This is a genomic window from Pseudomonas sp. Y3 TE3536, from assembly GCF_053629175.1.
The window spans coordinates 1,030,257-1,260,092 of record NZ_JBRJHU010000001.1 but is presented as its reverse complement, the minus strand read 5'-3'; the positions used below and the strand labels follow the sequence as shown (position 1 = coordinate 1,260,092).

Annotated in this window: 185 protein-coding genes, 6 tRNA genes, 2 rRNA genes, 7 pseudogenes and 1 riboswitch (2 of these 201 running past the window's edge); of the genes and pseudogenes, 114 read left to right on the top strand and 86 right to left on the bottom strand. The window is 62.5% G+C overall.

Going from position 1 to position 229,836, the window contains the following annotated elements; translation table 11 throughout:
- From AB7M33_RS05705 to AB7M33_RS05685, 5 genes are all read left to right on the top strand, one after another.
- A 23S ribosomal RNA gene (locus AB7M33_RS05705) occupies nucleotides 1-1,611 on the top strand (it extends 1,281 nt beyond the left edge of the window).
- Between the two features lie 128 nt (nucleotides 1,612-1,739).
- Nucleotides 1,740-1,855 (top strand): 5S ribosomal RNA (gene rrf, locus AB7M33_RS05700).
- A 163-nt stretch (nucleotides 1,856-2,018) separates the two neighbouring features.
- Entirely contained in the window at nucleotides 2,019-2,678 is a 660-nt protein-coding gene (locus AB7M33_RS05695; protein ID WP_027594582.1) for a paraquat-inducible protein A, read from the top strand.
- Nucleotides 2,665-3,288: a paraquat-inducible protein A gene (locus AB7M33_RS05690; protein ID WP_265970362.1), complete on the top strand. Its 624-nt coding sequence runs from the start codon at nucleotides 2,665-2,667 to the stop codon at nucleotides 3,286-3,288. The genes AB7M33_RS05695 and AB7M33_RS05690 overlap by 14 nt, the downstream gene beginning before the upstream one ends.
- Nucleotides 3,281-5,581: a PqiB family protein gene (locus tag AB7M33_RS05685; protein WP_027594580.1), complete on the top strand. Its 2,301-nt coding sequence runs from the start codon at nucleotides 3,281-3,283 to the stop codon at nucleotides 5,579-5,581. Before AB7M33_RS05690 ends, AB7M33_RS05685 begins: the two co-directional genes overlap by 8 nt.
- A gap of 206 nt (nucleotides 5,582-5,787) precedes the next feature.
- On the opposite strand, the gene rpsT is transcribed toward AB7M33_RS05685, so the two are convergent.
- Nucleotides 5,788-6,066, bottom strand: coding sequence for a 30S ribosomal protein S20 (gene rpsT / locus AB7M33_RS05680; RefSeq protein WP_003247625.1), 279 nt, complete (start codon nucleotides 6,064-6,066; stop codon nucleotides 5,788-5,790).
- Between the two features lie 249 nt (nucleotides 6,067-6,315).
- Between rpsT and murJ the strand changes: the two genes are divergently transcribed.
- The 6 genes from murJ to ispH all read left to right on the top strand — a co-directional run bounded on the left by murJ (nucleotide 6,316) and on the right by ispH (nucleotide 13,651).
- The gene (gene murJ / locus AB7M33_RS05675) at nucleotides 6,316-7,854 is read left to right on the top strand and encodes a murein biosynthesis integral membrane protein MurJ (RefSeq protein WP_099428269.1); all 1,539 of its coding nucleotides are present in this window, start codon (nucleotides 6,316-6,318) and stop codon (nucleotides 7,852-7,854) included.
- A 118-nt stretch (nucleotides 7,855-7,972) separates the two neighbouring features.
- Nucleotides 7,973-8,923, top strand: a complete 951-nt coding sequence (gene ribF, locus AB7M33_RS05670; RefSeq protein WP_027594578.1) for a bifunctional riboflavin kinase/FAD synthetase — start codon at nucleotides 7,973-7,975, stop codon at nucleotides 8,921-8,923.
- Complete coding sequence (gene ileS / locus AB7M33_RS05665; RefSeq protein WP_027594577.1) at nucleotides 8,920-11,751, top strand: isoleucine--tRNA ligase; 2,832 nt, start codon at nucleotides 8,920-8,922, stop codon at nucleotides 11,749-11,751. Before ribF ends, ileS begins: the two co-directional genes overlap by 4 nt.
- Complete coding sequence (gene lspA, locus AB7M33_RS05660) at nucleotides 11,744-12,259, top strand: signal peptidase II (RefSeq protein WP_027594576.1); 516 nt, start codon at nucleotides 11,744-11,746, stop codon at nucleotides 12,257-12,259. The genes ileS and lspA overlap by 8 nt, the downstream gene beginning before the upstream one ends.
- Nucleotides 12,252-12,689 (top strand): FKBP-type peptidyl-prolyl cis-trans isomerase, encoded by a 438-nt coding sequence (gene fkpB / locus AB7M33_RS05655; RefSeq protein ID WP_085274283.1) that lies wholly within the window; start codon nucleotides 12,252-12,254, stop codon nucleotides 12,687-12,689. Before lspA ends, fkpB begins: the two co-directional genes overlap by 8 nt.
- Before the next feature lie 14 nt (nucleotides 12,690-12,703).
- The gene (gene ispH, locus AB7M33_RS05650) at nucleotides 12,704-13,651 is read left to right on the top strand and encodes a 4-hydroxy-3-methylbut-2-enyl diphosphate reductase (protein ID WP_027594574.1); all 948 of its coding nucleotides are present in this window, start codon (nucleotides 12,704-12,706) and stop codon (nucleotides 13,649-13,651) included.
- Here ispH and AB7M33_RS05645 read toward each other — a convergent pair whose 3' ends face one another.
- On the bottom strand, nucleotides 13,652-14,134 hold the full coding sequence (locus AB7M33_RS05645) for a GspH/FimT family pseudopilin (RefSeq protein WP_085274285.1): 483 nt from the start codon (nucleotides 14,132-14,134) through the stop codon (nucleotides 13,652-13,654).
- A 109-nt stretch (nucleotides 14,135-14,243) separates the two neighbouring features.
- On the opposite strand from AB7M33_RS05645, the gene AB7M33_RS05640 reads away from it, so the two are divergent.
- From AB7M33_RS05640 to thiO, 5 genes are read left to right on the top strand one after another with little or no spacing between them, the layout of a single operon-like run.
- A complete protein-coding gene (locus AB7M33_RS05640; RefSeq protein WP_085274286.1) occupies nucleotides 14,244-14,450 on the top strand; it encodes a prepilin-type N-terminal cleavage/methylation domain-containing protein in 207 nt (68 codons plus the stop codon).
- Nucleotides 14,447-15,094, top strand: coding sequence for a PilW family protein (locus AB7M33_RS05635; RefSeq protein ID WP_454242558.1), 648 nt, complete (start codon nucleotides 14,447-14,449; stop codon nucleotides 15,092-15,094). The genes AB7M33_RS05640 and AB7M33_RS05635 overlap by 4 nt, the downstream gene beginning before the upstream one ends.
- Nucleotides 15,091-15,555: a hypothetical protein gene (locus AB7M33_RS05630; RefSeq protein ID WP_454242557.1), complete on the top strand. Its 465-nt coding sequence runs from the start codon at nucleotides 15,091-15,093 to the stop codon at nucleotides 15,553-15,555. The genes AB7M33_RS05635 and AB7M33_RS05630 overlap by 4 nt, the downstream gene beginning before the upstream one ends.
- 1 nt (nucleotide 15,556) lies before the next feature.
- Nucleotides 15,557-15,946: a type IV pilin protein gene (locus AB7M33_RS05625; RefSeq protein WP_454242556.1), complete on the top strand. Its 390-nt coding sequence runs from the start codon at nucleotides 15,557-15,559 to the stop codon at nucleotides 15,944-15,946.
- A gap of 55 nt (nucleotides 15,947-16,001) precedes the next feature.
- Nucleotides 16,002-17,099 carry a glycine oxidase ThiO gene (thiO, locus tag AB7M33_RS05620; protein WP_454242555.1) on the top strand — a complete coding sequence of 366 codons (1,098 nt, stop codon included), beginning with the start codon at nucleotides 16,002-16,004 and terminating at the stop codon, nucleotides 17,097-17,099.
- Nucleotides 17,100-17,227: 128 nt separating this feature from the next.
- Here the strand turns inward: thiO and AB7M33_RS05615 are convergent, their stop codons facing one another.
- Nucleotides 17,228-17,458 (bottom strand): PP0621 family protein, encoded by a 231-nt coding sequence (locus tag AB7M33_RS05615; RefSeq protein WP_099428274.1) that lies wholly within the window; start codon nucleotides 17,456-17,458, stop codon nucleotides 17,228-17,230.
- 94 nt (nucleotides 17,459-17,552) lie between these two features.
- Complete coding sequence (locus AB7M33_RS05610) at nucleotides 17,553-18,572, bottom strand: outer membrane protein assembly factor BamD (protein ID WP_099428275.1); 1,020 nt, start codon at nucleotides 18,570-18,572, stop codon at nucleotides 17,553-17,555.
- 147 nt (nucleotides 18,573-18,719) lie between these two features.
- On the opposite strand from AB7M33_RS05610, the gene rluD reads away from it, so the two are divergent.
- From rluD to AB7M33_RS05580, 6 genes are all read left to right on the top strand, one after another.
- Nucleotides 18,720-19,682, top strand: coding sequence for a 23S rRNA pseudouridine(1911/1915/1917) synthase RluD (rluD, locus tag AB7M33_RS05605; protein ID WP_454242554.1), 963 nt, complete (start codon nucleotides 18,720-18,722; stop codon nucleotides 19,680-19,682).
- The gene (pgeF, locus tag AB7M33_RS05600) at nucleotides 19,679-20,419 is read left to right on the top strand and encodes a peptidoglycan editing factor PgeF (protein WP_027594564.1); all 741 of its coding nucleotides are present in this window, start codon (nucleotides 19,679-19,681) and stop codon (nucleotides 20,417-20,419) included. The genes rluD and pgeF overlap by 4 nt, the downstream gene beginning before the upstream one ends.
- Nucleotides 20,420-20,604: 185 nt before the next feature.
- Nucleotides 20,605-23,169, top strand: a complete 2,565-nt coding sequence (gene clpB / locus AB7M33_RS05595) for an ATP-dependent chaperone ClpB (RefSeq protein ID WP_027594563.1) — start codon at nucleotides 20,605-20,607, stop codon at nucleotides 23,167-23,169.
- A 400-nt stretch (nucleotides 23,170-23,569) separates the two neighbouring features.
- Nucleotides 23,570-23,645 (top strand) — tRNA-Asn (locus tag AB7M33_RS05590).
- A 4-nt stretch (nucleotides 23,646-23,649) separates the two neighbouring features.
- Nucleotides 23,650-23,726: transfer RNA gene (locus tag AB7M33_RS05585), tRNA-Pro, on the top strand.
- A gap of 6 nt (nucleotides 23,727-23,732) precedes the next feature.
- Nucleotides 23,733-23,808, top strand: a tRNA-Lys gene (locus tag AB7M33_RS05580).
- Nucleotides 23,809-24,118: 310 nt separating this feature from the next.
- On the opposite strand, the gene AB7M33_RS05575 is transcribed toward AB7M33_RS05580, so the two are convergent.
- The 3 genes from AB7M33_RS05575 to AB7M33_RS05565 form a co-directional block, all read right to left on the bottom strand.
- Nucleotides 24,119-25,414: an NAD(P)/FAD-dependent oxidoreductase gene (locus tag AB7M33_RS05575; RefSeq protein ID WP_027594562.1), complete on the bottom strand. Its 1,296-nt coding sequence runs from the start codon at nucleotides 25,412-25,414 to the stop codon at nucleotides 24,119-24,121.
- An 84-nt stretch (nucleotides 25,415-25,498) separates the two neighbouring features.
- Nucleotides 25,499-25,672 carry a DUF3094 family protein gene (locus AB7M33_RS05570; RefSeq protein ID WP_013970765.1) on the bottom strand — a complete coding sequence of 58 codons (174 nt, stop codon included), beginning with the start codon at nucleotides 25,670-25,672 and terminating at the stop codon, nucleotides 25,499-25,501.
- Nucleotides 25,673-25,804: 132 nt separating this feature from the next.
- Nucleotides 25,805-26,434: a DUF1780 domain-containing protein gene (locus AB7M33_RS05565; protein WP_019473259.1), complete on the bottom strand. Its 630-nt coding sequence runs from the start codon at nucleotides 26,432-26,434 to the stop codon at nucleotides 25,805-25,807.
- Between the two features lie 202 nt (nucleotides 26,435-26,636).
- On the opposite strand from AB7M33_RS05565, the gene AB7M33_RS05560 reads away from it, so the two are divergent.
- A complete protein-coding gene (locus tag AB7M33_RS05560; RefSeq protein ID WP_454242553.1) occupies nucleotides 26,637-27,377 on the top strand; it encodes an energy-coupling factor ABC transporter permease in 741 nt (246 codons plus the stop codon).
- 142 nt (nucleotides 27,378-27,519) lie between these two features.
- Here AB7M33_RS05560 and yacG read toward each other — a convergent pair whose 3' ends face one another.
- From yacG to AB7M33_RS05540, 4 genes are read right to left on the bottom strand one after another with little or no spacing between them, the layout of a single operon-like run.
- On the bottom strand, nucleotides 27,520-27,720 hold the full coding sequence (gene yacG / locus AB7M33_RS05555) for a DNA gyrase inhibitor YacG (RefSeq protein ID WP_027594560.1): 201 nt from the start codon (nucleotides 27,718-27,720) through the stop codon (nucleotides 27,520-27,522).
- Nucleotides 27,717-28,340, bottom strand: a complete 624-nt coding sequence (coaE, locus tag AB7M33_RS05550; protein ID WP_027594559.1) for a dephospho-CoA kinase — start codon at nucleotides 28,338-28,340, stop codon at nucleotides 27,717-27,719. Before coaE ends, yacG begins: the two co-directional genes overlap by 4 nt.
- The gene (locus AB7M33_RS05545; RefSeq protein WP_454242552.1) at nucleotides 28,340-29,206 is read right to left on the bottom strand and encodes a prepilin peptidase; all 867 of its coding nucleotides are present in this window, start codon (nucleotides 29,204-29,206) and stop codon (nucleotides 28,340-28,342) included. The genes coaE and AB7M33_RS05545 overlap by 1 nt, the downstream gene beginning before the upstream one ends.
- 2 nt (nucleotides 29,207-29,208) lie before the next feature.
- On the bottom strand, nucleotides 29,209-30,417 hold the full coding sequence (locus tag AB7M33_RS05540; protein ID WP_454242551.1) for a type II secretion system F family protein: 1,209 nt from the start codon (nucleotides 30,415-30,417) through the stop codon (nucleotides 29,209-29,211).
- Nucleotides 30,418-30,634: 217 nt separating this feature from the next.
- Here AB7M33_RS05540 and AB7M33_RS05535 point away from each other — a divergent pair, with 217 nt between their 5' ends.
- The 6 genes and pseudogenes from AB7M33_RS05535 to AB7M33_RS05510 all read left to right on the top strand — a co-directional run.
- Complete coding sequence (locus AB7M33_RS05535) at nucleotides 30,635-31,045, top strand: pilin (RefSeq protein ID WP_027594556.1); 411 nt, start codon at nucleotides 30,635-30,637, stop codon at nucleotides 31,043-31,045.
- Nucleotides 31,046-31,115: 70 nt separating this feature from the next.
- Nucleotides 31,116-31,191 (top strand) — tRNA-Thr (locus tag AB7M33_RS05530).
- A 253-nt stretch (nucleotides 31,192-31,444) separates the two neighbouring features.
- Complete coding sequence (locus tag AB7M33_RS05525) at nucleotides 31,445-32,599, top strand: Fic family protein (RefSeq protein ID WP_027594554.1); 1,155 nt, start codon at nucleotides 31,445-31,447, stop codon at nucleotides 32,597-32,599.
- Between the two features lie 960 nt (nucleotides 32,600-33,559).
- Nucleotides 33,560-34,042 carry a hypothetical protein gene (locus AB7M33_RS05520; RefSeq protein ID WP_454242550.1) on the top strand — a complete coding sequence of 161 codons (483 nt, stop codon included), beginning with the start codon at nucleotides 33,560-33,562 and terminating at the stop codon, nucleotides 34,040-34,042.
- A 463-nt stretch (nucleotides 34,043-34,505) separates the two neighbouring features.
- A complete protein-coding gene (locus tag AB7M33_RS05515; protein ID WP_454242549.1) occupies nucleotides 34,506-37,319 on the top strand; it encodes a TrlF family AAA-like ATPase in 2,814 nt (937 codons plus the stop codon).
- Between the two features lie 243 nt (nucleotides 37,320-37,562).
- Nucleotides 37,563-37,703, top strand: a pseudogene (locus AB7M33_RS05510) (IS5/IS1182 family transposase); the annotation flags it as partial.
- Nucleotides 37,704-37,787: 84 nt separating this feature from the next.
- On the opposite strand, the gene drt2 reads toward AB7M33_RS05510, so the two are convergent.
- Nucleotides 37,788-39,065, bottom strand: a complete 1,278-nt coding sequence (gene drt2 / locus AB7M33_RS05505; RefSeq protein WP_454242548.1) for an antiviral reverse transcriptase Drt2 — start codon at nucleotides 39,063-39,065, stop codon at nucleotides 37,788-37,790.
- A gap of 1,593 nt (nucleotides 39,066-40,658) precedes the next feature.
- Between drt2 and AB7M33_RS05500 the strand changes: the two genes are divergently transcribed.
- The 4 genes from AB7M33_RS05500 to AB7M33_RS05485 all read left to right on the top strand — a co-directional run bounded on the left by AB7M33_RS05500 (nucleotide 40,659) and on the right by AB7M33_RS05485 (nucleotide 44,488).
- A complete protein-coding gene (locus AB7M33_RS05500) occupies nucleotides 40,659-41,858 on the top strand; it encodes a hypothetical protein (protein WP_454242547.1) in 1,200 nt (399 codons plus the stop codon).
- Between the two features lie 548 nt (nucleotides 41,859-42,406).
- On the top strand, nucleotides 42,407-42,652 hold the full coding sequence (locus AB7M33_RS05495) for a hypothetical protein (RefSeq protein WP_085274297.1): 246 nt from the start codon (nucleotides 42,407-42,409) through the stop codon (nucleotides 42,650-42,652).
- A gap of 536 nt (nucleotides 42,653-43,188) precedes the next feature.
- Nucleotides 43,189-43,416: a hypothetical protein gene (locus AB7M33_RS05490; RefSeq protein WP_027594543.1), complete on the top strand. Its 228-nt coding sequence runs from the start codon at nucleotides 43,189-43,191 to the stop codon at nucleotides 43,414-43,416.
- Nucleotides 43,417-43,558: 142 nt separating this feature from the next.
- Nucleotides 43,559-44,488, top strand: a complete 930-nt coding sequence (locus AB7M33_RS05485) for a malate dehydrogenase (protein ID WP_454242546.1) — start codon at nucleotides 43,559-43,561, stop codon at nucleotides 44,486-44,488.
- 57 nt (nucleotides 44,489-44,545) lie between these two features.
- On the opposite strand, the gene AB7M33_RS05480 is transcribed toward AB7M33_RS05485, so the two are convergent.
- From AB7M33_RS05480 to AB7M33_RS05440, 9 genes are all read right to left on the bottom strand, one after another.
- On the bottom strand, nucleotides 44,546-44,863 hold the full coding sequence (locus AB7M33_RS05480) for a helix-turn-helix domain-containing protein (protein ID WP_186683146.1): 318 nt from the start codon (nucleotides 44,861-44,863) through the stop codon (nucleotides 44,546-44,548).
- 1 nt (nucleotide 44,864) lies between these two features.
- Entirely contained in the window at nucleotides 44,865-45,161 is a 297-nt protein-coding gene (locus tag AB7M33_RS05475) for a type II toxin-antitoxin system RelE/ParE family toxin (protein ID WP_454242545.1), read from the bottom strand.
- Between the two features lie 274 nt (nucleotides 45,162-45,435).
- Complete coding sequence (locus AB7M33_RS05470; protein WP_454242544.1) at nucleotides 45,436-47,865, bottom strand: TonB-dependent siderophore receptor; 2,430 nt, start codon at nucleotides 47,863-47,865, stop codon at nucleotides 45,436-45,438.
- Nucleotides 47,866-47,943: 78 nt separating this feature from the next.
- Nucleotides 47,944-48,912 carry a FecR domain-containing protein gene (locus AB7M33_RS05465; protein WP_027594538.1) on the bottom strand — a complete coding sequence of 323 codons (969 nt, stop codon included), beginning with the start codon at nucleotides 48,910-48,912 and terminating at the stop codon, nucleotides 47,944-47,946.
- Complete coding sequence (locus AB7M33_RS05460) at nucleotides 48,905-49,438, bottom strand: sigma-70 family RNA polymerase sigma factor (RefSeq protein ID WP_027594537.1); 534 nt, start codon at nucleotides 49,436-49,438, stop codon at nucleotides 48,905-48,907. Before AB7M33_RS05460 ends, AB7M33_RS05465 begins: the two co-directional genes overlap by 8 nt.
- A 99-nt stretch (nucleotides 49,439-49,537) precedes the next feature.
- Nucleotides 49,538-50,497 (bottom strand): arsenic resistance protein, encoded by a 960-nt coding sequence (locus AB7M33_RS05455; RefSeq protein WP_454242543.1) that lies wholly within the window; start codon nucleotides 50,495-50,497, stop codon nucleotides 49,538-49,540.
- Nucleotides 50,498-50,567: 70 nt separating this feature from the next.
- The gene (locus tag AB7M33_RS05450) at nucleotides 50,568-51,158 is read right to left on the bottom strand and encodes a hypothetical protein (RefSeq protein WP_454242542.1); all 591 of its coding nucleotides are present in this window, start codon (nucleotides 51,156-51,158) and stop codon (nucleotides 50,568-50,570) included.
- A 143-nt stretch (nucleotides 51,159-51,301) separates the two neighbouring features.
- Nucleotides 51,302-52,555, bottom strand: coding sequence for a serine hydroxymethyltransferase (gene glyA / locus AB7M33_RS05445; RefSeq protein WP_027594534.1), 1,254 nt, complete (start codon nucleotides 52,553-52,555; stop codon nucleotides 51,302-51,304).
- A 301-nt stretch (nucleotides 52,556-52,856) separates the two neighbouring features.
- Nucleotides 52,857-56,687, bottom strand: coding sequence for a sensor domain-containing protein (locus tag AB7M33_RS05440; protein ID WP_454242541.1), 3,831 nt, complete (start codon nucleotides 56,685-56,687; stop codon nucleotides 52,857-52,859).
- Nucleotides 56,688-56,957: 270 nt separating this feature from the next.
- On the opposite strand from AB7M33_RS05440, the gene AB7M33_RS05435 reads away from it, so the two are divergent.
- From AB7M33_RS05435 to gdhA, 3 genes are all read left to right on the top strand, one after another.
- Complete coding sequence (locus AB7M33_RS05435; RefSeq protein WP_454242540.1) at nucleotides 56,958-57,371, top strand: hypothetical protein; 414 nt, start codon at nucleotides 56,958-56,960, stop codon at nucleotides 57,369-57,371.
- Between the two features lie 458 nt (nucleotides 57,372-57,829).
- On the top strand, nucleotides 57,830-59,497 hold the full coding sequence (ettA, locus tag AB7M33_RS05430) for an energy-dependent translational throttle protein EttA (protein ID WP_027594531.1): 1,668 nt from the start codon (nucleotides 57,830-57,832) through the stop codon (nucleotides 59,495-59,497).
- Nucleotides 59,498-59,820: 323 nt separating this feature from the next.
- Nucleotides 59,821-61,161 carry an NADP-specific glutamate dehydrogenase gene (gdhA, locus tag AB7M33_RS05425; protein WP_099428289.1) on the top strand — a complete coding sequence of 447 codons (1,341 nt, stop codon included), beginning with the start codon at nucleotides 59,821-59,823 and terminating at the stop codon, nucleotides 61,159-61,161.
- A 220-nt stretch (nucleotides 61,162-61,381) separates the two neighbouring features.
- Here the strand turns inward: gdhA and AB7M33_RS05420 are convergent, their stop codons facing one another.
- From AB7M33_RS05420 to AB7M33_RS05405, 4 genes are all read right to left on the bottom strand, one after another.
- On the bottom strand, nucleotides 61,382-61,879 hold the full coding sequence (locus tag AB7M33_RS05420) for a GreA/GreB family elongation factor (RefSeq protein ID WP_274888083.1): 498 nt from the start codon (nucleotides 61,877-61,879) through the stop codon (nucleotides 61,382-61,384).
- 66 nt (nucleotides 61,880-61,945) lie between these two features.
- A complete protein-coding gene (locus AB7M33_RS05415; RefSeq protein ID WP_099430863.1) occupies nucleotides 61,946-62,302 on the bottom strand; it encodes a hypothetical protein in 357 nt (118 codons plus the stop codon).
- A 78-nt stretch (nucleotides 62,303-62,380) separates the two neighbouring features.
- Complete coding sequence (locus tag AB7M33_RS05410) at nucleotides 62,381-64,234, bottom strand: Lnb N-terminal periplasmic domain-containing protein (protein ID WP_454242539.1); 1,854 nt, start codon at nucleotides 64,232-64,234, stop codon at nucleotides 62,381-62,383.
- A 75-nt stretch (nucleotides 64,235-64,309) separates the two neighbouring features.
- Nucleotides 64,310-64,798 (bottom strand): DUF3015 domain-containing protein, encoded by a 489-nt coding sequence (locus tag AB7M33_RS05405; RefSeq protein ID WP_027594526.1) that lies wholly within the window; start codon nucleotides 64,796-64,798, stop codon nucleotides 64,310-64,312.
- 256 nt (nucleotides 64,799-65,054) lie between these two features.
- Here AB7M33_RS05405 and AB7M33_RS05400 point away from each other — a divergent pair, with 256 nt between their 5' ends.
- The 5 genes from AB7M33_RS05400 (at nucleotide 65,055) to AB7M33_RS05380 (ending at nucleotide 69,769) form a co-directional block, all read left to right on the top strand.
- Entirely contained in the window at nucleotides 65,055-67,493 is a 2,439-nt protein-coding gene (locus AB7M33_RS05400; RefSeq protein ID WP_027594525.1) for a Lon protease family protein, read from the top strand.
- A 162-nt stretch (nucleotides 67,494-67,655) separates the two neighbouring features.
- Entirely contained in the window at nucleotides 67,656-67,994 is a 339-nt protein-coding gene (locus AB7M33_RS05395; RefSeq protein ID WP_027594524.1) for a PA4575 family protein, read from the top strand.
- A 165-nt stretch (nucleotides 67,995-68,159) separates the two neighbouring features.
- Entirely contained in the window at nucleotides 68,160-68,648 is a 489-nt protein-coding gene (locus AB7M33_RS05390; RefSeq protein WP_016501546.1) for a TIGR00645 family protein, read from the top strand.
- Nucleotides 68,649-68,760: 112 nt separating this feature from the next.
- Complete coding sequence (locus AB7M33_RS05385) at nucleotides 68,761-69,066, top strand: DUF6482 family protein (protein WP_085274308.1); 306 nt, start codon at nucleotides 68,761-68,763, stop codon at nucleotides 69,064-69,066.
- An 85-nt stretch (nucleotides 69,067-69,151) separates the two neighbouring features.
- Nucleotides 69,152-69,769 (top strand): FKBP-type peptidyl-prolyl cis-trans isomerase, encoded by a 618-nt coding sequence (locus AB7M33_RS05380; protein ID WP_027594522.1) that lies wholly within the window; start codon nucleotides 69,152-69,154, stop codon nucleotides 69,767-69,769.
- 124 nt (nucleotides 69,770-69,893) lie between these two features.
- Here the strand turns inward: AB7M33_RS05380 and AB7M33_RS05375 are convergent, their stop codons facing one another.
- From AB7M33_RS05375 to AB7M33_RS05365, 3 genes are all read right to left on the bottom strand, one after another.
- Entirely contained in the window at nucleotides 69,894-70,139 is a 246-nt protein-coding gene (locus AB7M33_RS05375) for a PA4570 family protein (protein WP_010951938.1), read from the bottom strand.
- 151 nt (nucleotides 70,140-70,290) lie between these two features.
- Nucleotides 70,291-70,632, bottom strand: a complete 342-nt coding sequence (locus AB7M33_RS05370) for a zinc ribbon domain-containing protein YjdM (protein WP_027594521.1) — start codon at nucleotides 70,630-70,632, stop codon at nucleotides 70,291-70,293.
- A 229-nt stretch (nucleotides 70,633-70,861) separates the two neighbouring features.
- Nucleotides 70,862-71,830, bottom strand: coding sequence for a polyprenyl synthetase family protein (locus AB7M33_RS05365; RefSeq protein ID WP_027594520.1), 969 nt, complete (start codon nucleotides 71,828-71,830; stop codon nucleotides 70,862-70,864).
- A gap of 244 nt (nucleotides 71,831-72,074) precedes the next feature.
- Between AB7M33_RS05365 and rplU the strand changes: the two genes are divergently transcribed.
- The 5 genes from rplU (at nucleotide 72,075) to AB7M33_RS05340 (ending at nucleotide 75,770) form a co-directional block, all read left to right on the top strand.
- The gene (gene rplU, locus AB7M33_RS05360) at nucleotides 72,075-72,389 is read left to right on the top strand and encodes a 50S ribosomal protein L21 (protein WP_003247466.1); all 315 of its coding nucleotides are present in this window, start codon (nucleotides 72,075-72,077) and stop codon (nucleotides 72,387-72,389) included.
- Nucleotides 72,390-72,427: 38 nt separating this feature from the next.
- Nucleotides 72,428-72,685, top strand: coding sequence for a 50S ribosomal protein L27 (gene rpmA / locus AB7M33_RS05355; RefSeq protein ID WP_008092023.1), 258 nt, complete (start codon nucleotides 72,428-72,430; stop codon nucleotides 72,683-72,685).
- Nucleotides 72,686-72,873: 188 nt separating this feature from the next.
- Nucleotides 72,874-74,100, top strand: a complete 1,227-nt coding sequence (gene cgtA / locus AB7M33_RS05350) for an Obg family GTPase CgtA (RefSeq protein WP_027594519.1) — start codon at nucleotides 72,874-72,876, stop codon at nucleotides 74,098-74,100.
- Nucleotides 74,101-74,185: 85 nt separating this feature from the next.
- Complete coding sequence (gene proB / locus AB7M33_RS05345) at nucleotides 74,186-75,304, top strand: glutamate 5-kinase (protein WP_027594518.1); 1,119 nt, start codon at nucleotides 74,186-74,188, stop codon at nucleotides 75,302-75,304.
- Between the two features lie 10 nt (nucleotides 75,305-75,314).
- On the top strand, nucleotides 75,315-75,770 hold the full coding sequence (locus AB7M33_RS05340; protein WP_172960338.1) for a CreA family protein: 456 nt from the start codon (nucleotides 75,315-75,317) through the stop codon (nucleotides 75,768-75,770).
- Nucleotides 75,771-75,907: 137 nt separating this feature from the next.
- Here AB7M33_RS05340 and mksF read toward each other — a convergent pair.
- From mksF to mksB, 3 genes and pseudogenes are all read right to left on the bottom strand, one after another.
- Nucleotides 75,908-78,740, bottom strand: a pseudogene (mksF, locus tag AB7M33_RS05335) (Mks condensin complex protein MksF).
- Nucleotides 78,737-79,444 carry an Mks condensin complex protein MksE gene (gene mksE, locus AB7M33_RS05330; RefSeq protein ID WP_099428293.1) on the bottom strand — a complete coding sequence of 236 codons (708 nt, stop codon included), beginning with the start codon at nucleotides 79,442-79,444 and terminating at the stop codon, nucleotides 78,737-78,739. Before mksE ends, mksF begins: the two are co-directional and overlap by 4 nt.
- Nucleotides 79,434-80,723 carry an Mks condensin complex protein MksB gene (gene mksB / locus AB7M33_RS05325; protein ID WP_454242538.1) on the bottom strand — a complete coding sequence of 430 codons (1,290 nt, stop codon included), beginning with the start codon at nucleotides 80,721-80,723 and terminating at the stop codon, nucleotides 79,434-79,436. The genes mksE and mksB overlap by 11 nt, the downstream gene beginning before the upstream one ends.
- A 459-nt stretch (nucleotides 80,724-81,182) precedes the next feature.
- On the opposite strand from mksB, the gene AB7M33_RS05320 reads away from it, so the two are divergent.
- From AB7M33_RS05320 to AB7M33_RS05295, 6 genes and pseudogenes are all read left to right on the top strand, one after another.
- Nucleotides 81,183-81,971 (top strand): energy transducer TonB, encoded by a 789-nt coding sequence (locus tag AB7M33_RS05320; RefSeq protein ID WP_085274312.1) that lies wholly within the window; start codon nucleotides 81,183-81,185, stop codon nucleotides 81,969-81,971.
- Nucleotides 81,968-82,423, top strand: a complete 456-nt coding sequence (rimI, locus tag AB7M33_RS05315; RefSeq protein ID WP_027594512.1) for a ribosomal protein S18-alanine N-acetyltransferase — start codon at nucleotides 81,968-81,970, stop codon at nucleotides 82,421-82,423. The genes AB7M33_RS05320 and rimI overlap by 4 nt, the downstream gene beginning before the upstream one ends.
- A 185-nt stretch (nucleotides 82,424-82,608) precedes the next feature.
- Nucleotides 82,609-83,601 carry an RHS repeat-associated core domain-containing protein gene (locus AB7M33_RS05310; RefSeq protein WP_454242537.1) on the top strand — a complete coding sequence of 331 codons (993 nt, stop codon included), beginning with the start codon at nucleotides 82,609-82,611 and terminating at the stop codon, nucleotides 83,599-83,601.
- 199 nt (nucleotides 83,602-83,800) lie between these two features.
- Nucleotides 83,801-83,957 (top strand): annotated as a pseudogene (locus tag AB7M33_RS05305) (ribosomal protein S18-alanine N-acetyltransferase); the annotation flags it as partial.
- A gap of 51 nt (nucleotides 83,958-84,008) precedes the next feature.
- On the top strand, nucleotides 84,009-84,647 hold the full coding sequence (can, locus tag AB7M33_RS05300; RefSeq protein WP_033701363.1) for a carbonate dehydratase: 639 nt from the start codon (nucleotides 84,009-84,011) through the stop codon (nucleotides 84,645-84,647).
- Nucleotides 84,648-85,161: 514 nt separating this feature from the next.
- Nucleotides 85,162-85,746: a D-Ala-D-Ala carboxypeptidase family metallohydrolase gene (locus AB7M33_RS05295; protein WP_454242536.1), complete on the top strand. Its 585-nt coding sequence runs from the start codon at nucleotides 85,162-85,164 to the stop codon at nucleotides 85,744-85,746.
- On the opposite strand, the gene AB7M33_RS05290 is transcribed toward AB7M33_RS05295, so the two are convergent.
- Complete coding sequence (locus AB7M33_RS05290; protein ID WP_454242535.1) at nucleotides 85,686-86,603, bottom strand: LysR substrate-binding domain-containing protein; 918 nt, start codon at nucleotides 86,601-86,603, stop codon at nucleotides 85,686-85,688. The genes AB7M33_RS05295 and AB7M33_RS05290 overlap by 61 nt on opposite strands.
- 241 nt (nucleotides 86,604-86,844) lie before the next feature.
- On the opposite strand from AB7M33_RS05290, the gene AB7M33_RS05285 reads away from it, so the two are divergent.
- From AB7M33_RS05285 to AB7M33_RS05275, 3 genes are all read left to right on the top strand, one after another.
- A complete protein-coding gene (locus AB7M33_RS05285; protein ID WP_252826652.1) occupies nucleotides 86,845-87,462 on the top strand; it encodes a LysE family translocator in 618 nt (205 codons plus the stop codon).
- 144 nt (nucleotides 87,463-87,606) lie between these two features.
- Nucleotides 87,607-88,461 carry an RHS repeat-associated core domain-containing protein gene (locus AB7M33_RS05280; RefSeq protein WP_454242534.1) on the top strand — a complete coding sequence of 285 codons (855 nt, stop codon included), beginning with the start codon at nucleotides 87,607-87,609 and terminating at the stop codon, nucleotides 88,459-88,461.
- A gap of 173 nt (nucleotides 88,462-88,634) precedes the next feature.
- Nucleotides 88,635-88,883, top strand: a complete 249-nt coding sequence (locus AB7M33_RS05275; RefSeq protein ID WP_265969006.1) for a FecR/PupR family sigma factor regulator — start codon at nucleotides 88,635-88,637, stop codon at nucleotides 88,881-88,883.
- 139 nt (nucleotides 88,884-89,022) lie between these two features.
- Here AB7M33_RS05275 and AB7M33_RS05270 read toward each other — a convergent pair.
- Nucleotides 89,023-89,099: transfer RNA gene (locus tag AB7M33_RS05270), tRNA-Met, on the bottom strand.
- Nucleotides 89,100-89,194: 95 nt separating this feature from the next.
- Nucleotides 89,195-90,118 (bottom strand): FecR family protein, encoded by a 924-nt coding sequence (locus tag AB7M33_RS05265; RefSeq protein ID WP_454244200.1) that lies wholly within the window; start codon nucleotides 90,116-90,118, stop codon nucleotides 89,195-89,197.
- A gap of 192 nt (nucleotides 90,119-90,310) precedes the next feature.
- On the opposite strand from AB7M33_RS05265, the gene AB7M33_RS05260 reads away from it, so the two are divergent.
- The 3 genes from AB7M33_RS05260 (at nucleotide 90,311) to AB7M33_RS05250 (ending at nucleotide 93,083) form a co-directional block, all read left to right on the top strand.
- A complete protein-coding gene (locus AB7M33_RS05260; RefSeq protein ID WP_085274122.1) occupies nucleotides 90,311-91,525 on the top strand; it encodes an MFS transporter in 1,215 nt (404 codons plus the stop codon).
- Nucleotides 91,526-91,703: 178 nt separating this feature from the next.
- Nucleotides 91,704-91,847 (top strand): hypothetical protein, encoded by a 144-nt coding sequence (locus AB7M33_RS05255; RefSeq protein WP_238217442.1) that lies wholly within the window; start codon nucleotides 91,704-91,706, stop codon nucleotides 91,845-91,847.
- Between the two features lie 78 nt (nucleotides 91,848-91,925).
- Entirely contained in the window at nucleotides 91,926-93,083 is a 1,158-nt protein-coding gene (locus AB7M33_RS05250; RefSeq protein WP_027594504.1) for an MFS transporter, read from the top strand.
- 11 nt (nucleotides 93,084-93,094) lie between these two features.
- Here the strand turns inward: AB7M33_RS05250 and AB7M33_RS05245 are convergent, their stop codons facing one another.
- Nucleotides 93,095-94,051, bottom strand: coding sequence for a FecR domain-containing protein (locus tag AB7M33_RS05245; RefSeq protein WP_265969010.1), 957 nt, complete (start codon nucleotides 94,049-94,051; stop codon nucleotides 93,095-93,097).
- Nucleotides 94,038-94,553 (bottom strand): sigma-70 family RNA polymerase sigma factor, encoded by a 516-nt coding sequence (locus AB7M33_RS05240; RefSeq protein WP_265969012.1) that lies wholly within the window; start codon nucleotides 94,551-94,553, stop codon nucleotides 94,038-94,040. Before AB7M33_RS05240 ends, AB7M33_RS05245 begins: the two co-directional genes overlap by 14 nt.
- 172 nt (nucleotides 94,554-94,725) lie before the next feature.
- Between AB7M33_RS05240 and AB7M33_RS05235 the strand changes: the two genes are divergently transcribed.
- The 3 genes from AB7M33_RS05235 to AB7M33_RS05225 all read left to right on the top strand — a co-directional run bounded on the left by AB7M33_RS05235 (nucleotide 94,726) and on the right by AB7M33_RS05225 (nucleotide 98,995).
- Entirely contained in the window at nucleotides 94,726-95,352 is a 627-nt protein-coding gene (locus tag AB7M33_RS05235; protein ID WP_454242533.1) for a DNA-3-methyladenine glycosylase family protein, read from the top strand.
- A 125-nt stretch (nucleotides 95,353-95,477) separates the two neighbouring features.
- On the top strand, nucleotides 95,478-96,536 hold the full coding sequence (gene ada / locus AB7M33_RS05230; protein ID WP_454242532.1) for a bifunctional DNA-binding transcriptional regulator/O6-methylguanine-DNA methyltransferase Ada: 1,059 nt from the start codon (nucleotides 95,478-95,480) through the stop codon (nucleotides 96,534-96,536).
- 56 nt (nucleotides 96,537-96,592) lie between these two features.
- Nucleotides 96,593-98,995, top strand: coding sequence for a DUF3772 domain-containing protein (locus AB7M33_RS05225; RefSeq protein WP_027594499.1), 2,403 nt, complete (start codon nucleotides 96,593-96,595; stop codon nucleotides 98,993-98,995).
- A 115-nt stretch (nucleotides 98,996-99,110) separates the two neighbouring features.
- Here AB7M33_RS05225 and AB7M33_RS05220 read toward each other — a convergent pair whose 3' ends face one another.
- The 4 genes from AB7M33_RS05220 to AB7M33_RS05205 form a co-directional block, all read right to left on the bottom strand.
- A complete protein-coding gene (locus AB7M33_RS05220) occupies nucleotides 99,111-100,328 on the bottom strand; it encodes a DUF3422 domain-containing protein (RefSeq protein WP_454242531.1) in 1,218 nt (405 codons plus the stop codon).
- A 167-nt stretch (nucleotides 100,329-100,495) separates the two neighbouring features.
- Nucleotides 100,496-101,926 (bottom strand): aldehyde dehydrogenase family protein, encoded by a 1,431-nt coding sequence (locus AB7M33_RS05215; RefSeq protein ID WP_454242530.1) that lies wholly within the window; start codon nucleotides 101,924-101,926, stop codon nucleotides 100,496-100,498.
- A gap of 13 nt (nucleotides 101,927-101,939) precedes the next feature.
- Nucleotides 101,940-103,439 carry a purine-cytosine permease family protein gene (locus AB7M33_RS05210; protein WP_085274116.1) on the bottom strand — a complete coding sequence of 500 codons (1,500 nt, stop codon included), beginning with the start codon at nucleotides 103,437-103,439 and terminating at the stop codon, nucleotides 101,940-101,942.
- 93 nt (nucleotides 103,440-103,532) lie between these two features.
- Entirely contained in the window at nucleotides 103,533-103,922 is a 390-nt protein-coding gene (locus tag AB7M33_RS05205) for a YybH family protein (RefSeq protein ID WP_027594495.1), read from the bottom strand.
- A gap of 231 nt (nucleotides 103,923-104,153) precedes the next feature.
- Between AB7M33_RS05205 and AB7M33_RS05200 the strand changes: the two genes are divergently transcribed.
- The 9 genes from AB7M33_RS05200 to AB7M33_RS05160 all read left to right on the top strand — a co-directional run bounded on the left by AB7M33_RS05200 (nucleotide 104,154) and on the right by AB7M33_RS05160 (nucleotide 114,076).
- A complete protein-coding gene (locus AB7M33_RS05200) occupies nucleotides 104,154-105,143 on the top strand; it encodes a Fic family protein (protein ID WP_454242529.1) in 990 nt (329 codons plus the stop codon).
- A gap of 138 nt (nucleotides 105,144-105,281) precedes the next feature.
- Complete coding sequence (locus AB7M33_RS05195) at nucleotides 105,282-106,301, top strand: transporter (protein WP_027594493.1); 1,020 nt, start codon at nucleotides 105,282-105,284, stop codon at nucleotides 106,299-106,301.
- A 90-nt stretch (nucleotides 106,302-106,391) separates the two neighbouring features.
- Nucleotides 106,392-107,012, top strand: a complete 621-nt coding sequence (ycaC, locus tag AB7M33_RS05190) for an isochorismate family cysteine hydrolase YcaC (protein WP_027594492.1) — start codon at nucleotides 106,392-106,394, stop codon at nucleotides 107,010-107,012.
- Between the two features lie 241 nt (nucleotides 107,013-107,253).
- Nucleotides 107,254-108,072: a polyphosphate kinase 2 gene (gene ppk2 / locus AB7M33_RS05185; protein WP_454242528.1), complete on the top strand. Its 819-nt coding sequence runs from the start codon at nucleotides 107,254-107,256 to the stop codon at nucleotides 108,070-108,072.
- Between the two features lie 36 nt (nucleotides 108,073-108,108).
- Entirely contained in the window at nucleotides 108,109-109,305 is a 1,197-nt protein-coding gene (locus tag AB7M33_RS05180; RefSeq protein ID WP_099428306.1) for a monovalent cation:proton antiporter-2 (CPA2) family protein, read from the top strand.
- A gap of 39 nt (nucleotides 109,306-109,344) precedes the next feature.
- Nucleotides 109,345-110,442, top strand: a complete 1,098-nt coding sequence (locus tag AB7M33_RS05175) for an AI-2E family transporter (RefSeq protein WP_252826670.1) — start codon at nucleotides 109,345-109,347, stop codon at nucleotides 110,440-110,442.
- Between the two features lie 13 nt (nucleotides 110,443-110,455).
- A complete protein-coding gene (locus AB7M33_RS05170) occupies nucleotides 110,456-111,976 on the top strand; it encodes an efflux transporter outer membrane subunit (RefSeq protein ID WP_454242527.1) in 1,521 nt (506 codons plus the stop codon).
- The gene (locus tag AB7M33_RS05165) at nucleotides 111,973-113,070 is read left to right on the top strand and encodes an HlyD family secretion protein (protein ID WP_454242526.1); all 1,098 of its coding nucleotides are present in this window, start codon (nucleotides 111,973-111,975) and stop codon (nucleotides 113,068-113,070) included. The genes AB7M33_RS05170 and AB7M33_RS05165 overlap by 4 nt, the downstream gene beginning before the upstream one ends.
- On the top strand, nucleotides 113,060-114,076 hold the full coding sequence (locus tag AB7M33_RS05160; RefSeq protein WP_274888040.1) for a DUF2955 domain-containing protein: 1,017 nt from the start codon (nucleotides 113,060-113,062) through the stop codon (nucleotides 114,074-114,076). Before AB7M33_RS05165 ends, AB7M33_RS05160 begins: the two co-directional genes overlap by 11 nt.
- Here AB7M33_RS05160 and AB7M33_RS05155 read toward each other — a convergent pair.
- Complete coding sequence (locus AB7M33_RS05155) at nucleotides 114,073-115,794, bottom strand: SulP family inorganic anion transporter (RefSeq protein WP_454242525.1); 1,722 nt, start codon at nucleotides 115,792-115,794, stop codon at nucleotides 114,073-114,075. The genes AB7M33_RS05160 and AB7M33_RS05155 overlap by 4 nt on opposite strands.
- A gap of 212 nt (nucleotides 115,795-116,006) precedes the next feature.
- On the opposite strand from AB7M33_RS05155, the gene AB7M33_RS05150 reads away from it, so the two are divergent.
- The gene (locus AB7M33_RS05150) at nucleotides 116,007-116,582 is read left to right on the top strand and encodes a hypothetical protein (RefSeq protein WP_186681716.1); all 576 of its coding nucleotides are present in this window, start codon (nucleotides 116,007-116,009) and stop codon (nucleotides 116,580-116,582) included.
- A 336-nt stretch (nucleotides 116,583-116,918) separates the two neighbouring features.
- Here AB7M33_RS05150 and ychF read toward each other — a convergent pair whose 3' ends face one another.
- From ychF to AB7M33_RS05110, 8 genes are all read right to left on the bottom strand, one after another.
- The gene (gene ychF / locus AB7M33_RS05145; protein ID WP_027594480.1) at nucleotides 116,919-118,019 is read right to left on the bottom strand and encodes a redox-regulated ATPase YchF; all 1,101 of its coding nucleotides are present in this window, start codon (nucleotides 118,017-118,019) and stop codon (nucleotides 116,919-116,921) included.
- 21 nt (nucleotides 118,020-118,040) lie between these two features.
- Complete coding sequence (gene pth / locus AB7M33_RS05140) at nucleotides 118,041-118,625, bottom strand: aminoacyl-tRNA hydrolase (protein WP_008099045.1); 585 nt, start codon at nucleotides 118,623-118,625, stop codon at nucleotides 118,041-118,043.
- 79 nt (nucleotides 118,626-118,704) lie between these two features.
- Nucleotides 118,705-119,298, bottom strand: coding sequence for a 50S ribosomal protein L25/general stress protein Ctc (locus AB7M33_RS05135; RefSeq protein WP_027594479.1), 594 nt, complete (start codon nucleotides 119,296-119,298; stop codon nucleotides 118,705-118,707).
- A gap of 122 nt (nucleotides 119,299-119,420) precedes the next feature.
- Entirely contained in the window at nucleotides 119,421-120,362 is a 942-nt protein-coding gene (locus AB7M33_RS05130; RefSeq protein ID WP_003247410.1) for a ribose-phosphate pyrophosphokinase, read from the bottom strand.
- Between the two features lie 48 nt (nucleotides 120,363-120,410).
- Nucleotides 120,411-120,485, bottom strand: a tRNA-Gln gene (locus tag AB7M33_RS05125).
- 19 nt (nucleotides 120,486-120,504) lie between these two features.
- On the bottom strand, nucleotides 120,505-121,365 hold the full coding sequence (gene ispE / locus AB7M33_RS05120) for a 4-(cytidine 5'-diphospho)-2-C-methyl-D-erythritol kinase (protein WP_085274109.1): 861 nt from the start codon (nucleotides 121,363-121,365) through the stop codon (nucleotides 120,505-120,507).
- Nucleotides 121,366-121,368: 3 nt separating this feature from the next.
- Entirely contained in the window at nucleotides 121,369-121,986 is a 618-nt protein-coding gene (gene lolB, locus AB7M33_RS05115) for a lipoprotein insertase outer membrane protein LolB (RefSeq protein WP_099452894.1), read from the bottom strand.
- Nucleotides 121,987-121,990: 4 nt separating this feature from the next.
- Nucleotides 121,991-123,712, bottom strand: a complete 1,722-nt coding sequence (locus AB7M33_RS05110) for a tetratricopeptide repeat protein (protein ID WP_027594476.1) — start codon at nucleotides 123,710-123,712, stop codon at nucleotides 121,991-121,993.
- 230 nt (nucleotides 123,713-123,942) lie between these two features.
- Here AB7M33_RS05110 and hemA point away from each other — a divergent pair, with 230 nt between their 5' ends.
- From hemA to AB7M33_RS05080, 6 genes are all read left to right on the top strand, one after another.
- Nucleotides 123,943-125,220 (top strand): glutamyl-tRNA reductase, encoded by a 1,278-nt coding sequence (gene hemA / locus AB7M33_RS05105; RefSeq protein ID WP_027594475.1) that lies wholly within the window; start codon nucleotides 123,943-123,945, stop codon nucleotides 125,218-125,220.
- A complete protein-coding gene (gene prfA, locus AB7M33_RS05100) occupies nucleotides 125,217-126,299 on the top strand; it encodes a peptide chain release factor 1 (protein ID WP_027594474.1) in 1,083 nt (360 codons plus the stop codon). The genes hemA and prfA overlap by 4 nt, the downstream gene beginning before the upstream one ends.
- Nucleotides 126,299-127,129: a peptide chain release factor N(5)-glutamine methyltransferase gene (gene prmC / locus AB7M33_RS05095; protein ID WP_085274107.1), complete on the top strand. Its 831-nt coding sequence runs from the start codon at nucleotides 126,299-126,301 to the stop codon at nucleotides 127,127-127,129. The genes prfA and prmC overlap by 1 nt, the downstream gene beginning before the upstream one ends.
- Nucleotides 127,123-127,878: a molybdopterin-synthase adenylyltransferase MoeB gene (locus tag AB7M33_RS05090; protein ID WP_027594472.1), complete on the top strand. Its 756-nt coding sequence runs from the start codon at nucleotides 127,123-127,125 to the stop codon at nucleotides 127,876-127,878. Before prmC ends, AB7M33_RS05090 begins: the two co-directional genes overlap by 7 nt.
- Nucleotides 127,871-128,668 carry a glutamate racemase gene (murI, locus tag AB7M33_RS05085; protein WP_265969868.1) on the top strand — a complete coding sequence of 266 codons (798 nt, stop codon included), beginning with the start codon at nucleotides 127,871-127,873 and terminating at the stop codon, nucleotides 128,666-128,668. Before AB7M33_RS05090 ends, murI begins: the two co-directional genes overlap by 8 nt.
- 106 nt (nucleotides 128,669-128,774) lie before the next feature.
- On the top strand, nucleotides 128,775-129,293 hold the full coding sequence (locus tag AB7M33_RS05080; RefSeq protein ID WP_454242524.1) for an acyloxyacyl hydrolase: 519 nt from the start codon (nucleotides 128,775-128,777) through the stop codon (nucleotides 129,291-129,293).
- 1,277 nt (nucleotides 129,294-130,570) lie between these two features.
- On the opposite strand, the gene AB7M33_RS05075 is transcribed toward AB7M33_RS05080, so the two are convergent.
- From AB7M33_RS05075 to AB7M33_RS05055, 5 genes are all read right to left on the bottom strand, one after another.
- Nucleotides 130,571-131,269: an SDR family NAD(P)-dependent oxidoreductase gene (locus AB7M33_RS05075; protein ID WP_454242523.1), complete on the bottom strand. Its 699-nt coding sequence runs from the start codon at nucleotides 131,267-131,269 to the stop codon at nucleotides 130,571-130,573.
- Nucleotides 131,266-132,708, bottom strand: coding sequence for a deoxyribodipyrimidine photo-lyase (gene phrB / locus AB7M33_RS05070; protein ID WP_454242522.1), 1,443 nt, complete (start codon nucleotides 132,706-132,708; stop codon nucleotides 131,266-131,268). Before phrB ends, AB7M33_RS05075 begins: the two co-directional genes overlap by 4 nt.
- Nucleotides 132,699-133,598: a MerR family transcriptional regulator gene (locus tag AB7M33_RS05065; RefSeq protein WP_252826680.1), complete on the bottom strand. Its 900-nt coding sequence runs from the start codon at nucleotides 133,596-133,598 to the stop codon at nucleotides 132,699-132,701. Before AB7M33_RS05065 ends, phrB begins: the two co-directional genes overlap by 10 nt.
- A complete protein-coding gene (locus tag AB7M33_RS05060) occupies nucleotides 133,588-134,556 on the bottom strand; it encodes a YbgA family protein (protein ID WP_186681741.1) in 969 nt (322 codons plus the stop codon). The genes AB7M33_RS05065 and AB7M33_RS05060 overlap by 11 nt, the downstream gene beginning before the upstream one ends.
- 106 nt (nucleotides 134,557-134,662) lie before the next feature.
- A complete protein-coding gene (locus tag AB7M33_RS05055) occupies nucleotides 134,663-135,649 on the bottom strand; it encodes an NAD(P)/FAD-dependent oxidoreductase (protein WP_099428317.1) in 987 nt (328 codons plus the stop codon).
- Nucleotides 135,650-135,836: 187 nt separating this feature from the next.
- Between AB7M33_RS05055 and AB7M33_RS05050 the strand changes: the two genes are divergently transcribed.
- Both AB7M33_RS05050 and hemH read left to right on the top strand, forming a co-directional pair.
- Nucleotides 135,837-136,742, top strand: a complete 906-nt coding sequence (locus AB7M33_RS05050) for a TIGR01777 family oxidoreductase (RefSeq protein WP_027594464.1) — start codon at nucleotides 135,837-135,839, stop codon at nucleotides 136,740-136,742.
- 13 nt (nucleotides 136,743-136,755) lie between these two features.
- Nucleotides 136,756-137,769, top strand: coding sequence for a ferrochelatase (gene hemH / locus AB7M33_RS05045; RefSeq protein WP_099428319.1), 1,014 nt, complete (start codon nucleotides 136,756-136,758; stop codon nucleotides 137,767-137,769).
- A gap of 141 nt (nucleotides 137,770-137,910) precedes the next feature.
- On the opposite strand, the gene AB7M33_RS05040 is transcribed toward hemH, so the two are convergent.
- Both AB7M33_RS05040 and upp read right to left on the bottom strand, forming a co-directional pair.
- Nucleotides 137,911-139,185 (bottom strand): uracil-xanthine permease family protein, encoded by a 1,275-nt coding sequence (locus AB7M33_RS05040; protein ID WP_027594462.1) that lies wholly within the window; start codon nucleotides 139,183-139,185, stop codon nucleotides 137,911-137,913.
- A 2-nt stretch (nucleotides 139,186-139,187) separates the two neighbouring features.
- A complete protein-coding gene (upp, locus tag AB7M33_RS05035) occupies nucleotides 139,188-139,826 on the bottom strand; it encodes a uracil phosphoribosyltransferase (protein WP_027594461.1) in 639 nt (212 codons plus the stop codon).
- 163 nt (nucleotides 139,827-139,989) lie between these two features.
- On the opposite strand from upp, the gene AB7M33_RS05030 reads away from it, so the two are divergent.
- The 4 genes from AB7M33_RS05030 (at nucleotide 139,990) to AB7M33_RS05015 (ending at nucleotide 142,053) form a co-directional block, all read left to right on the top strand.
- Nucleotides 139,990-140,547, top strand: coding sequence for a hypoxanthine-guanine phosphoribosyltransferase (locus tag AB7M33_RS05030; RefSeq protein WP_027594460.1), 558 nt, complete (start codon nucleotides 139,990-139,992; stop codon nucleotides 140,545-140,547).
- A gap of 2 nt (nucleotides 140,548-140,549) precedes the next feature.
- The gene (locus AB7M33_RS05025) at nucleotides 140,550-141,023 is read left to right on the top strand and encodes a WbuC family cupin fold metalloprotein (RefSeq protein WP_454242521.1); all 474 of its coding nucleotides are present in this window, start codon (nucleotides 140,550-140,552) and stop codon (nucleotides 141,021-141,023) included.
- 200 nt (nucleotides 141,024-141,223) lie between these two features.
- Nucleotides 141,224-141,694 (top strand): hypothetical protein, encoded by a 471-nt coding sequence (locus tag AB7M33_RS05020; protein WP_027594458.1) that lies wholly within the window; start codon nucleotides 141,224-141,226, stop codon nucleotides 141,692-141,694.
- A 68-nt stretch (nucleotides 141,695-141,762) separates the two neighbouring features.
- Nucleotides 141,763-142,053, top strand: a complete 291-nt coding sequence (locus AB7M33_RS05015; protein WP_454242520.1) for a PA4642 family protein — start codon at nucleotides 141,763-141,765, stop codon at nucleotides 142,051-142,053.
- A gap of 168 nt (nucleotides 142,054-142,221) precedes the next feature.
- Here AB7M33_RS05015 and mqo read toward each other — a convergent pair whose 3' ends face one another.
- Complete coding sequence (mqo, locus tag AB7M33_RS05010) at nucleotides 142,222-143,727, bottom strand: malate dehydrogenase (quinone) (protein ID WP_027594457.1); 1,506 nt, start codon at nucleotides 143,725-143,727, stop codon at nucleotides 142,222-142,224.
- A gap of 803 nt (nucleotides 143,728-144,530) precedes the next feature.
- Between mqo and AB7M33_RS05005 the strand changes: the two genes are divergently transcribed.
- On the top strand, nucleotides 144,531-145,115 hold the full coding sequence (locus AB7M33_RS05005) for a YajG family lipoprotein (protein ID WP_085274100.1): 585 nt from the start codon (nucleotides 144,531-144,533) through the stop codon (nucleotides 145,113-145,115).
- A gap of 71 nt (nucleotides 145,116-145,186) precedes the next feature.
- Here the strand turns inward: AB7M33_RS05005 and AB7M33_RS05000 are convergent, their stop codons facing one another.
- A complete protein-coding gene (locus AB7M33_RS05000; RefSeq protein ID WP_238214496.1) occupies nucleotides 145,187-145,393 on the bottom strand; it encodes a hypothetical protein in 207 nt (68 codons plus the stop codon).
- A gap of 160 nt (nucleotides 145,394-145,553) precedes the next feature.
- Between AB7M33_RS05000 and AB7M33_RS04995 the strand changes: the two genes are divergently transcribed.
- Complete coding sequence (locus AB7M33_RS04995) at nucleotides 145,554-145,814, top strand: hypothetical protein (RefSeq protein ID WP_027594454.1); 261 nt, start codon at nucleotides 145,554-145,556, stop codon at nucleotides 145,812-145,814.
- A 32-nt stretch (nucleotides 145,815-145,846) separates the two neighbouring features.
- Here AB7M33_RS04995 and AB7M33_RS04990 read toward each other — a convergent pair whose 3' ends face one another.
- Nucleotides 145,847-147,016 (bottom strand): 1-acyl-sn-glycerol-3-phosphate acyltransferase, encoded by a 1,170-nt coding sequence (locus AB7M33_RS04990; RefSeq protein ID WP_033694199.1) that lies wholly within the window; start codon nucleotides 147,014-147,016, stop codon nucleotides 145,847-145,849.
- Between the two features lie 121 nt (nucleotides 147,017-147,137).
- Between AB7M33_RS04990 and AB7M33_RS04985 the strand changes: the two genes are divergently transcribed.
- From AB7M33_RS04985 to AB7M33_RS04970, 4 genes are all read left to right on the top strand, one after another.
- Entirely contained in the window at nucleotides 147,138-147,323 is a 186-nt protein-coding gene (locus AB7M33_RS04985; RefSeq protein WP_027594452.1) for a CPXCG motif-containing cysteine-rich protein, read from the top strand.
- The gene (locus AB7M33_RS04980; RefSeq protein WP_027594451.1) at nucleotides 147,323-147,583 is read left to right on the top strand and encodes a putative signal transducing protein; all 261 of its coding nucleotides are present in this window, start codon (nucleotides 147,323-147,325) and stop codon (nucleotides 147,581-147,583) included. Before AB7M33_RS04985 ends, AB7M33_RS04980 begins: the two co-directional genes overlap by 1 nt.
- A gap of 15 nt (nucleotides 147,584-147,598) precedes the next feature.
- The gene (locus tag AB7M33_RS04975; RefSeq protein ID WP_274888119.1) at nucleotides 147,599-148,219 is read left to right on the top strand and encodes an SOS response-associated peptidase; all 621 of its coding nucleotides are present in this window, start codon (nucleotides 147,599-147,601) and stop codon (nucleotides 148,217-148,219) included.
- Nucleotides 148,220-148,327: 108 nt separating this feature from the next.
- Nucleotides 148,328-149,143 carry a M48 family metallopeptidase gene (locus AB7M33_RS04970; protein WP_027594449.1) on the top strand — a complete coding sequence of 272 codons (816 nt, stop codon included), beginning with the start codon at nucleotides 148,328-148,330 and terminating at the stop codon, nucleotides 149,141-149,143.
- 128 nt (nucleotides 149,144-149,271) lie between these two features.
- Here the strand turns inward: AB7M33_RS04970 and AB7M33_RS04965 are convergent, their stop codons facing one another.
- The 3 genes from AB7M33_RS04965 to AB7M33_RS04955 form a co-directional block, all read right to left on the bottom strand.
- The gene (locus AB7M33_RS04965; RefSeq protein ID WP_264313979.1) at nucleotides 149,272-149,853 is read right to left on the bottom strand and encodes a TMEM165/GDT1 family protein; all 582 of its coding nucleotides are present in this window, start codon (nucleotides 149,851-149,853) and stop codon (nucleotides 149,272-149,274) included.
- A gap of 112 nt (nucleotides 149,854-149,965) precedes the next feature.
- Nucleotides 149,966-150,085, bottom strand: a riboswitch (yybP-ykoY riboswitch).
- Nucleotides 150,086-150,124: 39 nt separating this feature from the next.
- Entirely contained in the window at nucleotides 150,125-151,123 is a 999-nt protein-coding gene (locus AB7M33_RS04960; protein WP_027594447.1) for a class I SAM-dependent methyltransferase, read from the bottom strand.
- Between the two features lie 55 nt (nucleotides 151,124-151,178).
- Nucleotides 151,179-152,144, bottom strand: a complete 966-nt coding sequence (locus tag AB7M33_RS04955) for a 2-hydroxyacid dehydrogenase (protein ID WP_454242519.1) — start codon at nucleotides 152,142-152,144, stop codon at nucleotides 151,179-151,181.
- Nucleotides 152,145-152,361: 217 nt separating this feature from the next.
- Between AB7M33_RS04955 and AB7M33_RS04950 the strand changes: the two genes are divergently transcribed.
- The 10 genes from AB7M33_RS04950 (at nucleotide 152,362) to AB7M33_RS04905 (ending at nucleotide 165,541) form a co-directional block, all read left to right on the top strand.
- Nucleotides 152,362-154,044 carry a fatty acid--CoA ligase gene (locus AB7M33_RS04950; protein ID WP_027594445.1) on the top strand — a complete coding sequence of 561 codons (1,683 nt, stop codon included), beginning with the start codon at nucleotides 152,362-152,364 and terminating at the stop codon, nucleotides 154,042-154,044.
- Between the two features lie 332 nt (nucleotides 154,045-154,376).
- Nucleotides 154,377-156,263, top strand: coding sequence for a DUF1302 domain-containing protein (locus AB7M33_RS04945; protein ID WP_027594444.1), 1,887 nt, complete (start codon nucleotides 154,377-154,379; stop codon nucleotides 156,261-156,263).
- Between the two features lie 25 nt (nucleotides 156,264-156,288).
- Nucleotides 156,289-157,653, top strand: a complete 1,365-nt coding sequence (locus tag AB7M33_RS04940) for a DUF1329 domain-containing protein (protein WP_099428326.1) — start codon at nucleotides 156,289-156,291, stop codon at nucleotides 157,651-157,653.
- A 408-nt stretch (nucleotides 157,654-158,061) separates the two neighbouring features.
- Entirely contained in the window at nucleotides 158,062-160,779 is a 2,718-nt protein-coding gene (locus AB7M33_RS04935; RefSeq protein WP_454242518.1) for a LuxR C-terminal-related transcriptional regulator, read from the top strand.
- Between the two features lie 175 nt (nucleotides 160,780-160,954).
- Entirely contained in the window at nucleotides 160,955-162,562 is a 1,608-nt protein-coding gene (locus AB7M33_RS04930) for a tetratricopeptide repeat protein (protein ID WP_454242517.1), read from the top strand.
- Nucleotides 162,559-163,251 carry a sensor histidine kinase gene (locus AB7M33_RS04925; protein WP_027594440.1) on the top strand — a complete coding sequence of 231 codons (693 nt, stop codon included), beginning with the start codon at nucleotides 162,559-162,561 and terminating at the stop codon, nucleotides 163,249-163,251. The genes AB7M33_RS04930 and AB7M33_RS04925 overlap by 4 nt, the downstream gene beginning before the upstream one ends.
- 183 nt (nucleotides 163,252-163,434) lie before the next feature.
- On the top strand, nucleotides 163,435-163,713 hold the full coding sequence (locus AB7M33_RS04920) for an AbrB/MazE/SpoVT family DNA-binding domain-containing protein (protein WP_454242516.1): 279 nt from the start codon (nucleotides 163,435-163,437) through the stop codon (nucleotides 163,711-163,713).
- The gene (locus tag AB7M33_RS04915; protein ID WP_099452919.1) at nucleotides 163,710-164,057 is read left to right on the top strand and encodes a type II toxin-antitoxin system ChpB family toxin; all 348 of its coding nucleotides are present in this window, start codon (nucleotides 163,710-163,712) and stop codon (nucleotides 164,055-164,057) included. Before AB7M33_RS04920 ends, AB7M33_RS04915 begins: the two co-directional genes overlap by 4 nt.
- 19 nt (nucleotides 164,058-164,076) lie before the next feature.
- Nucleotides 164,077-164,721: an MBL fold metallo-hydrolase gene (locus AB7M33_RS04910; RefSeq protein WP_099452920.1), complete on the top strand. Its 645-nt coding sequence runs from the start codon at nucleotides 164,077-164,079 to the stop codon at nucleotides 164,719-164,721.
- 109 nt (nucleotides 164,722-164,830) lie between these two features.
- Nucleotides 164,831-165,541, top strand: coding sequence for an OmpA family protein (locus tag AB7M33_RS04905; RefSeq protein ID WP_027594438.1), 711 nt, complete (start codon nucleotides 164,831-164,833; stop codon nucleotides 165,539-165,541).
- A gap of 221 nt (nucleotides 165,542-165,762) precedes the next feature.
- Here AB7M33_RS04905 and pta read toward each other — a convergent pair whose 3' ends face one another.
- Both pta and AB7M33_RS04895 read right to left on the bottom strand, forming a co-directional pair.
- Nucleotides 165,763-167,850 carry a phosphate acetyltransferase gene (gene pta, locus AB7M33_RS04900; protein ID WP_027594437.1) on the bottom strand — a complete coding sequence of 696 codons (2,088 nt, stop codon included), beginning with the start codon at nucleotides 167,848-167,850 and terminating at the stop codon, nucleotides 165,763-165,765.
- 32 nt (nucleotides 167,851-167,882) lie between these two features.
- Nucleotides 167,883-168,185: a DUF3565 domain-containing protein gene (locus tag AB7M33_RS04895; protein WP_027594436.1), complete on the bottom strand. Its 303-nt coding sequence runs from the start codon at nucleotides 168,183-168,185 to the stop codon at nucleotides 167,883-167,885.
- Between AB7M33_RS04895 and AB7M33_RS04890 the strand changes: the two genes are divergently transcribed.
- Both AB7M33_RS04890 and AB7M33_RS04885 read left to right on the top strand, forming a co-directional pair.
- A complete protein-coding gene (locus AB7M33_RS04890; protein WP_085274095.1) occupies nucleotides 168,184-168,669 on the top strand; it encodes an FKBP-type peptidyl-prolyl cis-trans isomerase in 486 nt (161 codons plus the stop codon). The two genes, AB7M33_RS04895 and AB7M33_RS04890, sit on opposite strands and share 2 nt — an antisense overlap.
- A gap of 145 nt (nucleotides 168,670-168,814) precedes the next feature.
- Nucleotides 168,815-169,297 (top strand): glutathione peroxidase, encoded by a 483-nt coding sequence (locus AB7M33_RS04885; RefSeq protein WP_027594434.1) that lies wholly within the window; start codon nucleotides 168,815-168,817, stop codon nucleotides 169,295-169,297.
- 27 nt (nucleotides 169,298-169,324) lie between these two features.
- Here the strand turns inward: AB7M33_RS04885 and AB7M33_RS04880 are convergent, their stop codons facing one another.
- Nucleotides 169,325-170,542 (bottom strand): glycosyltransferase family 4 protein, encoded by a 1,218-nt coding sequence (locus AB7M33_RS04880; RefSeq protein WP_454242515.1) that lies wholly within the window; start codon nucleotides 170,540-170,542, stop codon nucleotides 169,325-169,327.
- Between the two features lie 178 nt (nucleotides 170,543-170,720).
- Between AB7M33_RS04880 and AB7M33_RS04875 the strand changes: the two are divergent.
- Nucleotides 170,721-171,497 (top strand): annotated as a pseudogene (locus tag AB7M33_RS04875) (PAS domain-containing protein); the annotation flags it as partial.
- Nucleotides 171,498-171,605: 108 nt separating this feature from the next.
- The gene (locus tag AB7M33_RS04870) at nucleotides 171,606-172,037 is read left to right on the top strand and encodes a methyl-accepting chemotaxis protein (RefSeq protein WP_374707398.1); all 432 of its coding nucleotides are present in this window, start codon (nucleotides 171,606-171,608) and stop codon (nucleotides 172,035-172,037) included.
- A gap of 112 nt (nucleotides 172,038-172,149) precedes the next feature.
- Here AB7M33_RS04870 and cysZ read toward each other — a convergent pair whose 3' ends face one another.
- The gene (gene cysZ, locus AB7M33_RS04865; protein WP_027594431.1) at nucleotides 172,150-172,878 is read right to left on the bottom strand and encodes a sulfate transporter CysZ; all 729 of its coding nucleotides are present in this window, start codon (nucleotides 172,876-172,878) and stop codon (nucleotides 172,150-172,152) included.
- Nucleotides 172,879-173,207: 329 nt separating this feature from the next.
- Between cysZ and trxB the strand changes: the two genes are divergently transcribed.
- On the top strand, nucleotides 173,208-174,170 hold the full coding sequence (trxB, locus tag AB7M33_RS04860) for a thioredoxin-disulfide reductase (RefSeq protein ID WP_454242514.1): 963 nt from the start codon (nucleotides 173,208-173,210) through the stop codon (nucleotides 174,168-174,170).
- Between the two features lie 180 nt (nucleotides 174,171-174,350).
- Here the strand turns inward: trxB and AB7M33_RS04855 are convergent.
- From AB7M33_RS04855 to nadC, 3 genes and pseudogenes are all read right to left on the bottom strand, one after another.
- A pseudogene (locus AB7M33_RS04855) lies at nucleotides 174,351-174,449 on the bottom strand (carboxylating nicotinate-nucleotide diphosphorylase); the annotation flags it as partial.
- Nucleotides 174,450-174,522: 73 nt separating this feature from the next.
- Nucleotides 174,523-174,621: pseudogene (locus AB7M33_RS04850) on the bottom strand (carboxylating nicotinate-nucleotide diphosphorylase); the annotation flags it as partial.
- A 73-nt stretch (nucleotides 174,622-174,694) separates the two neighbouring features.
- Entirely contained in the window at nucleotides 174,695-175,543 is an 849-nt protein-coding gene (gene nadC / locus AB7M33_RS04845) for a carboxylating nicotinate-nucleotide diphosphorylase (RefSeq protein ID WP_027594429.1), read from the bottom strand.
- A 241-nt stretch (nucleotides 175,544-175,784) separates the two neighbouring features.
- On the opposite strand from nadC, the gene AB7M33_RS04840 reads away from it, so the two are divergent.
- The 6 genes and pseudogenes from AB7M33_RS04840 to AB7M33_RS04815 all read left to right on the top strand — a co-directional run bounded on the left by AB7M33_RS04840 (nucleotide 175,785) and on the right by AB7M33_RS04815 (nucleotide 181,670).
- Nucleotides 175,785-177,959, top strand: coding sequence for a DUF1631 domain-containing protein (locus AB7M33_RS04840; RefSeq protein ID WP_099428333.1), 2,175 nt, complete (start codon nucleotides 175,785-175,787; stop codon nucleotides 177,957-177,959).
- Nucleotides 177,960-178,047: 88 nt separating this feature from the next.
- Entirely contained in the window at nucleotides 178,048-178,614 is a 567-nt protein-coding gene (gene ampD, locus AB7M33_RS04835) for a 1,6-anhydro-N-acetylmuramyl-L-alanine amidase AmpD (protein ID WP_085274092.1), read from the top strand.
- A complete protein-coding gene (gene ampE, locus AB7M33_RS04830) occupies nucleotides 178,611-179,441 on the top strand; it encodes a regulatory signaling modulator protein AmpE (RefSeq protein ID WP_099428335.1) in 831 nt (276 codons plus the stop codon). Before ampD ends, ampE begins: the two co-directional genes overlap by 4 nt.
- 217 nt (nucleotides 179,442-179,658) lie before the next feature.
- Nucleotides 179,659-180,522: a hypothetical protein gene (locus AB7M33_RS04825; protein ID WP_454242513.1), complete on the top strand. Its 864-nt coding sequence runs from the start codon at nucleotides 179,659-179,661 to the stop codon at nucleotides 180,520-180,522.
- Nucleotides 180,522-180,764: pseudogene (locus AB7M33_RS04820) on the top strand (methyl-accepting chemotaxis protein); the annotation flags it as partial. The gene AB7M33_RS04825 and the pseudogene AB7M33_RS04820, both read left to right, overlap by 1 nt.
- Before the next feature lie 192 nt (nucleotides 180,765-180,956).
- Complete coding sequence (locus tag AB7M33_RS04815) at nucleotides 180,957-181,670, top strand: methyl-accepting chemotaxis protein (RefSeq protein ID WP_454244199.1); 714 nt, start codon at nucleotides 180,957-180,959, stop codon at nucleotides 181,668-181,670.
- A gap of 127 nt (nucleotides 181,671-181,797) precedes the next feature.
- Here the strand turns inward: AB7M33_RS04815 and AB7M33_RS04810 are convergent, their stop codons facing one another.
- Nucleotides 181,798-182,574 (bottom strand): TatD family hydrolase, encoded by a 777-nt coding sequence (locus AB7M33_RS04810; RefSeq protein WP_274888134.1) that lies wholly within the window; start codon nucleotides 182,572-182,574, stop codon nucleotides 181,798-181,800.
- A 2-nt stretch (nucleotides 182,575-182,576) separates the two neighbouring features.
- Entirely contained in the window at nucleotides 182,577-183,572 is a 996-nt protein-coding gene (cra, locus tag AB7M33_RS04805; RefSeq protein ID WP_027594423.1) for a catabolite repressor/activator, read from the bottom strand.
- Between the two features lie 277 nt (nucleotides 183,573-183,849).
- Here cra and ptsP point away from each other — a divergent pair, with 277 nt between their 5' ends.
- From ptsP to AB7M33_RS04790, 3 genes are read left to right on the top strand one after another with little or no spacing between them, the layout of a single operon-like run.
- Nucleotides 183,850-186,702 (top strand): phosphoenolpyruvate--protein phosphotransferase, encoded by a 2,853-nt coding sequence (gene ptsP, locus AB7M33_RS04800; protein WP_454242512.1) that lies wholly within the window; start codon nucleotides 183,850-183,852, stop codon nucleotides 186,700-186,702.
- Nucleotides 186,702-187,649, top strand: coding sequence for a 1-phosphofructokinase (pfkB, locus tag AB7M33_RS04795; RefSeq protein ID WP_454242511.1), 948 nt, complete (start codon nucleotides 186,702-186,704; stop codon nucleotides 187,647-187,649). The genes ptsP and pfkB overlap by 1 nt, the downstream gene beginning before the upstream one ends.
- A complete protein-coding gene (locus tag AB7M33_RS04790; protein ID WP_454242510.1) occupies nucleotides 187,646-189,406 on the top strand; it encodes a PTS fructose-like transporter subunit IIB in 1,761 nt (586 codons plus the stop codon). Before pfkB ends, AB7M33_RS04790 begins: the two co-directional genes overlap by 4 nt.
- Before the next feature lie 793 nt (nucleotides 189,407-190,199).
- Here AB7M33_RS04790 and AB7M33_RS04785 read toward each other — a convergent pair.
- Nucleotides 190,200-190,421, bottom strand: coding sequence for a DUF3820 family protein (locus AB7M33_RS04785; RefSeq protein ID WP_027595485.1), 222 nt, complete (start codon nucleotides 190,419-190,421; stop codon nucleotides 190,200-190,202).
- 200 nt (nucleotides 190,422-190,621) lie between these two features.
- Here AB7M33_RS04785 and AB7M33_RS04780 point away from each other — a divergent pair, with 200 nt between their 5' ends.
- On the top strand, nucleotides 190,622-191,098 hold the full coding sequence (locus AB7M33_RS04780) for a ferritin-like domain-containing protein (RefSeq protein WP_027595486.1): 477 nt from the start codon (nucleotides 190,622-190,624) through the stop codon (nucleotides 191,096-191,098).
- Here the strand turns inward: AB7M33_RS04780 and AB7M33_RS04775 are convergent.
- From AB7M33_RS04775 to AB7M33_RS04710, 14 genes are all read right to left on the bottom strand, one after another.
- Nucleotides 191,095-192,591: a sensor domain-containing diguanylate cyclase gene (locus AB7M33_RS04775; RefSeq protein WP_099428341.1), complete on the bottom strand. Its 1,497-nt coding sequence runs from the start codon at nucleotides 192,589-192,591 to the stop codon at nucleotides 191,095-191,097. The two genes, AB7M33_RS04780 and AB7M33_RS04775, sit on opposite strands and share 4 nt — an antisense overlap.
- A 252-nt stretch (nucleotides 192,592-192,843) precedes the next feature.
- Nucleotides 192,844-194,178, bottom strand: a complete 1,335-nt coding sequence (locus AB7M33_RS04770; protein WP_027595488.1) for an OprD family porin — start codon at nucleotides 194,176-194,178, stop codon at nucleotides 192,844-192,846.
- Between the two features lie 204 nt (nucleotides 194,179-194,382).
- A complete protein-coding gene (locus AB7M33_RS04765; protein ID WP_027595489.1) occupies nucleotides 194,383-194,607 on the bottom strand; it encodes a hypothetical protein in 225 nt (74 codons plus the stop codon).
- Between the two features lie 130 nt (nucleotides 194,608-194,737).
- Nucleotides 194,738-196,150 (bottom strand): heavy metal sensor histidine kinase, encoded by a 1,413-nt coding sequence (locus AB7M33_RS04760; RefSeq protein WP_454242509.1) that lies wholly within the window; start codon nucleotides 196,148-196,150, stop codon nucleotides 194,738-194,740.
- Nucleotides 196,125-196,799, bottom strand: coding sequence for a heavy metal response regulator transcription factor (locus tag AB7M33_RS04755; RefSeq protein WP_027595491.1), 675 nt, complete (start codon nucleotides 196,797-196,799; stop codon nucleotides 196,125-196,127). Before AB7M33_RS04755 ends, AB7M33_RS04760 begins: the two co-directional genes overlap by 26 nt.
- A 9-nt stretch (nucleotides 196,800-196,808) precedes the next feature.
- Nucleotides 196,809-199,901: a multidrug efflux RND transporter permease subunit gene (locus AB7M33_RS04750; RefSeq protein WP_454242508.1), complete on the bottom strand. Its 3,093-nt coding sequence runs from the start codon at nucleotides 199,899-199,901 to the stop codon at nucleotides 196,809-196,811.
- Nucleotides 199,898-201,061, bottom strand: a complete 1,164-nt coding sequence (locus tag AB7M33_RS04745) for an efflux RND transporter periplasmic adaptor subunit (protein ID WP_454242507.1) — start codon at nucleotides 201,059-201,061, stop codon at nucleotides 199,898-199,900. The genes AB7M33_RS04750 and AB7M33_RS04745 overlap by 4 nt, the downstream gene beginning before the upstream one ends.
- 231 nt (nucleotides 201,062-201,292) lie before the next feature.
- Nucleotides 201,293-202,027, bottom strand: a complete 735-nt coding sequence (locus AB7M33_RS04740) for a YkgJ family cysteine cluster protein (protein WP_454242506.1) — start codon at nucleotides 202,025-202,027, stop codon at nucleotides 201,293-201,295.
- Nucleotides 202,024-202,335, bottom strand: coding sequence for a hypothetical protein (locus tag AB7M33_RS04735; RefSeq protein WP_027595495.1), 312 nt, complete (start codon nucleotides 202,333-202,335; stop codon nucleotides 202,024-202,026). The genes AB7M33_RS04740 and AB7M33_RS04735 overlap by 4 nt, the downstream gene beginning before the upstream one ends.
- Before the next feature lie 88 nt (nucleotides 202,336-202,423).
- Nucleotides 202,424-203,323, bottom strand: a complete 900-nt coding sequence (locus AB7M33_RS04730) for a chemotaxis protein (RefSeq protein ID WP_099428348.1) — start codon at nucleotides 203,321-203,323, stop codon at nucleotides 202,424-202,426.
- 193 nt (nucleotides 203,324-203,516) lie between these two features.
- Complete coding sequence (locus AB7M33_RS04725; RefSeq protein ID WP_027595497.1) at nucleotides 203,517-204,701, bottom strand: HlyD family type I secretion periplasmic adaptor subunit; 1,185 nt, start codon at nucleotides 204,699-204,701, stop codon at nucleotides 203,517-203,519.
- Nucleotides 204,698-206,860, bottom strand: a complete 2,163-nt coding sequence (locus AB7M33_RS04720) for a type I secretion system permease/ATPase (protein WP_099452940.1) — start codon at nucleotides 206,858-206,860, stop codon at nucleotides 204,698-204,700. Before AB7M33_RS04720 ends, AB7M33_RS04725 begins: the two co-directional genes overlap by 4 nt.
- Nucleotides 206,857-208,293 (bottom strand): TolC family outer membrane protein, encoded by a 1,437-nt coding sequence (locus AB7M33_RS04715; protein ID WP_027595499.1) that lies wholly within the window; start codon nucleotides 208,291-208,293, stop codon nucleotides 206,857-206,859. The genes AB7M33_RS04720 and AB7M33_RS04715 overlap by 4 nt, the downstream gene beginning before the upstream one ends.
- 63 nt (nucleotides 208,294-208,356) lie before the next feature.
- Nucleotides 208,357-229,836, bottom strand: partial view of a BapA/Bap/LapF family large adhesin gene (locus AB7M33_RS04710; RefSeq protein WP_454242505.1) — the 3' portion only. It continues 4,143 nt past the right edge of the window; only the last 21,480 of its 25,623 coding nucleotides appear in the window; the start codon falls outside the window, past its right edge — the gene reads right to left on this strand; its stop codon occupies nucleotides 208,357-208,359.

The window sequence follows — 229,836 nt, the reverse complement described above, 5'->3', positions numbered from 1 at the left end:
CACGCCGAAAGACCAAGGTTTCCTGCGCAACGTTAATCGACGCAGGGTTAGTCGGTCCCTAAGGCGAGGCTGAAAAGCGTAGTCGATGGAAAACAGGTTAATATTCCTGTACTTCCAGTTATTGCGATGGAGGGACGGAGAAGGCTAGGCCAGCTTGGCGTTGGTTGTCCAAGTTTAAGGTGGTAGGCTGAGATCTTAGGCAAATCCGGGATCTTAAGGCCGAGAGCTGATGACGAGTTGCCTTTAGGCGACGAAGTGGTTGATGCCATGCTTCCAAGAAAAGCTCCTAAGCTTCAGATAACTGGGAACCGTACCCCAAACCGACACAGGTGGTTAGGTAGAGAATACCAAGGCGCTTGAGAGAACTCGGGTGAAGGAACTAGGCAAAATGGCACCGTAACTTCGGGAGAAGGTGCGCCGGCGAGGGTTAAGGACTTGCTCCGTAAGCCCATGCCGGTCGAAGATACCAGGCCGCTGCGACTGTTTATTAAAAACACAGCACTCTGCAAACACGAAAGTGGACGTATAGGGTGTGACGCCTGCCCGGTGCCGGAAGGTTAATTGATGGGGTTAGCGCAAGCGAAGCTCTTGATCGAAGCCCCGGTAAACGGCGGCCGTAACTATAACGGTCCTAAGGTAGCGAAATTCCTTGTCGGGTAAGTTCCGACCTGCACGAATGGCGTAACGATGGCGGCGCTGTCTCCACCCGAGACTCAGTGAAATTGAAATCGCTGTGAAGATGCAGTGTATCCGCGGCTAGACGGAAAGACCCCGTGAACCTTTACTATAGCTTTGCACTGGACTTTGAATTTGCTTGTGTAGGATAGGTGGGAGGCTTTGAAGTGGGGACGCCAGTTCTCATGGAGCCATCCTTGAAATACCACCCTGGCAACTTTGAGGTTCTAACTCAGGTCCGTTATCCGGATCGAGGACAGTGTATGGTGGGTAGTTTGACTGGGGCGGTCTCCTCCCAAAGAGTAACGGAGGAGTACGAAGGTGCGCTCAGACCGGTCGGAAATCGGTCGTAGAGTATAAAGGCAAAAGCGCGCTTGACTGCGAGACAAACACGTCGAGCAGGTACGAAAGTAGGTCTTAGTGATCCGGTGGTTCTGTATGGAAGGGCCATCGCTCAACGGATAAAAGGTACTCCGGGGATAACAGGCTGATACCGCCCAAGAGTTCATATCGACGGCGGTGTTTGGCACCTCGATGTCGGCTCATCACATCCTGGGGCTGAAGCCGGTCCCAAGGGTATGGCTGTTCGCCATTTAAAGTGGTACGCGAGCTGGGTTTAGAACGTCGTGAGACAGTTCGGTCCCTATCTGCCGTGGACGTTTGAGATTTGAGAGGGGCTGCTCCTAGTACGAGAGGACCGGAGTGGACGAACCTCTGGTGTTCCGGTTGTCACGCCAGTGGCATTGCCGGGTAGCTATGTTCGGAAGAGATAACCGCTGAAAGCATCTAAGCGGGAAACTTGCCTCAAGATGAGATCTCACTGGGATCTTGAATCCCCTAAAGGGCCGTCGAAGACTACGACGTTGATAGGTTGGGTGTGTAAGCGCTGTGAGGCGTTGAGCTAACCAATACTAATTGCCCGTGAGGCTTGACCATATAACACCCAAGCAATTTGCTAACGCGAATTGCGGTGGTGAAGACGAAAGACCCGAAAGTTCGTAACCACAAAATCGCATATCCGAATTCGCTGGGCTGTCCATCTGGACATTCTGGCTACAGAATTTCTTGACGACCATAGAGCATTGGAACCACCTGATCCCATCCCGAACTCAGTAGTGAAACGATGCATCGCCGATGGTAGTGTGGGGTTTCCCCATGTGAGAGTAGGTCATCGTCAAGATTCATTTCGCAAAACCCCTATCTGCGCGAGCAGGTAGGGGTTTTGTCTTTTCCGGGCTTCAGCACCGACTGGCACCTGCAGTTGCACACCGGTCAATAGTCGCCTCCCACATTTTGAGCCAGATCACTAGAATAGAGCCCACGCATCCATTCAGAAGCTCGATATGCCCAACCCTGTCGAACCCGAAGCACTGGCCCAATTGCCGCTGGACGAACTCGTTGCTTGCCACGAATGCGACCTGTTGATGCGCAAACCCGTGCTGCAGCATGACGAAAAGGCCCAATGCCCGCGCTGCGGCTATGAGCTTTACGCCCACCGGCACAACGTGGTCAACCGTAGCCTAGCCCTGGTGCTCACCGCCCTCTTGCTGTTCGTGCCGGCTAATTTCCTGCCGATCATGCAGCTGCACCTGCTTGGCCAGACGTCCGACGATACGGTGTGGAGTGGCGTCTTAGGCCTCTACAACTCCGAAATGCGTGGCGTGGCCGTCGTGGTTTTCCTGTGCAGCATGGCCATTCCCCTGGCAAAACTGCTGTGCCAGTTGGCGGTGCTGCTGAGCATTCGCCTGGATGTAGGGCGCAGCTATGGCTTGTTGTGCTATCGCATCTATCACCATCTGCGCGACTGGGGCATGCTCGAGGTCTACTTCATGGGCGTGCTGGTTGCGATCGTCAAACTGGTGGACCTGGCCGAGTTGACCATCGGGTTGGGCCTATTCTGCTTCATCAGTTTGTTATTGATTCAGGTGTGGCTTGAAGTGGTGATGTCACCGCATCAGATCTGGAGTGCGCTTTCCGGGGAGGATCTCCATGCGGGCGATTGATGCAGGCATCCTTGTCTGCAATGAGTGTCACGAACTGAACAGGCAGGAGGCCGACAGCGCCTCGCAGACATGCACGCGCTGTGGCGCCATCGTGCATGACCGTCGACCCAACAGCATCGTGCGTACCTGGGCGCTGTTGATTGCGGCTTCCATTCTGTACATCCCTGCCAATCTGTTGCCGATCATGACCGTCAGCACGCTCGGCCAGGGCAGCCCCGATACCATCATGTCGGGCGTCATCACCCTGCTCAAGCACGGCATGGTGCCCATTGCGGCGGTGGTCTTCATTGCCAGTATCCTGGTGCCCACCTTCAAGCTGGTGGGCATCGGCTTGCTGTTGTACTCCGTTCAACGCCGACAGCCGCTTTCTGCGCGCCAGCGGATCCTGATGTACCGCTTCATCGAATTCATTGGGCGCTGGTCCATGCTCGATATTTTCGTCATCGCCATTCTGGTGGCGGTAGTGAATTTCGGCCGAATAGCCAGTGTCGAAGCCAACCTGGGTGCTGTCGCCTTTGCCACTGTGGTGATCCTGACGATGCTCGCTGCTTTAACTTTCGATCCCCGACTGATTTGGGATAACACGGAGTCGGATGACGACCATGAGTGACCTGCCTACGGCAAAAACCCGCCCAGCCTCGAACTGGTCGGCCATCTGGATTCTGCCGCTGATTGCGTTGATGATCGGCGGCTGGTTGGCATGGCAGGCGTATCGGGATGCGGGTGTAGAAATCGAAGTTCGTTTCACCACCGGTGAAGGGATCGTCGCCAACAAGACCGAAGTTATCTACAAGGGCATGCCGGTCGGTAAGGTGACGTCCCTGGTGCTGGACGCCAAGGGTGACAACCAGGGGGTGATCGCCACCATTGAGATGAACAAGGCGGCAGAACCACACCTGACAACCGGTACGCGCTTCTGGCTGGTCAAGCCAAGCGTCAGCCTGGCGGGTATTTCCGGCCTGGAAACCTTGGTCTCGGGTAACTACATCGCCGTCAGCCCTGGCGAAGGGGAGAAGGCCAAGCGCTTTACCGCCTTGTCCACGGCGCCGCCCTTGTCCGACAGTGAGCCCGGCTTGCACCTGACGCTCAAGGCCGATCGATTGGGGTCGCTCAACCGCGACAGCCCGGTCTTCTACAAGCAGATTCAGGTCGGCCGGGTGAAGAGCTACCGGCTTTCCGATGATCAGGATACGGTCGAGGTCAAGGTATTCATCCAGCCTGCCTACGCCAGCCTGGTGCGCAAACACACGCGTTTCTGGAATGCCAGCGGCATCAGTATCGATGCCAGCCTGTCGGGCGTGAAGGTGCGCAGCGAGTCGCTCTCAAGCATCGTCGCCGGCGGTATTGCTTTCGCGACACCGGAATACCGCAAGGACAGCCCGCCAACCGACCCCAGCCTGCCGTTCCGCCTGTACGAAGACTTCGATGCTGCCCAGGCCGGCATCCGCATCAAGGTCAAGCTGAGTGACTACGAAGGCCTGCAGGCTGGCCGCACGCCGGTGATGTACAAAGGCATACAGGTCGGCTCGCTGAAAGCGCTGAAGATGGAGGATAATCTCGGCAGCGCCATGGCCGAGCTCACCCTCGACCCGCTGACCGAGGACTACCTGGTCGAAGGGACGCAGTTCTGGGTGGTCAAACCGTCCATCTCGCTGGCGGGCATCACAGGCCTGGAGGCTTTGGTAAAAGGTAACTACATTGCCATTCGCCCCGGCGAGAAGGGCGCCAAGCCGCTGCGTGAGTTCGAAGCTCGGCCCAAGGCGCCGCCGCTGGACCTCAAGGCACCGGGCCTGCACATGGTGCTGTTCGCCGATACCCTGGGTTCGTTGGAAGTCGGTAGCCCGGTGATGTATCGCCAGGTGAAAGTGGGTAGCGTGCAGAGCTACCAGTTCGCCCGCAACAGCAACCGCATCCTGATCGGTGTGCACATCGAGAAGGAGTACGAGAAGCTGGTCAACGGCTCGTCGCGCTTCTGGAATGTCAGTGGTATTACCCTGACCGGTGGGTTGTCGGGCATCAAGATCAAAAGTGAATCACTGCAAACCCTGATGGCTGGCGGTATCGCCTTCGACACGCCAAGGCCTGATGTGGCGCTCAAGCGTCATATTCCACGCTTCCGCCTGCATGACAGCGAGGAGGCGGTCAATCGTGCGGGTACCTTGATCACCATTCGTGTCGACCGTGCCGATGGCTTGAAGCCAGGCACGCCGATCCGCTTCCGTGGCCTGGACGTTGGCAGTATCGAAAGCGTCGACCTGACCGCAGACTTGCAGGCGGTGCTGTTGCGGGCACGCATTACCGAAGCGGCGGAGCGTATTGCCCGGGTCGGCACCCAGTTCTGGGTGGTCAAGCCTGCGCTGGGCCTGGTGCGTACTGAAAACCTGGACACCTTGATTGGTGGGCAATACCTGGAAGTGCAGCCGGCGGCCAAAGACAGAGGCACGCAGCGTGATTTCATTGCCCTGGCAGATGCCCCAGAGGTAGCTGGCCCTGAGGTCGGCTTGCCGTTGACGCTCAGTGCACCGCGGCGTGGCTCGATCAAGCCGGGTGTGCCGGTGACCTACCGTGAAGTTGCAGTCGGCAAGGTGACAGGCTTCGAGCTGGGCCAGAGCGCCGACCGCGTGCTGATCCATATCCTTATCGAGCCGCGCTATGCCGCATTGGTGCGCAGCGGCAGCCGCTTCTGGAACAGCAGTGGCTTTGGCTTCGATTGGGGGCTGTTGAAGGGCGCTACGGTGCGTACCGAGTCGCTGGAGACACTGATCGATGGCGGTATTGCCTTTGCCACCCCGGATGGTGAGCAGATGGGCAACCCGGCGCGGCCGCAACAAACCTTTGCCCTGTTCGACAAGGCAGAGGATCAATGGCTGCAGTGGGCGCCGAAGATCCAGATAGCCAAGTGATGCATGCCAGGGCCGCCTAATGCGGCCCTAGCTTTGTGTAGGAGCAGCCTTGTGCTGCGAAGAGGCCGGTGCAGGCACCCTTGATGTCAGGTGCTTACACCCGCCTCTTCGCAGCACAAGGCTGCTCCTACACAAAGCCCATGCAATTAAAAATCGCAGGCAACAAAAAACCGACCCTAGGGTCGGTTTTTTGACAAGCATGTCGCTTAGGCAGCTGCAGCTTCTTTCAGCGCCTTGATGTGGCCATTCAGACGGCCTTTGTGGCGAGCAGCTTTGTTCTTGTGGATGATGCCTTTATCGGCCATACGGTCGATTACAGGCACAGCCAGAACGTAAGCGGCTTGCGCTTTTTCAGCGTCTTTTGCGTCGATGGCTTTAACTACATTCTTGATGTAGGTGCGGACCATGGAACGCAGGCTGGCGTTGTGGCTGCGACGCTTCTCAGCCTGTTTTGCACGTTTCTTGGCGGAAGGTGTGTTGGCCACCGTCGAGCTCCTCGAAAGACTTTAGGTAAATAGCAAACAAAATAGGCCGCGAATCATGCCGATCAGTCGAACGGATGTCAAGGCCACCTGCAAGGTTCCGCCGAGCGGTGCGCCAACAAGAGGGAAAGATTCCTTTCTGCTGCGCGACCTGTAAACTCGGGAATTTTTGGCTCCCCTGCGAAGGCGCGGGAGTATCGCACATTCGAACGCTGTCTGCAGCGTCCTCTGTCTCTGACGTGAATCTTTTCGATGAATCTGCTCAAATCCCTGGCCGCTGTCAGCTCAATCACCATGATTTCCAGGGTGTTGGGCTTTGTGCGCGACACCATCCTGGCGCGTGTATTTGGTGCCGGCATCGCCACTGATGCCTTTTTCATCGCGTTCAAGCTGCCCAACCTGCTGCGGCGGATTTTTGCCGAGGGGGCGTTTTCGCAAGCGTTCGTGCCGATTCTGGCCGAATACAAGACCCAGCAGGGCGAGGAGGCGACCCGTACCTTTATTGCGTATGTCAGCGGCCTGCTGACCCTGGTCCTGGCCCTGGTCACGGCCGTTGGCATCCTCGCAGCACCCTGGGTGGTGTGGGCGACAGCGCCTGGGTTCGTCGACAGCGCCGAAAAGTACGCGCTTACCACCGACCTGTTGCGGGTGACCTTTCCTTATATATTGCTGATTTCGCTGTCGTCGCTGGCGGGGGCGATCCTCAATACCTGGAACCGATTCTCGGTCCCGGCGTTTACCCCGACCCTGCTGAACGTGGCGATGATCTTCTTCGCCGTGGTGCTCACGCCGTATTTCGACCCGCCAATCATGGCGTTGGCCTGGGGTGTACTGGCAGGCGGCCTGGCGCAACTGCTGTACCAGCTGCCGGCACTGAAGAAGATCGGCATGCTCGTACTGCCACGCCTGAACCTGCGCGACACCGGTGTATGGCGCGTGCTCAAGCAGATGCTGCCGGCAATCCTCGGCGTTTCGGTCAGCCAGATATCGCTGATCATCAACACCATCTTCGCCTCGTTCCTGGTAGCCGGCTCGGTGTCGTGGATGTATTACGCCGATCGCCTGATGGAGCTGCCGTCCGGCGTGCTCGGCGTGGCCCTGGGCACCATCCTGCTGCCGACGTTGGCCAAGACCTACGCCAACAAGGACCGCGAAGAATACTCGCGCATCCTCGACTGGGGCCTGCGCCTGTGCTTCCTGCTGGTGTTGCCTTGCACACTGGCCATGGCCATTCTCGCCGAGCCGCTGACTGTGGCGCTGTTCCAGTACGGCAAGTTCAGCGCGTTCGATGCGGCCATGACCCAGCGTGCGTTGATGGCCTATTCTGTGGGCCTGTTGGCGATCATTCTGGTCAAGGTACTGGCACCAGGCTTCTATGCGCAGCAGAATATCCGGACACCCGTGAAGATCGCGGTGTTCACGCTGGTCTGCACTCAGCTGTTGAACCTGGTCCTGGTTGGCCCGCTTGCGCATGCTGGCCTGGCCCTGGCGATCAGCCTGGGTGCCTGCCTCAATGCTGGCCTGCTGTTCTGGAAGCTGCGCAGCCAAGGGCTGTTCGAGCCGCAAGCGGGCTGGGCACGCTTTCTGTTCAAGCTGGTATTGGCAGTTACATTGATGTCGGCGGTTTTGCTGGCGGGCATGCACGTCATGCCGGCCTGGGAGCAGGGCGGCATGCTCGAGCGCTTCGTGCGTCTCGGGGCGCTGATCCTGGCGGGCATCGTGACGTATTTCGGCTGCCTGTACCTGTGCGGCTTCCGGCCTCGGCATTTTGCCCGCAAGGCCCTGCACTGAGGCCTAGCGCACGTCAGGCGTCGGTTTTTCGCATTCCACGCCACCCCTGGGCGCTGCTGCCTGTCACCGGCGCCCGGGTGTGGTTATAATCGGCCACTTTATGAGCAAGAAGCGCGTTATGCAGCTGGTTCGAGGTCTTCACAACCTGCGCCCCGAGCACCGGGGCTGTGTCGCCACCATTGGCAACTTCGACGGGGTTCACCGCGGCCACCAGGCAATCCTGGCGCGTCTGCGCGAGCGCGGCCAAGCACTTGGCCTGCCGACCTGCGTGGTGATCTTCGAGCCACAGCCGCGCGAATACTTTGCCCCCGATACTGCCCCGGCGCGTCTGGCTCGGCTGCGCGACAAGGTCGAGCTACTGGCCGCCGAAGGCATCGACCGCGTGCTGTGCCTGGCATTCAACCAGCGCCTGAGCAAGCTCAGCGCCGATGAGTTCGTCAAGGCCATCCTGGTCGACGGCCTGGGCGTGCGGCACCTCGAAGTGGGCGACGACTTCCGCTTTGGCTGCGACCGCGCAGGCGATTTTGCCTTCCTGGTCGAGGCCGGCGACAAGTACGGGTTCACCGTCGAAGCCGCCAACACGGTTATCCAGGATGGTTTGCGGGTCAGCAGCACCGAAGTGCGCAAGGCGTTGTCCGAAGGCGACTTCGAACTGGCCGAGCACCTGCTGGGCCGCCCGTACCGCATCACTGGCCGGGTCTTGCACGGCCAAAAACTCGCGCGCCAACTTGGCACGCCCACCGCCAACATCCAGCTCAAGCGCCGCCGCGTGCCGTTGTCCGGGGTTTACCTGGCCAGCATCGAAATCGACGGCAAGGCCTGGCCGGGTGTCGGCAATATCGGCGTGCGCCCCACCGTTGCTGGTGATGGGCGCCCGCACCTGGAGATTCATCTTCTGGATTATGCCGGCGACCTGTATGGCCGGCGTCTGACGGTGGAGTTCCACCACAAGCTGCGTGAAGAGCAGCGATTCGCCTCCCTTGAGGCGCTGAAGTCGGCGATCGACGCGGACATCGCCGCCGCACGTGCACATTGGCACGCTCAACCGCTAACGAAGAGCCTGAAATGACCGACTACAAAGCCACGCTAAACCTTCCGGACACCGCCTTCCCGATGAAGGCCGGCCTGCCTCAGCGCGAACCGCAGATTCTGCAGCGCTGGGACAGCATTGGCCTGTACCAGAAGCTGCGCGAAATTGGCAAGGATCGTCCGAAGTTCGTCCTGCACGACGGCCCGCCCTATGCCAACGGCAAGATCCACATCGGTCATGCGCTGAACAAGATCCTCAAGGACATGATCGTCCGTTCCAAGACCCTGGCGGGCTTTGACGCGCCCTACGTGCCGGGCTGGGACTGCCATGGCCTGCCGATCGAACACAAGGTCGAAGTCACCCACGGTAAGCACCTGTCCGCCGACCGCACCCGCGAGCTGTGCCGCGAGTACGCCGCCGAGCAGATCGAAGGGCAGAAGACCGAGTTCATCCGCCTGGGTGTGCTGGGCGACTGGGACAACCCTTACAAGACCATGAACTTCGCCAACGAGGCCGGTGAAATCCGTGCCCTGGCCGAGATGGTCAAGCAAGGTTTCGTGTTCAAGGGCCTCAAGCCTGTGAACTGGTGCTTCGATTGCGGTTCGGCACTGGCCGAAGCCGAAGTCGAATACGCCGACAAGAAGTCGCAGACCATCGACGTGGCCTTCCCGGTCGCCGACGCCGACAAGCTGGCCGCCGCCTTTGGCCTGGCCTCGCTGGCCAAGCCTGCCGCCATCGTGATCTGGACCACCACCCCGTGGACCATCCCTGCCAACCAGGCGCTGAACATCCACCCGGAGTTCAAGTACGCCCTGGTCGACACTGGCGAGCGCCTGCTGGTGCTGGCTGAAGAGCTGGTCGAGTCGTGCCTCAAGCGTTACAACCTGGAAGGCTCGGTGGTTGCGACCGCCCAAGGCTCGGCCCTGGAGCTGATCAACTTCCGCCACCCGTTCTACGACCGCCTGTCGCCACTCTACCTGGCTGACTACGTCGAGCTGGGCGCCGGTACTGGTGTGGTCCACTCCGCACCTGCCTACGGTGAAGACGACTTCGTCACCTGCAAGCGCTACGGCATGGTCAACGACGACATCCTCACGCCGGTGCAGAGCAACGGCGTGTATGTCGAGTCGCTGGAGTTCTTTGGCGGCCAGTTCATCTGGAAGGCCAACCCGGCCATCGTCGAGAAGCTGGGCGAAGTTGGCGCGCTGATGCACTCCGAAACCATCAGCCACAGCTACATGCACTGCTGGCGCCACAAAACCCCGCTGATCTACCGCGCCACCGCGCAGTGGTTCGTCGGCATGGACAAGCAGCCAACCACCGGCGAGCCGCTGCGTGAGCGCGCGCTCAAGGCCATCGAAGAAACCAAGTTCGTCCCGGCCTGGGGCCAGGCGCGCCTGCACTCGATGATCGCCAATCGCCCGGACTGGTGCATCTCGCGTCAGCGCAACTGGGGTGTGCCGATCCCGTTCTTCCTGCACAAGCAGACCGGCGAGCTGCACCCGCGTACCGTCGAGCTGATGGAAGCCGTGGCCAAGCGCGTCGAGCAAGAAGGCATCGAGGCCTGGTTCAAGCTGGACGCCGCCGAACTGCTCGGTGACGAAGCCGGCCAGTACGACAAGATCACCGACACCCTGGACGTGTGGTTCGACTCCGGCACCACCCACTGGCACGTGCTGCGTGGCTCGCACGACATCGGCCACGCTACCGGCCCGGTCGCCGACCTGTACCTGGAAGGCTCCGACCAGCACCGCGGCTGGTTCCACTCGTCCTTGCTGACCGGTTGCGCCATCGACAACCACGCGCCGTACCGCGAGTTGCTGACCCACGGCTTCACCGTGGACGAGAACGGCCGCAAGATGTCCAAGTCGCTGGGCAACACCATCGAGCCGGAAAAGGTCAACAACACCCTGGGTGCCGACATCCTGCGCCTGTGGGTTTCGGCCACCGACTACTCCGGTGAGATGGCGGTTTCCGAGCAGATCCTGCAGCGTAGCGCCGACGCCTACCGCCGTATCCGCAACACCGCGCGCTTCCTGCTGTCCAACCTGTCGGGCTTCGATCCGTCCCGCGACCTGCTGGCCCCAGAGGACATGCTGGCCCTGGACCGTTGGGCAGTGGACCGCACGCTGCTGCTGCAGCGCGAGCTGGAAGAGCACTACAGCGAGTACCGCTTCTGGAACGTCTACTCGAAGATCCACAACTTCTGCGTGCAGGAGCTGGGTGGCTTCTACCTCGACATCATCAAGGACCGCCAGTACACCACCGGCGCCAACAGTGTCGCGCGCCGTTCGTGCCAGTCTGCGCTGTACCACATCAGCGAAGCGCTGGTGCGCTGGATCGCGCCGATCCTGGCCTTCACCGCCGACGAAATCTGGCAGTACCTGCCGGGCGAGCGCAACGAGTCGGTGATGCTTAACGGCTGGTACCAGGGCCTGAGCGAGCTGCCGGAAGGCACCGAGCTGGACCGTGCCTACTGGGACCGCGTCATGGCGGTCAAGGCATCGGTCAACAAGGAGCTGGAAAACCAGCGTACCGCCAAGGTCATTGGTGGCAACCTGCAAGCCGAAGTTACCCTGTACGCCGAAGAAGGCCTGAGCGCCGACCTGAGCAAGCTGGGCGACGAGCTGCGCTTCGTGCTGATCACCTCGGCTGCCAGCGTGGTGCCGTTCGTGCAGGCACCGGCGGATGCCGTGGCGACCGAAGTCGAAGGCCTCAAGCTGAAAGTGGTCAAGTCTGGCCACGCCAAGTGCGGCCGCTGCTGGCACTTCCGCGCCGACGTTGGCAGCCACCCGGAGCACCCGGAAATCTGCAGCCGTTGCGTCGACAACCTGAGCGGTTCGGGCGAGGTGCGCCACTATGCCTAACCCTGTTGCGGGGCGCTTCGGGCGCCTTGCCTGGCTCTGGCTGAGCCTGGTGGTCCTGGTCCTTGACCAGGTCACCAAGGTCTATTTCGAAGGCAAGTTGAGCCTGTACCAGCAGATCGTGGTCATTCCTGACTACTTCAGCTGGACCTTGGCCTACAACACCGGGGCGGCGTTCAGCTTCCTCGCCGACAGCTCCGGCTGGCAGCGTTGGCTGTTCGCCCTGATCGCCCTGGTGGTCAGTGCGGTGCTGGTGGTCTGGCTCAAGCGCCTGGGGCGCAGCGAGACCTGGCTGGCCGTCGCCTTGGCATTGGTGCTGGGTGGTGCGCTGGGTAACCTGTATGACCGCATCGTGCTTGGCCACGTGGTCGACTTCATCCTGGTGCACTGGCAGAACCGCCATTATTTCCCGGCCTTCAACCTGGCCGACAGTGCCATCACCGTTGGTGCGGTGATGCTGGCGCTGGATATGTTCAAGAGCAAGAAGTCCGAGGAGCCTGTCCATGACTGACACCCGTATTGGCCAGAACACCGAAGTCACCTTGCACTTCGCGCTGCACCTTGAAAACGGCGACACGGTCGACAGCACGTTCGACAAGTCGCCCGCCATGTTCAAGGTCGGTGACGGCAACCTGCTACCCGGTTTCGAAGCCGCGCTGTTCGGCTTCAAGGCCGGCGACAAGCGCACCGTAACCGTGGCCCCGGAGAACGCCTTCGGCCAACCGAACCCGCAGAATGTGCAAGTGATGCCGCGCTCGCAGTTCACCGACATGGAGTTGTCCGAAGGCCTGCTGGTGATCTTCAACGACGCCGCCAACGCCGAGCTGCCGGGCGTGGTCAAAGCCTTCGATGACGCGCAGGTGACCATCGACTTCAATCACCCACTGGCTGGCAAGACCCTGAGCTTCGAGGTGGAGATCCTCGATGTGAAAGCCTTGTAAGCCTGGAGCCGAGCATGCAAATCAAACTCGCCAACCCTCGCGGCTTTTGCGCGGGGGTCGACCGGGCGATCGAGATCGTCAACCGTGCCCTGGAAGTCTTCGGCCCGCCGATTTACGTACGCCACGAAGTGGTGCACAACAAGTTCGTGGTCGAAGACCTGCGCAACCGCGGTGCCATCTTCGTCGAAGAGCTGGAGCAGGTGCCTGACGACGTCATCGTCATCTTCAGCGCCCATGGCGTTTCCCAGGCCGTGCGCCAGGAAGCGGCCGGGCGTGGCCTGAAGGTGTTCGATGCCACGTGCCCCCTGGTCACCAAGGTGCACATCGAGGTGGCCAAGTACAGCCGCGACGGCCGTGAGTGCATTCTCATCGGCCACGCCGGGCACCCGGAAGTGGAAGGCACCATGGGGCAGTACGACGCCAGCAACGGCGGCGCCATCTACCTCGTCGAAGACGAGGAGGATGTTGCCAAGCTGCAGGTGCGCGACCCGGACCACCTGGCCTTCGTGACCCAGACCACGCTGTCGATGGATGACACCAGCCGTGTCATCGATGCCCTGCGTGCGCGCTTCCCGAACATCGGTGGCCCGCGTAAGGATGACATTTGCTACGCCACCCAGAACCGCCAGGATGCAGTCAAGCAACTGGCCGACGAATGTGACGTGGTCCTGGTGGTCGGCAGCCCGAACAGCTCCAACTCCAACCGCCTGCGTGAGCTGGCCGAGCGCATGGGCACCCCGGCCTACCTGATCGATGGTGCCGAGGACCTGCAGCGCAGCTGGTTTGGCGACGCCGCCCGCATCGGCATCACGGCGGGTGCTTCTGCCCCAGAGGTGCTGGTGCGTGGTGTGATCGAGCAGCTCAAGGCGTGGGGCGCTTCTGGCGCCGAAGAGCTCGATGGGCGTGAAGAGAACATCACGTTCTCGATGCCCAAAGAGCTGCGGGTTCGTTCGCTGATCTGATCAAGAGCGTGCGCACAGAGAGCCCCGCTCGGGCTCACCTGTGCGCACGCTGATTCTGCCGCTGGTCGACAGCACGACGTGATGCTGGCCGGTGGGGGAGGCGCGTTCGCAGATCTCCAGTGTTGAATTGCTACGCCCCAGCGGAACACCTACTGCACTGAACCTCACCTGCCCCGGCGTGTTGTGGGCAATTCTCAGCGGCCGCGACAAGCGGTGTTCACGCAGCACCTGCTGATTGTGTTCAAGCACCACACGCCAACCCTTACCCCAATCGCTTTCCATCGGCTGCACCCGCACTGTCTGGCCTTGCAGCAAGGCGTGGCTGCGCGCGCTGCGCAGTGCCTGGGCCAGGTCCCGCGCTGCGGCTGCGCTATGTAAGTCATCAGAAAGCCCGGTGTAGGCCGGCATCCCCAGCTGTGTCAGAACGGCCGCCATGGCCAGCGCCAACATCATTTGTATCAGTGTTGCACCCTGTTGCCGCACCGTGCATTTCTCCCTGGACGTGCTTCGCTTCAGCTTCAACGTCGCAGGGCAATTGATCCAGTCGCCCAGTGATTAAACAGCTGCAGGAAAAGTCGCAGGGGGCGCAGGGATGCGAACGATGGAAGGGGGCATGACGCTTCTCGAGGTACTGCTGGCCATGGTGGTCGTGGCAGTGGGCCTGTTTGCCGCTGCTGCGCTGCAGGTGCGCGCACTGCAGGCAACCGACAGCGCTCGGCACGACGCGCAGGCCGCCTTGTTGAAACACACGCAGCTAGAGCGGAGCAGGGCAGCTGATGCGCGGAAGGTGCAGCGGTGAAGCGCGCACAAGGCGGCTTCAGCCTGCTTGAAGGGGTACTGGCGCTCGCCATCGGTTTGGGGCTGCTGGCAGCGGCTAGCCAGCTGTTCGTGTCTGCCCATCAAACCTGGCGGCTGCAAGGTGTGGCCGCACGCCTGCAGGATGATGCCCGGCTGGCCTTGCAGCGCATGGCCCAGGATATTCGCATGGCCGGCATGTTCGGTTGCCTGCGCTTGCAGCCCGGCGATTTCAACGACCCGGAAGCACTTCAGGCCTTCGCCCGACCGCTGCATGTGAGCCCCACTAGCTTGAGCTTGGTGGTCGCCGAGCTGCCAGGGCATAGCGGTGCTCCAGGTTGGACGCTGCTGACCAACTGCACCGACGAGGCCCACGTGCACAAGGGCCGAGCTGAAAGCAGCGGTCAGCTGTTAGCGTTCCCTATCAGCCGGCACGTGTATGCGCTGGAAGACGGTACGTTGAAGTTCCGGCGACGAGGCACTCCGCAACCGTTGGTCGACCATGTGCGCGAGATGCGCGTGGCGTTCGTCGAAACACCGCAGGGCGGGCGGGTAGATGTGCACCTGACCCTGTACGAGCCCACCCTGCGCATCGAACAGCAGCATGCGCTGAGTGTGGCGCTGCGTAACCCGGTGCCCGAACTGTGAAGCGCCAACGCGGTGTGGTGTTGCTGTTGGCGCTGGTGCTGAGCTTGCTGCTTGGCCTGATCGCGGCCTCGGCGCTGCGAGATGCGCTGGTTGAAACACGCATGGCCGGCTACTGGCGTGATGGGCTCAAGGCACTTGATGAAGCCGAACAGACACTGCTGCTGGCTGTTGACCAGCTAACGCTGGTTACGCCCCCGCTGTGCAAGCCCTGCCAGCCGCCACAACGCCCGCACGACTTGCAAGGCAGCTGGCAGCGCATCGAAAGCGGCTATTTTCAGGTGCACAACCTTGGCACAAGCGACCGCGTCGCCCACTTGCCCGAGGGCCAACAGGCCACCTTGTTCAGGGTGACTGCCGTCAGCCGACAGGTCGAGTCGCGCCATGTACTTGAAGCGGTGTATGCCCTGTCCGGTGATGAGGTGCGGCGCATCCTCTGGCGACAACGATTGAGGGAACCCTGACATGCAGCAAGGCCTGACCCTGATCGAATTGTTGATTGTCGTGGCCGTGACCGGCATTCTGGCAGCCATTGCCTACCCCAGTTACAGCGACCAGCTTCGGCGAGCCGCACGCAGTGAAGTGGTTGGCCTGCTGCATGACGCTGCCTTGCGCCTGGAGCGCCACCGCGTGCGCACGGGCCAATACGCCGAAGGCGAGCTGGCCTTGCCCACTGCCAACCGTCATTACAGCCTGCAGGCCCAGCGCAGCAGCGATACCTTTAAGCTGAGCGCAAGGCGGCTGCCGAATAGCCTGATGGCCGATGACCGCTGTGGTGATTTTCAGCTCGACCAAAGCGGTGTGCAGAGCAACCCGGGCAGCCTGGAAGGCCGCGAGCGATGCTGGGGAAGCTGAAGAATGAATGATGCCCGGCGCATCGCGGTTTTACTTCAGGTGTTTGGATCGACAGATGAGCAAGCAAGTAGTGGTGGTCGGCGGCGGGGTTATCGGCCTGCTGACGGCATTCAACCTGGCGGCGAGCGTCGGGCAGGTCGTGATCTGCGATCAGGGGGAGGTCGGCCGCGAGTCGTCCTGGGCCGGCGGCGGTATCGTCTCGCCGCTGTACCCATGGCGCTACAGCCCGGCGGTAACCGCTTTGGCGCATTGGTCCCAGGATTTTTATCCACAACTGGGCGAGCACCTGTTCGCTACCACGGGCATTGATCCTCAGGTGCATACCACCGGGTTGTATTGGTTGGACCTGGATGATGAAGCCGAGGCATTGGCCTGGGCCGAGCGCGAGCGACGCCCGCTCAGTGCTGTGGATATCTCGGCGGCCTATGACGCCGTACCGGTGCTGGGCCCTGGCTTCAAGCGCGCCATCTACATGGCGGGTGTGGCCAACGTGCGCAATCCACGTTTGGTGAAGTCGCTCAAGGCAGCATTGCTGGCGCTACCGAACGTGAGCTTGCGTGAGCACTGCCAGGTGACAGGCTTCCGGCATGAGGGTGAGCGCGTTACCGGTGTGCAGACGGCGGATGGCGTGATCAATGCCGATGAAGTGGTACTGAGCGCAGGCGCCTGGAGCGGCGACCTGCTGCGCACGCTGGGCCTGGAACTGCCGGTAGAGCCGGTGAAGGGCCAGATGATCCTGTTCAAGTGTGCCGAGGACTTTTTGCCGAGCATGGTGCTGGCCAAGGGGCGTTACGCCATTCCGCGCCGTGACGGGCATATTCTGGTGGGCAGTACGCTGGAGCATGCTGGATACGACAAGACCCCGACCGAGCAGGCGCTGGAAAGCCTCAAGGCTTCGGCGGTCGAGTTGCTGCCGGAACTGGCAGAGGCCACGGTGGTGGGGCATTGGGCTGGGCTGCGGCCGGGGTCGCCGGAAGGTATTCCGTATATCGGGCCGGTGCCTGGGCATGATGGGTTGTGGCTCAATTGCGGGCATTACCGCAATGGGCTGGTGCTGGCGCCCGCGTCTTGCCAGCTGTTCGTCGATTTGCTGACCGGGGCTGAGCCGATCATCGACCCGGCGCCGTATGCGCCGGCAGGGCGCTTGGGCTGAGAGTGCCGGGCCCGCTTTGCGGGCCTTTCGCGACACAAGGCCGCTCCTACAGGCGATGACGCTGTTCTGTAGGAGCGGCCTCGCGTCGCGATTGGGGCGCGCAGCGCCCCCATTCAGCGAATCCCGCCTCAGCGCGATTGCCCAGGCCCCTGCTCAAGGTGCGCCTGGCTGCAGTACCACTCCTTGCCCAGCTGCAGCGCCCGGTCATTAGGCAGGTGCACGCCACAATGGGCGCAGCGCACCATCTTCAGCGGGTCGTCGAGCTTCGGCTCAGGGTGGGATTGCTGGCTGATCTTGAACTTGCGCCACAGCCAGAACGCGGCGGCGATCAGGGCGATCCAGAAAAGTAGGCGAACCATGGTGTCCAGCTTGTCGAATGAAGAAGCCGACAGTCTAGGACGCAGCCAATAAAAAAGGGAGGCCCAAGGCCTCCCTTTCTTGTGTTGCGATCAATCAGTCGAACAGACCAAAGGTCATGTAGCTGAACCACGAACGGTCCTGCTCGGCTTCTTTCGGGCCAGGCGGCAGAATCACGTCGCCATTTTCGTCTTTCGGCAACAGCTCTTGCGGCATCTCGGAGCGAGCGTCCTGGAACTGCTTGACCACGTCCTGGTTGGCGCGGGTTTCGCCCGGCGGCAGCGGGGCGTCGGTTTCGATCAGGCCCAGGGTCGCCTTGGACAGCCAGCCACGGCCGTCAGACTCGGTCTGCTTGGGCTGGAACTCGCCGTCGACCAGGCTCGGGTGGTCAGGGTAGTTGAGCTTGAGGGTTTCCAGGCTGGTGGCAGCCAGCTCGTCCAAGTGCATCTTCTGGTACGCCTCGACCATGATTGCCAGGCCGTCACCGACCGATGGCGTTTCCTGGAAGTTCTCGACCACGTAGCGGCCACGGTTGGCGGCAGCGACATAAGCCTGGCGGCCCAGGTAGTAGTCGGCCACGTGGATCTCGTAGGAGGCCAGCAGGTTGCGCAGGTAGATCATGCGCTGCTTGGCGTCTGGCGCGTAGCGGCTGTTCGGGAAGCGGCTGGTCAGCTGGGCGAATTCGTTGTACGAGTCACGGGCGGCACCCGGGTCACGCTTGGTCATGTCCAGCGGCAGGAAGCGCGCCAGCAGGCCACGGTCCTGGTCGAACGACGTCAGGCCCTTGAGGTAGTAGGCGTAGTCGACGTTCGGGTGCTGCGGGTGCAGGCGGATGAAACGCTCGGCGGCGGACTTGGCGGCCTCCGGCTCGGTGTTCTTGTAGTTGGCGTAGATCAGTTCGAGCTGCGCCTGGTCGGCGTAACGGCCGAACGGGTAACGCGACTCCAGGGCCTTGAGCTTGTTCACGGCACTGGTGTAGCTGGAATTGTCCAGGTCAGCCTGGGCCTGCTGGTACAGCTCGGCTTCGCTGAGGTTCTCGTCAATGACTTCCTTGTTAGAGGAACAGGCCGCGGTAAGCCCGAGGATGGCGATCAGCAGCAGGTGTTTCACTTGCATGGCGGCTTGCGTCCCTTTGACGGCCGCTGTCTTGGGCGGTGCCGTCCTGTTATGATGAGCGCCCCGGCCAACCCCGGGACAAAAGAAGCCGTATTTAACCACAAGCTCGCAGCCGAAACCAAAGGCTGTGCGCCCGCCGAATCGAGCATGTCCGAGATCATTCAACTTAGCGCAGAGGTACCGTCCGATCTGGGCGGTCAACGCCTCGACCAGGTCGCCGCCCAATTGTTCGCCGAGTACTCGCGTTCGCGGCTTACTACGTGGATCAAAGAGGGCCGCCTGACGGTCGATGGTGCCGTCGTGCGCCCTCGAGACACCGTCTATGGTGGCTCTTTGCTTGCCCTACAGGCCGAACAAGAGGCCCAGGGCGAGTGGATCGCAGAAGACATTGAGCTGGATATCGTCTACGAAGACGACCATATCATGGTGATCAACAAGCCTGCCGGGCTGGTTGTGCACCCGGCCGCGGGCCATGCCAGCGGTACCCTGCTCAATGCCTTGCTGCACCACGTGCCAGACATCATCAACGTGCCGCGCGCCGGCATCGTCCACCGTCTGGACAAGGACACCACCGGTCTGATGGTGGTGGCCAAGACCCTGCAGGCGCAGACCCGGCTGGTCGAGCAAATGCAAAGCCGCAAGGTCAGCCGCATCTATGAGTGCATCGTGATTGGTGTGGTGACCTCCGGCGGCAAGATCGACGCCCCGATCGGTCGCCACGGCGGCATGCGCCAGCGCATGGCGGTAACCGACGGCGGCAAGCCGGCGGTCAGCCACTACCGTGTGCTCAAGCGCTTCCGCTCCCACACTCACGTGCGGGTCAAGCTGGAAACCGGCCGTACCCACCAGATCCGTGTGCACATGGCCCATGTGGGCTTCCCACTGGTCGGCGACCAGACGTACGGTGGGCGCTTCCGCATTCCGCCGGCTGCAAGCCCAACCATGGTCGAGGCGGTCAAGACCTTCCCGCGTCAGGCGCTGCATGCGCGTTTCCTCGCGCTGGCCCACCCGATTACCGGTGAAGTCATGAAGTGGGAATCGCCGTTGCCGGATGATTTCCTCTGGTTGCTGACACTGCTGAACGAAGACCGCGAGAGCTTTATCGGATGAACGGTCTGACGCAGGCGCTGCTGTTTCCTGACTGGCCGGCCCCGGCCTCGGTTCGCGCTTGTGTCACTACGCGTCAGGGCGGCGTCAGCCTGCCGCCCTATGAAGCGTTCAACCTGGGTGATCACGTGGGTGATGACCCTGTCGCAGTCGCCGAAAACCGCCGCCGTCTGAGCGATGAATTTGCTATCCAGCCTGCCTGGCTCAAGCAAGTGCATGGCTTGGTGGTGGCGGATGCCGACCCGGCCGTGGTGGCCGAGGCCGACGCCAGCTGGACTGATCAGCCCGGTATCGCCTGCACCGTAATGACTGCCGATTGCCTGCCCGCACTGTTCTGTGACCGTGCGGGTACCCGCGTGGCTGCAGCCCATGCTGGCTGGCGCGGGTTGGCGGGCGGGGTGCTGGAAGCGACCCTCGACCGTTTGGCCCTGCCGCCTGAAGACGTGCTGGTGTGGCTGGGCCCGGCCATTGGCCCGCAGGCGTTCGAAGTGGGGCTGGAAGTGCGTGATGCCTTTACCGCCGTGCACCCGGAGGCTGCCAAGGCCTTTGTCGACGGTGAGCGGCCGGGCAAGCTGATGGCCGACATTTATGCGCTGGCGCGTATTCGCCTGGCGGCGCGTGGCGTGACGGCGGTGTATGGCGGTGGTTTCTGCACGGTCAGCGACTCACGGTTCTTCTCGTATCGCCGCACGCCCCAAGGTGGGCGGTTTGCCTCGTTGGTCTGGCTAGCCCCTCGCTGACGTATCACGCCTCTACGCGGGCAAGCCCTCAACGCAGCCACCACTAATCCATGAGGTTGACCTCGGTCAACCCCGCTACGCTTGAATCTTCCAGAATCACCCATATCTATTGGTCATCTCTGGCAGGTTTCTTCATTAAAGGCGCTGTCCATCGCTCCGACCTGCCCTAACAGGAAGGTACTCCCATGCGAATAGACCGTTTGACCAGCAAGCTTCAATTAGCAATATCCGACGCTCAGTCCCTCGCCGTAGGCATGGACCACCCTGCCATCGAGCCCCTGCACCTGGTGCAGGCCCTGATCGAACAGCAGGGCGGGTCGATCAAGCCGCTGCTGATGCAAGTCGGCTTCGACATCAACAGCCTGCGTCAGGCACTGGTGAAAGAACTCGACCAACTGCCGAAAATCCAGAACCCCACGGGCGACGTGAACATGTCCCAGGACCTGGCGCGCCTGCTCAACCAGGCCGACCGCCTGGCCCAGCAAAAGGGCGACCAGTTCATCTCCAGCGAGCTGGTGCTGTTGGCCGCCATGGACGAGAACAGCAAGCTCGGCAAGCTGCTGTTGAGCCAGGGTGTGACCAAGAAGGCCCTGGAAAACGCCATCAATAACCTGCGTGGCGGCGCGGCAGTCAACGACGCCAACGCCGAAGAGTCGCGCCAGGCTCTGGACAAGTACACGGTCGACCTGACCAAGCGTGCCGAAGAGGGCAAGCTGGACCCGGTGATCGGCCGCGATGACGAAATCCGCCGTACCGTGCAGGTGCTGCAACGGCGTACCAAGAACAACCCGGTGCTGATCGGTGAGCCTGGCGTGGGTAAAACCGCCATCGCCGAAGGCCTGGCCCAGCGCATCATCAACGGCGAAGTGCCCGATGGCCTCAAAGGCAAGCGCCTGCTGGCGCTGGACATGGGGGCGCTGATCGCCGGTGCCAAGTACCGCGGCGAGTTCGAAGAGCGCCTGAAGTCGCTGCTTAACGAGCTGTCCAAACAGGAAGGCCAGATCATCCTGTTCATCGACGAACTGCACACCATGGTCGGCGCCGGTAAAGGCGAGGGCGCCATGGACGCGGGCAACATGCTCAAACCGGCCCTGGCCCGTGGCGAGCTGCATTGCGTTGGCGCCACCACGCTCAACGAGTACCGCCAGTTCATCGAAAAAGACGCCGCCCTGGAGCGTCGCTTCCAGAAGGTACTGGTAGAAGAGCCGAGCGAGGAAGACACCATTGCCATCCTGCGCGGCCTGAAAGAACGCTACGAAGTGCACCACAAGGTGGCCATCACCGACGGCGCGATCATTGCGGCGGCCAAGCTCAGCCATCGCTACATCACTGACCGCCAGCTGCCGGACAAAGCCATCGACCTGATCGACGAAGCGGCCAGCCGCATTCGCATGGAGATCGACTCCAAGCCTGAAGTGCTCGACCGTCTGGACCGTCGTCTGATTCAGCTGAAGGTGGAATCCCAGGCGCTGAAGAAAGAAGAAGACGAAGCCGCGAAAAAACGCCTGGAAAAACTGCACGAGGAAATCGAGCGGCTGGAGCGTGAGTATTCCGACCTCGAAGAGATCTGGGCCTCCGAGAAAGCTGAAGTGCAAGGCTCGGCGCAGATCCAGCAAAAGATCGAGCAGGCTCGCCAAGAGCTTGAAAGCGCCCGTCGTAAAGGCGACCTGAGCCGCATGGCCGAGCTGCAGTACGGGGTGATCCCGGACCTGGAGCGCAGCCTGCAGATGGTCGACCAGCACGGCAAGTCGGAAAACCAGCTGCTGCGTAACAAGGTCACCGAGGAAGAAATTGCCGAAGTGGTCTCCAAGTGGACCGGCATCCCGGTTGCCAAGATGCTCGAAGGCGAGCGCGAAAAGCTGCTGAAGATGGAAGAACTGCTGCACCAGCGCGTGATCGGTCAGCACGAAGCCGTTACCGCCGTGGCCAACGCCGTACGCCGCTCCCGCGCCGGGTTGTCCGACCCGAACCGGCCAAGTGGGTCGTTCATGTTCCTCGGCCCGACCGGTGTGGGTAAGACCGAGCTGTGCAAGGCCCTGGCCGAGTTCCTGTTCGACACGGAAGAGGCGATGGTGCGCATCGACATGTCCGAGTTCATGGAGAAACATTCCGTGGCTCGTCTGATCGGCGCTCCACCAGGCTATGTAGGGTACGAGGAGGGCGGTTACCTGACCGAAGCGGTACGGCGCAAGCCTTATTCGGTGGTGCTGCTCGACGAGGTGGAGAAGGCGCACCCGGATGTGTTCAACGTGTTGCTGCAGGTGCTTGAGGATGGCCGGCTGACGGACAGCCACGGCCGTACTGTGGACTTCCGCAACACCGTGATCGTGATGACCTCCAACCTGGGCTCTGCACAGATCCAGGAACTGGTCGGTGACCGTGAGGCGCAGCGTGCTGCGGTGATGGATGCGGTGGGCTCGCACTTCCGTCCGGAGTTCATCAACCGGATCGACGAAGTGGTGGTATTCGAGCCCCTGGGCCGCGACCAGATCGCCGGCATTACCGAAATCCAGCTGGGCCGCCTGCGCAGCCGTCTGCTGGAACGTGAACTGTCGCTCAGCCTGAGCCCTGAGGCGTTGGACAAGCTGATTGCAGTGGGTTACGACCCGGTGTATGGCGCACGGCCACTGAAGCGTGCGATCCAGCGCTGGATCGAAAACCCGCTGGCGCAGTTGATCCTCTCTGGCAAATTCCTGCCAGGGTCGGCGATTACCGCCAAGGTGGAAGGCGACGAAATCGTCTTTGCCTGATCCAGCTGAAAAAAATAGCCCCGCACCTGCGGGGCTTTTTTATGCCCCTGATGCCACTGCAGGAGCGGGCTTGCCCGCGAAGAGGCCCGGCAAACACCGTAAAATCGGGGCCTCGCCGGTTTTTTTGATAACTTGCTGAAAATTTTGAAATTTCTGCTTGCATCTAAAATCGAGTGCCCCTAATATACGCCGCGTTGTCAGGCACTAAGCGAATCACCAGGAACATCGGTGTTAGCAAAACAACTTAGAAATCAGTAAGTTGAATGAAAAAAAGTGGTTGACAAGCAAAACGAAGAATGTAGAATAGCCGGCCTCAGCAGCGACAAAGCGAAAGCAGAGAAGCTGAAGAGATCGAAGCTAACACAGACTTCGAAGTAGTAAAGATGTACCGAAGTTCAGTTCCGCGATAGCTCAGTCGGTAGAGCAAATGACTGTTAATCATTGGGTCCCTGGTTCGAGTCCAGGTCGCGGAGCCAATCTCGGGGTGTAGCGCAGTCCGGTAGCGCGCCTGCTTTGGGAGCAGGATGTCAGGAGTTCGAATCCCCTCACCCCGACCATTTTCAGGGTCGTTAGCTCAGTTGGTAGAGCAGTTGGCTTTTAACCAATTGGTCGTAGGTTCGAATCCTACACGACCCACCATGTAAAAAGGGCATCTCGACTGAGATGCCCTTTTTCTTTTGCCTCGAATTTAACCCACGAAAAAAGCACCCGTTAAGGTTCCTGTTTAAGCGGGGCCCTTTGGGAGCAACTGTCTTGCGCAATTTCTAAAAATTGACTCATTGTGGGAGCGGGCTTGCCCCGCGAACACCGGCGAAGCCGGTGCCATGCACCGCGGCGCCTGCATCGCCGGCAAGCCGGCTCCCACAGGTTTTGGAAACAGCTTGCCGCAGCCCAAAGGGCTGGGTGATCTGCCACAAAAAAGCCCAGCCTGAGGGGCTGGGCTTAGCTGTCAGTGCAGCTTCAACCGCGGCTCTGTCCCTCGCCCAATCTTGCTACCCAGCATCATCATCGCCGTGCGGAAAAACCCGTACAGCGCCATCTGGTGCATGCGATACAGCGACACATAGAACATCCGCGCCAGCCAGCCCTCCAGCTTCACGCTGCCCATCAGGTTGCCCATCAGGTTACCCACCGCCGAGAAGCGCGACAGCGATACCAACGAACCGTAGTCCTTGTATTCATAAGTCGGCAGCGCCTTGTTCTCCAACCGCGCCTTCAGGCTTTGCGCCAGCATCGAAGCCTGCTGGTGTGCGGCCTGGGCCCGTGGCGGCACATTGCGGTCGCTACCCGGTTGCGGGCATGCGGCGCAGTCACCGAAGGCGAAGATGTTGTCATCGCGCGTGGTCTGCAGGGTAGGGCGTACCACCAGCTGGTTGATGCGGTTGGTTTCCAGCCCATCGATGTCCTTGAGGAACCCCGGCGCACGGATGCCCGCCGCCCACACCTTGAGGCTGGCCTGGATCACTTCGCCGTCCTTGGTTTTCAGGCCATCCTCGGTCACTTCGCTGACCGCAGCATTGGTCATCACCTTCACCCCCAGTTTTTCCAGGGTCTTGTGCACTGGCACACTGATGCGCTCGGGCAACGCAGGCAAAACCCGTGGGCCAGCCTCAATCAAAGTGATGTGCATGTCCTTGGGCTGGATGCGGTCCAGGCCATAGGCTGCCAGCTCGTGCGCCGCGTGGTGCAGCTCGGCCGCCAGCTCTACGCCAGTGGCACCGGCACCGACGATGGCCACGCTGATTTGTTCGCTGGCCACATCACCAGCGTGCGCGCGCAGGTAGTGGTTGAGCAGTTGCTGGTGGAAACGCTCGGCCTGCTTGCGGGTGTCCAGGAACAGGCAATGCTGCGCCGCGCCCAAGGTGCCGAAGTCGTTGGTGTTGCTGCCCACGGCGATGACCAGGGTGTCGTAGCTCAGCGTGCGCGCAGGCACCAGCTCGCGGCCCTCTTCATCGAGGGTTGCGGCCAGTTGGATCTGCTTGCCTTCACGGTCCAGGCCGCTCATGCGCCCCAGCTGGAAGTTGAAGTGGTTCCACTTGGCCTGGGCCACGTAGTTCAGTTCATCTTCCGAGGAGTTCAGCGAGCCGGCTGCCACTTCGTGCAGCAGCGGCTTCCAGATGTGCGTCAGGTTGGCGTCGACCAGGGTGATGTCGGCTTGCTTGCGCTTGCCCAGGCTTTTACCCAGGCGGGTCGCCAGTTCCAGGCCGCCGGCGCCGCCGCCGACAATCACGATGCGATGAGTCATGGGGATATCTCATAAGGTTTACGGAATTCGTGGCCCTGGGGGCCGGCCGCAAACTGCACGAGGGGAGGGCGAGCGCAAGGCAGCTCATAGCACCAGTCCACTCAACAGGCGGCTTATGAGGCCCAGACCAATGGTCACGGCCACCACCAGTACAAGGAGCAACCACGGCCGGAAGGGCCTGCGCTCGACTTGGTGCTGGGGGGCGCGTAGATACTCATCGACACGACGCTGATCTTCTGGATTCAGGCGGCTGGTCATGGTGGGCCTCGTCAGATAGACGTTTGTGACTGCGCAAACGCTACAGCGTTCAGGCAAGCGCTTGAAACAAATGATAATGCTTTCTATCTCTGGCGCCGAGTGTACGCCATCGCAAAGACTCTCGGCACTGGATCAAAGACTGATCCCCACATCGAACACAATGCTGCGCCCCAGGTTGCCACGCAAAAAGTCTGGCGCATCCGGGTGGGCGAACAACACCCTGGCGAACGTCGGCCCGACCAGTGACAGCGAGCGCCAACCCTGGCGCAGGTATTCGGTGGGCGGCGGGAAGTGAGTGTTGAGGTCGAGCACTTCGCGCTTGAGGCTGGCGAAGGCGATGATGTCCAGCTCGTTCAGCTCCAGCCCACGTTCGCGGTAGTTGTGCGCCTTCTTGCGCAAGGTCGGGGCCAGCCGAGCCAGCAGTTCGGTGGCGCTGATCCGCCGCGGGCGTGCTTCACGGCGCACCAGTTGCGCCAGGGAAAACGCACTGCGCCGGCGTTGCAGCTCTTCGCGCCACTCATCGTTGAGGCGGCGGCCTTCGTCCAGCACGAAAAACACCTCGAATGCCGCATCGCGGAACAGCACGTCTGGCGGCTCCTGGCCGGCTGGCGTGAAGTCCTCGCTGCGGTAGGGAATGTTCAACCCTTGCAGCAGGCGTTGGCATACCCAACGCTCACGCTCCCATTTGCGTGCATTGGAGAGAAAAGCATTGGCTTGTTCGGCCTGGATGGTAAGCAGGCGCAGGTAGTCTGAGTCATCCATGCAGACAAGCTTAGTCGCTAATCGATGACGGTAAGATGCTGTTTGTGCGTAGAAATCAGCTCAGCACCGGCCACTGCTGCACGATACCCAGAAGATGCACCACGCCAAACCCCAGGCAGAAGCATCCGCATGCAGAAAGGGCGGCCGCCAGATCAGGCCAGGTTAAGCGCGTGGAGGCGCCAGCCTACAGCAGCCGGAGGAGATGGAGAATGGGTGTAGACTCACCTTTATCCACAGGGGAGAGAGGGGTATTCGTCCGGTGATCAGTGCACAGGTGTTGTCTGGCACCAGCCTCACGTTGGGCTGGCTGGGTTACGTGCCACTGTTGCTCTGGGCCGCCAGCCGCGCTCGCTGGGTGGAGCTGTTCACTGACCGGCGCCGCCAGCACCTGCTGTTTGGCACGGTGTTCTGCCTGTTTGCCCTGTGGCTGGTCAGGCGCGATTTCGATACGGGCGTGTCGTATCACTTCATTGGCATGACGGCTGTGACGCTGCTGCTGGACTGGCCACTGGCTGTGCTGGGGGGCTTTATGGCTCAGTTGGGGTTGCTGGCGCTGGGGCGTCAGGACCTGGCGGCACTCGGTGTGAACGGCCTGCTGTTGATTGGCTTGCCGGTGCTGATTACCGAGCTGTGCGCCATCGCGGTCGAACGCGCGCAACCGCGTAACCTGTTCGTGTATATCTTTTGTTCAGGGTTCTTTCCCGCGGCGCTGACGGTGCTGGTGTGCCTGTTGGCCGGGCTGGGTATCTTGTGGCTGGACGGGCGTTTTGCCATGCCGGAGTGGCTGAGTGACTTTGTGGGCTACCTGTGGCTGATGATGTTCCCCGAGGCGTTCATCAACGGCATGGTGATCAGTGCGCTGGTGGTGTTTTGCCCGGAGTGGCTGGAAACGTTCAACCGCACGCGGTACCTGCAGGCGCCGTGGAAGGACGATGAACACTGACCCCCGCCCTTTGTAGGAGCGGCCTTGCGTCGCGATGGGCCGCAAAGCGGCCCCAGTTTCAGCGTCATCACAGATAGTGATGGGGCCGCTTCGCGGCCCTTTCGCGACGCAAGGCCGCTCCTACACGGGGCCAGGGATCAGCTTAGTGCCGCGGCTCCAGGTCCCCGGAATACAGCTCATCTTCGGACTCTTCCGAACCCGCGATCTTGTGCTCCTCAGCCGCCCAAGCCCCCAGGTCGATCAGCTTGCAACGGTCAGAACAAAACGGCCGGAACGCGCTTTTCTCGTTCCATTCCACAGGTGCGCCACAGGTCGGGCAATCGACGGTCAATGGCTGGCTCATGGCTGGCCTCCTCGTAAAGTCAGGTAAAAGTGGTGCAGACGGTCGATCTGCTCGTGCAGCGCCGCGAGGTCGCGGTCATTGACCACCACATCGTCGGCATGGCGCAGGCGCTCTTCGCGGGCCAGCTGGGCCTGCAAAATGGCCTGTACCTGCTCGGGGCTGGTGTTGTCCCGCTGCAGGGTACGTTGCACCTGCAACGCCTGCGGGGCATCGATCACCAACACGCGTTGGGTCTTGCGATGCTGGCCAGACTCGATCAGCAAGGGTGACACATACACCGCATACGGCGACTGCGCCTTGGCCAGGTAGCTGAAAATCTCCTGCCCGATCAGCGGGTGCAGCAGGGCTTCCAGCCATTGGCGCTGGGCTGGGTCGGCGAAAATCAGCTGGCGCAAGGCGCCGCGGTCGAGCTGGCCGTCGTCCAGCAGCACGCCTGGGCCGAAGCGCTCGACGATACTGGCCAGCGCCGGGCGACCAGGCTCAACCACCCAGCGCGCGGCCTGGTCGGCATCGACCAGGTGCACGCCAAGCTCGATGAAACGCTCGGCGGCGGCACTCTTGCCGCTCCCGATGCCACCGGTCAGGCCGAGAATCCAGGGGGTGAAAGCTGCAGTGGTCATCAGAATCCAAGCAGTTGCAGGTAAGAGGCGTATATTTCATCACCCCAGAGCACAGCAATCCACCCCGCAATTGCCAGATAGGGGCCAAACGGCATGGCCATGCCGATGGAATGCTTGCGCATCCGCAGCAGGAACACGCCCACCAACGCCCCCACCACTGACGACAGCAGCAAGGTCAGCGGTAGCACCTGCCACCCACCCCAGGCACCGATCAGTGCCAGCAGCTTGAAGTCGCCATAGCCCATGCCTTCCTTGCCGGTCACCAGTTTGAACAGCCAGTACACCGTCCACAGGGTGAGGTACCCGGCCACGGCACCGCACACCGCATCGGGCAAGGGCACCAATACGGCAAAGTAATTGACGATCAACCCAAGCCACAGCCCCGGCAGCACGATGGCGTCAGGCAGCAATTGTTGGTCATGGTCGATCAAGCTCAGGGCCAGCAAACCCCACGTCAGCGGCAGAAGCACCAGTGCCTCGACACTGGCCCCGCAGCGCCAGGCCACCGCCATCGACAGCAGCGCACAACCCAGCTCGACCAACGGATAACGCACGCTGATGCGCTGCTTGCAGGCAGAGCAACGCCCACGCAACGCCAGGAAACTGAGGATGGGGACGTTTTCCCACGCCCGAATCCGATGCCCGCACTGGGTGCACTGCGAGGCCGGGAGGCACAGGTCGAAGCGCGCATGCTCGGCCACCGGCAACCCCAGCACCTCCTGTGCTTCACGCTGCCATTGGCGGTCCAGCATGATCGGCAGTCGGTACACCACCACATTGATAAAACTGCCCACCAACAGCCCCAGCACGGTCGCCAAGGTGATGAAGTAAGCCGGCTGCAAAGCCAGGAAGGTCCATAAAGTCATGTTCAGATCAAGCTACCCAGCTGGAAGATCGGCAAGTACATCGCCACCACCAGGCCGCCAACCAGCAGGCCCAGGACCAGCACGATGGCGGGCTCCAGCAGGCTGGTCAACTGCTCCAGCGCCTGGCTGACCTGTTCCTCGTAGTGGCTGGCGGCTTTTTCCAGCATCGTGTCCAGCGTGCCACTGGATTCACCAATGGCCACCAACTGCACCAGCAGGGGCGGGAACAGCGGCTCGGTGGCCATCGCCTGGTTCAGCCCCTGCCCATTGGCCATGCCCTGGCGTAACCGCAAAATCGCGTGTTCATGCAACTCACCACCACTCACCTTGGCCACCGTCCCCATGGCATCCAGCAGCGGCACCCCAGCGGCGTACGACGTTGCGAGGCTACGCGCAAAACGCGCCATCGCCGCCTGCCTCAGCAGCGCGCCGAACACCGGCAGGCCCAGCACCCGCTGAGATATCCACAGGCGCGCCGGCGCATGCTGCCGGTAAAGCTGGCGCCCAGCCAAACCCAACATCGCCATACCCATTAGCAACAGCGGCGCATAACGCCCCAGCCCTGTGGACAAGTCGATCACCCACTGCGTAAAAGCCGGCAGCGCAGTATCAAACCCCGCGAACAGGCTCTGAAACTGCGGGATCACCTCCAGCAACAAAACCGCCGACACCCCCAACCCCGTCAGCAGCAGCAACAGCGGGTAAATCATCGCCTTGCGCACCTTCTTGTGCAGGGCCAGGCGCTGTTCCAGCATGCCCGCCAGTTGCTCGAGCTGCCGGTCCAGCGTGCCCGACTGCTCACCCACCCGCACCAGGTTGCAGTACAACGTATCGAACCACCCCGGGTGGCGCTGCAGCGCATCCGCCAGCCCCAGCCCCGACGCCACATCCTGTTTCAATCGCACCAGCAACGCCGCCTGCGCCGCATCACACCCACTGCGCCCCATCACCTCGAACGCCTGCAGCAGCGGCACCCCAGCTTTCAGCAAGGTCGCCAACTGCCGGCTGAAGCCCGCCGGGTCAGCTTTTTCCGGCCGCTTTGGCCACCGCCACGCCAGCCCACCAGCCGGCCGCAAACTGGCCACCAGAATGCCCTGGCGCAGCAACCCCGCGCGCACATAAGCCGGGCTGCGCCCAGGTGTTTGCCCGCTGACGGCCAGGCCATTGGCGTCGGTGCCCTGCCAAGCGTAGAGGCGTATCGAATGGTTCATGCAAAGGTCCTTTTTTGCCCGAGCGACAAGCTTGGAAACAGCTTGCCGTGTCCATGAGAGGGCGTGCTTCCCTGATGCTCACTAGAGTAGTTCAGCGAAGGTGACGCCCAGGCGGGCAGGGGTGACAAAAGGTGTCTGTTCAGGCCTACTGCGCCGCTGCCGGCCTGGGGTCGAGAGTGACCCCAAATGTGTATGCGTATAAACAAGGAAAACGTTCATGAAAGGGCAACGCGGTATCACCCTGATCGAACTGATGATCGTCGTCGCGATCATCGGCATTCTGGCGACCATCGCCATCCCGATGTACACCAACCACCAGTCCCGCGCCAAGGCGGCGGCCGGGCTGTTGGAGATCACCTCACTCAAGCCCCCCATGGACCTGCGCTTGAACGAAGGCAAGGACGTGCTGGATGTAGGGTCGCTAGGCGGCCAGCCAGCGACGGCGCATTGCGCGATCAAAGCTGAAGGCAAGGCTGCTGACGGCACCGGGATCATCGAATGCACCCTGGTCGACGCCCCGGCCACCGTGGTTGGCAAGGCCATCACCCTGACCCGCTCCGCAACCGGATGGACCTGCACCACCAACATCGAGGCAGACCTGGCGCCGAAGGGTTGCAAAGGGGCGTGAGGGTAGGGCAATAAACGAAGGGAAACAGGGGTTTGCGTAACGGCTGCGGCAGTGGTACGTTGCGCTACACGCCGGTGTAGCTCAGTCGGTAGAGCAGCGCACTCGTAACGCGAAGGTCGCAGGTTCGATTCCTGTCTCCGGCACCACATTCAGATTGGCCAGTGGCGATTTTTCGCTTGTTGGCCGCACTAAGAAGCCCGCCTTGTGCGGGTTTTTTTGTGCCTGTTTATTACTCTGCTGATCTGTGTGTTTTTGACTTAAAGGAACGAGGTTTTCCACTTAAGGTTGCGCGGTTTTCTAGATAGTGGTTATCTGTTGATTCGGTTTTGGCTAACGTTTACGGGGGAAAAGCCTAAATTTTTCTAGATAATGATTTCTCCTTTTAGAGATAATTTTCAGATGCCCCAATTCTCACACTACGACCTGCAGCTGCTGAACCCATCCTTCGACTCGCCCCTGGTTGACGTCCTGGCCGAGCTCGAGTTTCTTCGCCGGCTGAGGTTGGAGGGTGACACGCCACCCCAGGTGTTCTTTCAGCTCAAGGCGCTGTTCCACACGCTAGAGAGCTTGGGGTCTGCTCGAATCGAAGGCAACCACACCACGCTGGCCGACTACATCGACAGCAAGGTCGAAGGCAAAGCCGAGAGCACCGACCAACTGCTCGAAATTGCCAACATCGAGAAGGCAATGGACTACATCGAAGCGGTGATGAAGCCCGGAGAAGACCTGACAGAGCATACGATTCGAGAGCTGCATGCACTGACCGTGCAGGGGTTGCGTCGCGAAGGCGACAAAACGCCTGGCGCCTACCGGGAAGGCGCGGTCAGGATCGCTCAGGCGGAGCATCTTCCACCGGAAGGTGTGCTGGTGCCGCAGTACATGCAGGAGCTGGTGAGCTTCATCAACCGTGACGACTCGCCTAAATACGCCCTGATGAAGGTCGCCCTGGCGCACCACCGCTTCGGTTGGATTCACCCATTCGGCAATGGCAATGGGCGGGTGGTGAGGCTGCTTACCTATGCGCTGTTGATGAAGTACGGCTTCAACGTGAATACAGGTGGCAGGGTGCTCAACCCCACGGCTGTGTTCTGCAATGACCGAGACAAGTACTACACCATGCTTGGCGTAGCTGATACCGGCACCACTGCAGGGTTGGAGGCATGGTGTACTTATGTGCTGCAAGGCATTCGCGACGAGCTGGAGAAAGTCGACAAGCTCACCGACTATAGCTACCTCACGAAGTGCATTCTGCAGCCAGCGGTGAGCTTTGCACGCAGCCGGGAGTGGATTACCGAGACCGAGGAACAGATCCTCATCTGCGTGATAAAGATGAAGGTAATGAAGTCGAGCGATATCGCTCAGGCGCTTCCTGCGCTTACCCCCAACCAACGGACGTATCAGATTAAAAATTTGGTAGAGCAAGGCATGCTTTTGCCGGTCAACCCAGGTTCGAGGCAGTACACGCTTGGCTTCTCCAATAATTACCTTGTGCGCGGGGTCATCAAGGCGCTGAGAGAGCAGGGCTTCATTCCAGAGCCGCTGGACAGGCCGTGATCAATCGCACTTGCGTGCCGCATTCAGCTTGATGTCGTCTTGCATGCTGAGCATCGATGATGGTCAGCATGTAAAACGTGATTGAACGTTCTAGGCCCTCTGTAGGAGCGGCCTTGTGTCGCGAAAGGGCCGCATCACCGCTGAGCGTTGCGGCACAGGCCCCGCTTCCAGGAAAAGCTCCTCCATATGCCTCGAAGCAGCTTTTCGGAGCATGTATTGCCGAGCAGAACAAACAAGCCTCGTCGAAATTTCGGAAATCCACACTGCTCGTGTGCGACACCTGCCTTACTCAATTCTCCAAATCTTGCACGCCCCCTGTGGGAGCGGGTTTACCCGCGAACACGGGCGAAGCCCGTGCCATTCAACCCTTGGTTTGGCCCAAGATTCCCCGCGCATTGCGCCCGTTTATACATCCAGGAAAAAGGCGGGCGCTTCTGTAACTGCAGCAGCCCTGATCGCACATGACCTTGCGGCATCCCCCCTCGTGACAATCGGCGTGACAAACGCCGATGTCACCAGCAACAGCCATGTAGATGATGGTGCCGCAGACCAAGGAATGGACTGCACCTGACAGACAGTCAGGCATGCCCCGGTCATCGCATTGCTGCTTGCACCTGGCTCAGGATCTCGCGGCACTGGTCTCGTCAGCCAATGCAGCCTCCACCCGCCCACCGGTAACGGTGCTCAGGAGGCCAGATCATGAGATGCCCTTGCTCCCGGACGTAAGGAGCCGCCAGTCCCGCGTAGTGGACATTCCCCACAGGTCGCAGGGGCCTTGATCCCTGATAACACTCAGCATTCTTGGCGGGATGACGTGGGGCGAGGATCGGAAATCGGCAGATGGGGTGACCGACATGGCATTGGTGGGCGAACCACAGCAAGGCTTGAAACCAACTTGAGCTTGGATGAACATGCTGTCGCGCGCATTGAGCCGCTTACCGGATACAACGAGGACGAATCATGTCGAGCATGGATAATTTGGCAGAGGCCTTGCGCCTCAAGCGAGAGCAGGATGCGGCCGCCAGTGCCCCTACTAACGAGCAGGCACAGCAGTGGGCTCAAGCGCTCATTGCACTCTTCGCTCAACTGGAAAGCTGGATTAGCCCGCTGGTTGAGGCAGGGGTTGTGAAGATCACCCGGCATTCCGCTACTCAGGAGGAGAGTCCTAACCCTGGAGTTTCTGTTAGCTATGAGGCGCCGATGCTGGTTTTGAAGATCAACCGCAAAACAGCAGTGGTGCAAAACATTGGCTTGCTTGTTTCAGGTACGGATGGCCGTGTTGGATTGATAGGTGACGATAAGCGCTTCTTGATCAGCCGATCTCTGCATCCGACGGAGAGCTGGAGCATTGCTACGTACCTCAATATCTCTGACAGCGTTCCATCCTCTGAGCTGCCGCTAAGCGAAGAATCGTTGGCAGAGGCGCTTGCCCACTACCTGTAAGTGGTCACCTTGCGATAGTCGGGAACCCGAAGCCCAGCTGCACCGACCTGTGTGTAAGCGATACCCTCCCACCGAGCGGGATTTTCATTGCCATCAGCCTCAAAAGTGATCATAGAGGCGGTGGGTGCATCGGTGGTCACCAAAGGCACGTGGGCCGAAGCTGGGGCGGGACTTCTTGGCTTCCTGGCCCAGACCAACTGGATTGGCATCATGGGGTGTGTCTTCGCGCTGCTGGGCTTCTTGTCAACACCTAGGTTCTAGGTCCGTGAGGATCGGCGCGAAGCCACTGAAAGCCATGCGTGCATCGAAACGCTCAAGGGCAGTGCCGCCCATGAGCAACCGCATTTTGGTCATGCTGCGGACTGAATCGCCCTGATTTCCTACACCCTCACGCAATTGCCTGATGCCAATATGATGGCATACTGATCAGTCCAACTGACAAGGAAATGGACTTGGGGCGACAATGGGCGATTATCAGGGTATGCGTTGGTTCAAAACGGACTTTCAGGTTCAAACCCCGGAGGATAATCGCCATTGGGCTGACGATGATATGCGCCTGCATGACCGACGGCCATTAGTTGAAGGTAAGGCCTGTGAGCTGGGCATTCAGGAAAAAGCCAAGCGTTTTCTGCGACGTTGCCATGAGCTCGAACTTCAGATGGTCGGGATCACTGACCATAACTTTTCGGAGAAAACCGAGCCGCGGGACTGGTTTCTCACCCACCTCGTCGAACAAAACAGATCGGTGGCAAAGGACCTAGAACGCGAACCGCTGGCTATTTTTCCGGGTTTTGAAGTTGACATCGGCTATCACGTTCTTTGCCTGTTCCAACCTGCAAAAAAACAGCGGGACGTTCAACGCCTCAACATGATCCTCAGCAAGCTTGGGTTGGCTGAGCATGAGCGCTTTCGGGCTGGGGCTCCTATGCAACTGCGCCGTGATGGGCGTACCCTCAGCTTGAAAGAGCTGATTGAAGTTGTTCAGCATCACGATGGAATTGTGATCGCCGCCCATGCAGATCAGGCCGATGGCATGTTGTCGTCGCCCAACAATATCGCAGACTACCAGATACCCCAGCTGCTCGCGGTGGAGGTCGCCACCTACCCGATGCCGACAAAGATTCGGTCAATCCTAGACGGAAGCAATCGGGAGTGGTCCAGGCGCGGACGTCAGCCGGCTTACGTCCAATCGTCCGATGCTAAATCGTTGAAGGTAGGCGAAGACGGACAACCGCTAGCTAATTCATTGGGTTATCGGTCGACCTGGGTGAAAGCTTCAAAACCTTCCATCGCGGCCCTTCGTCAAGCTTTCTTGGACGGTGCATCTCGGCTCAGAATTCAGGACGCCCGTCCCTCGGATGAAGAGACGCATCCACGCATAGTTTTCCTTAAGTGCCGCGGGCTGACATTCCTCGCCGACCAAGACGTGTATTTCTCGCCCAATCTGAACACGATCATTGGCGGCCGTGGAACTGGAAAGTCGACGTTGATGGAGTTACTCCGCTTTGCGTTTGCTAGGGATACTGGCAGTCAGTTTTCTGCATCCATCAAGGCGAAGTTTGATCGCCTTCGACAGACCTTTTCTGGTGATGCTGAAATCCAGATCGGCTGGGAAGCGGTCCCTGGTCAAGTGGATGTCATTTCGCTACAGCCGCAGGGCACACATCAAGTTGTGCAGGGCGAAGTTCTTGATACCGCAGCGTACCTCAAGCAGATACCTATCCAATTCTACAGCCAGCAGCAACTCAGCGATCTCACCAATGTAGGTGGAGAAAGCAGCTTGCTGAGCATGCTGGATGAGGCTTGCAGTGCGGAGCAGCAGGCACTCAAAGCCCGCGAAAATACTCTGCGAGCAGAAATCGTGCAGATCTTCGCGGCTTCCGATCAATTAGCCGAATTGCGTAATGCTGAGAAGGACGTGGCACAACAGCTGACCGAACTCAATCGCCAGTGGCAAGCGCGTAAAGAGATTCAGGCAGAAGCGCTGCAGTTCCAGCGAGCTGAGGCTGGGCGCCAGTACTTTGAAAAAGCCAAGGCTCAGTCTCTAAGCGATGCTGAAGAAATTACCACACTTGCTGAAACGCTTGCCCAGCCGGGGGTATTGAACGATGGCAAGATCGAAATCTGGCCCAGGGCGGATTGGTTCAATGACTATACCCAAGGTGCATCAGCGCTCCGTCTGAAGTACTCAGAACAACTGATTGCGCTGGCATCATCCATGCGTCGGGAAGCCGCTGAGCTAGAACATAGGATGCAGGGCTGGGAGGCGGTATCGGCTGAGCTGATCGCCATCAAAGACGGCTTTATGCAAGCTTGCCAGGAAAGGGGGTTGCAGCCTCAAGATGTCGCTCGGCTTCAGGAAATCGAAAAAACGCGGCAGATCAAACAAGGAAACCTTGATCAGTTGCGAAAGCAGATCGAGGGCTTAGAGCCTTCGGTAGAAAAGCTCTCCGCTCTACTAGAAAAGCTTCACGGATTGTGGGCTGAGCAACTGTCTGTTCGTACCCGAACCGCTCAGGAAATCTCCAAGAAAGCCAATCGCTCGATCAATATCCTTGTGCAGCCGATGGGTGATAAAGCTCATTTTGACCGTGTTTGGGAGGGGTTAGCACCGGATGGACGTGCCCGCATCGGTAGGGCGTGGACACAGATTGGAGAGGTGCTGTTTGCGGATTTTCACAGCTACGTGGCCGCTAATCAACCACCGGCTTACTCGCCTTGGCTGCATATTAGAACCGTCTTAATGGAACAGATCCCTCTGCCTCAACAGTTGGAGGGACTCACCGGCGATATTCGTAAGCATTTTGTCGAACAGAAGGATAAATGGCGTGCTGCACGGTTGGTTCGTATTGAGGACCAAGTTGACCTTGAACTGTATCGCGCAGATGGCACCTTAGTCGGGAGCATCCAAAGCCGGGCGCTGTCAGAGGGGCAACGGAATACGGCCGTTCTTAAACTACTCTTGGCGCAAGGTGATGGCCCTATTGTCATCGACCAACCAGAAGATGAACTTGACTCTAATTTTATCTACCATGAGTTAGTGCCATTGCTGCGTAAGGTCAAGAATCGTCGGCAACTGATTTTAGCTACCCACAATGCTAACCTACCCGTCAACGCAGACACCGATCTGGTCTTTGCACTGGATGTTAGAAAGGGCCGCGGAGAGCGGCTGGCGGTGGGCGGACTCGACCAATCTGAGGCAGCGAATGCAGTGCTAAATATCATGGAGGGCTCAGCTGAGGCATTCAAGCGTCGTTTCGACAAGTACCATTTTTAAAGTTGATTGTCTGGAGCTTGCTGAAGTGCAACGTTCCTTTGCTGGAGAGGTTTGATATTACTGTAAGATAAGAGTGTAGAGCCAAAGGGGACAAATTTATTTTTTGCGATGCTCTTTGATGAAATATAAATTTTGGGCCCGCCCCGCGTCTAGGGACGTCAAGAGGCGATACTCGAATCGTTCTCTTGATGGTTGTGATGTTCACTCGGTCCTACGGTAAAGATAAATCTGTCCCCTTTTTCGATCGAGCGCATTTTTGGCTGGCTGAAAGAAAACCGACACATCGCGGCACGCTTCGGTAATCTCTCGAAAAGCTATACAGCCATGGTCTCGATGGCTTGCTCCATGCGGTATTTGCGACATCTCTTTTCGTACAGAGCCTAAGGTTCGATTTACTCCATCCTGATCGCCTTCAGCGGCGAGTTCGGGTCACCTAAAGATATACTACTGGTCTCCCATTGACTCTCGTTAATCCTTGATTTCCGCCTGGATCTTGCGCCAATGCGAGCGAAGCTGCTGCCGGATGGTCTTTGAGTTCATGATTTTCGCGGCTCGGTAACCGTAAGTGATGAAATTCCGGCGGCCGAGGTGTGTGTACCCGTTATAAATCGCCTTGAGGAAGAGTTCCCGGTCAATAGCGCCACGTGCTCTTCTGAGGATATTAATTCGATCCCTGGACTTTTTAGCCAGCCGAACCTTCACCTTCATTTTGCTATAATAACGTGTTAGGGACGCGGGACGGATAAACGTCCGTACCCCGTCGAACATGAATCCAAGATATTGGATAGGCCTATCAGCAGAAAGCTCCCCCTTGAAATTTCGAGTAAACTGCCTGACATCTGTCTTTTTATGCTGAAGGTCAAGGTGCAACTTTTTGATTTCGAGTTCGACGAACTCTCGAGTTTCAATCTCTTTTTCCACAGGGCAAATGACCATGATGTCATCACAGTAACGATAATATACCGACTCTGTGGAGGATAAATAGGATAGCATCGCGCAATCAAACTCCAGCATATAGAAGTTTGAAATCAGGGCGCTGATAGGGGAGCCTTGAGGTATTCCTATATTAGCTGCGTTAGAGTGAATTAGCTTTTTGCCACGAATATTTTCACGAAACTGTGCAGGCTCACATAGCCGATTATTCTTAGCAGTCGGGTGATGAATCGAAACGCCGAGGGCGTCGAAAGCTGCCTCTTTGTCTACCCAAGAATATTTTGTAATTGCTTTATATACCGCATAGTGGTCAGCTGGAAGTGACTTTAAATCAAGAAGTCTTTCCCATGATGCCTTGACTAAACTGTGATCTAAGCGGTCGAAAAACTTTTCAATATCAAAACACAAAACACTGCATTCGTCGCGTGATTTTATTTCTTCAAAAGCAGAGTGAGCATGGTGGATATTACTTTTTCCGCTCAGCGACCGAAATGCCAGAATCGATGTATCCAAGCCATGCTTGGCGAGCTTTCGCTCATAGGCTTGACTCAGCACCGATGAGTAATAGGCATAGATATGAGAGTCCATATGAGCAGCGTAGGATATATCCCGACTCTTAGGCACAGACTGGAACATCTTATAACGCGGTATGTAACTCGTTTTGACTGTTACAGCCGTATTCCGAATGAAGGGGTAGAACGAATGCGCGGAAACCCTATAAGGATTAGTGACGTAAGCCGTCGCCGTTGGCTCCGCTACAGGTCTATCAAAGTGGAGGTAACGTCTTGTTTTGTACCAGTCTTTCTTTTCCATTGGAGTGATTAATCCGTGCAATAAGCCAACCGGTGAGGCTTAGATGGCGGCAATCCATAGCTACCTCACCGGCTAATCTTAAATGTTCCCCACACTATCCATCTACGCTTACCGAAATCCGGCTGCGTAAACTGGCCGCAACTGCTAGGGATGACGTATGATGTCAGGATCACGATAATTGTTTCGCTCGGAGGTGCTCAATGATGAACAAGTTCCGCTCGGTCGCTCTCAGCCTGTTGGTCGCCTGGGCGACTCACATGGTTGAGATTGACAATCTGTGATTCACCTCGTGGTCTACACCACGAGCTACCTGAATTTATCAGAGTGAGCCCCCCATATTCAAGCCCACCTTGACTCAAAAATTCTCATTTATTTTATCGGAAAACTTTGACGCCAAGATTTCGGCAGATGAAACGTTACAGTACCAAATTTCAATTTTTCCCCGGCTAAACTAGCACCTTAACCGAAGCCCAGCCGAGGCCGCCCGTCATCAGAATGTGGAAGGGGGCGGGAATTAGGCAATATTATTTAGGAACGAGCAGGCTGTTTTGCCGCCATAAATACCGCAGTCCATAATTGTTCGACAAGCCACTCTGCTTCGGCAGGGCTGAGCATCCACACTATTCAGCCGAGCTTGAATAGGTCGACTCTTATAAGGCCTTATTGTCAGATCGTGAATTGCATGCTTTTTCCTCAAGGTTGACGATTGGATCTGGATCACTCATAGCCCAACTTACAACATAATTATCTCTAAATCGTGATGATCGAGTCGATCGATGCCCGCTTGCGGCTTAGACAAATTCGGGATGATGAGCGGAGTACAGACACCAATTAGAAAAAAGCGGACAGAGTTTTTCGACGCATTCACCGAAAATACATCTGTCCCCTTTTCAATCTGTCCCCTTTTTCAGTCCCATTTTTAAAGTAATTTTGTACAAAGAAGCGGGCAGCGGAGTCATTGGATGGCTGCTTCTGGCCGTTAGCTGCCTATCAGGCCATTAGCAGCCCTTAATTTACGGCTGCTTTCTGAGTACAAGCTTATGTTAGTTTCTATGGGGCTTGTGAACTCATGGAGTTGTGGTGATTTCTTTGGCGTATATTCATGTATCCAACACGAAACATCAGAATTGGTTTTGTGGTTGCTGACATGCTTTTGCCGCTGAGTAATAAGGGTAGGCGGCAAAAGTTTAACCATTTCCCGCGCTAAACTTGGCTTGGGTGATTTGCTAGACATAGTGCATACTGCATGATGCAATGAGTTGAAGCTACAATCGAATTCACATGACGGCAAGGCGCTGGCAATGACCAGATATTGGTTAGGATTATTTGGGGATTTATTTCGTCAGAGGCCGGCACGCTACATAGCCCAATTACTCAGTGCCAAATTTTCATGAGCCATGCCCTGGTTTTAAAAGATCGATCATCTAGCAATTGCATTTACAGGGATTTGGCAGTGTGCCACTATTGGGGGCTGGATGGATTTACAGATACGAGGACGTCACTATAAAACTGAAGCGGCTCGAAAGAAAATGTAGATAATTCTTTGCAAAAAAACTTCTGTCTTATAATCGTGATTCTATATCAAGGAATGTTATGCTCAGTCTTCACAATCCCGGAATAAAAAATATTCTCGAGCACCACGATATTGGTCTTCTAGCACTGAGGACCGATGCCGATAAATTGATTTTAGTTGTAAAAATGAGCAAAGAAGCATTGCTCGCCATAAAGACATGCAATGGGTTTAAACTGTCCTTCGTCGAATATGAATTCAAGGGTGTCCGAGCGCATGCGCTTCTTACACTTATTTTCGATATTCCAGACGAGCCGCTCAGTCTGACCAGTACGCTCTATGATGTCGAACATTCAAGAGATCTGATAGAGCTATTGAGTCAAGGGGAGTTTCAAGTCTATGGTTTCGACGAACACAATCGCGAATTTTTTGGTCAGCTAGCGAAAATTGAAACCGCTGAAAGATTTCAAGAATTTAAGAAAAAATTAATTCTGCGTGTGCGCCAATCAGATAGTGAATTTGATTTTGAAAATATTGTGAACGCTTGCTATCATACTGCAAAAGACAATAATTCACAAAATACTTTTTCTGTTAATTTTACCTCATCCGTATACCCTGAGTTTAGTCATTTCATTGATACGACAAACTTAATATGCACCCCGTCCAGCGAGCTACAACCCCTATATTACAGTCTAGAACGCAAAGAGCCTGGGGATCAACAAGAGTTAGATATTTTTCTGCTGCTGAAAAAAATATTTCCATGTGATGATATATTTTTAAATCCTATCCGACTGGATAATGGCGAGGAGTTCTCAGATATTTTAGTCGTCACTGAAAAACACGCTCTTATCGTCCAAGCAAAAGACAGTCCAAATACAGCCTCCTTACTATCAACTTCAATAAGCCGAAAAAAGAGTAAAACTGTCAGCCATTTAGATAAGGCAGTCCGGCAATTGATCGGGGCTATAAATCATGCAGGTCAAAATAAAATATTAAAATTTAAGCTTGACGATGAAGTCATCGAGGTGGATCTTGTTGGTCGAAAGTTATTCGGTCTTGCGGTAGTTAAGGAGTTGTTCGATGAGGATCGATCGGCTTATATGGATAATCTATTAAGGCCATTTAAATCCACGGGAATCCCTTGCTCGGCGCTGAGCTATATGGACCTTCACTACTATTCTTGCCATGTGGATGGAAAGACTTTCTTTGATGTTTTAGATGAAACTCATTCTGAAGGAGTGAAAAGGGGTGTCCTGCTAAAAGCAAAATTTCAAAATATTTAACAGTGCGCAATAAATTAACATAAATTCGCACCAGCTTTTATTGGCTCAAGCTTTCTGAGAGCTTCTTCCGGAATCGGTATAAGCCAAGCAGAAAAAACGGAACCTGTAGGCTGCCGCATACCATCAGCAGCCTGCATCGCTCCCTAGAAGTTTCAAAGCTAGGCCACATCTAGAGTACGACTACATTTTACCGATAGCTGGCATATGCAAAAGGTCGCTTTGGATCGAAAGATGCCATCCCCGAGAAGAGTCTGAGCTTGGCTTTGGCGAATGGATAGCTGAACTCTTCAGCGCCTTCCATCACCCTGTCATGACTTTTTCGCAGTGGTCGGAAGCCTGGAAATAGGCTGAGGATAAATTTAGAGATAAAGAGTTGTATCATGAAGAAAAATACCCATTGAATTCAGCCCCTTTCATGTTGATACGATTCCTGTCTCTGCCCCAGTCAAGCGTTTGGTAGTAGTCTCGGTGCCCCGGCCGTATGAATCGGGGTTGAGTCAGTAGGAAGCGGATGATTCACTCATCCCATTCAAGAAAAGGAAAACACCATGGCCAAACCACACGACTGGAACGACTGGGCTGGCGGACTGACACTGGTCCTTCAGACAATCGTTTATGTTCCACTGCTTTACGTCATCCTCATGCCATGGCTCTGCCTTGTGCTTGTGAAGCTTGAGAAGACGCCACTCTTCCCTGGGTTTTTCCACGCGATGGCCTCAACGGGCTGGCTGGTCGCCTCTGGGATTGTGGGCTCGGTAATACTGTTTGTGGTGATTCGTAGCTTGCTCCGCTGAAAAGCGCCGGGACGTATCGGAAGCTGGATGCGCCACGCTGCCCAGAATTGATCGTTCAGCCTCGACAGTAGAGTCCTTGGCCAGCGCCGAGAAACCTACGCTTCTCGGCGAATATTCACACACCCCCGAACCTTGCAATACCAAGCCCACCCAGATAACTTGCTCAAGTCGCGGACCATTCCGCGACCGGGTTTGGCGACCCGTACGAAAAGGCGCAACGGCGCCCCGATCACGATTGCAGGCGCTTTTTTTGCGTCCGCAGTTTCGTGTAATGGCGGCTGTGCGTGGGAGACCTTAGGGTCTGCCGGGTTCCTTTTCCTCGGTTCGCCAACCCGCGTACAGCTGCCACCCTAATCGTTTGGCGACGGTCAGCGTGGTGCTTCAACCGAAAAGGACCTCATGCATGCTCACTTTAAGTCCGTTAAGGATCCTCGCATCCGCTCTCCGCCGCCGCCCTTCGCCGGCCGCCACCCCCCACCGTTTCTACCCCCTCAACACCCAATCCCACCCCACCTCCAAACCCCAGGAGGCCCCCCATGACTGACCACGAACGCCTCTCCACCATTCAAAGCTACGCCTGGACCCTAGAACTGCTCGGCGAAGCCTTGGTCCAGCACGACGAAATGCTGGAATGCGAACACAACCCGCGCCTGAGCTTCCGCAACACGGCTGGCATCCATCAAGCGATCCAGATCATCAGCCGCCTGGCCAGTGAGCAGTGCGGGAAGGTGATGTCACAGCGCGAACAGTGCCCGGTCGATTAACCGGCGTAGTGCCTGAAAGCCAACCGTCCCTCCTCTAGAACGACCACTGGCCACCTCAGGGTGGCCTTTGGGCATTAGCAGGCAATACTTCTCTCTATACGCAGGCGTGTTCCTGGTGGCACGCGCCGCAGGGAGGTGTCAGGTGAACAAGCTATCAATCGTGGGTGCCGGGATGGTGGGCGAGGCGGCGGCTCAGATCATCGCCCGGGATGAGTTCTGCCGTGAGCTGGCGTTGATCGATGTGCAGGGTGAGTTGGCGCAGGGCAAGGCGCTGGATGTGTGGCAGGCGGCGGTCGAGGCTGGGTCCGATACGCGGGTTTACGGCGGGGCCAAGGCCGACATGCTGGAGGGGTCTGAGCTGGTGGTGATCACGGCAGGCGTGCCGCGCAAGCCGGGGCAGTCGCGGCAGGATGTGCTGAGTATCAACCTGCCGATTCTCGATGGCGTCATGCGGGATATCAAACGCCATGCGCCAGCGGCGACGGTGCTGGTGGTGTCGAACCCCGTCGACGTGCTGACTTATCGCGCCTGGTCGCTCAGCGGGCAGGGCCGTAACAAGGTGTTCGGGCAGGCGGGGGTGCTGGATACCGCGCGCATGAAGTGCTTCATTGCCGAGGAGACGGGGTTTTCTGCTCGGGATATCACGGCGCTGGTGCTGGGCGGGCATGGCGATAGCATGGTGCCGTTGATGCGCTACTGCCAGGTGGGGTCGGTGCCGTTGTCGCACTTCCTGTCCAGCGAGCAGATAGAGCGGATTGTGGAGCGCACGCGCAAGGGGGGCGGTGAGATTTTGGGGTTGAAGAAAATGGGCAGTGCCTGTGATGCGCCGGGTGTAGCGATTGCGCAGATGGTGGATGCCATCGCCAATGGGCGAAATCGCATTTTGCCGGCGGTGGTGGTGCTGGAGGGCGAATACGGGCGAACCGATATCGCCATGGGGGTGCCGTGTGTGCTGGCGGAGGAGGGGATTGTGCGGGTGATCGAGTTGCCGCTGGATGCGCAGGAGCAGGTGATGTTTGACCACTCTGCGGATCAGGTGGCGCGGGATATTGCTGAAATGAATGCTCTGTGACCGGCGGTAGGGTGCTATCGCCGGCGGTCTGGCCGGCGATAGTGCGCAGAAGTAAAGTCAGTGCGTCGCAAGTTCCTGAGTCAGTTCAGGGTGCTTGAGAATTAAGCGCATCAGGCACAATACCCCGCCTGGAGGCACGAAGCGGCCCTGTTCCCAATCGCGCAAAGTCGCTACGGGTGTGGCAATTCGCTCGGCGAATGAGACCTGAGTTAGTCCGCAGCGCTCGCGAGCTTGGCGAACCAGGATTTGCTCCGGTGTCGTAACGCGTCCAACCCCCTGCTTGGCTTCGTTTAGCGCTTGGCGTAGGTCAGGCAACGGCTCGCCTGCGTCGGCCTCAATGGCTTTTGCAACACTTTCAATATCGATATCACGCATGTCATACCACCTTGCTGATTTCAGCGGGGCTGATGTTGGCACGCTCTGCCTTAGCGTAAATCGTGACCAATAACACAATTTCATCCTCGGTCAGGTTGAAATAAATCACGCGTGCGCCCCCGGATTTGCCCGATCCTGCGCAGCTCCATCGTACTTTTCTCGCGCCGTCTGCACCCGGAATGACATCCCCGGCTAGCGGATTGACCGCAATCCAGTCAATGAAAGCCACTCGTTCTTCATCAGTCCACAATTTGGCAGCGATTTTTTGGAACGTAGGGGTTTCAATTACTGTGCGCATATCGAATGTACGGGAATCCCTTATGGCATGCAACGTATACAAATGCTCAAAGGGCGTGTCTGTGAATTGCTAACCGATGCCGTGCGTCGACCAGCCTGCAAGGCTGCCCGACTTCACGTCGCGCTGGTGCAAGCCACTGAATTCGCCACCCTGAACTCATCGAGCGCTGTCTGCGCTTATGAGGATCATTGTGCAGACTTTGCAGCGTGGAGGCTCATCTGCAGATTTTCCAGATGTGTCCAATACGCCTACTGATGGCGAAGCGCACCGTCTCCTAGAAGCTATACCGCGCAGTCAGTTTCACGTTCCGTGGGTCGCCATAAATGTCATACGGGCTCCACCCACCATTGGCCACGCTGCTGTAGTAAGTCCGGTCGAACAGGTTGTTGACGTTGACCTGCAGGTCCAGCTGTTCGCTGGCTTGGTAGCCTGCCACCAACCCCACCACGGTGTACGAGCCTTGCTGGTTTTCCCATGCAGTCGCCCCCGCGCCCCCCGAAGTGCGGATGCGGCTCTGTTGGTAGATATCACCACCCACGCGCCAGCGCTGCAGTTCGCCGGGCAGGGTGTAGATCGTCGACAGCTTGAACAGCTGGCGCGGTTTGGCGCGGTCGAAGTCTTCGCCTTCGCGGGCTTTGTTGGCGTCGCTGACATATTTGGTCTGGGTGTAGGTGTAGCCGGCAGCCAGTTGCCAGTTGTCGGTCAGGGCACCCTGGATTTCGAGGTCGATACCTTTGCTGCGCACCAGGCCAGCGGCCTCGTAGCAGGCACTGGCGGCGCCTGAACCGCACCCTTTGACGTCGGGCAGCTCTTGGGCGCGGTTCTTTTGGTCGATCTGGAAAACCGCCAGGCTGGCGTTCAGTGCGCCACCAAAGTACTCGCCCTTGATGCCCACTTCGTAGTTTTCGCCCACCACAGGGTCGAGCACTTTGCTGTCCAGGCCTTTGCTGGTCTGCGGCTTGAAGATATCGGTGTAGCTGACGTAGACCGAGTGGTTGGTGTCCAGGTCGTAGACCAGGCCGGCATAGCGGGTCAGGTTGCGCGTGATTTTGTAGTTGTTCTCGCTGCTTTCGCTGTCATCGAATTCGTACCAGTCGAGACGGCCACCCAGAATCAGCGACAGCGGGTCGGTCAAACGCAGGCGGCTGCTGGCATAGACGCTGTCCTGGGTGGTGGTCTCGGGGAGGCCGTTGGGGCCCGTGACGTAATCCGGCTTGGCATGGCCGCGGGGGTTCCATTCGAAGAGGTTGCTGCCGGCGTCGATGAAATCGCTCCAGGCCTTGCCAGACCGATAATCCAGCTGGCGCTTGCTGACGCCAACGGTCAGGTCATGGGTTTGACCTAGCAACTGGAAGGGGCCGTTGACGGCCAGGTCGTAGCCTTTTTCCTTCTGCTCCATGGCTTCGGTCCACAGGTAGTGGCGGTCGTATTCCCATATCGAAGAGGCCAGCACGTCGGTGTCGGTCTTGGTCTGCATGGCCGCCAGGCGCAGTGTCCAGTCGTTGGCTAAGCCTTGCTCGAGGGTGGCGAAATAGCCGGTGGTGCGGTTGTCGGAATATTCCCAGTCATGGCCGAGGAAGGTGTCGCGCGGCAGCCCGAGGTGGCCGCCGCCACGGGCCATGGGCAAACCGCCCCAAATGTAGTTGGTGTGGTTTTTCTGCCGGTAGGCGCCGAGGGTGAGGGTGGTGCTTTCGCTCAGGTCGGCGTCGACCACGCCGTAGAACAGGTCATGGTCACTCTCCACCGAGTCGCGGAAGCTTTTGGCGTCTTGCTTGGAGACCACGGTACGGGCGCGCAGGGTGCCGGTTTCATTCAATGGGCCGCCGATGTCCAGCGTGCCGGTGTAATCGTCCCAACTGCCGGCACTGCCGGTGAGGGTGCCCTGGAATTCATGGGTCGGGCGCTTGCGTACCAGGTTGATGGCACCCCCGGGGTTGCCGGCGCCCTGGGCCAACCCGGTGGCCCCACGCACGATCTCGACGCGGTCGTACATGGCCAGGTTGGCTTCGCCGCTGGGCAGGTAAGTCAGGAAGCTGGTGGGGAAGCCGTCGTACATGATGTTGTCGACGTCAAAACCGCGGGCACTGAAAGAGGGGCGGCCGGCGCCGCCGGAGTTGCTGAGGAAGATCCCCGGCGCACTTTTGACCACATCGCTGATGGTGGTCATGGCCTTGTCGTCCATCCGCTTGCGCGTGACCACGCTGACGGCCTGCGGGGTTTCGCGCAGGCTCAAGGGCAGCTTGGTGGCCGTCTGCATCGTGCCGGTGGTGTACGACCCGCTGTTTTCGGTAGTCGCTGCCAAGCCTTGGCCGGTAATGCTGGTAGCGCCCAGTTCCAGGCCAGTGCCCGTGGCCTGTGGTGTCAGCAGGTAAAGGCCATTGCCTTGCGGTGACGCTTGCAGGCCGGTGCCTTGCAGCAGTTGCTGCAAGCCGCCTTCCACACTGGTGGCGGCGTTCAGGCCTGGGCTGCGCAAACCTTCGACCAGGCCTGGTTCGATTGGCAGGGTGATACCGGCTTGGCTGGCGAAATCGGAAAGGGCGCTGCTCAGGTTGCCGGCGGGCACCTGAAAGGTCCGGCCCTGCTGCGCGCTGTGCTCGGCGGCTTGCGACACGGCTGCAGTCAGGCCGCCACCTGTGATGATCAGGCCCAATGCAGCAGCGTGTACTGCCCGCGCCAATGGTTGCATGCCCTGCGTCGTCGCCATGTGTTCGTCCCGCCCTGTAAAAGTGATGTGCTTACGGTAGGGACACGCAACCTGAGCAAAACACGACAATGATTCTTGTTACGTATTCGCGCGCGCCGTGACGGTGACCCAGTAGGGCGTGCGGAAGTGGATGTCCACCGGCAGCGTCTGGCTCAAGGCGCGCAGAATCTGATCGGTGTCGCGCAGTTGGAAGGTGCCGGAGATCAGCAGCCGGGCCACGGCGGGGTCGCAACGCAGCAAGCCAGGCCGATAGCGCCCCAGCTCGCTGATGAAGTCATCCAGGCGCGTCTTTTCGACCCGCAGCACATGGTTGAGCCAGTCGAGGCGCTGCTCGGCCAGCGGCATGGGGGGCTGCACAGCCTGGAGGCTGACCTGGGTTTGCTGGCCGGCCGCCAGGCGCACCAGGCCGTCGTCACCCCGTGCCAGGCGCGGGCGCACTTCGACAGCGCCCTCCAGCGCGGCGAGGAATGTGCTGCCTGGGTACTGACGCACCAGCAAGCGGCTGCCGAGCGGGCTGATGTGCGCTTCGGCGGTATCGACGATAAACGGGCGCCTGGCAGGCTCACGGGGTACTTCGACCAGCATCTCACCGGCGATCAGGCGCACGCGGCGAACGCTGTCGTCGTAGGCGATATCGACCGCGCTACCGGTGTTCAGGCGTAGTTGCCCGCCATCCGGCAAGGGCACGCTGCGCTGCTCCCCGGTGGCCGTGCGCACGTCCGCCTGCCACTCGCGCCACGGCAGCCCGCGGTAGGCTGCGAGGCCAAGCGGGGCGGTGGCAATCAGCAATGCAAGGGTCTTGAGTGCCTGCCTGCGTTCCAGGCTGCGCGGGCGCTCCAGCGCCGCGCGGGTGGGGTCCCCGCTAAGTTGCTGGGCACGGCTGCTGAAGCGCTCGGCCAGTTGCCAGGCGCGCTCATGGTCAGCGTGCCGCGCCCGCCATTCGGCGCCGGCGGCATGTTCGGCGGCGCCGGCGCTGCTGCTCTGCAAGCGCACGAACCAGCTGGCGGCTTCGCGGGCAATGCGCCGGTCGATGGGTGCATTACTCATCGTGCGTACTGGCGAGCACGATGCATTCTTCAAACGCCCGCGCCAGGTGGCGTTGCACGGTACGGACGCTGAGCTTGAGCCGGCTGGCGATCTCTTCTTGGGTATAGCCTTCCAGCTGCGCCATCAGAAACGCCTGTCGGCTTTGAGCGGGCAGGAGGGCGAGTACCTGGTCGATTTCATCGAGGGCTTCGAGCACCAGCGCCTGGTGTTCCAGCGACGGTGCCAGCGCTTCTGGCGTTTCCGCCAGCGCGGCCAGGTAGGCGTGCTCCAGCGAGCGGCGGCGATAGAAGTTGAGGGCCAGGCGATTGGCGATTGTGGCCAGATAGGCGCGCGGGGCCGTGTAGTTCAGCGCCTCGCCGGTTGCGCTGCTGAGCAGCCGCACGAAGGTATCCTGGGCCAGGTCCGCAGCATCGGCGGCACTGCCCAAGCGCTTGCGCAGCCAGGTCTGCAGCCAGCCGTGGTGGTGGCTGTAGAGCTGATCGATGGCCTGATGCGGGTGATGATTTGCCGATGAGGTGGACTGCACGGGATACGATAGATGTTAATGAGAATTTATCGCATTCTATCAGCATACGTTCGGCCAGGTGCAAGCAAAAGGTTCAGCGTTTGCTGAACCCTCATAGCCTCATCTGTCTCGCACCCATGCGGGCACGACGCGCACATAAATTAACTCGCTCACCAACTCCACCAGCGTTTGGGTAATCACCGCTGCCGCCGCCAACCCGCGCAGGTCTTCCGGCAACGCCAACGCCAACGGCAACACCACCAGCGAGTTGCGCGTCGAAGCGCTGAACGTCACCGACCTCACCTCGGCCACTGGCAAACGCATCAGCCGCGCGGTGGCAAAGCCGATCACGGGCGCCAGCAGCATGAAGCCGAGGTACACCGGGATCACGGGCAGCAAGCGCTCGAAATCGCGCAGCACGGCGGCAATCTGCGAGCCGATCACCACCACCAGCACGCATGCCATCGCCGGCACCGGCATCCACGCCCAGGCGTCGTTCCACTTCGATGCCGCGCGGGAGCGGCGGGCGCTGGCGCTGGTCAGCACGGCGAGAATCATCGGCAATACAATCAACAGTGCAAACGCTTCCACGAAGGGCGCGATGGAAATTGCCACAGCGTTGTCGTCACCCAGCATCAACGCCAGGTACACCGGCAGCAGGACCAATTGCACCAACAGCAGCAGCGGCGTGGCGGCGAGGGTCTGGCGTGAGTCGCCTTTGCCGATGTGGGTGAACACCACCACGTAGTCGATGCAGGGGGTTAGCAACACCAGCAGGGCGCCGATCAGGATGGCCGGGTGCGCGACCAAGCCGCGGGTGATTGCCCAGACCAGCAGTGGGATGAGGACGAAGTTGGCCAGTAGCAGTGCACTGATGAAGCGGCGGTTGCCCAGGCCTTGGCGCAGGTCGAGGAAGGGGATCTGCAGGAACATCGCGTACATCAGCACGGCAATGGCGGGGGTGATCAGGGCTTGCAGGTGGTGTGCGGTGTCGGTGGCCAGCACGCCGAAGGCAAGGGCTGCGAGCACGGCTGCGAAGTAGACCGGGATTTGATGGGTTTCGAGTTGCTCTCTGGTCAAGGCAGGGTCCTGTGCGCGCTCGGGTTTTGAAGCGGCACAGGGTAATACGTGAAGGCCCATGCAGGCGACATCAGGTGTTCAGCCAATCCACCCCGCGTTGCGTGATCAACAGGCTTAGGGTGCATTGCTGGGCAGCGGCGTAGCATGCCAGAAAGCCGCCCACCGGGTAGAGGTTGTGGATCTCCATGGGGTGGCCGTTGCTGGCGATCATCTGGATTTCTCGCCGGTCATCTTCAAGTTGTGCCAGGTCGAACGGGGCGCCGGTTTGCGCATCGACCAAGGTCCACAGGCTAGGGTCTTGCGCCGTGATGGCCTGAGCGGCCACCAGGCCTTCGGCGGTGGTGAATATGCCTTTACCAAGATGAGGCCCGCTGCGCACATACAGTCGATAACCCGCATCGCTGTAGCGAAAATACAGCAGCATCGCGCACTGATCGTCGCCTTTGTCGAACGGGATCAACCCCAAGTCCTGACCGTGCTGCCAATCATCGTCCGTGCCGCTGAGCATGCCGAGTGCGTGGGCGCCTCCAATGGCGTACCCCGGCACTTCGGTGGGTGTGACCAGGCACACGGGCCCTGTGCACAGGCAGTCCAGGCTGTTCACCGGTGATTCGGCGATCTGCAGGGTGGTTGTAAAGGAACGTGTTTTGTTATCTGCCATGGGGTGCCTCCGGTTTGGCGTGGGGGAGGCTGCAGGCTAGGGTGTCTTGCGCAGGGGGCCCATTTGGAACAGGTTCCGCAAGGCGGGCAAACACAAAAAAGCCCGGCGCAAGGCCGGGCTTTTTCACATCAGGCTGGCGCTAATCAGTTGCCGTAAACCGGCAGCTTCTTGCAGATGGCCTTGACCTTCTCACGCACGGCATCGATCACCGCTTCGTTGTTCAGGTCAGCCAGGATGTCGCAGATCCAGCCGGCCAGTTCCTTGCACTCTGCTTCTTTGAAGCCACGGGTGGTCACGGCTGGGGTGCCGAAACGCAGGCCCGAGGTGACGAACGGGGAACGTGGGTCGTTCGGTACCGAGTTCTTGTTGACGGTGATGAAGGCTTTGCCCAGTGCGGCGTCAGCGTCCTTACCAGAGATTTCCTGCTTGATCAGCGACAGCAGGAACAGGTGGTTTTGGGTGCCGCCGGAAACGACGTCGAAGCCACGCTCGATGAACACGCTGGCCATGGCCTGGGCGTTCTTCACCACTTGCTGTTGGTAAGCCTTGAACTCAGGCTGCAGGGCTTCTTTGAAGCAGATCGCCTTGGCCGCGATGACGTGCTCCAGCGGGCCGCCTTGGGCGCCTGGGAAGACAGCGGAGTTCAGCTTCTTCTCGATGTCGGCGTTGGCACGGGCCAGGATCAGGCCGCCACGTGGACCGCGCAGGGTCTTGTGGGTGGTGGTGGTGACCACGTCGGCGAACGGTACAGGGTTCGGGTACACGCCAGCGGCAACCAGGCCAGCAACGTGGGCCATGTCGACGAACAGGTAGGCACCGACCTTGTCGGCAATGGCGCGGAAGCGTGGGAAGTCCAGCACCTGCGAGTAGGCCGAGAAGCCGGCAACGATCATCTTCGGCTTGTGCTCTACAGCCAGGCGCTCGACTTCGTCGTAGTCGATCAGGCCGTTGCCGTCGATGCCGTACTGGATGGCGTTGTACAGCTTGCCCGAAGAGCTGACGCTGGCGCCGTGGGTCAGGTGACCACCGTGGGCCAGGCTCATGCCCAGGATGGTGTCACCGGCCGACAGCAGGGCCAGGTAAACGGCGGCGTTGGCCTGGGAGCCAGCGTGCGGCTGGACGTTGGCGTAGTCGGCGCCGAACAGCTCTTTGGCGCGGTCGATGGCCAGTTGCTCGACCACGTCGACGTATTCGCAACCACCGTAGTAACGCTTGCCTGGGTAGCCTTCAGCGTACTTGTTGGTCAGAACCGAACCCTGGGCTTCCATGACAGCCGGGCTGGTGTAGTTTTCCGAAGCGATCAGCTCGATATGCTCTTCCTGGCGCAGAGCTTCTTGCTGCATGGCTTCGAAGAGCTCGGCGTCGTACTTGGCAATGGTCAAATCACGGCTGAACATGGCGGTCCTCAAGGATCGGGCTGAATTGGGGGGGCATTCTAACCGATTGCTTCGGGCATGGCATATGAAGTGACGTCAAGTCGCGGACCAAAGGCCTTCATGTTGCATCCCGCGCCCTGTCTGGGCTGGAGTTGACTTCAAGGTCCGTTTTTTTGCGGTGCAAAATACAACGTCGGCGCTGTGCCTGTAGGAGCAGCCTTGTGCTGCGAAGAGGCCGGTGACAGCAGCAAAGATTCAGGGCGCGGTCGCCGGCCTCTTCGCAGCACAAGGCTGCTCCTACAAAAAAGACGGCAGTGGAATTCTACTGGAACATGAACAGCGTCTCGTTGGCGAACTGCGCCTCGAACTGATGCGCCGGCATCGGCCGCCCGAACAGGTAACCCTGCACCTCGTCGCAACCATGTTCACGCAAGAACTCCAGCTGCTCATGGGTTTCCACGCCTTCGGCGATTACCGCCAGGTTCAGGCTGTGGGCCATGGCAATGATCGCCCGGGCAATCTGCGCGTCCTGCTCGCCCTCGGGCAAGCCGTCGACGAAGGTGCGGTCGATCTTCAGCACGTCGATGGGGAACTGCTTGAGGTAGTTGAGCGACGAGTACCCGGTGCCAAAGTCGTCCACCGCAATGCTCAGGCCAAGATTCTTCAGGCTGGCGAGAATCTGCAAGGCCTCATTTACCTCGCGCATCAGGATGCTTTCGGTCAGCTCCAGTTCCAGGCACGCCGGCGGCAGCCCGATGTCTTCCAGGATGGTGGCGATGCGCGTGCCCAGCTGGCCGTCGGAGAACTGCCGCGCCGAGATGTTTACCGACACCTTCGGCACCCGCACTTTGGCTTTGTGCCAGGCCTTGAGTTGGCGGCTGGCCTCACGCAGTACCCAGTCGCCGACATCCACCACCAGGCCCAGCTCTTCGATCACCGGGATGAAGTCGCCCGGCGGCACCAGGCCGCGGGTGGGGTGGCGCCAGCGCAGCAAGGCTTCGGCGCCGGTCAGGCGTTTGCCATCGCCACTGAACTGCGGCTGGTAGTAGAGGATGAACTCGTTCTGCTCCATGGCATGGCGCAGGTCGCTTTCCAGCTCCAGGCGCTCCAGGGCACTGGCGTTCATCTCGGCCTGGTAGAACTGGAAGTTGTTCTTGCCGCGCTCCTTGGCGTGGTACATCGCGGTGTCGGCGTTTTTCATCAGCTGGCTCAGTTCGCTGCCATCTTGCGGGCTGAGGGCGATGCCGATACTGGCCGTAACGAAAAACTCGCGGTTCTCCAGCACGAAGGGCCGTACCAGGCTGGCGAGGATGTTCTCGGCCACATGGATGGCGCGGTTCAGCGCCATCTCGCGGGTCGCACGCGGTTGCAGCAGCAAGGTGAACTCGTCGCCGCCCATGCGTGCCACGGTGTCGTCGTCATCCACGCAGGCCAGCAGGCGCAGGGCCATGTCTTTGAGCATGCGATCGCCTGCGGCATGGCCGAGGGAGTCGTTGATCGGCTTGAAACGGTCTAGGTCGAGGAACATCAGCACCACCCAGGCCTTTTGCCGTTCGGCCTGTTGCAGGGCCGTGTGCAGGCGGTCCTGGAACAGCGTGCGGTTGGGCAGGTGGGTGAGGGCGTCGTAGTAGGCCAGGCGGTGGATGCGCTGCTCGCTGGCCTTGCGCTCGCTGATGTCGGTGAAGAAGCACACGTAGCTGGCCAGGTCGCCTTCGTCGTCCAGCACTGCGGTGATGCCGACCCAGGCCGGGTAGTGGTCGCCGTCGCGGCGCTTGAGCCACACTTCGCCTTCCCAGCTGCCACGCTGGTGCAACTGCTTGACCACGTAGCGCAGGTGGCCTTCCTGCTGTTGCTCGACGGTGAGCATGCCAGGCAGCTGGTCGAGCACGTCGTTGACGGCATAGCCGCTGACCCGGCTGAACGCTTCGTTGGCCTGGACGATGTAGCCGGCCGGGTCGGTGATGAGGATGGCCGAGGTGGAGTGCTCGAATACCGTGGCGGCCATGCGCAGGTCTTTTTCGGCGCGGCGTTGCTGGCTGATGTCGCGGCCAACCCCAAGCACGCCTTCGAAGCGTTCCTGGTCGTCCCACACCAATACCAGGCGCAGCTCGATCGGGATCTTGCGGCCATCGGCGCGCAGGCAGTCGAACAGGAACAGTTGGGTGGGCAACTGGCCACGCAACTGGGCCAGTTGCTCGCCGTCGCCCATGGCATTGCTGACGCGCTCCATCAGGCTGTAGATGCCGGTCAGCTGGGCCGGGTTGGCGATGATCGATTGCCAGCCGTTGTCGAAGATCCACTCAGCCTGATAACCCAGTACCGCTTTGACCGAGGGGCTGACGTAGTTGAGCTGCAGTTGGCTGTCGGTGGAGAAAATCACGTCGCTGATGCTTTCGGCCAGCATGCGGTAGCGCTGTTCGCTGTCGCGCAGCGACTGGCTGGCCTCGATCTGTACGGTAACGTCCTTGCCCACGCCGATGATGCGCGTCACCTGGCCGTCGTGGTCGCGGGTCAGCACCTGTTCGCGAATGTCGTAGCAGCGCCAGCCACCGTCGTGGTGACGGAAGCGCAGTTGGCAGTGCAGTGGCTGGCTGTGGCCGGTGGCTCGTTGATGCTGGCGCAGGGCCTGGAAGTGCGTGGCGTCTTCGGGGTGCAGCAGCAACTCCCAGAAGCGGTCGCCCATCTGTGCCAGCTCGGTGCGGTCGTAGCCCAGGGTTTGGCCGAGGTGGCGGTTGCTGAAGATCATGCGCTGGCTCGGCACGTCCTGCACGTAGAGCTGGTCGGGCACGGTACGCACCACGTCCGACCAGAAACTCTCGCGTTCGAGCAGGGACAGCTCCACTTGTTTGCGGCTGGTGATGTCGCTGATGCTGAGGATCACCGCCTGGTAGTCGCGGCGTTGCAGCGGCAGGCGGGCCATCAGCCACAGGTGCAGTTCGCCGCCCAGCGGTGCGGGCAGGCGCACTTCCAGTTCCAGCAGCGAGCGCTGTTCGATCAGTGCATCGATCAGTTGCATGCCGATGCTGTCGCGGCCATCGCCGCTGCCGTCGATCAGCCGCTGCCAGGCACCTTCGTGGCATTCGACGTTGAGCAACTGGCGCGCCACCTGGTTGATCTCGGTGATCTTCAACTCCTGCAACAGCGAGCGGCGCAGGTTAGGGTCCAGGGCCAAGCTGTGCTTGAGCGCAGCATGGTTGCGCAGGTGGTAGCGGTCGAGCTGGCCGGGCAGGCTGGAAAGGTCGAGCACGCACAAGGCAACACCGGTGCCTTCGAAAATTTCCTGATAGCGCCGGCGGTCTTCCTGCAGCGCGCGCTGGCGGCGGCGCATATTGATCAACGCCAGCACTGGCAGCAGGGCGCAGAACAGCACCAGCAGGCACTTGCCGATCAGTGCCGGCAGCAGCTTCTGCTGGGCCCGCTGGGCGTCGAACAGGCCGCGCAGTTGCCAGGTACTGTTGTCGATGAACGCCAGCATCACGCTCTGCAGCGGTGCCGGGCTGGTCTGGGCGATGGCGTGGCGGTCCAGCACCGCGCCGTTGCGGCTGTTTTCCAGCAGCCACAAGGGGTGGCCTGGGCTGTCCAGGTGCACGGTGAGGGTGCGGTAATACGCGTCGGACAGGCGCAGCAACCAGTAGCCGCGATCCTGCTCGGTGGACTGGCGCAGCAACAGGTAAATGGTGCGGTTGTCCGCCGAGTTGGCAAAGAAATACGGGCGACCCTGGTTCAGCGTCAGCAGCTCGCCAATCAATTGGCGGTCAGGGCTGCCGGCCAGGCTGTCGGCGCGGACCTGCCCGCTGGTGTCTAGCCAGGCCAGGTCACGCAGGGCGGGCAGGCGGGTGCGCAGGGTATCGAGCAGGCTGGGCAGGGCTGCCGGCGTCGGCGCATTGACGTAGGGCTGCACCACATTCACGGCCTGCTGGGCCTTCAACGCCATGTTCAGGCTGAGGTGGTCGGCAAGCTCCGCGGTGGCCTCCAGGCTTTGCTTGCGCAGGTCGGCTTGGGTGTGGCGGAACTGGGCGAACAGCTGCCACAGCAACAGGCCCAGCAGAATCAGGGCCAACAGGGCCAGCGCACCCTTGATCGACCCGCGCAGGGAAGCGACGGGGGCCATTGGTGCGGGACGCAGCGACGACGGTTGAGAGAGATTGGTCAAGCGTTGGTCCTGCGATTGGGCTGGCGATGGCAGGGATTGATCATGCACGGTTGGTGCCGGTGTCTGGTTGCCAGACCGCGGTGGCGCACTATAAGGCCGGACACCCTAAACGGGCTAGCATGCCTAGGATTATGGCAAAGTGCCAGTCCCCTTGTCCGGTGATGGTCGCCCTGCCGACGGTCGTGGTGGCGCCCTGTGGTTCGGCAAGCCCCTGCAACCTGTGCGAGAATGCCGCCCGCTTCAATGACAACGCTTCGGAGATGTTCGGTTTTGGTTACTCACTTTTCCTCCAATGGCCTCGATTCCGCCTGTGGGCGCAGCAGTCAGACCCTTGTCAGCACTGCCGTGACCGCGGACGTATCTTGCAAGTCGTGCCAGCGTTCGCTGGTCAAACCGGAGGCGGCCGCCGCCTCGAAAAGCAAGGCCCCGTCGCTGGCCGAACTGCGCAAGACCGCCAAGGCGGCAGCAGCACCGGCAGCCGTGGCAGCACCGGCAGTGACCGCGGTCGCGGCCAAGCCTGCGGCCAAGGTCGTTAGCGTGTCTGCGGCGCAGCCGGCCAAGGCGGTTGAGCAGCCTGCCCGCAGTGGCGGGTTCAGCGTCAAGTCTGCCTGGGCCGCGCGCCTGGCCGAGCAGGGCGACCGTTGCCGGTTGCCGCGGGGCAAGGTAAAGCAGCGTCACGTCTGAGCTTTTCAAGGTCAGTTCTGGCCTCTTCGCGGGGCAAGCCCGCTCCCACAAGTACTGTGCAAGCTTTGGGGTTTGTGCTGTTCCTGGGGGAGTGGGTAATGCGCAAGCTTTGGGGTTTGTGCTGCTCCTGGGAGAGGGTACTGCGCAAGCTTTGGGGTTTGTGCTGTCCCTATGGGATCGGGTAATGCTCAAGCTTTGGGTTTGTGCTGTTCCTGGGGGGCGGGTAATGCGCAAGCTTTTGGGGTTTGTGCTGTCCCTGTGGGAGCGGGCTTGCCCGCGAAGAGGCCAGCACAGGCATAAGCATTTCTTCCCCGTAACCCCACCATCCGACCCTCCTATGCAACGCCGCGCGTTGGCGTAGAATGGTCGACTTTGTTCAATGACACCCCGTAAACACATCCCCCTGGCCCACTGCCGGGGCGTTGGTCGATGTCTTTACCTATTTAGAGGGCTTGGTTTTGGCTCAATACGTCTACACCATGCATCGGCTGAGCAAGGTCGTGCCGCCGAAGCGCGAAATTCTCAAGAACATCTCCCTGTCGTTCTTCCCAGGCGCCAAGATCGGCGTACTCGGCCTGAACGGCGCGGGTAAATCGACCCTGCTGCGCATCATGGCGGGCGTCGACAAGGAATTCGACGGCGAAGCCCGTCCGATGCCCGACATCAACGTCGGCTACCTGCCGCAGGAACCACAACTCGACCCCGCCAAGACCGTGCGTGAAGTGGTCGAGGAAGCGGTCAGCGTGATCAAGGACGCCCAGGCTCGCCTGGACGAGGTCTACGCCGCCTACGCCGAACCCGACGCCGACTTCGACAAGCTGGCCGCCGAACAGGCCAAGCTCGAGTCGATCCTGCAGGCTGCCGACGGCCACAACCTCGAGCGCCAGCTGGACGTCGCCGCCGACGCCCTGCGCCTGCCGGCCTGGGACGCGAAAATCGAACACCTGTCCGGTGGTGAAAAGCGCCGTGTGGCCCTGTGCCGCCTGCTGCTGTCGGCCCCCGACATGCTGCTGCTCGACGAACCAACCAACCACCTGGACGCCGACTCGGTGGCCTGGCTGGAGCGCTTCCTGCACGACTTCCCGGGCACCGTGGTAGCGATTACCCACGACCGTTACTTCCTCGACAACGTCGCCGGCTGGATCCTCGAACTGGACCGCGGTGCCGGCATCCCGTACGAAGGCAACTACTCGGGCTGGCTGGAAGCCAAGTCGGACCGTCTGGCGCAGGAATCCAAGCAGCAGAGCGCCCACGAAAAGGCCATGAAAGAGGAACTGGAGTGGGTGCGCAAAGGCGCCAAGGCCCGCCAGTCCAAATCCAAGGCACGTCTGCAGCGCTTTGAAGAAATGCAGTCGCAAGAGTTCCAGAAGCGCAGCGAGACCAACGAGATCTACATCCCGGCCGGCCCGCGCCTGGGTGACAAGGTCATCGAGTTCAAGAACGTTTCCAAAGGCTATGGCGATCGTGTGCTGATCGACAACCTGTCGTTCGCCATGCCGAAGGGCGCCATTGTCGGCGTGATCGGCGGTAACGGCGCCGGTAAGTCGACCCTGTTCCGCATGTTGATGGGCAAGGAGCAACCGGACTCGGGCAGCATCGAAATCGGCGAAACCGTGCAACTGGCCTGCGTCGACCAGAGCCGCGAAGACCTGGACGGTTCCAAGACCGTGTTCCAGCAGATCTCCGACGGTTCCGACCAGATCCGCATCGGCAACTACGAGATCCCGTCGCGCACCTACGTGGGCCGCTTCAACTTCAAGGGCGGCGACCAGCAGAAGTTCGTCAAGGACCTGTCCGGTGGTGAGCGTGGCCGTCTGCACCTGGCCCTGACCCTGAAGGAGGGCGGTAACGTCCTGCTGCTCGACGAACCGTCCAACGACCTCGACGTCGAAACCCTGCGTTCCCTGGAAGAAGCCCTGCTGGACTTCCCGGGCGCCGCCATTGTGATTTCCCACGACCGTTGGTTCCTGGACCGCGTGGCGACCCACATCCTGGCGTACGAAGACGACTCGAACGTGATGTTCTTCGAAGGCAACTACACCGAGTACGAAGCCGACCGCAAGAAGCGCCTGGGCGATGCTGCTGCCCAGCCGCACCGTGTACGGCACAAGAAGCTGGCCCAGTAAGCCGGTTATAGCTGCACTAGAATGGGGCCCTCAGGGGCCCCATTTTTGTGCCTGGCAGGCATCGGCGTTGGCCCTTTCGCGGGGCAAGCCCGCTCCCACACAATCACCCGCAATCTCAGTCTTTCACAGGCCCCTGTGGGAGCGGGCTTGCCCGCGAAGAGGCCGATTCTGCTAACAATATTTTCATCATTTTGTATACATTTATATAAAACGCACCAAATAATTTCAAAAAAACGACATTGCGCCCTGTTCTCGTGCGATTGCTTCTTGGTACATTCGAAAAAAAACCAATAAGTCCAATCCCTCTTGGTGAGATGTCTACCATGATCGAATCTGTCGACAATTTCCTCGCGCGCCTCAAGCAACGCGATCCTGCCCAGCCTGAATTCCACCAGGCGGTGGAAGAAGTCTTGCGTACCCTGTGGCCGTTCCTCGAAGCCAACCCTCATTACCTGCAGGCCGGTATCCTGGAGCGCATGGTCGAACCCGAGCGCGCTGTGCTGTTCCGTGTTTCGTGGGTCGATGACCAAGGCAAGGTCCAGGTCAACCGCGGCTACCGCATCCAAATGAGCAGCGCCATCGGCCCGTACAAGGGCGGCCTGCGCTTCCACCCGTCGGTGAACCTGAGCGTGCTCAAGTTCCTGGCCTTTGAGCAGGTTTTCAAGAACTCCCTGACCTCGCTGCCCATGGGTGGCGGTAAAGGCGGCTCGGACTTCGACCCCAAGGGCAAGAGCGATGCGGAAGTGATGCGCTTCTGCCAGGCGTTCATGAGCGAACTGTACCGCCACATCGGCGCCGACCTCGACGTACCGGCCGGTGACATCGGTGTGGGCGCGCGCGAGATTGGCTTCATGTTCGGCCAGTACAAGCGCCTGGCCAACCAGTTCACCTCGGTGCTGACCGGCAAGGGCATGACTTATGGCGGCAGCTTGATTCGCCCGGAAGCCACCGGCTACGGCTGCGTCTACTTCGCTGAAGAAATGCTCAAGCGCCGTGACCTGCGCATCGATGGCCGTCGCGTGGCCATTTCTGGGTCCGGCAACGTGGCCCAGTATGCTGCGCGCAAGGTCATGGACCTGGGCGGCAAGGTTATCTCGCTGTCCGATTCCGAAGGCACCCTGTACGCCGAAGCCGGCCTCAGCGACGCCCAGTGGGACGCCGTGATGGAGCTGAAAAACGTCAAGCGTGGCCGCCTCAGCACGCTGGCGGGCGAGTTCGGCCTTGAGTTCCGCAAGGGCCAGACCCCGTGGAGCCTGCCGTGCGACATCGCCCTGCCGTGCGCCACGCAAAACGAGTTGGACACCGAAGACGCCCGCACCCTGCTGCGCAATGGCTGCTTCTGCGTCGCCGAAGGCGCCAACATGCCGACCACCCTTGAGGCGGTGGATATCTTCCTCGAGGCAGGCATCCTGTACGCCCCGGGCAAGGCATCCAACGCCGGTGGCGTGGCCGTGTCGGGCCTGGAAATGTCGCAGAACGCCATGCGCCTGCTGTGGACGGCCGGTGAAGTGGACAGCAAGCTGCACAACATCATGCAGTCGATCCACCATGCCTGTGTTCACTATGGTGAAGAGGCGGATGGCACGATCAACTACGTCAAGGGCGCGAACATCGCCGGCTTTGTGAAAGTGGCTGATGCCATGCTGGCGCAGGGCGTGGTCTGATCCAAGATCGCTAGGGCCGCTTTGCGGCCCATTCGCGGCACAAGGCCGCTCCCACCCGAACTGTGTAGCCTCAAAGGCTAGCGCCGCACCTGTGGGAGCTGGCCAGCGATGAGGCGGGAGCAAGCACCACAGGACAGTTGCTCCCAAAATGTAAGGGGAATGCGCAACCTGTGGGAGCGGCCTTGCGCCGCGAATGGGCTGCAGCGCAGCCCCAAGGCCCTCAAGCCTCACCCTCGATAGCGACCACCTCGATCATCTGATCCCCCACCGGCCGCCGCCACACCACTTCATCCCCAGGCCCCGCGCCCAGCAAAGCCCGCCCCAGCGGCGAGCCCCAGTTGATCAACCCGTGGCCCGCATCGGCCTGATCTTCCCCCACCAGCTGCACCTCATGCGCTTGGCCCTGCTCATCCACAAAGCTTACCCGGCTACCGATCTGCACCTTGTCCCGCGAGGTAGCGGCTGGTACCACCTGGGCACTCTGCACCCGTGCGCTGAAGTAGCGCAGGTCGCGCTCGGCATCGGCCAGGCGCTGCTTGTCGGCACGCTCGCCCTGGGCCTGCAACTGGCTGCGCAATGTATTGAGTTCGGCTACCCGCTGCTGCAATTGCGCCAGGCCACTGGCCGTGACGTAGTTGGGCTGCTCGCTCACCCGTCGCTCAACCGGTTGGTCGGCCTGGGCGGCAGCTTGGTCTTCGTTGACGAACGCTCGGCTCATGGTGGCCTCCTTGTGCAGGAGACCATGATGGCAGGCCGCCGGTTTCAAGGGATGTCAGTTTGCGACCTAGTCGTGGCGATAGGCCCGTGCGGCATCGCGGTCCTTCTCGTGCTCCCAGTCACGGTCGCGTTGGTCCCAGTAGCGGTCACGGTATTGACGCTGCTCTTCGCTGTTCTGCAGGGCGTGGCATTGGCGAAAACCATCGTCCCAGCCGCTTTCGTACTGGCGATTGTGCAGGTAGCGCGGCACGTCCTTGCGGAAGTCGCCGGCCATCACCCCGGCCGCCTGCCGGCCGCTGCTGCAGCCATCCTGGAAGCCATCGGCGTAGGCGGGGGGGTAACCGTGGTCGAGCATCTGTTCGTGGGTGGTTTCGCACCCTGACAGCAAAAAGGCAACGCACAGGCCTAACCAGTACCGCGACATGAACACTAGACCCTCCAATTGATGCTGGAGAGTCTAGGGGGCGATTTGTCGGCGAGCTGTCAAAACAGTGTCAAAGAGTCAGTAGTGATACCACTTCAGCTCCAGCATCACTTCGTTCTGCGCCGTCGCCAGGTGGCTGAATTCGCGCGAGGCACTTAACCGCAGGCCCAGGTTGCGGCTGATCTCCCATTGCTGATTCAGGCTCACGCTGCGCCGCACTTCGCCGTTGGTGAAGAAGTCGCCCTTCGCCTCCAGTGTCATGTTGCCCAGCCCGTTGCGCCAGAGCAGGCCGCCGTTGAACCCGGCTGCCGGGGAGATGAACTCGGCAAAATCATTGTGGTGTTCGACCCGCACCGTGCCCAGGGCGAAGCCCAGCAGTTCGTCGGCCAGTTGCCAGGTGCCGCCAGCGCCGCCATTCACATGGCTGACCAGCACTTCGTCGTCATGCTTGCCCGGCACCCGTTCCAGGCCACCGGTCACCTGCCATGACCACGGTTTGAGCAGCGCATTGCGGGGTGTCAGCGAGCGGATGGTGGCAAGGTCCAGGCGCTGCACCTGCCAGTCGTTGCCTTCGTACTGGCGGACTTTCAGCTGCAGAATCTCGATTTGCGCGCCCAGCGGGAAGCCGTAGGCGTTGTCGTTGAGGTCGTGATACGCCATGCGCAGGCCGTACTCGGCGTAGGCGCGGTCTTCCCGCGTGCCGACACCCAGCTGCCAGGTGCGTGAATCGTGGCCATCCTCGGGCAACCCCGGGCGCTCGATTTCCAGCGCCGGCGGCGGGTTGCGGTTGATTGCGCGCAGCAGCTCGAAGCTGCGCGTGGCCTGGCCTGGGTCGCGTTGCTGGCCATTGGCGCGGTAACGCTCCAGGCGGTAGGCGGCGTCCTGTACCAGCGCCTGGCGCTCGCGGGGCAGGGCAGTGAACTCAGGGCTTTGCAGCTGTGCGGTATCGGCGCTGACAGCCAGCACCTGCTGCTTTTCGTGAGGGGCCAGCGGCTCGGCGCGGGCCAGCAGTTCGCGCTCGCGCGAAGGCCGGTAGTTGACGCTGGACACCAGGCCAGACTGGCGCACCGCCTTGACCGTGTCGGTTGGGATGGCGGTCAGCGGGAACTGCGACGTCAAATCCAGGCCTGGCCGCGCCACCTGCAGCAGTTCGAGCAGGCGGTACGAGCAGTTCTCGTCGAAGAAGAAATAGTCGAACTGGATCTGCTTCAGCTCCCACACATGCTCGACCATGCGCCCGGTCTCTTGCGGGGTGAGGTCCAGCTGGTACTCCCACAGGTCGCGGTTTTCCAGGCTGCGGTACTCGGACAGCTTCTCTTGGTAGGGCATCAGCGCGAACAGGCCTGGGTAGCCGCCCATCAGGCCTTTCCAGGCATACAGGATGCTGTTGTCGCTGCCTTCGATGTAGGCGCCGAAGTTGATCGCGTAGCTCAGCAGCGTGGTGTCGTCGCTGTGGGTGTTGGACTGGTCGATGCGCAGCAAGGTGTGGCCGAACATCGACGAAGGGCTGTTCAGGTAGGCCGCCGGAAAAATCAGCGCGGCGCTGTGCGGGTCGATCGAGGTGTACCAGGTCTTGAATTCCTGGCAGTCGGGCTGTGGCAGGTCGGTCAGCCCCAGTTGCTCCTTGAGCCAGCGGGTACGCGCTGGGAAAACGCACTGGGCATGCTTGTCGCCCAGGCTGGCGGGTGCATACAGGGCCTGCACCGTGGCCCGCAACTCTTGGTCCGGGTGGTGCGCGCCATCGTCGGCGAGAAAGAACTGGGTATCGTCCACATAGCTGCGCCAACCACCCAGCTTGGCGGTTTCGTAATGGCCCAAGGCGATCCAGTAGGGGTTATTGGCCAATTGCTGAAGACGGCCTTCATCCAGCGCAGGCGCAGCATGAACAGGGGCGCAGGCACACAGCGCCAGGTAAGCGAGGCGTTTGAGCATATCGGGCAACTACTTCTTCACGATGCCGAAAGAAAGGGCGAAACCCGCCCCGACAGGGGGGCGGGGATGGTGCGCTTAAGCCTCGGTGGCGTATTTGGCCAGGCGTGGGTCGTTCTTCAGAACAGCCAGGGTATTGCTGTGCACGGTTTCGGCCGTGACGTCGGCGCTGCTGAAGATCTGGCTGAAGTGCTGGTGGGTGACCGACTCGAAGTAAGTACGGTCTTCCGGCGCTACGCCCAGTACCACGGCATAGGTGGTCAGTGCCTCGCCTTTGCCCATGGCCATGTCTTCGGACAGCTCGTTCATCATGCCATTCATGGCAAACCACGACTTGCCGCCATAGGTCAGCGAAGCCTTGGTGGAGCAGCCATTGGTGCCGGAGGTCATGCCGAAGGTGGCGTTACCGGAGGTGCCGTTGGTGGTGGAAGCCAGGAAGTGAGCCGGCGTACCGCGTTGGCCTTCGAACAGCATGTTGCCCCAGCCGCAGTTCGGGCCGCCTGGCGCTTCAGCCATGGCATTGAGGGAGACCACGGTGAACAGAGTACCCAGAAGAATCCGTTTCATAGCATTTGTTCTCTATTTGTCTTAAACCAAGGGTCAGGGTTTCTGGCAACTCGGTTGCCAGGTCGGGAAAGCTTTTCACCCACCCGCGCAGCTTGGAGTTTAGGCACGATCTAAAGGTTGCGTTGTTGATTGCGAAAAATTTGCCTGGAGGCCTGCGTTATCGCGACTGCGACATAAAGTCCCGGTGAGCCTTGCAAGGCGCGCGCGGGCAGCGCCAGAATGCTCCGTATCCGCCCCGCCGAAGTAAGGAAACCCAATGCCCGATCCTGTCGCTGCGCGCCTGCGTCTTGCGCCTGAAGCCCTGACCCGGCGTTTTTCCCCCGAGCAGTTTGCTTTTACCCATACCGACGATCTGGAGCCGTTTCGAGGCGTTCTGGGCCAGGAGCGAGCAGTCGAGGCCCTGCAATTCGGCGTGGCCATGCCTCGCCCTGGTTACAACGTGTATGTGATGGGCGAGCCCGGCACGGGCCGTTTCTCGTTCGTCAAGCGCTACCTCAAGGCCGAGGGCAAGCGCCAGCACACCCCAGCCGACTGGGTTTACGTCAACCACTTCGAGGAAACCCGCGAGCCGCGTGCCCTGGAGCTGCCCTCGGGCAGTGCCGGTGAATTCATCGCCGACATGGGGGGGCTGATCGACAACCTGTTGTCGACCTTCCCGGCAGTGTTCGAACACCCGTCGTACCAGCAGAAGAAGGGCGCCATCGACCGCGCCTTCAACCAGCGCTACGACCGCGCCCTGGATGTGATCGAGCGGGCGTCGCTGGAAAAAGACGTGGCCCTGTACCGCGACGCCAGCAACGTTGCCTTCACCCCGATGGCCGAAGGCAAGGCGCTGGACGAAGCTGAGTTCGCACAGCTGCCTGAAGCGGTGCGCGAGCAGTTCCACGAGGACATCGCCCTGCTCGAGGAGCGCCTCAACGAAGAACTGGCCAGCCTGCCGCAGTGGAAGCGTGAGTCGAACAACCAGCTGCGTCAGCTCAACGAAGAAACCATCACCCTGTCCCTGCAGCCGCTGCTGGCGCCGCTGTCTGAAAAGTACGCCGAGAACGCTGCGGTGTGCGCCTACCTGCAGTCGGTGCAACTGAACCTGCTGCGCACCGTGGTCGAGCAGTTGGTCGATGACAGCAAGACCGACGCCGTGGCGCGCAAGATGCTCGAAGAGCAATACGCCCCAAGCCTGGTGGTCGGCCATCACCACGATGGCGGCGCGCCAGTGGTGTTCGAGCCGCACCCGACCTACGACAACCTGTTCGGCCGGATCGAATACAGCACCGACCAAGGCGCGCTGTACACCTCCTATCGCCAATTGCGCCCAGGCGCCTTGCACCGGGCCAACGGCGGCTTCCTGATTCTTGAAGCCGAGAAGATGCTTGGCGAGCCCTTCGTCTGGGATGCGCTCAAGCGTGCGCTGCAGTCACGCAAGTTGAAGATGGAGTCGCCGCTGGGTGAACTGGGCCGGGTGGCGAGCGTCAGCCTGACGCCACAGATGATCCCGCTCAACGTCAAGCTGGTGATCATCGGCTCGCGCCAGCTTTACTACGCGCTGCAGGACCATGATCCGGACTTCCAGGAAATGTTCCGGGTGCTGGTGGACTTCGACGAAGACATGCCCATGGTCGACGAGAACCTGGAGCAGTTCGCCCAGCTCTTGCGTACCCGCACCAACGAAGAAGGCATGGCGCCGCTGACCAGCGACGCCGTGGCGCGCCTGGCCACCTACAGTGCCCGGCTGGCAGAAAACCAGTCGCGGCTGTCGGCGCGCATCGGTGACCTGTTCCAGCTGGTCAGCGAGGCCGACTTCATCCGCCAACTGGCCAGCGACGAGATGACCGATGCCGGCCACATCGAACGCGCACTCAAGGCCAAGGCCACCCGTACCGGGCGTGTGTCGCAGCGGGTGCTGGACGACATGCTCGCCGGCATCATCCTGATCGACACTGAAGGCGCGGCCATCGGCAAGTGCAACGGCCTGACGGTGCTGGAAGTGGGCGATTCGGCGTTCGGCATGCCGGCGCGTATCTCTGCCAGCGTTTACCCCGGTGGCAGCGGCATTGTCGACATCGAGCGTGAGGTCAACCTGGGCCAGCCGATCCACTCCAAAGGGGTGATGATTCTGACCGGCTACCTGGGCAGTCGCTACGCCCAGGAGTTCCCGCTGGCCATCTCGGCGAGCATCGCCCTGGAGCAGTCCTACGGCTACGTCGACGGTGACAGCGCCTCGCTGGGTGAGGTCTGCACACTGATCTCGGCCTTGTCGCGCACGCCGCTCAAGCAATGCTTTGCCATCACTGGCTCAATCAACCAGTTCGGTGAAGTGCAGGCGGTGGGCGGGGTCAACGAGAAGATCGAGGGCTTCTTCCGGCTCTGCGATGCGCGCGGCCTGACCGGCGACCAAGGGGTGATCATTCCACGGGCCAACGTGGCCACCCTGATGCTCGACGAGCGCGTGCTGCAGGCGGTCGAAGCCGGGCAGTTCCACGTTTACGCGGTCAGCCAGGCTGACGAGGCGCTGAGCCTGCTGGTAGGCGAGGAGGCCGGTGTGGCGGATGACAAGGGCGAGTTCACCGAGGGCAGCGTCAATGCCCGCGTGGTGGAGCGCCTGCGGGAAATCGCCGAAATGATCAGCGAAGAAGACATCAAAGAGGCGGAAAAGGAACGCCTGGAAGAGATGATTGCGCAGGCTAAACCCGCCTGAGTCAATAAATCGGCGCTGGCGGCGATGTGCTACCGTTCAGCGCCGGTTTTCCAACTTTCTGTGTTGTTCTTCTATGCTGGAACTTAGGGAGCAATCAGGGTTCAGGATGGAAACAGCCTGAGGGTTTCAGGCTGAACAGGGCTCATTGGAGGGGACGCGGCCATGCGCAACCTCAGCCTTACTCGCCAGTGCCTGGGCCTGGTGACCCGCATTGAATGCAGCATTCGCCCACTCGCCGGTGACAACGGCATGTGGACGCTGCTGTTCGCCGCCGGCATGGCCGGTGAGCAACCCTCGGCCATCAAGGCTCAGGGGCCGTTCCACGGGCCATTGGTTGCCGAATCGGTGCTCAATGCCATCGTCGACAGCCTTACGCTGCATGGCTACCAAGTGACCGAAGACCCGCAGATCTGGTGCCTGCACCTGCAAGCGCAGTTGCGTCGCATCAATGGCGAGCGTTGCCGCAACCTGGGGGATTATCAGTTTCATCCTGAAAGCTGAGTGAACTGGGGCCGCTTTGCGGCCATTCGCAGCACAAGGCTGCTCCTACCGGTAGGGGCAGCCTTGTGCTGCGAATGGGCCAACTCGATTCAGCTTTTGCTGCAACAGGTGGCTGGCTATACTCGCCGTCGCTTTTTTAGTCACCTGACGAGTCCCTTACCCTCCATGGAACGTATTCTCGAAAACGCGATGTATGCCTCGCGCTGGCTGCTCGCCCCTATCTACTTCGGCCTGTCGCTCGGCCTGCTGGCCCTGGCGCTGAAATTCTTCCAGGAAGTCGTCCACGTCCTGCCCAACGTTTTTGCCTTGAGCGAAGCTGACCTGATCCTGGTGATCCTATCGTTGATCGACATGTCGCTGGTGGGCGGCCTGCTGGTGATGGTGATGATTTCCGGCTACGAGAACTTCGTCTCGCAACTGGACATCGACGACAGCAAAGAAAAGCTCAACTGGCTCGGCAAAATGGACTCTTCGTCGCTGAAGATGAAAGTTGCTGCGTCGATCGTGGCCATTTCCTCCATTCACCTGCTGCGGGTGTTCATGGATGCCCAGAACATCTCCACCGACTACCTGATGTGGTACGTGATCATCCACATGACCTTCGTGGTGTCGGCCTTCTGCATGGGCTACCTGGACAAGCTCACCAAGCACTGAGCCCACGCGGCTTGAGGGTAAAACTGACCAGTGGCGTCAGTTTTACCTTGTGTATTCGCAAACCTTGTACAAAAAATGAGCACTCACGCGGTTCCCGCTGCGAGGTGCTCTCATGAACCTGCATCAGCTCAATACCGAGGCCAGGGTTGGCCATGTCGACGAACTCAACCTGATTGCCATCGAAGGTGGCGATTATCTGCTTGAGGCCCGGGTCAAGGGCCGTGCGCATCCGCTTTCCGACAGCCGTGGGCAGCGCTTGCGCGTGCACTCCGTGGAAGAGGCACGGAGCCTGCTCAAGGACCTTCCATTGCTCTCGCTGAACCTGTTGCACTGGTCTGTGCAGGACGAAATGTGTGGCATGGGCACACACCCGGAAGAAGACCTGAAATTGCCGATTTCCCAGCGTTCGGCCTGGTAGCTGCTCGCGGCGCCCCAGTGTGCTAGGCTGCTCGCCCTTTTCATCAAGGGCGCGGCTGCACTGCGCCCTGCAGTGGAGCACGACAATGTCCGAACTCAACCTGTCTACCGACGAAACCCGCGTCAGCTACGGCATCGGCCGTCAGCTGGGTGGTCAACTGCGTGACAACCCGCCACCAGGCGTCAGCCTGGATGCCATCCTGGCTGGCCTGACCGACGCCTTCAACGGCGCCGACAGCCGCGTCAGCGAAGCCGACCTGTCGGCCAGCTTCAAAGTCATCCGCGACATCATGCAAGCCGAAGCTGCAGCCAAGGCTGAAGCCGCTGCTGGCGCTGGCAAGGCATTCCTCGCCGAAAACGCCAAGCGCGAAGGCATCACCACCCTGGCTTCGGGCCTGCAGTTCGAAGTGCTGACCGCAGGTGAAGGCGCCAAGCCGACCCGCGAAAGCAACGTGCGTACTCACTACCACGGCACCCTGATCGACGGCACCGTGTTCGACAGCTCGTACGACCGTGGCCAGCCGGCTGAATTCCCGGTTGGCGGCGTGATCGCTGGCTGGACCGAAGCCCTGCAGCTGATGAACGCTGGCAGCAAATGGCGCCTGTACGTGCCGAGCGAGCTGGCCTACGGCGCCCAAGGCGTTGGCAGCATCCCGCCGCACAGCGTCCTGGTGTTCGACGTCGAGCTGCTCGACGTTCTGTAAGACCGCTGGGGCCGCATTGCGGCCCATTCGCGGGGCAAGCCCGCTCCCACAGAGATACTCAAGATGAGCAGAGAGGTCTTTGTGGGAGCGGGCTTGCCCCGCGAAGAGGCCGGGCCTGCAAACATCAATTCCAGTCTGTCCCCCCAGGGCGCAACGCCCGCGCATAGCAAAACAGAAACAAATTCCGCACCAGCTCCTTGAGCACCCCAGGCTCACTCGAATTCAGCCCGCTCATGTCCAGGTCGCCCTGGTCTCGCAGTTCATCGAGCGCTTCTTCTTCAAGCACAGCACAGACTTCGCCAGTCTCGCGATGCAGGATGCGCAGGTAAGGGTGAGGGCGTTCGAGCCAGGCGTCGATCAGATAAGTCATGGCTATTCTCCTTGGACAGCAATTCCAATGAGAATAATTCTTATTATCAAAATAGCAAGGGGCTATTGGCGTATTTTTGCCGGATGGTGCAGTGACCCTGTTGCAGGATCTGTCAGGGCCGCCTGAAAGGCAGCCCCGTCGCACAGCGTTGTCAGACCTTGCGTACGAACTCGGACTTCAGCTTCATGGCGCCGATGCCGTCGATCTTGCAGTCGATGTCGTGGTCGCCGTCGCACAGGCGGATATTTTTGACCTTGGTGCCGACCTTCACCACCAGGGACGAGCCCTTGACCTTGAGGTCCTTGATCACGGTGACGGTATCGCCGTCCTGCAGGACGTTGCCGACCGAATCCTTCTTCACCACGTCATCGCTGGCGGCTTCGGCTTCTCCGTTGGCCGACCACTCGTGGGCGCATTCGGGGCAGATCAGCTGGCTGCCATCCTCATAGGTGTATTCGGAATTGCATTTGGGGCAGGGCGGCAGAGTGCTCACTTCGGTTCCTTAAACAGACAGGCGGTTAAAGGCCCATATTGTATAAGGTTTTAAGCGGGAAGTGTTTTTGTCCGTACAAAAGCATTCGCGGGACAAGCCCGCTCCCACAGGTTCTCCACCCAGCTCAAGGGCAGTGGTGTACCTGTGCTCCCACAGGTTCTCCACCCAGCTCAAGGGCAGTGGTGTACCTGTGGGAGCGGGCTTGTCCCGCGAAGAGGGCGACGCTGTCTTAGTGCGTACGCGCTACCGCAAACTCACTCAGCTCGATCAATGCATCGCGATACTCGCTGGCCGGCAGCACTTCCAGGCACTCGATGGCCTTGGCCACGTAGTCGCGTGCCATCTGCGCGGTGTAGTCCAGCGCGCCCGAGGCTTCGACCGCTACGCGGATCTGCTCGAGGTCTTCCAGGCCGCCCTTCTGGATGGCCTTGCGCACCAGTGCAGCCTGTTCAGGCGTGCCTTCGCGCATGGTGTAGATCAGCGGCAGGGTCGGCTTGCCTTCGGCCAGGTCGTCACCGACGTTTTTGCCGAGGGTCTGCGAATCGCCTTTGTAGTCCAGCAGGTCGTCGACCAGCTGGAAGGCCACGCCCAGGTGGTCACCAAAGGTGCGCAGGGCCTCGCGCTGTGCTTCGCTGGCGCCGGCCAGCGCGGCGGCGCTGTGGGTCGAGGCTTCGAACAGCATGGCGGTCTTGCCGCGGATAACCTCCATGTACACCTCTTCCGTGGTGCTGGCATCGCGAACACGCGACAGCTGCAGCACTTCACCCTCGGCGATGACGCGGGTGGCCTTGGAGAGGATCTGCATGACCGGCATCGAACCCAGTTCGACCATCATTTCGAACGAGCGCGAATAAAGGAAGTCACCTACCAGCACGCTTGGCGCGTTGCCCCACAGCGCATTGGCGGTGGAACGGCCACGGCGCATGCCCGACATGTCGACGACGTCGTCGTGCAGCAGGGTGGCGGTGTGCAGGAATTCGATGGTCGCTGCCAGCAGGCGCAGGTCGTCGCCTTCGCGGCCCAGGGCCTTGCCGCAGAGCAGGACCAGCAGGGGACGCAGGCGCTTGCCACCGGCCGACGTGATATAGTCGCCGATCTTCGATACCAGCGGCACGCGCGAGGTCAGCTGCTTCTTGATGATCTCGTCGACGGCGCTGAAATCATCAGCCACCGCGCGGTAGAAGGTTTGGGGTTGCATCGGCTGCTCCATTGACGTTGCGCGGCATGCTAGGTCGCGGGTCCCGGTGTGTCAAGGCGCGGTGCCAGCGCCACCGGGGCGGTACTTGCAAGCAAAACCGGGGTTGCGTACAATCGCGCACCCTAACTTCCTGGGCAGCACCTGCCTTACGCAATTGCACCGGGCCGTTCCAGCCCCATGCAGCCATGCCAGCCAATACTCAATATATAAAGCGCTGGGTGAGCAGGATTATCGGAGAAATACCATGTCTTACGCAGTAATCGTTACCGGCGGCAAGCAGTACAAAGTCGCTGAAGGTGAATTCCTCAAGATCGAAAAACTGGAAGTCGCCACTGGCGAATCCGTGACTTTCGATCGCGTTCTGCTGGTTGCCAACGGTGAAGAAGTCACCATCGGCGCACCAGTCGTCGCTGGCGCTAAAGTTGTTGCAGAAGTCGTTTCGCAAGGCCGTCACGATAAAGTCCGCATCATCAAGTTCCGTCGCCGTAAGCACCACATGAAGCGTATGGGCCACCGCCAGTGGTTCACCGAGATCAAAATCACCGGCATCCAGGCTTAATCCCCTAGATCCCCTGAATTTATTTGGAGAATTGAACCATGGCTCACAAGAAGGCTGGTGGTAGTACCCGTAACGGTCGCGACTCAGAATCGAAACGCCTTGGCGTGAAGATGTATGGCAGCCAGGTCGTCAAGGCCGGCAACATCATCGTCCGTCAGCGCGGCACCCAGTTCCACGCCGGTTACGGCGTTGGCATGGGCAAGGATCACACCCTGTTCGCCAAGATCGAAGGCGTGATCAAGTTCGAGAAGAAAGGCGAGTTCAACCGCCGTTACGTGAGCATCGTCGCCGCTTAATCGCGACGTCGCTCCAGAAGCCCCGTCATGCGACGGGGCTTTTTCGTTTGTGGTGAGCCTCTTGCAAAGCTGTTTGTATGGGCTGCCGGCGTGGGTTTCTACGGTCGTACGGGGCCGCCGCGCTCATTTTTGCAAGAGCCTCAGGTTTTTTAAGTATTCAGCTCGTCTGCCGACGAGAGGCGGTTTTAATGAAGTTTGTTGACGAAGTATCGATTCGAGTCAAAGCCGGTGACGGCGGTAACGGTTGCATGAGCTTCCGTCGCGAAAAATTCATCGAAAACGGTGGCCCTAACGGGGGTGATGGCGGTGACGGCGGTTCGGTCTACATGGTCGCCGACGAAAACCTCAACACCCTGGTCGACTACCGCTACACCCGTCACCACGAGGCCCAGCGTGGCGCCAACGGTGGCAGCACCGACTGCACCGGCAAGAAGGGTGAAGACCTGTTCCTGCGCGTGCCGGTCGGCACCACGGTGATCGACGCCACCACCCAGGAAGTGATCGGTGACCTGATCACCCCTGGCCAGAAACTGATGGTCGCCCAAGGCGGCTGGCACGGCCTGGGCAACACCCGTTTCAAGTCCAGCACCAACCGTGCGCCGCGCCAGACCACCCCAGGCAAGCCGGGTGATCAGCGCGACTTGAAAATGGAAATGAAGGTACTGGCCGACGTCGGCCTGCTCGGCCTGCCGAACGCTGGCAAGAGCACCTTCATCCGTTCGGTGTCGGCCGCCAAGCCGAAAGTCGCCGACTACCCGTTCACTACCCTGGTGCCGAACCTGGGTGTGGTCAGCGTCGACCGCTGGAAGAGCTTCGTCATCGCCGACATCCCTGGCCTGATCGAAGGCGCTTCCGACGGTGCCGGCCTGGGTATCCGCTTCCTCAAGCACTTGGCACGTACCCGTGTGCTGCTGCACCTGGTCGACATGGCGCCGCTGGACGAAAGCAGCCCGGCCGATGCCGCCGAAGTGATCGTCAACGAGCTGACCCGCTTCAGCCCGTCGCTGGCCGAGCGTGAGCGCTGGCTGGTGCTGAACAAGGCCGACATGGTCATGGAAGACGAGCGCGACGAGCGCGTCAAGGAAGTGGTCGAGCGTCTGCAGTGGGAAGGCCCGGTCTACGTGATCTCGGCGATCTCCAAGCAGGGCACCGACAAGCTCAGCCACGACCTGATGCGCTACCTCGAAGACCGCGCCGATCGCCTGGCCAACGACCCGGCCTACGCCGAAGAGCTGGCCGACCTCGATCAGCGCATCGAAGACGAAGCCCGTGCTCAGCTGCAGGCCCTGGACGACGCCCGCACCCTGCGTCGCACTGGCGTCAAGAGCGTCCACGACATCGGCGACGATGACGGTTGGGATGATGATTTCGAGGACGACGAAGACGGCCCAGAAATCATTTACGTGCGCGACTGACCGGTTGCAGTACACTAAACGCCGCTCTCTGGAGCGGCGTTTTTGTATCTACGGTCTCTACAGATTCGACATAGGTTGGAAGAAGATGCGAAGCAAGGTGACGGGCGCCAAGCGCTGGGTCGTGAAGATTGGCAGTGCTCTGTTGACCGCCGATGGCAAGGGCCTCGATCGCGGCGCAATGGCCGTTTGGGTCGAGCAGATGGTCGCGCTGCGTGAAGCGGGCGTGGAGTTGGTGCTGGTCTCTTCGGGGGCCGTGGCAGCTGGCATGAGCCAGTTGGGCTGGACCTCGCGACCGAGCGCGATGAACGAGCTGCAGGCGGCCGCGTCGATCGGCCAGATGCGCCTGGTGCAGGCCTGGGAGTCGAGCTTCGGCGAGCACGGCAAGCACACCGCGCAAATTCTGCTGACCCATGACGACCTGTCTGACCGCAAGCGTTACCTCAACGCCCGCAGCACCCTGCGCACGCTGGTCGACTTGGGCGTGGTGCCGGTGATCAACGAGAACGACACCGTGGTCACCGACGAGATCCGCTTCGGCGACAACGACACCTTGGCCGCGCTGGTGGCCAACCTGGTGGAAGCCGACCTGCTGGTGATTCTCACCGACCGTGACGGCATGTTCGACGCCGACCCGCGCAACAACCCCGAAGCCCAGCTGATCTACGAAGCTCGCGCCGACGACCCGTCGCTCGACGCCGTGGCCGGTGGCACCGGCGGTGCCCTGGGCCGTGGCGGCATGCAGACCAAGCTGCGCGCGGCGCGCCTGGCGGCACGTTCCGGTGCCCACACCATCATCATCGGTGGCCGTATCGAGCGCGTGCTCGACCGCCTCAAGACGGGCGAGCGCCTGGGGACTTTGCTATCGCCTGAGCGCGGCATGCTTGCAGCGCGCAAGCAGTGGCTGGCCGGGCACCTGCAAACCCGCGGCACGCTGGTGCTGGACGCCGGTGCCGTGCAGGCGCTGCGCCAGGCCAACAAGAGCCTGCTGCCGGTGGGCGTGAAGACCGTGCAGGGCAGTTTCCGTCGTGGCGAGATGGTGGTGTGCGTCGGCCCTGATGGCCTGGAAGTGGCCCGCGGTTTGGCCAACTACAGCGCCCTTGAGGCGCAAAAAATCATTGGCCAGCCGTCCGATGCCATCGAAAGCATCCTGGGCTACAGCGCGGAGCCTGAGCTGGTGCACCGTGACAACCTGGTTCTGGTTTGAGGGCGTGGGCATGTTGAAAAGGATGATCGCCGTGGCAGCGTTGGCGTTGCCGATGCTGGCCGGTGCCGAGGAGGTCGGCCAGGTGTCGACCGTGTTCAAGTTCGTCGGGCCGAACGACCGCATCGTGGTCGAGGCATTCGATGACCCCAAGGTCGAGGGCGTGACCTGTTACCTGTCGCGGGCCAAGACCGGCGGCGTGAAGGGTGGCTTGGGCCTGGCCGAGGACCGGGCGGAGGCGTCGATTGCCTGCCGTCAGGTGGGGCCGATCAACTTCAAGGGTGAGTTGAAAGATGGCGAGGAAGTGTTCAAGGAACGCACCTCGTTGGTGTTCAAAACCATGCAGGTGGTGCGTTTTCTCGACAAGAAGCGCAATACCCTGGTGTACCTGGTGTACAGCGACCGCATGATCGAAGGCAGCCCGCAGAATGCGGTGACGGCGATTCCGATCTTGCCTTGGGCTCACTGATAGCCTGGTAGATGCGGGGAGGCCTTTGGCCTCCATTCGCAGCACAAGGCTGCTCCTACAGAGATCTGAGCTGCGTCCCCTTGTAGGAGCAGCCTTGTGCTGCGAAAGGGCCGCAAAGCGGCCCCCGTTCACAACAATCAGGCCAACGCCTCAGCCTGATCCTCGCGCACATCCGCCTTCACCTCATCCAGCCGGCTGATGAACTTCCAGTCCGCCTCGTCGATGTAGATGCCATTCGGCCCGCTGCCACCTTCCAGGTCGATCGCCACCTTGGCCGACACCTGCGGCTTCACACTCGCCAGAATCGGCACGAAGCCCAGCTGCAAGCTGGTCTCCAGCAGTGCCGCCTGGTTGCGTTCGTCGATGTCTGCCGCCTCGTCGAGGTAGTACGGCAAGCGAATGCGCCCGGCCAGGTCGCGGTCCATCAGGTGCAGCAACAAGTACATGTTGGTCAGCGCCTTGATGGTCATGGTGGTGCCGTTGGACGCGGCGCCGTCGATGTCGGCGTGGATCACCGGCTGGCCATTGACCTTGGTGATCTCGAACGCCAGTTCGAACAGGTCCTTGAGGCCCAACTGGTTGTGGTTGGCCGCCACCAGCCGTGCCAGGTACTCCTTGGCTTCTTCGTTCTTGTGGTCCTGGTCCGAGCTTTGGGTCAGGTCGAACACCGACAGGGTCTCGCCTTCCTCGTACTGGCCGGCGCTGTGGATGATCTGGTCGATGTGCTTGAGCGCCTCTTTGTTCGGCGCCAGCACCACGCGGAAGCTCTCCAGGTTGGACACCTGGCGCTTGTTGATCTCGCGGTTGAACAGGGCCAGCTGGTGCTCGAGGCTGTCGTAGTCGCTGCGGATGTTGCGCAGGGTCCGGGCGATGTCGGTGACGGCCGCGCGGCGTGCCTTGGCCAGGGTCAGGGCCTCGTCGGTGCGGTGCGCATAGGCGTTGACCAGCAGTTGCAGGCGGCGCTCCATGTCGTCTTCGCTGTCGAACTTGGCCACGCCCTTGAGGCGCACCTGGGCGTACAGCGCTTCGATCTGGTTATCCACCCGCTGCAGGCCCTGCCAGCTGTCCTGGTAGTCATTGAGCATCGGCAGCAGGTTGTCCATCGAGTCGTCGATCGCCTCCATGAACGGCGTGCCGTAGGGCAGGTCGGCCGGCAACAGCTGGCGGCGGCGCAGGGCGTCTTCCAGGGTGCGTTGCTTGGACTCGAGGTCGCCGATCTGCCGGCCGACCAGTTGCAGCTTGGCCGACAGTTGCTGGACGCGTTCGGTGAAGGCGTCGCTGGAGCGCTTGAGCTCGTCCTGGGCGGCTTCCAGTTGCGACAGCTGCTCCAGTTTCTCGGGCTCTTCGGCGGCCAGGGTTTCGCTGCGGCGGAAGTCTTCCAGGGCTTTTTGCGCGTCCAGTACCGCTTGGTACAGGGTTTCGGTCTGCGCCTTGGAGGCGGAGCGGTCGGCGGCTACGGCATGCTGGGTCTTGAGCTGCTTGAGTTCTTTTTCCAGGCGCTCTTTCTGGTCGCGAAGGGCGGCGCGGTCGGCCAGGGCCTGCAGGGCCGGTGGGTCGATGTGCGACAGGTCGATGGACAGGCCGGGCGCTTCGAAACGCTCGCCCTTGAACCCGTCGAGCACGGCTTCCAGCGACTTTACCCACAGGTCGCTGTCGTCCAATTCGATACCGCGCTCGCCCAGCGGCAGGCTGAACAGGGCGCCGTTGAACAGGCGCATGAGGCGGTCGACATCCTGCTGCGAGAATTCTTCGCGCAGGCGGGCGTAGCTGTTGTTGTCGGCGTGGTCGAGCTGCTGGCGGACCTGCTTGAGGCGTTTTTCCAGGTCGCGTACGCGCTCGTCCAGGTCTTCGGCCGAGAACTGCCGCGATTGGGCCAGGGCGCCGGCCAGTTCGTCGTGGGCGTCTTTGGCGGCCAGCAACTGCTGCTCCAGCACCTTGACGTCATCGACCAGGGCGAAGCGGTGCTTGAGCACTGACAACTCGCCAAGCCAGCGCTGGATGCCGGTGATTTCACGTTCCAGGCGCATCAGCTCCTGGGTACCGCCACGTTGGTCGTTCTGCAACCGGTCCTGTTCGCCGCGGTAGTGCTCGGACTGGATGACCAGCTCTTCCTTGCGCGCCATGGCGTATTCCTGCCAGGTGCCCAGCAGGTTGTCGAGCAGCGGCGAAAGGCGGTGCAGCTTGCCGCGCAGGATGTCGCGTTGGGCCACGCCACCGGCCAGGGCTTCAACCAGTGGGCCGGCGGCGACCAGGGCGTTGTAGTCCTGCTCCATGCGGCGCACGTCGCGGAAGGCTTCTTCACAGGCTGCGATGTAGTCGACGCTGCCCGAGCGCAGGCTGTGCTCGAAGGCATCGAGGAACAGCTGCTTGAGCTTGGCGGCAGTGATTTCGCGCATGTGCAGCAGGTTGATGAACAGCGCGCGGAAGGTTTTCAGGCTTTGCTCGCTGGTCGAGCGCAGCGGGATCATGGTCAGGTCCAGCGGCACCGAGGTGTGGCCGCCGACCAGCAGCCGGCGCAGTTCATCGGGCTTGAGCTCGTAGGCCTTCAGGCCCAGGCGCTCCAGGTTGGTGAACAGCTCCTTCTGGCGCAGGCAGGTGTCGTTCTTCTGGTAGTGGGCCAGGTCCAGCTCGCCTTTGTAGGCGAAGAACTGGTGGCCGAAACCGCCACCCGGGCCGCGGCCGACCACACCGATCACGTGCGGGCCATGGGGCAGGTTGAGTTCGCAGAGAATGTACGAGGTATCGCTGGCGAAGTAGAAACGACGCGACTGCTCCAGGCTGTACTTGCCGAAGCTCATGTCAGACATGCGCGCCAAAATCGGGAACTTGCAGGGCGTTGATCGACGCCGATTTACCCAGGTTGTTGGCGCCGTACACCGACAGCGGGTGTTCCAGCGGGAACAGGCCGAGGCTGTAACCGGCGGTGTTGAGCAATGCAAAGCGGCGGATGCCGTAGCGTTCCTGGCTCATGCGTCAATCTCCTGTTGCTCTTCGCGGATGGCCCGGGCCAGGGCGTCCTCTTCGCTCTCGTCGCCTTCGAACGGCGACAGGTCGAGTGGGTCGTCGGTGCGGTTGAGTTGTTCCGGGCTTTCTTCCTCGACCAGTACCGGTGTCGGCAAGGGCAGGTCGCTGTGCAGGGTGGCAGCCAGGTCGCGGTCCTGCTGGACCGACAGGCACACATCGAGGAAGCGGTGCATCGGCGGCAGGAAGCGGTAGATGCCGCCTTCCTCATGGGCGAAGCCGAGCTGGGTCATGCGCCGGAGGATTTTCTCTTCGAGCTCTTCAACGGTTTGCACCTCGGCCTGCAGGAACAGGTCGCGGTACTTGTCCAGCAGCGAGGGCAGCTCGTCGCGGCCGATGCTGCCGCCGTCGAGCACGGCCATCGGGTCGCGGCCCTGGTCGGCCAGGTGCTCGACCAGGATGAAGGTGAACAACGACAGGCGCTGGGCGGTCTTGTTGACCTGCGCGGCGGCAAGCTCGGGCACGAAGTAATAGAAGCCACGGGTGTCGCACACCAGCTCGAAGCCCAAGGCCTTGAACAGGGTGCGGTACTGGTCCTGGAAGTTCGACAGCTGAGCGTACAGTTCCGGGTCACGGCGGCTGACGTGGAAACCTTTGAACAGCTCGCGGAAGATCGGCGCGAGCTGGGACAGTTCGGAAAGATCAAGATGCATTGGCTGGGCTCGCGTTGGATTCGGCAGTCGTTCGGGCGACGTCTTCACGGCTGGACGTCAGGGCGAACGAGCGCAGGCTGACCAGGTGTTCGTGGGTGGTGTAGTCGCGGCGCTCGAGGCGCTCGCGCTTGAAGCGCTTTTCTCGGGACAGGCGCGAGAACCAGTACAGCAGTTCGTCGGTGGCGCCTTCGGGCTCCTGGTCCAGCAGCCAGATCATCAGGTCGGGCAGCGGCAGGGCCTGTTCGCAGCGTTCAAGCATTTCCTTGACCGTACGTGGCGCGCGCGGCAGCGGGTCCTTGTCGGTCTTGTGCGCCTTGGGGAAGCGCGCAGGCTTGGGCTCGAAACGGGCCAGGGCGTAAACATAAGCCTCGACCTGGCTGGCACTGCCGAGGAAGGTGCTCTGCGGCCGAGTGAACATCGGCATGGCCGCTTGCGGCACGGCATCGATGCCCTTGCGGCGGATCACCGACAGGGCCAACGCAGCGCCACGGGTTACGGCGTTGTGCCGGCGCGCTTCTTCGCGCAGGGGCAGCAGCAATTCACGGGCGTGGCGCAGGGTCAGCTGGGCGCTGGTTTGCATTTCCAGAATGCGCGCGTGGGTGCGCAGCAGCATGTCGTCGTCGACCAGGTGGCCGAGGCGCGCCTGTTCGCCCAGCAGGCGCAGCAGCACGGTCTCGACCTTGCGCACGCCTTGTTCGAAGGCGCCGTCGGCGTTGACCAGCTGGATCATCGGCTCGACGTATTCGTCCCAGGTTGCGAGGACTTCGGCGTAGCGCTGGCGCAGCGGGATCTGCCGGTTGCTGGTCTTGGCCCGTTCTGCCACGGCCACCAGTGCCTGCTCGTCGTTGTCGAGCTTTTTGAGCACATCGCGCACGCGCATGTCGAGCAGGCGCAGCTGGCGCGCCAAGTCGTCGCTGTCGCGGTTGTCGAAGGCGTCCTGGATATGCCCGGCTAGGCGCTCCAGGTGGCGCAGGTAGGCTTCGATCTCCAGGCACAGGCCCAAGCGGTGTTCACGGCGCAGGTAGGCGAGGAAGTCGTGGATCTGGGCGTTGAGCTCGAAGCGGTTCGGGCTTTTGGCCACCGGGACCAGGATATCCAGGCGGATCCACACGTCGAGCAGCTGGGTGATGTCCTGCGGGGTGCTTTCGACCTGCTGGCGGGCCACATGCTGGCGCAGTTCGACCAGGCTCAGGGTGCCCTGGTCGAAACGTTCGCACAGTGGCTCGATCAGGGCCCAGTGTTCGGCTAGGGCGCGCAGGACGCGCTTGGGTTCGATCATTGGCTTCGACTCGTTGCCAAGAAAAAGGGGGCGATTGTACTGCATCCAGGGGGGAGGATTTCACCCCTTGGTCTGTAATGAGAGATGTCCCTTGGTTTTTCAGGGGTATGGCGGGAGCGCTTTGGCGCCTGTGAGATCGAGCGCCGCCCGCGCGGCGCTTCGCGGGGCAAGTCGGACCGCCGCACCGCCGCTCCCACATTTGTTTCGGGCCAATCAATCCTGATCTATTAGCGCGCGGCCCCTTGTTTGTCCCTTTCGATATCGTGTCGTGCACCAAGGGGTACGCGCGCCAATGGCACAGGCATGATTGGCCCGAAACAAATGTGGGAGCGGCGGTGCGGCGGTCCGACTTGTCCCGCGAAGCGCCGCGCGGGCGGCGCTCGGTCTCAACAACACTGCAAAACCCAAGGCTTACGCGTTAGAATGCCCGATTGTTTCAACCCTCCGGATACCCGCCCCGTGCTGACCGAACCCCGTCGCCGCGCCTACCTCTCCGCCATGCAAGTGGTGCACTGGCTGCCGCGCGCCGAACTGCCGTTCGCCGCACCGTCGCGGCCCGAACTGTTGTTGCCGGTGGCGCCGGTCGAAGACATCGACTTCGAGGTCAGGCCTGCACCGGCGGCCAACCAGCCGGCGCCAGCCGCCCCTCAGGCACGCTCTGGCGAACGCCCGAAAATCGAAATTCCGCGCCCTGGCAGCACCGCCAAGCCCGCCGCCAAGCCCGCCGAAGCGGAACCAGAAGCACCCGCACCGCGCCCGGCCCCGGTGCCGCCGCCACGTTTCTCGCTGCAGTTGCTGCGTGCCGGCAGTTGCCTGCTGTTGGTGGAACTGGCCACCGGCCAGCCCTTCCAGAGCCGCGACCCGTCCTACCTGCTGCTCAAGGACATGCTGCGCGCCGCCGGCCTGCCCGACGCCCCGCAGATCATCGGCGAGCCGGTCCGCTGGCCGTTGCTGGTGCGCGGCAACATGGACCAGGGCCCGGACGCAGCACGCGATTTTGTCCAGGGGTTCATCCAGGCGCGCCTGGAAGAAGCACCGTGCAACTGCTTGTGGCTGATCGGCCTGCCCGCGCTGCGCTTCGCCGGCAATGCCGATGCGCACACCTACTACCAAGTACTGAAGCTCGAGGGCCTGGGCGACGCCTGGGCCTTGCCGGGCCTTGAACTGTTGATGGACGAGCCGCAGCGCAAGGCGGACGTCTGGAAAGCCATGCGCCAGCTGATGGCGCGCTGGAAGAGCGTTGAATGAGTGAATCGATCAGTTTCCGCCCGATGACCGAGGCGGATCTGGATGCCGTGCTTAAGATCGAATATGCCGCGTTCAGTCACCCCTGGACCCGCGGAATCTTTCAGGATGCGCTCAAGTCCTACGAAGTGTGGCTGATGTTCGATGGCCAGCAGCAGGTCGGCCACGGCGTGATCAACGTGATCATCGACGAGGCGCACCTGCTCAACATCACCGTCAAACCCGAGAACCAGGGGTGTGGCCTGGGCCTGCGTCTGCTCGAGCACCTGATGGCGCGCGCGTATCAGCTCAATGGCCGGGAGTGCTTCCTCGAGGTGCGCGCCAGCAACCAGTCGGCCTATCGGTTGTATGAGCGCTATGGCTTCAACGAGATCGGCCGCCGGCGGGATTACTACCCCATGGCAGGCGGGCGCGAGGATGCGCTGGTGATGGCTTGTACGTTGTTCGAAGAGTGAAGGTGCGGTCCATTTGCTGATGCGCTGGCTGCCAGCCCTCTAGCGCCTACTATGGCGTGGTGCCGATTCACCCGTTGCTGCGCTCGGCTTCCGAGTTACCCCAGAAACGCTCCTGGCATTTTTACCAGTATACAAAGGGCTTCGCGTTCTGAATCATTGGGATGGGAATTCTGAGTATTACGACCATGAAGACTTTCACGGGTGCTTGGTTTTTTTATGAAGGGGATGCAGTACGCACTGTTTGGCAGGAGGGCCGTTGCAGTTCGTTGATCCAGGCTGCGGGTATGCGGCTTGTCGAGCGAAAGGTTGCCAATGATCTTCAGCAAACGATGATGCTTGCTTCGGATGGCATGGGCTCTGTGATAGGTGAGTCCGGTACAGGGTCTAAATCGGTAGCCTATTCACCTTATGGCTTCCAGAGGGGTATGGAGTCGCTGATAGGCTTCACAGGCCAGATGCAGTCATTGTTGCCAATCGGTTACTTTCTTGGGAACGGTTATCGTTTTTTTGACGTTGTTACCCATCGCTTCAACTCGCCTGATGAATTCAGTCCGTTTGGTAGAGGAGGTGTGAATGCGTATGTTTACTGCGGGGGTGACCCAGTGAATCGTACGGACCCTAGTGGCCACATGATCTACTATGTGAACTCATCAAGTCGCTTTGATTTGGCGTCGCTTACAGCACCCACTGCACCCACTGCACCCACAACGCTCAAAGGGGCGGGTAAATATTATTCAGAGGGTTTATTTAGAAGGGGTCAGGTACAGTATTTTCCAAGGATTACTACCAAGATTAGCCCTCGCTCTGAGGGGAATCATCCTTCGCTTAAGCGTGCTGCGTCACCCGTAGAGGCTGGGGGGTCAAAGCGCTTGAAGCAAGAAGGAGGTCTCATTCAAAAACCGCAGGCTGATGTCAACAGGGGGCTGGTTAAAGCCAGAATGAAAGATCGAATTGAGCATTCTCAACTCGAGTTGTTTTCTAATGATAGTAATGTTCCAGACAATAGAACTATCGCGCTAGATTATTTAGATATGCTCCATTCTCAGGCAGCGGAGGAAGCGAGAGAAGCGTTATACAATAAATATGGAAGGACAGTGAGAGTTGTCGAGGTGAGGGATTACGTTTATCACGGTGTGAGTGGAATTGTTAGTTGGATTCGCAGATCAGCTAAGCGATAATCTTTACAGATTCTAGATGCTGCAAGGCAGGTCTAACCATGTAGGTTCATTCTCGCCCTGCGATCCGGTCATGAAGCTGTCAGATAGAAAGCAAATAGGTGGCGTCGATTGAGATCTGTCGATCTATCGTTTATGGACCAAGGCCAGGACGCTGCACGCGATTTTGTCCAGGGGTTCATTCAGGCACGCCTGGACGAAGCGTGAGTGCTTCCTCGAGGTGCGTGCCAGCAACCAGTCGGCCTATCGGTTGTACGAGCTACGGGTTCAACGAAATCGGCCGCCGCCGCGACTACTACCCGGTCGCAGGTGGCCGTGAAGATGCCCTGGTGATGGCCTGCACCCTGTTCGAGGCGTGACCCCTCAGGCGCAGGTCCAGTCACACAGGTACAACCTGATGAGGCAAGACCATGCACGACCTGCAGGAACTGATCGACAACAATGCGCGCTGGGCCGATGCCATCACCCAGCGTGACCCCGATTTCTTCGCCAAACTGGCCCGTCAGCAAACCCCGGAATTCCTCTGGATCGGCTGCTCCGATGCGCGGGTACCGGCCAACGAGATCGTCGGCATGCTGCCCGGCGACCTGTTCGTCCACCGCAATGTCGCCAACGTCGTGCTGCACACCGACCTTAACTGCCTGTCGGTGATCCAGTACGCCGTCGAAGTGCTCAAGGTCAAACACATCCTGGTCACCGGCCACTACGGCTGCGGCGGCGTGCGCGCCGCCATGCAGGACCGCCAGCTAGGCTTGATCGACGGCTGGCTGCGTTCGATTCGCGACTTGTACTACGAAAAGCGCGGTGAGCTGGCCAAGCTTGAAACCGAAGAGGCGCAGGTCGATCGCCTGTGCGAGCTGAACGTGATCCAGCAGGTCGCCAACGTGGCCCACACCAGCATCGTGCAGAACGCCTGGCACCGTGGGCAGGAGCTGTCGGTGCATGGCTGCATCTACGGCATCAAGGACGGGCGTTGGAAGAGCCTGGACACCACCATCAGCGGGTTCGCCCAACTGCCGCCGCAGTATCGGTTGCGGGCGTTGGAGTAGAAGGCCGCACGTAGCTACCCGTAATCAGGCTTGATTGCCGGTTTCTTCTTTGTTGGGACGGATCTGGAAATTGATGGAAAGCAGGCAGTACGCAAGGTTTTCATTACCCTGAAAACGAAAAAACCGGCGCTAGGCCTAATGCTGTTCACTTAAGAATGCCGGGGCCGCTCTGCGGCCCATCGCGGCACAAGGCCGCTCCCACACCGACCGCGTTATGCCCTATTTACAGGGCATGCGCGAACATTGTGGGAGCGGCCTTGTGCCGCGATGGGCCGCAAAGCGGCCCCAATACAGGCGATGGATAACTTAAGTGAACAGCATTAGGCGCTAGGCCGGTTTTTTCACCCCAACAGCCGACGAACTGAATAATCGCGTACGGGGCTGAATAGTGGGCTCATGATGGCCGAGAATGCAAAAACCGCGTGGCGTAAATGCCAAGAAAGTGTGTTGCCCTGCGTTTCTGCTTACATGAATTGAAACAGAGTGCGTGATATCGCATAGCAGGGGAACAGGGATGACAGGGACGAAGTGGCTGCTGCTGGTGGCGGGGATGTGGGCGGTCAATGCGGCGCAGGCCGATGACCGCGACGTGTGGATGTTCGCCCAATGGGCTGGCGATCATCAGACTCGCCCGTTCCGCGAGATGCTGGTAGACGCCCGCTTGTACGGGGTGGTGCCTATTCACCAACTGCTTCGCTCGGCCTCGGACTGGAAGCTGTGCCGGGCGTCGCCGTTTGCGGTGCCGCCGGCCAGCCAATGGCCTGCGGTGCGCTCGACGCTGTCGCTGCTCAAAACCCTCGGCAATCAAGGCATCCTGCGCCAGTTCGAGGTGGTTTCAGCCTACCGTGATCCGCGCCTGAACGTCTGCGCCGGTGGCGCCGCCAACAGCGCCCACACCCGCGCCTTCGCCGTCGATATGCTGTTGCCGGCCTGGGCCGACCCCAACCCGTTGTGCCGTTTCTGGCAACAGCATGGCCAAGCCTGGAACATGGGCCTGGGCCGCTACCCGTCAGGTCGTATCCATGTCGACACGGCCGGCTACCGCACCTGGGGTGGCGATGGCAGCGCCGGGTCGTCGTTCTGTATCAAACCCAAGTGAGCCAGGCAGGCCTGGCATTCGTCGATCACCCATTCGGCGAAGCGCTGGCGCTTGCCGCCCTCGTCCAGTGGCTGCGGGCTGAGCAGGTGGTAGGCAGAGCCGTCGCGCAAGAAGCCGAAAGGGGCCTGCAGTTGGCCGCTGTCGAGCTCGTCGCGCACCATCAAGGCTGACCCCATGGCCAGGCCCAGGCCCGCACTGGCGGCCTGGATCGACAAATAGAAATGCTCATAGTCGCTGCGCTCGGTGTGCCCGGCCCGTCGTTCGCTCAAGCGCAGCCAGGTGGGCCATGCGCTGGGCCGGGTGCGGCTGTGCAGCAAGCGCTGGCCGTCCAGGCCGGTGGCGTCGCCGGGGCGGCAGACTGGGCCGATCCATTCGTCGCAGATCTTGCGGTGATGCAGTTGGCGGTCCCAGTGGAAGTCATCGCGGCGCAGCGCCAGGTCGACGCCGCTGCGCGCGAAGTCCAGCGGCCCACCGGCGGCTACCAGATGCAGTTGCAGGTCGGGGTGGGCGCTGTGGAAGCGCGGCAGGCGCGGGATCAGCCAGCGCATGGCGATGGTGGGCTCGCAGGAAAGCACCAGCACGTTGTCGAGCTCCTGCTGTTGCAGGCACTGCACGGCGCCTTCGAGCTGTTCGAACATGGCCTGGGTGGTGCCATGCAGCGCACGGCCGGCGGCGGTGAGGAAGATGGCCCGGTTGCGGCGTTCGAACAGTTCGATACCGAGGCTTTCCTCAAGCAGCCGTACCTGCCGGCTGACCGCGCCGTGGGTGACATGCAGGCGCTCGGCGGCGCGCACGAAGCTTTCGGTTTCGGCGGCAATGTCGAAGTAGCGGAAGGCGTTGAGAGGGGGCAGTTTCATGGTTTTGTGGTGCCTGTTCCGGCCTCTTCGCGGGCAAGCCCGCTCCCACAAGGATCGCGCACTCATGAAGTGTGCACAGCACCTGTAGGAGCGGGCTTGCCCGCGAAGAGGCCAGTACAAGCACTGCACCTCTGTGAGAAAAACTATCGAATATCCGCCACTATAAATCGATTTTTAGCGGCCCATAAGCCCAGGATAATCGGCGCGTCTGTGCATTTTCATCGCCAATCGAGACCCGCCAATGACCGAACTCATCGCCGTAGCCCTGTTTACCATCCTTGCCGTCATCAGCCCGGGGGCCGACTTCGCGATGGTCACCCGCAGCAGTTATGCACAGGGCCGTAAAGCCGGACTGGCGGCTGCCGTGGGGATCGCCTTGGGCGTGCAGGTGCATGTGCTGTATACGGTGCTGGGCATCGCCGTGATCATCAGCCAGAGCCCATCCCTGTTCCTGTTCATGAAGGTCGTCGGTGCTGGGTACCTGATCTACCTCGGCTACAAATCGCTGACCAACACCACGCGCATCCGCCTCGACGGCATCGGCCAAGACACCGGCGCCAGCCTGTGGGCGGCACTGCGCACGGGGTTTTTAACCAATGCCCTGAACCCCAAGACCATGCTCTTCGTCATCAGCGCCTACACCCAGGTGGTGCAGCCGGGCAGCCCGCTGGCGCTGGACTTCGCTTACGGCGCGTTCATGTCGTTTGCCCATTGGGTGTGGTTCAGCCTGGTGGCGGTGTTCTTCTCCAGCACGGCATTGCGCAAGGCGATGATCGAGCGGCAAGTCATGATGGACCGAGTGATTGGCCTGGCGCTGATCGGCCTTGGTCTGGCAGTTGTAATGGCGAGTGTGCGTTGACAGGGTTAGGAGGGCACCTGGTATTTCTGCCAGTTGTAGCGATGTGATTGCATCAGACAGAATCTTTTGACAGGCAATTGAGCAGTAGTAAAGGGTCAAGGTCAGGGAGCGCCCACTCTTATATGTCGCTGCGAGGGTGAAGTAATGAGTTCAAATGTTATGTTAACGGCGTTGAAATCAAGTGGTAAGGCTCCACGGACTACGTTGTTGGCGTGCGATGAACAACGTTCAGTGCTCCTTGAATTTTCATCTGAAAAAAGACGTGCGGGGCTGTATACCGTTTATGGCTTGGAAGCAAACCTGCACGCCACTTTAGGCTTCACAGGTGAAGCAAGGGCACGCCTACCAGCAGGCTATCTACTGGGTAATGGCTATCGTCTTTTCATTAACGGCTTGATGCGCTTTTCTAGTCCGGACTCCTTGAGTCCGTTTTCCATAGGCGGATTAAACGCCTACGCCTATTGTAATGGCGACCCTGTAAATAATTCAGATCCAACCGGGCATATGTTGAGTCCGAAAAGACCTAAAATCGCGCAAAGCCACGCCTTTCTCAGTGAAAATGGGCCTGAGCATTTACTTGAAATAAGTAAAACGGTTATTGAGTATGCATATACGGTGGGCACTGAGTATGCACATACAGTGAGCACAGGTCCCAATTTGAGAGACTATAATCGAGTAATGACCAAAAAGCATGGTGAAGTTTTTGTATCGTTTCGTGATATCGAGGCCAGTAAGTCGTATAAGGATTTGATGAGGTCCAATGTGATTACGGATGAAATGTTTAAGATTTGGGTTGGTCTGCCTAAATTTGATAAAAGGAAGAAGTATGATTTTTCACATTTGTATCCTGATGTTACTACGCAGCAATACGTTAGGATGAAACAAACTCTGAATAACGCTAATGCTATTCTCATTCGCAAGGGGAAGTTTATACGTGGAACTGAATTTCAACCCTCTTCTATTCATGCATCGGCGGCGATCGATACCACCCTACGTTAAGCCGGTGATTGCATGTCGGGTAGTGGCGATTTAGAATAGAATCATTCCCATTTGCGAAGCCTCGCGATGAAAATACCTCCATTTCCCGCCGCAGACTGCCTGGATGACTGGTGCAGGGGCTGTCACCAGTGGCTGCGGGTGTGGTTGCGCCAATGCCTCAACGGGTCGCCGCTATGAGCCCCGAAATCCTACACGAAGCCGTCGAATGGCTGGCGCGCCTCGATGGCCAGCCCAGTGGCCGCGAGCGCAAGGCTTTTCGTGTCTGGCTGGCCCAAGACGAAGAGCACATCGAAGCCTTTAAGCGCATGCAGGAAACCCAGACCTATTTGCACGAGCATGCGCCTGCCGCGCGTACGGCTCTGGCAATGAAAATGCTGGCCTTGGTGGCAGTGCTAGCGTTGCTTACAGCTGTGTGGGTTTAGCGCATCGCACTGGGTTAGGCGTTGGCCGAGCTGCGGATCGGTAGCGGGAAGAGGGTTGCCCGCCAGTTGCCGGAGACGCCGCAACTTTTTTGCAGGCAAAGAAAAAGGGCCTACCTTTCGGTAAGCCCTTTATCATGTTTGGTGGCTACACAGGGACTTGAACCCCGGACCCCAGCATTATGAATGCTATGCTCTAACCAACTGAGCTATGTAGCCAATGGCGCGCATTATTCCCTTGTGATGCCCCTCTGTCAACACTCATTTCAAAAAAAATTTGCACGCTTTCAAAAACTTAGCCGCCAGGCCCGCCTTCAGCGAACGATCAGCCAGTGCCCGAGCATGCTGTGCAGCTGCAATTGCTGGGCGTTGGCCAGTGCGGCGAGGCTTTCGGCAGGGCGGTCGAGGTTGAAATCGCCGCTCACGCGCCGATGGGCGGTGTGATCGTCGAGTATCCACAGGCGTTCGCCCTGGTAACCGGCCAAGCGTTCCAGCACCTGCCCAAGCGGCATATCGGTGGCGCGCAGGCGGCCGCTGCGCCAGCTGTCGGCAGTTTTCAGATCGGTTTTTTGCACAGTGTCGATCCGTGTGCCGTCGAAGCTCACCCGTTCGCCCGCCGAGACCAGGCGCTGCTCGCCGGCCTGCACAACCATGGCCTTGCCACTGAGCACCACCAGCTCGTCGTGGTGCGCATAGCGCGCGATTTGCAGGCGGGTACCAAATACCTGGATGCGCGCCTCGCCCACTTCTACCTCCATGGCCCGGCCGTCGAGCAGGACCTCCAGATAGACCTGGCCTTGTACCAGGTGCAACTGGCGGGTACGGCCACGCAGGTCGACGTTCATCGCGCTGGCGCTGTCCAGGTGCAGGGTCGAGCCGTCGGGCAGGCGCAGGCTACGGCGTTCGCCCACGTCGGTGTGCAGTTCGCTGCCCAGGCGTTGCATCAGTGGCCAGTACAAGTAGGCCAAAGCGCCCAGCACCAGCAAAAACAGTAGCGCCAGCCATTTGCCCAGGTGGCTGCGGCGCGTGTTTATCTGCCGCGGTCGGGGCCGTGCCGGTGGCGGTTGCAGCTGTTGCCAGAAGGTTTCCAGTTCAGCGTAGGCTTGGGCGTTCTGCGGCGCCTGGCACCAGGCGGCAAACACCTGGCGTTCGCCTTCGTCACAGCCGGGCTGACGCAAACGGGAAAACCACTCCAGGGCTTCCTGCTGAGGGTCGGGCTGGAGTTGCTTGGCGGGCATCGGGCTCATGGGATCGGTCTGCTCACGATAGGGGCCGTTTCGCCCAACGATGACAGGGGAATGAGTCGAGGATGCTAATTATATTGAGAACCATTTACAAGTACGTTTCGACGGAGGGATAAAAAAGGTAGCTATGTATCTATTTGTTTCCCGATAATCGGATCCCAAACCTGCGGACGGAGATTCAGGCACATGGCCATCAGTAGCACCTCCACGGCGTCCACCAGCGCAGCGGCGAACCCTGCCAACCCGTTGGTGATGCGCATCATCGGCTTCTGCGCCCTGGCGCACTTGATCAATGACCTGATCCAGTCGGTGCTGCCGGCGATCTACCCGATGCTCAAGGCCAACTACGACCTGAGCTTCGCCCAGATCGGCATGATCACCCTGACATTCCAGATAACCGCCTCGCTGCTGCAGCCTTGGGTCGGCTTCTTTACCGACCGCCGGCCCGCACCCAACCTGCTGCCGATGGGCACCCTGTGCACGCTGGTGGGGATCGTGATGCTGGCTTTTGTCGGCAGCTTCCCGATGATTCTGCTGGCCTCGGCGCTGGTGGGCATTGGTTCGTCCACCTTCCACCCAGAAACCTCGCGCATCGCGCGGTTGGCCTCGGGCGGGCGTTTTGGTCTGGCCCAATCGACCTTCCAGGTAGGCGGCAACACCGGCTCGGCGCTGGGGCCACTGCTGGCGGCGGCGATCGTCATCCCGTTCGGGCAAACGCACGTGGCCTGGTTTGGCCTGGCGGGGCTGTTCTTCTTCGCCGTGACCCTGATGCTGCGTAGCTGGTACAAGGAGCACCTCAACCAGGCCAAGGCCCGCAAGGTGGTGCAGGCCACCCATGGCATCTCGCGCAAGCGGGTGATCGCGGCGCTGATCGTGCTGGGCCTGTTGGTGTTCTCGAAGTACTTCTACATGGCCAGCTTCACGAGCTACTTCACCTTCTACCTGATCGAAAAGTTCGACGTCTCGGTGGCCAGCTCGCAGCTGCACCTGTTCCTGTTCCTGGGCGCGGTGGCGGCCGGTACCTTCTTCGGCGGGCCGATCGGTGACCGTATCGGGCGCAAGGCGGTGATCTGGTTCTCCATTCTCGGCGTGACACCGTTCACCCTGGCGCTGCCGTATGCCGACCTGTTCTGGACCACCGTGCTGAGCGTGGTGATCGGTTTCATCCTGGCCTCGGCGTTTTCGGCCATCGTGGTGTATGCGCAGGAGCTGGTGCCGGGCAGCGTGGGCATGATTGCCGGGATCTTCTTCGGGCTTATGTTCGGCTTCGGCGGCATTGGCGCGGCGCTGCTGGGGTATGTCGCGGACTTGCGCGGTATCGAGTACGTGTATGGCGTGTGCTCGTTCCTGCCGTTGTTCGGGTTGTTGGCAGTGTTCCTGCCGTCTACCGGCAAGCGTTGAGCCTGTAAGGGGCTGCTGCGCAGCCCAATCGCGACGCAAGGCCGCTCCTACAAGGAGCCGCCTTGCCGAGCACAGGACCGGCCGGAATAGGTCGTGCGGCGGCCCCCTGACGATTGACGGCCCGACCACCGTTAGCCTAGAGTGCCGCCTCTTTTCTCCAACCTGCGTAGTCAAAGCAATGCGCCGTAACCCGTCCCTCCCACCTGCTCGCCAGCCTGCACTCCAGGCCCTGCGTCGTGCGTGGCCGAGCGACACGGTGCTCAAGCGTCGGCGCAGCGTGCTGTTTGCCTTCACCTTCTCGCCACACCTTGCCCTGAACTGATCCGCGCTTTTGCGTCGTCCGCCGTCCCGGCGTGCGCGCTCGTGTTTGCTCGTCTTTTCGGTTTGCAAGGAGTGGTAAATGAACATGCGTTTGCTGGCGGGCCTGTTGTTCGCCGTGTCGGTGGTGGGCTTCAGCTTGGGGGCCAGCCTGCCGTTGGTGTCGTTGCGCCTGCATGAGGCCGGCGCAGGCACGCTGGAAATCGGCATTATTTCGGCCATCCCGGCAGCCGGGATGATGCTTTCGGCATTCATGGTCGACGCCTGCTGCCGGCGCCTGACCCGGCGCACCATCTACTTACTGTGCTTCAGCCTGTGCACCGTCAGCATCGCCTTGCTGGAGTCGGCTTTCGACTCGATCTGGTTGCTGGCGTTGCTGCGCTTGGGCCTGGGCATCGGCATGGGTATCGCCATCATTCTCGGCGAGTCCTGGGTCAACGAGCTGTGCCCCGAGCACAACCGCGGCAAAATCATGGCCCTGTACGCCACCAGCTTTACCGGCTTCCAGGTACTCGGCCCGGCAATGCTGGCCGTGCTGGGCGCCGACAGCCCATGGATCACCGGCGTGGTCACCGCCTGCTATGGCCTGGCGCTGCTGTGCATCGTGCTGACCGTGCCCAACGACTACGTCGAGCATGAAGAAGGCGAAAAAAGCTTCGGCCTGGCCGGGTTCTTCCGCGTGGCGCCGGCCTTGTGCGTGGCGGTGCTGTTCTTCTCCTTCTTCGACGCCGTGGTGCTGTCGCTGTTGCCGGTGTACGCCACCAGCCACGGCTTTGCCGTGGGTGTGGCGGCGCTGATGGTGACGGTGGTGTTTGCTGGCGACATGCTGTTCCAGCTGCCTTTGGGCTGGTTGGCCGACCGGGTCGAGCGCACCGGGCTGCACCTGGTGTGCGGCCTGGTGGCGATGCTGATCGGCATCGGCCTGCCGTGGCTGCTGCAGATGACCTGGTTGCTGTGGCCGCTGCTGGTGGTGCTGGGCGCAGTGGCGGGGGGCATCTACACCTTGGCGCTGGTGCTGATCGGGCAGCGCTTCAAAGGGCAGGACCTGGTCACGGCCAATGCCAGCGTCGGCTTGCTGTGGGGTGTGGGCAGCCTGATCGGGCCGCTGGTCAGTGGCGCGGCGATGGATGTGGCACCGCACGGGTTGCCGATGGCGCTGGCGATCATGGCAGGGTTGTTCGTCTGTTTTGCCCGGCAGTCGTACCGGCGGGCAGGGCGCTTGCGTGCGGTGGCGGACTGACCATGCGCGGTTCAGGCGGCGTCGATGCTCACCCAATAGCGTGTGCGGTACTCGACCCGCACCGGCAGGCTGCGCGTGAGCAATTGCAGAATCTGCCCGGTATCGGCCAGCTGGTAGGTGCCGGAGACTTTGAGGTGTGCCACTTCGTCGGCGCAGCGCAGCAGGCCCGGGCGGTAGCGGGCCAGCTCGGCCGCGAATTCGCCCAGCGGCATCTGCTGCACGCTGAGCACGCCGTCGGTCCAGCCCCACGGGTCGCTGCGCAGGCTCACGGCCTGCAAGCTTCCGTTAGCCTGCACCTGCAAGGTTTCGCCAGCCTGTACCAACCGCGCTGAAGGCGACGCGGGGAACAGTGTGACCTCGCCACGGCGTACGGCCACCAACAAGCCATTGTCGTTTTCGCGCAGCAGCAGTTGGCCGTCGAGTGTGCCCAAGGTGCCGACACGGGTATCGATGCGGAAAGGGCGGCTGTCGTTGGCGTTGGCGTCCAGGCTGACCTCGCCCCGTATCAGTTCGAGCAGTCGTTGTTCGCTGCTGTAGTGCAGGTCGATGGCACTGGCGGTGTTGAGCTGGATACGGCTGCCATCACTGCCTTGCAATTGCCGACGTTCACCCGCCGCGGTGCTGCTGTCGGCCAGTAGCTGCGGCAGGCCCAAGGGCGCGCGTGCGGCCCAGCCCAGGCTGCCGCCAACGGCCAACAGCGCCAGCAGCTTGAGGTGGTCCCGGCGGCTGCTGTGCTGGCGCTGGCTGGCGTCGAGGGTGCGTCGGCTCAGTGCCTTGGGCAGCCCGGCCAGCTCGTCGCTGAGGCTGCTGACACGCTGCCAGGCCTGAGGGTTTTGTGGGTGGCTGGCCAGCCATTGCTGGAATTGCCGCTCGGTACGCGGGCTGGGGGTGTCGAAGCGCAGTTTCACCAGCCAGTCGATGGCCTGGTCGACCTGGGTTTGCGCGGGGGCGTTCTCAGCGTTCGACATAGCGCAACCGGTAGCAGACACCCAGGCCCTTGGCCAAGTCGCGCTCGATGGTCGCGCGGGAGACATCCAGCTGCTGGGCGATCTGCGCGATGCTCAGCCCGTCGATCTGGGCCAGCAGAAAGGCCTGCCGCACCCGCGGCTTCAACGCCTGCAGGGCACGGTCGAGGCGTTCCAGCGTATCGAGGATGACCAGCCGGTGTTCCTCGCTGGGCACTTCGGCTTCAGGCAGGTGGGCCAGGCTTTCCTGATAGGCCCGCTCCAGGGCGCGGCGGCGGAACTGGTCGATCATCAGCCCCCGGGCGATGGCGCTGAGGTAGGCGCGGGGCTCCTTGAGCGGTGAGGCCTGACGGGCACGCAACACCCGGACGAAGGTATCCTGGGCCAGGTCGGCGGCATGCTCATGGCACCCGACCCGGCTGCGCAGCCAGCTACTTAGCCAGGCGTGGTGGGACTGATAGAGCAGAGCGACCTCGGTGGGCTTGAGTGTGTCGTTGATCTGCATCGTATCGAAGGCCTGATCCCGTGAGCATGCGCGATTGTGAATAGTTCTCAATTCTATGCGGGTAACGCGCCGCAGAGCAATGGTATGCCAGGAATTAGCCGCGCAAGATCCGGCGTTTCGCCGATGAGCGGTTGGGCTAAGCTTGGCCTCTAGTCGACGTGTTGGAGCCGCTATGATCCTGGCTGACCTTTCGCCCGAAGCCTACCGGGAAGCTGCCCGCTACCTGGCCGAGTCGGACCCGGACTGGGCGCGGCATATCGCAGCGATTGGGCCGTGCCTGCACCAGGCGACGCCGGGACGCGAGCCTTATGAGGCGCTGGTACGGGCGATTGCCTACCAGCAGTTGCATGCACGCGCTGCCGAGTCGATTTTGGGCCGGCTGTTGGCGCTGTTCCCCGAAGGCGGCTTTCCCGCACCGCAGCAATTGCTGGCCGTAACGCCAGAGGCGATGCGTGCGTGCGGCTTTTCGGCGAGCAAGGCAGCCACGGTTCAGGGCATTGCCCAGGCCCGCCTAGCGGGTGTGGTGCCCAGCCGCGAGGAGGCGCTGGCCATGCCCGATGACGCGTTGATCGAGCGCCTGGTGGCCTTGCGCGGGGTAGGGCGCTGGACGGTGGAGATGTTGCTGATCTATTGCCTTGAGCGTTCGGACATTCTCCCGGTCGACGACTTCGCGGTGCGTGAGGGGTATCGTCGGCTCAAGGGGCTGGAGAAAGCACCGACGCCGGCGCAGATGCGCTCGCTGGGCGGTGGCTGGCGCCCGTTCCGGACCTTGGCGGCCTGGTACCTGTGGCGGGCCTGAGGTATTTGCTGTGCCTGCACCGGCCTCTTCGCGGGCAAGCCCGCTCCCACATGGTCCATACCTGTGGGAGCGGGCTTGCCCGCGAAGAGGCCGGTACAGGCGATAAAGATAAGAGGTAACCCGCGATGAAACCCTACACAACCTCCGAACAACGTTGGCAGGCCGTGCAGGCTCGCGACGGCAACGCCGCCGGTCACTTCGTCTACGCCGTGCGCACCACCGGTATCTACTGCCGCCCTGGTTGCAAAGCGCGCATGGCCAAGCGCGAAAACGTCGAGTTCTACAGCGATGCCGCCGCCGCCGAATCTGCGGGTTACCGGGCCTGCAAGCGTTGCACCAGCGCGAGCCGTGCCACTGCAACCCGGCGTAGCGAACTGGTCACCCGCGCCTGCCGCCTGCTCGAGGGCGATGAGATTTCACCGAATCTCGACCAACTCAGCGCACAACTGGCCGTCAGCCCCTTTCACCTGCACCGCCTGTTCAAGGCCGAAACCGGCTTGACCCCCAAGGCTTACGCTTCGGCGTTTCGTGCCAGGCGCCTGCGCGAGCACCTGGAAAATGACCAGCGCTCAGTCACCGATGCCATCTATGACGCCGGCTACAACTCCAACAGCCGCTTCTACGAAAGTGCCGAGCAACGCCTTGGCATGCGCCCCAAGGCCTACCGGGCCGGCGGGCAAGGGGCGACTATTCGCTTTGCGCTGGGCCAGTGTTCGCTGGGGGCGATATTGGTGGCGCAGAGCGAGAAGGGCATTTGCGCGATCCTGCTGGGTGATGACCCCGAACCACTGCTGCACGCGTTGCAGGACCAGTTCCCCAACGCCCGGCTGATAGGCGGCGACAACGAATATGAACGCGTGGTCGCCGAGGTGGTGGGCTTTGTCGAAGCGCCGGCATTGGGCCTGGCGCTGCCTTTGGATGTACAAGGCACGGCTTTTCAGGAGCGGGTCTGGCAGGCCCTGCGCGAGGTGCCGGCCGGCTGTCGGGTCAGTTACACCGACATCGCCGAGCGTATCGGCGCACCCAAGGCGGTGCGCGCGGTGGCCATGGCCTGCGCCGCCAACCGCATTGCCGTGGCCATCCCGTGCCACCGGGTGGTTCGCCGCGATGGCGATATCAGCGGCTACCGCTGGGGCGTCGAGCGCAAGCAGCAACTGCTCACGCGAGAAACGGCACTCTCCTGATCGCCTCAAGCCGCGTAGAATCCCCCGCCAAATCGAAATGTATAGAGGAATGTTCGATGAGGCGTGTCAGCCTTGCCCGTTATTGCCTAGGCGTATTGGCCCTGATGGTGGCATTGGCCACCCCGGCCTGGTCCGCACCGGCCACGCCAGTCTCCAGCCTGGCCGCTGCCGAACTGCCGGTGCTCGAAGAAAACGCGAGCCTTGAGCAACTGAATGACCGACTCGACGAGATCCGCCAGGGCGTCACCAGCAACGCCAATGACGACGTGCTCTCGCAGTTGCGCCAGGCCGCCATGCAGGTTCAGCGTCAGGCCGATGCACTCAGTGCGCTGCGGACCACCGACGTCGAGGGCCTGGACGACAAACTCAAGGTGCTTGGCCCGCCCCAGCCGGACGAGACCGCGACCATCACGCTTCAGCGCAAGGACCTCGAGGCGCAGAAAAAGTCCGTATTGGCCGAGCAGGAACAGGCGACCAAGCTGACCCAGTCGGCCCGCGACCTGTCCACGCAGATCGTCAACCTGCGCCGCAGCCAGTTCAACTCGCAGGTCACCAGCCGCGCGACCAGCCCGCTGACTCCGGCGTTCTGGCAATCGCTGATCCGCCCTACCGCTGAAGACCTGAGTCGCCTGCGAGACCTGCGCGGCGAGGCGGCCGATGCCGTGGCCAGCGCGTTCAGTGCCGAGCATCGCTGGTTGTTCCTGACCAGCTTGGTGGCGGCAATCCTGGTCTGGACCTTGGTCCGTCGCCTGCTCGAACGCCTGCTGGCAGACGCCATGATCCGCTGGCTGCCGGAAGGCCGCCTGCGCCGCAGCGCCTTGGCCCTGAGCGTCAGCCTGGCGACGCTGGGTACCATCGCTGGCTCCGTGTCGCTGCTGCGCTGGGGCCTGGAAAGCAGCGCCGAGCTGGGTTCGGACATCGCCAGCCTGACCAACCATATCCTTACCCTGGTGGTGTTCAGCGCCTTCATTTCGGGCCTGGGCCGCGCCATGTTGATGCTGCAGCGCCCGTCCTGGCGCCTGCCGCCGATCCACGATGAAGTGGCCAGCGCCCTGGGCTGGTTCCCCAAACTGCTGGCCCTGGCATTGATGGTGCTGCTGACCCAGGAGCGCATCAACAGCGTGATCGGCACCAGCCTGGCGCTGACCGTGGCCACCAACGGCCTGACCGCGCTGGTGGTGGCGGTGATTTTCTCGGTGGCCTTGCTGCGCTACCGCCGCACCTTGCGCAAGCATGACCTGGAGCGCCCGACCGGCCTGGCGGGGCTGATCCCCTTCGTCATCGTGGTGTGGGTGGGGCTGATCGTGCTGGCACTGCTGGCCGGTTTCCTGACCCTGGCCTACTTCCTGACCGCCAAGTTGCTGTGGATCAGCGTGGTGGCCACCTGTGCCTACCTGTTGACCACCTTCCTCGGTGACCTGTGCGAGACATTGCTGTCGCCTCGTCAGCCCGGTGGCCTGGCCTTGGCGTCGACACTGGGCCTGGCGCCGCGTCATCAGGCCCAGGCCAGCACGATTCTCGCCGGCATTGGTCGCACTGTGTTGCTGTTCCTGGCGGTATTGCTGGCCTTGACGCCGTCGGGCACCAGCCCCGGCGAATTGCTGCTCAGCCTGGGGGATTGGGACGATACCGGCGGCAAGATGCTCGGCAACATGAACATCGTGCCGCAGGACATCCTGCTGGCGGTGGTGATGTTCTTCGGCGGCATGTTCGGTATTCGTGTGCTCAAGCGCTGGTTGAGCGAGCGCCTGTTGCCGGAAACCGACATGGACGCCGGCATGCGCGCCTCGCTGGTGACGCTGGTGGGTTACCTGGGCTTCCTGTTCCTGGCCATGCTGGTGATGTCGACCCTGCGCATCAACCTGACCAGCCTGACCTGGGTGGTGAGTGCGCTGTCGGTCGGTATCGGTTTTGGTCTGCAGCAGATCGTGCAGAACTTCATCTCCGGCCTGATCCTGCTCACCGAGCGCCCGGTAAAGGTGGGCGACTGGGTCAGCCTGGCCGGTGTCGAGGGGGATATCCGCCGCATCAACGTGCGCGCCACCGAGATTCAGATGTCCGACCGCTCGACGGTGATCGTGCCCAACTCGCAGTTCATCTCGCAAAACGTGCGCAACGTGACCATGGGCAATGCCCTTGGGGTGGTCAGCATTACCCTGACCTTGCCGCTGGAAACCGACGCCAACCGTGTGCGGGAGTTGCTGCTGGCGGCGTACCAGGAGCACGAAGCGATACTGGATGCACCCGCGTGTTCGGTGTCGTTCAAGGACCTGACCACCAGCGGCATGGTCATTGGCGTCAGTGGTTACGTGGCGGGGCCGCGGCAGGTGTCGGGCACGCGCAGTGACCTGCTGTTCACCATTCTTGGCCGGTTGCGCGATGAGGGCATCCCGCTGTCGTCGCCGCAAAGCATGGTGTTGGTGCAAGAGGGCGCGCGCCCGGCTGACGAGCCGGCCTGAAGCCGGGGCCGCGGTGCGGCCCATTCGCGGGCAAGCCCGCTCCCACAGGTTCTGCGCTAGCAGGGGCCTGTAGGCGCGGGCTTGCCCGCGAATGGGCTGCACAGCAGCCCCGGTTTCAATGCTGCTTGGCCTGCCTGATCCTCACCAGGATCACCAGCAGCACTAACAGCACTGGCGGCGCCATCGCCAACAACCCATCCCGCGCCGTCAGCCCCACCCCCAGCACATTCAGCCCGCCATACAGCAGCTTGAACAGGTTCAACAGGTAATAGGTGATGGCGATGATCGACAGCCCCTCCACCGCCCGCTGAATCTTCACCTGGGCGTCGGCCCGGGCATTGAGGCTGCGCAGGATCTCTGCGTTCTGCTCTTCCATCTCCACCTGCACCCGGGCCTGCAGCAGGTCCCCCAGGTTGGCGACATTCTTCGCCAACTGCTCCAGCCGTTGCTCGGTGGCTGCGCAGTAACGCACCGTGGGCTTGAAGCGGCGCTCGATGAACACGCCCAACCGCTGGCAATCGCCCACGTGGCTCTCGCGCAGTTCAGCCAACCGCTCAAACACCAGTTGCGCATACGCCTGGGTAGCGCCGAAGCGGTGGCGGGTCCTCACCGTGTGGCTGACCACCTGGCGCGAGAGCAGGGCGATGGCGTCGAGCAGCCCCTTGGAGTCGTGGCCATCGCCCCCGGCGCTGCGTTCGGACAGGCTCACCAGGGTCTTGTCGAAGGCGTCCAGCTCCTGGCTCAGGGCCTTGGCCGTGGTCAGGGTCAGCGAGGCCATCATGCGGTAGGTTTCGATCTCCAGCAGGCGCCGGATCATGCGGCCCTGTCGGTAGGCATTGAGGCGGCGATTGATGAACAGGAAGCGGTTGGTACCGTCCTCGGTCAGGCGAAAATCGCTCCACACCGACGCATCGCCACCGCCCACACAGGAGCCGCAGGGGTCTTTGAAGCCATAGTGGCTCAGGTCGAGGTCCTGTTCGTCGCGGACCAGCACCTGCACCGCATTGATCACCTGCGCCGTTTGCGGGGCGATGGCTTCGGCCAGCACCTGTGGTAGGGCTTGCCACTCGGTGTTGGCGGTGGAGCAGGGCACCACCAGGGTCAAGGTGAAGAACTCGGTGTGCCGTTCCCATTTGAACGGGTGCCCGTCCAGCCGGGTAATGCCCTGCGCTGCGTTGATGTCCTGCGCCTCTGGGCAGCAGCGTTGCAGCAGCGCCGCACACGCTGCATCGCCGCCGAGCAAGGCGAGGTGGAAGACGTGGGCCGGGCCGTCGAAATACAGCGACGGGCGAGCGTGCAGTTCGTTGTGCAAGGCGGTGCGTTGAGGGTGCATGGTGGTCCGGCCTGGTGTTGTGATTGTGGGGGTACCAGGAAGTGGGACTTTGCGCGATGACTGAAAAGTCACGTGGCCATGAGGGCCTTTGTGAAACGGAATCAAGCGCAAAGCAAAAGCCCCTTGTGACATCTGTCAGCAAGGGGCTTCTTGACCAGCTGCTGGGGTTAACCCAGGCAGCGCGTCACATGCTTCACCGAGAGGTACCCCGACAACCCCCAGGGCCCGAGCTCGCGCCCGATGCCGCTGCCTTTGGTTCCGCCCCACGAAGTTTCGACGAACACCGCCTGCACCGAGTTGATCCACACGTGGCCAACCTCCAGCGCATCGGCAACGCGTTCGGCGCGTTCCAGGTCGGCAGAGCAGACCGTGGCCACCAGGCCGAAGCGGCTGTCGTTGGCTTCGGCGATCGCCTGCGCTTCAGTGGTGAAGCGCCGTGCACACAGCACCGGGCCGAAGATCTCTTCGGTCCACAGGCGGCTGTGGGCAGGGACGTCCACATACAGCGTGGGGCTGACGAACCAGCCGTCACGGTCCAGCGCTTTGCCGCCGGCCAGGCATTGCAGGCCCTCTTCGCGTGCGGTGGCAAAGTAGCTGGCAACCTTCAGCCATTGTGCCTGGCTGGTCAGCGGGCCCATGTCCACTTCTTCGCTCAACGGGTTGCCCACCCGCAGGTTCTCCAGTGCCGCCTGCAAGCGCGGCAGCAGCGCATCGGCGATGCCGTCCTGCACCAGCAGGCGTGAGGTGGCCGAGCACATCTGCCCGGCGTTCCAGCTGATGCCGGCGACAATCCATTCCACGGCCTGGTCGATGTCGCAATCATCGAACACCACGATCGCCGACTTGCCGCCCAGCTCCAGCGTCACGGGCCGGCATTGGGCAGAAGCGCTGCGCATCACCTGGCTGCCAACACTGTTGCTGCCGGTGAACGACAGCTTGTCCAGGCCTGCGTGGTTGCTCAGCGCCGCGCCGGTTTCGGCCTTGCCGTTGACGATGTTCAGCACGCCAGCGGGCAGGCCGAGGGCCTCGGCGATCTGGCCGTAAGCCTGCTCGATCAGCGGGGTGACTTCCGAAGGCTTGAGCACCACGGTGCAGCCTGCGGCCAAGGCGGGGGCGAGCTTCCAGGCGCTGGTCACCAGCGGGAAGTTCCACGGCACGATCAGGCCGACCACGCCGACCGGTTCCAGGCGGGTGCGGGCGGTGAAGCCGGGCGCGGCCAGGGGCACGTCGCGGTTCTTTTGCGGCAACTGCTCCGCCAGGTCGGCGTAGTAGCTGAAGGTGGCAATCGCGTCGTCCAGGTCGATTTCGGCCTCGTGGCGCGGCTTGCCGTTGTTGCGCATCTGCAGGGTGATCAACGCTTCACGGCGCTGCCCGAGTTGCTCGGCGAAACCGCGCAGGTACGCTGCACGTTCGCTGGCACTGGTCTGCTTCCAGGTCGGCAGGGCTTCGCGCGCGGCGGCCACGGCTTGGTCGACCTGGGCAACGCTGGCGGCCATCAATTCGGCGAAGGGCTGGCCCAGTGCAGGGTCATTGACGCTGATGCAGTCGCTGCCTTGGCCTTCGACCCAGCGGCCGGCGATGTAGTGAGAAGTGGTCATGGGCAAATTCCAGTCAGGCCATTTCGGCAGTGATTACCGGCGCATGCGAGGTGCTTTTGCAGCGCACCCAGCGCGGGCCATTGGGCCCATACACGCCAGCAGGTTCAGGGAACAGGTTGAGCAGGGCGAGGTACAGTACTCCCGCCAGCCCCAGGGTTACCGGCAGGCTCAGGTCGATGCCGCCGGCCAGGTCGCCCAGCGGGCCGACGAACTGACCCGGCAGGTTGACGAAGCACAGGCCGACTGCCGCGCTGGGGATCCACGCCCCCATGCCGCGCCAGTTCCAGCCGTGCGTGAACCAGTAGTGGCCGCCGCGCTGGCCACGGGTGAACACCTGCAGGTCATCGGCATGGTAGAAGCCGCGACGGGTGATCAGGCCGAGGATCATGATCACCATCCATGGGCTGGTGCAGGTGATGATCAGCACGGCGAAGGTCGACACGCTCTGCACCAGGTTGAAGGTGAAGCGGCCGATGAAGATGAAGCCGATCGCCAGCACGCCGATCAGCAAGGTGGCGGCGGCGCGGCTGAGCAGGCGCGGGAACACGCTGGACATGTCCAGGCCCGTGCCATACAGCGCGGTGGTACCGGTGGACATGCCGCCGATCACTGCAATCAGGCACACCGGCAGGAAGAACCAGCTCGGCGAGATCGCCAGCAGGCCGCCGACATAGTTGTTGGCCGCGATGTAGTCAGGCGCCTGGCTGGCGACCAGGGTGGCGGTGCACAGGCCGAACAGGAACGGGATCAAGGTCGCGGCCTGGGCGCCGATCACCGCCAGCATGATGCGCGACTTGGGCGTGGTCCGCGGAATGTAGCGCGACCAGTCGCCCAGGAACGCACCGAACGACACCGGGTTGCTCATGGCCAGGATCGCCGCACCGACGAAGGCTGCCCAGAAACCCGCTTGGCCAAGGTTGACGCTGCCGGCGTAGCCCGCATCGAACGGCCCGGCGAAGGCCGCGATGCCCAGCAAGAACAGCAAGCTCGACGCCCACACCGCAATCTTGTTGACCCACAGCATGAAGCGGAAGCCGAAGATGCACACCACCAGGACCAACACCGCGAACAGGCCATAGGCCAGGCCCAGGGTGAGGTCGGTTTCCGGTAGGCCGGCGAGGCGTTTGGCACCACCCACCAGGGCATCGCCCGAGCTCCACACCGACAGTGAGAAGAACGCCACGGCGGTGAGCAGCGACAGGAACGAGCCGACGATACGCCCGTGCACGCCGAAGTGCGCGCCCGACGACACCGCGTTGTTGGTGCCGTTGAGCGCACCGAACAGGCCCATGGGGGCGAGGATGATGGCACCGATGCCGACCCCGAGCACAATCGCCCAGACCCCGGCCTGGAACGACAACCCGAACAGCACTGGGAAGCTGCCCAGCACGGCCGTGGCAAAGGTGTTGGCACCGCCGAAAATCAGGCGGAACAGGTCAAGCGGGGAGGCGTGGCGTTGGTCGTCGGGAATCTGTTCGACGCCGTTGGTCTCGATACCGGTCGAGTGGCTCATGGTGATACTCCAGCGCGGTTGTTGTCGCCCGGCGCAGTGCGCGGGCCTTATTGTGGGTGCGATGGCAGAGCGGCAAGGCCGCGTAAAAGAGGATCAGGCGGTGGTGACGACCGACAGGTGTTCATGGCAGGCCAACCAGCGCTCGCCCTGGCGGCGAAACACGATGGTTTCTCGCTCGGCCAGCTGGTGCTCTTCACCGGCGATGCGGATGTGCGTGGCCACATCGTGCATGAAGATCGCCACGTCACCTTGCAGGCTCACTTGCGCATTGCCCGACTCACACGCCAGCACGGCAAAACCGTCGGCCTGCCACTGGGCCCACACGGCTTCATAAGCGCCACGCGACAACAGCGGCTGCGCCAAGGTGTGGAAGAGGAAGGTGGCGTCTTCGCTGAAACAGGCGAAGTAGCGGGCGGTGTCGTTGCTGGCAAAGGCATCGATGAGGTCGGCGGCGGCTTGCCGTACCTGGAGTGTCTGGTCCACGGGAGTGGCCTCACGCTTTTTGTGATTGTGGTGAGCGATTCTGGTGGCGCTTGGCGGGGGGAAAAATCGCTGGGGGCAAATAATCAGTTCAGGAAAGTGTGAAGTGATGTTTGGCTGGCTTTACCCTCGTATTGCCCGTGGATTAAGGTGGAAGGAGTCGTGTTGAGCAGCAGCCATTGGCGTGTAGAACGTAAAACTGACGAAGCCCCTTACCTCCTTGGACTGTAGGCAATGAGTAAGTACGAACCACCGCTCACGGTAACACCTCGTATTTTGGCATTGGTTGCCGAGATCAGTGAGCTTGTGGGGTTGTTGGCTGCTCACCCGGACAGCGGGCTGACGCCGCAACTGCGCCGGGGCAACCGTATTCGGACTATCCAGGCATCACTTGCAATAGAGAACAATACGTTGAGCGTGGAGCAGGTAACTGCATTGCTGGATGGCAAGCGGGTATTGGGGTTGCCACGTGAAATCCAGGAAGTGCGAAATGCATTCGTTACCTATGATGCAATGGCGAACTGGCGCCCCGGCTCTCAAGACGATCTCCTCGCTGCACACGGTATGCTGATGCAAGGGCTGATTGATGACGCTGGCCATTTTCGCAAGGGGGGCGTAGGGATCTATCGCGGGGTACGCTTACTGCACATGGCGCCCCCAGCCAGTCGGGTCGCGACGCTCGTGCAGGGCCTATTGCACTGGCTCGTAAAAAACGATTGGCACCCCCTGATCATCAGCTGTGTATTTCACTACGAGTTTGAGTTCATCCACCCGTTTGCTGATGGAAATGGACGAATGGGACGGCTCTGGCAGACGCTGTTGCTTAGCCGTTGGCGACCAGTCCTGGCATACCTTCCAGTAGAAACGGTAATCCGTGAGCAGCAAGAAGCCTACTATTCGGCGCTTGCCGCAGCCGATCAGTCTGGTGAAGCAACCCCGTTTGTCGAGTATATGCTCCAAGCACTGCTTCAAGCCCTCAGCGAAGCAGTGGGTAGCGATCAAGTAGGCGATCAAGTAACCGATCAAGTAGCGAGACTGCTCAATGTTCTGCCCATTGGGATTTCATTGAAGGCCAATGAATTGATGGATCGCCTTGGGCTCTCGCACCGTCCCACATTCAGCAAGAATTACCTTAAACCAGCAATTGCTATGGGTTTGATCGAAATGACTGATCCTCATTCTGCTCGCAGTCCTAGACAGCAATATCGTCGAGTCGCCAAGTAAGCGACGATCCGCTTGTATGGGCCAACTGGCGGGGCTATCCCCAAATGACCGGCATACGCCAAACCCGCTGTCATCGAACTGCAACGTACATCCCGCAACCTTTCTGCCATCAACCTCAATGCCTCATTGCGAGTTCGAATGGGTCATCCCGCGCTGCATCCGCAACAGGACCATGACCTGTTCGGCCTGCTTTATGCTTTTGCCTTCCGCCCAGGCCAGCCCGGTCGCGAGATCGATTCGGCGCAGTTGCTGCGCAAGCTCGGCGAACCGCCTGAGCCCGACGAGTTTTTATGGCTGCACCTGAACCTGGCCCATGCCGCTTGCGAGCGCTGGCTGCGTGCCCACCTGACGCTGCCCGAGGCGTTTTTCGAAACCTTGCGCGAGGGCTCCCGGTCGACCCGTATCGAACATGCCGATTCGGCCCTGTTGGCGGTGGTCAACGATGTGGTGTTCAACTTCGGCCTGGTGTCGTCGGACATTTCCACGCTGTGGGCCTGCGCCAGCAGCCAGCTGCTGGTGAGCGCGCGTTTGCAGCCGTTGCATTCGGTGGACAAGCTGCGCTCGTCGGTCAAGCGAGGCGAGCGCTTCCATTCGTCCATCGAACTGCTGGTGCATCTGCTGCGCGACCAGGGCGATGTGTTGACCCAGATCGTGCGCGAAACCACCACCAGCGTCGATCGCATCGAAGACCAGTTGCTGTCCCAGCGCCTGAGTGACAACCGCGCCGAACTCAGCAGCATGCGTCGGGTACTGGTGCGCTTGCAGCGCCTGCTGGCGCTCGAGCCTGGGGCCCTGCTGCGCCTGCTCAACCGCCCACCGGACTGGCTGCAGGAACAGGACATGCGCCAGCTGCGCGCGGCGACCGAAGAGTTCACCCTGGTGATCAGCGACCTCACCGCCCTGGGTGAGCGGATCAAGTTGCTGCAGGAAGAGATCGCCGCCAAGCTCAACGAACAGACCAACCGCACCCTGTTCACCCTGACGGTGGTGACCGTGCTGGCGCTGCCCATCAACATCATCGCCGGCTTTTTCGGCATGAATGTCGGTGGCGTGCCGCTGTCGGACGACCCACATGGCTTCTGGGTACTGGTGGCACTGGTGGCGACCTTCACCGTGCTGGTGGGGCGTTGGGCGTTTCGCAAGCGGCGTGAATACTGACGGCGGCATGCGCCCCGACTGACGGTCCCCGCCATCTCTGATCCTTGCCTACGCTGATACTCCCCATCTGCAGATGCAAGGAGCTTCATCATGGCCTTCCAATACAAGCGTCTGGACAAGAACAACGCCGCAGTCCTGCTGGTCGATCACCAGGCGGGTTTGCTTTCGCTGGTGCGTGACATCGACCCCGACCGCTTCAAGAACAACGTCCTGGCCCTGGCAGACCTGGCCCAGTACTTCAAGCTGCCGACCATCCTCACCACCAGCTTCGAAACCGGCCCCAACGGCCCGTTGGTCCCCGAGCTCAAGGCGCAGTTCCCCGATGCCCCCTACATCGCTCGCCCCGGCAACATCAACGCCTGGGATAACGAAGACTTCGTCAAGGCCGTCAAGGCCACGGGCAAGAAGCAACTGTTGATCGCCGGTGTAGTGACTGAGGTCTGCGTCGCGTTCCCGGCACTGTCGGCACTGGAGGAGGGCTTCGAGGTGTTCGTCGTCACCGACGCCTCTGGCACCTTCAACGAATTGACCCGCGATTCGGCCTGGCGGCGCATGGAGGCTGCCGGGGCACAACTGATGACCTGGTTCGGCGTGGCCTGCGAGCTGCACCGCGACTGGCGTAATGACGTCGAAGGGTTGGGGACGCTGTTCTCCAACCACCTTCCCGATTACCGCAACCTGATGACCAGTTACGACAAGCTGGCCAAGTAGCGCCCTGCCTCGCACGGTGGACGGCTCTGTGTAGGAGCAGCCTTGCGCTGCGAAGAGGCCGGTGTAGCACAGAGCATCTTTCAGGCGGCCACCGGCCTCTTCGCAGCGCAAGGCTGCTCCTACACACACACAGACCGAGCAAACCGTTCACCAGTAAGGCTCGGCGCCGGAGTAGTAAGCGAAGCGGCAAACCGCCATGGATCGACCATACTGAGTCTTCATTCGCCAGCGGGAGCGAGCCATGTCGAAGTCAGCCAAGCAGAAGGACCCTCAGGCACAGCCCGAAAAATTGGGCGGCAAGGCCTACGAGAAGGCGCTCAAGCACCTTCACGTCGAGTTGGTAAAGCTGCAGGAATGGGTCGTGGCCAAGGGCCTGAAGGTGTGCATCGTCTTTGAAGGCCGCGATGGTGCGGGCAAGGGCGGGACCATCAAGGCCCTCACCGAGCGGGTCAGCCCGCGGGTGTTCCGTGTGGTGGCGCTGCCGGCGCCGACTGAGCGGGAAAAAACCCAGATGTACGTGCAACGCTACCTGGGCCATCTGCCTGCTGCAGGCGAGGTGGTGATCTTCGACCGCAGTTGGTACAACCGCGCCGGTGTCGAGCGGGTGATGGGGTTTTGCAGTGATGAACAGGCCAACAAGTTTCTCACTGTGGTGCCGTTGTTCGAGAAGATGATGGTCGAGTCGGGGATCATCCTCATCAAGTACTGGCTGGAGGTCAGCGCCGAAGAGCAGACCCGCCGCCTGCAGGACCGCATCAATGACGGCCGCAAGCTGTGGAAGCTGTCCCCGATGGACTTGAAGTCGTATACCCGCTGGGATGACTACACCAAAGCCCGCGATGACATGTTCGCCGCGTCGGATTCCTCCTGGGCGCCATGGTTCATGGCCCACTCCAACGACAAGCGGCGCGCACGGCTGAACATCATCAGCCACCTGCTCGGCCGCATTCCCTACAAGGACATCACCCGCGACCAGGTCGTGAAATTGCCCAAGCGCGGCAAGGTCGGCAAGTACAAGGCGGTGAACTACCCGTTCAAGGTTGTCGAAGCGCGTTACTGACCCCATCCCCGCGGGGAGCCTACAGGGTGTAGACCTATGCCACATGACGGCAGCTTGCTCCAGGCAACGGTGGTGTTCCTCTTGGCCGTGGTACTGCTGGTGCCACTGGCGCAGCGTTTGAAACTGGGGGCCGTGCCGGGGTATCTGCTGGCCGGCATCCTCATCGGCCCTTCGGTGCTGGGTTTGCTGGGTAACCCGGATAACGTCGCACGCCTGTCAGAGATGGGCGTGGTGATGCTGCTGTTCGTCATTGGCCTTGAGCTTTCGCCACGCCGCCTGTGGACCATGCGCCGGGCGCTGTTCGGCGTTGGCTCGTTGCAGGTCGGGCTGACTGCTGCGGTGCTGGGCCTGCTCGCCTTTTGGCTGTTCGGCCAATCGAAGGCGGCGGCCGTCGTGCTGGGGCTGGGGCTGGCCCTGTCGTCCACGGCGTTTGGCTTGCAGGTGCTGGCCGAGCGCAAGGACCTGGGCAAGCCTCACGGGCGCCTGGCGGTGGCGATTCTGCTGTTCCAGGACATTGCCGCCATCCCCCTGATTGCCGTGGTGCCCTTGCTGGGCGGGGATGTCAGCCGCGCCGATGAAGGGACGTGGCCGCTGGTGGGCGTGGCGGTCGGCATCGGTGTGATCATTGTGGGTGGCCGCTACCTGATGACCCCGGTATTCAAATGGACGGTCGGCTCCGGGTTGCCGGAGTTGTCCACCGCTACCGCGTTGCTGGTGGTACTGGGCACCGCTTGGGTAATGGAGCACGTCGGCATCTCGATGGCGCTTGGTGCGTTTCTCGCTGGTGTGTTGATGGCCGAGTCGCCGTTCCGTCACGAGCTCGAAACCCAGATCGAACCCCTCAAAGGCCTGTTGCTCGGGCTGTTCTTCGTCGGCGTGGGCATGAGCGCCGACTTGCGCCTGTTGTTCGGCATGCCCTTGGCGGTGCTGGGGCTCACGCTGTTGCTGGTGGGCGTCAAGCTGCCGCTGTTGGTGGCTTTGGGCCGTACGGCCGGTGGGCTGAACCGGCCCCAGGCGTTGTGCCTGGGGGTGGTGTTAGCGTCTGGCGGTGAGTTTGCGTTCGTGGTGTTCAAGCTCGCGCTTGCGCACCAAGTGCTCGAGCAGCAGGTGCATGACCTGTTGGTGCTGGCCATCACCCTGTCGATGGCGGTGGTGCCGTTGGTGATGATGGCCCTGAGCCGACAGTTGCGCGACCCCGACGCCACCCGCCCCACGCCTGAAACCGACCACTGATTCGCGCCAAGACGGCGTACGACTGTTCGGAGGTGAAGCATGCAGCCGAGTTTCAAGCTGGACAGCGCCCTGTCGCAGGGCTTGCTCGATGTCTTGATCAAGGCAGGCTTGGTGGCTGCCCTGGTGATCTTCTCCTTCCAGGTGTTCCAACCTTTCCTCGAACTGATGCTGTGGGCGGTGATCCTGGCCGTCACGCTGTACCCGCTGCACTGCCGTATCACGCGGCGCTGGGGGCTCAAGGACGGCTATGCGGCAACGGTGGTGGTGCTGCTGGTACTGGTGGTGTTGCTGGTGCCGATCTACCTGGTGGTGGTGTCGATCACCGAGTCGGTGGACAGCATGCTGACGCTGCTCAAGAGCGGCGCCTGGAGCGTGCCGACACCCCCCGAGTCGGTGGCTTCCTGGCCGTTGATCGGGCCGCGCCTGTATGCCTTGTGGCTGGCAGCATCCGAGAGCCTGAGCGAGGTGCTCAACAGCATGATGCCGCAGCTCAAGGACGCCGGGCGTGTGCTGCTGGGGGCCGCGGCCAGTGCCGGGGGGGCGTTTTTGATGTTCATCGCGGCGATCATCATCTCGGGGGTGATCATGGCCTTCGGCGCGCGTGGCGAGCTGGCGGCGCAGCGCATTGCCATGCGCGTATCCGGCGAGCAGCGCGGCAGGTCGATTGCCAAACTGTGTACCGCCACCATTCGCGCCGTTGCCCAGGGCGTAATCGGCATCGCCTTCATCCAGATGCTGCTGATTGGCGTTGGCTTTGTCATCAAGGGCGTGCCGGGGGCGGGGATGTTGGCAATTGCCATCCTCATGCTGGGTATTGCCCAGGCGCCGGCCACGCTGATCACGTTGCCGGTGATCGCCTACGTGTTCCATGCCGAGGGCTTCACCCTGGCGACCATCGTGTTTGCCGTTTACACCTTCGTTGCCGGCCTCGCTGACAATGTGCTCAAGCCCCTGCTGCTGGGGCGCGGGGTCGATGTGCCGATGCCTGTGGTGCTGATCGGCGCGCTGGGCGGCATGGTGGTCAAAGGCATCATCGGCCTGTTCATCGGCCCGGTGATTCTTGGCGTGACCTACGTATTGTTCTGGCAATGGGTCGCGCTGCAGGTACCCGAAAACCCTGTCGAACCGTCGGCCTGAGCCGGGGCCTGGCATGCCTGCACCTTCCTGGTGTCGCGCCTTGGGCCTGGTTGCCTTGCTGTCAGGCTGCACCCAGGTCGGGCCAGACTTTCACCCCCCGCAAACGGCCTGGCTGGACCCGTGGAGCACACCCTTGCTGGAGCAGGCCGGGCGGCGCGATGCAACGGTGGACTTTCGCCATTGGTGGCAGGTGTTCGCCGACCCGACACTGGATGCGCTGATTGCCGAAGCCGACGCCCACAACAGCAACCTGCGCGTGGCCGGCCTGCGCATCGCCGAGGCACGTGCACAGCTGGCCATCGTGCAGACTGGGCGTTACCCGCAGTTGCAGCAGGTGCGGGCGCAAAGCCTCTACCTCAAGCAGGACCAGTCTGGCACCGACACTGCCCGCGATTCGGTGTTCTGGCAGTCCAGCGCAGGGTTCGACATCGCCTGGGAAATTGACTTCTGGGGGCGCTTCAGCCGCGCCATCGAGTCTGCCGATGCCCTGTATTTCGCCTCACAGGCCAACTACGCCGATGCCATGTTGCTATTGCGTGCCCAGGTAGCCGACACCTACTTTGCATTGCGTACCGCGGAGGCGCGCCTTGCCATTGCCGAAGAAAACGCCAAGCGCCAGGCGCGCAGCCTGGAGATCACCGAGCGGCTGTTCCGCCATGGCGAGCATGACGAACTCGATTGGCAGCAGGCCCGCACGCAGTACTTGGCTACCCAGGCGACCATCCCCGAGTTCGAGAACCAGCTCAACGCCCTGCGCAACGTGCTCTGCTCGCTGCTCGGGCGCCCCCCCGGCCCACTGCCGGAGCTGCAGTCGCAATACGGCCAGTTGCCACTGCCGGACCGCGCACTGCTGCAGGACGTGCCTGCTCGCCTGTTGCAGCGGCGCCCAGACATCCGCGCTGCCGAACAGGCCGTGGCGGCACAATCGGCACTGGTCGGGGTGGCCGAAGCTGACCTTTATCCACAGCTGAGCCTGTTGGGCAGCCTCGGCTGGACGTTCGTCTCGGCCAGCCACCTGCCCAACACGCTTGACCTCGCCGCCGGCCCAAGCCTGATCTGGAACCCGTTCGACTACGGCCGGCGCAAGAACGCCGTGCGTGTCGAGGACGCGCGCTTGCAGCAATTGATCGAGTTGTATCAGCAAAGTGTGCGTGAAGCCGCCCGTGAGGCTGACGATGCCGCCAGTGGCCTGGTGCGCTCGCTGCAAAGTGCTGGGATTCGCGATCAAGCCTCGCAAGCCGCGCAGCGCTCGTTGAGCCTGGCCATGTCGCAGTACCGCGAAGGGTTCGCCGACTTCCAGCGGGTGCTCGATGCCCAACAGTTGCTGCTGCAACAACAGGACGGCTACCTGGTCAGCCGCGGCAATGCCGTCAGCAGCCTGGTGACCTTGTACAAGGCCCTGGGGGGTGGTTGGGACCCAGGCCGTGCGCCGATCGACCCGGCCACGCGTCGTCAGATGCAGCAACGCACCGATTGGGGAGACTTGCTGGATGAGCCTGCCCCCAGCGCACAGCCACCAGGTGAGCAAAAATGACCGACACCCCGCAAACACCGCCTGCGCAAGCGCCCGACCGTGGCCTGCGCTGGGTATTGCTGCTGATTGCCGTGAGCCTGCTCTGGTACCTGCTGGCCGACCGTTTTACACCGTACACCCAGCAGGCTCGCCTGCAAGCCTACGTGGTGCCGGTGAGCGCCGAGGTTGCCGGCCAGGTCAAGCGCGTGGCCGTGGGTAATAACCAGGAAGTGCGCAAGGGCGAAGTGTTGTTCGAACTGGACCAGGAGCAATACCGCATTGCCCTGGCTCGCGCCGAAGCCGACTTCGACACGGTGGGCCGGCAGATCGGCGCCCACACGGCCGGCATCGACTCGGCCCAGGCGGCGTTGATGGCGGCCCAAGCCAACGAGCGCAAGGCCCGGCAAGACGCCGAGCGGCTGAAGCGGCTGATCGAGGAGGACCCCGGCACGGTTTCGCAGCGGCGCCTGGAAGGCGCGCAGGCCACGCGCGACCAGGCCATCAGCCAAGTCGCGGCAGCCCGTGCCGAAGTGGTGCGGGCACGTGAGCAGCAGGGTGGGGCGCAGGCGGACAATGCGCAGGTGCGCAGCGCGGCGGCGAATGTGCAAAAGGCCCGCCTGGACCTGGAGCGAACGGTGGTGCGCGCCGATACCAACGGGTTGATCACCGACCTGCGCACTGACGTGGGCCACTACGTGGGCGCCGGCAGCCCGATGATGACCCTGATTGCGATCCATGACGTGTGGATCAGCGCCGACCTGACCGAGAATAACCTCGGTCGCCTGCGCCCCGGCACACCGGTGCTGGTGGTGCTCGATGCGCTGCCTGGGACGGTGCTGAAGGGGCGCATACGCAGCATCGGTTATGGCGTCAGCGTGGGCCAGAGCAACCCACCGGGCACGCTGCCGAGCGTGCAGAACAGCCGTGAATGGCTGCGCTCGGCTCAACGCTTTCCGGTCATAGTCGAGCTTGACCGGGACCAACTGGAAGACAAGTCCGGCTTGCGGGTGGGTGGCCAAGCCGAGGTGATGGCGCTGCCCAGCGAGGGCAACCCGCTGAACGTGCTTGGCCGGTTGTTCATGTGGCTGATGAGCTGGCTCTCGTATGCCTATTGAGCTGCGGCGCCAGCGTGCGCTTCGCCTGGCCTGGGGCGTGGCGCTGTGCCTGGCGGTCAGCTTCGGTTTTGGCCTGCCGGTGCCGATTTTGGCGCCGGTGTTCGCGGTGCTGTTGTTAGCCATGCGTAGCCAGCCACTGCCGTTGCGCGCGGCACCGGCGTTGGCCGTGCTGGTGCTGCTGAGTTGTGGCAGTGGCCTGTTGCTGATTCCCTTGCTGCGCCATGCACCGGTAAGTGGTGTGCTGCTGGTCGGTGTTGGCGTGTTTCTGGTGCTGCGTTATGCCCTGAAGGGCGGCAACGGCCTGTTGGCCAACTTGCTGGTGATCGGCCTGACCATGATCGCCGCAGCCGGCACCAGCGATTTCACCTTGGCGCTGTCGGTGGTCGAGGCCTTGTCCAAAGGCATGCTCCTGGCAACCTTGGGCACGGCGCTGGCGCATGTGATGTTCCCCGAACCGGCTGACGCACCTGTACAACCGACACCGCCGCCGCTCGCCGCTGAACGGGCCAGCTGGGTCGCACTGCGCGCCACGCTGATCGTCATGCCGGCCTTTTTGCTGGCGCTGATCGCACCGGACGCGTTCATGCCGCTGATCATGAAGTCGGTGAGCCTCGGTCAGCAGGCCAGCGAGACCCATGCCCGCAATGCCAGCCGAGAACTGATTGGCTCGACCTTGCTGGCCGGGCTGCTGGCGATCCTGCTGTGGGGGGCATTGAGCCTGTTCGTGCACCTGTGGATGTTTTTCCTGTGGGTGCTGCTGTTCACGCTTTGGCAGGGCCGGCGGCTGTACCGCGCGGTGGCGACGCGGCATAGCCCGGCCTATTGGGTCAGTTGCCTGACTACGATGTTGATACTGCTGGGGCAGTCGGTGCAGGACAGCGCGGCCGGGCAGGATGTCTACCGCGCGTTCGCCGTGCGCATGGCGCTGTTCTTGGCGGTGTCGGTGTATGCCAGTGCGCTGCTGATCTGGATCGACCGGCGCAGGGCACGGCAGTGGGTGCATTAGGGCTGCCAGTCGACCCCGGTGTCTTCCAGGTAGGCATCCACCGCAGCGCCGACGGTGGGGTGAAAGGCCTTTTCCCCCATGTGCTGGAACAACTCAAAGCGCTTCATCTTGTCTTTCACCGGGTCTTTCATCTCCGCGAACTGCAACTCCACGCCGCGCGCCTCCAGTGCCCGGTCCAGCTCAGCGAGCATGTCTGCAGAGGTCACGTCGATGCTGGTCACAGGCTCCGCGGCGATCACCAACCGTTGCACGGGGGTAGGGGACTGTTCCACAGCCGCCAGCACGGTGCTCTGGAACTGCTCGGCATTGGCAAAAAACAGCGGCGCATCCCACCGCAGCAGCACCAGGCCCGGGATGCGCCGGGCTTGCGGGTAGCGCTGCACATCATGGTAGCCGCGGGTGCCATCCACCCGGCCGAGCACTGCAAAATGCGGCCGCCAGCCATCCCAGAGAAATTCGATGACCGAAATCGCCACGGCAATGCAGATACCCGGAATGGCACCAAATACAGCCACCCCGACAAAACAGGTAAACGACAGCCAGAACTCCCATTGCTGCATGTGGAAGATGCGTTTGAGGTCAGTGAATTCGAACAGCCCCAGTGCGGCGGCGATCACCACGGCAGCGAGGGCACTGTTGGGCAGGTAATGCATCAGGTTGGGCGCCACCAGCAGCAGAACGGTCACGGCCAGCGCGCCGATGATGCCGGTGAGCTGGGTCTTGGCCCCAGCAGCTTCAGCGACAGGGGTGCGTGACGAACTGCTGCTGATCGGGATGCCCTGGAACAGCCCGCTGGCCAGGTTGGCCACCCCCAGGCCAAACATCTCCTGGTTCGGGTTGACCGGCATCTTCAGGCGGGCCGCGTAGGAGCGCGACAGCACGCTGGTGTCGGCGAATGACACCAGCGCCACCGCGATGCCGCCGAGCAGCACTTCCACCAGGTCGATATCGCTCAACCAGGGGAAGACCAGGTCCGGCAGGCCCTGGGGTAACTGGCCGAGGACTTTGACGCCGCTCTGGTCCAGGTCGAGCAGGCTCACCGCCAGTGTCGCCAGCACCACAGCGATCAGAATGCCGGGCAAGCGCTTGAAGGGTTTGAGCAGCAGGATCAGCGCCAGGCTGCCAGCGCCGATGACGAAGCTGGGCCAGTGGCCCTGGCCTGCAAGCAGGGCCTGGATCAGGCCCCAGATGTCACGCAGCGGACCTTGGCTGTCAATGGATAAGCCAAACAGTTTGGGCAGTTGGCTGATCAGCACGGTCAAGGCGATGCCGTTCATGTAGCCATAGCGGATCGGCTTGGACAGCAATTCGGTGATGAAGCCCAGGCGCAGCAGGCCGGCGACCATGCAGAACACCCCAGCGACCAAGGCCATCATGCTGGCGATGGTGATGGCGCGCTGCGGGTCGCTGGCGGCGTACTGCACCACCACCGCCAGGATGGGCGCGGCCAGTGCCGAATCTGGGCCCAATACCAGGATGCGGCTGGGGCCGAACAGGGCATAGGCCAGCAGCGGAATGATGGTGGCGTAGAGGCCGTAGATGCCGGGTACGCCCGAGGCTTCGGCGTAGGCAATGCCCACGGGCACCAGCATGCTGGTGAGTACCAGCCCGGCAGCGATGTCCCTGGGCAGCCAGGCACGCTGATAGTGAAGCAGGGTGACCACGCCAGGCAGCCAGCGTTGCCAGTCGAAGCGTGGGGGAGGGGGTGTTTCGGGCATGGTGCAGGCTCCAGGGGGCATGTACTGCGTGAGGTCCCGTTGGAGTCAGCTTAGAGCGTGGATGGCGGCGTTGCTCAAGCAGCGACGTAACCTCGGCTGCTAGAAGCACTCACCTCGCGTTACAAATGAAGTCATGCTTGCGCTTCAGGTTGCCTGACAACTCCCCATCCTCGTGTAAAGTCGGGCGATTAACGCGCGCTCGGGGACTGAGCTTGGCAAAATTTCACGTCGACGCTATCCAGCGCTGGGAATCGTTTGAACATGCTGGAACGTCCTATGACCTTAATCACCTGGACTGTCACGAAGTCTTCTTGCAAAAACAAGATGGCAAGGATCCAATCCGCTTCGTAGTCACCTACGGCCTTCATTGCTTCACCAAAGACGATACTGAGCGGAACATTCCACTGAAGTACGCTGATGGTCGTGAAAGCCGATTCATCTGCATAGAGCGCTATGAAACGTCCAAGTGCCTCCGGGGAATGCTCGAAAAACTGGCCAGCGCGACGGTGTTCCTGACTCAGGGAGAGAGCTTTTTCACAATAGACGTCATGAATAACGCCAGCGGCGAGGTGGAACCGTTCAAGATCTGCATGGCCATCTTTCGCGAAAACAGGGTACTGCGGATACACGTCACCAGCGCCTACTTTGCAAGGTTGGGTGAAGGTTCGCCGGGTATTCCGATCAGGAAAAAAGGTTTCAGCATTTTCAAGATCGCGGTCGATACCCTGAAAAAACCGAACGGCCAGTTCCCCAAAGAGGTCCGCAATCGCTACCCTAGGAAGAAATGAAGGGCCCAGAAACGGCGAATCCCTCTCGAGGAGGGATTCTCAGCCGTCGATGCATGCTTCGACGGGGCAGGTCGTTCTCACGTCGCGCTCGGCGAGCTGGTTTCCCAGCAACGGGGTGCGATCCGAAGATCCCTGTAACCACCCTTTGGTTTACGTATAAACGCAGGCCTATAGTCCACTAACAGTGGAATAGGATCAAGGCTTTTTTCATCACGTGATAACCCATAACCTTGCAAGCAGGGAAGGCTCATACCCTTAAGTACAAAACCCCCGTGTCGCTTAGCGATCACGGGGGTTTTGAAGTCTTTCAAGTACCGTGGAATCCCACGGCTCCCATCAGACGTTGAAGCGGAAGTGCATCACATCACCGTCTTTGACGATGTAGTCTTTACCTTCCAGGCGCCATTTACCGGCTTCCTTGGCGCCGCTTTCACCCTTGAACTGGATGAAGTCGTCATACGCTACCACTTCGGCGCGGATGAAGCCTTTTTCGAAGTCGGTGTGGATCACGCCGGCGGCCTGTGGCGCGGTGGCGCCGACGCGGACGGTCCAGGCGCGGACTTCCTGCACACCGGCAGTGAAGTAGGTCTGCAGGTTCAGCAGCTCGTAACCGGCACGGATCACGCGGTTCAGGCCAGGCTCTTCCAGGCCCAGGGCCTCGAGGAACATGTCTTTCTCTTCACCGTCGTCCAGCTCGGCGATTTCGGCTTCGATCTTGTTGCAGACCGGCACCACGACCGCGCCTTCTTCTTCGGCGATGGCACGGACTACGTCCAGGTGCGGGTTGTTGTCGAAGCCGTCTTCAGCGACGTTGGCGATGTACATCACCGGCTTGCTGGTCAGCAGGTGGAAGCCACGGATGACGGCCTTTTCGTCGTCAGCCATGTGCTTCATCAGGCTGCGCGCTGGCTTGCCTTCGGTGAAGTGCGGGATCAGCTTTTCCAGGATGGCCTTTTGCGCCAGGGCTTCCTTGTCGCCGCCCTTGGCGTTGCGGGCAACCTTCTGCAGTTGCTTCTCGCAGCTGTCGAGGTCGGCGAAGATCAGCTCGAGGTCGATGATCTCGATGTCACGCTTGGGGTCGACGCTGTTGGAAACGTGAATCACGTTCTCGTCTTCGAAGCAGCGCACCACGTGGGCGATGGCATCGGTCTCGCGGATGTTGGCGAGGAACTTGTTGCCCAGGCCTTCACCCTTCGAAGCGCCCGCCACCAGGCCTGCGATGTCGACGAATTCCATGGTGGTCGGCAGGATGCGGTTAGGCTTGACGATTTCCGCCAGTGCAGCCAGGCGCGCGTCGGGCATCGGCACGATGCCGCTGTTCGGCTCGATGGTGCAGAAAGGGAAGTTCTCCGCCGCGATGCCAGACTTGGTCAGGGCGTTGAACAGGGTGGACTTGCCGACGTTGGGCAGGCCGACGATGCCGCAATTGAAACCCATGGGTATTCCCTCTCTAGGAAATCAGGCCTTCTGGCTGTGCAGTTCGCGCATCGCCTTGGCGAAATCGCCAGCGAGGACATCTGGCAGCACGCCGAGGGCAAAATCGATGCTGGCATCGAGCTTCTCCTGCTCGGCGCGCGGCGCGCGGCCCAGGACGAAGTTGGAGACCAGTTTGGCGTCACCCGGGTGGCCAATGCCAAGCCGCAGGCGGTGGAAGTCGTTCTGGTTGCCGAGCTGCGCGATGATGTCGCGCAGGCCGTTGTGCCCACCATGGCCGCCGCCGCGTTTGAGCTTGGCGACGCCTGGAGGCAGGTCGAGTTCGTCATGCGCCACCAGGATCGCTTCCGGCTTGATGCGGAAGAAATTGGCCAAGGCCGCCACGGACTGGCCGCTACGGTTCATGTAGGTGGTGGGAATGAGCAGACGAACGTCGTTGCCCTGATGGCTGAATTTAGCCGTCAGGCCGAAATACTTGCGGTCAGCGGTCAAGGAGACGCGCTGGGCGCTGGCAATGCGTTCAACGAAAAGAGCCCCTGCGTTATGCCGGGTCTGTTCGTATTCGGGGCCGGGGTTACCCAGGCCAACGATCAACTGGATGGCGGTCACGTCAGGGGCTCTTCCTTGGAGTTGGTGGGTTACAGGGCGCGGGGCACTGTAACCCGATCAACACCGGCGTGCGAGTGGATTACTCGGCAGCGCCTTCAGCTTCTGGAGCAACGCGTGGCGCGTGAACGTTGGCAACAGCTTTGTCATCACCGTGGGCCAGAGCGACGAACTCTACGCCTTTCGGAGCTTTCAGGTCCGACAGGTGGATGATGCTGCCGACTTCGGCGTTGGCCAGGTCAACTTCGATGAACTCAGGCAGGTCTTTGGCTTCGCAAGAAACTTCGATCTCGGAAACAACGTGCGAGATCTCGCCGCCTTTCTTGATCGGGGCTTCTTCGCCGATGAAGTGAACCGGAACCTTGGCGGTCAGCTTCTGGCCAGCAACGACGCGAACGAAGTCAGCGTGCATGATGAATTGCTTGGCTGGGTGGCGCTGCATGGCCTTGACGATGACGTTTTGCTTGACGCCGTCAACGTTCAGCTCGATCACGTGGCTGTAGGCAGCTTCGTTTTCGAACAGTTTGGCGATTTCCTTCGACACGATGGTCAGGGACTCGGCGTCTTTACCGCCACCGTAGACAACGGCAGGGATGCTCAGCGAGTGACGCAGGCGGCGGCTCGCACCTTTCCCCAGGTCAGTACGCTTTTGGGCGTTCAGGATGAAATCAGTCATTTTGCTTCTCCAAAATAGCCATCTCCCGCAGGCGTTTGCGACCAGCGCCAAACGGGGTGGGCAAAAAAGCCCCGCCCCAACACATGCTGGGGCGGGGCGCTTCACATCAACACGTGTTCCGCTTAGCGGAACATCGCACTGATCGATTCTTCATTGCTGATGCGGCGTACCGCTTCAGCGACAACCGGTGCGATATCCAACTGGCGGATACGGTCACAGGCTTGAGCAGCGGCGGACAGCGGAACGGTGTTGGTCACCACCAGCTCGTCCAGTACCGACTTCTCGATGTTCTCGATCGCGCGGCCCGACAGGACAGGGTGCGTGCAGTAGGCGTAAACCTTGGCAGCGCCGTGTTCTTTCAGGGCTTTGGCCGCGTGGCACAGGGTGCCGGCGGTGTCGACCATGTCGTCTACCAGGATGCAAGTGCGCCCTTCGACGTCGCCGATGATGTGCATAACCTCGGAGTGGTTAGCCTTTTCGCGGCGTTTATCGATGATACCCAGATCGACACCCAGGGACTTGGCGACGGCGCGTGCGCGCACGACACCACCGATGTCCGGAGAGACGATCATCAGGTTCTCGAAACGCTGGTCTTCGATATCGTCGACCAATACGGGCGAGCCGTAAATGTTGTCGACAGGAATATCGAAGAAACCCTGGATCTGGTCAGCGTGCAGGTCGACGGTGAGTACACGGTCGATACCTACGACAGTGAGCATGTCAGCGACGACTTTGGCGCTGATAGCAACACGTGCCGAACGCGGACGGCGGTCCTGGCGGGCGTATCCGAAGTAAGGAATCACGGCGGTGATTCGGGATGCTGAGGAGCGGCGGAAGGCGTCGGCCATCACTACCAGTTCCATCAGGTTATCGTTGGTCGGGGCACAGGTCGGCTGAATAATGAAGACGTCTTTACCGCGGACATTTTCATTGATCTCAGTGCTGATCTCGCCGTCGGAGAATTTACCGACAGAGACGTCACCGAGAGGGATATGCAGCTGACGTACGACACGCCGAGCCAGATCGGGGTTAGCGTTCCCCGTAAAGACCATCATCTTGGACACGCGCAGTACCTGAAGGCTGAGGGTATACCTGGATGAGTATAAGGAAAATGGCAGGGGCGGCTGGATTCGAACCAACGCATGGCAGGATCAAAACCTGCTGCCTTACCGCTTGGCGACGCCCCTGTATCTGTTGCTGCGAGCGCTATGCACTCGACTTCTTGACCAGACTTTGCAGCTTGCGATGCAACATCGAAATATTGCTTCCTTTCGCCACAAACCCTGTTTGGGTCGCTGAAAGAAGGGCCAGAACTTTATCAGCTTCGGCTTTGCTTGGGAAGGCCCCAAACACACAACTTCCAGTTCCGGTTAGCCGAGCTTCGGTGAATTTACCCAGAGAATTCAATGCGTTTCGAACTTCTGGATAACGCTGCTCAACCACCCGTTGGCAGTCATTTCGACTGTTTCCCTCGGGAACGGGGCGCATCTTAAGGGGGAGGGAATCACGTGTCAACTGCGGATGTGAAAAAATTTCTACAGTACTGACAGACACTTGCGGCACCAGCACGACATACCAGGGTTCGTCGGGGTCGACCGGGGTCAGTTGTTCGCCGACACCCTGGGCGAATGCCGCGTGGCCGCGAACGAATACCGGCACGTCGGCGCCCAGGCTCAGGCCCAGGGCCGCCAGGCGGTCTTCATCCCAGCCCAGTTGCCATAAGTGCGCCAGCGCCAGCAGGGTGGTCGCGGCATCCGAGCTGCCGCCACCGATGCCACCGCCCATGGGCAAAACCTTGGTCAGCCAGATGTCGGCGCCAAGCGTTGTGCCGGATTGCGCTTGCAGTTTGCGTGCGGCACGTACGATCAGGTTGCTGTCGTGGGGCACCGCCTCGATGTCGGTGTGCAGGCGGATTACGCCGTCTTCACGCAGGGCGAAGGTCAATTCGTCGGCGTGGTCGAGGAACTGGAAGACGGTTTCCAGCTCGTGGTAACCGTCCGGGCGGCGGCCGATGATGTGCAGCCACAGGTTGAGCTTGGCCGGGGCCGGCAGGGTGAGCGTGTTCATCGATCAGTGCCCCAGCTGGCGTGGCTGCCAATCCTTGACCACCAGGGTCACGTCGAGGTCCTTGCCGTGCAGTTTCAGGCGCTCGGGCAGCCAGTAGCCATTCTGTTCGGTGTAACTCAGGTACTGGACCTGCCAGCCATCCTGGTCGAGGCTGGCCAGGCGGCTGTCGCCGTCCAGGGTCAGCTTGCTCTTGCTGTCGGGCGCGGGCAGGCCACGCACCCACCAGACCAGGTGGGAAACCGGCAGTTGCCAGCCCAGTTGTTCTTCCAGCAGGGCCTCGGGGCTGGTCGCTTCGTAGCGGCCCTGGTTGGCCACTTCCAGCACCACGCCACCGGGGCGGCCGGTCAGGCGGGCGGCGCCACGGCCCAATGGGCCAGCCAGGCGGATGTCGTAGTAGTCCTGGCGTTGCAGCCAAAACAACGTGCCGCTGCCGGAATCGCGCGGGGCGCGGATGCCGACCTTGCCGTTGATCTGCCAGCCATCCAAGGTGCTTAGTTGCGCCTTGTGCTGGCGCCACTGCTGCGGGTCGCCTTGGCCCTGCAGGGCTTCGCGGCTACCGAAGCCGGCGCAGCCCGCGAGCAGGGCGATCAGGGTGAAGGTGATTAAATGGCGCAGGAACATGGCGTTAAAGGGTCTCTGATCCGGTCAGGCGCAGTACGGTCTTGCGCAGGATAGGGCTGTCGGGCTGGGCTTCGAAGGCCTTGGCCCAGACCTGGCGGGCTTCACGGCGCTTGCCGTTGGCCCACAGGACTTCGCCCAGGTGAGCGGCCACTTCATGGTCGGGGAAGCGCGCCAGGGCCTGGCGCAGGTAGCCTTCGGCTTCGTCGAGTTTGCCCTGGCGGTAGGCGACCCAGCCCAGGCTGTCGAGCACGGCCGGGTCGTCCGGCGTCAGCTGGTGGGCTTTGTCGATCAGCGCCTTGGCTTCGGCGTAGCGGGTGGTGCGGTCGGCCAGGGTGTAACCCAGGGCGTTCAGCGCCATGGCGTTTTCGGGTTCGCGGGCGATGATGGCGCGCAGGTCTTTTTCCATCTGCGGCAGGTCGTCGCGCTTTTCGGCCAGCATGGCGCGGGTGTACAGCAGGTTGAGGTCGTCCGGGTAGCGTTGGATGGCCTGCTGCAGCACCTGGTTGGCCTGGGCATCCTTGTTGTTGTTGCTGTAGCTTTCCGACTCGATCAGGTACAGCTGCACAGCGACGTCCGGCTGCGCCTCGCGGGCTTCGGCGAGCAGGCGCGAGGCCTCGCTGCCGCGGCCGTTGGCAATCAGGATATCGGCCTGGCGCAGTTGCGCCGGCAGGTAGTCGGGGCCGGGGCCGACCAGGGCGTATTCGCGCAAGGCGGCTTCAGGGTCGTGGCGCTCTTCGCGGATGCGGCCCAGGTTCAGGTGGGCGGCATCGACGTTGCTGTCACGCTCGACCAGCTCCTGCAGGTAGCCTTCGGCTTCATCCCAGTCTTTGTTTTCCAGGCAGACCAGGGCCAGCGAGTAACGCAGCTCATCGTCTTCGGGGTACTGCTGGACCAGGCTGATGAACTCGCTTTTGGCATCGGCCATGCGGTCCTGCTCGACCAGGGTGCGGGCGTAGGTCAGGCGCAGGCGTTTGTCATCCGGGTTGTCGCGGATCGCACCGCGCAGCAGGGGCAGGGCCTCTTTGCCGCGGTCGAGGGCTTGCAGCAGGCGGGCGCGCAGCAGGACCGGGGCGATCTCGCCGTCTTGCGGCGGGTGCGCCTCAAGCAGCTCAAGCGCTTCTTCGGTCTTGCCGTCCTGGTTCAGCAGCAGCGCCTTACCGAACACCAGTTGGCCGTTGTCCGGGTATTTGACCAGCAGGCGTTCGAAGCTCTGCAGCAAGCCGTCGCGGGTGCTCTGGTCGGTCTCGGCGGCGGACAGGGCGAGGAAGTCGAAATGGGTATCGCCCTGGCCCTGCAGGACTTTTTCCATGTAGACCATGGCATCGTCGTAGCGACCGGCACGGGCCAGCTGGATGGCGGCGGCGCGTTGGGCGTCGAGGTTGTCTGGGTCGTTGCGGGCCCAGACCAGGGCGTTGTCCAAGGCCGGCTCGTCGGCGCCGAGGTATTCGGCGATACGGTAGGCACGCTCGGAGACGCCAGGGTCCTGGGTCTTTTCGGCCTGGTCGGTGTAGTTGGCCAGGGCGATGTCGAAGCGGTTGCGCTGGCCGGCCAGCTCCGCGACCAGCAGGCTATAAAGGGTGTCTTGCTTGAACGAACCGTACACCACGGGTTTTTCGGCCTCGCCTGTGCCGGCCTCGGCAACGGGAGGCTCGGCTTTTTGCGGGGCCAGGCTCTGGCAACCCTGGAGCAGGGCGAAGGCAAGCAGCAGTGCGTAGGGTCTGTTCATAAAAAGGCTTAAAAGGACTCACCGGCGGTCGGAGCATGATGACACAAGCGCGGTGGCAAACCCACCTGCGAAGCATTTGGTTAACTGCGACCATGGCAGGGGCAAGCAGGTTCCGGGTGAGCGCTGGCAGGGGATATTCCAGCGCTATCACGACAATAGCGAACGGTGGTTGTTCTGGAACCTGCGAAAGAGGACAATTATCGGCTTCTCGTCATAACCAGCGACCTTGCATGGCCTTTCTTGCACTTGGTATCAACCATAAGACTGCCTCGGTAGACGTACGCGAGCGCGTGGCGTTTACCCCAGAGCAGCTGGTGGACGCCCTGCAGCAGCTCTGCCGACTGACCGCCAGCCGTGAAGCGGCGATCCTGTCGACTTGCAACCGTAGCGAGCTTTATATAGAGCAGGACCACTTGTCTGCCGACGCGGTGCTGCATTGGCTGGCCGATTATCACCGCCTGAGCCTGGATGAACTGCGCGCCAGCGCCTACATCCATGAAGAGCACGACGCTGTGCGGCACATGATGCGCGTGGCCTCGGGCCTTGACTCGCTGGTGCTTGGCGAGCCGCAGATCCTCGGCCAGATGAAGTCTGCCTACGCCGTGGCGCGTGAGGCCGGCACTGTCGGCCCGCTGCTCGGGCGCCTGTTCCAGGCCACCTTCAGTGCCGCCAAGCAGGTGCGCACCGACACCGCGATCGGCGAGAACCCGGTCTCGGTGGCGTTCGCCGCGGTGAGCCTGGCGCGGCAGATCTTCAGTGACCTGGGGCGCAGCCAGGCGCTGCTGATTGGCGCCGGCGAGACCATCACCCTGGTCGCCCGCCACCTTCACGAGCAAGGCGTGCGGCGTATCGTCGTGGCCAACCGGACCCTGGAGCGCGCCAGTACCCTGGCCGAGCAGTTTGGCGCCCATGCCGTGCTGCTGGCCGACATCCCGCAAGAGCTGGCCAACAGCGACATCGTCATCAGCTCCACCGCCAGCCAGTTGCCGATCCTCGGCAAGGGCGCGGTCGAGAGCGCGCTGAAGCAACGCCGGCACAAGCCGATCTTCATGGTCGACATCGCCGTCCCGCGTGACATCGAGCCCGAAGTCGGCGAACTCGACGACGTTTACCTCTACACCGTCGATGACCTGCACGATGTGGTCGCAGAAAACCTCAAGAGCCGCCAGGGCGCTGCCCAGGCCGCCGAAGAGCTGGTGTCGGTGGGCGCCGAAGACTTCATGGTGCGCCTGCGCGAGCTGGCTGCGGTGGACGTGCTCAAGGCCTACCGCCAGCAAAGCGAGCGGCTTCGGGATGAAGAACTGCAAAAAGCCCAGCGTCTGCTGGCCAACGGCGGCAACCCCGAAGACGTGCTGGCCCAACTGGCCCGGGGCCTGACCAACAAACTCCTGCACGCCCCCAGTGTGCAGCTGAAAAAGCTCTCGGCCGAGGGCCGCCTCGATGCGCTGGCCATGGCCCAGGAACTCTTTGCCCTCAACGAGGGCTCGACGGACAAATCCTCGCAATGAAAGCGTCGCTGCTGAACAAACTGGATATCATCCAGGACCGCTTCGAAGAACTGACCGCACTGCTCGGTGACGCTGAAGTCATCTCCGACCAGACGCGTTTCCGCGCCTATTCCCGCGAATACGCCGAAGTCGAGCCGGTCTACGCTGCCTATCAAGCGTGGCGCAAAGTCCAGGACGACCTCGAAGGCGCCCAGGCGCTGCTCAAGGACAGCGACCCGGACATGCGTGAAATGGCCGTGGAAGAAGTGCGCGAAGCCAAGGAGCAATTGCTGACGCTGGAAGCCCAGCTGCAACGCATGCTGCTGCCCAAGGACCCTAACGATGGGCGCAACGTGTTCCTCGAAATCCGCGCCGGCACCGGTGGCGACGAGGCGGCGATCTTCTCGGGCGACTTGTTCCGCATGTATTCGCGCTATGCCGAGAAGCGTGGCTGGCGCTTGGAGATTCTTTCCGAGAACGAAGGCGAACACGGCGGCTACAAGGAAATCATTGCCCGCGTCGAAGGCGAAAGCGTGTACGGCAAGCTCAAGTTCGAATCGGGCGCACACCGCGTGCAGCGCGTGCCGGAAACTGAGTCCCAAGGCCGTATCCACACCTCGGCGTGCACCGTGGCGGTGCTGCCCGAGCCCGACGAGCAGGCCGCGATCGAGATCAACCCGGCCGACTTGCGCGTGGACACCTACCGCGCCTCCGGCGCCGGCGGCCAGCACATCAACAAGACCGACTCGGCGGTGCGCATCACCCACTTGCCCACCGGTATGGTGGTCGAGTGCCAGGAAGAACGTTCGCAGCACAAAAACCGCGCCCGCGCCATGTCCTGGCTGTCGGCCAAGCTCAACGACATGCAGACCAGTGCCGCGCAGAACGCCATTGCCAGTGAGCGCAAGCTGCTGGTGGGCTCCGGTGACCGCTCCGAGCGTATCCGCACCTACAATTATCCACAGGGCCGGGTCACCGATCACCGCATCAACCTGACCTTGTATTCGCTGGACGACATCCTCGCCGGTGGCGTAGACGCCGTGATCGAACCGCTGTTGGCCGAATACCAGGCCGATCAACTGGCCGCCCTGGGGGACTGATGACCATCATCGCCAGCTTGCTGCGCAATGCGCAGTTGCCCGAATCGCCCACCGAGCGGCTGGATGCCGAACTGTTGCTGGCTGCGGCCATCGGCAAGTCGCGCAGCTACCTGCATACCTGGCCCGAGCGCATCGTCAGCAGCGAAGCGGCCGACACCTACGCCGGTTACCTGCAGCGCCGCCGTAGTGGCGAGCCGGTCGCCTATATCCTTGGGCAGCAAGGGTTCTGGAACATCGACCTGGAAGTGGCACCACATACACTGATCCCGCGTCCGGACACCGAGCTGCTGGTCGAGACTGCCCTGGAGCTTCAGCCAGCAACCCCGGCCAAGGTACTCGACCTGGGCACCGGGACGGGGGCCATTGCCCTGGCGTTGGCCGGCGATCGCCCGGCCTGGCAGGTGACAGCGGTAGACCGGGTGGAGGCGGCGGTCGCGTTGGCCGAGCGTAATCGCCAACGCCTGGGGCTGGCTAACGTCCAGGTGCGTGTCAGCCACTGGTTCGATGGCCTGGGCGATGCGCGCTTTGACCTGATTGTCAGCAACCCGCCGTATATCGCCAGTGAAGACCCGCACCTGGTCGCCGGCGACGTGCGCTTCGAGCCCAGCAGCGCGCTGGTGGCGGGCACCGATGGCCTGGACGACCTGCGCGTGATTGCCGCCCAGGCGCCACGTCACCTGCTGCCAGGTGGCTGGTTGTTGTTGGAGCACGGCTACGATCAGGCCGCAGCGGTGCGTGCCTTGCTGGCTGAACACGGCTTTAGCGAGGTGGCCAGCCGCACGGACCTGGGCCGCCATGAACGCATTACCCTGGGGCGCCTGCCATGCTGAGTGATCAGGAACTGTTGCGCTACAGCCGGCAGGTCTTGCTGGCGCAGATCGATATCGACGGCCAACTGCGGCTCAAGCAGAGCAAGGCCCTGATCGTCGGCCTCGGTGGCTTGGGCTCGCCTGTCGCGCTGTACCTGGCAGCGGCGGGCGTGGGTGAGCTGCACCTGGCGGACTTCGACACCGTTGACCTGACCAACCTGCAACGCCAGGTGATCCACGACAGCGCCAGCGTCGGCATGAGCAAGGTGGACTCGGCGCTGCAGCGCCTGGAGGCGATCAACCCAGAGATCAGCCTGGTCGCTCATCGCCAGGCGTTGGACGAGGACTCGCTGGCCGCTGCGGTGGCGGCGGTCGACCTGGTGCTGGACTGCTCCGACAACTTTTCTACCCGCGAGGCGGTCAACGCTGCGTGCGTTGCTGCCGGTAAACCGCTGGTCAGTGGCGCGGCGATCCGCCTCGAAGGCCAGCTGTCGGTGTTCGACCCGCGGCGTGACTACAGCCCTTGCTACCACTGCCTGTATGGCCATGGCAGCGAGGCTGAACTGACCTGCAGCGAAGCCGGTGTAATCGGCCCGCTGGTGGGGCTGGTAGGTAGCCTGCAGGCCCTGGAAGCCATGAAACTCTTGGCTGGGTTCGGCGAGCCGCTGGTGGGCCGCCTGTTGCTGATCGATGCCCTCGGCACGCGCATTCGTGAGCTGCGGGTCAAGCGCGACCCGGCTTGCGCGGTCTGTGGCAAGCGCGATGGCTGAGCGTTCGGCGCCGATTGGCGTAATGGATTCGGGGGTCGGCGGTTTGTCGGTACTGGCCGAGATCCAGCGCCTGCTGCCTAACGAATCACTGCTGTATGTGGCCGATTGCGGGCACGTGCCTTACGGTGAAAAGTCGGCGGATTACATCCGCCAGCGCTGCCGGCGTATTGCCGAGTTCTTCCAGCAGCAGGGCGCCAAGGCCTTTGTCCTGGCCTGTAATACCGCGACAGTGGCGGCCGTTGCCGACCTGCGCGAGCTGTACCCGCAATGGCCGCTGGTGGGCATGGAGCCAGCGGTAAAGCCGGCTGCTGCAGCCACCCGCTCCGGCGTGGTCGGCGTGCTGGCCACGACCGGCACCTTGCAGAGCGCCAAGTTCGCGGCGTTGCTCGACCGCTTCGCCAGCGATGTGCGCGTGGTCACCCAGCCTTGCCCCGGCCTGGTCGAGCGGATCGAAACTGGCGACCTGAGCAGCCCGGCCTTGCGCCAGTTGTTGCTCGGCTACGTGCAGCCGCTGCTGGCGGCTGGCTGCGACACGCTGATCCTGGGTTGCACGCATTACCCCTTCCTGCGCACGCTGCTGGCCGACATGGTGCCGGCGGACGTAGCCATCATCGATACCGGCGCCGCCGTGGCGCGTCAATTGCAGCGTCTGTTGAGCGCCAGCGACCTGCTGGCTGAGGGCCCGGCAGTGGATACCCGCTTCTGGACCAGTGCCGACCCACAATCCCTGAGAAAAATCCTACCGTTGCTGTGGCAGAAGTCCGACAGTGTGCAACGCTTTACGTTGTGAAAAAAACGTGAAAATCAGCTGAACTATCGTACCACTGCCGATTTCTACCGATTTGCCTGACACGAGGCGAACACTAACAACAGCATTAGGAAGAAGGATGTTTCTTATGAGGAAACTGCTCGGCTTGGCGGCGGCTGCCGTCTTTACCTTGGGGCAAGCAGTGTCGGCGCAGGCGGCCGATGTTTCATTTTCGGTGGGGCAGACGGGGGACTCGACCATGGTCTACCGGCTGGGTCTGCAATCGAACTGGGACGCGAGCTGGTGGCAGACCAGCGTTGGCCGCCTGATCGGGTATTGGGATGGGGCTTACACCTACTGGGATGGCGACAAGACCGCGAGCAACCACAGCCTGTCGTTCGCGCCGGTATTCGTTTATGAGTTTGCGGGGGATTCGGTAAAGCCCTATATCGAGGCCGGTATTGGCGTCGCGGCCTTTTCCAGCACTGAGCTTGAAAGCAATGAACTGGGCTCGGCGTTCCAGTTCGAAGACCGAATCGGTTTTGGACTGCGCTTTGCGGGCGGGCATGAAATTGGTGTACGGGCCATTCACTATTCCAATGCTGGCATCAAGCAACCTAACGACGGTGTAGAGAGCTACAGCCTGCATTACCGCATGGCGCTCTAAGCTATCCCGCACCGTTGTAGGAGCAGCCTTGCGCTGCGAAGAGGCCGGTAATAGCAGCAGAGATTCTTTGTGGTCTCACCGGCCTCTTCGCAGCACAAGGCTGCTCCTACAGGTCCAGCGTTTCCTGTACCTTGCGTCTTCCAATGCTGGACGGTGTAGAGAGCTACAGCCTGCATTACCGCATGGCGCTCTAGCTACCCCGCACCCTTGTAGGAGCAGCCTTGCGCTGCGAAGAGGCCGGTAATAGCAGCAGAGATTCTTTGTGGTCTCACCGGCCTCTTCGCAGCACAAGGCTGCTCCTACAATTCCAGCGTTTCCGGTACCTGGCGTCTTCCAATGCTGGACGGTGTAGACCGCTACAGCCTGCATTACCGCATGGCGCTCTAAGCTGGCCCGCACCGTTGTAGGAGCAGCCTTGCGCTGCGAAGAGGCCGGTAATAGCAGCAGAGATTCTTTGTGGTCTCACCGGCCTCTTCGCAGCACAAGGCTGCTCCTACAGGTCCAGCGTTTCCTGTACCTGGCGTCTTCCAATGCTAGACGGTGTAGAGAGCTACAGCCTGCATTACCGCATGGCGCTCTAAGCTAACCCGCACCCTTGTAGGAGCAGCCTTGCGCTGCGAAGAGGCCGGTAATAGCAGCAGAGATTCTTTGTGGTCTCACCGGCCTCTTCGCAGCACAAGGCTGCTCCTACAGGTCCAGCGTTTCCTGTACCTGGCGTCTTCCAATGCTAGACGGTGTAGAGAGCTACAGCCTGCATTACCGCATGGCGCTCTAAGCTATCCCGCACCGTTGTAGGAGCAGCCTTGCGCTGCGAAGAGGCCGGTAATAGCAGCAGAGATTCTTTGTGGTCTCACCGGCCTCTTCGCAGCACAAGGCTGCTCCTACAGGTCCAGCGTTTTCGGTACCTGGCGTCTTCCAATGCTGGACGGTGTAGAGAGCTACAGCCTGCATTACCGCATGGCGCTCTAAGCTATCCCGCACCCTTGTAGGAGCAGCCTTGCGCTGCGAAGAGGCCGGTAATAGCAGCAGAGATTCTTTGTGGTCTCACCGGCCTCTTCGCAGCACAAGGCTGCTCCTACAGGTCCAGCGTTTCCAGTACCTGGCGTCTTCCAATGCTGGACGGTGTAGAGCGCTACAGCCTGCATTACCGCATGGCGCTCTAAGCTACCCCGCACCCTTGTAGGAGCAGCCTTGCGCTGCGAAGAGGCCGGTGATAGCAGCCGAGATTCTTTGTGATTTCACTGGCCTCTTCGCAGCACAAGGCTGCTCCTACAAGATCAGGGCCGCAATGGCCACAAGCTGCTCAGGTCCAGCGTCTCCAGTACCAATTCCGGCTCGCGTTGCGGCAACCGTCGCAACAGTTCCTCGGCAGCGCTTTCAGGCGTCCAGGCCTCGGGTATCGCTTGCGCCGTTGTCACGGGTGTTTTCAACGATTGTGGCCCCACGACCGTCAAGCTGATCTGTAGCTTTTCCAGTACTTGGCGTTGCTCGCGAAACCACTGCGCAGTGCTGTTGAAGCCGCTGGCAACCTGGGTGGGTGCAAACAGCTGCGAGGCCGAGTAGCGATTGAGGATGGCCATTACCTGAGGTGCATCACCCTTCGTCAGCAGCGGCAAGGCACTGGTCAGGCAATGTTCGCTGGCCAGCAAGTTGCTGCTGGCGATCGCCTCGAACAGCTCGTCATCGGGCACGTCGTCGGCAAGGTAGTCACTGGTGCCGGCATTGATGATCAGGCAATCCACCGAACCCCAAGTATTCAACAACAATGTACTGGCTGCATCCGCCTGTTCCAGTACCTGCAACTCCCCCGGCAGCCGCACCAACTGCGGGGCGAAACGTTCGCCCAGCATATCCAGCGCTTCACATTCCCTGCCACTGGCGGCCACCCGATGCCCTTGCTCGAGTAACCGCTCAACCAATGCCAGCCCTAATCCGTTACTGGCCCCTGTTACCCAGAAACTACGAGCGCTGTTCACGATACTGCCCCCTGATCCTGCCGGCGCGGAAGGCCTTTGAAGGCCTCCAATGCACGCTGGCGACTGCTGCCGAGATCGACTATTGGATTGTGATACGAATTAGTAGCAAAAAGATCCGCGACCTTCACGGGCTGATGAATGGCTTTCTCATCCAGGCCCTGCAATTCTGGTACCCAGTGGCGAATGAATCGCCCTTGCGGGTCGAAGCGCTGAGACTGCGAAACCGGGTTGAAGATGCGGAAGTAGGGCACTGCATCGGTCCCGGTGGACGCGCTCCATTGCCAGCCACCGTTGTTGGCCGCCAGGTCACCGTCTATCAAGTGGCGCATGAAGTGCCGCTCGCCTTTGCGCCAGTCGATCAGCAGGTTCTTGCTGAGAAACATGGCGACGATCATGCGCAGGCGGTTGTGCATCCACCCGGTGTCCAGCAACTGGCGCATGGCGGCATCGATGATCGGGAAGCCGGTGCGCCCCTGTTCCCAGGCCGCGAGGTCTTCAGGCGCATCGCGCCATGGCAAGGCTTCGGTCTGGGTGCGGAAGGCGCGGTGCCGCGAGACCTGTGGATAACCCGTCAGGATGTGCTTGTAGAACTCCCGCCACAGCAGCTCGTTAATCCAGGTTTGGACGCCCGTGCTGCCGCTGTCGAACTCGCCTCGGTTGCAGGCGAGGGCGCCATGCAGGCATTGCCGGGGCGAGATCACCCCAGCGGCCAGATAAGCCGAGAGCTGGCTGGTGCCCGGCTTGGCGGGGAGGTCGCGCAGGTGATGGTAGTCGTCAATCGCCTCATCAAGAAAGCGCGTCAGGCGGCTCTGCGCCTCGGCTTCCCCTGCTGGCCAGTGGTCGCTCAAGGTGCGCGGCGGTGTGTCGAAGCCCTCTATTTGCTCGGGTATGGGGTCGCTGGCGATCTTCAGGGGCGACTGCGGTTTAACCCGAGGGGCTAACGCCGGGAGGCTGCGGTGCAAGTGTTCGAGGCAGTTTTTCTTGAACTGGCTGAAGACCTGGAAGTAGTCACCACTGCGGGTGAGGACCGTGCCTGGGCGGAAGAACAACTGGTCGAGGTAGCTGTGCGCCTGGATCGCTGACTGTTCCAGCAGTGCCCGCGTAGCCTGGTCGCGGCGCTCTTCGTTGATGCCGTACTCGTCGTTCCAATGCACGCCCTCGACCCGGTGCTGACGGCAGGCGTCCAACACGGCCTGTGGCGCTTGATCCCACGTATCGATGGTGCGGATCAGCAACGGAATGTTGAGGGCCTCCAGCGACTGACGCAGCGTGCGCAGGTTGCGCAGCCAGAAGTCGACTTTGCAGGCAGCGTCGTCATGCGCCTGCCACTGGCCGGGGCTGACCAGCCACAGGGCTAGGGTCGGGCCGCGTTCGCAGGCTGCGCTCAAGGCGGTGTTGTCGTCGATGCGCAGGTCGCTGCGCAGCCAGATCAGTTGCATGGTGCATTCATCTCTACAGGCCGGCGGCCATTGCCTTGAAGCACGCGCAATGCCGACTGCGGGGTATCGAACAGGAAGAGCTCGGGAAGGTCGAGGGCGTTCAAGTGGGCCTCATGCAGGGCGAGCGTGGCGCCGCCCAGCAGTTTTGGCCCAGGTATGCCTTGCAGCAGGCGCTGCAAGGCTTTGCTGTCGATGCGTGGCCCCAGGTGCAGCAGGAGGGCGCGCGGCTGCAGTGCGGCGATCGCCCGTTGCAACTGCGGGCCGCCAACCGGCTGTTCCAGCACTTCGACAGGGATGCCATTGCTGCTCAATAGCCAGGCGCATAGCCACAAGGCGGGGTCGAACGCCTGCTCGCTGTCTTCGGCCAGCAGCACCGCTGGGCCTTGTAGCAGTTGGTTGTCGTGGTACACCCGGGCGCCGAGCTTGCTGCGCAGCCAGGTATGGAAAAACACCTGTTCAAGCCGGGCATTGAAATAGTTGCGCCAGCGCAGCTCCAGGCTGTCGAGCAGGGGCAGCAGCAGTTGCTCGCACAGGGTGATGGCGGGGTACAGCGCCATGGCCTGGTTGAGTTGCTGGTCGAGTGCGCGTTGCGAGAGGTTGGCGATGGCCTCGATCAACTGCGCCTGCCGGGCCTGCCAGTCGCTTTGCGGGGCGCTGCTGGTGGGTTTGTCGAGCAGCTCACGCACCTGGCCCACCGACGCGCCGCGCTGCAGCCAGGCCAGGATCGCTTCGACCCGTTCGACCTGCTCGATGGAATACAACCGGTGCCCTTTAGCGGTGCGTTGCGGCTTGAGCAGGCCGTATCGACGCTCCCAGGCACGCAGGGTGACGGGGTTGACGCCGGTGCGGCGGGCGAGTTCGCCGATAGGCAGCAGGCTTTCAGACGGCATTACGAAGCCCCAGGCTTTCGGGGTGTGGTTGCAGGTAGGCTTGCTGCATCAGGTAAGGGTCTGGGTGTTTGCGCAGGTGATGCTTGAGCAGGGTCAGAGGCACGACCAGCGGCACCACGCCTTGTTGGTACTGGCTGATGAGGGTTTGCAATTCGGCTTTGTCCTGTGCGGTCAGGGCATCTTTGAAGTAGCCACTCAGGTGCTGCAGCACGTTGCAGTGCGTGCCACGGCTGGCACAGCGACGCAGCGCTTGCATCAGCTCGCTGAAGTAACGTGGCCCGATCTCCTGTGGGTCGTCATCGCGGCTCATGGTGCCGAGCAGCCGCCCCAGCGTGCGGTAGGCTTGGGGGTTGTTGGCCATCAACAGGTACTTGTAGCGCGCATGAAAGCGCACCAGCGCGCCGCGGCTGAGGCCTTCGGCCAACAGGCGCTGCCAATCGGCATAGGCGTACACGCGGCTGATGAAGTTTTCGCGCAGCACGGCATCGTGCAGGCGGCCTTCCTCTTCCACCGGCAGGTCCGGGCGCAGGCTGCAGAAGGCCTGGGCGTACACGCCGCGGCCGCCATGGAAGGCGGGGTGGCCGTTGTCCTGGTAGACCTTGACCCGTTCCAGGCCGCAGGAGGGCGATTTCTGCATGAAGATGTAGCCGCAGATATCATCGAGCTCGCCGGCCATCTGCTCGCCATAGGTGCGCAGCGGGCCGGTCAGGTCCATGCCGGGGTTGCGGGTGCCGACCACTTCGGGTTGCTCAGGGTTGCCGACCAGGCGGATAGGATCGCGTGGAATGCCGAGGCCGATAGCCACTTCTGGGCAAACGGGCACCCATTCGAAATGCGCTTCCAGTTGTGTGCGGCACAGGTCGGAGGCCTTGTGCCCGCCGTTGTAGCGCACACTGTGGCCGGTCAGGCAGGCGCTGATCGCGATGCGAGGCTTGCTGTGGGCGGTGGCGGCTTGCATGGCTGTCTCCGGAAAACCTGTACGTGAAATCAAATTTGTACAAGTTTATTCCAGCACAGCTACGGAGTTATGCAAACAAGTTTTTTTGTACAGGTTCAGCGCCCGCTCAGTCGAGGTGTTCCAGCAGCCGTCGGGCCGCTTCCTGGCCGCTCAGCCACGCGCCTTCGACACGCCCGGACAAGCACCAGTCGCCACAGGCATACAGGCCTTGATCGGCATCGGCCAAGGCGCCCCACTCGTGGTTGCTGGTGGGGCGTGCATACAACCAGCGGTGGGCGAGGGCGAAGGTGGGGGCCGGTACCACGCAGCCGACCAGTTCGGCGAACTCGCCCCACAACTGCTCGATCACCTCTTCCTTCGACAGGTCGATGTGCTGCCGGCTCCAGTTCGACGTGGCATGCAGCACCCAGGTATCGAGGTGCTCGTCCCGCCCTGGCTTGCTGCGGTTGCGGGCCAGCCAGTCGAGCGGGTTGTCCTGCACGAAGCAGCCTTGCATCGGGGTGTCCAGTGGGGTCTGGAAGCCCAGGGCAACCGCCCAGGTGGGCTCCATCTGCACGCCTGCGGCCACCGCAGCGAGTTTGGGGGTCGAGGCCAGCAGCGGCGTGGCCTGTGGCGCCGGCACGGCGATTACCACGCGGCTGAATGGGCCGTGGCTGCAGCCTTCGGTGTCTTGCAGGTGCCAGTACTGTTTGCCGCGGAACACTTCAGCAATGCGGCAGCCAAAGTTGACGGTCACATCCTTGAGCAGGCCACGGGTAATGGCGCTCATGCGGGGCACGCCGACCCAGCGTGTTTGCTCGTCTGGGGAGGGGGTGAGTTCGCCATCGCGGTAGTTGTACAGCTGCGGCTTCCACTGCTCGGCCCAACCGGCGGCTACCCATTGCTGGACCTGTTCGACGAAGCGCCGATCACGGGCAGTGAAGTACTGGGCGCCCAGATCCAGCGCGCCGGCCTCGCTGCGCTTGCTGGCCATGCGCCCGCCACTGCCGTGGCCTTTGTCGAACAGGTGCACGGATTGCCCGGCCTTTTGCAGCGCCTGGGCGGCGGACAGACCGGCGATACCGGCACCGATGATGGCAATAGGTACTGTCATGATGGCCTCTTCAAACCTTGCTGTGAGCAGACTACGCTGTCAGGCAAACCTGTACAATGCACAACTTTTGTATAAGGTTATTCCGCTTTATAGAGCAGGTTGGCCTATGTTTATCCGAGAGCGTCGGGTCAAAAAAGTGCCTTGATCTTAAAAATAGACCACAGCCGCATTCTGCGAGGACACAGCCATGCATATATTGCTGACAGGCGGCACTGGCTTGATTGGCCAGCACCTGTGCCAGTTCTGGCTCGGCCAGGGCCATCGCCTCACGGTCTGGAGCCGCCGACCGGAGCAGGTGCCCAAACTGTGCGGTAGCGGGGTGCGCGGTATCGCCCAGTTGGACGAACTGCAAGCGGACGATCACCTCGACGCGGTCATCAACCTGGCGGGTGCGCCGATCGCCGACCGGCCCTGGACCGGAGCCCGGCGCAACCTGTTGTGGGCCAGCCGTATCACGCTCACTGAGCAACTGCTGGCATGGCTGGGTGCGCGTGAGCAGCGCCCTGAGGTGTTGATTTCCGGTTCTGCGGTGGGTTGGTATGGGGACGGCGGTGAGCGTGAACTCACCGAGGCGTCCCAGCCGGTGCGCGAAGATTTTGCCAGCCAGTTGTGTATCGCCTGGGAAGAAACAGCCCAGCGTTCGCAAGCTCAAGGCATCCGCGTGGTGCTGGTACGCACCGGGTTGGTACTGGCCAGCGATGGCGGCTTTTTGTCGCGCCTGCGGTTGCCCTTCAAGCTCGGGCTGGGCGGGCCGTTGGGCGATGGTCGGCAGTGGATGCCGTGGATCCATATAGACGACCAGGTCGCCCTGATTGATTTTCTCTTGCAGCATAAGGACACCAGCGGTCCTTATAATGCCTGCGCCCCAGAGCCTGTGCGCAACCGTGAGTTCGCCAGGCGGCTGGGCCGTGCGATGCACCGGCCGGCGCTGCTGCCTGTGCCTGCGCTTTTGCTGAAGGCAGGGCTCGGCGAGCTGTCGACGCTGCTGCTCGGCGGCCAGCGGGCGCGCCCGGTGCGCTTGCTGGCGGCAGGTTTCACTTTCCGTTTCAACGATCTGCAATCGGCCCTGGACGACTTGTCCAGCCGCCTCTGACATAGGACGCTGCATGACCGATCACGCCCTGCTGCTGGTTAACCTGGGGTCCCCGGCCTCCACTTCGGTGGCCGATGTGCGCCGTTACCTCAACCAGTTCCTGATGGACCCGTACGTGATCGACCTGCCTTGGCCGGTGCGGCGCTTGCTGGTGTCGTTGATTCTGATCAAGCGCCCGGAACAGTCGGCGCACGCCTACGCGTCGATCTGGTGGGACGAAGGCTCGCCACTGGTGGTGCTGACCCGCCGCCTGCAGGCTGCGATGGTCGAGCACTGGCCCCATGGCCCGGTGGAAATCGCCATGCGCTACGGCCAGCCGGCGTTGCCCGAAGTGCTGGAGCGCCTGGCAGCTCAGGGCGTGCGCAAGGTCACCTTGGCACCGCTTTATCCACAGTTCGCCGACAGTACGGTGACCACCGTGGTGGCGTTGGCCAAACAGACGGTCAGCGAGCGCCAGTTGCCGTTGCAGATGCGCGTGCTACAGCCGTTTTACGACCATCCCGAGTACATCGAGGCGTTGGTGGCCAGCGCCAAGCCTTACCTGCAGCAGGATTACGACCACCTGTTGCTGAGTTTTCATGGGCTGCCGGAGCGGCACCTGAAAAAGCTCGACCCCACCGGTAAGCATGATTTTCAGGCGGCCGATTGCTGCAAGGACGCCAGTGCCGAAATGCGCGCCGTGTGTTATCGCGGGCAGTGTTTGGCCACGGCCAAGGCCTTTGCGCAGAAAATGGGCATACCGGATGGCAAGTGGTCAGTGTCGTTCCAGTCGCGCCTGGGGCGCGCCAAGTGGATCGAACCCTATACCGAGACGCGGCTGGACGAGTTGGCCAAGGCGGGGGTGAAGAAGCTGCTGGTGATGTGCCCGGCGTTCGTTGCCGATTGCATCGAGACGCTGGAAGAGATCGGCGATCGCGGCAAAGAACAGTTCATCGAAGCCGGGGGCGAGGAATTGCTGCTAGTGCCGTGCCTGAATGATCACCCGGAGTGGGTGAAGGTGCTGGCGGGGATGTGCGAAAAGGCCTGAATGAGTCCGCCCTTGTGGGGGCGGCCTTGTGCTGCAAAGAGGCCGGTGATGACACAGAAGATTGATGTGTTGTCACCGGCCTCTTCGCAGCACAAGGCTGCTCCTACAGGAGAGGCGTTTTGTGGCAGGAGCCCGTGTCACTCAAGGCAGCTGATCATCCAGCTTCTTGTTCTTCCAGCCATCATTGCCCGGCAGGATCAGGTTCAGGGCAATGGCCACCACGGCGCACAGGGCGATGCCCTTCAGGCCCCAGTCGTCCGGGCCGTCACCGCTGCCGATCAACACGCCGCCAATACCGAACACCAGGGTCACCGAAACGATCACCAGGTTGCGCGCCTCGGCCAGGTCGATCTTGTGGCGGATCATGGTGTTCATGCCCACCGCCGCAATCGAGCCGAACAGCAGGCACAGAATGCCGCCCATGACCGGTACCGGAATGCTCTGCAGCAGCGCGCCGAACTTGCCGATGAAGGCCAGGGTAATAGCAAACACCGCCGCCCAGGTCATGATCTTCGGGTTGTAGTTCTTGGTCAGCATCACCGCGCCGGTCACTTCGGCGTAGGTGGTGTTGGGTGGGCCACCGAACAGGCCGGCAGCCGTGGTCGCCAGGCCGTCACCCAGCAGGGTGCGGTGCAAGCCAGGCTTTTTCAGGTAGTCGCGCCCGGTGACGCTGCCCACCGCAATCACCCCACCGATGTGCTCGATCGCCGGTGCCAGGGCTACCGGCACGATGAACAGGATGGCCTGCCAGTTGAACGCCGGCGCGGTGAAGTTGGGGATCTCCAACCACGGTGCAGCGGCAATCTTGGCCGTGTCGACCACGCCAAAGGCAAACGCCAGGGCAAAGCCCACCAGCACGCCGGAGATGATCGGCACCAGGCGGAAGATACCCTTGCCGAAGACCGCGACGATCAAGGTGGTCAGCAGTGCCGGCATCGAGATCAGCATGGCGGTCTTGTAAGGCATCAGCGCAGCACCGTCACCGCCCTTGCCCATGGCCATGTTGGCAGCGATGGGCGCCATGGCCAGGCCAATCGAGATGATCACTGGGCCAATCACCACAGGCGGCAGCATGCGGTCGATGAAACCGGTGCCTTTGATTTTTACCATCAGCCCCATGAAGGTGTAGACGAAGCCTGCGGCCATTACGCCGCCCATGGTTTCGGCCAGGCCGAACTGGCCCTTGGCAAGGATGATCGGGGTGATGAAGGCAAAGCTGGATGCCAGGAACACCGGGACCTGACGGCCGGTGACCAGCTGGAACAGCAGCGTGCCGATACCGGCGGTGAACAGCGCGACGTTCGGGTCGAGGCCGGTGATCAGTGGCATCAGCACCAGCGCGCCAAATGCCACGAAGAGCATCTGCGCGCCCGAAACGACCTGGCGCCAAAGCGGGTCGTTGAAGCCGTCCTGCATGGTCAGGCGTCCTTTTGCTTGGTGCCGAAGATCTTGTCGCCGGCATCACCCAAGCCCGGCACGATGTAGCCGTGCTCGTTCAGGCGCTGGTCGATCGAAGCGGTGTAGATCTGCACATCCGGGTGGGCTTTTTCCACCACATTGATGCCTTCGGGTGCGGCGACCAGCACCATGGCGCGAATCTCTTTGCAGCCCGCTTTTTTCAGCAGGTCGATGGTGGCGACCATCGAGGCGCCGGTGGCCAGCATCGGGTCGATGATCAGGGCCAGGCGCTGGTTGATGTCCGGCGCGAGCTTTTCCAGGTAGGTGTGAGCTTCGAGGGTTTCTTCGTTGCGCGCGACGCCGACGGCACTGACCTTGGCACCCGGAATCAGGCTGAGCACGCCGTCGAGCATGCCGATGCCGGCGCGCAGGATCGGGACGACGGTAATCTTTTTGCCGGCGATTTTTTCGACCTGCACCTTGCCACACCACCCGTCGATCTCGTAGGTTTCCAGTGGCAGGTCCTGGGTGGCTTCATAGGTCAGAAGCGCGCCGACTTCCTGGGCAAGTTCGCGAAAATTCTTGGTGCTGATGTCGGCACGGCGCATGAGGCCGAGCTTGTGGCGGATCAGCGGATGGCGGATCTCACGAGTGGGCATAGGGGGGGCTCCGAAAGGCGGGCAAAAAAACCGCGCTAGATTAATCTATTCAGCCTGTGCTGTCGTGTAGTCCTTTTGGACGTTAGTCCATAAATGCTTGATCTGTGGCGAGCGGATGCGTACCTTTGCCCGCTTTTCCAAAATACCCCCCCTGGAGAGCGCAATGCCCGCCGATCTCGAGCACATCCGTCAAGTCATGCGCGAAGCAGACTGTCTGTACACCGAAGCCGAAGTCGAAGCGGCCATCGCCAAGGTCGGCGAGCAGATCTGCAAAGACCTGCATGACAAGAACCCGGTGGTCTTCTGCGTGATGAACGGCGGCCTTATCTTCTCGGGCAAGCTGCTGACCCACCTGCAGTTCCCGCTGGAAGCGTCGTACCTGCACGCCACCCGCTACCGCAACCAGACCAGCGGCGGCGAGTTGTTCTGGAAAGCCAAGCCAGAAGTCTCGTTCATCGACCGTGACGTGCTGATCGTCGACGACATCCTCGACGAAGGCCACACCCTCAGCGCCATCATCGAGTTCTGCAAGCACGCCGGTGCGCGCTCGGTGCACACTGCAGTGCTGATCGACAAGGACCACGACCGCAAAGCCAGCCCGGACCTTAAAGCCAACTACGTCGGCCTGCCCTGCGTCGATCGCTACATCTTCGGCTATGGCATGGACTACAAGGGCTACTGGCGTAACGCTAACGGCATCTTCGCCGTCAAGGGGCTGTAACCATGCGCCAGCCCGCGTTCATCGACCAATCGCTGTTCGCCGAGCTGGCGCAGAAGGCTGCCGCCAACCCTCGCGGGCGGCAGCACCATAACTTCCATGAGATGGAAGAGCCTTGCCACCGCATGGCAGTCGGGCTGCAGCCGACGACCTACATCCCACCCCATCGGCACCTGAGCGAGGACAAGGCCGAAGCACTGATCGTGCTCAAGGGGCGCCTTGGCCTGCTGATCTTCGATGAGCACGGTGCGGTGACTGAAAAGCGGGTTCTGCAGGCCGGCGGCGACTGCCTGGGTGTAGACCTGGCGCCCGGTACCTACCACGGGTTGGTGGTACTGGAGCCGGACAGCATCCTTTTCGAGTGCAAGGCCGGGCCGTACCGGCCAGTGGGCGAGGGCGAGCATGCCCACTGGGCGCCGCGTGAAGGCGAGGCCGGCGTGGCCGAGTACCAGGCCTGGATGCGCGCCCAATTCGATTGATATTGCCAATAATGGTATGCATGCGGGCTCAACGGTAGGAGCGGCCTTGCGTCGCGAAAGGGCTGCGCAGCAGCCCCGGCAATTTCAGCTGTGAAGCATAAATCGTAGGGCTGCTGCGCAGCCCTTTCGCGACGCAAGGCCGCTCCTACAAGAGCCAGTGCAGGCCATGCTAGAGTGCGCCTTCATTCAAGGAGCCTCACATGCGTGCGATTCTTCCCCTCCTGCTGGCGGTCAGCCTGCCGATCTGTGCCGCACCGCTGCACAGCCAGTTTCTGCCGCCTGACGACCTGTCCCTGCGCCAGGAAGCGCCGACCGGTCAGCAACTGCTGCAAGTGACCGATTATGCAGTGGTGGTCGGTGCCCAGCGCCAGTCCGACCAGCAACCAATCCCCATCACCGCATCGTTGCAAATGCGCCTAAAGGGCAAGCCGCTGAGCAAGGGCGCCACCATCGCCCAGGTGCTGCTGACATTCGATGGTGAAGCCGGCAAAAGCTTGAAAAAGCCCGTTTATGACGAGAAAACCCGCACCTTGAGCCTCAACTACCCGGTCAGTGATTACCGCGTGATCATGGACCTGCTGCGCAACGAAACCCTCTACGTGCAGTTTCTGACCTACGGCAACGGCCATATCTGGGCTGACCTGCACACCGGCACCGTACGTACGCGTTGAGGCGCGCGCCCTGCGGGGGGTAAACTGCCGGCCTTCGAAATTCCGTGATGGTCCAGTTGGAGTCGGCAATGCGTAAAGACAAGAAACAGGTAATCGGTGACGAAATCAGCGACGACTACATCAAGTCGTTCCTTCAGTTCGAGCCGGCCGATGGCGTGACTTCGCCGTCGCTGCACAAGCTGGTCAAGGCTTACCGTGGCCTGCGTGTCGACGACTTCGAGCGTTTCGTCGGCTTCTTCGTCGAAGCGGGCCTGGACCTGGATGGCAAGGACGAGCACGGCAAGACCTTCATCGAACAGATCGCCGACCAGCGCAATGCTCCTGAGTACATCGAGATCATCGATAAAGCCCGCGGCTGATTGTTAAGCCTGTACTGGTCTCTTCGCGGGCAAGCCCGCTCCCACAGGTATTGCACCGCTCTCAAGATCTGTGAAAAACCTGTGGGCTTGCCCATGAAGAGGCCGGCACAGGCCAAAACGCAGGCACAAAAAAAACGCCCCGAGGGGCGTTTTTTCGTTTCAGCCAGCTCAGGCGTAATGCTTGGCCGGGCTGTCTTCCACCAGTTCCAACGCGGCATCGTTGTCGGCACTGATCTTGTTGTACAGCGCGGCATCGGTTGCCAGGACCTTCTCGCGAGCGGGGAAGATTTCCTTGAGCTTGGCAGCCCAGGCACCTTTGGCCTGCTCGGGGAAGCAACGCTCGATCAGTTCCAGCATGATCGAAACGGTTACCGAAGCGCCCGGCGATGCGCCGAGCAGAGCGGCCAGGCTGCCATCCTGGGCCGAGACCAGCTCGGTACCGAACTGCAGAATGCCGCCCTTTTTCGGGTCTTTCTTGATGATTTGCACACGTTGGCCGGCCACTTCCAGGCGCCAGTCTTCGGCTTTGGCTTGCGGGTAGAAGCGGCGCAGCGATTCCAGGCGCTGTTCCATCGACTGCATCACTTCGCTGACCAGGTACTTGGTCAGGTCCATGTTGTCGCGGGCCACGGCCAGCATCGGGCCGATGTTGCCCATGCGCACCGACAGTGGCAGGTCCATCAGCGAACCATGCTTGAGGAACTTGGTGGTAAAGCCTGCGTACGGGCCGAACAGCAGCGAGGTCTTGCCGTCTACCACGCGGGTGTCCAGGTGCGGCACCGACATCGGTGGCGCGCCGACCGCAGCCTGGCTGTAAACCTTGGCCTGGTGCTGTTTGACGATTTCCGGGTTGTCGCAACGCAGCCACTGGCCGCTGACCGGGAAGCCGCCGAAGCCTTTGCTCTCGGGGATGCCCGACAGTTGCAGCAGCGGCAGGGCCGCGCCACCGGCACCGAGGAACACGAAGCGCGCGTCGACTTCACGGCTGCCGCCGCTGTTGACGTCCTTGATGCTCACGGTCCAGCCGTTGCCGTTACGGCGCAGGCCGACGACTTTCTTGCTGTACTTGACCTGCGCGTCGGGCGAGTCGCCCAGCAGCTTGAGCAGTTTGTTGGTCAGTGCGCCGAAGTTGACGTCGGTGCCTTTCGCCACGCGGGTGGCGGCGATGTGCTGGTCGGCCGGGCGGCCGGGCATCATCAACGGCATCCAGTCGCTCATCACGGCCTTGTCTTCGGTGTATTCCATCTCGGAGAAGGCATGATGCTGCTTGAGCAGCTCGAAGCGCTTCTTGAGGAAGGAAACACCCTTGTCACCTTCGACGTAGCTCAGGTGCGGGACAGGGTTGATGAAGGCACGCGCCGAGCCGAAGTTACCCTTCTTGCTCAGGTAAGCCCAGAACTGGCGCGAGACCTCGAACTGGGTATTGATGTGCACGGCCTTCTTGATGTCGATGCTGCCATCGGCGGCCTGGGGCGTGTAGTTAAGCTCGCACAGGCCAGCGTGGCCGGTACCTGCGTTGTTCCAGGGGTTGGAGCTTTCCGCGGCCCCGGAGTCCATCGCCTCGACGACCTCCAGCTTGAGGGTCGGGTCGAGCTCCTTGAGCAGTACGGCCAGGGTGGCACTCATGATGCCCGCGCCTACCAGTACTACATCAACCGATTCGTTCTGCGCCATTTAACGCGTCTCCACAATCTACAGCTACCTAATTGACAGCATAGGATCCCTGGGTTCGCCAGGATCGCCATGTCCGACTTTTCGCAGTTCTTGCAACTTCCGCGGACACCGCCAATCAGTCTTCGGGTTCGGGTATTGAACCCCGATTGCCACGGGTGCGGCAATTCGACTTATGGTCAAGGTGTCGTGCGTGCGTTATGGAACGGCCTCAGACACTCATCCGGGATGAACGCAGTTGCCGCCTGTTCAGGGCTGTTCGGGACACATCTGCCGCTTTTGCACATGCCAGACTGTTCATTTGCTCGCCACACTCTCGTGAAGTTGTGAAAAACCGTTTTTTCACGCTCTTTTGGAGACGTGAACCTCAAAAGGGGACTGCGCGATGGCAACCCACAGGTTCATGCAGTGCGAAGGGCCGGAAAAGCAGGCACGACAGCCGATGCAAGACCTGAGTGGAAGGCTCTCTGTGGGCGAAGCGGTGAAGGTGCCGGGGTCAAGCGGCAAATGCGGGGCCCGATCAGGAGACGTCCTTATAATCGGGGGGAGATTATAGCGATGTCGAAGGCAGAAAGGTCGTTATTCGTGGTTTTTATTGCAGCGTTTGTCAGGCCGGCAGGCTGTGCTGATGCCAACGGGTGTTTGCGCGGGCGCAAACCCGGGCGCTGGCGGGCAGTGGGCGGCTGGCTGCAACCGGCAATATAAAGCCGGCTACCGCTGCGTACTGCTTTTTCTTGTGGCTTGCCGCTTGTAGGTTGCCGCTAGGTATACTGTGCGCCTTAGCCGCATTTTCTGGAGAAACGCGCATGTTGCAACGTCTGTTGTTCGGTTTGATCGCGGTGGCCAGCCTCAGCCTGGTCGGATGTGCCCACAGCCCGCAACAACTCAGCCCGCAGCCCAAGCTCACCGCCCAGCTCGCACCTGTCGGCCACGGTCAGCCGGTGGTGGTCAAGGTGGTTGATGGCCGGGCTTCGCAGTCCCTGGGCACGCGCGGTGGCATGTACCCCGAGACCAGCACCATCAGTGTCAGTGGCAATGATGTGCTGCCCAAGCTGCAGGCCCAGGCCGAAGCCGCTGTGCGCCTGCTCGGTTTCACCCCGACGGCGAATGCCTACAATGCCCCGCAGTTGACCGTGACCCTGGCCGAGCTTAAGTACCAGTCGCCCAAGGACAACCTGTACGTGACCGAGGCCACCATCGGTGCCACCTTCCGTGCCGACGTGGCCAACGCCAACCGCCGTTACAGCGGCCGTTACGGTGCTTCGCTGGACCAGCGTTTCGGCATGGCGCCGAACCAGGAAACCAACACCAAGCTGGTCAGCGACGTGCTGAGCGACGCCCTGACCCGCCTGTTCAAAGACCCGACCATCGGGCAAGTACTGGGCGAATAAGCGTTCAGCCCTGCTAAAACAAACCCGCTGCCTGGCTGACAGGCAGCGGGTTTGTTTTTTTTGGGGGGACTTCAGGCCGCCTGGATGTGGAAGTCCAGCAGGCTGAAACCGGTGGCCACATCCACCTCCGGCAAGTCCTCATGCGCGTGCCCACCCAGCGCGCAATAGACCAGCCACTGGCGGTCCTGCACATTGATGGCAAAACCGTCGATCAACGCCTGCTGCTCGTCGCTCTGGGCTACGAGATAGAGGCGGTCCTGGTTTTCGGCGTGCAGCATGAACGAGCTCCGGATCGGGAAAAGGCCGACAGAGTGGCCTGTTCTGATGACGAACCTGTGACAGATGAAATTTAGTGACACTTTGTCGCCGAGCCCGAGCGCCCACGCCGGACTTGGGTAGAATGCCGGCCTTTGCCGTCCTTCAAACCGAGGTTGTGTAATGTCGTTGCAAGTGCTCTGGGGGTTTCTCGCCGCCCATCCCACCAAGCTGATCAACCTGCTGGCGTTGCTGATGACGTGCCCCGGCGGGATGCTGCTGCACAGCGCACGGCGGCGCGAGGCTGTCACGCGGGAAAGCCTGGCGGTGGATGAGGGGGTGGTGGATGCGTTTGACCTGAGGGTGCCGCGTTACTTCTATATTCTCGGTTTTTCGTGCCTGGCCATGGCGCTGCTGCTGTCCTGGTTCAGTACCTGGGTGTAAAACCTTGGGGCTGCAAAGCAGCCCCGGGTTGATCAGGCAACTGGCGTTTGCTGCTTGACCTGGTACTGGTTGCGCACCGGCGTTGCGTACTGCAACACCAGGTACGGCCGCTGTTCTTCAGGGCAAGCTTCCAAGCGACGCTGCCATTCTTCCTTGGCACGCGCCAGCTCTTCGCCTGGGAACACCTTCTCGGCGCTCGGCACTTGCAGTGCCTCATCCTTCTCGTCCCACATCGCGTAGGCCAGGTAGTGCACCGGGAACAACCGGTAGCCACCGAGGACCTGCCGGTCGATTTCGGCTGCCAGCTGCTTCGTGTCCTCGAAGTACTCGGTCACCGGCGCGGCAAAGTTGATGTGCACTCGGCCTTTGTAGCCGGTGATGCCCTTGGCGATGCTGTTGTCGTCCTCGCCCGGCGCCTTCTTGTAGGTGCCGGTGGTGGCGCGGATGTACAGCTCGCGGGCCTTGGCCTGGTCGCAGGGGTCGTACTCGTAGCTGATCGAAACCGGCGTCAGGTTCAGGCTCTGAATGACCGCGCCGAACGGCTCGTCCTTGCGGCTCATGTGGAACATCTTGAGGATCGCCGAGTCGGTACGGTCGTCGCCGTCCTTGGCGCGGCCTTCGGCCTGGGCGATCCAGATCGATGCGCCATCGTTGCGGATCGAGTGGTTGATGTAGGCCGAGAGCAGTTGGTAAGCCGCCAGCTTCTCGCGACGACCGCTGAGCGAGCGGTGCACAATGAAGCTCTTGTTCAGGCGCATCATGTCGCTGACGAAGGGTTTTTGCAGCAGGTTGTCACCGATGGCGATGCGCGGGGTCGGCAGGCCGGCGTGGTACACGGCGTAGTTGACGAAGGCCGGGTCCATGACGATGTCGCGGTGGTTGGCCAGGAACAGGTACGCGGTGCCGGCCTTGAGTTGCTCTACGCCCGAATAGGTAACGCCGTCGGTGGCGCGCTCGATGGTCTGGTCGACGTAGTATTCGACTTTGTCCTGCAAGGTCGACACGCAGGTAACGCCGGCGAATTCCTTGCGCAGGCGGCGGGCGATCAGTGGCTTGAGCAGCCAGCCGAGTGGGGCGGCAGCACGCGGGAAGCGGAAGTGGGTGAGGATATCGAGGAATGCCGGGTCGCTGAGCAGGCGTGCCAACACGGCAGGGACCTCAGCGTCGTCGTACGGTCGGATGGCATCGAATTCGCCCATCATGCTCTCTTGTTGGAAACGGCTAGGGTAATAGGTAGGGACGGGGTTCGAAAAACGGCTCGAACACGCACAGGCCCTGTAATCAGACCGGCAATTATACGCATAAGTCACCGTGGAGGCCGCGATGCTGGAAACTGACTTCTATGATTGCCCGTATTGTGGCGAACGGGTGGAAACCACTGTCGATATCTCCAGTGGCGACCAGGTCTATACCGAGGATTGCCAGGTCTGTTGCCAGCCAGTGGTGTTCATCCTGCAGGTGCACGGTGACGAATGGATGCTCGAAGTCAGACGCGAGGACGATGCCTGATGCAACGGATCTACGAACCGGAAAGCCTGCTGGAGGCTGAAATGCTGGTGGGCATGCTGGCCAGTGAGGGCATCTCGGTGCACCTGGTTGGCCGCGACCTGGTGGGTGCTGCCGGTGAGCTGCCGATGCAGGGTTTGCTGGGGCTTGCCGTGCCCGACGAGCAGGCCGAGTACGCACGGCAGCTGATCGATGCGTACAATGATGCCCAGCCACTGGTTGGTGACGAACCGGAGAGCTATCCCGGTACCTTGATCTGCTAGGTAAAAGATTCGCCCATGTGTGGACGTTACGCCCTGTTTCGCTGGCCCCAGGCCCTTGCCAGTCTGCCGGGCTTCCCCGTCGGCCAGCCGGCACAATGGAATATCTCGCCCGGTGCGTCGGTGTTGATCCAGCGCCAGGTCGACGGCGAGCATGGCTTGGCCAAGGCACGCTGGGGCCTGACGCCAGCCTGGCTCACTGACCTTTCCCGCACGCCTGCCCATGCCCGAGCAGAAACCCTTGCCGAACAGCCGATGTTCCGCGAAGCGTTTCGCCAGCGCCGCTGCCTGATGCCGGCCAATGGCTTTTATGAATGGCGCGGTACGGTACGCAAACGCCCCTATTGGCTGACCCCGGGGGAGGGGTCGTCACTGTATTTTGCGGCGGTGTGGGAGGCCTATCCGGTGCAGGACCAGGTTTGGCTGAGCTGCGCAGTGGTGACCCAGGCAGCCATGAACCAGCGCCGGCCGTTGATTCTGGACGAGGCGGGGCAGGCGGCCTGGCTGGCCCCTGATACGCCGATCACACGCCTGCAGGAATTGCTGGCCAGCCCCCCGGCTACGCTGCGTGAGCGGGCGTTGGCAAACTTCGTCAATGACCCGAAACTGGATGCCCCGGAGTGCCTGACGCCGGCCTGACGCCGGCCAGAACGCGCGGCCGTGCAGGCGGTAAAATTCTTCCCTGCGGCTATGGCGGGTCCAGGCGACTAAGCCTAGGATACGCCGCATGTAAAAGGGAGTGTTTCCATGCGTAAGTCATTTGTTGTCAGTGTGTTGAGTGCCGGTATCCTGCTGGCAGGCTGCCAGGCGGTGAATACCACCAGCGGCGGAGCCGTCGGTGTCGAGCGCAAGCAGTACATGTTCAGCATGCTCTCGACCGATGAGGTCAACCAGATGTACGCCCAGTCCTACCAGCAGACCCTCGGTGAGGCGTCGAACAAGGGCGTGCTGGACAAGTCCAGTGCCGATGCCAAGCGCGTGCAAGTCATCGCTGACCGGTTGATCGCCCAGGCGCCGAAGTTTCGCCCGGATGCCGCCCAGTGGAACTGGGAAGTCAACGTGATCAAGAGCGACGAGCTCAACGCCAACTGTGGCCCTGGCGGCAAGATCATCGTGTACACCGGCCTGATCGACCAACTCAAGCTGACCGATGCCGAGATTGCTGCGGTGGTCGGTCACGAGATCGCCCACGCCCTGCGTGAGCACAGCCGCGAAGCCATGTCCAAGGCCTATGGCGTGGAAATGGCCCGTCAGGGTGCGGGTGCCATCTTCGGCCTGGGACAAAGCAGCATGGCCATGGCCGATACCGTGGTGAACTACGCCATGACCTTGCCCAACAGCCGTGCCAATGAGAACGAGGCGGACCTGATCGGCCTGGAGCTGTCGGCACGTGCCGGTTACGACCCGAATGCCGCGATCACCTTGTGGAACAAGATGAGCAAGGCTTCCGAAGGCGCGCCGCCTGAGTTCATGAGCACTCACCCGGCGTCCGAAAGCCGTATTGCCTCGTTGCAGGCCGCGATTCCGAAGGTGATGCCGCTGTATCAGGCTGCCAAGAAGTAATCTGCGTCACCTGTAGGAGCAGCCTTGTGCTGCGAAGAGGCCGGTGACAGCGCCGAAGGTCTGCTGTGCTGTCACTGGCCTCTTCGCAGCGCAAGGCTGCTCCTACAGGTCAGCCTACCCAGCAACTATCAGCCCACCCAGCCACTGGCCTTCATCGCCGAATACACCGCCACCACCGCCAGCACGGCGAACGCGGTAGCCGCCAGTCGGCGAATCAGGGTCAACGGCAGTTTGTCTGCCGCAAAGTTACCCGCCAATACCACCGGCACGTTGGCAATCAGCATGCCCAGCGTGGTGCCGATGATGACCATGATCAGGTGCGGGTATTGCGCGGCAAGCATGACTGTCGCCACCTGGGTCTTGTCGCCAATCTCGGCCAGGAAAAACGCAATCAGCGTGGTGAGGAACGGGCCGAAGCGGCGCGCCGGGTTTTCATCGTCATCCATCTTGTCCGGCACCAGTGTCCACAGCGCCGTGGCAGTGAAGCTGGCGGCCAGGATCCAGTGCAGCGCCGAGTCGCTGAAGAACCCGCCGACCCACGCACCCACGGCGCCCGCGGCGGCATGGTTGGCCAGGGTAGCGGCGATGATGCCGGCGATGATCGGCCAAGGCTTGCGGAAGCGAGCGGCGAGAATGAGCGCGAGCAGTTGCGTCTTGTCACCGATTTCGGCGAGGGCAACGATGGCGGTGGGGACCAGCAGGGATTCCAGCATCAGGTTTCCTACGGGGGCGGGTCGACACGGCTATGACACGTACAGCCTTCCCGCCCCGGGTAAGGTGTGCGTGTCATAGGTCTTGTCAAACCGCGGATCCGTCTGTGCGGATCTCTCTATGCAGGCTCTGCATAGTGGGTCGCACGCGCCATGGCCTGTGGGCCAAGTATGTTGACGCGTGCCGGGCGAGCTGGGTGCTCGCGGGAGACTACTCCCCTAGGACGGTGCGGATTCTGCCTAGCCGAAGCGGTTTCGGCAAGCGCTGTTTTTAACCGCGTGTTGCCTGGTAGATCCGGAAACCGTCCGCCTCGGCGCGTACCTGGCAGTTACCCAAGGCCCCTTCGATCAGTGGCTGGTAGCGCAGGAAGCTATTGGCAACAAGGCGCATTTCGCCGCCTTTTCGCAGATGAACGCCGGATTTTTTCAGCAAATTCTCTGAAGCCTGGTAATTGGTGTGCACGCCGGTATGAAACGGCGGATTGCTCAGGATCACGCTCAGCTCGGCAGGGGCCGCGTCGATGCCATCACCGCTGATCACTTCACCTTCCAGGCCGTTGGCGGCCAATGTCAGGCGGCTGGCTGCCACGGCAAACGCGTCCACGTCGAGCAGGGTCAGCCGGCTTTGCGGGTAGCGGCGTTTCACCGTGGCGCCCAGCACCCCGGCACCGCAACCGAAGTCCAGCACATGCCCGCTTGGCAGGCCATCCAGGTGCTTGAGCAGCAGGGCGCTGCCGCGGTCGAGGCGGCCGTGGCTGAACACGCCCGGCAGGCTGACCACTTGCAGTGGGCCATCCTCGAGGTCGAGTTCGAAGCGTTCGGCCAGGCTTTCCAGCGGCGTGGCCGCAGGCGCGTGGTCAACGGTCACCTGCCACAACTGGCAATGCCGGGCGCTGTCGAGCTTGCGCGGTTTGCCAAAGGCCTGCAGTTGCTTCGCCGCGCCTTCGATGCCGCCGCGTTTCTCGCCGACCAGGTACAGCTCGCGCCCGGCCAGGCGCGAGGCCAGGGCGTTGAGCAAGTAGGCGGCCAGCTCGCGGGACTTGGGCAGGAACAGCACGGCGCTGTCGAAGGCCACCGGGGGGGCTTCGACACCGTAATGGCTACGGCCAGCGAAGCGGCCCTCGAGCATGGCCTGGTCACCGGCATGCCAGGTCCAGCCATGGGCCATGGGCAGGTGGCCGAGCAGGTCGTCGGCGGGCGCGCCGGCGAGCAGCAGCGGGCCTTGGAACAGGTCCGCCTGGCGGAGCAACACTTCACTGCGCGGGTCCATGGACGACGCCTCCTGTAAAAAAAGTCGCGCAGTGTAGCAGAGGCTAACGCTGCGCTCAGCTGACCACGCGGCGTGGCTGACCGGCGAAATAGGCCTGGGCATTCTCGCTGAGCTGGCCGACGATGCGCTGGCGCGACTCCACCGCACCCCAGGCACTGTGCGGGGTGATGATCAGGCGCGGGATATCGCCTGCCAGCAGCGGGTTGCCGTTGACCGGTGGCTCGACGCTTAGCACGTCAGTAGCGGCGCCACCCAGGTGGCCTTGGCGCAGGGCGTCGGCCAAGGCCTGCTCGTCGATCAAGCCACCCCGTGCGGTATTCACCACCAGGGCGCCGGGCTTGAGCAAGGCCAGCTCACGGGCTCCGATCATGTGCCGGGTATGCTCGTTCAACGGGCAATGCAGGGTCAGCGCGTCCACTTGCGGCAGCAGGTCTTCCAGGGGCATGCGGTCGGCGCGCTCCGGGCGGCCGGGGATCTGCCCGCTCAAGACGCGCATGCCGAAGGCTTCGGCCAGGCGCGCCACTGCGCCGCCCAGTTCGCCATGGCCGAGCAGGCCGAGGGTCTTGCCCTCCAGCTCGACGATGGGGAAGTCCAGCAGGCAGAACTGGCTGGCCTTGGCCCACTGGCCGTCGGCCACTGCCTGTTTGTAGTCGCACAGCCGCGTGGCCAAGGCCAGCAGCAGGGCGAGGGTATGCTGGGCCACCGACGGCGTGCCGTAGCCCTGGCAGTTGCACACGGTGATGCCTTGGGCGCGGGCCGCCGCCAGGTCGACATTGTTGGTGCCGGTGGCGGCCACCAGGATCAGCTTGAGCTGCGGGTTGGCCGCAAGGGTCGCGGCATCCAGCATGACCTTGTTGCTGATTACCGCAACGGCGCCCTGCAGGCGTTCGGCAACCTGCTCCGGACGGGTGGCGGCAAACAGCTCGAATGCGTCGAACTGGCCCCGCAAAGGGGACAGGTCGAGGTCACCCAAGTCCAGTGACTGGTGATCGAGAAACACGGCGCGACGCGAGCTGAGCATGGGGTTCTCCGGTGGCAGGACGGGAAATGGGCCATCAACTTCGGGGGCACTGTCCGAAGCGGTTGAGCGCAGTGTCTAGCCCGCGGTTACCGCGCGTCAACGACTGCCACTCATACCTTGCCGGTCCAAATCATTCCTTCGGCTGATTTGACCGTCACATTCAGCTACTACAGTAGATCCAGACTTGTCCGGCCCGTTTTTCAGAAAAGGGATACCCATGTTGCAGACCCGCATCATCAAACCCGCCGAAGGCGCCTACGCCTACCCCCTGCTGATCAAACGCCTGCTGATGTCCGGCAGCCGCTACGAGAAAACCCGCGAGATCGTCTATCGCGATCAGCTGCGCCTGACTTATCCACAGCTCAACGAGCGTATCGCGCGCCTGGCCAATGTGCTGACTGAGGCCGGGGTCAAGGCCGGTGACACGGTGGCGGTGATGGACTGGGACAGCCATCGCTACCTGGAATGCATGTTCGCCATCCCGATGATCGGCGCGGTGGTGCACACCATCAACGTGCGCCTGTCGCCAGAACAAATCCTCTACACCATGAACCACGCCGAAGACCGCGTGGTGTTGGTCAACAGCGACTTCGTCGGCCTTTACCAAGCGATTGCCGGGCAGTTGACCACCGTCGACAAGACCTTGCTGCTGACCGACGGCCCGGACAAGACCGCCGAGCTGCCCAACCTGGTCGGCGAGTACGAGCAGTTGCTCGCCGCCGCCAGCCCGCGCTATGACTTCCCGGATTTCGACGAAAACTCGGTGGCCACCACCTTCTACACCACCGGCACCACCGGCAACCCCAAAGGGGTGTACTTCACCCATCGCCAGCTGGTGCTGCATACCCTGGCCGAAACGTCGGTCACTGGCAGTATCGACAGCGTGCGCCTGCTTGGCAGCGATGATGTGTACATGCCCATTACCCCGATGTTCCACGTGCATGCCTGGGGTATCCCATACGCCGCCACCATGCTGGGCATGAAGCAGGTGTACCCGGGGCGTTACGAGCCGGACATGCTGGTCAAGCTGTGGCGTGAAGAGCAGGTCACCTTCTCCCATTGCGTGCCGACCATCCTGCAGATGTTGCTCAATTGCCCGACCGCCCAGGGCCAGGACTTCGCAGGCTGGAAGATCATCATCGGCGGCAGCGCGCTCAACCGCTCGCTGTATCAGGCGGCCCTGGCGCGTGGCATCCAGCTGACTGCCGCGTACGGCATGTCCGAGACCTGCCCGCTGATCTCGGCAGCGCACCTGAACGATGAACTGCAGGCGGGCAGCGAGGACGAGCGTGTCACCTACCGGATCAAGGCCGGTGTGCCGGTGCCGTTGGTCGAGGCGGCGATCGTCGACGGCGAGGGCAATTTCCTCCCGGCCGATGGCGAGACCCAGGGCGAACTGGTGCTGCGCGCGCCCTGGCTGACCATGGGTTACTTCAAGGAGGCGCAAAAGAGCGAGGAGCTGTGGCAGGGCGGCTGGCTGCACACCGGTGATGTCGCGACCCTCGACGGCATGGGCTACATCGATATCCGCGATCGCATCAAGGACGTGATCAAGACGGGCGGGGAGTGGATATCCTCGCTCGACCTCGAAGACTTGATCAGCCGTCATTCGGCCGTGCGCGAAGTGGCGGTGGTGGGGATCGCCGACCCGCAGTGGGGCGAGCGGCCGTTTGCCCTGTTGGTGGTACGTGATGGGCAGGCCATCGATGCCAAGTCACTCAAGGACCACCTCAAGCCTTTTGTCGAAGAAGGGCACATCAATAAATGGGCGATTCCAAGCCAGATCGCCGTTGTTACTGAAATTCCCAAGACCAGTGTCGGCAAACTCGACAAGAAACGCATCCGCCAGGACATCGTCCAGTGGCAGGCCAGTAACAGTGCGTTCCTTTCTACCCTGTAAACCCCGTGCGGGTCGTGGACGACAGAACACGACCCGCAGGCTAGAGAGCTCGGCGCCTTGCCAAACAGGAAAAATGCGCCATGCTTCAGCACGGCCAGCACGTAACCCGAAAAACCTCGTAGCGAGTTGGCGGCACGGAGCGCAAATCACACTTTAGAGGGATCAAGCGCCTGTGCCTTGCTGGCTATAGTCGAGGCCAGGAGATTTTCAGGAATGGGGGAGGGCGACACGCGCAAGCCGTGTTGCCGCAGGTGCAAACCTGCACACCGGTCCCACGGACCGTTTCTGAAAGGACTCACTGCCATAACAAAAAAGTACATGGAGTAGCGTCGATGAAATCTGCAAACCTGTTCTGGCGCCGGGCCAAGTTGCCCTTGGCCGTCAGCCTTGCTTCCACGCTCGCAAGTCCTGCTTTCGCTGTCAGTTTCAACATAGGTGAAATCGAAGGGCAGTTCGACTCGTCGCTCTCCGTTGGCGCCAGCTGGTCGACCGCCAGCCCGAACAAGAACCTGATCGGGGTCAACAATGGCGGCAAGGGGCTGTCGCAGACCTCCGATGACGGTCACCTCAACTTCAAGCGTGGCGAGACCTTCTCCAAGATCTTCAAGGGCATCCACGACCTGGAGCTCAAGTACGGCGACACCGGGGTGTTCGTGCGTGGCAAGTACTGGTATGACTTCGAGCTCAAGGACGAAAGCCGCCAGTTCAAGGACATCAGCGACTCCAACCGCAAGGAAGGCGCCAAGTCGTCCGGCGCCGAACTGCTCGATGCGTTCGTCTACCACAACTATTCGATTGGCGACATGCCAGGCTCGGTGCGCCTGGGCAAGCAGGTTGTCAGCTGGGGTGAGAGTACCTTCATCGGCGGTGGTATCAACTCGATCAACCCGATCGACGTGTCCGCGTTCCGCCGCCCTGGGGCCGAGATCAAGGAAGGCCTGATCCCGGTCAACATGTTCTACATCTCCCAGAGCCTGACCGACAACCTGTCGGCCGAGGCCTTCTACCAGATCGAATGGGACCAGACCGTCGTCGACAACTGCGGCACGTTCTTCTCGCAGCCGGACATCATTGCCGACGGCTGTACCGACAACCTGCGCGTGCTCAACAGCAGCCGCACAGTACCGGGCGCGGCCCAGCAGTTCCTCGCCACCCAGGGCGTTAACATCAACGAGGAAGGCGTGATGGTGCGCCGCGGGGCCGACCGTGATGCCCGTGACAGCGGCCAGTTCGGTGTGGCGCTGCGCTACATGTTCGACCCGCTGGACACCGAGTTCGGTGCCTACTTCATGAACTACCACAGCCGTGCGCCGATCTTCAGCGCCACCGGTGCCCCGCCCTCCGTGTTCGCTGGCCTGAGTGCCCTGCCGGCACAGTTGCGCGCGCTGGCACCGCTGATCGTGGCCGGTAACTCCGAATACTTCGTCGAGTACCCTGAGGACATCCGCCTGTACGGCCTGAGCTTCTCCACCACGCTGCCTACCGGTACCGCCTGGAGTGGTGAAGTCAGCTACCGCCCCAACGCGCCTGTGCAGCTCAATACCACCGACATCCTGTTCTCCGGTGTACGCCCGATTGGTGGCGCCCTGAGCAACGCTTCGCTGCTCTCCGGTACCCCTGGCCAGGACCTGCACGGCTACCGCCGCAAGGAAATCACCCAGTTCCAGACCACCCTGACGCACTTCTTCGACCAGGTGATGGGCGCCAGCCGCATGACCGTGGTAGGTGAGGTGGGGGTCACCCATGTCGGCGGCCTGGAAAACGCCCACGAAACCCGCTACGGCCGCGACCCGGTATTCGGCCCCGGCCCACTGCCGGCCACAGGTGGCGCGGACACCTGCCAGGCGCTCAACGCCAGCACCATCGCAGGCGCGGGTGCCGGTGCATCGACCACCAACCTGAATCGCAAGTGCGAGAACGACGGCTACACCACCAGCACTTCCTGGGGTTACCGCGGCCGGGTCATCTGGGACTACAACGACGTCTTCGCCGGGGTCAACCTCAAGCCCAGCGTGGCCTGGTCGCATGACGTTTCCGGCTACTCGCCCGGCCCTGGCGCCAACTTTGAAGAAGGCCGTAAGGCCGTCAGCCTGGGCCTGGACGCCGAGTACCAGAACACCTACACGGCGAGCCTGTCGTACACCAACTTCTTCGACGGCAAGTACAGCACCGTGGATGACCGCGACTTCGTCGCCCTCAGCTTCGGCGTGAACTTCTAAGAATACTGATCCAGGACGACACGACATGAACAAGACCAGAAGTCTGCTGCAAGCCGGTGTGCTGGGCCTGTCCCTGCTGGCGACCAGTGTCATGGCAGCAGTGTCTGCCGATGAGGCGGCCAAGCTGGGCAGCACCCTGACCCCGATGGGCGCCGAAAAGGCCGGTAACGCCGATGGCTCGATCAGTGCTTGGCAGCCGCTGTCGAAAACAGCCGGCAGCGCTGATGCCAAGGGGTTCCTTTCCGACCCGTATGGCAGCGAAAAGCCGCTGTTCACCATCACCGCGCAGAACGTCGACCAGTACAAGGACAAGCTCTCGCCGGGCCAGGTGGCAATGTTCAAGCGCTACCCGGACACCTTCAAGATTCCGGTGTTCAAGACCCACCGCGGCTCCACGGTACCTGCTGACGTGTTCGCCGCCATCAAGAAAAACGCCACCCAGACCACACTGGTGGAAGGCGGCAACGGCTTGAACAACTTCGATACGGCGGTGCCGTTCCCGATCCCGAAAAGCGGCCTGGAAGTGATCTGGAACCACATCACACGCTACCGAGGGGGCAGTGTCAGCCGCCTGGTTACTCAGGCTACGCCACAGCAGAACGGCTCTTTCAACCCGGTGTATTTCTCCGACCAGTTCGTCTTCCGCGACAAGATGAAGGATTACGACGCAAGCAACCCGGGTAATATCCTGTTCTACTTCAAGCAGGAAGTGACCGCGCCCGCTCGCCTGGCCGGGACCGTGCTGCTGGTGCACGAAACCCTCGACCAGGTGAAGGAGCCGCGCAAGGCGTGGATCTACAACGCCGGCCAGCGTCGTGTACGGCAGGCACCGCAAGTGTCATACGACGGCCCCGGTACCGCTGCCGACGGCCTGCGTACCTCGGACAACCTGGACATGTTCAACGGTGCGCCAGACCGTTACGACTGGAAGCTGGAAGGCAAGAAGGAACTGTACATCGCCTCCAACGCCTTCAAGCTGGATGACCCCAAGCTGAAGTACACCGACATCATCAAGGCCGGGCACATCAACCAAGACTTGTCGCGCTACGAGCTGCGCCGCGTCTGGCACGTGGTCGCAACCCTCAAGCCGGGCCAGCGGCACATCTACGCCAAGCGTGACTTCTACATCGATGAAGACACCTGGCAGGCCGCAGTGATCGACCAGTACGACGGCCGTGGCCAGCTGTGGCGCGTTTCCGAAGCCCATTCCCAGCCGTACTACAACAAAGAGGTGCCTTGGTACACCCTGGAAACCATCTACGACCTGCAGTCGGGTCGTTATTTGGCGCTGGGCATGAAGAACGAAGAGAAGCGTGCCTACGACTTCGGCTTCAGTGCCAGCAAGGCTGATTTCCAGCCCGCGGCCCTGCGCCAGGCAGGTGTACGTTAATCTGAAAGCCTTTCACTCCTGTGATCCCCAGAACGTCCCGGCTTGCCCGGGACGTTTTTTTATCCTGCTCCGGCGATGGTTTCAAGTCCTGTAGGAGCAGCCTTGTGCTGCGAAGAGGCCATTGCAGCCGAAGATAATCTCTAGCCTTACCGGCCTCTTCGCAGCACAAGGCTGCTCCTACAGGTATTGCACTGGCCTTGAAAGCTACGCAATCCCTGTGGGCGCGGGCAATAGATCTGCTGAATACCCAACCAAACCCCCGCTCCAGCCCCTGTCCATCAGGGTTGTTGCTTTTTGTCGTAGTCTTTTACAGCCCTATTGTGCCCATCATCTTCAAATGCGCTGCATTACCCGCTAGTCTCGCAAACATCCGTACCGCCGTTGTCTTCCCTTCAGAACGAGCCGGCCATGACAGATCTGTCCCGTACGCATGGATTCGCCAGCCAGGCCCTAGGCCTGCTGGACGGGCGTTTCTTCCGGCCGCCGCTGCCGGACGGCCATGTGCCGCGTGCGCGGTTGTGTCAGCGTTTGCACGCCGGCCTCAATGGGCGGTTGCTGCTGGTCAACGCACCGGCGGGCTTTGGCAAAAGCTCGCTGGCCATCGAATTCTGCGAATCCCTGCCGGAGCACTGGCGCAGCCTTTGGCTTGGCCTGAGCCAGCGCGATGCCGACCCTGGCCGTTTTCTCGAGCGGCTGCTCGAAGGCCTGCAGCAGTACTGCCCTGCATTGGGTGGACAAGCCATGGGCCTGCTGAAAATGCGCCAGCGCCACCAGCCCTTCGCGTTCGAGGAGTGGATCGACGGCCTGCTCGATGAACTCGCCCAATACCTGCAAGCCGATACGCCTCTGCTGTTGGTGCTGGACGATTACCATTTGGCCCAAGGGCCCGTACTCGACCGCTGCCTGCAGTTTTTCCTCAATCACTTGCCCAGTGGCCTGGTGCTGTTGATCACCAGCCGCCAGCGCCCGGACTGGCACCTGGCGCGCCTGCGCCTGTCACGGCAACTGGTCGAACTCAACGAGCAAGAGCTGCGGCTGACACCCGACGAGTCACTGGCGGTAATCGGCCGCCAACCCACCGGCTTGCGCGGCCAGGCGCTGGATAACCTGATCCAGCGCAGTGACGGCTGGGTGGCCGGGCTGCGCTTCTGGCAGCTGGCCGCCAGCGAGTCCGGTGATGAGCAGGCTTTGCCCCATGCACTGCACGGTGGCGAGGGGCTGATACGCGACTACTTGCTGGAAGAAGTCATCGAGATCCTGCCGGCCGACGTGCAGGCCTTTCTCTACGACACGGCGTGCCAAGAGCGCTTCTGTGCCCAGCTGTGCGATGCCCTGCGTGACCGCCAGGACAGCGCCGATATCCTGCGCTTCCTGCAGGCCCATCAAGTGTTTCTGGTGCCCCTGGACGAGCACGGCCACTGGTTTCGTTACCATCACCTGTTCTCCGACCTGCTGCGAAGCCGCCAGGCCAGCGAACCGCCAGCGCGCCTGCACCTGCGGGCGTGCCGCTGGTTCGAGGCCCAGGGTTTGCTGGACGAGGCGGTTGAGCAGGCGCTGCGGGCCGGCCACCTCGACGTGGCGGCCGACCTGGTGCAGAGCCTCTCCGAGGAGCAACTGCTGGCCGAGCAGAACGTGGGCATGTTGCTGCGCTGGAAGATGGACCTGCCCGACAGCTTGCTGATCAGCACGCCGCGCCTGATCGTGCTGTACAGCTGGGCGTTGGGGCTGGCGTGCCAGCTGGATGCGGCCGAAGAACTGGCAAGCTACCTCAGCCGTTTTCTGCCTGCGCCCTCGGCGACCGCACAGAAGTCCATGCTGGCCCAGTGGCTGGCCCTGAGTGGGGTGATCGCGCGGGGGCGGGGGGATCGCGCGCGTACCCTGGCCTACTGTGGCGAAGCCTTGCAAAGCTTGCCGTGCAAGCGCTACGGCCAGCGCCTGGTGTGCCTGTCGACACTGTCCAACCTGGCCATCACCGATGCCGACTTCTGGCATGCACGCGGCTGGAACCGCGAAGCCCTGGAGCTGGCCCAGCGCGTCGGCAACCCGCTGTTCGAAGCCCTGGCTCATTACGATCGAGCACGGGTGCTGCATGCCCGGGGTGAAGTGTTGCGGGCGCTGGACGAAGTGCGCCAAGGCCTGCAGCGCCTGCAGGGGCTGTCGGGGCAGCGGTTGTACGCCGTACGGGCCAGGCTGACGCTCTACGAGGGTTACCTGCTGGTGTCGCGCCTGCAATCAGCCCAAGGCCGTGCGCGCTTGCGTGCCGGGCTTGGCGAAGCGCGTGCCTGCCGAGACATCAGCGTGCTGATCGGCCATTGCGTCATTGCCACGCTCGATGGCCGCGAAGGCCACTTCGCCGAAGCGTTCGCCGAGCTGGCCGAGGCGGAGCGGCTGATGCACATCTGGGATGTTCCACCGATCTACTACCTGGCCATGATTACCCTGGTGAAGTGCGAACTGTGGTTGGCACAGGGGCGCACCGATCTTGCCGAATCCTGGTTGCTGCGGCTGGGGCAGACCTACGGTGGGGAGCAACCGGCAGCAGCGCCGGAGTTCCACCCGCTATTACCCCTGCATATCGAACTGCAGCAGGCATTGCTCGAGCGTATCCAGTTGCGCACCGAGGCGTCGGTTCAGCGACTGTCAGGGCTGGTCGAACGTGGCGTGGCCAGTGGCGGCATGCTGCTGGCCGTCAGTGCACTGTGCCAGTGGCTCGCCCTGCTGCTCGCTGAAGGCCGAGACGCGCAGGCTGCCGGGCTGCTGCCAAAGGCACTCGAGGCCGCCCAAGGCGGTGTCCTGCAACCGTTCCAGCCCTTGCTCGAAAAACACCCGCAGTGGCTGCACGAGCAGCTTGCAGCGCGCTCGGCTTGCCCGGTCCAGGTCGAACTGCTCAAGCGCCTGCCTCCGTTACCTGCCGTTAGCAGTGGCAGTGGCGAGGCATTGAGTGGGCGGGAGCGGGCCGTGCTTGAGCTGATCGCCCAAGGCTGTTCCAACCAGCAGATCAGCGAACGGCTGTTCATCTCGCTGCACACCGTGAAGACCCATGCCAGCCATATCAACAGCAAACTGGGCGTCGAGCGCCGCACCCAGGCGGTGGCCAAAGCGAAGGCGCTGGGCCTGCTGGCCTGACAGTAGCCGCACCAGGGGTTTGCCCGCTAAAGTAATGGCTTGAGGCTATTACTGGGCCGTTGTTTAGCGCGCTTCGTGCTCTATCCTCATCTTTCCCGGCCGGCTGCCGATACAGCATTCGGTGGTATGCATCGCCTTGCGCGATTTTTCAATCATCCCAATACAGGTCGTGTTGATGCTGCAGTACGGGCAAAAGAGCTTTCTGATCGTCGACGACTTTACCGACTTTCGTACGTCGACCCGTTCCATGTTGCGCGAACTGGGTGTGCGCGACGTGGACACGGCCGACAGCGGCGAGCAGGCGCTGCGCATGTGTGCGCAGAAGCGTTATGACTTCATCCTGCAGGATTTCCACCTGGGCGACGGCAAGAAGAACGGCCAGCAGGTGCTCGAGGACCTGATCCTCGACAAGCACATCAGCCATGAATGCGTGTTCATCATGGTGACCGCCGAGAGCAGCCAGGCCATCGTCCTCAGTGCCATCGAGCATGAGCCCGATGCCTACCTGACCAAGCCGTTCAACCGGGTGGGCCTGGCCCAGCGCGTCGAGAAGCTGTTCCAGCGCAAGACCTTGCTCAAGCCGATCCTCCAGGCGCTGGACCGCGGCCGCCCGGCCGAAGTCCTGGCAGCATGTGCCGAGCTGTGCAAGAAGGACCCGCGTTTCGCCCCCCTGTGCCTGCGCTACCGCGCCGATGCCTTGCGCGGGCTCAATCGCTTCGACGAGCTGGAAAAGTTTCTCAAGGCCATTCTCGCCAGCCGCCCGCAGCCGTGGGTGTATTCGGCGCTGGGCAGCTTGATGCACAAGCGTGGCCAGAATGCCCAGGCCCAGGGTGTGTATGAACAGGCCCTGAAAGCCTTCCCGATCATGCCGGGCCTGTACGACGGCATGGCTGAAGTGCTGGTGGCGCAGGGCGAAACCAAGCGCGCGCAGAACATGCTGGAAGAAGCGGTGCGCCTGTCGCCGCTGTCGGTACGCCGGCAGTCCACGCTGGGCAAGCTGGCGCTGGGCAACGAAGATTTCGAAAGTGCCTCCAAGGCGTTCCGCCATGCCGTGAACCAGGGGCAGAGCTCGCGCTACAAGGATGCCGAGAACAACCTTGGCCTGGTGCAGGCGCTGATGAACAAGAACACAGGTTTTGGCCTGGACGCCCGTACCCGCGTCGAGATCAACACCGTGCTCAGTGAAGTGGCCAAGGAATACCCTGAAGATCAGGGCCTGCAGGTACGCGCCCGCATGATGAAGGCCGCCAGCCTGCAGCAGGCCGGCGATGCCGAGACGGCCGCCAAGCTCACCGAGCAGGCCATGCAGCGTCTGGACAAGATGGAGCAGTTTTTCTCGGTCGATGCCGCGTTGACGGTGGCGGCTCAGCTGCAGGCGTCAGGGCAGGAAGCGGCCGCGCTCGGCGTGCTCAAAAGCTGCGTTGAAAGTTACGGCGACGACCCCAAAGTGATGCAGAGGGTGGCCAAGCTGACGGATGATCCGGCGGTGCTCAATGCGATCACCGAGGCCGTCACCCTCAACCGCCAGGGAGTGCGTAGTTACCAGGGAGGTCAGCTCGACGAAGCGCTGCAGTTGTTCCGCAAGGCCTTGGCCTTGCAACCCAAGAACATCAGCATCGCCCTCAACACCGCCCAGGCGTTGCTGCGCATCGGGGGGGATGACCCACAGCCTGCGATCATGCAGGAATGCCGCGACGCCTTGACCAGCGTGGCCGGCATCCCTGCCAGCGACAACCGCTATGACCGCTATGGCAAACTGCACATCCGAGTGTTCGGCGCATGAATCAAGACAATCAGGGGCTGGATTTTTCCACGGTGATCGCCTCCACCGTGCACGACCTCAAGAACTCCCTGTCCGCGCTGATCCAGTCCCATGACCAGTGGCTGGCGCGGCTGCCTGAAGAGTTGCGCGGCGGCACCGAGCAAGGGGTGATGGAACATGAGTTCCGGCACCTCAACGGTATGCTGGTGCAACTGCTGGGGCTGTACAAACTGGGCGTGAACCAGCTGCCCGTGTGCCCGGACTACCATGAGTTGGATGACTTCATCGAAGCCCAACTGGCCGCCCATCAAGAAGTGCTCAAGCACAACGACATCCTCGCCACCTGGCGCATCGACACCGACAACCCACTGGGCTTCTTCGACCGCGAGCTGGTGGCATCGGTGATCGCCAACGTGATCACCAACGCCACCCGGTTTGCCGGGCATGCGTTGTTGATCAGCATCGAGGAAGAGGCGAATCAACTGGTCATCTGCGTCAACGATGACGGCCCGGGTTATCCACAGCGCATGCTCGAGCGCCAGGAAGAGTTCATCCAGGGCATCGATTCACACAGTGGCAGTACGGGCCTGGGCCTGTATTTCGCTGCGCGGATCGCGGCGCTGCATGAGAGCGATGGGGTGAGGGGGCGGATTGAAATTTCCAATGGCGGGGCGCTGGGGGGCGGGTTGTTCAGGTTGTTCTTGCCGTAAGCTTTTGCGCGGCCAGTTCACCTGATCAGGTATTACCAGATAATGCTGCATCAACGTCGATTCCCAAGACGATGTGAGGCATTTCCTTCTTGTGATGACAGGGCTTTTTTTAAAGCCAGGCGAGTGACAGTGTAGATACGACGTTTCTACATTTCACTTGCAATCACTTGGAGGGTTTCTACTATGTATCTACCTTGGGAGATACTTATGCAGATCAAGATTCAGCAGTGGGGCAACAGCGCGGCGATTCGTCTGCCCGCAGCGGTGCTCAAGCAGATGCAGCTGGGTGTCGGCTCGACGCTGAGCCTGGACACGGCCGGCGAAACGCTGGTGCTCAAGCCCCTCAGAACCAAACCCAAATACACCCTTGAAGCATTGATGGCGCAGTGCGATCTGACCGCACCGGAGCCAGCGGACATGGCCGACTGGAACGCAATGCGCCCAGTGGGGCGGGAAGTGTGAAGCGCGCCAAGTTCGCTAGAGGCGACATCGTTCGCGTCAACCTCGACCCCACCGTCGGCCGAGAGCAGCAGGGCGCCGGGCGACCTGCATTGGTGCTCACGCCGGCAGCCTTCAACGCTGCGGGCCTTGCGGTCATTGTTCCTATCTCCCAAGGTGGCGATTTCGCAAGGCATGCAGGGTTTGCCGTTACCCTCAGCGGTGCAGGCACGCAGACGCAAGGTGTCATGCTCTGCAACCAGATCCGCACTGTGGATCTTGAAGCCAGAAGTGCCAAGCATGTTGAAACCGTTCCCGAAGTCGTCGTCCTCGATGCGCTGGCTCGGGTACAAACCCTCTTCGATTAACTGGTTCTTGTGTTCACCCATGGAAATGACACCGTCAGCGCTCATCCGCGAAACCTTCCCCGTAGGTCCCCTACAGTGCAACTGCACCTTGATCGGCGACCCATTGACCAAAAAGGCCATCGTCGTCGACCCAGGCGGTGACCCGGACAAGATCCTCGCGCGCCTGCAGGCCCATGGCTTGACCCTGGTGAGCATCATCCACACCCACGCGCACTTCGATCACTTCCTCGCCTCGGGCAAGCTCAAGGAGCTGACCGGCGCGACGTTGCACCTGCACAAGGACGACCAGTCGCTGTGGGACAACCTGGAGATGCAATGCCAGATGTTCGGCGTGCCCTACACCCCGGTGCCGCCGCCAGACCGCTGGTTGAGTGATGACGAGGCGCTGGCCTGTGGGTGTGGCGTGGCCTTGCACACCCCAGGGCACACGCCGGGTTCGATGAGTTTCTGGTTTGCCGATGCCAAGCTGCTGATTGCCGGCGACACCCTGTTCCGTCGCGGTATTGGCCGCACCGATTTGTGGGGTGGCGATCAGCGGGCTATCGTTCGTTCGATCAAGGAGCGGCTGTACCGGCTGGATGAAGAGGCCATCGTGGTCACCGGCCACGGGCCAGACACCCGCCTGGGTGACGAGATGCGCGAGAACCCGTTCGTGCGGGCATGAACCTGCATGAAAAGGTGTTCATGGAATTTTTTGCCGTCTGGGCAATCCAAGGCTGGCATAGATCCATTCGCGGTCTGCCGCATTTATGAATTTCAGTAGGAGCTTGTCCATGTTCACCATGCGTCGTCTGATTATCGTCGCAACCGCCGCCGCCCTGATGACGGGCTGCGCCAGCCAGAACCCGTACGACAACCAGGGTCAGGCGCAGGGCTCCACGGGGATGAGCAAGACCGCCAAGTACGGCGGCCTGGGCGCGCTGGCCGGTGCCATCGCCGGCGCCGCCATCGACCACAACAACCGCGGTAAAGGCGCACTGATCGGCGCTGCCGCAGTGGGTGCCGCCGCCGCAGGCTACGGCTACTACGCCGACAAGCAGGAAGCCGAACTGCGCGCGCAAATGGCCAACACCGGCGTCGAAGTGCAGCGCCAGGGTGACCAGATCAAGCTGATCATGCCCGGCAACATCACCTTCGCCACCGACTCGGCCAACATCGCGCCAAGCTTCTACTCGCCGCTGAACAACCTGGCCGGCTCGTTCAAGCAGTTCAACCAGAACACCATCGAAGTGGTTGGCTTCACCGACAGCACCGGCAGCCGCCAGCACAACATGGACCTGTCCCAGCGCCGTGCGCAAGCGGTCAGCACCTACCTGACTTCGCAGGGTGTCGATGCTTCGCGTATTTCGGCGCGTGGCATGGGCCCGGACCAGCCGATCGCCAGCAATGCCGATGCTAACGGCCGTGCGCAAAACCGTCGTGTCGAGGTCAACCTGAAGCCGATTCCTGGCCAGCAGTATGACCAGGGCCAAGTTCAGCAGTAAGGCCACAACACAGGGGCCGCTGTGCGGCCCAATCGCCGGCAAGCCGACTCCCACATGACCGTGTGGGCCTCAAGTCCTGTGGGAGCAACTGTCTTGTGGTGCTTGTGCCGGCCTCATCGCTGGCAAGCCAGCTCCCACAGGTGCGGCGCTAGCCTTTGAGGCTACACAGTTCGGGTGGGAGCCGGCTTGCCGGCGATTGGGCTGCACAGCAGCCCCTGGATTCAGCGTACGACGCTGGCCTGGATCGCCGTCAGGGCGATGGTATGCACGATGTCATCCACCTGAGCCCCCCGCGGCAAATCGTTCACCGGCTTACGCAAACCCTGCAGCATCGGCCCCAGGCTGACCCCATCGGCGCTGCGCTGCACCGCTTTGTGCGTGGTGTTGCCGGTATTCAGATCAGGGAACACGAACACCGTGGCACGCCCGGCAACCGGGCTGTTCGGTGCCAGCTCGCGGGCAATGGCCGGGTTGGCCGCCGCGTCATACTGCAAGGGCCCATCGATCAGCAGATCGTGCGCGGCGCCCTGCGCCAAGCGGGTCGCTTCACGCACCTTGTCGACTTCTTCATCGCTCGCCGAATCGCTTGAATAACTGATCATCGCCACCCGCGGCGCGATGCCGAAGGTGTGTGCCGATTCGGCGCTCTGCTGGGCAATTTCTGCCAGTTCAGCGGCACTTGGGTGCGGGTTCATCACGCAGTCGCCGTACACCAGCACCTGCTCGGGGAACAGCATGAAGAATACCGAGGACACCAGGCTGGCACCTGGCGCGGTCTTGATCAGCTGCAGGGCAGGGCGGATGGTGTTGGCGGTGGAGTGCACCAGGCCCGACACCAGGCCGTCGACTTCATCCAGGGCCAACATCATGGTGCCGATCACCACCGGGTCTTCCAGCTGCTGCTCAGCCATCGGGGCGTTGAGGTTCTTGCTCTTGCGCAGGTTGACCATCGGTTCGACATAGCGCCCGCGAATCAACTCAGGGTCGAGTATCTCCAGGTCCGCAGGCAAGGTAATGCCCTGCGCACGGGCGACCGCTTCGACTTCTTCCGGCTTGGCCAGCAGCACGCAACGCGCAATGCCACGGGCCTGGCAGATCGCTGCCGCCTGTACCAGCAGCGGTTCGGCGCCTTCTGGCAGGACGATGCGTTTGTTGGCCTGTTGCGCGCGCTGGATCAGTTGGTAGCGGAACACCGCAGGCGACAGGCGCAACTCGCGTGGTGTGCCGCAGCGCTGGTGCAACCAGGCAGCGTCGAGGTGGCTGGCGACAAAGTCGGTGATGAATTCGGCACGTTCGCGGTCATCCACCGGGATCTCGCGGTTCAGCGAATTGAGCTGGTTGGCCGTGTCGTACGAACCCGTACTCACCGACAGAATCGGCAGGCCGGCCTGCAAGGCGCCGCGGCACAAGCCGAGGATGCGTGCGTCGGGCTTGCTGTCACTGGTCAGCAGCAGGCCGGCCAGGGGCACGCCATTGATCGCCGCCAGGCTTACGGCAAGGATGATGTCGTCGCGGTCACCCGGGGTCACCACCAAGGTGCCAGGGGTGAGCAGCGGCACGGTGTTGGCCACCGTGCGCGCACAAATGATGATCTTGCTCATGCGCCGCTGCTCGTAATCGCCCGCGTTGAGCACTTGGGCCCCCAGCAGGTCGGCCACGTCGCGGGTGCGTGGGGCATTCAGCTCGGGCTGGTAAGGGATGCAGCCGAGCAGGCGGAAGTCGTTGCCGCGCAGAAGTGGCGAGTGTTCGCGCAGGCGGGTGGCGAAGTCCGCCATGCTTTCGTCGGTGCGCACCTTGTTGAGGATCACCCCCAGCACTTTCGGGTCGCGGGGGCCGCCGAACAGCTGGGCCTGCAGCTCGACGCGGCCGGACAGCTCGCTGAGTACCTCGTTTTCGGGCGCCGAAACCAGTATCACCTCGGCATCCAGGCTCTTGGCCAGGTGCAGGTTGACCCGCGCCGCGTAACTGGCGTGGCGGGTAGGCACCATGCCTTCGACCACGACCACGTCATTGCCGATGCAGGCTTGCTGGTAGAGGCGGATGATTTCCTCCAGCAGCTCGTCCAGCTGGCCATCGCCGAGCATGCGCTCGACGTGGGCCAGGCTCAGCGGCATGGGCGGTTTGATACCGTGGGTGCGTGCGACCAGTTCGGTGGAGCGTTCCGGGCCGGTGTCACCTGGGTGGGGCTGGGCGATCGGCTTGAAAAAGCCGACCTTCAGGCCTGCGCGCTCAAGGGTGCGTACCAGGCCGAGGCTGATCGACGTCAGGCCGACACCAAAGTCGGTCGGCGCTATGAAAAAAGTTTGCATGCGTGCTTCTCGAATTAAAGCGGTGCAAGGAATCAACGGCCAAGGGTAGCGCTATCGGCTGCCTGTGCACACCAGCCACACGCGAAAGCCTCGCCGATGCGCTGTTGGCGCTGCTCGGCATCGAGCACCCAAGGGCGCGCTTGCCAGGGCGGTTGGTGACGAAGGTGCTGGGTGTGGCCGCACGACAACTCGACCACCCAGTGGCCTTCTTCGTCCTGATGGAAGCCAGTGATCCGACTGATGGGCTGTTCCTCGGCCGAGGCGCGTTCGCAATCGGGCGATGGCTTGGTTACACTTGTCCGCTCTACATACTTTTGCAAAAGGTCTTGCCCCATGCTGATCGCCGCCAACAAGGCTGTCTCCATCGACTATACCCTGACCAACGACGCCGGGGAGACCATCGACAGCTCCGCCGGTGGCGCGCCGCTGGTTTACCTGCACGGTGCCGGCAACATCATCCCGGGCCTGGAAAAGGCCCTGGAAGGCAAGCAGGCCGGTGACGAGCTGAACGTTTCCATCGAGCCAGAAGATGCCTACGGTGAATACCTGGCCGAGCTGGTCAGCACCCTGAACCGCAGCCTGTTCGAAGGCGTCGACGAGCTGGAAGTCGGCATGCAGTTCCACGCGTCGGCGCCGGATGGCCAGATGCAGATCGTCACCATTCGCGACATCGACGGCGACGACGTCACCGTTGACGGCAACCACCCGCTGGCCGGCCAGCGCCTGACCTTCCAGGTCAAGGTTGTCGACGTGCGTGACGCCAGCGAAGAAGAAATCGCGCACCGTCACATCCACGGTGAAGGTGGCCATCACCACTGATTTTCTGCGCTAAGCTCAGAGAGTCGCCAGGCGCTCGGGCAAGCCGATTTGCCTTCCCAACGGGAGGTGGACGGCTTGGACGAGCGCTTTTTTATTGGGCGGATTTCGCCCTGCGGCCATCGGGAACCTGAGAGGGGATTACATCATGAGTGCTTTTCACGACCTGAAATTGGAGGCGCTGAACGGCGGGGAACTGCCCCTCGCACCGTTCAAGGGCCAAGTGGTGCTGGTGGTCAATGTTGCCTCCAAGTGTGGCCTGACGCCGCAATACGCTTCGCTGGAGACGCTGCATCAGCAGTTCAAGGGCAAAGGCTTCAGCGTTTTGGGGCTGCCGTGCAACCAGTTTGCCGGCCAGGAGCCCGGCAGCGAGAAAGAGATCCAGGAGTTCTGCAGCCTCAACTATGGTGTCAGCTTCCCGCTGGGCGCCAAGCTTGAGGTCAACGGGGCGCACCGCCATTCGCTGTATCGCCTGCTGGCGGGGGAAGGTGCTGAGTTTCCAGGCGACATCACCTGGAACTTCGAAAAGTTTCTGGTGGGCAAGGATGGGCGCGTGCTGGCGCGTTTCTCGCCGCGCACTGCGCCGGATGATCCAGCCGTGGTTCAGGCCATCGAGAAGGCGCTGGGCTGAAACATGGGCGCGCGCGGCGGCTGAAGGTCAGCCGCGATGCGCTGTCGAACCTGGCTTGATCGCCAGTGCAGCACCTGAAGCTTTTTGCGTGTCGCCTGTGCGTTGTTTGCAAGCACTGCACAGGTAGGTTTCGAACTGCTCGACAATCGCCGGCCAGCCCTGTCGGCTGGCGTGCTGCCGTGCGTTCAGGCGCACCCGGCGCAGGGTTTCTTCCTCTTCCAGTAGCCAGCAAGCGGCATCGATGAAGGCCGCCTGGTCGCCGGGCATCGCCAACGCACCGCTATGGCCATGCCGAATGTGCTGAGCAGCCGCTGCCTCATCATAGGCGACCACCGCCAAGCCTGAGGCCATGCCTTCGAGCACCACATTGCCAAAGGTTTCGGTCAGGCTCGGGAACAGGAACAGGTCACCGCTGGCATAGTGCTCGGCCAGCACCTCGCCCCGCTGGGCACCACAGAACACGGCATCAGGCACCTGCTGCTGCAAGGTGGCGCGCTGTGGGCCGTCACCGACCACGATCAGGCGCAAGCGCTTGTGTGGATAAGTCTTCTGCAGGGTGTCCAGGCACGGTCGCAGTACCCCTAGGTTTTTTTCCGCCGCCAGCCGGCCGACATGCAGCACGACGATATCGTCCGGCCCGACCCCCCAGCTTTCGCGCAGCGCCTGGCTGCGCCGGGCCGGGTTGAACAGGCAGGCGTCGACGCCACGGGCCAACAGGTCCAGGCGCTCGAAACCACGACGCTCCAACTCCAGGCGCTGGCTGACGCTGGGCACCAGGGTGATTGCCGTGCGGCGATGGAACCAGCGCAGGTAATGGGTGAGCAGGCGTGCCAGCAAGCCCAAGCCGTACTGGCCGGAATACTGCGGGAAGTTGGTATGGAACCCGCTGACCACCGGCACCCCCAGGCGCCGTGCCGCACGCAATGCGCTCAACCCCAAAGGCCCCTCGGTGGCGATGTACAGCACGTCCGGTCGCTGCCTGCGCCAACGCCGCAACAGCCGGTGCATCGACACTTCGCCCCATTGCAGGCCGGGGTAGCCGGGCAACGCCCAACCGCGGCACAGCATCAGCTGCGGATCGTTGTGCACAGGCTCCTCGCCGGCTTGGCGGGGGCGGACGATCTCGATGTCATGCCCGCGTTGGCGCAACCCTTCGCTGAGGCGGCCAAGGGTGTTGGCGACACCGTTGATCTCGGGTGGGAAGGTTTCGCTGACGAGGGTGATGCGTAGGGCGGGTGTATTCATGACAAAAAGTTTCCGCTTGCATCATTGCGCCGATGTGACGGCCTTGTGACGTGCAAATGACGCCTGATTGCCGGCTGTTTCAATTGTGTGAATATTTGCGTGGGCGGCGCTCAAGAACCTGGCAGTGGCAGCCGATGAAGATGCATTCGATTACGTGCTGCGCTCCAGGAGAGCGGTGATGTTCAACAACAAGCTCAAGCAAGAAATCCAGCAGTTGCGCGAAGACCTGCTGTCGGTCGAACAGGTCAAGTGCAGCCTCGACAGCGAGATGCTGGTGCTCCAACTCGACCCCCAGGGACGGATCGAGATGGTCAACGGCAACTTCGAGAGCGAGATGCTCTACCGTGCCGACCAATTGCTTGGACGCAAACTCGAGGACATTGTCCCGGCCCACGTGAAGTCGCTCGACTTCTACCAACGCATGAAAAGCGCGATCAGCCGGGGCGAGCACCTCAACGGGGCGTTCCGCCTGCTGCGCGGCAATGGCCAGGAAGCCTGGTTGCGCTCGATTCTGCAGCCGGTCAAGAACAGCGAAGGGCGCATCAAGTATTTCACCCTGCACTCGAGCGACCTCACTCGCACCATCGAGACCTCCCGTGAGCACGAAAGCCTGATCAAGGCCCTGATGCGCTCGACCGCAGTCATCGAATTCGGCCTTGATGGCACCATCCTGACCGCCAACGAACGGTTTCTGACGTCGGTCGGTTATCGGCTTGAACAGATACGCGGCAAGCATCACCGCATTTTCTGCGAACCCGAAGAGGCCAATTCGGCGGGCTATCAGGCGTTCTGGGACAAGCTGCGCCGTGGCGAATACGTGGCTGAGCGCTTCAAGCGTATCGATGCCCATGGCCGGGTAATCTGGCTGGAAGCGTCCTACAACCCGATCTTCGACGCCCATGATGTGCTGTACAAAGTGGTCAAGTTCGCCACCGTGATCACCGACCAGGTCAACCAGGAGCAGGCGGTTGCCGAAGCGGCGGACATCGCCTTCAACACCTCGCTGAGCACTGACGCCAGCGCGCGCAAGGCCACCGACGTAGTCACGCAGACGGTAAACGTCATGCGTGGCCTGGAGTCGTCGATGCAAAACGCCGCCGAGGGCATTCAGGCGTTGGACACCCAGTCGCGGGTGATCGGCTCGATCATCAAGACCATCAGTGACATTGCCGGGCAGACCAACCTGCTGGCGCTCAACGCTGCCATCGAGGCGGCCCGGGCGGGCGAGCAGGGGCGTGGTTTTGCCGTGGTCGCCGACGAAGTGCGCCAGCTGGCCTCGCGTACCAGCACGGCCACCGAAGAGATTGCCCGGGTGGTGCAGCAGAACGAGCAATTGGCCCAGGCTGCGGTGGCGATCATCGACACCAGCAAGCGCCAGGCCGAGCAGGGGCTGTCGTTGGCCGATGAAACCGGCAACGTGATCGTCGAAATCCAGGAGGGGGCGAAGCGGGTGGTGGATGTAGTGGGGCAGTTTTCCAGCCGGCTCGGTCAATGACGGTAGGAGCAGCCTTGTGCTGCGAAGAGGCCAGTACTAGCCACAGACAGGTATTGTCAGTAATGGCCTCTTCGCAGCGCAAGGCTGCTCCTACACAGGGCAGCGTTTGGATTTAGTCGCGTTCACGCACCCAGAACAACGTAGCCCCCGCCACTGCGGCCGGCATCATCAGTACGTTCACCACCGGCACCATCAGCGCCAGGTAGGTGATGCCGCCAAAGCCCAGCGACTGCCAGCGCTTCTGGCGCAGCCAGGCGAGCATGTCCTGCCAGCTCATCTTGTTGTTGTCCGCCGGGTAGTCGATGTACTGGATAGCCATCATCCACACACCAAAGATCAGCCACAGCGGCGCGGCGACCACGTTGACCACCGGGATCAGCGACAGGATGAACAGGCCGATGGCCCGTGGCAGGAAGTAACCCAGCTTGCGCATCTCGCGGCCAAAGGTGCGCGGCACCATGGCCACCAGCTCGGCCCAGCTGAAGGCTGGGAAGTTGTCTTGGCCGCGCACCACCACTTCGACCTTCTCGGCCAGAAAACCGTTGAACGGCGCCGCAATGACGTTGGCCACCAGGGTGAAGGTGAAGAACACCATCAGCACCACCAAGGCGACGAACAGTGGCCACAGAATGTAGGTGAGGAAGCTCAACCAGCTGGGCAGGGTTGGCATCAGGGCGTCGACCCAGACACTGAACTGATGGCCGGCAAAGTAGATCAGGCCACCAAACAGCAGCAGGTTGACCGCCAGGGGCAACAGCACGAACAACCGCAGGTTCGGGCTCAGCACCAGTTTCAGGCCTTCGCGCAGGTACTGGGGGCCAGAGAGGACAGGGGCTTGCATCGAGACACTCCGAACAGAAGGAAAACGCGCTGACCTTACCGAGTTTGTCGCGCCGACGAAAGGCGGGCGATGTTGGCGAAATCGGCTGTAACAAAAGCGCCAGGGCGTTTTTCGTGAATGAAATTGCTGGATAGACAATGCCTATGAGGTGGATTGTCGAAGGATATTTCCTTAATCTTTGCGACCTCGCTACAGTGCGCTCAACTTTTAGGTTTTGGATCGACGCGTAGTAGCCTTCCCCAAGGTTGCGTGGGTCCTTTTTAAATTCCAGCTGGCACCGCCGGCACACCGATGCTGGCCCTGTGCGGCCGGCTCGACAGGAGTTCGACATGTCTGAAGTACGTCATTCGCGCGTCATCATCCTCGGTTCCGGCCCTGCCGGTTACAGCGCCGCAGTCTATGCCGCCCGTGCCAACCTCAAGCCGCTGCTGATCACTGGCATGCAGGCCGGTGGCCAGCTGACCACCACCACCGAAGTCGACAACTGGCCGGGCGACCCCCATGGCCTGACCGGCCCAGCCCTGATGCAGCGCATGCAAGAGCACGCCGAGCGCTTCGAGACCGAGATCGTCTTCGACCACATCAACGCTGTCGACCTGGCCAACAAGCCTTTCACCCTGCAGGGTGACAGTGGCACCTACACCTGCGACGCACTGATCGTTGCCACCGGCGCCAGCGCTCGTTACCTGGGCCTGCCGTCGGAAGAAACCTTCATGGGCAAGGGCGTTTCGGCCTGCGCTACCTGTGACGGCTTCTTCTACCGCAACAAGCCGGTAGCAGTCGTCGGCGGCGGCAACACTGCCGTTGAAGAGGCCCTGTACCTGGCCAACATCGCCAGCAAAGTGACCCTGGTTCACCGCCGCGAAACCTTCCGCGCCGAGAAGATCCTGGTCGACAAGCTGAACGCCCGTGTGGCCGAAGGCAAGATCGAGCTCAAGCTCAATGCCACCCTGGACGAAGTGCTGGGTGACAACATGGGCGTGACCGGTGCGCGTCTGAAGAACAACGATGGCAGCAGCGATGAAATCAAGGTCGACGGCGTGTTCATCGCCATTGGCCACACCCCGAACACCTCGCTGTTCGAAGGCCAGCTGACCCTTAAGGACGGCTACCTGGTGGTCAACGGCGGCCGCGAAGGCAACGCCACTGCCACCAACGTCGAAGGTGTGTTCGCTGCGGGCGACGTGGCCGACCACGTTTACCGTCAGGCGATTACCTCGGCCGGCGCAGGCTGCATGGCCGCACTGGACGTCGAGCGCTACCTGGACGGCCTGGCCAACGCCACGTTCTGATCCACGCCCGAAAAAAACCGGCCATTTGGCCGGTTTTTTTATGCCTGAGATTTGCTGCGCCTGTGCGGGCCTCTTCGCGGGTAAACCCGCTCCCACAGGGGGCGCACATTACTCAAGCCTGCGGTGATCCTGTGGGAGCGGGTTTACCCGCGAAGAGGGCGGTACAAGCACCGCGTCCTCTCAGAGGCTCAAACGCATCGACAGGTCTACGGCCTTCACATCCTTGGTCATGGCACCAATGGAGATGTAGTCGACGCCGGTCTCCCACAGGGGGCGCACATTACTCAAGCCTGCGGTGATCCTGTGGGAGCGGGTTTACCCGCGAAGAGGGCGGTACAAGCACCGCGTCCTCTCAGAGGCTCAAACGCATCGACAGGTCTACGGCCTTCACATCCTTGGTCATCGCACCAATGGAGATGTAGTCGACGCCGGTCTCCCACAGGGGGCGCACATTACTCAAGCCTGCGGTGATCCTGTGGGAGCGGGTTTACCCGTGAAGAGGGCGGTACAAGCACCGCGTCCTCTCAGAGGCTCAAACGCATCGACAGGTCTACGGCCTTCACATCCTTGGTCATGGCACCAATGGAGATGTAGTCGACGCCGGTCTCGGCAATTACCCGCAAGGTGCTCTCGTTGACGCCGCCGCTGGCCTCGAGTTTGGCCTTGCCCGCAGTGATGTGCACCGCTTCGCGCATTTCGTCCAGGGTCAGCTCGTCGAGCATGACGATATCCGCACCCGCATTCAGCGCCTGGCGCAGTTCATCCAGGCTTTCCACCTCGATTTCCACCGGCTTGCCAGGGGCGATGCGGTGCGCTGCCGCCACTGCCTCGGCCACGCCACCGCTGGCGGCGATGTGGTTTTCCTTGATCAGGAAGGCATCGTAAAGGCCGATGCGGTGGTTGTCGCAACCGCCACAGGTGACCGCGTATTTCTGCGCCAGGCGCAGGCCGGGAAGGGTCTTGCGGGTGTCTAGCAGGCGCACTTGGGTACCTGCGACCAAGTCGGCCAGAAAGCGTGCGCGCGTGGCGACGCCCGACAGCATCTGCAGGAAGTTGAGCGCGCTGCGCTCACCGCTGAGCAGCGAGCGTGCCGGGCCTTCCAGGTGGAACAGCGGCTGGTTGGCCAGCGCGCGGTCGCCATCGGCCACTTGCCAGTGCACCGCCACCCGCGGGTCGAGCTGGCGGAACACGGCGTCGACCCAGGCGGTGCCAGCGATCACGCAGTCCTCGCGGGTAATGATGGTCGCCTTGGCCAGGCGTTCGGCCGGGATCAACTGCGCGGTGATATCGCCACTGCCGATGTCCTCCAACAGTGCACGGCGCACGTTGGCTTCGATTTCAGCGGTCAGGTCGGCGAGGCGTAGGTTCGGCATGGTCGGCTCCACAAGCTAGATGCCCGCGATTATAGGGCAGGGGAGCGGTGTGTACAGGGCCATGGCCGGTGACCTTTGGTCGGCCCGTCTGAGCATCTGGCCGAATACAGGGTCATTTCCCAGCAAGCGAAACGGCGCTGGCAGCTGTCCGTTTTTTTGCCGATAATAGTGACCAGTATTTGGCGTCATAGCTTTGACGATTCGTTGCCCGTGGGGCAAGCAAGCCTGCAAGGAGTTAGGGATGCATAAAGAAGGCAAGGTGGTGCCCCTGGCGGCAGCCATCGACCGAGGGGCGCGCACGCCTCTGCCTTGCCTTCCGGTATTGCTCCTGCAAGTGCGCGACAAAGCCGCGCTGCAATTGCGCCAAGGCCTGCAGGCCTTGTTCGACAACACCGACGTCACCCTCTTCGAGATGGCCGACAAGGCCGCTGAGCGCTGCGACCAGAACCTGTATTTCGAAGCGATGCGCGACGTGCGCCTGAAGCGCAAGAGCATCGAGCGCGGTTTTCTCGACACCTTCCATCACACCTTCGCCAGCCTCGGCCGGGCAGACCCTCTGGGCGGCCTGGGTGAAGCGCAGGGTTCAGGCAACAAGGCGCAGCGCGAGCGTGCATCCGCCATCGACGGCATGGTCGCGCGGGTGCTCTCGCGAGACGGCCTTGCCCTGCAGCAACTGGGCTTGCGCTTACAGGCATTGCTCGATCGCCCAGTGGGGGAGCAGCAAAACCCCGTGGGCCCCGCTGCGCTGTGCGGCTATTTCCTCGAAGCGGGCCGCAACCTGGGGGTCGGGCTGCGGGTCAAGCTGATCCTCTTGAAGCTGTTTGAACGCTACGTGTTGCGTGATGTGGAGGTGCTCTACGCAGAGGCTAACCAGCTGCTGGCCGCGGCCGGTGTGCTGCCCGAACTGCAGCCTGCGCCGCGTCGGCGCGCCGAGGATCGGTGCCTGAGCGCCGGGCGCCGGCCGTCCAGCCTGGAGGCGCAAGGGGCGCTGGGCGCGGACAGTGCCGGGCAAGCGTATTTTGCCTCACTGCAAACGCTTCTGGCCCCCGCGCGCGGGCAGATCGCGCCGCGTTTGCAGCGGGTGGCTGCTGCCCAGCCGATCAGCACCGCCGACCTGCTGCGCCTGCTTTCGCACCTGCAGCACTATGTGCCCGCCACGCAGGCGGCGGATGACTTCGCGCTTGGCCAACAGCTGGAACAACTCTTGTTGCGCGTCAGTGTGCGCAGTGGCACGCGTCGGCGCATCGCCACGGCCGATGAAGACATGATCAACCTGATCGGCCTGCTGTTCGATTTCATCCACAACGACGACAACTTGCCCGCCAGCCTACGGGCATTGATCGCGCGTTTGCACATCCCGCTGCTCAAGGTCGCGCTGCTCGACAAGGGGTTGTTCAGCCGCGCCAACCACCCGGCCCGGCGCTTGCTCAACGAGATCGCGGGTGCTGCGATCGGTTGGCAGAGCAGCGCCGAAGGGCTGCGCGACAGTTTGCATGTACGGGTGGAGCGTATCGTTCAGCGTCTGCTCAACGACTTCACCGATGACGCCTGCCTGTTCGCCGAGCTGCTCGACGAGTTTCTCGCCTTCAGCCAGGACGAGCGGCGCCGCCACGAGTTGCTCGAACAGCGTACCCGCGACGCCGAAGAGGGCCGCGCGCGAACCCTGCAGGCCCGCCAGCAGGTGCAGCAGGTGCTTAACCAGCGTCTGCGCGGGCGGGTGCTGCCGCACGTGGTGGTGCAGATGCTGGTGCAGGCCTGGAGCCAGGTGCTGCTGCTGGCGTGGCTCAAGCAGGGCGAAGGGTCCGAGGCATGGCGCAACGGCCTGGCCACCCTGGACACGCTGCTCGCCAGTATCGCCCCGCACCATGACCCGCAGGCCTGTCAGCAACTGCTGCAACAGGTGCCCGGCCTGCTCAAGGCCTTGCGCGAAGGCCTGGCTGGCGTGGCGCTGGACTCCACCGCCACCCGTGACTTTTTCCAGCAGCTTGAGCAATTGCACCTGCGCGCTTGCTCGGCGTCCGAAGGGCACAGGGCCGATGACCCGCCCGTGCTGGACGAGGTGCTGGTGGACGAGGACATCGTGCTAGCGCTTGCCGAAGAGCCCGCCTGCGCCCCCCTGCACGTTGTCGACGGCAATGCCTCGGCATTGCGCCAGGTGCAGCGCCTGCGTATCGGCAGCTGGGTCGAGGTGTTCGATGAAGACGACCCATTGCGCTGCAAGCTGGTGGCGCGCATCGACAGCAACGATCGGCTGGTGTTCGCCAATCGCACGGGCATGAAAGTGCGTGAGTGGAACACCGGCAGCCTCGCCCAGGCGCTGCACCGGGGAGAGGTGCGGGTGCTCGATGACGGCGCGCTGTTCGAGCGGGCGCTGGAGTCGGTGCTCGAAGGGCTGCGGCAACAGCAGGTCCATTGAGTCATCATTACAATGATTCACATGCAAACGGCCGCGGACGCAGGGCATACTGCTGCTCTGTACCCGGCGTTTTTTCAGGATCTGCCCCATGCAATTGGACCGTGCCACCGGCTGGTTCCACGGAATCACCCACTGCCCGTCGCCCAACTTCAACGCGCGCCCCGAGGGCGAGTCGATCTCCCTGCTGGTGATTCACAACATCAGCTTGCCGCCGGCGTGTTTCGGCACCGGCAAGGTTCAGGCATTCTTCCAGAACCGCCTGGACGCCCATGAACATCCCTATTTCCAGAGCATCTGCCACCTGACGGTTTCGGCGCACCTGTTCGTCGAGCGCGATGGCGCCGTCACCCAGTTCGTGTCGTTGCTCGACCGCGCCTGGCATGCCGGTGTCTCGTGCTTCGACGGGCGCGAGGGCTGCAACGACTTCTCCATCGGCATCGAACTCGAAGGCACTGACGACCTGCCATACACCGATGCCCAGTACACCACGCTGGCGCAGCTGACCCGGCAGATCCGCGACGCCTGGCCGGTCATCAGCCTTGAACGCATCCAGGGCCACAGCGACATAGCACCGGTGCGCAAGACCGACCCAGGCCCGGCCTTCGACTGGGGCCGCTATCGCCAAACCGTGAAGGATAACGAGGACAACTCATGAGTTTTCTGGTTTTGCTGTTGGCGCTGTGGGTCGAGAAATTCTCGGCACTGCGCCATCGAATACAGCGCGATGGTTTTTTCCTCGGTGAACTGGTGCGCCTGGAGCGCAGCGGCAAGGTGCAGCCGTGGTGGACGTTGGCCATTCTGGTGCTGGCGCCGGTAGCGGTGCTGGCCTTGCTGCTGCATGTGCTGGAGCCCGTCGCTTATGGCCTGCTGGCATTGCCGGTGCACCTGCTGGTGTTGATCTACAGCCTGGGCCGCGGTGATGCGAAAGCGGCGCTGGGGCCGTTTCGCGATGCCTGGCGGCGGGGTGACGATCAGGCCGCCCTGCACGTGGCCGAGCGCGACCTGGGCCTGGTGGCCGACGAGCCTCACAGCCTGCTGGTGCGGGTGCAGGGTTACCTGCTGTGGCAGGCCTACCAGAGCTTCTTCGCCGTGATCTTCTGGTATTTCGTGCTCGGCCCAGGTGCTGCCTTGGCCTATCGCCTGCTGGCGCTGTGCGGCGAGCACAGCAAGCAGCCCGCGCTCAAGGCGCGTGCCGAGCAACTGCGGCACATCATGGACTGGCTGCCGGTGCGGGTGATGGCCTTGAGCTTCGCGCTGGTCGGCAACTTCGTCGCGGTGACCCGCGTGATGCTGCACGAGCTCCTCAACTGGCACATCAGCGCCGGCCACCTGGTGGCCAGGGTTGGGCGCATTGCCGACGATATCCCCGAGGAAGAAGACAGCCAGCGTGGCCTAAGCCGGCTGGACAGCCTTTGGGAATTGCTGCTGCGCTGCGCGGTGCTGTGGTACGCCGGGTTTGCGTTGTGGACGGTGCTGGTCTGACCTCACCGCCGTAACACGCGCCCTGTAGGAGCAGCCTTGTGCTGCGAAGAGGCCAGTAGCACCACCCCTGAATCTTCGGGATGCAACTGGCCTCTTCGCAGCACAAGGCTGCTCCTACCGGGGCTTAACCATAAGTTACAAACCTCCGATTCGATCTGCGGTATACACGTGGCACTGTGCTACCCCGTAGAACAATAAGAATCCAAGGAGGTGCCCCGTGAAGCGTCTGCTTTATCCGGCCATCGCACTGATGAACCGGCTGAGCTTCGGTCAGAAGTTCAGTTTTGTCAGCGTCCTGTTTTTCCTGCCTATGCTGGTCATCAGCGGCTACCTGGTACGCGATGCGTACCAGCAGTTTCAGGCCACCCGCGCCGAGCTGCAGGGCATTGCCCCCCTGCGCGAAAGCCTGGCCCTGCGCGCAGGCTTCGAAGCCTTGGGCAGCCTCCTGCAGATCAATGCCGTGATCGGCCAGTCGGGCCAGGCCGGTGATGTCGAATCGCGTATTGCTGCGTTGCAGGGCAACGTGCAGGAGCATCTCCAGGCACTGCATAGCGACGACCCGCAGCTGGAAGCCAAGCGCGAGGACTTGGCCGATGCCTTTGCCCGCGCCCGCGAAGAGTCCTCGCTGCAGAACAAAACGGCGTTGTTCGACGCATTGCTCGCCCAGGCCCAGGTGCTGACCCGCCTGGTGGCCAGCCAATCTGGCCTGAGCCAGGACAGCCAAACCTCGGTGCGGCAACTGAACGACCTGCTTGGTGTGGCGACGGCGCAGGTCACCCAGGCCCTGGCGGACGGGCAGGCGATGGGGGCCATTGCCCTTGGGCGTGGCTTCATGGATTCGTCCGGCAGCGCGCGCTTCGAAGATTTGCTGCAGCGCCTCGAGCGCCTGGCCACCGACTACGCACTGCGTTTGGAGGACGCCCTGGGCAGTGACCCCGCGGCCAAAGCGGCCCTGGCCAGCAGCGCCCAGGCCAGCCAGGCGACGGTCAGGCAGGCCGCCGCGTTATTCGAAGCGCAGGTGGTGGTGGCCGAGACTTTGGACGCGCCCTGGCCTGCGTTCTATCAGCAACCCATGAGCTGATGGGGCACACCTACCGCCTCAACGAGGCCATTCTCATGCACCTGCAGGGGCAACTGCAGGACCGGCTGGGCGAGCAACAGTGGCGCATGATCGGCCTGGTGGCGGTGCTGGCCGGTGTGTTCGCGCTGATTGTGTACCTGTACAGCGGGTTCTACGTCTCGACCCGGGCGACCCTGCGCCAGCTCGGCAAGGCGATGGGCAAGGTCGCCGACGGCGACATGACGGTCAGCTTCCAGGCCCGCAGCCGCGACGAGTTGGGCGAGCTGGGGCAAGGTTTCAGCAACACCGTGCAGCGTATCCGTGGCCTGATCGACCAGGTTGGCCGCACCGTGGTGGCCGTCGAAGAACAGGCCAGCCAAGTGTTGGCGGTGTCAGTGCGGAGCAACCAGGCGGTCAGTGGCCAGCGTGAGCAAATCGAGCAAGTGGCCACGGCCATGAACCAGATGAGCGCCACTGCCCAGGAGGTCGCACGCAGCGCGGCTTTGGCTGCCGATGGCGCGCAACAGGTCAACCAGGAAAGCGCCAGTGGCCGTGGCCTGGTGCAACGCCAGCAAGGCAGCATCGACCGGCTGGCTGCCGAGATCGACCAGAGCGTGGGGGCCATCAATCAGCTAGCCAGTGACAGCCAGGCCATCGGGCGGGTGCTTGAAGTGATCCGCAGCATTGCCGAGCAGACCAACCTGCTGGCACTCAACGCCGCGATCGAGGCCGCGCGCGCCGGGGAGCAAGGCCGAGGCTTCGCGGTGGTCGCCGATGAGGTGCGCACCTTGGCCAGGCGCACCCAGGACTCGACTGCAGAGATCGCGCAGATGATCCAGCGCTTGCAGGAGGGGGTCGCAGCGGCGGTCAGTGCCATGGGCAGCAGCCACCAGATGGCCGCTGGCACCGTCGATGAAACGCGACAGGTGCAGCAGGCGTTGGGCAATATTTTGGGTGCGGTGGGCAGTATCGTCGAGCAGAACCAGCAGATTGCCGCTGCCGTGGAGCAGCAGACCGCCGTGGCGCATGACATCGACCAGAACATCGTGGCGATCAACAGCGCCGCGCAGGACACCACCCAAGGAGCCTGCCAGACCGAGGAGGCTAGCCGGGCATTGTCTGCTCAGGTGGTGGAGTTGAAACGGTTGATCGGGGCGTTCAGGGTTTAATGAGGCTATCTCTGTAGGAGCAGGCTTGTGCTTCGAAGAGGCCGGTTTGGCTGTAGAGAGGCTGTGGCGGTAATGGCCTCTTCGCAGCGCAAGGCTGCTCCTACAGCGCTAGCGCCGGGGCAGTCAGCTACCAGCCAAATAACTCACAGGCATTCTTGCTGCTGGCGTCAGCCAACACGTCCACCTCTATGCCGATCACCTCAGCCAGCGCTGCGGCAATCTCCGGCAGGTGTTCCGGGCTATTACGCTGCCCGGGGTACATCACCGGGGCCATGTCTGGCGCGTCGGTCTCCAGCACTACGCTTTCCAGCGGCAGCCGGGCAAGGGTCTTGCGCAAGCGCACTGCCTGCGGCCAGGTAGCCGCCCCGCCAAGCCCTAGGCGGAAACCAAGCTTGATGTACTCGCGCGCCTCTTCATAGCTGCCTGCAAAGGCATGGATGACCCCAGCCCGGGCCGGCTTGTAGCGCTTGAGCGTGGCGATCACCTGGGCATGGCTACGGCGCACATGCAGCAAGGCCGGCAGCTCGAACTCGCAGGCCATCTGCAGTTGTGCTTCAAACAGCGCCTGCTGGCGATCCTTGTCCAATGCTTCCAGGTAGTAATCCAACCCGAACTCACCCACGGCGCACAGGCGCGGGTCGCCGCGCAGGCGCTCCAGCCAGTCGCGCAGCTGGGCAAGGTGCTCTGGGCGATGCTGGCCCAGGTAAACCGGATGCAAGCCCAGGGCAGCAGCCACACGCGTGTCGGCGCAGGCCAGGTCCCACACCCGCTGGAAATTCGCCTGATACACCCCCAGCACCACCATGCGTTCCACCCCGCGCGCCGCCGCATTGGCCAGCAGGCGCGAGCGGTCGGCGTCGAAGTCGGGGAAGTCCAGGTGGGTGTGGGTGTCGATCAGGCGCATGTTCAGGCCGCTGGGATACGTTGCTTGAAGGTTCGACCGATAGCGTGCACGCCGGGCTCGTAACGCTCTTCCTCGATGGCTGCCAGGGCCAGCTCTAGCGCAGTGGCAGCGATCAGCCCGTGCTGTTGGGCCATGGCGTTGACCGGAAGCGGCAGGAAGTCGAGCAACTGGTTGTCACCGAAGGTGCCCAACTGCAGCTGGCGCGAGTCGGCGGGGCGCGCCTGCAAGGTGTCGAACACGCCCTGCAGCAGCACGTAGGAGGTGGTAACCAGGGCATCCGGCAGGCCACCCTGTTCGTCGATCAGTTGCTGCATCAGGCGCTGACCGCATTCACGGCTGAACGCCTCCCCCTGATAACGGCGCACCTCACCTGCATAGCCTTGCAGGGCTTCGTCGAAGCCGCCGGCACGGGCCTGGCTGACCGAAAGCTCCGGGCGGGCGCCAATCAGGGCGATGCTGCGCGGGGCTGCGCTGAGCAGGCTGGCGGCCAGCTGACGGCTGGCGTCGCGATCATCGCTGATCACCGAGCAGAAGTGTGCGGGGTCCAGGCGACGGTCGATGGCGATCACCGGCAGGCCCTTGTCTTGCAGCTCACGGTAGCTGTCGTCTTCCACAGGCAAGCAGCTGGCGACGAACAGGGCATCGCAACGACGGGCGCGGAACAGTTGCTGCAGCTGGCGCTCGCTGTCCGGCTGGTCATCGCTGCTGGCAATCAGCAACTGATAGCCACGGGCGCGGGCGCCTTGCTCGAGCTGCTTGGCGATGCGGGCGTAGCTGGGGTTTTCCAGATCCGGGAGAATGAAGCCCAATGTGCGGGTATGCCGGCTGCGCAGGCCGGCGGCTTGCGGGTTGGGCGTGAAGCCATGGGCCTCGACCACTGCGCGCACGCGCTCGACAGTGCTGCTGCTGATGCGCTGCTGTTCGGCCTTGCCATTGATGACGTAGCTGGCAGTGGTCACGGACACACCGGCCAGACGGGCGATATCGCTGAGTTTCACCGAATTTTCCTTGTTATTACCGGGGCTGGCTGCGAGGCCAGACCGGATAGTTTGACCCGGAGCTGCGCTCGCGCGCAGACGACCATTGTCGCAATTGTCCGACAGGATGGGGCTTTTTCCTCGGGAGATTATCGAGTAACGTGGCCGCCTGGTCAGGTTAATCGTTTCATCTGCCAAATTTTCTGCCTCGGCTGCCATCTGCGCAAGGCTGTTCAACTGGCCATTTTCGACAACAATACCTCAGTACCCCACCTGGGCACTGCAAAAGGAGAAGGGCATGCTCGAGCTCGCCACAGGGCAAATAGCCATGGGCCAGAAGGCCGCGGACAAGGCCGAGGCCTTGCGCCTGCTGGCAGATCAGCTGGTGGCCGACGGCCTGGTCGCCGAGGGCTACCTCGCGGGCCTGCAGGCCCGCGAGGCGCAAGGCTCGACCTTCCTCGGGCAGGGCATTGCCATCCCGCATGGCACGCCGCAGACCCGCGACCTGGTCCACACCACCGGTGTGCGCTTGCTGCAGTTCCCCGAAGGCGTGGACTGGGGCGATGGCCAAAGGGTCTACCTGGCCATTGGCATCGCCGCCCGTTCCGATGAACACCTGCGCCTGCTGCAATTGCTGACCCGTGCCCTGGGCGAGACCGACCTGGCCGAGGCGCTGCGCCGGGCCAGCTCTGCCGAAGCCTTGCTCAAACTGCTGCAAGGCGCGCCACAGGCGTTGGCGTTGGATGCGCAACTGGTTGGCTTGAACCTGCCGGCCGAAGATTTCGACGAGCTGGCCTGGCGTGGTGCGCGCCTGCTGCAGCGCGCCGGTTGCGTCGACAGTGGCTTTGCCGCCGTGCTGCAGCAGGCCGAGCCTTTGCCATTGGGCGAGGGCCTGTGGTGGCTGCACAGCGAGCGCCAGGTGCGCCAGCCGGGCCTGGCATTCATCACCCCGCAGCAACCGCTGCGCTATCGCGATCAGCCGCTCAACGGCCTGTTCTGCCTGGCCAGCCTCGGCGCCGCTCATCAGGCTTTGCTCGAGCGCTTGTGCGAAGTGCTGATTGAAGGGCGCGGGCAGATGCTCTACCAGGCCACCAGCAGCCGTGCGGTACTGCAGGTGCTGGGCGGTGAGGCGCCGGCGGATTGGCCCAGTGCGCGCATCGTGTTGGCCAACCCCCATGGTTTGCATGCCCGCCCGGCCAAGGTGCTGGCGCAACTGGCCAAAGGCTTCGAGGGCGAAATCCGTGTGCGGCTGACCGACAGCGCGCAGCCAGCGGTGTCGGTCAAGAGCCTTAGCAAGCTGCTGAGCCTCGGCGCCCGCCGTGGCCAGGAGCTGGAACTGATTGCCGAACCGGCCATCGCCGCCGATGCCTTGCCAGCGCTGCTGGCGGCCATCGAAGCGGGCTTGGGCGAGGACGTCGAGCCGCTGCCACAAAGCCCCGCACCGCTAGCCAGCCTGCCGCTCGAAGTGCTTCAGGCACCCGCCGCAGGCAGCCGGATCCAGGGTGTGGGCGCGGCGCCTGGGATTGCCAGTGGCCCGGCGCACGTCTGCGTCGAGCGCGACATCGATTACCCCCTGCGCGGCGAATCCCTCGCCCAGGAACGGGCCAAGCTGCGCGAGGCCTTGGCAACGGTGAACAGCGAGCTGCACAACTTGGTGCAGCGCAGCGACAAGGCCATCGGCGAGATCTTCGTCACCCACCAAGAAATGCTCGCCGACCCGGCGTTGGCCGACGATGTCGAGCAGCGCCTGGCCCAGGGCGAAAGCGCCCCGGCGGCGTGGATGGCCGTGATCGAGGCGGCAGCCCGGCAGCAAGAGTCGCTGCATGACGCCTTGCTCGCCGAACGGGCCGCTGACCTGCGCGACATCGGCCGGCGCGTGCTGGCCCAGTTGTGCGGCGTGCAGGCGCAGGTCGAGCCCGAACAGCCCTATGTGCTGGTGATGACCGAGGTCGGCCCTTCCGATGTGGCCAGGCTGGACCCGAGCCGGGTCGCCGGTATCGTTACCGCCCAAGGCGGCGCGACGGCCCACAGCGCCATTGTCGCGCGTGCCCTGGGCATTCCGGCAGTGGTCGGCGCCGGTGCGTCGATTCTGCTGCTCGAGGCCGGCACGCCATTGCTGCTCGATGGGCAACGCGGTGTGGTCAGTGTTGCGCCAGCGGCCGCCGAGCTGCAGCGTGCCCTGGCCGAGCGCGACCAGCGCGAACAGCGCTTGCAGGCAGCCTGGGCCCATCGCCATGAACCGGCAGTCACCCGCGATGGCCATGCGGTCGAGGTTTTCGCCAACATCGGTGAGAGCAGCGGTATCGACAAGGTGGTGGAGCAGGGCGCGGAAGGTGTCGGGCTGCTGCGCACCGAACTGATTTTCATGGCCCACCCCCAGGCACCCGACGTCGCTACCCAAGAGGCCGAGTACCGCCGCGTGCTCGATGGCCTGGGTGGCCGGCCCCTGGTGGTGCGCACCCTGGATGTCGGCGGCGACAAGCCGCTGCCGTACTGGCCGATCGCTGCCGAAGACAACCCCTTCCTCGGCGTGCGCGGCGTGCGTTTGACGTTGCAGCGCCCGCAGGTCATGGAAGACCAGTTGCGCGCCTTGCTGCGCGCCGCTGACCAGCGCCCGCTGCGGATCATGTTCCCGATGGTCGGCCAGGTGCACGAGTGGCGTGAAGCGCGGGCCATGGTCGAGCGCCTGCGTGAGGAAATCCCTGTGGCCGACCTGCAACTGGGGATCATGGTCGAAGTGCCCTCGGCAGCCCTGCTGGCGCCGCAGTTGGCCCGCGAAGTGGACTTCTTCAGCATCGGCACCAACGACCTGACCCAATACACCCTGGCCATCGACCGTGGCCACCCGAGCCTGTCGGCCCAGGCCGACGGCCTGCACCCGGCCGTATTGAGCCTGATCGACATGACCGTGCGCGCTGCCCATGCCGAAGGCAAGTGGGTGGGCGTGTGCGGTGAGCTGGCCGCCGACCCGCAGGCGGTGGCCGTGCTGCTTGGCCTGGATGTTGACGAGTTGAGCGTCGCCGCCCGCAGCATTGCCGAAGTCAAAGCCCTGGTTCGCCAGGCCGATCACCAAACGGCCCGCGCCCTGGCGCGCGAAGCCTTGCAACAAGACAGCGCTGCGGCGGTTCGCGCGCTGGTGGAGCGTTACTGATGGCCAAGATCCTCACCCTTACCCTGAACCCGGCGCTGGACATCACCATCAGCCTCGATACCTTGCGCCCGGGGCACGTCAACCGCAGCCAGGCCCAGCACAGCGATGCGGCGGGCAAAGGGCTGAACGTTGCCCAGGTCTTGGCCGACCTTGGCCACAGCGTCACCGTGGGCGGCTTTCTTGGGCAGGACAACCTGCAGCCGTTCGAGGCCTTGATCGCCTGGCGTGGTTTTGCCGACTGTTTTGTCCGCGTGCCAGGCGAAACGCGCAGCAACATCAAGCTGGTCGAAGCTGATGGCCGCGTGACCGATATCAACGGCCAGGGGCCAGAAGTCGATGAAGCCGCCCGTACCGCGTTGCTGCGGCAACTGGAACAGATCGCCCCAGGGCATGACGCAGTAGTGGTGGCCGGCAGCCTGCCACGGGGTATCAGCCCCGAATGGTTCCGCCAGTTGCTCGAGCAACTCAAAGCTCAGGGCCTCAAGGTCGCCCTCGACAGCAGCGGCGAAGCCTTGCGCGTCGGCCTGCAAAGTGCGCCTTGGCTGGTCAAGCCCAACACCGAGGAATTGGGCGAGGTGCTGGGCCTGGCCGTACAAACCCCAGCGCAGCAACGCGCGGCTGCTGAGCGGCTGCTGGCCAGCGGTATCGAGCATGTGGTGGTGTCGGCCGGCGAACACGGCGTCAGCTGGTTCGCCCGCGACCTCGCCCTGCATGCCCAGCCGCCCACGGTGCGGGTGGCCAGTACCGTGGGTGCGGGGGATTCGCTGGTGGCTGGCATGGTCGACGGCCTGTTGCGTGGCGAGGCGCCGGCGCAGACCTTGAGCCGCGCTACCGCCATTGCCGCCCAGGCCGTGACCCAGGTCGGCTTTGGCATACGTGACCGCGAGCAACTGGCACGCCTTGAAGCCGGCGTGCAACTGACAGAACAACAAGAGGGTTGCCGATGAACATTGCCATTGTCACCGCCTGCCCCAACGGCCAGGTGTCCAGTGTGCTGAGCGCGCGCTTGCTGGCGGCAGCTGCGCAGCGCCGTGGCTGGAGCACCCGTGTCGAGGTGCAGGACGCCGAGCACTCCGAGCGGCAACTGACGGCGGCCCAGCTCGCCGAGGCCGATTGGGTACTGGTAGTCAGCACCGGGCCTATCGACCTGGCCCGCTTCGTCGGCAAGCGCGTGTACCAGAGCACGCCGTCCCAGGCCCTGGCCGACCGTGAGGGGTTCCTCGACGAGGCGGCGGCCAACGCCCAGCTGTTGGCGGCCAACGCCCAGCTGTTGGCGGATACGCCCGACAGCCCGGCAGCGTTGAGTGGCGCTGGCGTGCGGATTGTCGCGGTCACGGCGTGCCCGACCGGCGTCGCGCACACGTTCATGGCTGCCGAAGCCTTGCAGCAGGCCGCGCAGCAGCAGGGCTATCAACTCACCGTGGAGACCCAGGGCTCGGTGGGGGCACGCAACCCGCTGTCCGCCCAAGCCATCGCCGAAGCCGACGTGGTGCTGCTGGCCGCCGACATCGAAGTCCCCACCGCACGGTTTGCCGGCAAGCGCATTTACCGCTGCGGCACCGGCATCGCCCTCAAGCAGGCACGCGCCACCCTGGACAAGGCCCTGGCTGAAGGCAAGGTCGAGAACGCTGCAGATGCCGCGGCGGCCTCCGCTTCCGGCAAGGGTGAAAAGACCGGCGTGTACAAGCACCTGCTCACCGGGGTGTCGTTCATGTTGCCAATGGTGGTGGCGGGTGGCCTGCTGATCGCCTTGTCGTTCGTGTTCGGCATCGAGGCCTACAAAGAGCCGGGTACCTTGCCGGCAGCGTTGATGCAAATTGGCGGCGAGGCGGCGTTCAAACTGATGGTGCCACTGTTGGCCGGCTACATCGCCTGGTCGATCGCCGACCGCCCGGGCCTGGCGCCCGGCATGATTGGTGGGTTGCTGGCCAGCACCCTGGGCGCGGGCTTCATCGGCGGCATCATCGCCGGTTTTCTCGCCGGCTACAGCGCCAAGGCCATTGCCCGCTGGGCACGCTTGCCGAGCAGCCTCGAGGCGCTCAAGCCGATCCTGATCATTCCGCTGTTGGCCAGCTTGTTCACGGGCCTGGTGATGATCTACGTGGTTGGCCAGCCGGTGGCGGCCATGCTCGAAGGGCTGACGCAGTTCCTCGACAGCATGGGCACCACCAATGCCATCCTGCTGGGGTTGGTGCTCGGCGGCATGATGTGCGTCGACCTGGGCGGCCCGATCAACAAGGCCGCCTACGCCTTCTCGGTGGGCCTGCTGGCCTCATCGAGCTATGCCCCCATGGCGGCGACCATGGCTGCTGGCATGGTGCCGCCCATCGGCCTGGGCATTGCCAGCTTCCTCGCCCGGCGCAAGTTCGCCCAGAGTGAGCGCGAGGCGGGCAAGGCCGCGTTGGCACTGGGGCTGTGCTTCATCTCTGAAGGTGCCATCCCGTTTGCCGCCAAGGACCCGCTACGGGTGATCCCGGCGAGTGTCGCCGGGGGTGCCTTGACCGGTGCACTGTCGATGTACTTCGGCTGCAAGCTGATGGCGCCGCACGGTGGCCTGTTCGTGCTGCTGATCCCCAATGCCATCAACCATGCGTTGCTCTACCTGCTGGCGATCGTCGCCGGCAGCTTGCTGACGGCCGTGGTGTATGCGGTGATCAAGAAGAGCGAGCAAGTGGAACTGGCCGTCGCGCCGGTGAAAGGCTAGCCCCACCCAGCCGCGAACTGCGTAGGAGCAGCCTTGTGCTGCGAAGAGGCCATCACTGCCTAACAAAATGTTCAGCCATACCGGCCCTTTCGCAGCACAAGGCTGCTCCTACAGGTCAAGCACGAGCCTGAAGTCAGCATTGAACTATCAAAAAGCCGACCCTGAGGTCGGCTGGCCACCGTATCTGTAGGAGCAGCCTTGTGCTGCGAAGAGGCCATCACCGCCTACCAAAATGTTCAGCCATACCGGCCCTTTCGCAGCACAAGGCTGCTCCTACAGGTCAAGCACGAGCCTGAAGTCAGCATTCAACCAGCAAAAAAGCCGACCCTGAGGTCGGCTGGCGACCGTATCTGTAGGAGCAGCCTTGTGCTGCGAAGAGGCCATCACTGCCTACCAAAATGTTCAGCCATACCGGCCCTTTCGCAGCACAAGGCTGCTCCTACAGGTCAAGCACGAGCCTGAAGTCAGCATTGAACTATCAAAAAGCCGACCCTGAGGTCGGCTTGCGACCGTATCTGTAGGAGCAGCCTTGTGCTGCGAAGAGGCCATCACCGCCTACCAAAATGTTCAGCCATACCGGCCCTTTCGCAGCACAAGGCTGCTCCTACAGGTCAAGCACGAGCCTGAAGTCAGCATTCAACCAGCAAAAAAGCCGACCCTGAGGTCGGCTGGCGACCGTATCTGTAGGAGCAGCCTTGTGCTGCGAAGAGGCCATCACTGCCTACCAAAATGTTCAGCCATACCGGCCCTTTCGCAGCACAAGGCTGCTCCTTCAGAACACAATGAGGCGCTATTAGCGCCGATGCTTTTGCCGCAACGGCTCTAGCAAGTCCATCAGCCCGTTGTGATCGACTTCATGCATCAACGCCAATAACCCGCCCAGCTCCCCGGCCGGGAAGCCTTTGCGCGCGAACCAGGCCAGGTAGTCACCCGGCAGGTCGGCGATGATCCGACCTTGGTATTTGCCAAAGGGCATGGTCCGGGTGACCAGCAGTTCGAGGGTTTCCGGTTTCATCGACGCACCTGGCAGTCCAAAAGCGCCGACCATACTGCAATCTGCACGAAGGCCCAAGCGGCAATCATGCAGAACGCCGCTTCGAGTGCATTCTTCTAATTATTTAACTTATTGATTTATAACGATTTATTTTTATGTCTAAGGTTGGCACGAACGCTGCTCCATTACAGATGACTATCACCTGCCAAGGAGTTCGTGAAATGAGCAACCCCAACAAAGACGTAATTGATGTGCTCAACGACCTGATCGAATACAGCAAGGATGGCGAAAAAGGCTTCAAGTCGTCGGCCGATGACGTCAAGAACCCAGAGCTGAAAGCCTTCTTCGTGCAGCGCGCCGGTGAGTGCGCCAATGCCGCCGGTGAACTGCAAAGCGAAGTGCGCCGTCTGGGTGGCGACCCTGAGACTTCCACCAGCATCAGCGGCGACCTGCACCGTGGTTGGGTCAACCTCAAGGCGATGGTCACCGGCAAGGATGAAGAGGCCGTGCTGAACGAAGTGGAGCGGGGCGAGGACCATGCCCTGAAAGCCTACAAGGAAGCCCGCGAGAAACTGGTCAAACTGGGCCGTACCGCCAGCGATCAGAGCTACACCCTGGTGGAAAAACAACTGCAAGGCGTGCAACGTAACCACGACCAGGTGAAAGCGCTGCGTAACGCCGCCCGCGCCCGCTCCTAGTCGCCAGGCCCTTCTACCCGGTTACGGCCGTTGGCCTTGGCCCGGTAGAGCGCCTCATCCGCAGCCCCCAGCACGCTCGCCAGATCGTGCTGGGGGTTTGCTTCGTACAGGCCGATGCCGATGCTGACCGTGACGGCACGGGTGTCATTGGCAAACGGCGCCAGGGCCGCGACGCTGGCCCGAATGCGTTCGGCCAGCAGGGTGGCACCGGCCAGATCGGTTTCTGGCAATATCACCTGAAATTCCTCCCCGCCATAGCGTGCCGCCAGGTCCGCCGGGCGCCTGATGCACCCCTCGATGCACTTCGCCACCTCCCGTAAGGCATGGTCACCACCCGCGTGGCCGTGGCGCTGGTTGAACGCCTTGAAATGGTCCACATCCACCATCAGCACGGCCAACGGCTTGTGGTTGCGCTGCGCGCGTGCCCACTCCTGGCGCAGCACTTGGTCCAGCCGGCGGCGGTTGGCCAGGCCGGTCAGGCTGTCGGTGGCGGCCAGGGTGGCCAGGCCTTGTTCGGCCTCGTGGCGGCGGCGCAGCTCGCGGCCCAGCAGCAAGGTTAGCCAGAGGATGCCGATGCACAGCACGCCGGTGGCCACGCTGACCAGAATCGCAGTGCGCCGCCACGACTGGAACACCTCGTCGGCCGAGTGCACCACCAACACGATCAGCGGCAGGTCGGCGACCCGGGCGAAGGTGTACATGCGCGAGGTGCCGTGGGTGGCAGAAAGGGCTGTGAAGCTGCCACTGCGCTCGCCAAGGATGCGCTTGAAGTTGGGCCGCTCGGCGTAATTGGTGCCGATCAGCGGGTCTTGCGGGCGCGTAGGCTGGCGGGCCAGCAACTGGCCGTCGGTATTGAACAGGTTGATGCTGCTGTCATCGCCGATGTCCAGGCGCTTGAACAGTTCGCTGAAGTACGAGAGGCGCAGGGCACCCGCTGCCAGGCCGGCGAATTCGCCGTCTGGGCCGGGGATGCGCCGGCTGAAACTGATGCACCAGTCCAGGTCGCCTAGCTTGGCCTTGAACGGCGGGCCGACCAGCATGCCGAGGTTGGCGTTGTGCTGATGGGCCTTGAACACACCGGTGTCGGCGAAGTTGGCCTGGCGCGGTATGGCGCTGGTGGAATCGCCCACCACGTTACCTTGCTTGTCCAGCCAGAGTACGTCACCGCGTTTGCGGTCGACGAAGGCTTCATTGAACAACAGCCGCTGGCGCAACACGCCAGGCACTTCAGGCAGCTCCTTGCGCCCGACTGCCCAGATCAGCCCTTGCAACGACTGATCGTAGAGTTCGGCATTGCGCAGGATATCGCTTTCGATCAGCTGGACGATGTTGTTGGAAGAACGGATGGCCGACAGCTCGACGCTGTCGCGCTCACGGGCCAGCAGGTAGCTGACGATGGCCACGATGGCGAGCACGGCGAGGCAACTGCCCAGGTTGAGGATCAGCTCGGGGTGCGACCTGTAGAGTGCGAAACGCGGTGATCGGGTGAGCATGCTCGCTACTGCTGAGGCAGGGCCATTCGCGGCGGCGACATTCTAGGGAAGAGGGGATTGTCGGACAAGATTTGTCCGACGGAATCGCGTGGTGGTGCAGAGAACAGTGGTCGCAAGCCTGCCTTCAACCCGGTGGGAGCGGGCTTGCCCCGCGAATGGCCTCATGCGGTGCCTGGCACCGGCTGCGCCGGTGTTCGCGGGGCAAGCCCGCTCCCACCGGGTCTGCGCTAAGTCAATGAAACTAGGAGCGGGTCAGAACACGTTCAGCGGATAATCAACGATCACGCGCAGTTCATCGTTGTCACTGCTGCTGTCGATCGATGCATAACCCTGGCTGCCACGGTGAGCGGCATAACGCACCAGCACCGAAAGGTCCTTGAAGTCGCCTTCCTGGAACACGTACTTCACGTCCAGGTCACGCTCCCAGTGCATGGCGTTCTTGCCATCGGCGCGGTAGTAGTCGTAGTGCGTGTTGCCCTGATCAGCCTTGGTCAGGTCTGCCTCGCCACGCGAATACGACAGCGTCGTGCTCAGGCCGGGGACGCCCAGGCCGGCGAAGTCATAGCCGTACTGCAGCTTCCACGAACGCTCGTTGGGGGCGTTGAAGTCCGAGTACATGCGCGAGTTGTCCAGGTACACGCTGTCGCCCAGGTTGATGTAGTCGAACGGTGTATCGCCGTTGACCCGCTGGTAGGCGGCCGTGACGCTGTGGAAGCCGGCGTTGACGGTGAAATGCACGCTGTAGGTGTTGTTGTCGATCTTGCCCAGCAGGGCCTGGCCGGTGTCCTGGGTGTGATAGAAGTGCACGCCCGGGTTGAGGCTGACCAGGTCGTTGACCACGTAGGTGTAGTCAAAATCAGCGTAGTACTGGTTCCAGATGTCCTTCAGCTCGGCGGCGTAAAGGTTGGCGGTGATGTTTTCCGTGCCGCTCCAGGACGCGCCCGCCCAGTTCAGATGCTTGCTCTTGTCATGTTCGTCCAGCGAGCCGTAATAGGTGTCGATGCGGCGGTGGCCGCTCTGGTTGTACGGCTTGGTGAAGCTGACTTGGCCGCCTTCGAGCAGCAGGCCGTCGACACTGGTGTTGGTCAGGCTTACACCGCGGAAGGTCTGCGGCAGCATGCGGGTTTCGCCGCCAGCGATCACTGGGTTGGTGAGGAACAGGTCACCGGCTTTGAGCTCGGTGTCAAAGGCTTTGAGCTTGAGCGCTGCGCCTGCGGTAGAGAACGAATGCGGGGCCGCGCCCAGTTCGCCGTCGTCCTTCACATGCGTCGGCAGAATGCTGGTGCCGGCATGGCCGCCACCGCCGTCGAGCTTGAGGCCCAGCATGGCATGGGCGTCCACGCCAACGCCGATCACGCCCGGGGTATAGCCGGACTCGAAGCGTGCAACCGCGCCCTGGCCCCACTCGCGGGTGTCGCGCACGCCGGCGTTGTGGTTGTCGCGGTTGAAATAGGCATTACGAAAATGCAGGTTGAACGAAGAACCTTCGATGAAGCCATCAGCCTTGTCTTCATCTGCCTGGGCGGCGGTGGGAATCGTTGCAGTCAATGCAATGAACAGCGGGGTAAAACGAAACGCGGAAGGCACCGGTACTAGCTCCTTTGGTCTGACGGTGGGGCAGTTTTTATTTTTGAATGTGCAACTTTTTTATTAGGGACGTTACAGCGGGGCTGATAGTTAAAGCACATAAAAAAAGCCGCTGATTGGCAGCGGCTTTAAAAGGCTAACATATCGGCACCAGCGGTGCCCATGGCGTAGCCAAGGGAAATCGGGAGCAGGTACAGCGGTCGATCAGCTATCGGCATTAACGTCGCTGGACACTTTGGAAGCTGTCTGGTTTGCGTCTTTTACGGCATCGGTCTGCTGTGCGGCTACGGCTTCGCGGGCTTCTTGATGGACCGCGGCGAGCTCGGCATTACGGGCGACGAAAGCGGGGGATTCTTCGGCCATGGCCAGGGGCGACAACAACAGGGAAGACAGGACGAAGACGCTGGCAATACCCATACTGTTGGACATTTGAAACTACCTTCTTGCGATGCAAGTGCTAATGAGGACAGGGCTAAAGTTAGTCCCTCAATGGCCTTGGAAACAGAGCGAAGTACGATAAGCACTGTTGCGCAAAAGGTAACGATCGTGCCGCGAACACTCAGGCTTTTGCTGGAAACCCGCGTCGTTGAGCGCTTGGCAGGCGAATGCCGAAAGTGTTGGCGCCGGCCTCGCTGTACACAAAAACCTCGCCCCCATGCATCAGGGCGATCGCTTTGACGATCGCGAGCCCCAAACCGTGGTTGCCGCCACCACTGTTACTGCGCGCGGCATCCACCCGATAGAAGCGCTCGAACAGCAGCGGCAGGTGCGCGTCATCGATTGCAGGCCCCGGGTTGCTCACGGCGATGGTGACCTGTTCCGCCCCGTTTTCGATTCGCACCTCGATCACTTGGTCGGGCGCGGTGTGCTGCACCGCGTTGTTCAGCAGGTTGATCAGCGCGCGGCGCAGTTGGGCTTTTTCGATGGGCGCCTGAGCATCGCCACTGACCTCCACGCGGACCTGCGCGTCTTCGAGGATGTAGTCCAGGTAGTCCAGCGTGGTCGCCACCTCCTCTGCCAGCGACGCCTGGGTCAGCGCGGTGGCCTTGCTGCCCTGGTCGGCGCTGGCCAGGAACAGCATGTCGTTGATGATGCTGCGCAGGCGCTCGAGTTCTTCAAGGTTGGATTGCAGCACTTCGAAGTAGTGCTCGGCACTGCGACCGCGGGTCAGGGCCACTTGGGTCTGGCCGATCAGGTTGGTCAGCGGCGAGCGCAGTTCGTGGGCCACGTCGGCGTTGAACGCCTCCAGCCGCGAGTAGGCTTGGCTGACCCGGTCGAGCGCGGCGTTGAAGGCCCCGGCGAATTGCGCCAGTTCCGGGGCCAGATCGTGAGTCTGCAGGCGCCCGTCCAAGCGCGGTGGGGCCAGTGCCTGGGCTTCGTTGGACAACGCCAGCAACGGGCGCAGGCCGATGCGGGCCACCCAGTAACCGAGCACCGACGCCAGCAGCACACCGAGCACCGCCAGGCCGACGATGGCTACCAGCAGGCTGTGTTGCGCCTGCCAGAAGGTCTCGGTGTCGATGCCAATCAGAAAACGCAGCGGCGGCCGGTCGGCCAGGGCCGGCAACTCGCTGACCAGGACTTTGTAGGGGTAGGGCTGGTCTGGCAGGCGCAGGTCGCGCATGCCTGGCGGGCCTTCGGCAAACGCGCGGACCCGTTCGCTGGGGTGGCCATAGTCGTATGCCGGATCGCTGCTGACCACCCAGAAGCGGATGCGCTTGTCCTCCTCGCTGAGCAGGTTGAGCTTGTTGCTGACCTTGGCCCAGTGCTCGGCGGTGCCGAAGCGGTTGAGGGTGGACTCCAGCACACTGAACCGCGCATCCAGTTCGGCGGCCGGCAGCAGGTCGAGGCTGTGGTCGACCTGGCGATACAACGCCGACCCGATCAGCAAAAACACCCCCACCGCCACCAGGATGAACAGCGCCGACAGGCGCAGCGCGATGGAGTTAGCCCGCACGGTTTTCCAGGACATAGCCCATGCCTCGGATGGTGTGCAGCAGCTTGTTGTCGAAAGGCCCATCAAGCTTGGCGCGCAGGCGCTTGATCGCCACCTCGACGACATTCGCATCACTGTCGAAGTTGATGTCCCAGACCAGCTCGGCGATGGCGGTCTTGGACAGAATTTCGCCTTGGCGGCGGGCCAGCACACTGAGCAGCGAGAATTCCTTGGCGGTCAGGTCCAGGCGCTGGCCGGCGCGGCTGGCCTTGCGCGCCATCAGGTCGATCCACAGGTCGGCGACCTGGATCTGCAGCGGTTCATGGCTGCTGCTGCGACGGGTCAGAGCCTGCAGGCGAGCGACCAGCTCAAGGAACGAAAAGGGCTTGCCCAGGTAGTCGTCGGCGCCTTCGCGCAGGCCATGGATGCGGTCTTCGACCCGCTCGCGGGCGGTCAGCATGATCACCGGCGTCTGCTTGCGCGCGCGCAAGGCGCGCAGCACACCATAGCCGTCCAGGCCGGGCAGCATCACATCGAGCACGATCACGGCGTAGTCGCCTTCCAGGGCCAGGTGCAGGCCATCGATACCGTCACGCGCCAGGTCCACGGTAAAGCCTTGCTCGCTCAGCCCGCGGTGCAGGTAGTCGGCGGTTTTTTCTTCGTCTTCGATGATCAGCACACGCATAGTCTTGTCTCAACTGGCACTTGGCGCGGCCGCATGAGCGGCCCGGCGGCGGTGGAACAGGCGCTCCAGGGCCAAGTATATGACCGGGGTGGTGAACAGCGTCAGGGCCTGGCTCACCAACAACCCACCTACCACCGCGATGCCCAGTGGCTGGCGCAGCTCGGCGCCGGTGCCAAAGCCGAACATCAGCGGCACTGCGCCGAGCAGGGCGGCGAGGGTGGTCATGATGATCGGCCGGAAGCGCGTCAGGCAGGCCTGGTGGATTGCCTGCTCGGGCGTGAGGCCGTGGTGGCGCTGGGCCTCGAGGGCGAAGTCGATCAGCAGGATGCCGTTTTTCTTGACGATGCCGATCAGCAGCACCACGCCGATCAGCCCCATGATGCTGAAGTCCTGGCCCATGGCCCAGAGCAGCATCAGCGCGCCCAGGCCCGCGGAGGGCAGGGTGGAGATGATCGTCAGTGGGTGGACGAAACTCTCGTAGAGCACCCCCAGAATGATGTACACCGCCACCAGCGCAGCCAGGATCAGCCACGGCTGGCTCGACAGCGAACTCTGGAAGGCCTGCGCCGCACCCTGGAAGTTGCCGCTGATGGAGTCGGGCATGCCCAGTTCGCGCTGGGTGCGCTCAAGGATGCTTACCGCATCGCCCAGGGCCACGCCCGGGGCGAGGTTGAACGACAGGTTGGCGGCTGGGAACAGGCCATCATGGCTGATCGACAACGGCCCGGTGCTCGGCGGCGCGACGTGGGCCACCGCCGACAAGGGCACCATCTCGTTGCTCAGGGGCGAGCGCAGGTAGAAGTAGTTGAGGCTCTCGGCCTTGCCGCGCTGGCGGGCGTCCAGTTCGAGGATGACCTTGTACTGGTTGGTCTCGGTCTGGAACTCGCTGATCTGCCGCTGGCCGAAGGCGTCGTACAGCGCCTGGTCGACGTCTGTGGTGGTCAGGCCGAAGCGTGCGGCGGCCTGGCGGTCGATGTCGATGCGGGTGACGCTGGCCCCCAGTTGCAGGTCGTTGGACAGGTCACGCAACGCCGGGTTTTCGCGCAGGCGGTCGGTCAGGCGCTGGGTCCACAGGTTCAGCGCCACGCCGTCGTTGCTCTTGAGCACGTACTGGTACTGGGTGCGTGATGGGCCGGAGCTGAGGTTGATGTCCTGGCCGGCGCGCATGTACAGCACAATGCCCGGCACCTGGGCGAGCTTGGGCCGCAGCCGGTCGATCAGCTCGCTAGCCGACACATCGCGTTCGCCGCGGGGCTTGAGGGCGATCCAGAAGCGGCCGTTGGCGATGGTCTGGTTGCTGCCGGTGACGCCGACGGAATGCGAGAACGCCCGCACGGCCGGGTCGGCCTCGATGATCTTGGCCAGGGCCTGGTGCTTCTCGATCATGGCCGGGTACGACACGTCCGCTGCCGCTTCGCTGGTGCCGAGGATGAAGCCGGTGTCCTGCAACGGGAAGAAGCCCTTGGGGATGGCCACATAACCCACCACCGCCAGGGCCAGGGTCACGCCGAACACACCGAGGGTCAGGCGCTGGTGGGCCAGGGCGCGGTTCAGGCCTTTTTCGTACCACTTGACCAGGCGTTCACCGAAGCCGCCGTGCTGCGCGCCGGTCGGGCGGCGCATGAACAGCGCACACAAGGTGGGTGCCAGGGTCAGCGAAACCACCACCGAAATCAGGATGGTGGCCGTGGCGGTCAGGGCGAACTCCTTGAACAGGCGCCCGACCACCCCGCCCATGAACAACAGCGGGATGAAGGCAGCGATCAGCGAGAAACTGATCGAGACCACGGTAAAGCCGATTTCGCCTGCGCCCTTTAGGGCGGCCGTGCGGCTGTCGTCACCCGCCTCCAGGTGGCGATGGATGTTTTCCACCACGACGATGGCATCGTCGACCACGAACCCCACCGAAATGACGATGGCCACCAGGGTCAGGTTGTTCAGGCTGAAGCCGAGTACGTACATCAAGGCGCAACTGGCAATCAGCGACACGCCGAGCACGCTGGACACCACCAGGGTCGCCGACCACTGGCGCAGGAACAGGGCCATCACCCCGATCACCAGGGCCACGGCGATCATCAAGGTCAGCTCCACCTCGTGCAGCGAGGCGCGGATGGTTTGGGTACGGTCCTGCAACACCGACACCTCGATCGACGCCGGGAGCATTTCCTTCAGCTTGGGCAGCGCGGCCAGCACCCGGTCGACGGTGTCGACGATGTTCGCGCCGGGCTGGCGGAAGATCACCAGGTTCAACCCCGGCTGGTCACCGGACCAAGCCTTGACGTAGGCGTTCTCGGCGCCGTTGATGACCTTGGCCACGTCCTGCAGGTGCACCGGCGCACCGTCGCGGTACGAGACGATCAATTGGGCATAGTCTTCGGGGTGGAACAGCTGGTCGTTGGCGGCGATGGTCGACACGCTGTGCTCGCCGTACAGCGCGCCTTTGGCCAGGTTGAGGCTGGTTTGCTGGATGGCCTGGCGCAGGTCGGCGAGGGTCAGGCCGATGGCGGCCAGCTTCTCCGGTTGCGCTTGCACGCGGATGGCCGGGCGCAGTTGCCCGGTAATGTTGATCAGGCCGACCCCATCGATCTGGCTCAGTTGCCGGGCCAGCAGGGTTTCGGCGTAGTCGCTCAGGTCATTGCCGGGCATCTGGTTCGAGCTGACGGTCATCACCAGCACCGGGCTGTCGGCTGGGTTGACCTTGCGCCAGGTCGGCGGGTTGGGCAGGTCTTGTGGCAGCCGTGCGGTGGCAGTGTTGATGGCGGCCTGCACTTCCTGGGCTGCGGTGTCGATGTTCTTGTCGAGGGTGAACTGCAGGATCAGCGTGGTCGACCCCAGCGCGCTGCTGCTGGTCATCTGGGTCATGCCGGGGATGGCGCTGAACTGCACTTCAAGCGGCGTGGCGACCGACGAGGCCATGGTTTCCGGGCTGGCCCCAGGCAGTTGAGCGGTGACCTGGATGGTCGGGAAGTCGGCCTCTGGCAGCGGAGCCACCGGCAGCCGAGGGAAGGCGATGGCGCCCAGCAGGACCAGGGCGAAAGTCAGCAGCAGGGTGGCGATCGGGTGGTCGATGCACCAGGCCGAAACCCCGTTGCGGGTATTCATGGCTGGCTCCGGCGGTCGGCCATTTCCGAAGGCACAGGGGCATCGGTGGTGACCTCGACCCGCGAGCCCGGCTTGAGCCGCGACTGGCCGTCGAGCACCAGCTGATCACCCGCCTTGACCCCGGCGATGATGTTCAGCCCGCTGTCCTGGTACAGCACCTTGACCGGCACGCTGGTGACCTTGTCCCCGTCCAGGCGGTAGACGAAATGGCCGTCGATCCCGCGCTGCACGACCGGCGGCGGCACGACCAGGGCATTCTCCTGCATGGCCGTGCGCAAGCGAATGGTGACCAGTTGGCCGGGCCACAGGCGCCCGTCCTTGTTGTCGAACTCGGCTTTGACCCGCACCGTGCCGGTGGTCGCCGAGATCTGGTTGTCGATCAGCGCCAGGTGGCCTTCACCCAGCAGGCTGCGTTCGCCGTCGGCGTCCATGTAGGCCTGCACCAGCGCCGGGGCGGGCGCCTTGAGCAAGCTCTGCAGGGTAGGCAGCATGTGTTGAGGCAGGGCGAACTCGACGGCAATCGGGTCGATTTGGGTCACGCTGAACAGGCCCTGGGTGTCGCTGCTGCGCACCAGGTTGCCGGGGTCGACGTTGCGGATGCCGACCCGGCCGGTCACCGGTGAGCGGATTTGGGTATAGGACAGTTGCACCTCGGCATTGGCGATGGCCGCCTGGTTGCCCTTGACCGTAGCCTGCAGCTGGTTGACCAGCGCTTGTTGCTGGTCGAGGGTCTGTTTTGACACCCCGTCATCGGTGCTCAGCAGGCGGTAGCGCTTGAGGTCGACACCGGCTACCTGGATCTGCGCCTGGCTCTGGCCAAGCTGCGCACGGGCCTGGTCGAGGCTGGCGCGGATGGCACGGTCGTCGAGGGTTGCGAGCAGGTCACCTTCCTTTACCCACTGGCCTTCCTTGACCAGTACCTGGGTCAGCACCCCTTCTACCTGTGCGCGGATCTCGACGCTGTGCAGCGACAGCACCGAGCCGATCGCACTGGCATAGCGCGGCACATCCTGCTGGCTGACGCTGACCACGCGCACCGGCACAGCCGCCTGCGCGCGGGGGGCGGGGGCCTCCTGACGCTGGCCGAACCAGACGCCCAGCACGACCAGGACAAGCAACGCCAAGGCGGCGAGGATGACAGAACGGGAAGGACGTCGCATCGGAGCGGGCACCTTGGCCAGAAGGGTGGGGACGGTTGTCTGTATTCAAGCTTATAGCCCCCGGACCGGGTCGGCAGCATGACGCCTGGCTGACAGCGCTGACAGTTTCAGTGTTTGACAGTACCGGCCCCTTCGCGGGTAAACCCGCTCCCACAGGTATTGCGCCAATCTTGCGGCTGGTGCAACTCCTGTGGGAGCGGGTTTACCCGCGAAGGGGCCGGTATGGGCTACCTAAAAACCAATAAAGGCGTAATAAACCGGTGCTTCGCAAGTGGTCTGCAAGCCATGGCCCTGCAAACGGGCTGTCAGCTCGTCATCCTGCACATGCAGCGTCCACCGCGCACCGTTGTCCGCCGGCACCTGCGCCAGCGCTGCGGCAAACGCGCCCATCTCCGGCAGATAAGCGGTAAACCCGTTACCTTTCAGCGCACTCGTGGTCATGCCCAACGCCTGGCACACGGCAACCTTCGCCGCGATGTCATCTCGGTCTGCCTGGCGCGATGCCTGCACCAGCGCCGCCAGCCGCGGGTCGGCCAGTTGCGTACCGTGAATCAGCTCAGGGCCCTGTTGCCAAGCTTCGGGCGGGCAGTCCTTGTTCTCGGGCCGCAGTGGGATATGCGGGTTGATCTCGACCGGGTAGATGCGGCAGACCAGCGGGCGCTGGTCATAGATGGTGCACAGGTCGTTATCGTCGAGGTTGCGACAGCGCCCGGGGTTGAACGCCGCGAACGTTACCGAAACGCGGGCCTCAGTGTCGCCGCAGGCCACCGGGTGGGAGCGGCGCAGCACATGCTCGCGCTGCTCGACCGGCATGCCCGGGCCGTCGACCACGAACGCCTCGATCAGCACCACCACCTGGCCAGCAGAGGCCGCCCACTGGCGGGCTTCGTCGAGGGTCAAGGGCACATGGTGGCCAGTGCAGCACTTGCCGCAGCCGGTGCAGGCGAATTGCACGCTGTCGGTCACTTGGCTTCCGGGCTCCATTCGCTGACGAATGCGCGCTGGTGCTGGCGGTCGTACAGGCACAGTTCGGTGCCGGTGCGCTGCTGCATGTGTTTTTGCGGGTAGACGCCTTCGATCAGCAGGGCGCTCATGCCGACCTGGTCGTCGAATTCAGCGGGCTTGCCACGCGCGTGAGCGTCCTTGAACTGGCTGGCGGCAAGGCACGCCTTGAGCATCTGCTGGCGCTGCTCGTTCCAGGCCTGGCTGCTGGAGGCCTGGGCGACACCGCTGAAGAGCGCGCAGGCGACAAGGAGGGAGCTGAAAAACTTCATACGCGATTCCGGCAAAAATCTTCCGAGGGGAGCGAATTATGCCCGACTCACCCCCGACGGCAAGCCGGGGAGTTTGTCGCTTGATGTATCAATGCTCGGCAAACACCACCGTCCGCGCCGCCACCACCAGGCAATCGGTCAGCTCGGGCGAGGAAAACTTGGTGAGGATGGCATTGGCCCCCGCGAGCCTGGCTTTTTCGCTGCTCATGGCACTGTCGAGCGAGGTGTGCAGCAACACATACAGGTGCTGGAAGTCCGGCGTCTCGCGCAGCGTGCGGGTGAAGGCATAGCCGTCCATCTCGGACATCTCGATGTCGGAGACGATGATGTTGATCGCCTGCTCGGTGCCCTGCAAGTCCAGCAACACGTTGATCGCATCCTTGGCGCTGCGCGCGGTGTGGCATTCGATGCCGAGGTTGCGCAGGGTGTGCACCGACTGCTGCAAGGCCACCTGGCTGTCGTCTACCACCAGGATGTTGGCGGCGGCCAGCAGGCTTGCGTCTTCTTCGCTCAGTGCCCCGTGCTGTGGCTCGGCGGCGGGCGGGGCGATGGCGTGAATGACCTTCTCGATGTCCAGTACCTGCACCAGCGCGTTGTCGACCCGGGTCACGCCGGTGATGAACGAGCGGTTGCCCGAGCCGAAGGGCGGCGGTTTGATGTCGGTGCTCAGGCAGTGGACGATGCGGCTCACGGCCTGCACATGCAGGCCTTGGCGTGAGCGGCTGATTTCGGTGACGATCAGGCAGCCACCTTCAGGGTCCGCCAGCGGGCGCTCACCGATGGCACGGGACAGGTCGATGACCGACAGCGAATTGCCGCGCAAGGTGGCCACGCCTTTCACGTGGGGGTGCGATTCGGGCAGCTTGGTCAGTGAAGGGCAGGGGATGATCTCGCTGACCTTGAGCAGGTTGATTGCCATCAGCTTGCCGCTGCGCAGGGTGAACAGCAGCAGGGACAGCGAATCCGCGCGGGCTTTTTGCGTGGCCATGGTGACCTTCGTGGGAATAGAGGATAGAAGGATATCGGCCCGCCGAGCCGGCTCTTTAGCCTGTCAGCCGAATCCGTGTAGGAGCAGCCTTGTGCTGCGAAGAGGCCGGTGTATACCCAGCAGTTATGCGTTGCTGTCACCGGCCTCTTCGCAGCACAAGGCTGCTCCTACAGGGCATCGGATAACCGGGTCATCAGCGTTCGCGCAGGGCTTCCCTGGCCCGGTTCAACGGCTTGATCAGGTAATCCAGAATGGTCTTTTCACCCGTGCGGATATCCACCGTGGCGATCATCCCGGGCACGATCGCAAAGTGTTTGCCGGCCTTGTTCTGCAGGCTGTCCTGCTCGGTGCGGATGAACACCCGGTAGTAGTAGATCTCCGGCTTCACCTCGTCCTGCAGGGTGTCCGGCGAGATGCCGACCACCTTGCCCTCCAGCCCGCCATACACCGAGTAGTCATAGGCACTGATCTTCACCTTGGCGGCCTGGTCGGGGTGGATGAAGGCGATGTCTCGGGGCGCAATGCGGGTTTCGATCAGCAGGCGTTCATCCATCGGCACGATCTTCATCACTTGCCCACCGGGCTGGACCACACCTCCCAAGGTATTGACCTCGATGTCCTTGACGATACCGCGCACCGGCGAGCGCAGGGTCAGGCGGGTCAGCGAGTCGCTGCGCCCGCGGATCACTTCGGACAGGCTGTCGGCCTCGGCGCTGGCCTTGGCCAGCTCTTCGCGGGCCCGTACCAGGTAATCGGAGCGCGCTTCGTTGGCCTTGAGCTCGAGTTCCGAGCGCTGTCGGTTCAGGCGGATCACCTCGACGCGGCTTGAAGCGCCCATCTTCGCCAGGTTCTCGGTGATCTTCAGTTCGCTGCGCACCAGCTGCAGCGAATCGTCGATACCGGCCAGGGTCTGCTCCAGGCCGCGGCGGCGGGTCTGGTACAGCGCGGTTTCGGCGTCGACCAGGTCGGGGGAGTCGCGCAGGCTGTCGGGGAACACCAGCGGCTTGCCGGTGACCTCTGCACGCAAGCGGGCCTGGCTGGCCTTGGCCGCGCGGTACTTGGCTTCACTCTCGCCCACACTGGAGGCGGTCTTGGTTGGGTCGAGCTGGGCCAGCACCTGCCCGCGGTCGACCAGGTCACCTTCGGCGACGCTCATCTGGGCGACGATGCCACCCTCGAACGACTGGATCACCTGCTCGCGCGAACTGGGGATCACCTTGCCGGTGCCGGTGGAAACTTCAGTGACTTCGAACCAGGCCGCCCAGGCCAGAAACGCTGCCAGCATCAGCGCGCAGATGGTGATGATTCGGCCGGCGCGGAATACCGCCTGGTCGTCCTGCCCGTCCAGGTAGGACGCCGGGAGTTCATGGTTGCTCATGCCTGGGCTCCTTGCAGTTTGGCCAACGCGGCATCGCGGTTGTCGTCGATGACGATGCGGCCGCCATCCAGCACGATAATCCGGTCGACACGCTGCAGCACGCTCAGGCGGTGGGTGGCGATTACCAGGGTGCGGCCCTGGCAGAAGCGGTCGAGGTTATCCAGCAACTTGCGTTCGGTCATGTCGTCGAGGGACGCGGTCGGCTCGTCCAGCAACAGCACCTGCGGCTGGCGCACCAGCAGGCGCGACAGCACCAAGGCCTGGCGTTGGCCGCCGGACAACCCGACACCGCCTTCCAGAATCAGGTGGTCCATACCTTTGGGTAGCCTGCGGACGAACTCCAGGGCGCCGGTGGCGGCCAGCGCCGCGACCAACTCCTGGTCACTGGCCTGGCCGGCACCCAGGGTGAGGTTTTCCCGCAGGGTGCCGTGAAACAGCCGTGAGTATTGCGGCAGCAAGCCGACATCGCGGCGCAGGTCGGCGGGGTCGAGATGGGCCAGGGCAATGCCGTCCAGGTTGATTTCGCCCTGGACCAGGTCCATGGCGCCGCCCAGGGCCTGCAGCAAGGTAGATTTGCCGGCACCGTTGCGGCCGAGCACGGCGATGCGTTCACCCGGCTGGATGTCCAGCTGGCCGATGGTGAGGACGGGAGGCGCCTCCGCGCTGTAGCGGAAGTTGGCCTGGCGTAGCTGGTACTCGCCGCGGATGGCTGGCAGGTGCACGCGGGCTTCGTTTTCAGGGTGGTCGACCGGTGACTGCATCAACTTGTCCAAGCCCTGCAGGGCCACCTTGGCCTGTTGCCAGCGGGTCAGCACATGGGTCAGCTGTGCCAGCGGCGCCATCATGCGCGACGACAGCATCGACGCCGCCACCAGGCTACCGGTGGTGAGGTCGCCGGCGATCACCATCGGTGCGCCGATGACGATGACCACGGCGAACACCGCGCCCTGCACGTTCTGCGTCCAGGTCACCAAGCCATTGGTCAAGGTACGCAGGCGCAGGTTGGTGTGGGCGCAGGCGGCGTTGTACTGGTTCCATTGCCGCTCGAAACGGGCTTCGGCTTGCAGCGCCTTGATCTCGTCCAGGCCCTGGATGCTTTCCACCAGCATGGCGTTACGCAGCGCCGACTCACGCATCGAGGCATTGGCCAGGCGTGCCAGGCGCCGTTGCGCCAGCAGCCCGGGCAGCACCATGGCCAGCAACGCCACCAACGGGATGAACACCAGCACGCCGCCGATCAGCCAGAACACGAACAGGAACAACAGGAAGAACGGCAGGTCGGCCAGGGCGGTGGCGGTGCTCGAGGTGATCAGGTCACGGATCGACTCCAGCTCGCGCAACTGCGAGATGAACGAGCCGGTGGATTTGGGCCGTACCGAGTTGCGCAAGCGCAGCGCATGGCCATAGACCAGGTCAGAGACGCGCAAGTCGGCGCGTTTGCCCAGCAGGTCGGTGACCTTCAGGCGCAGCAGGCGCATGCTGAAGTCGAACACCAGCGCCAGCACCACGCCACCAAACAGCACGTACAGCGTCGGCAGGGATTCGGCGGGGATCACCCGGTCGTAGACCTGCATGGAAAACAGCACACCGGCCAGGGCCAACACGTTGGCCACCAGCGAGGCGACCATCACCTGCCCATAGGGCCGCAGGTCGCGCAGGACGATACGCGCGAACCAGTGGCGGTCGTAGGGTGCGGTGTAGTCGTCGGTGCGCACATCACGCAACGGCCGCGCCGGGCGCAGCAGGGCGACCCGGGTGATGCGCCCCTTGAGCGTGTCGCGGGGCAGGCGCGAAGTCAGGCCTTGGTCGCCTGCGAAGACCACCGCCAGGTCGTCTTCTTCGGTCACCGATTCGACCACTGCCAACTGGCCATCGTCGAGTTCCAGCACCAGCGGCGTGCGCCACTGCCGCAGGCCTTTGGCATCGAAGCGCACGAAGCGCAGCGCCAGGCCGGCCTGGCGTGCCATGTGGCGGAGAATCTCATCCAGCGGGCGGGCATCTTCGACGGCCGCCAGGCGAATGCGCTGGGGCGAGACGTCCAGGCGATAGTGGTGCGCGACCTGGAGCATGACCTCAAGCCAAGGCCCCAGGTCGGGGCGAGCGTTGGCCGTTTGCTCCGGGGCCTGGCTCGGCAGGGTCACATTGACGGTTTCGTTCATGGCTGGATCTCCACACCTTGCAGGTTACGCCCCTCTAGGCCAAAGGCCGTGCGCAGGGCGCCGGTGTTGTAAAGGCAGTCGACATCCAGGCGCAGCAAGTCGGAGCGGGTGCCGGCGAGTTCGAAACGAGACTGGTAGATTTCCTGCTCGGCGTTGAGCAGGTCGAGCAGGGGCCGGGTGCCCAGGTCCAGGTATTGCCGGCCATAAAGCATGCGCGCCTCCTGAATACTGACCTGGCGGGCTTCGAGCGAACTCAGCCGACGGCCCAGCCCCGAGGTCTGCGCCATGGCCTCGGCCAGGCCACGGCGTGCCTGCAGGCGTGCGGCATCTTCGGCCGAGTCGGCGGCTGTCAGCGAATGGCCCGCAGCGCGGGTGCGGGCGCTGATGGCGCCGCCTTGGTAGATGGGCACCTCGACGTTCAGGTAGATGCCCGCCTGGGTGCGGTCCATGCGTGAGTTGTCGCGGTTGTAGTCGTTGTCCAGGTAGTGGTTGACCTGCGGCTGCAGCGACACGGTCGGGTAGGCCTCGGCTTTGGCCTGGGCCAGTTCGGCCTGGCCTTGGGCGCGCTGGGCCAAGGCCATCAACACGGCGGGCAGGCGGTCATCACCTTGCCCTGGGCGCTTGCAGGCCTGGTTCAGCTCGGGGGGCGACTCTTCGGCGAGCATGGGCGGGGTGACCCGGCCGAGCAATGACGCCAGGGTCGAGCGCCAGCGTTCGTACTGAGACTGGTATTCCTCCAGGGTGGCGCGGGCGCTCTCTACCCGGGATTCGGCCTGCACCACGTCGGAGCGGGTGCTGGCGCCCATGTCGCTGCGCTGGCGGGCCATGCCGGCGATGTCGCCGACCCCGCGGATCTGGTCGCGGGCAATCGTGATCAGTTGCTCGTAGCGGCGGGTCTCGACCCAGGCATAGGCGGTGTCGCGGGCCAGTTCGTCGACCACCAGAAGGATATTGGCCTGGGCGCGGGCGGCGGCGGCCTGGGCAGCGCTGACGGCGCTGTCGACCTTGCCGAAGTCGTAGAGCATCTGCTTGAGCGACAGGTTGAGCGCCTGGCTGTTGCGGTCGCCGCCGTAGCCAGTGTCATAGCCCGTGCGGATACCGCCGGAAATCTGCGGGTAGTAACCGGCGCGGGCAACGTTGATGCCTTCGCCTTGCTTGTAGAGGTTGCCGATGGCCTCGGCGATGCTGGGGTGCCATTGCGCGGCTTGCAGCACCGCTTCGGTCAGCCCGAGGCGGTCGCCATTGCTGACGGGGGCCATGCCGATAGGTGGGCGGGCGGGCACCGCGTCGGGCGCATCACGTAGCAGTGAAGGCCCGATCTGGCGCAGTTGTGGGTCGATGTCGTCGGCTGCCTGGGCAGCCGTGTTGAAGTTCAGGGCCAGGAGCCCGAAGGCCCCCAGCAACAGCGGTGACAGCGGACTGCTTCGCTTCACATAGTTCCCTTACTGCTGTTCGTCCTTGCCGCCGGGCGATTGCCCGGCGGGATTGCAGCGGCCTCAGACGACATGGATACCGTTCTGCACCCACAGGTGATGGCTCGGATCCTCCTGGGCCGTGTATTGGTTATAGTCGATGCCGTCGGCAGTTTGGTTCCCGACCAGCGCCCAGTTGTCCGTCATGTGAACCGAGTCCTTTTCATCCCCCTTGATGACCAGTGTGTCGTTGCCGGTTTCGGTGATCGCGACCACGTCCGCCAGGTTCAGGGTCAACGCCACCGAGCTGGTGTCGTTGAGGTCGATCACTTCGATGTCGTGGACCCGTCCGACCAGGTTGCCCAGGTCGATGCTGGCATCGCCGCCGCCCCACAGCAGGGTGTCGTTGCCGTTGCCACCCTCGACGCTGGCGAAGTTCTGGTCGACCACCACCAGGGTGTCATCGCCCGCACCACCCAGCAGGGTGATGTGGCCGCCTTGGCTGCCATCGAGGTGGTCATTGCCATCGGTGCCGGCAATCACTTCGCTGGAGGCCACGGCCGCGAGACTGGCCAGTGCCACGCCTTCGTCACCGCTGTCGGCCAGCAGCGAGCTGGTGGCCGTGAAGTTGGCGGCGTTGTCCAGGCTGATGGTCAGGTTGGCGGTGTCGGTGGTGCCGTTGGGGTGGGTCAGCTCGTAGGTGAAGGTTTCATGCTGGCCAATCACCGCATTGGTCAGCCCGGCGTTGAGGGTGTAGGTGTAGCTGCCATCTGCTTGCACCAGCAGGGTGCCGTAGCTGCCCGCCACACTGACCCCGTTGTAGCCTGGGATGGTGTAGGTGTTGGCCGCCGTCATCACACTCAGCACGGTCAATGGCGAGCCAAGGTTGTCGTCGGCCAACAGGTTGCCGGTGACCGCCGTGGCGCCGCTGACCACGAACTCGGTCAGGTGCGTGGTGGTGGCGTTGACGCTGGTGGTGATCGAACTGGCCAGGCCGATGCCGCCCGCGGTGACGCGCACGTGGTAGGTGCCTGCCCCCTGGTTCTGGAACGTGTAGCCTGCACCACCGCCGAGCAGGCTGATCAGCGAGCCGCCGCCGACCGACTGCACCAGCACGTACTGGCCGGTCGCTGGGTTGAGTTTGAGCAGGTCGATGGTGGTGCCATTGAGCAAGCTCAGCAAGTTGGTGGAGTTGACCACCACTTGCAGGTTGGCCGTGGTGTCAGCGGCAACGCTGGTGGTGTAGGTGGCCTGGCGTGTGCCGATCAAAGGCAGGCCCAGTGTGCCCAGCGAGGCTGTACTGGTGTCCACCCGGTTGGCCAGGGTGAGGTGGCTGGTGCCGGCGTCGTTGACCGCGTCGAGCACTGTGGCCGGTGCACTGTAGTTGGTGTCGCTCCAGATCTCCGTGGCTTGTGGGCTGTCGATGCGCACATACAGGTTGGCCGCATCGGAGGCGCCGTTGGCGTGCAGCAACTGGTAACTGAACACATCGACCTTGCCGACGCTCGATGGGCTGCCGTTAGGCGTGTACGTGTAGCTGCCGTCACCGCGGATCACCAGGGTGCCGTACAGGCCCTGCACCGTGGTGGCGCTGCCCGCCGACACATAGCTGCCGTTCTTCATCACCTGCAGCACGGCGGCGCTGTCCGGGCCAAGGGCGTCGACGCTGCCGTCGGTGCCAACGTCGGTAATGACGTTGCCGGTTTTTGCCGTGCCGGTGCCGGTGAACTGCGTGAGGCTGGTGGTCTCGATGTCCAGCGTGGTGGTCACGTTGGTGACCAGGCCGATGCCGCCACTGCCGACCGTCAGGCGATAGTCACCGGCCTGCAGCTCGCCGATGTCGACACGAAGGCCCTGGCCCAGCGGCAGCAGGATGAGGTCGAGCAGGCCTTGGCTGGTGCCCGTGGCCAAGGTCACCCAGTTGCCGGCAGCGTTCTTCACTTGCAGGGTGAAGGTGGCGTTGTCGAGCAGCGACAGTGCGCTGCTGGTGGTCAGGGTCAGCGTTGGGTCCACGGTGGTGCCGGCACCGACCGTCCAGGTGTAGGTCTTGGTGAAGCCTGCCAGCAAGGTGGTGAAGCTGTCCTGATAGCTGCGCGAGCTGACCACCGGTGCCAGGTTGACCTCGGCGGTCACCAGGTTGTCGCTGGCGATTACCGGGGCGTTGGCATCGACGTCTGGTGCGGTGATGTTGACGTTACCGGACACGTTGCCGCGCCCGTCGCTGAGGGTCACCGACAGCAACTGGCCGTTGTCCTGAGGCGGGCTCAGGGTCACGGTGAAGTTGCCGTCCGGTTGCACCACCGCCGTTTGCAGCACGGTGCCGTTGGCACTGCGCACGGTGACGGTGGCGCCCACTTCGCCGCTACCGGTGAGGGTGCTGCCGTCGGCGCTGATCGCCAGGTTGCCGGCGGCTGCAGGCGGGGTCAGGTCCGGTGCAGTGAGCGCAGTGCCGGTCGAGACATTGCCTGCACCGTCGGTGAGGGTGACGCTCAAGGCCTGGTTGTCAATCTGCGCCGCAGTCAGGCTGACCACGAACAGGCCGTTGCTGCCCACCGTGGCCGTGCCGATGACAGTGCCTGCGCCGTTGCGCACCGTGACGGTGCTGCCGACCTGGCCAGAGCCGCTGACGGCCGTACCGTTGGCGTTGATGGTGGCCAGTGGCGCGGCTGGCGGTGTGGTGTCCGGCGCCGTCACGTTGACGCTGCTGGACAGGTTGCCGGTAGGGTCGGACTGGCGTACCACCAGCAGTTGCCCATCGTTTTGCTGTGTGGTCAGGGTGATGGTGAACGTGCCATCGGCTTGAACCACGGCCGAGCCCAGCGGGCCGTTCGGGCCTTGCACGGTCACGGTTGCACCCGCCTCGCCACGCCCTGTGAGCTCGGTGCCAGCGCCATTGATGACCAGGTTGGTCGGCGCGGCCGGTGGCTGCACGTCGATGGCGGTGACGCTGGTGCTGCCAGACACGTTGCCTGCCGCGTCAGCCTGGCTCACGCCCAATACCTGGCCGTTGAGCTGCGGGGTATTGAGGTTGATGCTGAACGCGCCACCGGCATTCACTTGCCCAGTGCCGAGCACGTTGTTGCTGGCGTCGCGCACGGTTACCGTGGCCCCGGCTTCACCGGTACCACTCAGTACCAGGCCGTTGGCAGACAGGCCGGTCACCACCGGGTTGGCCGGTGGCGTGATGTCGGCGGCCTGCACGAAGGTCGGTTGCGATTCGCCGCCCACCAGCGCCACAGCCGTCACGGTCAGGTGCTGGCCGTTGAGCTGCGCCGCGTTCAGTTGCAGGGTGAAGGTGCCATTGAGGGTGGCCCCGCCGGTGCCGATCAGGTTGCCGGCGGCATCGTAGACGCGGATACCGACGCCGCTCGGCGCATTGCCCTGCAAGGTCAGGCCATCGCTGCCCAGGGTCACGTTGGTTGGCGGCACGGGCGGTGCTACCAATGGCGTGACATAGGTCGCGACCGCGGAGGTGTTGAAGCCGTCAGATTGCGTCACCCCCAGCGTAGCCAGAATACCCGCAGGCGGTACCAGCGTGACCTGGAAGTTGCCGGCAGCATCCACTTGGCCAGTGCCCAGCACAGTGCCACCGCGGCTGACGGTGACGATCGCATTCGGCTCGCCTTTACCGGTCAGCACGTCGAAGGTGTTGTTGATGGCCATGTCTGTGACCACGGCAGGTGGCGAGGTGTCGTTGGTCTGGTAGCTGGCAGGCAGCGAGCTGTTGCCGGCATCGTCGGTGGACACCACTGTCAGCAGTTGGCCGTTGTTTTGGGCTGGGTTGAGGGTGACGGTGAATTGGCCGTTTGCAGGGACTTCCACCTCGCCGACCACATTGTTGTTCGGCCCGCGAACGGTGACGGTGGTACCCGCTTCGGCGGTACCGGTCATCGAGGTGCCGGCCGGGTTGAGCAGCAGGTCGCTCGGCTGTACCGGTGGCGTCAGGTCTGGCGCGGTCACTTGCAGTGGTGCGGATGGGTTGCCGGTGGCGTCCTGGGCGATGAGGGTCAGCACTTCGCCGTTGATTTGCGCCGCGTTCAGGTCGAGCACGAAGGTGCCGTCCGGGTCGACCGAGACCTGGCCAAGCAGGTCGCCCTGGTTGTTGACCACGGTGACCCGTGAGCCGGGTTCGCCGGTGCCGATCAGCTGGGTGCCGCTGTCGTTGATCGTGGCGATCACCGAGGCGGGCGGTGTGATGTCTACTGCCGTGGTCGTGCTGATCGGCGAGACGTTGTTGCGGCCATCGGTCAGGGTCACTTGCAGCACCTGCCCGTTCAGCTGCGCCGAGCTCAGGTTGACCTGGAACGTACCGTCCGCGTCCACCTGGACCGTGCCGATTTGCGTGATGCCGGCGTAGACCCTAACGGTCGCACCCGCTTCGCCGACGCCGCTGAGCAGATCGCCCGCTGCGTTGAGCCGCAGTTCGGTCGCGGCCTCCGGTGGCGTGAGGTCCGGCGCCCGGACGTTGACCGGCGCACTGATGTTGCCGGGTGGGTCGGCTTGCTGTACCGACAGGATTTCGTAGTTGATTTGTGGCGGTGTCAGTTCGACACGGAAGCTGCCGTCGGCCAGTACGATTCCAGAGCCCAGCACCGCGCCTGCGGCGTTGCTGACGGTGACGGTTGCACCGGCTTCGCCCAGGCCGATGACCACGCTGCCGTCGAGCGAGATGTCGACATCGGTGAGCGCGGCGGGTGGGGTGAAGTCTGGCGTCAGCAGGGTAGCCGCTGGCGACACGTTGCCGGCAGTGTCGGTCTGGGTGAAGCTGAGCAGCTCGCTGTTACCCAGTGCTGGGCTGAGGATCACGGTGAAATGGCCGCTGGCATCGACAGTGGCCCTGCCAACCTCGCTGCCATCTGGCCCGGTGACGATCAACAGCGCGCCGACCTCGCCGCGGCCGGTGAGGGTGATGCCATCGCTGGAAATAGCCAGCTCGGTTGGCGCGGTGGGTGGGGTGGTATCCGGCGCGGTGATTGGGCTGGCAGCCGACTGGTTGCCAGCGGCATCGGTCAGCACGACTTGCACTTGCTGGCCGTTGGCCTGAGGCGCGTTGAGGTCGACCTGGAAGCTGCCGTCGCCACGCACCACCGCAGTGCCCAGCACGCTGCCATCGGCGGCCAGCACGCGCACAGTGCTGCCCGCTTCGCCGGTACCGTTGAGCAGGCTGCCGCCACCGGCAAAGGCCAGGTTCTCGGCGGCATCGGGCGCCACGCGGTCCGGCGCGATAAGGCTGATGCTGTTGGATTCGTTGCCGGCGGCATCGGACTGGCTGGCGCTGAGCTGTTCGCCATTGATCTGCGCGCTGCCCAGGTTGATGCTGAAGTTGCCATTGGCATCGACCACACCAGTGCCGAGGTCGACGCCACCTTCACCGATCACGGTGACGGTGGCACCCGGCTCGCCGCGGCCACTGAGGACCAGCCCATCGCTGGACAGCACGACGTTGGCCAGTGGCAGCGGCGCCGTGGTGTCCGGTGCCTGCAGGGTGGCTGGCAGCGACGTGCTGCCATCGGTGCCTACCGCACTCACATGCAGCACTTCGCCGTTGGCCTGGACGCTGCCGAGGTTGACCGTGAAGGTGCCGTCGTTGGCGACCGGGGCTGTGCCCAGCAATACGCCGTTGGGGCCGTAGACAGTGACCGTGCTGCCTGGCGTTGCCGTGCCGGTTACTACCAGGCCATCAGCGGCCAGTACCAGGTTGTCGGGCGTCTCTGGCGCCAGGATGCCCGGTGCGGTGACGGTTTGTGCAGGTGAAACGTTCTGCGCGGCATCGGCCTGCACCACGCTGAGGCTTTCGCCGGTGATGGCGGCAGGTGACAGGTTGACCGTGAAGCTGCCATCGGCGCCCACCGTGGCCGTGCCCAGTGCGGTACCGTCCGGTGCGCGAACGGTGACCGTGGCGTTGGCTTCGCCGGTACCGGTGAGGGTCGCGCCATTGGCGGAGACCGCCAGGTTGGCGACTGCGGCGGGTGGCGTGGTATCGGCTGCGGTGTACGGCGCGGCCGGCGACACGTTGCCTGCGGCATCGGTGGCGGTTACCTGCAAGGTCTGGCCGTTGGTCTGGGCACTGTTCAGGGTGACCTGGAAAGTGCCGTTGCTGCCAGCTACCGCAGTGCCCAGCACGTTGCCAGAGGCATCGCGCACGGTCACGGTACTGCCGGCTTCCGCACTGCCGGTCAACTGCAGGCCAGTGGCGGCCAAGGCCAGCGCGGTTGGGGCAGGCGGTGGGGTGAAGTCCGGCGCGGTGACCGCCACGGCGGTGGAGGTGTTATTGCCTGCGTCGGTCTGGGTCACGCTCAAGTGCTGGGCGTTGAGTTGAGCGTTGTCCAGGGTCAGGGTGAAGCTGCCGTTGGCGCTTACCAGGCCGGTACCGATGATGGTGCCATCCGGGCCGCGCACGGTGACGGTGGCGCCGGCTTCGCCGAGGCCGGTCAGGGTCAGGCCGTTGTTGTTCAGCACCACATTGGTCAGCGGCGCTGGTGGGGTCAGGTCAGGGGTGGTGACATTGACCGCTGGCGAGGTATTGCCAGCCGCATCCACCTGCGTGACGCCGATGGCCTGGCCGGTGGCTTGCGGGGTGTCGAAGACCACCGTGAAGCGGCCATCGGCCCCGACCACGGCCGTGCCGAGCACAGTCCCGGCGGCATTGCGCACCTGGACAGTGGCACCTGCCTCACCGCTGCCCGACAGCTGCTTGCCGTCCTGGCTCAGTACGGGGTTGCTGATGGCTGCAGGCGGCGTGCGGTCTGGCGTGGCCAGGCTGGCCGGGCCAGAAATGTTGCCGGCGGCGTCGCTGAGCGTGACCTGCAGCGGGCTGCCGCTGGTTTGCGCGCTCGGCAGGGTGATCTGGAACTGGCCGAGTTGGTTGACGGTGCCGGTGGCCAGAATGGCGCCGCTGGCATCGCGTACGGTGACGGTGGCACCGGCCTCACCTTCGCCGCTGAGCACGGTGGCCGCGCTGTTGAGGCTGAGGTTGCTGGCCGCCAGCGGCGCCTGCAGGTCAGGGGCCTGCAAGGTGGCTGCGAGCGACACGTTACCGGCCGCATCGGCCTGGGTGACGATCAGGTTCTGGGCATTGGTCAGCGGTGGCGCGAAGCTGATGCTGAACAAGCCATTGCTGCCGACGGTGGCAGTGCCAAGCACGTCGCCTTGGGCATTGACCACACGTACGGTCGCACCCACTTCGCCATGGCCGGTCAGCGTGCTGCCGGTGCGGTCGATGCCATCCACGATCGGGGCGGCTGGCGCGGTGGTGTCGTTGGCCACGAGGGTGGCGGGTACCGATGGGTCGCCATCGACCGTGGTGCGCGCGGTGACCACCAAGGTCTCGCCATTGAGCTGGGCATTCTGGAAGAACACCCGGAAGGTGCCATCGCTACCCACCGTTGCCGTGCCCAAGGTAATGCCGCCCGAGGTTACGGTGATCAGTGACCCGACGGTGCCTTGGCCGGTGAGCAGGAAGCCGTCGGCGCTGATGGCAAGGCCGCTTGGGGTAACGGCTTCGGTGCCATCCGGGCCCTCCAGCGAAACGGGGGTGGACTCGTTGCCGGCAGGGTCGATCACCACCACGTCGACGGTTTCGCCCTCCGCCAGTGGCGGCGTGACGGGTACCACGAAGGTACCGTCCGGCCCGACGGTTTCGCTGCCGCGTTCACTGCCATCCGGGTTGCGGATGACGACTGTACTGCCAGGTTCGGCGCCGCCGCCGACCACGCTGCCATCCGGGCTGACGGTGACCCCCGTGGCCGGGAGTGGGTCGGTGGTATCGGGTGCCGTGACGGTGATGGGCGCAGCGCTGTTGGCCCCGTCGCTGACTACCACGGTCACGGGTTCACCGTTGGTCTGCGGAGTTGGCAGCGTCACGCTGAAGCTGCCGTCAGGGTTCACCGGCTCGGTGGTCTCGTTGCCGGCTGCATCCCGCACCGTCACCGTCGTTGCGCCCGGCGCGTTGCCGGTCACGGTGGTGCCATCCGGGCTGACCTCCACCTCGGTGGGCAGTGCCGGCGGGGTGATGTCCGGTGCAATGATCTGGGTGGGCAGGGACTCGTTGCCCGCGGCGTCGGTCAAGGTGACCTCCAGCGCCTGGCCATCGAGTTGCGCAGGGGACAACGGCACCGTGAAGTTACCGCCTGCTGGCACAACCACAGAGCCCAAGAGGCTGCCGTCAGGGGCGCGCACTTCGACGGTCGAACCTGCCTCACCGGTACCCTGGATGGCGTTGCCGCCCGGGGTAATGGTAAGCCCGGCCGGCGCGGTGGGTGCCGTACTGTCGTCGGCCGTGAAGGTGGCCGATGGCGAGGCATTGCCGTCGTTATCGATCAATACCACCGACAGCACTTCGCCGTTGGTCTGGGCGGGTGTGAGGGTGACGGTGAAGGTGCCGTCGCCATTCACCGGGATGGTGCCCAGCAAGTCCCCGGCAGCGTTGCGTACTTCCACGGTGCTGCCGGGCTCGCCCTGGCCGCTGAGTTCCGTGCCTGTCGGGTCCAGGCCCAGGCCTTGCGCAGCCTCCGGTGCCTCGAGATCAGGTGCGGTCACGAGGGCGGCGGGGGAGTCATTGCCGGCGCTGTCGGCCTGGGTGACGGACAGGGTCTGGCCATTGAGCTGTGGCGGGTCGATGGTCACGCGGAAGCTGCCATCGGCCTCGACCACGGCGGTGCCCACGACTGTGCCAGCCGTGCCGGTCACGGTTACCGTCGCACCGGGTTCACCGGTGCCGGTGAGGGTTCGGCCATCAGCGGACAACGTGGTGCCTGTCGGGGTATCCGGTGCCTCGCTGTCGGGTGCCGGCAGGGTGACGGCGGTGGACAGGTTGCCGGTTGGGTCGCGTTGTTCCACGGTCAGTGCCTGGCCGTTGGTCTGCGGCGGGTCCAGGGTGATTTCGAATGCGCCGTTAGCGCCGACCACAACGGTGCCCAGCACGCTGCCATCCGGCGCGCGTACGGTCACAGTTGCATCGGGTTCACCGGTGCCGGTGACGGTCAGGCCCGCGCCATCGATGGCTACCTCGCCAACCGCTTGCGGTGGCGTGGTATCAGGCGCCGTGAAGTTGACCGGGCCTGCGCTGTTGCCGAGGCTGTCGGTGGCGTCTACGGTCAGGCTTTCGCCATTGCGCTGGGGCTGGTTGAGGGTGACGTCGAAGCGGCCGTCGCCACCCACCGTGGTGGTGCCCAGAATGGTGCCATCTTCTGCACGCACGGTGATGGTCGAGCCGCTCTGGCCCTGCCCGGTGAGGTGGAGGCCGTTGGTATCGATGGCCAGGCCCGAAGGCTGCAGCGGGCCATCCAGGTCAGGCGCGTTGACGGTTGCGGTAGAGGTGTTGCCTGCAGCGTCGCGCAGGGTTACGTCCAGTTCCTGGCCGTCGGTTTGCGGCGGGGTCAGGACCACGCTGATGACGCCATTGGCACCCACTTGGGCGTTGCCCAGCACATCGCCCTGGGCGTTGGTGACCTGCACGGTGGTGCCAGGCTCGCCGCGACCGGTGAGGGTGCTGCCATCGGCGCTCAGTTGCAGGTCGCTGGCCTGGTTCGGCGGGGTGATATCAGGGGCAATGATCTGGGTCGGCAGCGAGTTGTTGCCATCGGCATCGATGGCGACTACATCCAGTGTTTCGCCGTTGGCCTGCGCTGGCGTGAGGCCGATGGTGAAGCCGCCGCCAGGGCCGGCCTGGGCACTGCCCAGCACATTACCCTGTGCGTCGCGCACCTCGACCTGCGTGCCCGCAGGGGCACTGCCGCTGATGGACGAGCCGTCGGCTGCCAGCACCAGCCCGCTCGGGCTTTCGGGCAGCGGTGCATCGGCAACGATGACGGCGATGCCCACCGACTCATTACCCGCAGCATCGGTTTGCACCAGGACGATGGCCTGGCCTGCCGCCAGCGGCGTTTCGAGGTCAACCACGAAGGTGCCGTTCGGGGCGACGGTGCCGGTGCCGATGACCGTGCCATCGGTATCTTTCACCTCCACTTTGGCGCCGGCTTCGCCGCGGCCGGAGACCGCCAGGCTGCCGGCACCCGCGACGACGTCAGTGATGATCGCCGGTGCGGTGATGTCCGCTGCCACGTAACTCAGTGGCACCGAGGTGTTACCCGCGGCATCGACCACGGTGATGGCCAAGGTTTCGCCATTGGCCTGGATCGGGTCCAGGGTGAGGGTGAAGGTGCCGTCGGGTTCGGCGATGGCGCTGCCGATCAAGTTGCCTGACGCGTCGTGGACGTTCACTCGGGCGCCAGGTTCGGCGCTACCGGTCAGGCTGATGCCCTCGCTGAGGACAAGGTCGGTAGGTTGCAGCGGCGCGGCGAGGTCTGGCGTGAGCACCGAGCTCGGTTGCGAGGTATTGCCAGCGGCATCGGTCAAGGTCACCTGCAGCGACGAGCCGTCTGCAACCGAGGGGGGCAGCTGCACGGTGAAGTCGCCACCGGGTTGTACCGTTCCCGTGACCACCACCTGGCCCTGATCGTTGCGAACCTCCACGGTCGCGCCAGGTTCGCCGCGGCCAGAGAGGGTAAGCCCATCATTGCTGACCACCAAGTTGGTGGCCGGCTCCGGTGGCGTGGTGTCGCCATTGTCGATATCTGGTGCGGTAACGCTGCCGGCCGTCGAGGTATTGCCTGCGGTATCGGTGGCCGTGACTTGCAGCTGTTCGCCATCCACCTGTGCCGGGGTAAGGGTGATGCTGAAGGCACCGCTCGGGCCGACCAGAACGCTGCCCAGCTCGGTGCCATCGGCCGCCAGGACGCGCACTGTGCTGCCCACTTCGGCACGCCCGGTGACCACGCTGCCATCGGTGCTGACGGCCAGTTCGGTAGGTGTGATAGGCGCAGTGATGTCCGGTGCGTTGACTTGTACCGGCAGGGACGATGCGCCGGTGCTGTCGATTGCCACTACATCCAGCAGTTCGCCGTTGGCTTGTGCTGGCGTGAGCACGACGGTGAAGGTGCCTTCGGCGCCGACCACCACGCTGCCGACCACGTTGCCGTCAGCATCGTGGACCTCCACGCGGCTGCCGACCGGGGCGGACCCGCTGATGCTGGTGCCGTCTTCGGCGACCACCAGCTCGCTCGGGCTGGCCGGCGCGGTGGTCACAGGGACATCGAATTGCAGGGCTTCGGAGGCGTTGCCGCTCGCGTCGGTCTGCACCAGGCTCAGGCGCTCGCCTGGCAGTGCCGCCGGGTCGAGGTCAATCAGGAAGGTGCCGTTGGCCAAGACAGTGCCGATGCCGATCACATTACCCTCGGCGTCGCGCACCTCCACGCTGGCACCCGCTTCACCACGGCCGCTCAAGGCCAGGCCGTCGGCGCCGACGACAATATTGCTCACCGCAGCAGGCGGTGTGATGTCCGGTGCATCGAATTGCAGTGGGGCAGAGCTGTTGCCGGCGGCGTCCACCAGGCGGATATCCAGCACTTCACCATTGGCCTGGGCAGGCGTAAGGGTGAGGCTGAAGCTGCCGTTCTCGTTGACCAGGCCGGTGCCGATGATGTCGCCCGCAGCGTCGCGCACCTGTACGGTGGCGCCAGGTTCGCCGCTACCCGTGAGGGTGACGCCGTCGACCAGTTCCAGGCCGGTAGGTTGCTCTGGCGCTTGCAGGTCTGGCGAGGTCACCGAACCAGGTTCAGAGGCGTTGCCTGCCGCGTCGGTCAGCACCACTTGCAAGGTGCTGCCGTCTTTCACTGCCGGGTCCAGGGTGATCTGGAAGGTGCCATCCGGGTTGACCAAGCCGCTGGCCACGAGGTTGCCCTCGGCATCACGGACTTGAACAGTGGCCCCGGCTTCGCCACGACCGTTGAGCTGGCTGCCGGCGAGGGCGATGACCAGGTTGGTGGGTGCATCTGGTGGCGTGGTGTCGCCGCCGTCGATATCCGGCGCGGTGACCGTACCGGCGGTTGAGGCGTTGCCTGCAGCATCGGTCGCAGTAACTTGCAGCACCTCGCCATCGACTTGAGGCGGATCAAGGGTGATGTTGAAGGTGCCAGTCGGGCCGACCAAGGCGCTGCCCAGTTCGGTGCCATCAGCTGCCAGCACCCGCACGGTGCTGCCCGGTTCGGCACGGCCGGTGACGACGCTGCCGTCGGCGTTGATCGCCAGTTCACTCGGCGCAGTCGGCGCGGTGATGTCGGGTGCGTTGATTTGTACCGGCAGGGACGACGCGCCGGTGCCATCGATTGCCACCAGGTCGAGCAGTTCGCCGTTGGCTTGTGCCGGGTTGAGGATGACGGTGAAGGTACCTTCGGCACCCACCACCACGCTGCCGACCAGCGTGCCATCGGCATCGCGCACTTCCACACGGCTGCCGACCGGGGCGGAACCGCTGATGCTGGTGCCGTCTTCGGCGACCACCAGGTCGCTCGGGCTGGCTGGCGTGGTGGTCGAGGGTACGTCGTACTCGAAGGCTATGGATGCATTGCCGCTTGGGTCGGTCTGCACCAGGCTCAGGCGCTCGCCTGGCAGTGCCGCCGGGTCGAGGTCGATCAGGAAGGTGCCGTTGGCCAAGACAGTGCCGGTGCCGATCACATTACCCTCGGCGTCGCGCACCTCCACGCTGGCACCCGCTTCACCACGGCCGCTCAAGGCCAGGCCGTCGGCGCCGACGACAATATTGCTCACCGCAGCAGGCGGCGTGATGTCCGGTGCATCGAATGGCAGCGGGGTAGAGCTGTTGCCGGCGGCGTCCACCAGGCGGATGTCCAGCACTTCACCATTGGCCTGAGCTGGGAACAGGGTGAGGCTGAAGCTGCCATTCTCGTTGACCAGGCCGGTACCGATGATGTCGCCCGCAGCGTCGCGCACCTGCACGGTGGCGCCAGGTTCGCCGCTACCCGTGAGGGTGACGCCGTTGGCCAGTTCCAGGCCGGTAGGCTGCTCTGGCGCTTGCAGGTCTGGCGAAGTCACCGAACCAGGTTCAGAGGCGTTGCCTGCTGCGTCGGTCAGCACCACTTGCAGGGTGCTGCCGTCTTTCACGGCTGGGTCCAGGGTGATCTGGAAGGTGCCATCCGGGTTGACCGAGCCGCTTGCCACGAGGTTGCCCTCGGCATCACGGACTTGAACAGTGGCCCCGGCTTCACCACGACCATTCAGCTGGCTGCCGGCGAGGGCGATGACCAGGTTGGTGGGTGCATCTGGTGGCGTGGTGTCGCCGCCGTCGATATCCGGCGCGGTGACCGTACCGGCGGTTGAGGCGTTGCCTGCAGCATCGGTCGCAGTAACTTGCAGCACCTCGCCATCGACTTGAGGCGGATCAAGGGTGATGTTGAAGGTGCCAGTCGGGCCGACCAAGGCGCTGCCCAGTTCGGTGCCATCAGCTGCCAGCACCCGCACGGTGCTGCCCGGTTCGGCACGGCCGGTGACGACGCTGCCGTCGGCGTTGATCGCCAGTTCACTCGGCGCAGTCGGCGCGGTGATGTCGGGTGCGCTGATTTGTACCGGCAGGGACGACGCGCCGGTGCCATCGATTGCCACCAGGTCGAGCAGTTCGCCGTTGGCTTGTGCCGGGTTGAGGATGACGGTGAAGGTACCTTCGGCACCCACCACCACGCTGCCGACCAGCGTGCCATCGGCATCGCGCACTTCCACACGGCTGCCGACCGGGGCGGAACCGGTGATGCTGGTGCCGTCTTCGGCGACCACCAGGTCGCTCGGGCTGGCCGGTGTGGTGGTCACAGGGACATCGAATTGCAGGGCTTCGGAGGCGTTGCCGCTTGGGTCGGTCTGCACCAGGCTCAGGCGCTCGCCTGGCAGTGCCGCCGGGTCGAGGTCGATCAGGAAGGTGCCGTTGGCCAAGACAGTACCGGTGCCGATCACATTACCCTCGGCGTCGCGCACCTCCACGCTGGCACCCGCTTCACCACGGCCGCTCAAGGCCAGGCCGTCGGCGCCGACGACAATATTGCTCACCGCAGCAGGCGGCGTGATGTCCGGTGCATCGAATGGCAGCGGGGTAGAGCTGTTGCCGGCGGCGTCCACCAGGCGGATGTCCAGCACTTCACCATTGGCCTGAGCTGGGAACAGGGTGAGGCTGAAGCTGCCGTTCTCGTTGACCAGGCCGGTACCAATGATGTCGCCCGCAGCGTCGCGCACCTGTACGGTGGCGCCAGGTTCACCGCTACCCGTGAGGGTGACGCCGTTGGCCAGTTCCAGGCCGGTAGGTTGCTCTGGCGCTTGCAGGTCTGGCGAGGTCACCGAACCAGGTTCAGAGGCGTTGCCTGCTGCGTCGGTCAGCACCACTTGCAGGGTGCTGCCGTCTTTCACGGCCGGATCCAGGGTGATCTGGAAGGTGCCATCCGGGTTGACCGAGCCGCTTGCCACGAGGTTGCCCTCGGCATCACGGACTTGCACCGTGGCCCCAGCTTCGCCGCGGCCATTGAGCTGGCTGCCGGCGAGAGCGATGACCAGGTTGGTGGGTGCGTCTGGTGGCGTGGTGTCGCCGCCGTCGATGTCCGGCGCGGTGACCGTACCGGCGGTTGAGGCGTTGCCTGCAGCATCGGTCGCAGTAACTTGCAGCACCTCGCCATCGACTTGAGGCGGATCGAGGGTGATGTTGAAGGTGCCAGTCGGGCCGACCAAGGCGCTGCCCAGTTCGGTGCCATCAGCTGCCAGCACCCGCACGGTGCTGCCCGGTTCGGCACGGCCGGTGACGACGCTGCCGTCGGCGTTGATCGCCAGTTCACTCGGCGCAGTCGGCGCGGTGATGTCTGGCGCAAAGATTTGCGTAGGCACGGACGACAGACCGTTGTCATCAATGGCCACAACATCGAGCAGTTCGCCGTTGGCTTGGGCCGGGTCGAGCACGATAGTGAAGGTGCCATCGGCACCTGCCACGACACTGCCGATCAGCGTGCCATTGGCATCGTGCACTTCCACACGGGTTCCCGCTGGCGCGTTGCCGGTCAGGCTGGTGCCATCGGCATTGATCGCCAGCTCGCTTGGGCTGGCCGGGGCGGTGATCAGTGGTACGTCGTATTCAAAGGCGACGGACGTGTTACCGCTCGGGTCGGTCTGTACCAGGCTCAGGTGCTCGCCGGGTTGCGCTGCCGGGTCGAGGTCGATGAGGAAGGTGCCGTTGGCCAAGACAGTGCCGGTGCCGATCACAGTGCCCTCGGCGTCACGCACTTGCACAGTGGCGCCGGCTTCGCCGCGGCCGCTGAGGACCAGGCCGTCGGAGCCGACGGCAATATTGCTGACGGCGGCAGGCGGTGTGATGTCCGGTGCATCGAATTGGAGTGGGGCAGAGCTGTTGCCGGCGGCGTCCACCAGGCGAACGTCCAGCGCTTCGCCATTCGCTTGAGCAGGGCTCAGCGTCAGGCTGAAGCTGCCATCTGCGCCTACGAGTCCGGTACCAATCACAGTGCCCGCAGCGTCGCGGACTTGAACAGTGGCACCCGGTTCACCGCGACCGGTAAGGGTCACGCCTTCGGCCAAGGCCAGGCCTGTGGGTTGGTCTGGGGCTTGCAGGTCTGGCGAGGTGACCGAGCCTGGTTCAGACGCGTTGCCTGCCGCGTCGGTCAGCACCACTTGCAGCGTGCTGCCATCGTTAACGGCTGGATCAAGGGCGATTACAAAATTGCCGTCCGCGCCTACGGTGCCAGTCGCCAGCACATTGCCAGCGGCGTCACGTACCTGCACCGTGGCCCCGGCTTCGCCGCGGCCGCTGAGCTGGCTGCCGGCGAGGCCGATCACCAGGTTGGTCGGTGCGTTGGGTGGGGTGGTGTCCACACCGTCGATATCCGGCGCGGTGACGGAGCTGGCAAGCGACGTGTTACCAGCAACATCGGTCGCGGTGGCCTGCAACACTTCGCCATCGACCTGAGGCGGGTCGAGGGTGATGTTGAACACGCCGGTTGGGCCGACCAGGGCGCTGCCCAGTTCAGTGCCATCGGCGGCGAGAATACGCACGGTGCTACCCGGTTCGGCACGGCCGGTGACGACAGTGCCGTTGGCGCTGACGGCCAGTTCACTGGGTGCGGCTGGCGCGGTGATGTCCGGCGCGGTGATCTGCGCAGGCACGGACGACAAGCCGGTGTCGTCAATGGCCACAACATCGAGCAGTTCGCCGTTGGCTTGGGCCGGGTCGAGCACGATAGTAAAGGTGCCATCGTCACCTGCCACGACACTGCCGATCAGCGTGCCATTGGCATCGTGTACCTCTACACGGGTTCCAGCGGGTGCGTTGCCGGTCAGGCTGGTGCCATCGGCATTAATGGCCAGTTCGCTCGGGCTGGCCGGGGCGGTGGTCAGCGGCACATCGTATTCGAGGGCAACGGACGCGTTGCCGCTTGGGTCGACCTGCACCAGGCTCAGGTGTTCGCCTGGTTGCGCAGCCGGGTCGAGGTTGATCAGGAAGGTACCATTGGCAGTGACGACGCCGCGGCCAAGCAGGTTGCCATCCGCGTCGCGCACCTCAACGGTGGCACCCGCTTCCCCGCGACCGCCCAAGACCAAGCCGCCAGGGCCGACCTGGATGTTACTGACCGCATCCGGTGGGGTGATGTCCGGCGCATTGAACTGCAGGGCAGCGGAGCTATTGCCAGCGGCATCGACCAGGCGGATATCCAGGGCTTCGCCATTGGCCTGCGCAGGGCTCAGCGTCAGGCTGAACGTGCCATCCGCGTTGACCAGCCCGGTACCGATCACAGTACCGGCAGCGTCGCGTACTTGTACGGTGGCGCCAGGTTCGCCGCGGCCGGTGAAGGTGATGCCATTGGCCAGGGCAAGGTCGGTGGGTTGCGCAGGAGGCAGTAGGTCTTGCGAGGTGACCGAGCCAGGTTGAGAAACGTTGCCCGCCGCATCGGTCAGGGTCACTTGCAGGGTGCTGCCGTCGATGACGGCCGGGTCCAGCGTCAGCACAAAGGTGCCATCTGCACTCACGGTGCCAGTCTCCAGCACATTGCCGGCGGCATCCCGCACCTGAACGGTAGTACCTGCTTCGCCACGGCCAGTCAGTTGGTGGCCGGCTAGGCCGATTACCAAATCAACAGGCGCGTCCGGCGGCGTGGTATCGCCGCCGTCGATATCCGGTGCGGTGACGGAACTGGCGGTGGAGGTATTGCCAGCGGCATCGGTAGCCGTGGCTTGTAGAACCTCCCCATCAACTTGAGGCGGGTCGAGGCTGATGTTGAACACGCCAGTCGGGCCGACCAGGGCGCTGCCCAGTTCCGTGCCATCGGCGGCGAGAATACGAACAGTGCTACCTGGTTCGGCACGGCCGGTGACAACGGTGCCGTTTGCGCTGACGGCCAGCTCACTCGGCGCGGCTGGCGCGGTGATGTCCGGCGCGGTGATCTGTGCGGGCAGGGACGACAGGCCGGTGTCATCGATGGCGACGACATCGAGCAGTTCGCCGTTGGCTTGTGGTGGCGTGAGTTCAAGGGTGAAGGTGCCGTCGGCACCGGCAATGGCGCTGCCGATCAGCGTGCCGTTGGCATCATGGACCTCTACGCGGCTGCCCGCTGGCGCGGAACCGGTCAGGGTGGTGCCATCGGCATCGATGGCCAGGTCGCTTGGGCTGGCGGGGGCAGTGGTTTGTGGTACGTCGTATTCGAGGGCAACCGAAGTGTTGCCGCTTGGGTCGGTCTGCACCAGGCTCAGGTGTTCGCCTGGTTGGGCAGCCGGGTCAAGGTCAATCAGGAAGGTGCCGTTGGCCAAGACTGTGCCTGTACCAATCACATTGCCGTTGGCATCGCGGACTTCCACGGTGGCCCCGGCTTCGCCGCGACCGCTCAATACCAGACCTCCAGCGCCGACCACAATGTTGCTGACGGCATCAGGCGGAGTGATATCCGGTGCATCGAACTGCAGTGGGGTCGAGCTGTTACCAGCGGCGTCCACCAGACGAATATCCAGCGCTTCTCCGTTCGCTTGAGCCAGGGAGAGCGTCAGGCTGAAGCTGCCATCTGCGCCCACAAGCCCGGTGCCAATCACAGTGCCCGCAGCATCGCGAACTTGAACGGTGGCACCCGGTTCACCGCGACCCGTGAGGGTCACGCCATCAGCCAGGGCCAGGTCAGTTGGCTGCGCAGGTGGCAGCAGGTCTTGCGAGGTGACCGAGCCTGGCTGCGAAACGTTGCCCGCGGCATCGGTCAAGGTCACCTGCAGGGTGCTGCCGTCGATTACGGCAGGATCAAGGGCGATTACAAAATTACCATCCGCGCCAACGGTGCCAGTCGCCAACACATTGCCGGCGGCATCACGCACCTGAACCGTAGTGCCCGCTTCGCCGCGGCCAGTCAGCTGATGGCCAGCAAGGCCGATCAGCAGGTTGGTCGGTGCGTTGGGGGGCGTGGTGTCCACGCCGTCGATATCCGGCGCGGTGACGGAGCTGGCAAACGACGTATTGCCAGCGACATCGGTCGCGGTGGCCTGCAGTACTTCACCATCGACCTGAGGCGGGTCGAGGGTGATGCTAAACACGCCAGTTGGTCCGACCAGTGCGCTGCCCAGTTCAGTGCCATCGGCGGCGAGAATACGGACGGTGCTACCCGGTTCGGCACGGCCAGTTACTACAGTGCCGTTGGCGCTGACGGCCAGCTCACTCGGCGCGGCAGGCGCGGTGATGTCCGGCGCGGTGATCTGTGCGGGCAGAGAAGACAGGCCGGTGTCATCGATGGCGACGACATCGAGCAATTCACCGTTGGCTTGCGGTGGCGTGAGTTCAAGGGTGAAGGTGCCGTCGGCACCGGCAATGGCGCTGCCGATCAGCGTGCCGTTGGCATCATGGACCTCTACGCGGCTGCCCGCTGGCGCGGTACCGGTCAGGGTGGTGCCATCGGCATCAATGGCCAAGTCGCTCGGACTTGCAGGGGCGGTGGTCTGAGGTACGTCGTATTCGAGGGCAACGGAAGCGTTGCCGCTTGCGTCGGTCTGCACCAGGCTCAGTTGCTCGCCTGGTTGGGCAGCCGGGTCAAGGTCAATCAGGAAGGTGCCGTTGGCCAAGACAGTGCCGGTACCAATCACATTGCCGTTGGCATCGCGGACTTCCACGGTGGCCCCGGCTTCGCCGCGCCCGCTGAGGGCCAGGCCACCAGCGCCGACCACGATATTGCTGACGGCATCAGGCGGAGTAATGTCCGGCGCGTCGAATTGCAGCGGGGTCGAGCTGTTACCAGCGGCGTCCACCAGACGAATATCCAGTGCCTCGCCATTCGCTTGAGCCGGGGAGAGGGTTACGCTGAATAAGCCATCTGCACCCACCACTCCGGTGCCGATTACGGTGCCCGCAGCATCCCTCACTTGCACAGTGGCGCCTGGTTCGCCGCGACCGGAGAAGGTCACGCCTTCAGCCAGGGCCAGGTCAGTTGGCTGCGCAGGTGGCAGCAGGTCTTGCGAGGTGACCGAGCCAGGCTGCGAAACGTTACCCGCAGCATCGGTCAGAATTACTTGCAGTGTGCTGCCGTCGATCACAGCCGGGTCCAGCGTCAGCACAAAGGTGCCATCTGCACTCACGGTGCCAGTCGCCAGCACATTGCCGGCGGCATCCCGCACCTGCACGGTAGTACCCGCTTCGCCACGGCCAGTCAGTTGGTGGCCAGCGAGGCCGATCACCAGGTTGGTCGGAGCGTTGGGTGGCGTGGTGTCCACGCCGTCGATATCCGGCGCGGTGACGGAGCTGGCAAGCGAAGTGTTGCCAGCGGCATCGGTTGCGGTGGCCTGCAGAACTTCGCTATCAATCTGGGGCGGGTCGAGGTTGATGCTGAACACGCCGGTTGGCCCGACCAAGGCGCTGCCCAGCTCGGAGCCATCGGCGGCGAGAATACGGACGGTGCTACCCGGTTCGGCGCGGCCGGTAACGACGGTGCCGTTGGCGCTGACGGCCAGTTCACTCGGTGCGGCTGGTGCAGTGATGTCCGGTGCGGTGATTTGTGCAGGCAGAGACGACATGCCCGTGTCATCGATGGCGACGACATCGAGCAATTCACCGTTGGCTTGCGGTGGTGTGAGTTCAATGGTGAAGGTGCCATCTGCGCCGGCAATGGCGCTGCCAATCAGTGTGCCATTGGCATCGTGCACCTCCACACGGCTGCCCGCTGGCGCGGAACCGGTCAGGGTGGTGCCATCGGCATCAATCGCGAGGTCACTTGGGCTGGCCGGGGCGGTGGTTTGTGGTACGTCGTATTCGAGGGCAACGGAAGTGTTGCCGCTTGGGTCCGTCTGCACCAGGCTCAGGTGTTCGCCTGGTTGCGCAGCCGGGTCGAGATCCATCAGGAAGGTGCCATTGGCCAGGACGGTGCCGGTACCGATCACATTGCCGTTGGCATCGCGCACTTCCACGGTGGCACCGGCTTCGCCGCGACCGCTTAGGACCAAGCCACCAGCGCCGACCACGATGTTGCTGACAGCATCAGGCGGAGTGATGTCCGGTGCATCGAATTGCAGTGGGGTCGAGCTGTTGCCTGCGGCATCCACCAGACGGATGTCCAGTGCTTCGCCATTCGCTTGGGCAGGGCTGAGCGTCAGGCTGAAAGTGCCATCTGCGTTGACCAGTCCGGTACCTATCACAGAGCCTGCGGCGTCGCGCACTTGAACCGTGGCGCCTGGTTCACCGCGACCAGTAAGGGTCACGCCTTCAACCAGGGCCAAATCAGTCGGTTGTGCTGGTGGCAGCAGGTCTTGCGAGGTGACCGAACCTGGCTGCGAAACATTGCCCGCGGCATCGGTCAGGGTCACTTGCAGGGTGCTGCCATCGATCACGGCAGGATCCAGGGTCAGCAGGAAGGTGCCATCTGCACCCACAGTGCCAGTCGCCAGCACATTGCCGTCGGCATCACGCACCTGAACCGTAGTCCCCGCTTCGCCTCGGCCAGTCAGTTGGTGGCCAGCGAGACCGATCACCAAATCAACAGGCGCGTCAGGCGGTGTGGTATCGCCGCCGTCGATATCCGGTGCGGTGACGGAGCTGGCAACCGAAGTATTACCGGCAGCGTCAGTTGCGGTGGCTTGCAGTACTTCGCCATCAATCTGGGGCGGATCTAGGTTGATACTGAATACGCCAGTTGGGCCGACCAAGGCGCTGCCTAGTTCGGTGCCATCGGCGGCGAGAATACGGACGGTGCTACCCGGTTCGGCACGGCCGGTGACAACGGTGCCGTTGGCGCTGACCGCCAGTTCACTTGGTGCGGCTGGCGCGGTGATGTCCGGTGCAGTGATTTGTGCAGGCAGGGATGACAGACCCGTGTCATCGATGGCGACGACATCGAGCAGCTCGCCGTTGGCTTGTGGTGGCGTGAGTTCAATGGTGAAGGTGCCATCGGCCCCGGCAATGGCGCTGCCGACCAGCGTGCCGTTGGCATCGTGCACTTCTACGCGGCTGCCCGCTGGTGCGGTACCGGTCAGGGTGGTGCCATCGGCATCGATGGCCAGGTCGCTTGGGCTGGCGGGGGCGGTGGTCTGAGGGACGTCGTATTCAAGGGCAACGGAAGTGTTGCCGCTTGCGTCGGTCTGCACCAGGCTCAGGTGCTCGCCGGGTTGCGCTGCCGGGTCGAGGTCGATCAAGAACGTGCCGTTGGCCAATACAGTGCCTGTGCCAATCACATTGCCGTTGGCATCACGCACTTCCACAGTGGCCCCGGCTTC

Excerpts from the sequence above, each read along its gene's own strand:
- AB7M33_RS05180 (WP_099428306.1), top strand. The coding sequence starts at position 108,109 with ATGCCACATGACGGCAGCTTGCTCCAGGCAACGGTGGTGTTCCTCTTG.
- AB7M33_RS05685 (WP_027594580.1), top strand. The coding sequence starts at position 3,281 with ATGAGTGACCTGCCTACGGCAAAAACCCGCCCAGCCTCGAACTGGTCG.
- rpmA (WP_008092023.1), top strand. The coding sequence starts at position 72,428 with ATGGCTCACAAGAAGGCTGGTGGTAGTACCCGTAACGGTCGCGACTCA.
- AB7M33_RS05215 (WP_454242530.1), bottom strand. The coding sequence starts at position 101,926 with ATGACCACTTCTCACTACATCGCCGGCCGCTGGGTCGAAGGCCAAGGC.
- ycaC (WP_027594492.1), top strand. The coding sequence starts at position 106,392 with ATGGCCTTCCAATACAAGCGTCTGGACAAGAACAACGCCGCAGTCCTG.
- fkpB (WP_085274283.1), top strand. The coding sequence starts at position 12,252 with ATGACTGACACCCGTATTGGCCAGAACACCGAAGTCACCTTGCACTTC.
- AB7M33_RS04750 (WP_454242508.1), bottom strand. The coding sequence starts at position 199,901 with ATGAATACCCGCAACGGGGTTTCGGCCTGGTGCATCGACCACCCGATC.
- proB (WP_027594518.1), top strand. The coding sequence starts at position 74,186 with ATGCGAAGCAAGGTGACGGGCGCCAAGCGCTGGGTCGTGAAGATTGGC.
- ispE (WP_085274109.1), bottom strand. The coding sequence starts at position 121,365 with ATGAACACGCTCACCCTGCCGGCCCCGGCCAAGCTCAACCTGTGGCTG.
- pta (WP_027594437.1), bottom strand. The coding sequence starts at position 167,850 with ATGCAAACTTTTTTCATAGCGCCGACCGACTTTGGTGTCGGCCTGACG.
- AB7M33_RS05160 (WP_274888040.1), top strand. The coding sequence starts at position 113,060 with ATGCCTATTGAGCTGCGGCGCCAGCGTGCGCTTCGCCTGGCCTGGGGC.
- ampD (WP_085274092.1), top strand. The coding sequence starts at position 178,048 with ATGCAATTGGACCGTGCCACCGGCTGGTTCCACGGAATCACCCACTGC.
- AB7M33_RS05040 (WP_027594462.1), bottom strand. The coding sequence starts at position 139,185 with ATGCAGGACGGCTTCAACGACCCGCTTTGGCGCCAGGTCGTTTCGGGC.
- AB7M33_RS05290 (WP_454242535.1), bottom strand. The coding sequence starts at position 86,603 with ATGAAACTGCCCCCTCTCAACGCCTTCCGCTACTTCGACATTGCCGCC.
- AB7M33_RS05080 (WP_454242524.1), top strand. The coding sequence starts at position 128,775 with ATGAGGAAACTGCTCGGCTTGGCGGCGGCTGCCGTCTTTACCTTGGGG.
- AB7M33_RS04730 (WP_099428348.1), bottom strand. The coding sequence starts at position 203,323 with ATGGCCACGCAAAAAGCCCGCGCGGATTCGCTGTCCCTGCTGCTGTTC.
- prfA (WP_027594474.1), top strand. The coding sequence starts at position 125,217 with ATGAAAGCGTCGCTGCTGAACAAACTGGATATCATCCAGGACCGCTTC.
- AB7M33_RS04960 (WP_027594447.1), bottom strand. The coding sequence starts at position 151,123 with ATGGACCCGCGCAGTGAAGTGTTGCTCCGCCAGGCGGACCTGTTCCAA.
- AB7M33_RS05490 (WP_027594543.1), top strand. The coding sequence starts at position 43,189 with ATGACTGACCACGAACGCCTCTCCACCATTCAAAGCTACGCCTGGACC.
- yacG (WP_027594560.1), bottom strand. The coding sequence starts at position 27,720 with ATGAGCCAGCCATTGACCGTCGATTGCCCGACCTGTGGCGCACCTGTG.
- AB7M33_RS05060 (WP_186681741.1), bottom strand. The coding sequence starts at position 134,556 with ATGCAAGCCGCCACCGCCCACAGCAAGCCTCGCATCGCGATCAGCGCC.
- AB7M33_RS05400 (WP_027594525.1), top strand. The coding sequence starts at position 65,055 with ATGCCCGATCCTGTCGCTGCGCGCCTGCGTCTTGCGCCTGAAGCCCTG.
- AB7M33_RS04910 (WP_099452920.1), top strand. The coding sequence starts at position 164,077 with ATGGAAATGACACCGTCAGCGCTCATCCGCGAAACCTTCCCCGTAGGT.
- AB7M33_RS04775 (WP_099428341.1), bottom strand. The coding sequence starts at position 192,591 with ATGCTCACCCGATCACCGCGTTTCGCACTCTACAGGTCGCACCCCGAG.
- pgeF (WP_027594564.1), top strand. The coding sequence starts at position 19,679 with ATGAACGGTCTGACGCAGGCGCTGCTGTTTCCTGACTGGCCGGCCCCG.
- AB7M33_RS05275 (WP_265969006.1), top strand. The coding sequence starts at position 88,635 with ATGAGCCCCGAAATCCTACACGAAGCCGTCGAATGGCTGGCGCGCCTC.
- AB7M33_RS04880 (WP_454242515.1), bottom strand. The coding sequence starts at position 170,542 with ATGAATACACCCGCCCTACGCATCACCCTCGTCAGCGAAACCTTCCCA.
- AB7M33_RS05690 (WP_265970362.1), top strand. The coding sequence starts at position 2,665 with ATGCGGGCGATTGATGCAGGCATCCTTGTCTGCAATGAGTGTCACGAA.
- AB7M33_RS05225 (WP_027594499.1), top strand. The coding sequence starts at position 96,593 with ATGAGGCGTGTCAGCCTTGCCCGTTATTGCCTAGGCGTATTGGCCCTG.
- AB7M33_RS05500 (WP_454242547.1), top strand. The coding sequence starts at position 40,659 with ATGCTCAGTCTTCACAATCCCGGAATAAAAAATATTCTCGAGCACCAC.
- thiO (WP_454242555.1), top strand. The coding sequence starts at position 16,002 with ATGAGCAAGCAAGTAGTGGTGGTCGGCGGCGGGGTTATCGGCCTGCTG.
- AB7M33_RS04990 (WP_033694199.1), bottom strand. The coding sequence starts at position 147,016 with ATGATGGGCGAATTCGATGCCATCCGACCGTACGACGACGCTGAGGTC.
- AB7M33_RS04985 (WP_027594452.1), top strand. The coding sequence starts at position 147,138 with ATGCTGGAAACTGACTTCTATGATTGCCCGTATTGTGGCGAACGGGTG.
- AB7M33_RS05005 (WP_085274100.1), top strand. The coding sequence starts at position 144,531 with ATGTTGCAACGTCTGTTGTTCGGTTTGATCGCGGTGGCCAGCCTCAGC.
- AB7M33_RS05480 (WP_186683146.1), bottom strand. The coding sequence starts at position 44,863 with ATGCGTGATATCGATATTGAAAGTGTTGCAAAAGCCATTGAGGCCGAC.
- AB7M33_RS04940 (WP_099428326.1), top strand. The coding sequence starts at position 156,289 with ATGAACAAGACCAGAAGTCTGCTGCAAGCCGGTGTGCTGGGCCTGTCC.
- AB7M33_RS05295 (WP_454242536.1), top strand. The coding sequence starts at position 85,162 with ATGACAGGGACGAAGTGGCTGCTGCTGGTGGCGGGGATGTGGGCGGTC.
- AB7M33_RS05405 (WP_027594526.1), bottom strand. The coding sequence starts at position 64,798 with ATGAAACGGATTCTTCTGGGTACTCTGTTCACCGTGGTCTCCCTCAAT.
- AB7M33_RS05195 (WP_027594493.1), top strand. The coding sequence starts at position 105,282 with ATGGGTCATCCCGCGCTGCATCCGCAACAGGACCATGACCTGTTCGGC.
- drt2 (WP_454242548.1), bottom strand. The coding sequence starts at position 39,065 with ATGGAAAAGAAAGACTGGTACAAAACAAGACGTTACCTCCACTTTGAT.
- AB7M33_RS04890 (WP_085274095.1), top strand. The coding sequence starts at position 168,184 with ATGCTGATCGCCGCCAACAAGGCTGTCTCCATCGACTATACCCTGACC.
- AB7M33_RS05015 (WP_454242520.1), top strand. The coding sequence starts at position 141,763 with ATGCGTAAAGACAAGAAACAGGTAATCGGTGACGAAATCAGCGACGAC.
- AB7M33_RS05365 (WP_027594520.1), bottom strand. The coding sequence starts at position 71,830 with ATGCAACCCCAAACCTTCTACCGCGCGGTGGCTGATGATTTCAGCGCC.
- AB7M33_RS05515 (WP_454242549.1), top strand. The coding sequence starts at position 34,506 with ATGGGCGATTATCAGGGTATGCGTTGGTTCAAAACGGACTTTCAGGTT.
- AB7M33_RS04765 (WP_027595489.1), bottom strand. The coding sequence starts at position 194,607 with ATGTCCAACAGTATGGGTATTGCCAGCGTCTTCGTCCTGTCTTCCCTG.
- AB7M33_RS05200 (WP_454242529.1), top strand. The coding sequence starts at position 104,154 with ATGAGTAAGTACGAACCACCGCTCACGGTAACACCTCGTATTTTGGCA.
- cgtA (WP_027594519.1), top strand. The coding sequence starts at position 72,874 with ATGAAGTTTGTTGACGAAGTATCGATTCGAGTCAAAGCCGGTGACGGC.
- prmC (WP_085274107.1), top strand. The coding sequence starts at position 126,299 with ATGACCATCATCGCCAGCTTGCTGCGCAATGCGCAGTTGCCCGAATCG.
- rplU (WP_003247466.1), top strand. The coding sequence starts at position 72,075 with ATGTCTTACGCAGTAATCGTTACCGGCGGCAAGCAGTACAAAGTCGCT.
- AB7M33_RS05285 (WP_252826652.1), top strand. The coding sequence starts at position 86,845 with ATGACCGAACTCATCGCCGTAGCCCTGTTTACCATCCTTGCCGTCATC.
- AB7M33_RS05570 (WP_013970765.1), bottom strand. The coding sequence starts at position 25,672 with ATGACCAGCCGCCTGAATCCAGAAGATCAGCGTCGTGTCGATGAGTAT.
- AB7M33_RS05385 (WP_085274308.1), top strand. The coding sequence starts at position 68,761 with ATGAACCTGCATCAGCTCAATACCGAGGCCAGGGTTGGCCATGTCGAC.
- AB7M33_RS04925 (WP_027594440.1), top strand. The coding sequence starts at position 162,559 with ATGAATCAAGACAATCAGGGGCTGGATTTTTCCACGGTGATCGCCTCC.
- AB7M33_RS05220 (WP_454242531.1), bottom strand. The coding sequence starts at position 100,328 with ATGCACCCTCAACGCACCGCCTTGCACAACGAACTGCACGCTCGCCCG.
- AB7M33_RS05695 (WP_027594582.1), top strand. The coding sequence starts at position 2,019 with ATGCCCAACCCTGTCGAACCCGAAGCACTGGCCCAATTGCCGCTGGAC.
- AB7M33_RS05475 (WP_454242545.1), bottom strand. The coding sequence starts at position 45,161 with ATGCGCACAGTAATTGAAACCCCTACGTTCCAAAAAATCGCTGCCAAA.
- AB7M33_RS05030 (WP_027594460.1), top strand. The coding sequence starts at position 139,990 with ATGCCCGCCGATCTCGAGCACATCCGTCAAGTCATGCGCGAAGCAGAC.
- AB7M33_RS05420 (WP_274888083.1), bottom strand. The coding sequence starts at position 61,879 with ATGAGCCGAGCGTTCGTCAACGAAGACCAAGCTGCCGCCCAGGCCGAC.
- AB7M33_RS05245 (WP_265969010.1), bottom strand. The coding sequence starts at position 94,051 with ATGTCGAACGCTGAGAACGCCCCCGCGCAAACCCAGGTCGACCAGGCC.
- hemA (WP_027594475.1), top strand. The coding sequence starts at position 123,943 with ATGGCCTTTCTTGCACTTGGTATCAACCATAAGACTGCCTCGGTAGAC.
- AB7M33_RS05390 (WP_016501546.1), top strand. The coding sequence starts at position 68,160 with ATGGAACGTATTCTCGAAAACGCGATGTATGCCTCGCGCTGGCTGCTC.
- ampE (WP_099428335.1), top strand. The coding sequence starts at position 178,611 with ATGAGTTTTCTGGTTTTGCTGTTGGCGCTGTGGGTCGAGAAATTCTCG.
- AB7M33_RS05410 (WP_454242539.1), bottom strand. The coding sequence starts at position 64,234 with ATGCTCAAACGCCTCGCTTACCTGGCGCTGTGTGCCTGCGCCCCTGTT.
- AB7M33_RS05265 (WP_454244200.1), bottom strand. The coding sequence starts at position 90,118 with ATGCCCGCCAAGCAACTCCAGCCCGACCCTCAGCAGGAAGCCCTGGAG.
- AB7M33_RS05560 (WP_454242553.1), top strand. The coding sequence starts at position 26,637 with ATGGAGAATGGGTGTAGACTCACCTTTATCCACAGGGGAGAGAGGGGT.
- AB7M33_RS05565 (WP_019473259.1), bottom strand. The coding sequence starts at position 26,434 with ATGGATGACTCAGACTACCTGCGCCTGCTTACCATCCAGGCCGAACAA.
- AB7M33_RS05235 (WP_454242533.1), top strand. The coding sequence starts at position 94,726 with ATGATCCTGGCTGACCTTTCGCCCGAAGCCTACCGGGAAGCTGCCCGC.
- AB7M33_RS05465 (WP_027594538.1), bottom strand. The coding sequence starts at position 48,912 with ATGAGTAATGCACCCATCGACCGGCGCATTGCCCGCGAAGCCGCCAGC.
- AB7M33_RS04955 (WP_454242519.1), bottom strand. The coding sequence starts at position 152,144 with ATGCTCAGCTCGCGTCGCGCCGTGTTTCTCGATCACCAGTCACTGGAC.
- AB7M33_RS05065 (WP_252826680.1), bottom strand. The coding sequence starts at position 133,598 with ATGCCGTCTGAAAGCCTGCTGCCTATCGGCGAACTCGCCCGCCGCACC.
- AB7M33_RS05165 (WP_454242526.1), top strand. The coding sequence starts at position 111,973 with ATGACCGACACCCCGCAAACACCGCCTGCGCAAGCGCCCGACCGTGGC.
- ribF (WP_027594578.1), top strand. The coding sequence starts at position 7,973 with ATGCAGCTGGTTCGAGGTCTTCACAACCTGCGCCCCGAGCACCGGGGC.
- nadC (WP_027594429.1), bottom strand. The coding sequence starts at position 175,543 with ATGCCGAACCTACGCCTCGCCGACCTGACCGCTGAAATCGAAGCCAAC.
- AB7M33_RS05625 (WP_454242556.1), top strand. The coding sequence starts at position 15,557 with ATGCAGCAAGGCCTGACCCTGATCGAATTGTTGATTGTCGTGGCCGTG.
- phrB (WP_454242522.1), bottom strand. The coding sequence starts at position 132,708 with ATGCAACTGATCTGGCTGCGCAGCGACCTGCGCATCGACGACAACACC.
- AB7M33_RS05610 (WP_099428275.1), bottom strand. The coding sequence starts at position 18,572 with ATGCAAGTGAAACACCTGCTGCTGATCGCCATCCTCGGGCTTACCGCG.
- AB7M33_RS05535 (WP_027594556.1), top strand. The coding sequence starts at position 30,635 with ATGAAAGGGCAACGCGGTATCACCCTGATCGAACTGATGATCGTCGTC.
- AB7M33_RS04895 (WP_027594436.1), bottom strand. The coding sequence starts at position 168,185 with ATGGGGCAAGACCTTTTGCAAAAGTATGTAGAGCGGACAAGTGTAACC.
- AB7M33_RS05615 (WP_099428274.1), bottom strand. The coding sequence starts at position 17,458 with ATGGTTCGCCTACTTTTCTGGATCGCCCTGATCGCCGCCGCGTTCTGG.
- AB7M33_RS04735 (WP_027595495.1), bottom strand. The coding sequence starts at position 202,335 with ATGAAGTTTTTCAGCTCCCTCCTTGTCGCCTGCGCGCTCTTCAGCGGT.
- AB7M33_RS04815 (WP_454244199.1), top strand. The coding sequence starts at position 180,957 with ATGAACCAGATGAGCGCCACTGCCCAGGAGGTCGCACGCAGCGCGGCT.
- clpB (WP_027594563.1), top strand. The coding sequence starts at position 20,605 with ATGCGAATAGACCGTTTGACCAGCAAGCTTCAATTAGCAATATCCGAC.
- AB7M33_RS05395 (WP_027594524.1), top strand. The coding sequence starts at position 67,656 with ATGCGCAACCTCAGCCTTACTCGCCAGTGCCTGGGCCTGGTGACCCGC.
- AB7M33_RS04790 (WP_454242510.1), top strand. The coding sequence starts at position 187,646 with ATGAACATTGCCATTGTCACCGCCTGCCCCAACGGCCAGGTGTCCAGT.
- AB7M33_RS04995 (WP_027594454.1), top strand. The coding sequence starts at position 145,554 with ATGTCGTTGCAAGTGCTCTGGGGGTTTCTCGCCGCCCATCCCACCAAG.
- gdhA (WP_099428289.1), top strand. The coding sequence starts at position 59,821 with ATGATCGAATCTGTCGACAATTTCCTCGCGCGCCTCAAGCAACGCGAT.
- AB7M33_RS04725 (WP_027595497.1), bottom strand. The coding sequence starts at position 204,701 with ATGAGCAACCATGAACTCCCGGCGTCCTACCTGGACGGGCAGGACGAC.
- hemH (WP_099428319.1), top strand. The coding sequence starts at position 136,756 with ATGACCGATCACGCCCTGCTGCTGGTTAACCTGGGGTCCCCGGCCTCC.
- rimI (WP_027594512.1), top strand. The coding sequence starts at position 81,968 with ATGAGTGAATCGATCAGTTTCCGCCCGATGACCGAGGCGGATCTGGAT.
- coaE (WP_027594559.1), bottom strand. The coding sequence starts at position 28,340 with ATGACCACTGCAGCTTTCACCCCCTGGATTCTCGGCCTGACCGGTGGC.
- AB7M33_RS05640 (WP_085274286.1), top strand. The coding sequence starts at position 14,244 with ATGCGAACGATGGAAGGGGGCATGACGCTTCTCGAGGTACTGCTGGCC.
- AB7M33_RS04950 (WP_027594445.1), top strand. The coding sequence starts at position 152,362 with ATGTTGCAGACCCGCATCATCAAACCCGCCGAAGGCGCCTACGCCTAC.
- AB7M33_RS04745 (WP_454242507.1), bottom strand. The coding sequence starts at position 201,061 with ATGCGACGTCCTTCCCGTTCTGTCATCCTCGCCGCCTTGGCGTTGCTT.
- AB7M33_RS05050 (WP_027594464.1), top strand. The coding sequence starts at position 135,837 with ATGCATATATTGCTGACAGGCGGCACTGGCTTGATTGGCCAGCACCTG.
- AB7M33_RS05250 (WP_027594504.1), top strand. The coding sequence starts at position 91,926 with ATGAACATGCGTTTGCTGGCGGGCCTGTTGTTCGCCGTGTCGGTGGTG.
- AB7M33_RS05155 (WP_454242525.1), bottom strand. The coding sequence starts at position 115,794 with ATGCCCGAAACACCCCCTCCCCCACGCTTCGACTGGCAACGCTGGCTG.
- AB7M33_RS05375 (WP_010951938.1), bottom strand. The coding sequence starts at position 70,139 with ATGACTTATCTGATCGACGCCTGGCTCGAACGCCCTCACCCTTACCTG.
- AB7M33_RS05255 (WP_238217442.1), top strand. The coding sequence starts at position 91,704 with ATGCGCCGTAACCCGTCCCTCCCACCTGCTCGCCAGCCTGCACTCCAG.
- AB7M33_RS05310 (WP_454242537.1), top strand. The coding sequence starts at position 82,609 with ATGAAGACTTTCACGGGTGCTTGGTTTTTTTATGAAGGGGATGCAGTA.
- AB7M33_RS04870 (WP_374707398.1), top strand. The coding sequence starts at position 171,606 with ATGCGTGGCCTGGAGTCGTCGATGCAAAACGCCGCCGAGGGCATTCAG.
- ileS (WP_027594577.1), top strand. The coding sequence starts at position 8,920 with ATGACCGACTACAAAGCCACGCTAAACCTTCCGGACACCGCCTTCCCG.
- AB7M33_RS04810 (WP_274888134.1), bottom strand. The coding sequence starts at position 182,574 with ATGCGCCTGATCGACACCCACACCCACCTGGACTTCCCCGACTTCGAC.
- AB7M33_RS05025 (WP_454242521.1), top strand. The coding sequence starts at position 140,550 with ATGCGCCAGCCCGCGTTCATCGACCAATCGCTGTTCGCCGAGCTGGCG.
- mksE (WP_099428293.1), bottom strand. The coding sequence starts at position 79,444 with ATGCATCTTGATCTTTCCGAACTGTCCCAGCTCGCGCCGATCTTCCGC.
- ppk2 (WP_454242528.1), top strand. The coding sequence starts at position 107,254 with ATGTCGAAGTCAGCCAAGCAGAAGGACCCTCAGGCACAGCCCGAAAAA.
- AB7M33_RS04840 (WP_099428333.1), top strand. The coding sequence starts at position 175,785 with ATGCATAAAGAAGGCAAGGTGGTGCCCCTGGCGGCAGCCATCGACCGA.
- can (WP_033701363.1), top strand. The coding sequence starts at position 84,009 with ATGCACGACCTGCAGGAACTGATCGACAACAATGCGCGCTGGGCCGAT.
- AB7M33_RS05020 (WP_027594458.1), top strand. The coding sequence starts at position 141,224 with ATGCGTGCGATTCTTCCCCTCCTGCTGGCGGTCAGCCTGCCGATCTGT.
- AB7M33_RS05055 (WP_099428317.1), bottom strand. The coding sequence starts at position 135,649 with ATGACAGTACCTATTGCCATCATCGGTGCCGGTATCGCCGGTCTGTCC.
- ptsP (WP_454242512.1), top strand. The coding sequence starts at position 183,850 with ATGCTCGAGCTCGCCACAGGGCAAATAGCCATGGGCCAGAAGGCCGCG.
- AB7M33_RS04970 (WP_027594449.1), top strand. The coding sequence starts at position 148,328 with ATGCGTAAGTCATTTGTTGTCAGTGTGTTGAGTGCCGGTATCCTGCTG.
- AB7M33_RS05415 (WP_099430863.1), bottom strand. The coding sequence starts at position 62,302 with ATGTCGCGGTACTGGTTAGGCCTGTGCGTTGCCTTTTTGCTGTCAGGG.
- AB7M33_RS04780 (WP_027595486.1), top strand. The coding sequence starts at position 190,622 with ATGAGCAACCCCAACAAAGACGTAATTGATGTGCTCAACGACCTGATC.
- lolB (WP_099452894.1), bottom strand. The coding sequence starts at position 121,986 with ATGTTCCTGCGCCATTTAATCACCTTCACCCTGATCGCCCTGCTCGCG.
- AB7M33_RS05340 (WP_172960338.1), top strand. The coding sequence starts at position 75,315 with ATGTTGAAAAGGATGATCGCCGTGGCAGCGTTGGCGTTGCCGATGCTG.
- trxB (WP_454242514.1), top strand. The coding sequence starts at position 173,208 with ATGTCTGAAGTACGTCATTCGCGCGTCATCATCCTCGGTTCCGGCCCT.
- AB7M33_RS05135 (WP_027594479.1), bottom strand. The coding sequence starts at position 119,298 with ATGACTGATTTCATCCTGAACGCCCAAAAGCGTACTGACCTGGGGAAA.
- cysZ (WP_027594431.1), bottom strand. The coding sequence starts at position 172,878 with ATGCAAGCCCCTGTCCTCTCTGGCCCCCAGTACCTGCGCGAAGGCCTG.
- murI (WP_265969868.1), top strand. The coding sequence starts at position 127,871 with ATGGCTGAGCGTTCGGCGCCGATTGGCGTAATGGATTCGGGGGTCGGC.
- AB7M33_RS05380 (WP_027594522.1), top strand. The coding sequence starts at position 69,152 with ATGTCCGAACTCAACCTGTCTACCGACGAAACCCGCGTCAGCTACGGC.
- ispH (WP_027594574.1), top strand. The coding sequence starts at position 12,704 with ATGCAAATCAAACTCGCCAACCCTCGCGGCTTTTGCGCGGGGGTCGAC.
- AB7M33_RS05260 (WP_085274122.1), top strand. The coding sequence starts at position 90,311 with ATGGCCATCAGTAGCACCTCCACGGCGTCCACCAGCGCAGCGGCGAAC.
- AB7M33_RS04975 (WP_274888119.1), top strand. The coding sequence starts at position 147,599 with ATGTGTGGACGTTACGCCCTGTTTCGCTGGCCCCAGGCCCTTGCCAGT.
- pfkB (WP_454242511.1), top strand. The coding sequence starts at position 186,702 with ATGGCCAAGATCCTCACCCTTACCCTGAACCCGGCGCTGGACATCACC.
- AB7M33_RS05450 (WP_454242542.1), bottom strand. The coding sequence starts at position 51,158 with ATGGCAGATAACAAAACACGTTCCTTTACAACCACCCTGCAGATCGCC.
- AB7M33_RS05575 (WP_027594562.1), bottom strand. The coding sequence starts at position 25,414 with ATGACTCATCGCATCGTGATTGTCGGCGGCGGCGCCGGCGGCCTGGAA.
- AB7M33_RS05280 (WP_454242534.1), top strand. The coding sequence starts at position 87,607 with ATGAGTTCAAATGTTATGTTAACGGCGTTGAAATCAAGTGGTAAGGCT.
- AB7M33_RS04785 (WP_027595485.1), bottom strand. The coding sequence starts at position 190,421 with ATGAAACCGGAAACCCTCGAACTGCTGGTCACCCGGACCATGCCCTTT.
- AB7M33_RS05110 (WP_027594476.1), bottom strand. The coding sequence starts at position 123,712 with ATGAACAGACCCTACGCACTGCTGCTTGCCTTCGCCCTGCTCCAGGGT.
- AB7M33_RS05540 (WP_454242551.1), bottom strand. The coding sequence starts at position 30,417 with ATGAACCATTCGATACGCCTCTACGCTTGGCAGGGCACCGACGCCAAT.
- AB7M33_RS05170 (WP_454242527.1), top strand. The coding sequence starts at position 110,456 with ATGCCTGCACCTTCCTGGTGTCGCGCCTTGGGCCTGGTTGCCTTGCTG.
- AB7M33_RS04760 (WP_454242509.1), bottom strand. The coding sequence starts at position 196,150 with ATGTCCTGGAAAACCGTGCGGGCTAACTCCATCGCGCTGCGCCTGTCG.
- AB7M33_RS05210 (WP_085274116.1), bottom strand. The coding sequence starts at position 103,439 with ATGAGCCACTCGACCGGTATCGAGACCAACGGCGTCGAACAGATTCCC.
- AB7M33_RS05175 (WP_252826670.1), top strand. The coding sequence starts at position 109,345 with ATGCAGCCGAGTTTCAAGCTGGACAGCGCCCTGTCGCAGGGCTTGCTC.
- AB7M33_RS04885 (WP_027594434.1), top strand. The coding sequence starts at position 168,815 with ATGAGTGCTTTTCACGACCTGAAATTGGAGGCGCTGAACGGCGGGGAA.
- lspA (WP_027594576.1), top strand. The coding sequence starts at position 11,744 with ATGCCTAACCCTGTTGCGGGGCGCTTCGGGCGCCTTGCCTGGCTCTGG.
- AB7M33_RS05520 (WP_454242550.1), top strand. The coding sequence starts at position 33,560 with ATGTCGAGCATGGATAATTTGGCAGAGGCCTTGCGCCTCAAGCGAGAG.
- AB7M33_RS05495 (WP_085274297.1), top strand. The coding sequence starts at position 42,407 with ATGGCCAAACCACACGACTGGAACGACTGGGCTGGCGGACTGACACTG.
- AB7M33_RS04920 (WP_454242516.1), top strand. The coding sequence starts at position 163,435 with ATGTATCTACCTTGGGAGATACTTATGCAGATCAAGATTCAGCAGTGG.
- AB7M33_RS05470 (WP_454242544.1), bottom strand. The coding sequence starts at position 47,865 with ATGGCGACGACGCAGGGCATGCAACCATTGGCGCGGGCAGTACACGCT.
- AB7M33_RS05240 (WP_265969012.1), bottom strand. The coding sequence starts at position 94,553 with ATGCAGATCAACGACACACTCAAGCCCACCGAGGTCGCTCTGCTCTAT.
- AB7M33_RS05090 (WP_027594472.1), top strand. The coding sequence starts at position 127,123 with ATGCTGAGTGATCAGGAACTGTTGCGCTACAGCCGGCAGGTCTTGCTG.
- mksB (WP_454242538.1), bottom strand. The coding sequence starts at position 80,723 with ATGATCGAACCCAAGCGCGTCCTGCGCGCCCTAGCCGAACACTGGGCC.
- AB7M33_RS04720 (WP_099452940.1), bottom strand. The coding sequence starts at position 206,860 with ATGAACGAAACCGTCAATGTGACCCTGCCGAGCCAGGCCCCGGAGCAA.
- AB7M33_RS04980 (WP_027594451.1), top strand. The coding sequence starts at position 147,323 with ATGCAACGGATCTACGAACCGGAAAGCCTGCTGGAGGCTGAAATGCTG.
- AB7M33_RS04945 (WP_027594444.1), top strand. The coding sequence starts at position 154,377 with ATGAAATCTGCAAACCTGTTCTGGCGCCGGGCCAAGTTGCCCTTGGCC.
- rluD (WP_454242554.1), top strand. The coding sequence starts at position 18,720 with ATGTCCGAGATCATTCAACTTAGCGCAGAGGTACCGTCCGATCTGGGC.
- AB7M33_RS04930 (WP_454242517.1), top strand. The coding sequence starts at position 160,955 with ATGCTGCAGTACGGGCAAAAGAGCTTTCTGATCGTCGACGACTTTACC.
- glyA (WP_027594534.1), bottom strand. The coding sequence starts at position 52,555 with ATGTTCAGCCGTGATTTGACCATTGCCAAGTACGACGCCGAGCTCTTC.
- AB7M33_RS04935 (WP_454242518.1), top strand. The coding sequence starts at position 158,062 with ATGACAGATCTGTCCCGTACGCATGGATTCGCCAGCCAGGCCCTAGGC.
- ada (WP_454242532.1), top strand. The coding sequence starts at position 95,478 with ATGAAACCCTACACAACCTCCGAACAACGTTGGCAGGCCGTGCAGGCT.
- upp (WP_027594461.1), bottom strand. The coding sequence starts at position 139,826 with ATGCCCACTCGTGAGATCCGCCATCCGCTGATCCGCCACAAGCTCGGC.
- ychF (WP_027594480.1), bottom strand. The coding sequence starts at position 118,019 with ATGGGTTTCAATTGCGGCATCGTCGGCCTGCCCAACGTCGGCAAGTCC.
- mqo (WP_027594457.1), bottom strand. The coding sequence starts at position 143,727 with ATGGCGCAGAACGAATCGGTTGATGTAGTACTGGTAGGCGCGGGCATC.
- AB7M33_RS05000 (WP_238214496.1), bottom strand. The coding sequence starts at position 145,393 with ATGCTGCACGCCGAAAACCAGGACCGCCTCTATCTCGTAGCCCAGAGC.
- murJ (WP_099428269.1), top strand. The coding sequence starts at position 6,316 with ATGAATCTGCTCAAATCCCTGGCCGCTGTCAGCTCAATCACCATGATT.
- AB7M33_RS05545 (WP_454242552.1), bottom strand. The coding sequence starts at position 29,206 with ATGACTTTATGGACCTTCCTGGCTTTGCAGCCGGCTTACTTCATCACC.
- AB7M33_RS05525 (WP_027594554.1), top strand. The coding sequence starts at position 31,445 with ATGCCCCAATTCTCACACTACGACCTGCAGCTGCTGAACCCATCCTTC.
- AB7M33_RS04905 (WP_027594438.1), top strand. The coding sequence starts at position 164,831 with ATGTTCACCATGCGTCGTCTGATTATCGTCGCAACCGCCGCCGCCCTG.
- AB7M33_RS04755 (WP_027595491.1), bottom strand. The coding sequence starts at position 196,799 with ATGCGTGTGCTGATCATCGAAGACGAAGAAAAAACCGCCGACTACCTG.